The organism is Nocardia sp. Tas62D01 (assembly GCF_055232035.1).
This window is the reverse complement of record NZ_JBUYUZ010000001.1, coordinates 1,429,314-1,653,801: the sequence shown is the minus strand read 5'-3', so window position 1 is coordinate 1,653,801 and position 224,488 is coordinate 1,429,314. Positions and strand designations below refer to the sequence as shown.

Here is a 224,488-nt window from a genome sequence, read left to right as displayed (position 1 = left end):
CGTCGGCCCACGGGTAGCGCACCGGCAGGCCGTATTCGTCGGTCTCCCCAGTGGATTCGCCGTACATCGCGAAGGAACGCACCCGGCCGGAGGTGCGGCCGTGGAACTCCTCCTTCAGTCCGGCATGCGCGACGACCAGTCGACCGTCGTCCAATACGTAGTGGCTGATCAGGCCGCGGCAGAAGTCGTGGACCGCCTTGCGGAAGTCCTCGTCCTGCATATCCAGCTGGGCCAGCGACTCGGCCAACCCGTGGGCGACGCGCACATTCTTGCCGTCCAGCGCGCGCACCAGCTTGTTCTCGTGATTTCCGGTAACGCACAACGCCGTACCCGCGGCCACCATGCCCATCACCAGCCGCAGCACGCCAGGGGTGTCCGGGCCGCGGTCGACCATGTCGCCGACGAATACCGCGGTCCGCCCGTCCGGGTGGGCCGCGCCGATGGCACGGCCGGCCTCGTCGCGGTGCACCTCATAGCCGAGCTGTCCGAGCAGTGTTTCCAATTCGGCGCGGCAGCCGTGCACATCGCCGATCACATCGAACGGGCCGGTGAGCTCGCGCCGGTCGTTCCACGCCTTCTCATCGACGAGCGTCACGGCTTCGATCTCGTCGACCCCGCGCAGCACGTACACCTTGCGGAAGCCCTCGCGCTCCAGGCCGCGCAGACTGCGGCGCAGTTCGCGCTGCTGCCGGGTGACGACGTGCCGCCCCAGATGCGAACGGTCGGGGCGAACCGTATTGCGTTCGAAGCACACCGAATCCGGCACGTCGAGCACGATCGCCACCGGAAACACATCGTGTGCGCGAGCCACGGCGACCAGCTCCTGCCGCGCCTTGGGTTGCACATTGGTGGCGTCGACAACGGTGCGCAGGCCGCGCCGCAGCCGGATACCGGCGATGTGGTGCAGCAGCGCGAAGGCGTCCGAGGTCGCCGACTGGTCGTTCTCGTCGTCGCTGACGATGCCGCGGCAGGCATCCGAGGACACGATCGCCGTCGACCGGAAGTGCTCGTGCGCGAAGGTCGATTTTCCGGAGCCGGTGCTGCCGATGAGCACGACGAGCGAGAGCTCGGGGATGGCAAGCTCGGTCATCACGCGGCTCCTTTCGCTGCGTCGTCGGTGGATTCGGCGGACGTGGTCGTCGGTCCCGGCTGGGCGCTCTCGGTCGATTTGGTGAACACCGCCATCTGTGAGGAGGGCCCCACTTCGGGATGCTCGGGCCCGATCGGGACGAATTGCACGCGGTACCCGTACCGATCCGCGACACCTCGCGCCCAGACCGCGAATTCAGCACGGGTCCATTCGAATCGGTGATCGGAGTGCCGGAAGCTGCCCGCCGCCAGCCCTTCGTACAGCGCGTTATGCTCGGCATTGGGCGTCGTCACCAGCACCGAACCCGGTGCCGCAGCACCGAATACGGCCTGCTCCAGTGCGCCGAGTCGAGGCGGATCGACATGCTCGATGACCTCCATCAGCACCGCCGCGTCGTACCCGCGCAGCCGGGCATCGGTGTAGGTCAGCGCCCCCTGCCACAGTGAAAGCCGCCGAGCGAACCGCTCCGGCAGCCGATCCAGCCGCAGCCGCCGCTTCGCGATGTTCAATGCCCGCATCGAAACATCGACACCGACGATCTCGCTGAACGTCTTGTCCGCCAGCAGCTCCCGTAGCAGTGCGCCCTCACCGCAACCCAAATCGAGCACCCGCCGCGCACCGACCGCACGCAGCGCGGCTCGCACCGCCGATCGCCGCAGCACCGCTAGGGACGGCGTGCGCTCCCCGCCATCGGTCGTCGAGACGGTGGCGGCGTCCGCGAGCGAATCGCCATCCGCCGGTGCGGCGGAATCGGTGTGTTCGACGGCAATCGTGGGCGGAACAGTCGACTCACTGCCGCCCTCCGCTGTATTGGCGGCAGGTATCGCTTGCTCATCAGCCGACCCGGCCTGCGGCACAACGGATTCTGTTGCGGAGATCCGTGCTGCGACGGCGATTTCCGTTCCGGCGTCCGAGGTCGCTCCGTTGCCGACCGCGCCGGTGCAGCTTGCGACCGAGGACTCCGTGCTGCCGTCATCAGCTGCGTCGAATTCATCGCCGGTGTCCTCGACGGCGTCCAACTGCTCCGGATCGGTGTCGTCGACCTCGGCGAGCCGGGCCAGCGCGGTGCGCACCAGTGACTGCCGCCGCGCCAGATAGCGACGGGTGATCCAGCCGCGTTCCGGGTGGTCTGCGAGCCAGCCGGAGCCCGCGCGGATCAGCTTGTCGACCTCATCCGCCGCCAGCCAGTAGTGCTTGGCGCCGTCCAGGACCGGCAGCAGGACATACAGGTGGGAGAGGGCGTCGGCCAGGCGGACGGTGCCGGTGAGTTCGATGCGCACGTAATGGGAATCGCCCCATTCCGGGAACGCCGGGTCGAGCGGCAGGGGAGTGGCCACCACGGTCCAGCCCAGCGGCGCGAAGACGCGCTCGGCCGCCCCGGGGCCGCCCTTGCACGGCACGGCCGGCAGTTCGATGCACAGCGGCAGCGGCGTCCGCACCAGTTCGGGGCGCTGGTCGCAGCGGCCGTGCAGGGCGGTGCGGAATACCGCTCCGAGCGCGAGCGACAGCAGCGACGACGCCGCGTACGGCCGATCGTTGACGTACTGCCCGAGGCTGAAATCCGGAGTGCTGCGCGACCGTCCGCGCACCAACCGGATCGGGTCCACCTCCAACACCAGCGCCGCCGTGCAGCGCGCCGCGGTGGCCTCTGGATACACCACGTGCGCGGTGCCGTAGGACTGCTCGAACGCCTGCACTCGGCCGGGGTTTTTGTGCAGCAAGAACCCCAGGTCGGTCGCCGGCCAAGCGGCGCCCTCCGGCGGTGTGCAGGTGATCGTCAAGAGCATCCTGCGATCGTGGCCCAGGCAGGAGGAAGCCGCAAGGAGGTTTCGCGCCCATCGCCAGATGTCGGGGCGGTGTCATGTGAAAGCTATTGTCAGAGGCTGAGATTCGGCCAAGCCCAATTGGCAACAGCAGGAATATCCTCCCCATGCTCCCGAGTCCAAGCCCGGGCGTTCCACCGCGCGTCGACCATCTCCTGACGCAGCCCGGCCGCCTTCTCCCGCAGCGTCGCCACCCGGTCGATCACGTCCATCACCAGGTGGTAACGGTCAAGGTCGTTGAGCATGACCATGTCGAATGGTGTTGTCGTTGTGCCCTTTTCCTTGTACCCCCGCACATGGAGCTCGGCGTGGTTGGCGCGCCGGTAGGTCAGTCGGTGGATCAGCCAGGGGTAGCCGTGGAAGGCGAAGATCACCGGACGGTCGCGGGTGAACAGGGTGTCGAACTCGCTGTCGGACAGCCCATGTGGATGTTCGTCGGAGGGTTGCAGCCGCATCAGGTCGACCACGTTCACCACTCGAATACGCAACTCGGGTAGCCGCTCGCGCAGGATGGCCGCCGCCGCAAGCGTTTCCAGGGTAGGTACGTCGCCCGCGCAGGCGAGGATCACGTCGGGTGTCGTGCCGGGATCGTCGTTCTGTCCGGCCCAATCCCAGATCCCCGCGCCGCGGGCGCAGTGCACCGCCGCGTCGGTGACCGAAAGCCAGTCCGCCTGCGGCTGTTTGCCCGCGACCACCACATTGACGTAGTGCCGCGAGCGCAGGCAGTGGTCATAGGTCGACAGCAGCGTGTTCGCGTCCGGCGGCAGATACACGCGCACGATCGAGGCTTTTTTGTTCAGTACGACATCGAGGAACCCCGGGTCCTGGTGGGTGAACCCGTTGTGGTCCTGCCGCCAAACATGCGACGAGAGTAGGTAATTCAGGCTGGCGATGGGCCGCCGCCACGGCACCGCGGCACTGGCGTCCAACCATTTGGCGTGCTGGTTGAACATCGCGTCGATGATGTGGATGAACGCCTCGTAGCAGGTGAACACCCCGTGCCTGCCGGTAAGTAGATACCCCTCCAGCAGTCCCTGGCACATGTGCTCGGACAGCACCTCGATCACCCGGCCGGTGCGATCGAGGCCGACATCGAATTCGCCGATCTCGGCCTGCCAGTCGCGCCCGGTGACCTCCAGGATGTCCTGCAACCGATTGCTGGCCAGTTCGTCGGGGGCGAAGGTGAGGAAGTTGTCGGTATTGCGCGCGGTGACGTCGCGCAGGTAGCCGCCGAGCACCCGGGTGGCCTCGTGCTGGGTGGCCCCCGGCGTCTCGACCGTGACGCCGTAGTCCCGCCAGTCGGGCAGCCGCAGATCCCGAACGAGCATGCCGCCGTTGGCAACTGGGTTCGCGCTCATCCGTCGATCGCCGTCCGGCACGAACTCGTGCAGCCCGGCCACCGGCCTGCCCGCCTCGTCGAACAACTCGTCGGGGCGATAGGACAGCAGCCACTGTTCGAGCACCACCCGATGCTCATCGTCGGTGCGCGCACTGGGCAGCGGTACCTGATGTGCCCGGAAGGTGCCCTCGACCTGGTTGCCGTCGACCACCGGCGGGCAGGTCCAGCCCTTCGGAGTGCGCAGCACGATCATCGGCCAGACGGGGCGCGTGCCGTCGGTGCCCGCACGCGCGGCACGCTGGATCTCGGCGATCCGGTCCATGCAGTCGTCCACGGCCGTCGCCATGGCCTGGTGCACGGTCGCGGGGTCGCTGCCGGCGACGATGATCGGCTCGTAGCCGTACCCGCGCAGCAGCATCACCAGTTCGGCTTCGGGAATGCGCGCCAGGATCGTCGGATTGGCGATCTTGTACTGGTTCAGCGCGAGAATCGGCAGCACCGCGCCGTCGCGACCCGGATTCAGAAATTTGTTGGCATGCCAGCTGGTGGCCAGTGGCCCGGTCTCGGCCTCCCCGTCACCGATCACACAGAACACGGTGAGATCCGGCTTGTCGAGCGCCGCCCCGAACGCGTGCAGCAGCGAGTAACCGAGTTCACCGCCCTCGTGGAAGGAACCAGGCGTTTCCGGCGCACAGTGACTCGGCACCCCGCCAGGGAAGGAGAACTGGGCGAACAGCGCACCCATCCCGGCGCCGTCCTGGGGAACGTGGCTGTATAGCTCGGAATACGTGCCCTCCAGCCAAGCGCACGCGTTCGGTCCCGGCCCGCCGTGACCCGGCCCCGCGATGAACACCGCGTTCAGGTCGCGCTGCCGGATCGCCCGATTGGCATGCGCCCAGACCAGATTCAGCCCGGGCACGGTGCCGAAATGCCCGAGTAGGCGCGGCTTGATGTGTCCGGACTCGAGCCGTTCCCGCAGCAGCGGGTTGCTCATGAGATAGATCTGTCCGACCGCGAGATAGTTCGCGGCACGCCACCATGCGTCGATCGATTCCAGTTCGTCGCGCTGCAGCGGCCCGGATACCTCCGCGAGCCGATACGGCCGCGGGGCGATGGTGGCGCCGCCGCTGTTGTCGACATTGTCGGCCGAGGTATCGCCCCCGACACTGGTCGTTTGGGTCATGCGCCGACTCTCCTCACACTCGGGTCATCGGGAGCGGCACCTGGAGGGACCGCCGTCGCCGGGTCCTAGTGGGTAGCCGAGGTCAATCGACAACCCAGGATGGAGAATTCACCGTTAGCCTACCCACCGTCGGTGGGCTGAATCCGTTTCCCGGCCGACAGGGCCGGACGAAGGGTGGCGTCGCCGGTCGGCGCCGCGTGGATTATGGTCCGCCGCATGCAAACACTCGGCAGAATCATCGGGATCGGGACCATCGCCGCCGCCGCGTTCGGGCTCGTTGCCTGTGGCTCGGACAACGCCAGGGACTCGGCCGCGCCGTCGTCGTCGAAGACCACCGCCACCGCGCCGGCCAGCGGGTCGGCGGCCGCGCCGCAGAGCAAAGGCCGTGAATGCACCGCCGACGACGTGAAGGTGGACGGCGGGTTCGGCGTCGCACCGAAGATCAGCATTCCGGACGACTGCGACCCGCCCAAGCAGTTGATCGTCAAGGACCTGGTCGAGGGCAGCGGGCCGGGCGCGGCCGCCGGCCAGCAGCTCACCATGAACTATTCGCTGGTCACCTGGTCGGACAAGAAGAAGCTGGACAGCTCGTTCGATCGGGGCAAGCCCTTCCAGCTGACGCTGGGCGCCGGACAGGTCATTCCGGGCTGGGACCAGGGCTTGGTCGGTGTGCAGCAGGGCGCGCGGCGACTGTTGATCATCCCGCCGAACCTCGGTTACGGTGCGGGCGGCAACGGCATCAAGCCGAACGAGACCCTGGTCTTCGTCACCGACGCGGTCACCGTTCCGAAGAGCTGAAGGTGCTGCCTCCAGGCCGCCGCTACCGGTCGACTAACCTGGTCGGGATGCGTACGCGTGGGCGTGCGGCGATTTGGCTCGTGACTATCCAAAGCAAGTCGACCAGAACCAACGAACAAGGAGCATGTCCGTGAAGAGCACCGTCGAGCAGCTGAGCCCGACCCGGGTCCGGATCAACGTCGAGGTGCCCTTCGAGGAACTGAAGCCAGACTTCGATCGCGCGTACAAGGCACTGGCCAACCAGGTCCGTATCCCCGGCTTCCGCCCCGGCAAGGCCCCGGCCAAGCTGATCGAGGCCAGGCTCGGGCGCGGCGCGATCCTGGAGCAGGTCGTCAACGACGTGCTGCCCGCGCGCTACAGCGAGGCCGTCAGCAGCTCCGAAGTGAAGGTCATCGGCCAGCCCGAGATCGAGATCACCAAGATCGAGGACGGCCAGGAACTGGCGTTCACCGCCGAGGTCGACGTCCGTCCCGAGATCACCCTGCCCGCCTACGACGACATCGCGGTGTCCGTCGACGCGTTCAGCATCGGTGACGACGACATCGAGGAGCAGCTGCAGGCGCTGCGCCAGCGCTTCGGCACCCTGACCGGTGTCGAGCGTCCGGTCCAGAACGGCGATTTCGTCTCCATCGACCTGTCGGCCACCGTGGACGGCGAGGATGTGGCCGAGGCCGCTACCACCGGCCTTTCCCATGAGGTCGGCTCCGGCCAGCTGATCGAGGGCCTGGACGAGGCGCTGATCAGCCTGTCGGCCGGTGAGTCGAAGGACTTCACCTCGACCCTGGTCGCCGGTGAGCACGCGGGCAAGGAAGCGGTCATCACCGTCACCGTCGGTTCGGTCAAGGAGCGCGAGCTGCCCGAGGCCGACGACGACTTCGCCCTGCTGGCCAGCGAATTCGACACCCTCGACGAGCTGAAGGCCGACCTGCGCACCCGCGTCGAGCGGGTCAAGAAGGTCGAGCAGGCCGGCGAGATCCGCGACAAGGTGCTGGAGAGCCTGCTCGAGCAGGTCGAGGTGCCGCTGCCCGAGGCGGCCGTCCAGGCCGAGATCGACGCCGTGGTGCACGACGCCGTACACGGCTTCGACCACGACGAGGATGCCTTCGCCGCCGCACTCGAGGCGCAGGGCAGCACCCGCGAAGAGTTCGACAAGGACACCAAGGAGTCCGCCGAGAAGTCGGTGAAGACCCAGCTGCTGCTGGACGCCGTCGCCGAGGCGGAGAACACCCAGGTCGGCCAGGAAGAGCTGACCGAGCGGATCCTGTTCCAGTCGCAGCGCTACGGCCTGTCGCCGGAGCAGTTCATCCAGCAGGTGCAGCAGGCGGGCCAGCTCGGCGCGATCTTCGCCGATGTGCGCCGCGGCAAGGCGCTGGCCGGTGTGATCGGGAAGGTGAAGGTGACCGACTCCGAGGGCAACTCGGTGGACACCGCCGAAATGTTCGGCGCCCCTGAGGGTTTCGCGGACGAGGGCGGCTCCGACGAGACCGCCGCCGTGAGCGCCGAATAATTCCATGGAATGCCAGCGTGATCCCCGCCCGCGTGGTTGTGTGATTGCGCCCGTGAGCGAGCGAAGCGAGTGAACCGAAGACACAGCGCGCCCTCGCGTACAGCGCAGTCGAGCGCCAGCGAGATTGCGCTGTGAGCGAAGAAGGGCGGTACCGGGAGTTCGGTGCCGCCCTGCTTCGTTAATGTTTGTGACAGCGAACCAGAGATGGCTGTTCGGCAATCAGTGACAAGCCGGTGAGAGAAGGCAGGTATCCGTGACAATGAACAAGGCAGGGGTCGTCATGACATCCGCGACTGCTGGTCTCAACCTCAGTGATTCGGTGTACGAGCGCCTGCTGCGTGAGCGCATCATCTTCCTCGGCACCCAGGTCGACGACGACATCGCGAATAAGCTGTGCGCGCAGATCCTGCTGCTCTCGGCTGAGGATCCGACCAGGGACATTTCGATCTACATCAACTCGCCCGGTGGTTCGGTGACCGCCGGTATGGCCATCTACGACACGATGCAGTTCGCCGAGTGCGACATCGCCACCTTCGGCATGGGCCTGGCCGCGTCGATGGGTCAGTTCCTGCTCACCGCGGGCACCAAGGGCAAGCGCAGCGCGCTGCCTCACGCGCGGATCATGATGCACCAGCCGTCGGCGGGCATCGGCGGTTCGGCGGCCGATATCGCGATCATGGCCGAGCAGTTCGCGCACACCAAGAAAGAGTTGAACGAGCTGCAGGCGCTGCACACCGGCAAGTCCGTGGAGCAGGTCACCCTCGACGCCGACCGCGACCGCTGGTTCACCGCGAAGCAGGCCCTCGAGTACGGCTTCATCGACCGCGTGATCAGCCACGCGGATCAGGCCAACGGCTCGAAGAAGTAAGCGGACCCGTTCGAGCGACCTGCGAGCAGTCGCTAGCGACGGCGCAGAACCGCTCATCCACAGAGACTTTGGAGACGAAGATGGCCAACCTGATCGACCCACGCGCCGGCCTCGGCGGTATCGCGCCGCAGAGCCCGCAGGCGCGCTATATCCTGCCGTCGTTCATCGAGCACTCGAGCTTCGGCGTCAAGGAATCCAACCCGTACAACAAGCTGTTCGAGGAGCGCATCATCTTCCTCGGCGTGCAGGTGGACGACGCTTCAGCCAACGACGTGATGGCGCAGTTGCTGGTGCTGGAATCGCTCGATCCCGACCGCGACATCACCATGTACATCAACTCGCCGGGTGGCTCGTTCACCTCGCTGATGGCCATCTACGACACCATGCAGTACGTGCGTGCCGATGTCGCCACGGTCTGCCTCGGCCAGGCGGCTTCCGCCGCGGCCGTGCTGCTCGCCGCGGGCACCCCGGGCAAGCGAGCCTGCCTGCCCAACGCCCGCGTGCTGATCCACCAGCCGTCGCTGGAGGGTGGCATCCAGGGGCAGGTGTCGGACCTGGAGATCCAGGCGGCCGAGATCGAGCGCATGCGTCGCCTGATGGAGACCACGCTGGCCCACCACACCGGTAAGGACGCCGACACGATCCGCAAGGACACCGACCGCGACAAGATCCTGACCGCCGCGGAGGCGAAGGACTACGGGATCATCGACACGGTCTTCGACTACCGCAAGCTCAGCGCGCAGAAGTAAGACCGCGAGCGATCCCGTGTCATGGTGGATCTCGGGGTAAGCCTGGATCGGGGTGCGTCGATCGCTCGTAAGTTGCTGTAAGTCAAGAAAATCCGGCCGGGACGGGTGCTACTCGGCATGCGTCCCGGCCGGATTGCTTCCGACGAACCGACCACCGGATTGGCGTCCGGCTGAAGGGTTCATGGGGCAGGCGGCCGAGTGACATTCGGCCGCAGATCGGGGCGAACGTGTTCCAAAGTGGTGAGAACTCGCATAACCCCGGCGAGAAACATGCTCGAGTTGTCGACCTCCGTCGTGCACACCGGGTACGGTCAACCTAGGGGCCTTTGCTCCCGGTTGACGGCAGTGCTCGATCCGCCGGAAATGCTCGAGGTGTTGGTGATTACACCCGAGGGTGGCGGATTGCTGGCAACCTGGACAGACGGTTGCACGCGGACAAGGAAGTAGGGACCCACGAGATGGCGCGCATCGGAGACGGCGGCGATCTGCTGAAGTGCTCGTTCTGCGGAAAGAGCCAGAAGCAGGTCAAGAAGCTCATTGCGGGACCAGGGGTGTATATCTGCGACGAGTGCATCGATCTATGCAATGAGATCATCGAGGAAGAGCTGGCCGAGTCCAGCGAGGTCAAACTCGATGAGCTGCCCAAACCTGCCGAGATCCGGGACTTCCTGGAGAACTACGTGATCGGGCAGGACGTCGCCAAGCGCACGCTCGCCGTGGCCGTCTACAACCACTACAAGCGCATCCAGGCCGGCGACAAGGGCCGTGACAGCCGCGGCGAGACCGTCGAGCTGGCCAAGTCGAACATCCTGATGCTCGGCCCCACCGGCTGCGGCAAGACCTACCTGGCGCAGACCCTGGCCAAGATGCTCAATGTACCGTTCGCCATCGCCGATGCGACCGCGCTGACCGAAGCCGGCTACGTCGGTGAGGATGTCGAGAACATTCTGCTGAAGCTGATCCAGGCCGCCGACTACGACGTGAAGAGAGCCGAAACCGGCATCATCTACATCGACGAGGTGGACAAGATCGCTCGCAAGAGCGAGAACCCCTCGATCACCCGCGACGTCTCCGGTGAGGGCGTGCAGCAGGCGCTGCTGAAGATCCTGGAGGGCACCCAGGCCAGCGTGCCGCCGCAGGGCGGACGCAAGCATCCGCACCAGGAATTCATCCAGATCGACACCACCAACGTGCTGTTCATCGTGGCGGGCGCGTTCGCCGGGCTGGAGAAGATCGTCTCCGACCGCACCGGCCACCGCGGCATCGGCTTCGGCTCCGAGGTGCGTTCCAAGGCGGATGTCGACACCTCCGATCACTTCGCCGAGGTGATGCCCGAGGATCTGATCAAGTTCGGTCTGATCCCCGAGTTCATCGGCCGCCTGCCGGTCGTCGCCTCGGTGACGAACCTGGACAAGGAATCCCTGGTCAAGATCCTCTCCGAGCCGAAGAACGCGCTGGTCAAGCAGTACGTGCGGCTGTTCGAGATGGACGGCGTCGATCTTGAATTCACCCAGGATGCCCTCGAAGCGGTCGCCGACCAGGCCATCCTGCGCGGTACCGGCGCCCGTGGTCTGCGCGCCATCCTGGAGGAAGTCCTGCAGTCCGCGATGTTCGACATCCCGAGCCGCGACGACGTCGCCAAGGTGGTCGTCGACGCGGACACGGTCATCGACAACGTGCTGCCCACCATCGTGCCGCGCAAGGCGCAGCGCGCGGAGCGGCGCGAGAAGTCGGCGTAAAGTAAAGAAGCCCGTCGGGCCCCAGTGGATAACCGATCCATATTCGAGGTGTACAGACCTGTCTGTTGGGGTACACAACATTCAGGGTTGAGCAGCCAGCCTAGTCCTGGAGCCGAGGTGCTCGGGGCGAAAAGTCCACGCTGGCGATGGCTTCAGTGTGCCGCGCGCGACCGGACCGAGGTCCTCATGTCGACAATTGTTGCTTCCCCCAGTCACCCCACTGCTGAGGTGGCCCAAACCTGGCAGAAAGAGCGCGGACCGACCGCTCGGCTCCGCGTCACGGTCGCGACACCCACTGATTCGGTCATGCTGTGCACTGTCATCGGTGAGGTGGACTACTACAGCGCCGATGTATTCCGGAGCCCATTGATCGGGTCCTTACGCTCCGCAGCGCCGGTAGTGGTTGTCGATCTAGCCGGAGTGACGTTCTTCGGCGTCGCCGGGCTACACGTGCTGATCGAGGCGCGGGCGTGGGTGGGGCACTCCGGCCGTCGGCTCGCGCTGATCACCGGCCCCCGCTGCGTGGACCGGCTGCTCGAGGTCGCCGGTGACGTTGCGTCCTTTCCGACAGTGGGCGGCGTGGCCGAGGCCATCGCCGATGCAGCGTAGGGTTTGGTCAAAAGGTCTGAACCACAGACCCTTTCATAGACATATGGAGCTCGCGAACTAAGAGGCGGGCTGCGTAAGACCTCACATGATCAACCAATTCCATTCGTACTCAACATGATTCGCGCATGGCAGGCTCCCGATGTGGAGCCTGCCCTTAGTCCTATGCCCATGGCACCCGGCAGGATTCGGTGCTGAAACCCTGTGCAGTGATGCCGAGTGCCGAGTAGAAACGAGAGCGCGAGTTCTCCAGGCCGATCTGGTAGGTCAGCTCGACCACTCCGGCGCGGCCGAAGCGCCGTTCGAGGTCGGCGACCTGCTCGTCGGTGACCGTGGTCGGGGTCGAGGTGATGGCATCGGCGTAGGCGATGGCAGCGCGCTCATCGTCGCTGTAGAGCGGGGAGGTTTTGTATTCCGCGATGTGCTCGAGACGGTCGACGTCCAGGTCGCCGAGGCGCATGAGCATGGCGCCGAAGTCGACGCACCAGGAACAGCCGACTGTCCAGGCGGTGCGGTAGACGGCGATCTCCCTAATGTTGGCGGGCAACGTGGTGCACGCCTTTTCGGCCAAGGCTTCGTGTACGCCGCTGGCCACGAGCAATTTTCGGTGGTTGGCGATGACCGCGAACGGTTCGGGAACCGCACCGACCCGGCGCTTGGCGTACCAGTAGATCAACTTGGTCAGCAGGCCCGCCTGTTGCGGGGTGATGACGGGAATGCGGGTGGTGCCCATAGCGGTCTCCTTCGATCCGACGAGGTGGTTCTCATCCTTGGACGAGGAGCCGCTATGGAATGTGACGCGCCCGCCGGTGTCAGATTGTTTCGGTGCGCATATCGTCGGGGCTCCAGTAGGCGCACATGCTGATGATCTTGCCCTCGTCGTCGAATTCCATCACGTCGATGGGCGTCAGCGTGAACCGCTGGTCGCCGAACTTGGTGGCGAGGGTGAACATGAAGGCGGCGTGATTGCCCGCGATGCGAACAGTCTCCACCTTCAGTTTCGTCTCCCGGTCGAGGTTGCTGATCACCTCGTAGAACTCGCGGATCGCGTCGTGACCGCGCTTGACCGGAGTGCCGACGGGATCCTCGACGGTCGCGTCGGCGGCGTAGAGGTTGACGATCTCCTCGGTCGGACCGGAGCCGACAAGCTTGACGTATTGCTCGACCACATCGCGGACCTGTTGTGCCATGGAAACTCCTGCCGAATTGGAACGTGTTCTAATTCTGAGACTAGCAGCACCGCGAATGTGGTGGCCGTGGGTCGAGCGAATCATCCGTCGAAGACGACGAATCCGATGCCGGCGTCCAGTAGTGCGGTCGCGGTGAGTCCATACAACTCGCGGAAGGTGTCGCTGAAGTGAGAGGGGCTGGCAAACCCCCCGTTCATCGTCGCGGTGGTCAGGCGGCTGGCGCCTTTGGCCACGGCCCGGCCGACTCACAGCAGCCGCGCCCACAATCGATGCCGTCGTAACGACGTGCCGGTATGGGCGGTGAACTGGCGCAGGAACCGGGATTTCGAGAGATGCGCGGCATCGGCGAGCTCGTCGGCGGCGATGTCGCGACCCGGATGCGCGAGCAGGGTGTGGTCGCCTCGTCGATGCGCGGATCAATCGGTGCGCGGTGGGCGGATCCGCCGACCAGCTCGGCGATTTCGTGTGGGTCCGGGTGGTCGGCGCGCGCGCACTGGACGATCGCCGATTCATTGCGGTGGTTCAGTCCGAAGCCGTTGTCGGTGAGAGTCATTCGATCCGAACAGGTCAGCGCGCGCGGCGAACCAGGATCCAGGTAGCAGAACACGGGGCATCGAGGCCGACGACGAGGCAGTGCACCGCGGTCGAACCTCGCCATGCCGGCACGGCAGCCGCGTGGCGCGAGCAGGGTCAACCATCGCACCAAGCGGGTGGCCATGGTCGACATTCTGGCACTGTTGTTGCTGGTGCCAGCCATCTTTGTGCTGTTGTAGCGCCCGCCGGAACACGGTGGCGATCGGTTGGCTGTTGCCTGCCGGTCGAGCCCGGGTCGGGGATCGCCATTGATCTCCCTTGGTTCGCCGTTGAACCTTCGTCCCGTTCAGGTGCCTTCGTTAAGGCTGTCGGTGGCGAGGTTGTCGGTGTTACGTCGATTACTGTTCGTAGGTTCCGTATTCCGGTGTGCCGCTGTTGTGGTATCTGGCGATGACCACGCCGGAACCGGTGGTGCGTGAGCCGCTGAGCTGGAAACCGGTGGGTTGCACGTCCTCGGTGAACAGGCGTTTGCCGGATCCGAGCAGCACCGGGAAGGTGAGCAGATTCAGGGTGTCGACCAGGCCTGCGGCCAGCAGGCTGTGCGCGAGGTTGCCGCTGCCGTGCACCTGCAGTTCGCGGCCGGGGTTTTCCTTGAGCGCGGTGACCTCCTTGACCAGATCGCCGCGCAGTACCTCTGCGGGTGTCCAACGGGCGTCGTCGAGGTGGGTGCTGACGATGTATTTGGGCAGCGCGTTGAGTTTTGTGGCGATCACGTCCGCCGGATCGGTGACCGTCGGCCAGAACCCGGCGAAGATTTCGTAGGTGCGCCGACCGAGCAGGAAGGCGTCGGCTCGGTCGAACACCTCGGTCATAAAGGCGCCGAAATCTTCGTCGCCGAACGGCACCGACCATCCGCCATGGGTGAACCCGCCGCTGGGATCCTCCTGTGGTCCGCCGGGAGCCTGATAGATGCCGTCGAGTGTGATGAACTGCGTGAGCGACAGCTCCATGGCGGGGTTCCTTTCGTCCTTTTCGCCCGCTGTTCGCGGGCCTCTCACTCGTTTCGACGGCGCGTGACCAGAAAACTCATCGCTACTTCCGCAGGTCCGGCCCCGGTGTGTCGGGCTTGCGCGGTCGGCGACGTACTGTTGAATCGGTCCGGTCAACCAGATGTTCGAGTGACGAGTGAAAGCGGAGGAGACATGGCACTGCCTACCATGACCGCGGAGCAGCGCACTGAAGCGCTGGCCAAGGCGGCTGCGGTCCGCAAGGCGCGCTCCGAACTGATCGGCAAAGTGAAGGCGGGCAAGGTTTCGGTCGCCGATCTGCTGAAGAAGGCCGACAGCGACGAGCTGGTGAAGAAGACCAAGGTCGCGGCCGTTATCAAGGCTCTGCCCGGGGTCGGCCCGGTGAAGGCCGCCAAGTTGCTCGACCAGGCCGAAATCCCCGAGGACCGTCGCATCGGCGGACTCGGCGCCCGTCAGCGTGCAGCGTTGCTCGACGCGCTCAAAGACTGATCGCGTCGTAGCGTCCGCAGTTCATGATGGGGAACGAACGCTCACGTCGGTGGCGCGGCTCTGCGTCGAGAGCCCGAGCCGGGTGAAACGCTGGCGCGAGCGCTCGTTCGTGAAGTTCGAAGAAGTCGGGGTCGAGTTGTCGGCGCACCGGATCACGCCCGTGGTGACCATCACCGCTCCCGCCCACGGGCGTCCCGGCGGGACATGGCTGGGCGCCGTCTTCGGGAAGATGTTTCCCGAGCGATTGGACCGCAAAGTGTTCGATTCGTCGATGAACCCGCGGCTGACCTGGTGTGAGGGCGACGCCCACAACGTCGTCGTGGAGGTCTACTACCCGGATATGCGCGCGCGTGCGACGCGTTCCCCACGGCAATACCGTCGGACAGCTGGCGCCGAATCAGTGCGCGTTCGACACCGTGAAGGACGAGCCGCTGGTCGAGGTTGGTCACGCGCGCTATCCGCAAGGCCTCGTGCTCAATTCGGACGGCGACACCCAGACTTCCTATGTCGATGCGAAGGGGATGGCGGACACGCTGGGTAGCGCGCTCATCGTGGTGAAAAACGATGGCGGACAAGGCATGTACGCGGCGGACCCGGCCAATTCGTGCGTCGACGACAAGGTCAATGCCTACCTGATCGACGGGAAAGTGCCTGCGGCCGTGGTCGATTGCGATACGGCAGGGCCGCCGATGGCGGTTCCGGAACGACCGAATGCCAACGACCCCGACCCTGCCGCGGTCATCCCGCCGTTGGGCCGGACCGCGGATCGGGTCGAGGCCGAAGTCGAGAACGACGCCAAGGGGCGCTGATCGATCAGCGGGAGCCGCGGCGCGGGAGCCGGATGTGCATCGGTGCCGGGTCGGACATGGGGATATCGCCGCGCGGTGGGAGGAGCAGGCAGCAGAGGCCGAGGATGACCAGCGCCGCCGCGCAGACCAGGCTGACGACGAAGTTGGCCGCGCCCATCTCGGCCGGTTTATGGAAGGCGTGGTAGACGAAGTGCGGCAGCCCGAAGGTCAGCCAGCCCAGCCCCGCGACGCGGGCGACGGCGGTGCCGTTGATGACCAGCGCGGCGATGGTGACGGCGGTCAATGCCAGGAAGAAGGCGCCGACATCGCCCGCCAGGTGGTGGTTGTAGGGGCCGTCCATCGAGATCCAGCGCATCCCGAAACCTGGGAAGCTGGTGTACCACGAGTGCGGCGCGAAGACCGCCCACAGGCCGACGATGGCGCCCTGAACCGCCAAGACCACCAACATGATTCGGACGATCAGCAGCCGACGGCGAAATTGTTCGAATCGCATGCGCACACGCAGTCCGCCGGATTTTCCTTCCACCGAGATCGGCATCGGTCGCTCCGTTCATGCCGAACTACTCGATCGGGTGAAGCAAACCCTAATTCGGACATCTGGAACGGGCAATAGCCGCACCGTCAGGAGCGGGTTCCCGTGTTCGTGCCGGCGACTGAGGATTCGGTGCTCGACCTGCGGTTTAGGCGATGCGAGCCGGTGTAGATGTTCATGGTTTCGCCGCGCAGAAAGCCGATGAGGGTGAGGCCGGATTCGGCGGCCAGATCCACGGCAAGCGAGCTGGGGGCGGAGACGGCGCCGAGCATCGGGATGCCTGCCATCACCGCCTTCTGCACCAGTTCGAAGGAGGCGCGGCCGCTGACGATCAGGACCATCTCGTGAGCGGGGATGCGGTTTTCGCGCAGCGCCCAGCCGAGGACCTTGTCGACGGCATTGTGGCGGCCGACGTCCTCGCGGACGGCGAGCGCGGTGCCGTCCGCGGTGAACAGGCCCGCCGCGTGCAGACCGCCGGTGGCGTCGAAAACCATTTGGCGGGTGCGCAATTCGGCGGGCAGGGTGGCGAGGGTTTCGATGTCCACGGTCAGCCCCTGGACCGGGATGGGGAAGCGGGTGCGGACGTGGACATCCTCCAGCGCGGTCTTGCCGCAGAGTCCGCAGGCGCTGGTGGTGAGGACATTGCGGCCGCGCACCGGGACCGGCGTTCGCAATTGGATGTCGAGGACGTTGTAGGTGTTTTGCCCGTCCTCGTCGGTGCCCGCGCAATAGCGCGCGCTCACCACGTCCTCGGCGGCGCCGAGGATGCCCTCGCCCAACAGGAATCCGTGCACCAGGTCGATATCGCTGCCCGGGGTACGCATGGTGACGGTGAGTTGCTGTCCGTCGAGCCGGATTTCGAGGGGTTCCTCCACGGCAAGGGTATCGGGCCGGGTGATCTCGCCATTCGGGGTGATGCGGATGGTGCGGCGGCGCACGGTCACTCTACTCACGTCTGTACCTCACCTTTCTCGATTCGTACTCGTCACCGACGCCCAGCCGTTCATGATGGTTACCCGACGTGCGTGTGTCGCTCGAGCCGGATGGTCACCGCCTTGGACACCGGTGTATTCGACCGTGCCGCAACATGATCCAGCGGCACCAGTGGATTGGTTTCCGGATAGTAGGCGGCGGCGTTGCCGCGCGGTGTCGCGTATCCGATGATGCGGAAGCCGGTGACCTTGCGTTCGGTGCCGTCGGTCCACTCGGAGACCAGATCCACCAAATCGCCGTCCGCGAAACCCAATTCGGCGATGTCGTCGGCATTCACCAGGATCACCTTGCGGCCGCCGTGCACGCCGCGGTAGCGGTCGTCCAGGCCGTAGATGGTGGTGTTGTACTGGTCGTGGCTGCGCAGCGTCTGCAGGATCAGCCTGCCCTCCGGCACCGGCGTCCAGGTGAGGTCGTTCACCGCGAAGTTGGCTTTGCCTGTGGTGGTGTGGAATTCGCGGGAGTCGCGCGGCGGGTGCGGAAGCTGGAAGCCGTTGCGCTCGCGAACTCGCCTGTTGTAGTCCTCGCAGTCGGGCACCACGCGGGCGATCGCATCGCGGATCTTGTCGTAGTCGCGCTGATACTGCGCCCAGGGCACCGGGTGATCGGCGCCGAAGAGGGTCTGCGCGAGTTCGCAGACGATGGCGACCTCGCTGCGCAACTCATCGCTCACCGGCTTCAGCCGCCCGGTGGACAGATGCACCATGGACATCGAATCCTCCACCGACACCTGCTGTTTCACGCCGTCGCGCAGATCCTGGTCGGTACGGCCGAGGGTGGGCAGGATCAGCGCGGTCTGTCCGTGCACGACGTGGCTGCGGTTGAGTTTGGTGGAGACGTGCACGGTGAGCGCACAACCGCGCAGCCCGGCCTCGGTGACGTCGGTGTCCGGGGTGGCGGCGACGAAATTGCCGCCCATCCCGAAGAACACCTTCGCGGTGCCATCGCGCATGGCGCGGATGGCGTCGACGGTGTCGAGGCCGTGCTCGCGCGGGCTGGTGATGCCGAATTCGCGGTCGAGCGCGTCGAGGAAGGAGTCGGGCATCTTCTCCCAGATGCCCATGGTGCGGTCGCCCTGCACGTTCGAGTGGCCGCGCACCGGACAGACACCCGCGCCTGGCTTGCCGATCATGCCGCGCATCAACAGCAGGTTGGTCGCCTCTTCGATGGTGGCCACGCCGTGGGCCTGCTGGGTCAGGCCCATCGCCCAGCAGATGATGGTGTTCTTCGATTCGGCCAACAGCTTTGCGGTGCGCTGGAGTTCGTCGTCGGTCAGCCCGGTCGCCTCCCGCACAGTGGCGAAATCGACGTCGCGCACATTCTTTTCATATTCGGCGAAGTCCGCGCAATGCGTGTTGACGAAGTTGTGGTCCACCACTGTGCCCGGCGCGGCGTCCTCGGCCTCGAACAGCAGGCTGCCGAGCGCCTGGAACAGCGCCATGTCGCCGCCGAGGCGGATCTGCAGGAAGTCGTCGGCGATGGACACGCCGCTGGTGAAGCCCTTGACGGTCTGCGGATCGCGGAAGCCGAGCAGGCCGGTCTCCGGCAGCGGGTTGACCGCGATGATCTTGGTGCCCTTGGCCTTCGCGCGCGCCAGTGCGCTGAGCATGCGTGGATGGTTGGTGCCGGGATTCTGGCCCGCGACGATGATCAGGTCGGCGGCTTCGAAGTCGTCGATCGTCACCGAGCCCTTGCCGATGCCGATGGAATTGGTCAGCGCAGCGCCGGAGGACTCGTGGCACATGTTCGAGCAGTCCGGCAGATTGTTGGTGCCGAAACTGCGGACCAGCAACTGGTAGAGGAACGCGGTCTCGTTGGCGGTGCGTCCCGAGGTGTAGAAGAGGGCCTCGTCGGGAGAAGTCAACGCATGCAGGTGCTCCGCGATCAGCCGGTACGCGTCGGCCCATTCGATGGGGGAGTAGTGGGTGTCGCCGGGGCGCAGCACCATCGGATGGGTGAGCCTGCCCTGCTGGCCGAGCCAGTAGCCGGATTTCCCGGCCAGTTCCTCGATCGCATGCGCTGCGAAGAACTTGGGGTCGACGGTGCGCAGCGTCGCTTCCTCGGCGACCGCCTTGGCCCCGTTTTCACAGAACTCGGCCGGGCGGCGATGGCCGGAGGGCTCCGGCCAGGCGCAGCCGGGGCAGTCGAAGCCGTGTACCTGGTTGACCCGGGCGAGCGTGCGTGTGGTGCGAATCACGCCCATTTCCTCGACCGCACGTTTGAGCGCCACGGCCACGGCAGTTACCCCGGCCGCCTGCTCCTTCGGCTGAGTGACGTTCAGCGCGGACTCGTCGATGTCCTGTGTCGGCCCATTACGGTGCATGGTCGTTATTGTCCTCTCCGTATGAACACGGTGTCGGCGGGCCTCGGATCGGGCTGTCCGGATCGTAAGCGCTTGCGACGTGTCCGGCACGGCAACCTACACCGTCGGCGCGGATTCGGATACCGGCGGCGCGCGGCGACGTCAGGTCCAGATACGACAACGGCCTCGGTCCTACTACATCGGAACGAGGCCGTGGCCGTGCGTTTGCCTGCCCGCGCAGCTTCAGGGGCGGCGGCGTTCGCCGGAGATCTCGGTGGGGTCCTTGCGACGATCATCGGTGCGGTAGGTCAGGATTCGCTCGCCGATACGGACGCTCCAGCCGGGCGGTAGTTCGATCGGAGCGGTGCCGACGCGGGTCCACTGGTCGGCGCCGGGCGCCGCGATGAAAGTGCCTGCGGGAGTGGATGCGTCGCGGATGTAGACCTTGCCGCGGTCGAGCGAGACGTAGGCGTGCACGCGCGAGACATGCCGGTCGCGCGGGACGGAGATGGGCGAGGCCGCGGCAGTGCGCACCGAGTCGTCGGACATCGGGCTGCGGCCGATGACATAGGGACGATCCAAGGGGTACGCCGCGCCGTCCTCGAGGACCAGCGCGCCGGTGGTGGGGCCGAAGGTCGCGGCGTCCGGCGCGCCCGTGGGTCGCACCCGCCGGGGCCGCGCGCTCTCGCGGGACGAGATCTTGTTCAACGCGACGGGCTGGGATCGGGACGGCGTCGCGGGCCTGGTCGCGTCGGACACCTGGGACCAGGCCAGGTGCATCGCCGGGGTGCCGATCTCCTCCGGCGCGGCGGAAACCGATGTGGCTCGAGGGCTCGCCGAGGAGGTGGCGCTGGAACTCGCCGCGGCCGTCGAAGCTGGTTGGGCGTCCTCGGTGGGCTCGGCGAGTGCGGCCATACCGGCGGGCGCGGTGGGCGGGGGTTCGGGCACGGCGTCGGACCGCGGCGTCGACGGCGTGGTCGCCGACCCTGCCGTCGATTTGCCCGCGCGTCGGATGGCCACGCGGAACACGAAGCCGCCGCCGGGTACTACCCCGTCGCGCAGATCGGTGCGTGGATCCGCGGTCAGTGGGAGCGCGGCATCAGCGCCGACCGAAATCCGCCGCACCGGTTCGCGCACAATCTCGTCCACCCAGGTGAATGCCCGTGCTCCGGCCAGCCGCCTGGTGCCTTCCGCCCCCTCGATCTCGGCACTCACTGGTCCGCGCAGCAGAATCACTGTGCCATCGGCCGTCGGTGCGACGACGCCGAATGGCGGCGGCTCCGACCCAATCCCGAACACCACTGCGGCCAGCCGCTGCACTATCGCCGCCCCCGGATGCTCCGCACCGGCCACAGCCTCGATCGCACCGAGAATCCGGTCGGTAGAAGACGTTTCGTCGGCGAGGTATACGACAACCGCACCGAAGCGTGCGATCAAACCATCGCCCGGCGCGATACCGACGGTGGACGGGTCTCTTTGCACCCGCGCCCTCCTTCCTGGCGCACTACCGGCGTCCAGCATAGAGGGTCGCGACCACCAGAATCGGGCCCTCGGAGACTCTCGGGTACCGCGGACATAGCGGTGTCGCGCGTTTCCCGATGTCGCGCGGTGGCGACGATCGCTGTGACACACCACGATCCCGTGCGCCGGTGCAACGTGGACTTGCCAGGTGTCGGTGGCGGGGCGTGGGGTCAGCGAGGAACTGTGTGATGTGCGTCTCGCGTCCAGCACGGATGTGACGATCCCGCGCGAGTACTGAGCGGTCTATCCAGGACGCATGCAGCCGACAGGTCGGCCGCAGAACGGGTAGGAGGCGAATGGCGTTCGTGTGATGGCGGCCATGCTCGACCATCGCCGAGGGCGGCTTGGACGCACAGACCAATGCCTGGGCCGTCGACCTGATCTTCCTGCACATCACCGCGCAGGCCGCGGAACAGACTGCGTACAACACCAAGGGCGGCAGCGAACAGGACTATGTTGCCGAAGTCGCGCGGCAGTTCGCCGAACTGCCGCAGGACCGGTACCCCATGATTGTGGGCATGCGTGAACAGATGCTGGGTGGTGGCGGCGATGCCCGCCAAGTGTGGGCGCTGCGTGCGCTGATCAACGGGATCCTCGCCACCCCGGTCGAGTGAACCCGACCATGCGAGAAGCCATGCGGGTGATTCGACCGGCGACCGAGAACGACCTGCCGGTATTGCAGGATATCGAGCGCGCGGCGGGAAAACCGTTCGCCGACATCGGCATGACGGCCGTTGCCGACGACGATCCGCCGTCGCTGGAAACCCTGCGTGAGTTCCAGCACGCTGGCCGCGCCTGGGTCTACGTCGACGACACCGACCATCCGATCGGCTACCTGATCCTCGGAATCGTCGACGACGCCGCGCATATCGACCAGGTGTCTGTCGATCCGGCCCACGCGGGCAAGCGGATCGGCAAGCGCCTCATCGACCACGCGGCGCATTGGGCGAAAGGGCGGGGGCTGCAGGCGATGACTTTGACCACCTTCATCGATGTCGCCTGGAACGGCCCGTACTACGAGCGCCTCGGCTTCCGCTACATCCCGGTCGACGAGGAGACGCCCGGCCTGCGCGAGATCCGCGCCGCCGAGTCGACCCACGGGCTGGACACCTGGCCCCGTGCCGGCATGCGCGCGGAACTGGCGCACTGGTCGCTGGACTGATCACCGGCAGCGTGCGGGGGCACAGCCTCGGTCTGCCGAAACGCGGGGGCAGGGCGCGGAGTCGGACTCGCGGAGATCGCCGCTGGAGACAGGCGGGCAGGTGATCAACGCCCGAGGATGGCGACTAATGCTGTTGGGCGAAGGCGGCTTCGGCCGCGTTGAATGCCGCGGCGCGGTCCTCGGCGACAAGCCCGATGCGGGTGCGGCGGTCGAGGAGGTCGTCGGTGTGGAGGGCGCCCTCGTGGGTGATGGCGAACGCGAATTCGGCTGCAGTGACGTCGATTCCGGGCGCGACCTGTTCCAGCAGTGCCGAATTGTCCTGTGCTGCCGCGAGTACGAGCGGCGCCTCGCTGCCGTACCGCTCGATCAGGATCGGTGAGGCGGTGAGGCGGTCGCGGGCGGCTCCGGAGATGGTGCCCACCAATGGAAGTCGCTTGGTGCGGCAAGGACCTGCGGCGAGGTTGCCGTGGGTGATGGCAGCATCGACGGCGTCCTGGGCCATCTGGCGGTAGGTGGTGAGTTTGCCGCCGACGATGGTGATCACGCCGGTGGGCGAGCGCAGGACGGCGTGCTGGCGGGAGATGTCGGCGGTGCTGTTGTCGGCGGTCTTGCGCAGCGGGCGCAGTCCGGCATAGGTGCCACGAATGTCGGTGCGGGTCAACGGCTCTCGCAATGCGGTGTTGATAGTGCCGAGCAGAAAATCGATCTCGGCGTCGGTGGCCTGCGGTTCGTCGGGGACGGGGCCGGGGGCGTCCTCGTCGGTCAGGCCGAGATAGGCCCGGCCGTGCGCGGCAGGGAAGGCGAACACGAAACGGTTGGTAGTGCCGGGGATCGGCACCGTCAGCGACGCGGTGAGGCCGCCGAAGGATTCGGCATCGAAGACCAAGTGGGTGCCGCGGCTGGGGCGCAGTTCGATGCTCGGATCGACCTGGTCGGCCCACACGCCGGTGGCGTTGATGACGGTGCGAGGCCGGATGGTCAGCGTCTCGCCGGTGCGAGTGTCGCGCAGTGTCGCCGAATTACCCGCTACATCAAGGGCTTCCACGCGCGTGAGCACGGTCGCGCCGTGGGCCGCCGCAGTGCGTGCGAGCGCCACGACCAGGCGAGCGTCATCGACAAGCTGTCCGTCCCAGGCTTGCAGGCCGCCGCGCAGCCCGTCCCGTCGCACGGTCGGCGCCAGCCGCAGCGTCTCGGCGGTGGCGACGCGGCGCGAGCGAGGGAGTATCGCCGCCGGAGTGCCCGCACTACGCCGCAACACGTCACCGGCTACGAAACCCGCGCGAATCAAACTGCTTTGCGCCACACCGATTTCGGGCAACAACGGAACCAGCTGCGGCAGCGGCCGCACGAGATGCGGGGCGGTGGTGCCGATCAGGATGCCGCGCTCGACAGCGCTCTCGTGCGCGATTCCGATCTGCCCACTGGCCAGGTACCGAAGTCCGCCGTGCACCAGTTTCGAACTCCACCGCGAGGTCCCGAACGCCAGGTCGTGCCGCTCGACCAATACGGTGCGCAGACCACGTGCGGCGGCGTCCAGCGCCGCGCCCGCGCCGGTGACACCGCCGCCGATTACCAGCACGTCGATCCCGGCATCGTCGCCGAGCCGCCCCAACTCGCGGGCGCGCCGGTCGGCGTTCAGTGCGGAGTTCCCGGCGGTGGCCGAATTCGCGGTCATCACAGTCTCTTTCCGAGGTCTGACTCGCCGCCGATGCGGAGGTGACCGGTCGTTGTCGAGGTGGATCGGGTGTCGAGGGGGAGGCCGCCGTCGATTGCGGACTCGGTGCCGAGGGGCGGATGCGCGCAATTGTGGTGTGCGCGGGCTGCGGCGGACGAGGTCGAGTTCGCGCTCATGATGGCCGTCTCCCGTTGTTGTCCAACGGATCAGCGCTGCGGGCGTCGGCGACCGTTCGGGGAGCGGGTCCGTCCGATGGTGCGAGGTAGCCCTCAATGGCGCGGGCCAGTTCGCTGTCGAGGTCGGCGCCAACCAGGAACGGGGCGACGGTGCCTGCCGATTGGACGGCGGATTGCGCGATCAGCAGGAGCATGGTCGCCATCTGTTCGGGGTCGCCGTCGCGGATCGAGGAATCCTCTTGGCCCGCACGGATTGCGGCGGTGAACAGGGCGATCAGATGGCGTTGGTTGCGGCCGAGGCGGCCGAGGACATAGGTGAGCATCAGGTCGGTGTCGGTGCGGAAGATCTTGCCGAACACCGGGTTTTCCCGCATCGCGGCGGCCCCGGTGACGATGCCGCTGACCAGCCGGGTGCGTGCGGGACCCGCCGTCGGCATGGTCGCCGCGACGATCGCGCGCTGCTCGCGCACCAGCAGTTCGGCCACCAGGGACCCGGTGTCCGGCCAGCGGCGGTAGACGGTGGGTCTGCTCACCCGTGCCCGGCGTGCGACCTCGGTGAGGGTGGTGCGGCGCACGCCGAATTCTTCGACGCAATCGCGCGCCGCGTCGAGGATCGCGAGATCGGTCGCCGACAGTGCGGCGTCGGGCTCGTCTGGGGCAGGCATCCGGGTGTCACCACTGTCTGTCGGCGGCTCGACGTAGTGCCGTGCCGGGAACGTTACTGCTTGACAGTATATGTCAAACTGTAACGCATGGTCGAGACGCAACAGCATGCGAGTGAGGATTCGGATCCCGGGACGAAGCCGGGCGCACCGGCGCGGACGGCGAGCATGGTGTGGGACGCCTGGGGCATTCCGGTCGGACACAAGCCGCTGTCGGCGCAGATCCGGGGCCTGTTGACACAGGTGTTCGGAGTGTCGGGCGACCCGGTGGTGCGCCGCGACGAGGGCGACGTGCCGCTGCGTGAGCCGGCGCTGACGCCTGCCCAGCGAGATGGCTTGGTCGCGGTGGTCGGCGCTGACAACGTCTCGGTCGACCATGACGATCGGCTGCTGCACGCGGGCGGAAAGAGCACCCCCGATTTGCTACGCCGCCGCGCCGAGGGGCTGCAGGACGCCCCGGACGCGATCGTCCTGCCTGCCGACCACGAGCAGGTGCTCGAGGTGCTGGCCTACTGCGCCGAGCACACCATTGCGGTGGTCCCCTTCGGCGGTGGTACCAGCGTCGTCGGCGGCGTGAACCCGATCCGCGGCCGGTTCGAGGTCCTCATCGCACTGGACCTGCGGCGTCTCGACGCCGTGTCGGACGTCGACCCCGTCAGCGGTACGGCCACCCTCGGTGCGGGCCTCACCGGTCCTCAGGCCGAGGAACTCCTTGCCGCCCACGGCCTTTCGCTCGGCCACTTTCCGCAGAGCTTCGAATTCGCCAGTATCGGTGGCTTCGCCGCGACTCGGTCGTCCGGGCAGGCATCGGCGGGCTACGGCCGCTTCGACGACATGGTCCAGCGGCTGAAGATCGCTACGCCCGGTGGCACTGTGGACCTCGGCCGCGCCCCCGCCTCGGCCGCCGGTCCGGACCTGCGCGAACTGTTCGTCGGTTCGGAGGGCACGCTCGGTGTGATCACCGAAGTCACCTTGCGCGTGCATCCGGTGCCGGAAACCATTGCCTACCAGGCGTGGTCGTTCCCGAACTTCGAAACCGGCGCCGCAGCACTGCGTTCGGTGGTGCAGACGGGCGCGGCGCCGACCGTGCTGCGGCTGTCCGACGATGCCGAAACCGGCATCAACTTGGCCCGCTCCGGCGACGCCGGCGGCAACGCGGTGTCGGGATGCCTGGCCATCACCACCTTCGAAGGCACCGCAGCCCATGTGGCGGCGCGCAGTGCCGAGGCGAGCGCGCTGCTTGCGGCGGCGGGCGGTACCGCGCTGGGCGAGACTCCGGCTAAGGAATGGGAGCACGGCCGCTTCGCCGCGCCGTACATGCGCGATGCGCTGCTTGATGTCGGGGTGCTCTGCGAGACCCTGGAGACTGCGACCACCTGGTCGAACCTGGCCACTCTCAAGGCGAAGGTCACTGCGGCACTGACAGATTCGCTCGGTGGACAGGGCACCCCGCCGCTCGTGATGTGCCACATCTCACACACCTACCCGACCGGCGCCTCGCTGTATTTCACCATCGTCGCGAAACAACTGGACGATCCGATCGCGCAGTGGCATATCGCGAAACAGGCAGTCGGCGACGCGATCGTGGCCGCAGGCGGCACCATCACCCATCACCACGCGGTCGGCGCCGACCACCGCCCGTGGATGGCCGCCGAGGTCGGCGACCTCGGTATCCGGATATTGCGTGCGGTGAAACGGGAATTGGATCCCGCCGGGATCCTCAATCCTGGAAAGCTGGTCCCGTGACACAGGAATTGCCCGACCGCATCGTGCGTGCGGTCACGGTGGTCACCAACCCGCAGTCCGGGCTCGGTAAAGGCCACGATATCGCGGGTGCGGCCGTCGCACGGTTCGCCGAGCGCGGCGTCGAAGTGACCGAGGTGCGTGCGCCCTCGGCCGCCGAATCGGTTCGGCGGGTGCGTGATTCGATCGCGGGTGCCGGTCCGGGCCCCAAACCCGATGCGGTGGTCTGCATCGGCGGGGACGGGCTGATCAACGTGATCCTGGAAGCGCTGGCGCGGACCGGCGTTCCGCTGGGGCTGGTGCCTGCGGGCACCGGCAACGATCTCGCCAGGGAACTCGGCGTTCCCACCGATGATCCGGCGACTGCCGCGGATCTTGTGCTCGACGGCGACACCCGCATGATCGACCTCGGCCGGATCGAGTCGGGCGGTGCGGCGCCGATGTGGTTCGCCACCGTGGTGGGCACCGGATTCGACGCGCGAGTCACCTTGCGCGCCAACGATATGCGCTGGCCGAAGGGCCCGCTGCGGTACACCTTCGCGGCGCTCGCCGAGATCTCGGGCCGCTTCACGGTGCCCTACCGCATCGAGCTCACCGGTCTGGCGCCCGGCGCACTGGACAACCCGGCGGCCGAGACCGTCCTCGAGACCGCGGCGGTCATGGTCGCGGTCGGCAACACCCGCACCTACGGCGGCGGCATGCTGATCTGCCCGGACGCGGTGATGGACGATGGCCTGCTCGACCTGACGGTGGTCGGCGCAGTCTCGCGCCTCGACATGCTGCGCCTGCTGCCCGCCCTGTCGTCGGGCAGGCGGATCGACCACCCCGCCACCAAGCAGTACCGCGCCGCCCGGGTCACCCTTACCGCCCCCGGCGCCCCGGCTACCGCGGATGGCGAACCGGCGGGCACCCTGCCCGTGACCATCAGCGCCGTCCCCGGCGCGCTGACGGTGCTCGTGCCCCGCTAGACCGCGGGCGCACCCCATCCACGCGGCGAAGCTGATTCGGCCCAACCGGCCGACGACGGAGCGGCCGATGACTAGCTCTGTGCGCGACCGCGCGACCGCGCCCGCAGGTGCACGCGCTCGCCCTGGCTGCCGAACAGGCTCAGGATCTCCACCGGTCGGCGTCCGGCGCTGCCGAACCAGTGCGGCCCGTCTGGTATCGAATTCGGCGGCCTCGTCTGCGCCGAGGATGACATCGTGCTCGGCCGGCGCCAACCGCAGTGATCCTGTTCGCGCACACGCTGGCGCTCTCCAAATCCGACCGGGCCCGGCTCGCCAGACGCGGCGTCCGAGTAACGCGTAGACAAGCTGAGAATTACTTATGGATTCCGCGGTCGACCCCGTATCGGCGGTAGGATCTCACTCGTAGGCGGAGTCTTCGGTGTCCCTCATCCACCGAAGACTCCGCCTTATTTTTACGCCAGGTGGCCTGTGCGTGCTCATCAAGCCCGGCCACTAGAATCGTCGGGTGACCAGCGCAGCCTCTGACAACTCGCGTAATCGTGCCGATGCCCTCCCCAAGAGCTGGAACCCCAGCGAGGTGGAGGCCGAGCTGTACGAGCGCTGGGTAGCCGCCGGTTACTTCACCGCCGATGCCTCCAGCGACAAGCCCGGTTACTCGATCGTGCTGCCGCCGCCTAACGTCACCGGCAGCCTGCACATGGGCCACGCGCTCGACCACACCCTGATGGACACCCTGTCGCGCCGCAAGCGCATGCAGGGCTATGAGGTGCTATGGCTGCCCGGCATGGACCATGCGGGCATCGCCACCCAGACCATCGTGGAAAAGCAGCTCGCGGTGGACGGCAAGACCAAGGAAGACTTCGGCCGCGAACTGTTCATCGACAAGGTCTGGGACTGGAAGCGCGAATCCGGCGGCGCCATTCAATGGCAGATGCGCGCGCTCGGCGACGGCGTCGACTGGAGCCGCGACCGCTTCACCATGGACGAGGGCCTGTCCCGCGCAGTGCAGACCATCTTCAAGCGGCTCTACGACGCGGGCCTGATCTACCGGGCCGAGCGGTTGGTCAACTGGTCGCCGGAACTGCGCACCGCGATTTCCGATATCGAGGTCAAGCACGACGACATCGAGGGCGAGCTGATCTCGCTGCGCTACGGCTCGTTGAACGACGATGAGCCGCATCTGATCGTTGCCACCACCCGCGTGGAGACGATGCTCGGTGACACCGCCGTCGCGGTGCACCCGGACGACCCGCGCTACAAGTCGCTGATCGGCACCACGCTGTACCACCCGATCACCGAACGCCAGATTCCGATCATCGCCGACGATTACGTCGACCCCGAGTTCGGTTCCGGCGCGGTGAAGATCACCCCCGCGCACGACCCGAACGACTTCGAGATGGGCCTGCGCCACAACCTGCCGATGCCGACCATCATGGACGAGCGCGGCCGGATCACCGGTACCGGAACCGAATTCGACGGCATGGATCGGTTCGAGGCCAGGGTCAAGGTGCGCGAGCGGCTGTCCGCCGAGGGCCGCGTCGCCGCCGAGAAGCGGCCCTATCTGCACAGCGTCGGGCACTCCGAGCGCAGCGGCGAACCGATCGAGCCGCGGCTTTCGATGCAGTGGTGGGTCAAGGTGGAGTCGCTGGCCAAGGCCGCTGGTGACGCGGTTCGCAACGGCGACACCGTGATTCACCCGCCAAGCCAGGAGCCGCGCTGGTTCGATTGGGTCGACAACATGCACGACTGGACCATTTCGCGGCAGCTGTGGTGGGGCCACCGCATCCCGATCTGGTACGGCCCCGAGGGCGAAGTGGTATGCCTCGGCCCGGACGAGACCGCGCCCGAAGGCTGGGTGCAGGACCCCGACGTGCTCGACACCTGGTTCTCCTCGGGCCTGTGGCCGTTCTCCACCATGGGCTGGCCGGATTCCACCGAGGAACTCCAGAAGTTCTATCCGACAAGCGTGCTCGTCACCGGCTACGACATCCTCTTCTTCTGGGTGGCCCGGATGATGATGTTCGGCACGTTCGTCGCCGACGACCCGGCCCTCACCGCGGGCAAGGACGGCGCCAAGCAGGTTCCGTTCAAGGATGTGTTCCTGCACGGTCTGATTCGCGACCAGTTCGGCAAGAAGATGTCCAAGTCGCGCGGCAACGGCATCGACCCGCTGGACTGGATCAGGTCCTACGGCGCGGACGCACTGCGCTTCACCCTGGCCCGCGGCGCGCAGCCAGGCGGTGACCTGTCGGTCGGCGAACCGCACGCGCTCGCCTCGCGCAGCTTCGTGACAAAGCTGTTCAACGCCACCAAGTTCGCGCTGATGAACGGCGCGCACACCGGTGAGCTGCCGGACCGCGCCGAGCTGACCGACGCCGACCTCTGGATCCTCGACCGGCTCGAAGAGGTGCGCGCCGAAGTCGATTCGGCGTTCGACGCCTACGAGTTCGGCAAGGCGTGCGAGGCGCTCTACCACTTCGCGTGGGACGAATTGTGCGACTGGTACCTGGAATTGGCGAAGGTGCAGTTCGCCGCGGAGGGCGTGCGTTCTGAGTCGACCGCGGTCGTGCTCGGCACTGTCCTGGACGCGGTGCTGCGGCTGCTGCACCCGGTGATCCCGTTCGTCACCGAATCGCTGTGGCAGGCCCTGACCGGCGGCAAGTCGGTTGTCATCGCGGCGTGGCCGCAAGCCACCGGCGTGCCGACGGATAAGGCTGCGGCGCAACGTATTTCGGATACCCAGCGGCTGATCACCGAGATCCGCCGGTTCCGTAGTGACCAGGGCCTGGCCGACAAGCAGAAGGTCTCGGCCACGCTGATCGGCCTCGATGCCGCGGGCCTCGCCGCACAGCAGGCGTCGGTGGCCAACCTGGCCCGGCTCACCGAACCCGGCGACGATTTCGCGGCGACCGTGTCGCTGGAGATCCGGCTCAGCACCGCCACGGTGACCGTTGAACTGGACACCTCCGGCGCGGTCGACCTGGATGCCGAACGTCGCCGCCTGGAAAAGGACCTGGCCGCCGCGGAGAAGGAACTGGCGGCCACCACCGCCAAACTCGGAAATGAGGCATTCCTGGCCAAGGCGCCCGAACCGGTGGTCGACAAGATCAAGGGCCGACGCGATATCGCCGAGGCCGAAGTTTCGCGCATCAGCGCCCGGCTCACGGAATTGAGCGGCAAGTGAACGCCGAACCGGAACCGCAGTACGACGACGACGGGTCGCCGATTCCCGGCACCCGGCTCGGCGCCGGGCCGTCACCGGTCGATCTGGCCGAGATGGCCCTGGTAGAGGCGGAACTCGATCGGCGCTGGCCGGAAACCAAGATCGAGCCGTCGCTCACTCGCATCGCCGCCCTGATGGATCTGCTCGGTTCGCCGCAGCAGCACTATCCGGCGATCCACGTCGCGGGCACCAATGGCAAGACCTCGGTGACCAGGATGATCGATGCGCTGCTCACCGCGCTGCATCGGCGGACCGGCCGGATTACCAGCCCGCACCTGCAGCTGGCCACCGAACGGATCAGCATCGACAACGAGCCGATCACACCCGCGAAGTACGTGGAGACCTACCACGAACTGCTCCCCTATATCGAGATGATCGACAAGCAGTCTGCCGCCGCGGACGGCCCGGCCATGAGCAAGTTCGAGGTGCTCACCGGCATGGCCTTCGCCGCGTTCGCCGAGGCGCCGGTCGATGTCGCGATCGTCGAGACCGGCATGGGCGGTACCTGGGACGCGACCAATGTCATCGACGGGCAGGTCGCGGTGATCACCCCGATCGGCCTGGACCACACCGATTACCTCGGCCCCGATCTCGGCTCCATCGCGGGGGAGAAGGCAGGGATCATCAAACGCGCGCCGGAGACCCTGATTCCGCACGACACCGTCGCGGTCATCGCCGAGCAGGAACCCGAGGCATTGGAGGTGCTGCTGCGCCGCGCGGTGGAGGTCGACGCCGCGGTAGCCCGAGAAGGCTCGGAGTTCCGGGTGCTGGCCCGGCGGATCGCGGTCGGCGGCCAGCAGCTCGAATTGCAGGGCCTGGGCGGGGTTTACGACGAGATCTTCCTGCCGCTGCACGGCGAACATCAGGCGCGCAACGCGGCGCTCGCGCTCGCGGCGGTCGAGGCGTTCTTCGGTGCGGGGGCCCAGCGCCAGCTCGACATCGAGGCGATCCGTGCTGGTTTCGCGAGCGTCACCAGCCCAGGCAGGCTCGAACGCATGCGCAGCGCGCCGACCATCTTCATCGACGCCGCACACAACCCGGCCGGAGCCAAGGCTCTAGCGGCGACGCTCACCGCGGAATTCGATTTCCGCAAGCTGGTCGGTGTGGTCGGGGTCTTCGGCGACAAGGACGCCGCGGGCATTCTCGAGGCGCTGGAACCGGTCTTCGACGAAATCGTCGTCACCAGCAGCGGCTCGCCGCGCGCCCTGGACGTCGAGGCTCTCGGGAACCTGGCGGTGCAGCGCTTCGGCGACGAGCGGGTGGTCACGGCCGAAACCCTGCCCGACGCACTCGAGACCGCCATCGCGCTCGCCGAAGAGGCCGGCGACGCGGGTGAGATGGTGTCCGGGGCCGGTGTCGTGGTAACCGGTTCGGTGGTCACGGCGGGCGCGGCCCGCGCACTGTTCGGAAAGGACCCGGCATGAGTGAGCCGACCGACGGCGATCAGCCCGCCGCGCCGCCTGCCACCGATCCGTGGAAGGGGCTGCGCGGTGTGATGGCGGGCACGCTGATCCTCGAGGGCATCGTGGTGCTGCTCGCGCTGCCGGTTGTCGCCACCGTCGGCGGCGGGGTCGGCTGGTTCTCCGGCAGCTACCTCGTGATCCTCGCGCTGGTGATGTTTCTCGGCGCGGGCGTCCAGCGGCGGTCGTGGGCGGTGCCGTTCAACCTCGGGTTACAGGTGCTGGTGATCGCCGGGGTGTTCATCCACCTCTCCATCGGCATCATCGGCCTGCTGTTCGCACTGGTGTGGGCGTTCATCCTGATCCTGCGCTCGGACGTCAAGCGCCGGATGGACCAGGGACTGCTACCGAGTCAGCGCGCTCAGCGTTCCACCTGACCGACCGCCCAGAGCGCCGATTTCGTGCTGCTCGGTCGCCGATTTCGCCCGGCGCTACGGCTCCGTGCACTCGCCCGTTGAATACTTCGCCGGTATGCCCATTAGGCTGTGCGCCGTGACTGAGCAGACGTTGGTACTCATCAAGCCGGACGGCGTGGCCCGTGGCCTGGTCGGCGAGGTGCTGGCCCGGATCGAGCGCAAGGGGCTGAAGATCGTCGCCCTGGAGCTGAAGCAGGTATCCGAGGAGGTAGCCCGCGGCCACTATGCCGAGCACGCCGAGAAGCCGTTCTTCGGTTCCTTGATCGAGTTCATCACCTCCGGCCCGGTCGTCGCGGCCATCCTGGAGGGCCCGCGCGCCATTGCGGCATTTCGGCAGATCGCCGGCGGCACCGATCCGGTCGAGAAGGCCGTGCCCGGCAGCATTCGCGGTGATTTCGCGCTGGAGACCCAGGAGAACCTGGTGCACGGCTCCGATTCGCCGGAATCCGCCAAGCGGGAGATTGCCCTCTGGTTCCCCGAGTTCCCGGCCTGATCGACGACCCCGACAGCGTCGCGTCCATGAGCGAGTGAACCATGGGGCGCAGCGCCTGCGGCGTGCGGCGGAACCGAGCGTCAGCGAGGTGAAGTTGTGAGTGAGTGCAGCGAGTGAACCGTGGGGCGCAGCGCCTGCGGCGTACGGCGGAACCGAGCGTCAGCGAGGTGAAGTCGTGCGCCGATGGCGAACCGTTAGCGCGCGGTGTGGGATACTGGCACTGGTTGCAACTGATATCGACTGTTCGCGCTGGTACGCGAACGATTGGTGACGGAAGCAGCCGGATGACACCGCGGTTCGATGCCGATCATCGCTGCCACGGACAAACAGCCCGGTTGTTGGGGGTGATTGTTCGCGTCGGCACGCTGGATGAGCGCTCGTTCCGTGGAGTTCAGCCAACAGCCAGGCGCCGCGTGACCAGTTAGCCCGACGAACACCCATGGTGATAACCGGACATGCGGGGCAAGACCACTTGACCTTGCGTCAACCGCGTGAGGCGAATGATTAGTGCCCCCGCGTCGGCCGCGTCACTTCTGCCAGGAGGGACGCGCCCGGGGGTCCCGAGGAGACTTCGTGGCCGAACAAGAGCCGCTGGAAACAACATCACAGGATGCCGAACAATTGCCGGAGAGAATCCGAGTTCACGCACTTGCCAAGCTGCTGGGAGTGACGAGTAAGCGCATCCTGGCCAAGCTCACCGAGTTGGGTGCCGAGGCGCGCAGTGCGCAGTCGAACGTCGATAGGGCGGTGGCGGAGTCTGTCCGCGAGGCGCTGGTCGAGCCCGACACTCCCGTCGGGGCGTCCGAGGCGCCTGCCACGGCGTCCGAGCCTGCTGTCGCGGTGCCCGAGCCCGCCCCGGCCAGGGAGCCCGGCCTGCTCTTCTCCGCACCGGACCCGGTGATCGACCAGGGCAGGTCGGAGACCTCGAATAGCCCGGTCGAGGCGGCCCACCAGCCGTCGGTGCAGCTGTTCACGCATCTGGACCGGGAGGAACCGCAGGTCGCGGCGCCTGCCGTGTTCGAGGCCGCCGCGACGGTGCAGGCGCCGCTGTTCCTGCCGCCGGACGCGGCCGCCGCAGAGCAGGCGCGGCGCAAGCGTCGCGTCGAGCGGGATGCCCGTCGCACCGAGGAACCTCAGCCGCCGGTCGAAGTGACCGAGGACGAGGTCGATACCTCCGAAGACGATCAGGAGTCGCCCGACCAGCAGGGTGACGCCGACGGCCAGCCGCGTCGCAGGCGCCGTGGTCGCCGTGGTCGTGGTCGCGGCCGTGGTGAACAGCACGCCGACTCGGAATCCGACGACGACAACGAGACCACGGACTCCGAGGGTGACACCGAGGACGAGCGGCCCACCGAGTCGCGCGCCGCCGAGCCCACCGATGCCACCGACGACAACTCCGATTCCGATGACGACGAATCCGACGAACCGGAGGGCTCGACCCGCCGCCGCCGTCGCCGCCGTCGCCGCAAGGTGGCGGGCGATGGCGCCGAAAACGAAGCCGTCGCCGAGGACGACCCGCCGAACACCGTCGTGCACGAGCGCGAACCGAGGAACAAGAGCCGCAACCGGGCCGCCGCCCCGGACGAGGTGCAGGGCATCAGCGGTTCCACCCGGCTGGAGGCCAAGCGTCAGCGCAGGCGTGATGGCCGTGAGGCCGGTCGCCGCCGCCCGCCGATCCTGACCGAGTCGGAGTTCCTGGCCCGCCGCGAAGCGGTGGACCGGGTGATGGTGGTGCGCGAGAAGGCGTTCCCTGGGTTGAGCGGAGCGAAGGGGGATCCCACACAGCATCCGACCGCAACACAGGTCGCCGTGCTCGAGGACAGCATCCTCGTCGAGCACTTCGTCACCAGCACCGGTTCCGCGTCGATGGTCGGCAATGTCTACCTCGGCAGGGTGCAGAACGTGCTGCCGAGCATGGAGGCGGCGTTCGTCGATATCGGCCGCGGCCGCAACGGTGTGCTCTACGCCGGTGAAGTGAACTGGGAGGCCGCCGGGCTCGGCGGCAAGGAGCGCAAGATCGAGCAGGCGCTCAAGCCGGGCGATCAGGTGCTGGTGCAGGTGAGCAAGGATCCGGTCGGGCACAAGGGCGCACGACTGACCACGCAGATCAGCCTGGCGGGACGCTTCCTGGTGTACGTGCCGGATGGTTCGTCCACCGGCATCAGCCGCAAGCTGCCCGACACCGAGCGCAAGCGGCTCAAGGAGATCCTGCGAGACATCGTCCCCAACGACGCCGGAGTGATCATCCGAACCGCGTCGGAGGGTGTCGCCGAGGACGAGCTGGCTCGCGACGTCGAGCGGCTGCAGGCGACTTGGCGCACGATCGAGAAGGCCGCCGAGGGCAAGGACTCCGGCGCGCCGAAGACCCTGTACGAAGAGCCCGACCTGCTGGTGAAGGTCATCCGTGACCTGTTCAACGAGGACTTCTCCAAGTTGGTCATCGAGGGCGAACGGTCCTGGAGCACTGTCGAGAAGTACATCGGCACCGTTGCGCCGGACCTGCTCGCGCGGGTCTCCCGGCACGAGAGCAACGGTGTCGACGTGTTCGAGACCTACCGGATCGACGAGCAGCTCGCGAAGGCGCTCGATCGCAAGGTGTGGCTGCCCTCGGGCGGCACCCTGGTGATCGACCGCACCGAGGCCATGACGGTCGTCGACGTCAACACCGGCAAGTTCACCGGTGCGGGCGGCAGCAACCTGGAAGAGACGGTCACCCGCAACAACCTGGAGGCGGCCGAGGAGATCGTGCGCCAGATGCGGTTGCGCGATATCGGCGGCATGATCGTCGTCGACTTCATCGACATGGTGCTCGAGTCCAACCGGGATCTGGTGCTGCGTCGACTGACCGAGGCGCTGGGCCGCGACCGCACCCGCCATCAGGTCTCCGAGGTGACCTCGCTGGGTCTGGTGCAGATGACCCGCAAGAAGCTGGGTACCGGTCTGGTCGAGGCATTCTCGACGACCTGTGAGCATTGCTACGGCCGCGGCATTCTGGTGCACACCTACCCGGTGGAGGCCTCCTCCGGCACCGATGACAGCGCCGCCAGGAACCGGGGCGAGACCGGTTCGCGTCGCCGTCGCGGCCGGGACAAGGGCGCCGCTCCCGCGCCCGCGTCGGCCAACGGCACCGCACCGGTGACCGAGGCTGTCGAGGAGGACGCCGCCGTCAAGCGGGCGCATCCGGTGGCATTGGCGATGGCAGCGCACCACGGTGACACCGAGACCGATTCCGAATCGGTCGAGGTGGACGATGCGGTCGAGGCCGCCACTGTGATCAGCCAGCCCGAGGTCGGCGAGCCCGAGGCGATGGAAGCCCTGGCCGAATCCGTGGCAGCAGAGCCGACCGAAATCGCCGTTGCCGTGACGGAGCAGGCCGAGCCGGTCGAAGCACCGGCCGAGCCGGTCACAGCGGCCGAACCCGAGACCCCGGCAGCGGTGGTCGACGACACGCCCCCCGCTACCGCACCGGAGGCCGCCGCCGGAGCGGCAAGCAACGGGGTTTCCCAGCCTGCCGCGCCGCGTACGACCGGACGTAGGCGTCGGGTGGCCCGTTCGGTCGCCGCGCCCACCGCCGACAGCACCGGGGCAGTGTTCGTGCTGCCCACCACGGAGCAGGCAGCTGCGGCGCCGGTTGTGGACTACACCGCCGAGGTTCCGGCCGAGGTGCTGGTGCGCAAGCCGCGCCGCCGGGCCGCCGGACGGCCAGCGGGCCCGCCGGTGGACGAGGCGAACTGATCGGTTCGAGCTGATCGGACCGACCCGACAATGCGAGACCCCCGTCATCATCATGGTGACGGGGGTCTCGCATTTCGCGCTTGCCGGAACCGTTCGGGGGACACCGGTTTGGACCGGGTGGTAGGCGTCCTGTAATCTCGAACAGTCGCTGCCCGGCGACAGCGCTCTAGTGCGCTGTGTTTGCGACTCGGCCCCGAAGCCGAGGGCCATCAGGTTTTGCTGAGGCGGCGGTGACTACCAGAACAGACGTGCTGTGGTTTCCACGGAGTTATCCGGGTGGGAGCACGCAGCCGCGTGAGCAAGTAGCCGCGCGCATTACAGGAAGAAGGGCAGCCGACCGATGGCAACGTACGCGATCGTCAAGACCGGCGGAAAGCAGTACAAGGTCGCGGTCGGTGACCTGGTGAAGGTCGAGAAGATCGAGGGTGCGCCGGGTACTTCCGTCGCGCTGGCCCCGGTTCTCGTCGTCGACGGGGCCGAGCTGACCACCGATGCGGCCGAGCTGGCCAAGGTTTCCGTGGCTGCCGAGGTCGTCGAGCAGACCAAGGGCCCGAAGATCCGCATCCACAAGTTCAAGAACAAGACCGGCTACCACAAGCGGCAGGGCCACCGTCAGCCGCTGACGGTCATCAAGGTCACCGGCATCAAGTAAGCCTCCTCGATTTCGAGTTACTTCACAGGAGTTCAGAAATGGCACATAAGAAGGGTGCGTCCAGCTCCCGCAACGGTCGCGATTCGAACGCCCAGCGACTCGGCGTCAAGCGCTTCGGCGGCCAGGCCGTCAAGGCCGGCGAGATCCTGGTGCGCCAGCGTGGCACTCACTTCCACCCCGGCGTGAACGTCGGTCGTGGCGGTGACGACACCCTGTTCGCCCTCGCGGCGGGCGCGGTCGAGTTCGGCAACAAGCGTGGCCGCAAGACCATCAACATCGTCGTTCCGGAGCCGGTTCAGGCCTGACCGCCTAGCCAATCCAGCAACAGCCGAGCGGGTCAGGGTGACACACCCTGGCCCGTTTTCGCGTTTTCGAACGATCGCGTCGGCACCGACAACCAACCACCGAGGAGGATGATTCGGCGTATGTCCAAATTCATCGACCGTGTCGTATTGCACGTGCATGCGGGCAAGGGTGGTCACGGTTGTGCCTCCGTGCGCCGCGAGAAGTTCATGCCGCTCGGTGGACCCGACGGCGGCAATGGCGGCCGTGGCGGGGACGTGGTCCTCGAGGTCGACCCGAACGTGCACACGCTGCTGGACTTCCACTTCCACCCGCACGCCAAGGCAGGCAACGGCAAGCCGGGCGAGGGCAGCAACCGCGACGGTAAGCAGGGCGAGGACCTGCTGTTGAAGGTGCCCGACGGCACCGTGGTGCTCGACGGTGACGGCAAGGTGCTCATCGACCTGGTCGGTGCGGGCAACCGCTTCATCGTGGCCCGAGGCGGCCGTGGTGGCCTCGGCAATGCTCAACTCGCGTCCAAGGCGCGCAAGGCTCCCGGTTTCGCGCTGCTCGGCGAGGAGGGTGACGAAGGCGACCTGGTGCTGGAGCTCAAGTCGCTCGCCGATGTCGGGCTCGTCGGGTTCCCGTCGGCGGGCAAGTCCTCGCTGGTGTCGGTGCTGTCGGCGGCCAAGCCGAAGATCGCGGACTACCCGTTCACCACGCTGGTACCGAACCTCGGCGTGGTCGCCAGTGGCGACACCACGTTCGTGATCGCCGATGTGCCCGGGCTGATCCCAGGCGCCAGCGAGGGGCGGGGGCTCGGGCTGGAATTCTTGCGCCATCTGGAACGGTGCGCGGTGCTCGCGCATGTCGTCGACTGCGCCACGCTGGAGCCGGGTCGTGATCCGGTATCCGATGTCGATGCGCTGGAGGCGGAACTGGCGGCGTACAAGTCCATGCTCAACGCCGACACGGGGCTCGGCGACCTGGCCGACCGGCCGCGTGTGGTGATCCTGAACAAGACCGACGTGGCCGAGGCCGCCGAACTGGCGGAGATGGTGACCCCCGAGTTCACCGCGCGCGGCTGGCCGGTGTTCGAGATCTCGGCGGTGAGTCGAGCGGGCTTGCGGCCCTTAACTTTCGCGCTGGCAGATATGGTGTTGCAGTACCGTGAGGCGCATCCGAAGGCCGCGCCGGCGCGGCCGGTGATCCGGCCGATCGCGGTGGATCAGGCTGGTTTCACCGTGATCGCGGATTCCGAAGAGCCGGGTGGCTTCATCGTGCGCGGCACCCAGCCCGAGCGGTGGGTGCGCCAGACCCAGTTCGACAACGACGAAGCCGTGGGCTACCTGGCCGACCGGCTTGCTCGCCTCGGCGTCGAGGAGGAACTGGTGAAGCAGGGCGCCCAGCCGGGAGCTCCGGTGACCATCGGCGATGTGACCTTCGAGTGGGAGCCGCAGATCTCGGCGGGCGTCGACATGGTGCCCACCGGTCGTGGCACCGACATCCGGTTGGAGCAGTCCGACCGGATCAGCGCGGCCGAACGTAAGCATGCGTCGCGGGTGCGCCGTGGTCTGTTGAAAGAGGACGAGGACGAGGAATGACCGCGGCCGCGGTGCCGGTGGGTTCTGTTGCGGTACAGGGAGTTCGGTTGCGATGCAGGTGAGTTCTGGGATGGCCGAGGCGATGTCGGAGTCCGGTCTCAGTGACGCCAGGCAGGCCATTGCCGGGGCGCGCAGTGTGGTGGTGAAGATCGGTTCGTCCGCGTTGACGAGCCTGAGGGGCGGGCTGGATACCGCGCGCCTCGATCGGCTCGCCGACGCCGTTGAGGCGCGGATGCGCGCCGGATCCGACGTGGTGGTGGTGTCGTCCGGTGCGATCGGCGCGGGTATCGCGCCGCTCGGATTGACCACTCGCCCACGGGATCTGGCCACCAAGCAGGCTGCGGCGAGCGTCGGCCAGTTGGCACTGGCGCATGCCTGGGGTACGTCGTTCGCGCGATACAGGCGCACCGTTGGGCAGGTGCTGTTGAGCGCCGACGACTTCTCCCGCCGCGAGCATCACCGCAACGCGCAGCGCACCCTGGACCGGTTGCGTTCGCTGGGCGCGGTGGCGGTGGTGAATGAAAACGATACCGTCGCAACGGAGGAGATCCGTTTCGGCGACAACGATCGGCTCGCCGCGCTGGTCGCGCACCTGGTCGGCGCGGACGCGCTGATCCTGCTCTCCGATGTCGAGGGCCTCTACGACGGCGACCCGCGCAAGGGCGCCGCCACTTTCATCCCCGAGGTCGCCAGCAGCGCCGACCTCGATGGGGTCATCGCGGGCAGCGGTGGCGCACTCGGCACCGGCGGCATGGCCTCGAAGCTGTCCGCCGCCCGCCTTGCCGCAGACGCGGGCGTCCCCGTCCTGCTCGCCGCCGCCACCGAGGCCGCCAACGCATTGACCACCAGCACAGTAGGCACCGCCTTCGCCGCACGGCCGGTTCGCCTGTCGGCCCGCAAGTTCTGGGTCCGCCACGCCGCCGACAGCCGCGGCGCCCTCCTCATCGACGAAGGCGCCGCCCATGCCGTAGCCCACCGCCGCCGCTCCCTGCTCGCCGCAGGCATCACCGGCCTGCGCGGTACCTTCCACGGCGGCGACGTAGTCGACCTCGTAGCCCCGGACAACCACATCGTGGCCCGCGGTGTAGTCGAATACGACAGCACCGAACTCACCGGCATGCTCGGCTGCTCCACCGCCGAACTCCCTGACACCATGCAGCGCCCGGTGATTCACGCCGATGACCTCGTGAAGGTCTGACGCACACGCTCAACCGGGTCGACCACACCGCCGTCGAGGCTCTCGTAGGCAAGGGTCACTCGCCATGGCCGCCCACGTCTCGGCCGCGTGTCGCGACGCTATCTGGTCTGCGCTCACCGACCGTGGGACGCGCGGGCGGCGCGCAACTCATCAGGTACGTCCGGTGTCTCGGCCGAGTTTTCGGTCGTGGGCCGTGGCGCAACTGTCTCGGCACTCACCGATCGCGAGACCTCCAGGAGTGAGGCGGTCGCGCAACCTATCGCGTACGGTCGGACTCGTAGTCCGTCGCCAGTGCGTGACATAGGCGTCGTGGGTACGCAACTGTCGGGACGGTGAGCGTCGGGCGCGCTCATTGGTGGGGTGTGGGGATGACTCCCGGCTGGTTGGTGGTCGAAGGGGGTTGCTGGTTTTGGTCTTCCGGGATCGGGCCGGTGATGCCGGGCTGGCCGCCGGGGTCGGTGAGGGGCGGTGTGGGCTCGTTCGGTGCCGGTGCCGGTGCCGGTGCCGGTGCCGGGGGAGGTGGTGCAGGCTGTGGGGTTGGGGCGGGTGGTGGTTCGGGGATCGGGGGTGGGGCCTGCTGGGGTGCCGGTGTTGGGGTCGGTTGTGGTGTGGGGGTGGGTTGGGGGTCGGGGGTGGGCTGTGGCGTGGCTGGTGCTGGTGCGGATGGCGTCGGAACAGGTTGGGGGACTTGCGATTCCGGTGTGGAGGGGGCAGACGGTGTGGGGGTGGTCGGAGCCGGCGACGGGATGTCGGGCGTGGACGGGACCGGCGGTGGCGTGGGGATGCCGGGTGCGGTCGGCTGCTGATCCGGTTGCGGCTGTGGGGGATTGGTGTATTCCGGCTGTGACTGCTGGTCGGGGCGGGTGGGTGGCGCTGCCGGTTCGCCGGGGAGGGGTAGGGGTTCGGGCAAGGCGGGGACGCCGGTGCCTGCCATGCTGTAGGCCGGTTTGTACACCATGTTCATCGCGAGGACGGCTTCCTGGCGCAGTGCTTCCTCCGCCATCTGCGCGTCGATGACATTGGCCGCCTCCAGCAGTTTCGCGACAGCGCCGATCGGGCCGGAGCTGCCGGGCGGGACCACCGCGATCTTGACCACCTCGGCGGCCGCGGCGACTCCACCGAGCCGTGCGCCGACCTGGCCCATGATCGCGGCGAGCTCGTCGACGGACTCGGCATAGCTGCGGGCGCTGGCGTATGCCGCGTCGGCCGTGGCGCCCTCCCATTCCATGGAGTTCATCACCCGGTCCGAGCTCGCGCGGGTGAGCGGGAACGAAGTGGCAAGTGTCCCTGCCACTTCCAGCCAGGTGACCGAGGCACTGAGGACCTGCGCGGCGTCGATCTGCTGGGTCTTGACGTAGATCTCCTCGTGCCGCATCGACTCGAAGTGCTCCATCGAGCTGATGTAGTCCGGGTCGGCACCACTCATGGCTGCACCTTGCTGGCGCTCGGCTCCGCCATTCCTGAGGGACGCTGCGTCATGGTTCGTTCGCTGCGCTCGCTCACTGCTGCACCTCGCTGGCGCTCGGCTCCGCCATTCCTGAGGGACGCTGCGTCATGGTTCGTTCGCTGCGCTCGCTCACTGCTGCACCCTCGTTTCGATGGCGCGCAACGCCGCGGCGTTCGCGGCATCCGCCTCTTCGAGTAGCCCGCCGCTGATCAGGAATGCCTCCTTCATCCGGTACGCGGCCTCGATGTAGTGGTTGAGCAGCGCGGCGGCGTCGCGGGCTTTGTGGCCGAACCCGACCTGGAGCTGCTGGGCCGAGATGAACCCGCCGAAGCCGTCCGTTTCGGCGGCGGCTTCAAGGCGTTGCTGCAGGTAGATGAGTTGATCGGCCTGATGGTCGTACATCTCGGCGCAGCGCCGCGCCGCTGCCGGATCGAACTTGACGATGCCGGTCTGCGCCTGTTGTTTGAACCGGGCGATATCGGCTCGGCTGGTCTCGATCGTCATGAGCACCCCCTGAGATCGGTCGGTCCGCCCCAGACTAACCGGAACCCAAGCGTCCGGTCAGTAATAGTTACCGGTCGGCGAGAGTCATCGGCCCTGTGCCGGAATGCGTTTCTGCAACTGCGCGGCGAGCTGTTCGGCGGAGGCGGGCACGATGTGCACGGTGGTGCCCGCCTTGATCAGGTAGCGCCCGTCGCCCTTGACGTCGATCCAGGTGTAATGGATCGGCGGCGATGGCTCAGGCCGATCCAGCCGCGGCTCGATCCGGATGTGCCCCTCGGCGGTATGTGGCTTCAGCAGCAGCCTGCGGATCGGCGGCGCGGCGGGCTGGGGCGCGACCACCACCTCCTGGTCCTGGATCGCTTCCACCGGCGCGGAGCGGGCCGGTTCGCGCCCCGCAGGCGCCCTGGGCAGCAGCGCCGCGATGCGGCTGCCCAGCTTGCTGCTGTGCCCGATCGAAAGGCGCACATGGCCGCCGATGTCCGGGCTGGCGCCCGGCTCCTGCAGAGCCAGCACCGCATGGTCGAAGATCGCGCCCGCCAGCATACGGATCTCGGTGCCGGGCGCGTGCGCCCCGCCGATCGCGACGATCCGGGTCTGTGGTTTCGCGAGAATCCGCAGGCACGCCGACAGGTCCGGGTCGCGCCCAGGCGGCAGCCGCTCGTTCAGCGTGGCGCGCAGCGCATCGGCCTCGTCCTCGGTGCGTGGTGTCTCCAGGATCCGGAGGGGATACGGGTGCCGATCGACCTCGGTTTCCCGCCACACGTGCGCGAACTCGTCCGGGGTGAAGGTCCAACCCACGCCGAATCACATCCTCACCGAACCCACCGAGACTGCTCGAAGCTTAGCGGCGCGTTGTGGGCTTGGACCAATGCAAGCGGTACCGCAGTATTGCGGGCTAACGTCGAAGTGGAATCTCGGATATATCCAAACAGTCCCTTGGTTTTTCGGCATGCCCTACGCCTGAGTGCACTGCGCCGGCCCGGTGATCAAGGGGGCGATGGGAGAGATGCCTTGCAGGTACTTGGACCGTGGACCGATACAGCGACGATCGCCGCGTTGGCGGGCGGTAAGGCGCGTGGCTTGCACAGTTTGCAGACCGGTGGCTTCCGCGTCCCTGACTGGGCCGTACTCGGCACCGACGCCTTCGAGCAGGTGCTGTACGCGAGTGATCTCACCAGGGAGGTGACAGATTTCCTCGCGATCGACGATCTGGACCTGGCACTGGCGGCGGGTGCGGCGTTGCGAGCCGAGATCGGCGCCGCGGAGATGCCGCCGACGGTCGCGGCGCTGATCGCCGACGCCTACGACCGGCTCGGCGGCGGTTCGATCGCGGTCCGATCGTCGATGGTCGCCGAGGACGGTGCCGGCCACTCCTACGCGGGCCAGTTCGACTCGTATCTGAACGTCAACGGCATCGACGCGGTGGCGGTGCGGGTGCGCGAATGCTGGGCTTCGGCATTCTCGGAGCGCTCCATCCGTTACGCGTTCGCCCACGGCCTGGCCAGGGCCGGCGCCCCGGCCGTCGTCCTGCAGCGGTTGGTGGCGGCGCGGGCGAGCGGAGTGATGTTCACGGCGAACCCGATTACCGGCGCATTCGACGAGTTGGTGATCAGCGCGGTGTACGGGCTCGGTGAGGGACTGGTGTCGGGCGCGGTGGACGCCGACTCGGTGACCGTCGACAAATCCTCCGGTGCGGTACTGGAAATGGTTCTGGGAGACAAGGATCGGTCTTTTACGCCCGGCGGCGACCAGGGTTGTGTGGTCGCCGAGGTCGATCCGTCGCGCCGGGAACGCGCCGCGCTGTCGGACGCCGAATTGCTCGAGGCCGCCGAACTGGGTCGCAAGCTGGAGGCCAGTTTCGGTGCGCCGCAAGACATCGAGTGGGCGATCGATGACGACGGGATCTGGTTGCTGCAATCGCGACCGATCACCACCACGTTGCGGGACGGCTCCTCTGGTTCGGGCAGCGCGGTCGTTCGCGGCGCGGGCGAGGTGCTCGCCGACGACGAGACGCGAATCTGGGACAACTCCAACATCATCGAGAGCTTCAGCGGCGTCACCTCACCTCTGACCTTCACCACGGCGGCCGACATCTACGGCCGGGTCTACCACGGCTACGCGAAGTCGCTGCGGGTGCCCGCCGAGCAACTGCGGCAGGTGGATCGGTGGACTCCGGTGCTGCTCGGCTACTTTCACGGCCGGGTCTACTACAACCTGCTGCACTGGTATCGGATGGTAGGCGTCGCACCGGGCTACCCGTTGAACAGGAAGGTGCTGGAGGCCGCGCTCGGCGTCGATGAACCGCTGCCCGATGAGGTCGCGAAGACCCTGCGCCCGTATGTGTTCCGCACCCGGTTCGCCAGGCTGCGTTCACGCGCGGTGACGACGATGACCTATCTGCGGCGATTGTTCGGCATCGACCACATGGTCGAGGGGTTCATCACCGACTTCTACCGCGTCTACGACGAATACGACGCCATCGACTACACCACGCTGTCCGGCGAGCAGGCCTACGCGTCCTACCGCACGGTGGACCGGGATCTGGTCGAGCGCTGGGGACCGCTGATGGTGCTCGACGCGATCCTGCTGACCTGCACCGGCTTGATGTACGTGCTGACGAAGCTGTTGCTGCCGAAGGCGCCGGAATGGTTCCTGTACGCCGTCGTCGGCCCTGGCGCGGATGTCGAATCGGCCGAGCCCGCGCGCGCGATGACCGAGCTCGCCGAGTTAGTGCGCGCCGATCCGGAACTGGCATCGCTCATCAATTCGACTGCGCCGGAACAGATCTATCCAGAATTGCAGTCCTCCGGCAGGCGTGAATTCCTGGTCCACGTCGACTCCTACATCGATCGCTACGGCTACCGCAGCCTGGACGAGTTGAAACTGGAGACGCCGGATCTGCGCGAGGATCCGGCGAGCCTGTTCGTCATGCTGCGCAGCGCGATCGGACGGGTGGGGGATGCGACGCAACACAGTCGCAGCGCCGAGGCCGACGAATACCTCGACGCCCACCTGCACGGTTTCCGGCGGCGGATCTATGAACGGTTGCGCGGCAAGGTATCTCGGTGCGCCGCGCACCGGGAGCGGCTGCGCTTCTGCCGCACCCGCGCCTTCGGTATGGTCAAGCGGATGATCAGGGTGATGGGCCGTGACCTGGTCGCGCGCGGCGTCATCGACGAGTTCGGCGACGTGTTCTTCCTGACCGTGCAGGAACTGCGCGGCTGCTACGAGGGTGCCGAGACCGATGCGCTGCGCGATCTGGTTGCCGCGCGAAAAGCCCAGCGCGCCAGGGATAGCGAGCTCGTCGCGCCGACCCGCTTCGTCACGATGGGTTCGACCTTCGGGCGCGCCGAACAGGCGAATCAGGGGTGGGTACCGGTCACCGACACCCCGGCCGCGATCGTGGGCACGGTGCTCGCGGGGACACCGTCGGCGTCCGGCGTGGTCGAGGGCACGGCCGTCGTGGTGGACGAGCCACGCGACGTCGCAGGCGGCATCCTGGTGGCATATCGCACCGATCCCGGCTGGGTGGCCGCGCTACCCTCGGCGTCGGCGCTGGTGATCGAACGCGGCAGCCCGCTCACCCATGTCGCGATCGTGGCGCGGGAATTGGGTGTGCCGACAGTGGTCCAGGTCAAGGACCTCACGAAGAAGATACGGTCCGGTATGCGAATCCTGGTTGATGGAACCAATGGAACGGTTACTGTGCTGTCCGAAGGAGAACCCCGCAATGAAGCCTGACAAATACGTTGCGGCAGTTCGTAATTGGCTTTCCAGTCCTGCGGAGGATGCGGGTGTCCACCTTGCCGACGAGGCTGATGGCTGGGACTATCGCAGCTATCGTGAGCTCGCCGATACCACCTGGTCGATCGCCGCGTTGATGCGTGCCCACGGCATGGACAGTGGCGACGGCGCCTGCGTCATCATGCCGACCGGATTCCCGTGTGCCGCAGCGTTCTACGCCGTGTGGGCCTGCGGCGGGGTGTTCACACCGGTCGCGCCACCGATGTTCGGTGACCTCGATCAGATCGTCGCGCATATCGCGGCGATCCTGGCGCAGGCCCGGCCGCGGCTGGTGGTGACCTCGACGGAGTTCGAAGAGCTGGTTCGCCGGGCCGCGATCGAGGCGGGCCGCGCCGACGAGCCGCTGGTGATCGATGCGACGACGCTGGGTCCGGCGCCCGCGCCCCGCGAGTTCGGCGAGCCCGAAGACTGTGCGCTGCTGCAATTCACCTCCGGTTCCACCGGCACGCCGCGCGGAGTGCGCGTCAGCTGGCGCAATCTGGCCAACAACATCGCGATGATCTCCAACCTGGTCGACTGGCGACCCGGCGAGGCGATGGTCTCGTGGCTGCCGCTCTATCACGACATGGGCCTGGTCGGCGCATTCCTCACCACCGTGACCAACCAGGGCGACCTGTACCTGATGCGCCCGGACCAGTTCGTCCGCGACCCCGTGCGCTGGCTGCGCGCGATGACGCATGCGCAGCACTCGCCGTCGCCGTCGTTCGCGCTCGGCTATGTGGCGCACCGGGTGTCGCCGGAGGAGATCGCCGAACTCGACCTGTCCGGATGGCGCACGCTCGCCGTGGGTTCCGAGCCCGTCGAGGTGGCCGACCTGCAGTCGTTCGCGAGTCTGACCGGTGCGCGCGGATTCTCGACGAATGCGTACACGCTGGCCTACGGGCTGGCGGAGGCGACGCTGATGGTCACCTCGTCCGCGCGCAACCGCCCGATCACCGCCCTGCGCATCGACAATCCGAATCTGCGCTACGGCGAACGCATCACGATCCTGGACGAGCAATTGCTCGACGATACAAATCGGGTGGAGGGCGCGGGTTGGATTACCGGACTGGGATATTCGACGCCGGAGTCGACGGTCACGGTGGTCGACGAGGACGGCCGCGAACTGCCCGACGGCACACTCGGCGAGATGGTGGTGGTCGGTGATTCCGTGGCGCTGGGATATTCGGCGGCGTCGGAGGATCTCGCGGCGGCCCCGTCCACCCGGATCGCCGATGGCAGGCTGTACTCCGGTGATGCGGGGTTCCTGTACCGCGGTGAGGTTTTCGTGCTCGGCCGGATGGGTTCGAGCCTGAAGGTGCGCGGCCGCTCGGTATTCATGGAGGACATCGAATCCCGCGTCGCCCAGGAAACCGGCATTACCAAGGGCAAGCTCGCCGCCGTCGCGGTCACCGAGGCAGGTTCCCAGGGCGTCGCGCTGTTCGCCGAATCCGCGCCGGGCGATTGGATCCCGGAGGCCCGCAGCATCATTCGCGGCGAACTCGGCCCCGCACAGACCGTCGCCATCGTCACCGGACCACGCGGAACCATCCGGCGCACCTCCAGTGGCAAACCCCGTCGGCGGCACATGTGGCAGCTGTTTCGCGATGGCGTCCTCGATGGCGCCGTCGCCCACGAAGCCGACGATGTCGGCGGGGTGATCGCCGGTGCCGCAACCGAATCCGTCGCGCTCGAGGCCGCGGTGCCCGCCGACCGGGTGCGCCAGTTGCTTGAGCGTGCGCTGGAAATCGTTGCCGTGCCTACTGATTCGACAGTGCTGTTCGAAGGTTCGTTGGCGGAGGGCTTCGGCAACGAAGGGTCGGATGTGGACTTTCTCGTGCTTGCGGTCGGCGACGAGGAGATGCCGACGCTGCCGACGGTCTTGTTCATCGATGGTCGTCGGGTGGAGGTGCGCACCCGGTCGCAGGCGCAGCTGCGCCGACAGCTGGAACAGGTTGCGGGGGCAGCGAAACCGGCCGAACTCGAAGAAGACCTGCTCAACAGGTGTCAGCGATTCCTGCGGGCGACGGTGGTCCGGGCCGGTGCTGCCGATGTCGCCGAATTGCGCTCGCTGTTGCCGTATTCCGGCTTCACCACCACGCTGATGGCAGACTGGTGGGCCGGCCGTGCCACCCAGGCCCTGCGCTTCGCCGTCGCGCTGCGCGCACTCGGCGCGCGGGCCGAAGCGGGCGGTTGGGCGCGCGATGGTCTGCTGCAGGCGGTGAAGGCATGGGCGGCCCGCCGCGGCGAGAGCTACCTGGAGACCAAATGGCTGCCGCAGCAGCTGGACCGGATCGGTCCCGACGAACTCACCGATCGCTATCGCGATCTGAGCGATCCCGCGGCGTGGGACGAGGTGCCACAGAACGCGCAACCGCTCGCCGAACAGACGAGCTGGGAACAGGTGTGGGAGCTGGCGGCCGCGCTCGGCGTGCACGAGGTGGTCGATGACCCGCACCAGGTGCTGTTCGCCCGCCGTCCCGGCGTCACCACCTGGACGATAGGCGGGCGGGTGCACGTCATCCGTGACGATCGTGATGTCTTCGCGCTGTCGGATTCGGCCGCGCGTGCCTGGAAGTCGGTGGTATTCCGGCATTCGGTGCGCGATGTGCTCGCCCGCGCCGAGCACGATATCGCTACCGAGCTGGCCGAGTTCATTCGGCTCGGTTTCGTCGGATTGCAGTGGCGCGGAGGCGCACCCATTGTGCCCGCATTGGCGATGTGTAAGCCGGTCGAGCCGTTCACGCCGGTGCCGAGCGCCCAAGCGCCCGCGCTCGGCGTGCACGGTGCGGCCCGCGATGATCTGATTGCCACCTTCTCGCCGCTGCCCGCAGTCAGATTCACCGAGTGCGCGCTGAATGTGGTGTGGTCCAACATTGTTCTGGAGAACGCCAGGGAGGATCTGACGGGCGCCGTCAAGAACTCACAGGGCGCGGTGGCGGATATCGCCGCCCACCGAATGATCGCCATGGGTGTCCGGGTCCTGTTGTCCGCGTTCGGTATTCACCCGCTGCCTGCCGATGTCGCCGCCGCCGAAACGTTGCGGCGCGTGCTGCCGCCACACGCCCTGCGTCGGGAAGATCTGCTGGCACAGCTGGAATCGGCGCAGCGGGTGCGTTTCTCGGACATCATCAGCACCGGCGGCGATCCCGTCGCCGGTCTCGCTGTCCTCGATGATTTGGTCACCCAGGTGCGTGCGATCGCCGGTGGTTCCGAATCCGCCGCGGATTTCCCCGCCTCGTTCGCTTCACGCGAGCAATGGCGGCGCACCCTGGCCATCGGCTACGACTGGCTGCGTATCGCCGGTTACCTGAATACCGACCTGCCACTCGACGAGGCCCGTGACCTGCTCGCCTCCGGTGGCCACCAGCCCCACCTATCCGGAGGTGAGCCGAGATGACCGCAATAGCCGATACCGCGATCGCCGGAAAGGTGCGTGGCCTCATTTTCGCGATGGCGCCGAACCCCGCGGGCGCCGATGACGGTAAGCGCCTGGTGGAAGACCTTGGCTTCGACTCGCTGCGCCTGATGGAACTGACCGTCGTCCTGGAACGCGCCTTCGATCTGCCGCGCTACCGCCCGGAGCAATTGGTCGGCGTGCGGCGCGTCGGAGAAGTGATCGGCCTCGTCTCTGGGTCGCTAGCCGCGGGCGGTCGGTCATGATCGGCCGCGACACGGTGCTGGTGACCGGCGCGACCGGCCTGGTCGGCGCCGAGGTCGTCGCGCGGCTGGCCGCCGCGAGCCGACCGGTCGCCGCCGTGCTGCACAGCAATTCGAGCATCGTCCGCAATGACGGCACTTTGCTGGAGGCGGGAACCCCGGTGGCAGGGGATGTCCGGGCGCACGGATTCGGCATGTCCGAGCGCGACACCGCGGATCTGGCCGAGCGCGTCGGTGCGATCGTGCACTGCGCGGCGACCACCGCATTCGACGTGGCGGCGGCCGACTACGAAGAACTCAATGTGCGCGGCACCGCCAACGCGATCGCGCTGGCCAGGCAGTGGGATGTTCCCCTCGTACACGTCAGCACCGCGTACGTGTGCGGACAGCGCGGCGGGCGGATCACCGAGGATGAGCTGGAGGCCGGACAGTCGTTCGGAAATGGCTACGAGGACAGCAAGTTTCGTGCCGAGCAGCTGGTGCGGCTGACGGGGGAGCAGGGGCTGCGCTGGGCGATCGTGCGGCCCGGCATCGTGACCGGCGCCGGTGATACGGGCGCGATCCGCGAATACAAGAACCTGTACACCGTCGTGAAGCTCATGGTCGAAGGCAAACTGCGTTCCCTACCCGGCCGCTACGAAGCGACCCTGTCGCTGGCCCCGGTCGACCACGTCGCCGACGTAATCGTCGCGGCGGTACTGGATTTCGACTCCGCCCACCGCCGCACCCTGCACGCGGTCGGCCGGGACACGCTCTCGCTGCGTGAGGTGTCCGACGTACTGGCCGAGTATCCGTCCTTCGAGGTGGCGACCTTCGTGCCGAAGGCGACGTTCGCCGAGGACGACCTCGATCCGATCGAGCGGGAGTACTACCGGCGCATCGGTTCGCTCTACACCAGCTATTTCCAGCGCCGCTTGGTCTTCGACACCTCCAGCGCCGACGTGCTGCTCGGCAAGCCGTCGCCGCGCAGCGGCAAGGATTATCTGCGCCTACTGCTGGATTACTGCCTGGAATCCGGTTACCTGGGTGTCCCGCTATCGTCGATCGAAGAAGTGTTGGCGGCCAACGACTTCGGCGGGGTGGGCCAATGAGCGAGCGGGAGCTGGAGATGCAGCCATGACCGATCCTTTGCGGGAGCTGCTGACCGCCTCGACACCCTCGTCCGACAAGGTCGAGGCCTACGTCGGTGACACTTATGTGCAGGAGTCCGTCGATCAGCTCGACCGGCTCGGCATCGACGCCGCCGAGTTCGCCAGGCAGCATTCCCTGCTGCTGCTCAAGCCGGACGCCATCGTGGCGCGGGCCGTCGAGCGAACTATGGAATGGCTCGCGGACAACGGATTTCGCGTAGTCGGTGCCTACCGCATCCCCGTGGACCGGCACCTGGCCAGGGCGCTGTGGTACTTCGCCTGGAACATCGCCTCGCCCGAACGCAGGCGCCTGGCCGATCTGCTGGTCGGCATCTCGGATGTGCTCGTCCTCGTGGTACACGGTGCGGACAGCGATCTGCCCGTTTCGGTGCGGCTCACCGAGGCGAAGGGCGCGACCGATCCGCGCAAACGCCGTCCGGGCGAACTCCGGTATCTCCTCGGCCGCCACAATTACCTGTTGAATCTGGTGCATTCGCCCGACGATCCCGCCGATGTGCTGCGGGAGCTCGCCATCTATTTCGACGAGCGGCGCCGGGCGGCGGTGATCGCGCAAGCATGCACGGACGCCGACCGCTCGGCGGACGCCACCGCGATCGCGAACGACCTCTACTCCCACACTCCGGCCCGCAGTTTCGACCGCGCGGACGCGCTCGCACAGGTGTTGCGCGACCTCGAGCGGGCAACCGCCTGGGTCGCGCCCGAGCTCGACCTCGATTCGGACGCGGGGTGCGCGCAATTGCTGTACTCCGCGTGGGCCGGGGATGGCGAACTGGACCCATGGTCGGTGATCGTGCTCGGGTCCTACGTACTTCCCATGCGGACCGGTACCCAGCCGCAGGCGTTGCGGCCCGTGTCCGCGAGAGAGTGGTTGGAGGGTCGACTGTGACAACAGACGCAGCACCGGTGAGCACGGCTAGTCATGCTCGCACGATCGCACGTGAGCTGGCGCATCGCTACGCCGTCGCGGAGGTATTCGTGACCTCGCTGGATACCGTCGCGCAGGACGTGTTCGTCGCGGGCGCGCAGCTACCCCGCATGCACGCCTATTACGGCGACCACGCCGGATCCCTTGCCATGCGGCACGATCCGCTGTTGGTAATGGAAGCAGCCCGCCAAGCCGCGATCGCGCTGACCCACGAGTTCTACGGCGTGCCAACGGACATGGCTTTCGTCGTCAGAACGTTCAACGGTACCGCCTCGGACACCTCGGCCTGGGAGGTCGGCACCGCACCCTCGGATCTCGTGATGCGGGTGCGAGTTCCGCAGCGGCACACCCGCGGCGGCGTGCTGCACGGCCTCGATATGGTGCTGGACATCGAATGCGCGGACGTGCCGATGCTGACTGTCGACGGCTCCTTCTCCTGGGTGACCTCGCGGCAGTGGTCGGGCCTGCGCTCCGCGTTCCGCGACAGCCTGGGACTCGGCCCGTTCCGTGGCGCCTCGGCATTGACCGAACGCGCGACACCGGCCACGGTGGGCCGGGAGAACTGGCGCAACGTGGTCATCGGTCCGCCCGTGCTGGGCGGCGCCACCACACGTGCCAGGGTGGTCGCCGACCTCGGCCACCCGTTCCTGTTCGACCATCAGCTTGACCACGTCCCCGGCAGTCTGCTCATCGAGGCATGCCGTCAGACCGCGCTGTCCATGGTGGTCCGCGAACTTCCGCAACTAGAATGTGTAGCAAGCACTTTCGTTCGTTTTATCGAGCTCGATTTGCCCGCCGAATGTGTCGCGGAGATCGTCGAGCAGGGTGCGGGCAGCATGGTGATCCACTGCGAGATCCACCAGGCCGGTGCCGTCGCGGCCGAGATCGATCTCGAATTCGCCGAGGACACACTGGATCCCGAGTCCGACCCCGATCTCGGAGGAGTCTGATGGGTACCGACCTGCTGACCACGACCCGCGCATTCCGCCGCCGCCTCGACCTCACCAGGCCGGTGGCGCGACAGGAGCTACTCGACTGTCTCGACGTCGCGGTCCACGCCCCGAGCGGCACCAACCGCCAGCCGTGGCGTTTCCTCGTCGTCGAGGACCCCGACATCAAACAGCAGATCGCCGAGTACTACCGAAAGGGTTTCGCCGCTTACCTTTCCGCCCGTACCCCACGGCCCGACCAACTCGGCGATCTCGCCTCCGGTCAATACCTCGCCGCGCACTTGCCCGAGGTCCCCGCCCTCGTGGTCGTCTGCTCTCTCGGCCGCCCACCGGCAAACGCCTCCACTCTCCAGCTCGCCAGCTTCTACGGATCCGTCTATCCGGCCGTCTGGAACCTCATGCTCGCCCTGCACGACCGCGGCCTCGGGTCCACCATGACCACCGCGCATCTGGTCTACGAACACGACATCGCCGATCTCCTCGGTATCCCGTTCGACCAGGTGACCCAGGTCGCCATGCTCCCGGTCGCCCACCTACTCCCCGGGACAACGGGGCCCGGCCTGCGTCGCACGCCTGCGTCCGAGGTGACCATGTGGAACCGCTGGAGCGCAACATGATCGGGCCCGTCGACGGTCGGCAGCGTGAAACCGTGGGAGGGCGACGTGGGCGGTCTCGCACCTCGACGATACCGAATCTACCGGGGTCGGTTACGCGTATCGCCCGATTCACCGCGGTCATGTACAAGCCGCACTATCTGCTGTACGGCGTGCTCTGGGTACTCGCTCTCGAAGGCACTGCTGCCCTTGTCTCCCAACAGGATTCGTCGTGGCATCCGACCGGCGCCACGATAGTCCGCATCGTCGTGGTCGCGTTCGTCCTGCTGTATCTGCGAATGGTCGATGAACAAAAGGACCTCGACTACGATCGCGTCCACAATCCGGACCGTCCGCTGGTCACCGGTGCGGTCAGTGCCATCGAGTTGCGCGCTGCCATGGCGATCATCGCGGTCGGCGCCATTGCCGCCAGCCTGACGCTCTCGGTCGGCTCGGCGGTTCTGATCGCCGCCGTGCTCGCTTACGGACTCGCGCTCTGGGGGCTGGAGAGTCTTTCGGCGACCATGCGCACCAATATCCTGCTGAACCTGGTCGTCACCTACCCGGTGCAGCTATTCGTTACCGCGTACGTCGTCGTCTCCGCGATCGGCACCGGAGAGGTTCGATCCCGTTGGCAGGCAGCGGCCGTCGCTATCATCTTCGCCGGAGCTTTTCTGCAATTCGAATTCGCCCGCAAGACCTCCAAAATCATGCGCCCAGGCGAGATGTACTACTCGAATGCGTTGGGCGCCAACGGCGGCGCGATCGCCGTACTGGTATGCGCGGCCGTCACCGTGCTCAGCGACCTCGTCCTGGTGCATCCATGGAACCACTCGCTGCCGCAAGCGATCATCGCGTGGATTCCTTTGGCGCTGTTGCTGATTCCCGCTGTCGGCGGCTGGAACTTCCGCCGCGCAGCGACGCCGGATCACCCGGTGCTGCCCGCCGTCGTGTTCATCCTCGCCCTGTACATCGTGCTGATCATCCAATCGATCGCGCTGACCTGATCACCGATCAGTCGAATAGCACCGGCCGCAGCCGAGTCGTGAACTTCCCGGCCCTATCGAGCGCATCCGACGCCGCGTCCAACTCGATCTGCGCCTCCTCGAACACATCCAACGCACCGGCAATGCAGTACCCCGGAGTGGTCAACGCCCCGACCCCGTCGGTATCGACCAGCACCCCCGACCCTGGCAGCGCCCGATACGCCGCGGCCAACGCCTCGAGCTCACCACGCAGCGCACGAACCCGCTCGAGCAGCAGCGCCCGCCCTGCATCCAGCAGCAACGGATCATTCATCCCGTCGGACCCCGCACCTTCGTCCACCATCGGTCCCGCCCTTCGAAGATTCAACACCACGATCGACCGAGCCGCCGCCACCGCGCGCGGGGATCCTCGGCCCTACCCTGATAACGGTCCGTCGCCATGATCCAGCACTCCGACTACGCCGCCTCCCAGCGTACGTGCCGCGCCGCCCGCCTCGTCGACTCGGCGAGTGGCACCTGGTGGAGAGTGTCTCTCGACGTTTGCCGCAGCGATGTGCCGCTGGACTACTAGGTGGGGCGGGCTTCGAGGACGTTGACCAGGGCAAGGGTGGGGATTCGGCGTAGGAGGGTGAATCCGGCTCGGGCCAGGAATGCTCGGTACTCGGCTTCGGTGCGTTCGCGGCCGCCGAGGTTGACGAGCATCTCGAGATCGATGAGTTTACCGGCGTGTGGTCGATTGTTCTCGGGGAGAACGAGTTCGACGAGCAACAGTCGGGCGTCCGGCGACATCGCGGCGTGGACGGTGCGCAGGATCTGCTGGGCTTGCTCGTCGGGCCAGTCGTGAATGATGTGCTTGAGGATGTATGCGTCGCCGCCTGCGGGGACCTTCTCGAAGAACGACCCGGTTTCTACGGTGCAGCGGTCGGTGAGGCCGAGCTCGGCCAGGCGGGCGGGTGCGGCCGCGACCACTTCCGGCAGGTCGAACAGTATGCCGCGGGATTGTGTTGTGCGGCTGAGGATTTCGGTGAGCAGGGTGCCCTCGCCACCGCCGACATCGACGATCGTGCCGTAGCGATAGAAGTCGTAGGCGGCGAGCAGCGGTGCCATCGCGAGGGCGCTGATGCTGGTCATCGCGCGATCGAACAGTTCGCCCACCTCCCGATCGGTCTGCATGTATTCGAAGAACGGCATGCCGTCCAGCGCGGGGCCGACCGGCTCGCCGGTGCGGACCGCGTCGACGAGATGCGACCAATGATCCCGGTGCTTCGCCGAGCCGAAGTACAGCACGGCATCGCGCAATGACACCTTGGTGTCCCGGCGCAGCCCCTGCGCTATCGCGGTGAGCGCGTACCTGCCATCGGATCGCCGCGCGAAGATGCCGTGGCTGGTCAGCACCCGTAACAGCCGATGCAGCGAGCTCTCGTCCGCACCGGTGGCGCGCGCCAATTCCGCGCCGCTGCGCGGCCCGTTGGCGAGCGCATCCGCCACCCCCAGCACCGCGGCCGCGTGGATCGCGTCCGTCAACCACCCCGCCGCGCTGATCTCCATCAGCGCGGCGGGCCCGGGTACGAGTCGGCGATGCATGCTCGCCAGCGTGTTCCTGACGAACTCCACCGCTCGCAGCAGCGCGGGCGGCGGCAATATCGGTCGGCTGGACGACATGGGCGACTCCATCCTGTTGCTCAGTGCTCGGCTGCTCAGTGCTCGGCGGAGACAATTCTCTCGCACAGTATTACGCGGAACAGGCAGCCGAGTATCGGCAATGAGACGTTCGATCCGGGGATTCCCCGTTGCCCTTGGTTCAGTCGGTGATGCGCGCCCGCAGCGCGAGCGCGTCATGAGGGGCCATCACCTTCGCGTCGTTGTCGAAGTACACGAACACATCGCCGTGCTCGGCCCACGTGCGGACCTGCTGCGCCCACATGTCCAGACCTTCGTCGGTGTATCCACTGACATAGAGCTCGTCATGGCCGTGCAGGCGGACATAGACGAAGTTCGAGGTGACCTCCTCGATGAGCGGATATTTGCCTGCCGCGTCCGCTATAACCAGCGCGATGTCGTAGTCGCGCAGCAGCTCGGTGAACCGCGGTGTGACGAAGCTCGGGTGCCGGATCTCCAGTGCGTAGCGCATCGGACGTTCGGCGTCGGTCGTCGTGTACCCGGGGTCGACCCGGTGATCGTGCCGCTTCGCTATCTCGACGGCCTGCGTCGTCGTGCGGGGGAGGCGGGTGAAGAACGCGCTCAGCACCTCGGGTTCGAATGGAAAGTTGGGCGGCAGCTGCCAGAGGATCGGGCCAACCTTCGGGCCGAGCGCGAGCACACCCGACGCGAGGAAGTTCGCCAGCAGCTCGTCGCCGTCGCGCAGCCGTTTCATGTGCGTGATGAACCTGCTGCCCTTCACCGCGAACACGAAATCGTCGGGCGTCTCGCTTGCCCACCGTTGATAACTAGACGGTCGTTGCAGCGCATAGAACGAGCCGTTGATCTCGACGCTGTTGAGCTTGCTCGAGAGATAGGTGAGCTCCCGCTTATGCGTCACACCCTCGGGGTAGAACGTGCCGCGCCACGGCGGATATACCCACCCCGACGTTCCGATCCGAACCTCACCCATGCGGTCCATACTCGCAGGCAGGGCTACCTGTGGCCTGAGTGGCACATGGCTGCGGCGAATGTCGAGAAGGGCTCACGCTGATGTGCCACTCGGCGCAGGCCAGCCGGTGGTGGGGGCTGGGTTTTCGGCGTGGCGGTGGCGTTCGCGTTCGACGGCGGTGGCGAGGTAGTCGCCCAGTTCGTGGCGGGTGCGCGGCGAGGCCGCGCACCGTCTCAGTAGCCGCGCTCCGTATCGATCGGGGCGAGCAGGTCTCGTCCTGCGACGAAGCGCGCGACATTCTCCGCGACGTGATCGGCGAAGGCCGCGAGCCGCAACTGCGGTGGGTTCGAATCGTGCGGGGTGACAATGGCATTCGGCAGCACCCAGAGGGGGTGGCCGTCGGGGAGGGGTTCGGGGTCGGTGACGTCCAGGCCCGCGCCCGCGATCGCGCCGGAGGCGAGTGCTGCGACCAGGGCGTCGGTGTCGACGAGGCTGCCGCGGGCGACATTGATAACCCACGACGACGGCTTCAGCCTGGCCAGTTCCTCCGCACCGATCAGGTGCCGGGTGGCGGGGGTGGACGGGGCGGCGATTACGACGTGGTCGGTGCGCGACCAGATCTTGCCGAGTTGGTCGGCGGGGATCGTTTCGATGGTGTCGGGGATGCCGGGGCCGGTGACCGGGCGGCCGGACCGGTTGACCGCGATGATGTGCGCGCCGAGCGGGATGAGCATGGGGATCAGCGCCCGCCCGATGCCGCCCGCGCCGACGATGGTGACGGTCTTGCCGCGCAGGGTGCCGACGTGCGGGAAGAAATCTTGCTGCCGCCAGCTTGCGGCGCGCAGGTGCTCGGGGAGGTAGCGCACTCCAGCGAGCAGCAGCATCAGCGTGTGTTCGGCCACGCTGCCGGCGAAAGCGCCTGCGGCGGAGGTGAATCGAACGTTCGGGTGTCTGGCGAAGATGCCCGCGGTGAACCAGTCCTCGATACCCGCTGCTGGGAGCTGCACCCACTCGATGCCCTCGGGCAATTGGTCGGGGAATTGGCCGGGACCGCCGACCCAGATCAAACCGCGGGCCTGCTCCAAATCGGCAAGGGTTGCGCCGCCTTCGACGACGGCCTTCTGCAGCAGCGTGGGCGCGGGCACGGTCGGGCCGATCGCGAGCGGCACAGGGACCTCGGGTCGGCTCATCTAAGGACCTCCTTCAGGCAGGCACATCAGTGCGTTCGCGGTAAAGCCGGTGATGACGGGCCCGCGGCGCGGACAGATTACGTCGCGGGATGCTCCGAAAGGAAGGTAGCACCCGCAGGTCCGGCCTCTGCGGACAGCTTTCGCGGTCTAATCCCCATGCCGCGCCAACCATGACGGTACGAGCACTGCACCGGGTGGATTCGGCGGCGGGCTCGCCGCAGATGGCTCGCGGTCATGTTCACCTCGTACCGGTCGGTCAGCAGCCCACCCGACCTGTGCCGAGTGTCAGTGCTCACCGGCGCGCGCGTACTGCGTCTTCCCGCTACCGGTGCCGATCCGTCAGCAGGTGGTGGGCGCATGCTCGCCGCGCACCCGGCCCTCCATCCACATCAGTACCTCGGGTGCGCCCAGTATCGCCCCCGACACATGCTCGGGCGCGGGCACCTGCAGTGTCTGCACCGGCACCCCGGCCGCGCACCAGCGGCGGTCGGTGTTGTTGATCGCGTCGATCGGGATCAGCGGGTCGGTCGGCGAATGCCATTCGAATACTGGCGTTTTCGGCACCCCGTCGTAGAGTTCCAGGCTGTTTTCCTCCAACACCGACCGAGCCTCACGGATGTCGACGATCGAGGTGCCGTCCCGGTATGCGCCGGCACTGCCGTCGGTGCCGATGTTGATGATCTCGGCGGTGCAACTGTTGGCCATGGCGTCGCGGACTGCGAGACCGCGCTCGTTGAGGTACGAGCTGACCGGCAGCCGGTCCGGGTACTCCCGCTCCAGGCCGATCGCCGCTGCCATGGCTAGCCCGAAGGCGGGGTGCGGGTCGAAGCCCAGCGTCTCCGCCATTGTCACCAGGTTCATCGGGGCACCGCCGACGGCCGCGCCCGCAAGCTCCAGTTCCGGTGCGTATGACGGCTGCAGCGCAGCAGCCCATGCGGTGGCCAAACCGCCGCCGGAGTAGCCGGTCAGCACCACCGGGCTGTGCTGCGCGGCGAGTTCGGGCAGCCGTTTCATCGCCCGGACGCCGTCCAAGACGATCTGTCCACCCAAATGTGCGGCCCCCAGGGCAAAGTAGGGACCGAGATGGTCCGGCAGCGCCACAGTCCAGCCCCGCGCGAGTAGCACATTCAAAGCAGGTGCGGTCGACAGCAGGTTCATATCGCCGGAGTACAGCAGGTGCGATACCGCGCAGTCGGTGCCGAGCGCATTGATGAAGTGCTGGTACGACAGTAGCGGCGCGTCTGGTTGATGACCGGCGGGGGTGATGACCGTGGTGGTCGCCGCGATCGGCGCGCCGCGCGAGTTGGTGGATCGGAATTGCACCAGCGTGATGCTGGCACCGGGGAACATGGGCAGCGGCGGCAGGGCCCGCGCATTGAGCACATCACCGGGCTGGTGCACCGCCAGATCCGCCGGGGCGGCGTAGAAGGGGTCCGGATCGGGCCGCGGATAGATCGGTTCCGCGGTTGCCGGCGTCGCCGGCAGCAGCCCGAGTGTGACACAACCGAGCGCAGCGAGGACCCGGGCCGGACCACTGCGCCTGCTGCCCAGGAGAAGGAATTGACGAGTCACGACCTAGACCTCCGCGGATAGTTCGTAGTTCGCAGCATTCGTTGGACCAGCGAGCTCCATTCGAAGCGCGAGATCATGGGCAAACATTCAGCGAACTTCATGGGGAGAGCTGCACATGCCGCGGCCGTGGCACTGCCAACCCAATGTCGCCCGCAGGAACCCGTCACTTCCGGCGGGCTGAAGCCGCTTGAGAAGATCCCGAGTTCGCGCTCTGTAGCATCTTAAGCAGCGCAAACGCTGACATGACACACAACGGCTAGACGAGCCTCACTAGTATCCGACACGAAAAGAAGCGGCAGATATTCAGGCAGCTTCCGGTCGTAGACGATTACGGTACCAAGCCGGACACGACGCTATGGCAACTATTCAGCAATTCAAGGGTTGAGATTAGTGCTGAGCCAGCGGGCTTCGGCGCCGCCGACCGATCACAGGCCGGGGACGTCGCCGTTGTTTTCGATGTAGTAGCCGTCGGCTGTTCCACAGGAGCCGTTGAAGAACACCTGCCGCTCGCGGCGGCGGCGCGCTGATCGTCAACGCCGGGTTCACTGTTCCGGTGCTGACGGGCACAGACGCCCCGTCCATCACGTGCCGTCTCGATACTGGGGGGGTCCTCAGGTCGGCTACGACGGTAGCCGGACGTCGATGGCGTCGATCTCCACGCGGAGCCCGCGCCAGCTCGGGTGCCGCAGCGCGCCGACCTACTCCCGGCACTCGACTGTTCCCACCAGCCGCTTAGGCGCCCAGGATCAGCGTGCCCAGCGCACGTCGGCAACTCGACGTTGCGGAACGATTACCGCCACTGAGCTGCGCCGACCGGTAGCGTTTCAGCCCGCACACGCCGAATAGAATCCGCGACGATGGTTGGTGCGCGAGTCCGTTTGTGAAGTTCTGTTTCGACGACAGCTCGACTGGAGCGCGATGAACCACAAGCATTCGCATGCCTTGGCCGCGATCACCGTGGTGATGGTGGTCGCCACTGGTGCTGTTGCCGTTGTCGATACTGCGGCTGGCGCGGCGCCGGGGGAGGTCAGCTCCGGCGGGCTGCACCTGATCGCGTCGGTGGATTCCAACAATGTCCTACCCGCTGGCGGTGATGTCGCATCCGGAGCACCGTTCGCGCACGCGGTCAAGGTGTCCGGAGACTTTTCGGTCATCCTCGATAATGCTTCATTGCTGCGTAGCGGGCAGATCGTCGTCGGATATCTGATCGGCTGCGCCGTGAATACTTATGGCATCGAGGTAGGTATCTTCCCGGGTGTCAGCGCCCTCGTCCAGGTCCACGTCCACCCCGTCGGGCTCCGCCCACTCCAGTAGTGGGTTGATCGCGAACATGGCGTCGTCGATGCCCGCGTGGAGGTCGCCGAGTTCGGCGTAGCGGGCGGGCACGGTTTTCATGGTGAAGTCGCGCGGGTCGATATCGGAGATCTCGTCCCACCGGATCGGGGTGGAGACGGTGGCCTGCGGGACGCCGCGCACCGAATAGGCGGCGGCGATGGTGTGGTCGCGGGCGTTCTGGTTGTAGTCGACGAACAGCAGCTTCGGGTCGCGGTCACGCCGCCACCAGGTGGTGGTCACATCGTCGGGCGCGCGCCGCTCGACCTCCTTCGCGAAGGCCAAGGCGGCCCTGCGCACATCCTTGAAGCCGAATTCGGGTGCGATACGGACGTATACGTGCAGGCCCTTGCCGCCGGAGGTCTTCGGCCAGCCGACGGCCCCCAGTTCATCGAGCACCTCGTGCACGACCTCCGCCACCCGCTGTACCCGCGACCACGGGCAGTCCGGCATGGGATCGAGGTCGATGCGCCATTCGTCCGGGCTCTCGGTGTCGGCGCGGCGCGAATTCCACGGGTGGAACTCGACGGTCGACATCTGGACCGCCCAGATAACGTCCGCCAGTTCGCGCACACACAGCTCGTCGGCGTGCCTGCCGTAGCGCGGAAAGTAGACCCGGACCGTCGGAATCCAGTCCGGCGCACCCGCGGGCAGGCGCTTCTGATGCACCTTGTCGCCCGCCAGCCCCTTCGGGAACCGGTGCAGCATGCAGGGCCGGTCCCGCAGCGCGTTGACGATGCCGTCCCCGACGCTCAGGTAGTACTGCACCAGGTCGAGCTTGGTCGCGCCGGTCTCCGGGAAGTAGACCCGGTCCGGGTTGGAGATACGAATCGTGCGGTCGCCGACATCCAGCTCGATGGCAGGCGTCGCAGACTTGCTGGCCACGAGTCCGACGATAGTCGATCGGCACACCGTAATCGGGGTTCTGTCATCGATACGCCGCCCGCAGCCGGTAACCTCTTGCCTCGCTTCGACCCTTGCATGCCGCGTTCGGATCCGCGCGCAGCGTGCGATAGTCCGCGAGGTACCGGGTGCCAGGCAAGAAGTGGTCGCGAGCGGCATCGCCGGACTAGGTAGGCGTTGCCAGGGCGAAGGGCAGCACCGCCGGTGCACCCGCGGCACGGAGCGTGTGCGCGGCCAGAGTCATCGTCCAGCCCGTGTCGGTAATGGCGTCTACCAACAGGATCGGTCCGTCGACGGAATTCAGATCGGGTGTCAGCCAGGAGTTGTGCAGGCCCGCGACACGGTGTGCGGAGTTGGCCGCGGAGACCGGCGGGCTGTCGGGCCGGGTTTGCAAAGTGCCGAGGTCGCGGAGGCGGCCCACCTCGGCGAGGCGCGCCGCGAAGGTGGCCGTCAGGACCGGGTAGCGGGGCGATTCCAGGGCCATCACGGAGGTGGGGCGGGTCGTCCAGTTCCAGTCGCGCAGCACGGCTATGCAGGCGTCGAAGACCGCGTCGGGGATGGGGTCGTCGGGGGCGTCGAGGAGGGCGCGCAGGCGTTGGCCCCAGCCGAGATCGGTAAGCCTGCCGAGCACTCGACCGGTGTCCGCGCCGTTGGAGATCTTGCCGGACAATGGAATTCCGAGTTTCACCATACCGGTCGGCCACTGTTTGCGTGGGGCGAGATCGAGGCCGGGGCGGTCGAGGCGGGCGCGGGTCGCGGCGAGCACTTCCCCTTCGACCGCTGTGTCCGTGCGGTTGCCGGTGCAGTTGTCGCAGCGGCCGCAGCCGGGCGAATTCCCTTCCAGTACAGGCAGTCCGGGGTCGTCGAGCTGGCGGCGCAGGAATTGCATCCGGCAGCCGGTGGTGGACTGGTAATCGATCATCGCCTGCTGTTCGACCTCACGGGCCGCGGCAAGCCGGTCATAGCGTTCGGTGTCGTAGGTCCACTGCTGGCCGGTGGCGATCCAGCCGCCGCGGACCCGGCGCACCGCGCCGTCCACGTCGAGCACCTTGAGCACCATCTCCAGCCGGGAACGGTTCAGCTCGACCAGCGGCTCCAACGCAGCGGTCGACAGGGCCCGATCGAAATCGAGCTCGTCCAGCACGGCGCGCACGATGTGTTCGCGTGGAAAAGCAACGGAGGCAAAGTAACTCCAGATCCTGGCGTCCTCCGGGCCGGGCAGCAGCACCACCTCGGCGCGCTCGGTCCCACGACCCGCACGACCCACCTGCTGGTAGTAGGCGATGGGGGAGGAGGGCGCACCGACGTGCACCACGAAACCCAGATCGGGTTTGTCGAATCCCATGCCGAGCGCGGAGGTGGCGATCAGCGCCTTGACCTCGTTGTTCAACAGGGCCGTCTCGAGCGCCTCGCGTTCGGCGGTATCGGTCTGGCCGGTGTAGGCGGCGACATTGTGCCCGTGCGAATTCAATACATCCGCGAGGTCGTGCGCGGCGGCGACGGTGAGGGTGTAGACGATGCCGGAGCCGGGCAGCTTGCCGAGCTGCCCGCTCAACCAGGCCGTGCGCTCGACCGCGTCGTCGAATCGGACCACCGACAGGTGCAGCGATTCCCGATCCAGCGTGCCGCGCAGCACCAGGGTGTCGGTGCCGATCTGGGTGGCGACATCGGTGACTACCCGATCGTTGGCGGTCGCGGTGGTGGCGAGCACCGGCACATCGGAGCCGAGGTCGGCGATCAGCGTGCGGATGCGGCGGTAGTCCGGCCGGAAGTCGTGACCCCAGTCGGAGACGCAATGTGCCTCATCGATGACGACCAGTCCGGCGTCGGCGGCGAGTTTCGGCAGCACCTGGTCGCGGAAGTCCGGGTTGTTCAGTCGCTCCGGGCTGACCAGCAGCACGTCCACATCGCCCGCCGCGACCTGGGCGTGGATCTCGTCCCATTCGGTGACATTGCCCGAATTGATGGTCGCCGCAACAACTCCCGCGCGCTGCGCGGCCGCGACCTGGTTGCGCATCAGCGCGAGCAGCGGCGACACGATCACCGTCGGGCCGCGACCCGCCCGGCGCAAGAGCTTGGCCGCGATGAAGTACACCGCCGACTTACCCCAGCCGGTGCGCTGCACCACCAGCGCTCGCCGTCGCTGCACCACCAGCGCCTCGATCGCCGTCCACTGATCCTCGCGCAGCCGCGCCTGCGGCCCCGCGAGTTCACGCAGCAGTTCCTCGGCCCGCTCGCGCAGGTCGGGAGAGGTGAGGTCGATCGCTTCGCTGCCGGCCGCCGTGGTCATGGGTTCCATCGTGCCGGATGGCACCGACAACGATTCGGGCCGCCGTGGTCGGCGACCGTTCCTGGCGGACACGCACGGGCATCGAGCTGTCCTGGGCCGTCGCCGCCGAAAAGACGAAATCCCAGTGGACAACGGACAATAGGGTGAGAAGATTCTGTCGGCACCGCGGGACCTTGCAGGAGGCAAACCATGTCGAGCTATCAGCCACCGGCTGGTTGGTCGCCGCCGGGCGCCCAGTTCCGTACCAAGGGCAACGCATCGCGGACGATTGTGGGCACCCTGATCGGGTTGGTGGTGACCCCGATCGGGGTCGGGCTGGCCGCCAACGGCGCCCTGGACACCCGACAGTGGGTGGTCTTCGGTGACGCGGGCGCCCGATGGGGTTCGACCTTCCAGATGATCGGCGGTGCATTACTGCTGTTCCTGGTCGCGGCGCTGGCAGGTTACTCGCCATTCGGGACGGTCGTCGCGGGCCTGGTCTGGGGTCTCATTCCTGGCATCGCCCACTTTGCCTTCCCCGACGACACCTGGCGCTTCGTCGAAAACCTGCCCCAGCTGTCGAACGAGCTGCGCCAAGCACTGCACGCCTGGCTGATGAACGGCTTCGCCCTCGTCACCGGCATGCTCCTGATCGGGTCCGGCATCGCGGCCACCATGAGAAGCCGCTGAGCCGAGTGCCACGGCCGGTAGCGCGAACTACCGGCCATGACACCCGTTGGATCGCTCAGCCCTTGACGCAGAGCACCTGGCGGAGCGTGGCGACGATGTCGACCAGGTCCTGCTGGGCGGCGATGACCTCGTCGATGTTCTTGTAGGCGGCGGGAATCTCGTCGACCACGCCGGCGTCCTTGCGGGACTCGACGCCCTCGGTCTGGGCGACCAGGTCGGCGACGGTGAACTGCTTCTTGGCCGCGTTGCGGCTCATCCGCCGTCCCGCGCCGTGCGACGCGGACTGGAAGGACGCGGGATTTCCCTTGCCGCGCACCACATAGGAGCGGGTGCCCATCGAGCCAGGGATCAGCGCGAGGTCGCCCGCCCCGGCGCGAACCGCGCCCTTGCGGGTCACCAGCATCGGCACACCGTCGATCGTCTCCTCCGCCACATAGTTGTGGTGGCAGGAGATCGGCTCGTCGAAATGCACCTGGCGCCCGGCGAATTCGTCTCGAACCGCCCGGCAGACCAGCGACAGCATCACCGCACGGTTGCGCGCCGCGTACTCCTGCGCCCAGGTCAGATCGCGCCGATAGGCGTCCATCTCCGGTGTGCCGGAAAGGAATACGGCCAGATCGCGATCCGGCAGCTCCGTGTTGTGCGGCAGCACCCGCGCGACCGCCATATGCCGCTCGGCGAGTTCCTTGCCGATATTCCGGCTACCGGAGTGCAGCAGAATCCACACCGCATCGTGCTCGTCCAGGCACACCTCGATAAAGTGGTTGCCGCCGCCGAGCGAACCGATCTGCTTGTGTGCCTTGGACTCCAGCGCCTGCACGCCGGGGTTCAGCGCGCCGAACGACGACCAGAACCGATCCCAGCCGGTCTTGTACCGCGCGAGATCACCGTGCGACGCGGCGAACTCCGCGCCCAGCCGGGACACGTCGACCGCGTCCTTGTGCGCCTGGAATCCGACCGGCACCGCCGCCTCGATGCGTGAGCGCAGCGAATGCAGGTTGTCCGGCAGGTCGGCGGCGGTGAGATCGGTCTGCACGCTCTCCATCCCGCAGCCGATGTCCACGCCCACTGCGGCGGGCGCGACCGCGTCCTTCATCGCGATGACCGAGCCGACCGTCGCACCCTTGCCGAGGTGCACGTCCGGCATCACGCGGACGCCGTGCACCCAGGGCAGCTGCGCGATATTCCGCAGTTGCCGCAGTGCGGCCTGCTCGATCTCGTGCTCGTGGGCCCACATCAGCGTCTGCGCCCGGGTACCGCGCAGCTCGACGGGAAACATCGGGAACGTCCTTCTCTCGGGTTGGTCTGTCCCCACAACGCTAGAGGCCGTGCAACTGCCCCCGCACCCGATTATTCGACGCTACGTCATTCGGCGCTACGGCTCCACGAAGTCGGCAGCCAGGGTGCACAGCTTCCGTGCACCGCCCCGGCGCGCCATTGTCCCGGTGTAGGCGATGTCCTTGAAGTACTGCCGGTATTTGTCCGGCAGCAGATCGATCGGAACGGCGCGAGTTCGAGCGCCTCGGCGAGGACGGCCGAGGAGCGTTGTCCCACATAGGGAATCGTGAGTCCGACATCAATCCGCATGTGTCCGAAAGCATGCGACAGGTAGGCGGCGTTGCGATGGAACGGCCAGCAGTGCAACAGCACAACGGTGAGTCCGGTGTCGGCGGTCGACCGAAGGAAATCGGTGAGCAGGAGCGGGTCCGCACGGTGCAGTCGCAGTTCGTCACCCCGGCGACTTCTACAACGGTAAGCTCACTGGGCGTGACGATCTATGGCGATGACGCCACTATAAGGAACATCCTCACCAACACCGGAGACGTCTGGGCCGTGGTTGGTCTGTCCGATAACCCCGAGCGGGCCGCTTACCGGGTGGCCGAAAAGCTGCAGCGCCTGCTCGGCAAGAAGGTGGTGCCCGTGCACCCCAAGGCCGAGACGGTACACGGCGAGCAGGGCTACGCCTCGCTCGAGGAGATCCCCTTCCCGGTTGATGTGGTGGACGTGTTCGTCAACTCCGAGCTCGCCGGCGACATCGCCGACCAGGCTGTGGCGCTCGGCGCCAAGGCGGTCTGGTTCCAGGTGGGCGTCATAGACGAGGCCGCCTACGAAAGGACTCGCGCGGCCGGACTGCAGATGGTGATGGACCGCTCCCCGGGACGGGAAATCCCCCGGCTGGGGCTCGGCTGACGCTCCCCGCTAGACCAGTTTTGACCGAGTAACTCCCGAAAAACACTGCTCCGATCCCCTCTTCGCTCGTTGAACATGCCGTTGAGTGACCGCGCGACGGCGGACCGACGGGCGAAGAGGGCCTGGTGGAGCAGTCGATTTCCCAATTTGTCGGAGCGAACCTCGGCGGCCGCGTGTCGCCGACGCATCATGTCCGTACCTCAGTGGACTGGTGCCCTTGCGGCCGCTCCTCTCCGCGTCGGCCAATGGCGCCGGACTACAGACGCCTCAGCCCTCGCCCCGGGCCAGGTTGCGTGCATCCGTTGTGGCGGGCCGCGGTGTGCTGCGGCGCCAGCCGAGTTCGACACGGCGGGAAAGGGATTCGTCCGGCTCGGCGTGCGGCATCCGACGTCGAGTTGGACTCCCGCGACTACTCATTTCGATTCAGGGCTGCTTCGATGCGGTCGCGGGTGGGGATGGAGGTGCTCGCACCGAGCGTGGTGGTGGCGAGCGCTCCGGCGGTGACCGCCCAGGTCAGCGCGCGTTCGGGGCCGAAATGCCAGGCGGCGGCGAGTGCGCCGGTGAAGGTGTCGCCCGCGCCGGTGGTGTCGACGACCTCGACGCGCGCGCTCGGTCGTGACAGTTCCCGACCGCCGGGGCCGCGGTAGGTGGCACCCTCCGCGCCGTGGGTGATCACCAGGTGCGCGACAGGATCGAGATCCGAGCCGAGTTGTTCGGCCTCGCCCGAATTCACCACCGCGACATCGACATGCGCCCACAGGTCGGCCAGAAGATGCTGTGCCGGAGATGGATTGATCACGACGATGGTCCTGTTCGCGCTCGCGTGCCGGACCGCCGCCGCGACGGTTCCGACCGGAATCTCTAACTGGCACAGCAGAATATCGGCCGCGGCGATGACCTCCAGGTCCGTTTCGGTCAGCTCGGTCATCGTGGCATTGGCCCCGCCGACCACGATGATGCTGTTCTCGCCGCCGGCGTCGACCACGATCGAGGCGATTCCGCTGGCCCCGCCGACGGCCCGCAGCCGACCGACGCCGACGCCCGCTTCGGTCAGCGCCCGACGCAATTCGACGGCGAACAGATCGTCGCCGACCGCACCGATGAACTCGACGGCCCCGCCCGCACGCTGCGCGGCGATCGCCTGATTGGCGCCCTTCCCGCCGGGCACCATGGTGAACCCGCTGCCGAGCACAGTTTCCCCCGGCGCCGGTACCCGCCCGGTCGTCGTCACCAAGTCCATATTGATGCTGCCGAGCACGACGATCGAGGGCGCATCCGGGGTGGTGGTCATAGCGGCACGCTAGTCTCGGCAGCCGCATTCGCGCATGGGGACGGGCGCCATGTGTGTCGGTGCCCCAGTCATGTCGTGCGGGGCTCCGGGAGTTCTGGTACGGGTAGCGCGGCGCGAACCGGCGCCATGCCGGTCAGTAGGCTGGTACCCATGACGTCAGGTACGACGATCGAGCAGGATACCCGCGAAGTGGTGCACGAGGCCGCGCGCAAGGCTCGCGTCGCGTCTCGTGTACTGGCTCAACTCACCACCGCGCAGAAGGACGCCGCGCTGCATGCCGCGGCCGATGCGCTGCTCGCCGCCGACGACCAGGTACTCGACGCTAATATCGAGGACCTGCTCATGGCGAAGTCGGCGGGCATCGAGGAGTCGCTACTGGACCGGCTGCGGCTGAACAAGCACCGGATCGATGGCATCGCGTCCGGGTTGCGCCAGGTCGCCGGGCTGCCGGACCCGATCGGCACGGTGGTGCGCGGTTCGACGCTGCCCAACGGGCTGGAGATCCGCCAGGTGCGGGTGCCGCTCGGCGTGGTCGGCATGGTGTATGAGGCCAGGCCGAATGTCACCGTCGACGCGTTCGGGCTGGCGCTGAAGTCCGGCAATGCCGTGCTGCTGCGCGGGTCCTCCTCGGCCGCGCATTCGAATGTCGCGCTTGTCGCGGTGCTGCGGGAAGCGCTTGCCACGCAAGGATTTCCGGAAGATGCCGTGCAGCTGTTGCCGAGCGCCGACCGCTCCAGCGTGACCCACCTGATCCAGGCGCGCGGGCTGGTCGACGTGGTGATCCCGCGTGGCGGAGCCGGCCTGATCAACGTCGTCGTCCGCGACGCGACGGTGCCGACCATTGAGACCGGCACCGGCAATTGCCACGTCTACGTGCACTCCGCCGCCGACCTGGATATGGCCGAGAACATCCTGATCAACGGCAAGACCCGGCGACCGAGCGTGTGCAATGCGGTCGAGACGGTGCTCATCGACGACGCGATCGCCACCACCGCGGTGCCGCGTCTGATCGAGGCGCTGGAACGGCACGGCGTCACCGTCCACGGCGACCTGCCCGGTCTGGTGCCCGCCAACGATAAGGACTGGGGCGAGGAGTACCTCACCCTCGACATCGCGCTGAAGATCGTCGACGGTCTCGAAGCGGCCGTCGAGCACATCAACACCTGGGGGACCGGGCACACCGAGGCCATCGTCACCGGTGAGCTGGCCGCGGCGCGCGAGTTCACCAGTCGGGTCGACGCGGCCGCTGTAATGGTCAACGCCTCCACCGCGTTCACCGACGGCGAGCAGTTCGGCTTCGGCGCGGAGATCGGCATCTCCACCCAGAAGCTGCACGCCCGCGGCCCGATGGCGCTGCCGGAACTGACCTCCACCAAGTGGATCGTATGGGGCGACGGCCAAACCCGGCCGGTGTAGAGCTTGTAGTCAGTAAGGAGTGCGGCGGTCTGTGCTGCCCACCCGAGGAAGGACAACCAGTGGCCGATGCACCGCAAGAGCCGATTTTCAGTTCGGTCGACGATGTGATCGAACGGCTGGCCACGACCGGCTACCTGGCCGACAAGTCCACGGCCACTTCGGTATTCCTCGCCGACCGGCTCGGCAAGCCGCTGCTCATCGAGGGTCCGGCCGGTGTCGGCAAGACCGAACTGGCCAGGGCGGTCGCGCAGACCGCCGGTGCCGAACTGGTGCGCCTGCAGTGCTACGAGGGCGTCGACGAGGCCCGCGCGCTGTACGAATGGAATCACGCCAAGCAGATCCTGCGCATTCAGGCGTCCAGCGAAAACGACTGGGAAGAAACGAAAGCCGACGTCTTCACAGAGGAATTCCTGCTGTCGCGGCCGCTGCTGACCGCGATCCGGCGCACCGATCCAACGGTGCTGCTGATCGACGAGACCGACAAGGCCGACGTCGAGATCGAGGGCCTGCTGCTCGAGGTGCTCAGCGATTTCGCTGTCACCGTCCCGGAATTGGGCACCATCACCGCCGAACGCAAGCCGTTCGTGGTACTTACCTCCAACGCCACCCGCGAACTCTCCGAGGCGCTCAAGCGCCGCTGCCTCTACCTGCACCTGGACTTCCCGGACCAGGAACTGGAGCGCCGCATCCTGGCCAGCCGGGTGCCCGAGCTGTCCGCGGCGGTCGCCGCGCAGCTGGTGCGGATCGTGCATGTGCTGCGCGGCATGCAGCTCAAGAAGCTGCCGTCGGTTGCCGAATCGATCGACTGGGGTCGCACCCTGCTCGCGCTCGGGCTGACCGACCTGAACGACAAGACCGTGCGCGCCACGCTCGGCGTGGTGCTCAAACACCAGGCCGACCACCAGCGTGCGGTCGCCGAACTGAAGCTGGCCTGAGGCGATGGCGGCGGGACTGGTCCCGACGGACCCCGCGCCGCTGAGCGCGCCGCACGGGTTGCCAGGGCATCTCGTCGGATTCGTCGAGGCGTTGCGCACGCGCGGAATTCCGGTGGGTCCGTCGGAGACCGTGGACGCCGGCCGGGTGCTGACCGTGCTGGACCTGATGGACCGCGAGGTGCTGCGCGAGGGCCTGGCCTGCGCGCTGCTGCGCCGCACCACCCACCGCACGACCTTCGACGGACTGTTCGATCTATGGTTTCCGGTCGCGATCGGTGAGCGCAGCGAGGTTCTCGACGATCTGGAGATTCCGCGGAAACCCTCGGGCGAGGTGGATATTCAGGCGCTGCGGGAACTGCTCGCGGAGCTGTTGAGTCTGGAGGATGCCACCCAGCAGCTCGAGCAGCTGGCTGCGCAACTCGTCGAGCAGCTCGGCCAGTACCAGTCCGCGCGCGGGCCGTCCTTCTCCTCGTATCAGGCGCTCAAAGATGTGCAGCCACAGACATTGCTGGCCAAGATCCTGGCCGGGTTGGCGGCCGGACCGGACACCAGCGAGTTCGACACCGAGATCGCTCGGCGGGCCGCGCGCGGGCGCATCGACGGATTCCGGGCCACCGTGGAAGCGGAGACCCGGCGGCGGGTGGCCGAGCGGATCGGACGCGAACGGGTTGCCGGTTACGGCGTCGCCCGACAGGCCGAGGACGTGGACTTCCTGCGCGCCTCCGAATCCGAGCTCGCCGAGCTGCGCCGTAGCAGCCAGCGCCTGGCCCGGATCCTCGCGTCGCGACTTGCGGTGCGCCGCCGCCATGCTCGCCGCGGCGAGATCGATCTGCGCAAGACGCTGCGCAAGTCCATGTCCACCGGCGGTGTGCCCATCGACCTGGTGAACCGCAAGCCACGCCCGGGCCGTCCGGAGCTGGTGCTGCTGTGCGACGTCTCCGGTTCGGTGGCCGGGTTCAGCAACTTCACCCTGCTGTTGGTGAGTGCGCTGCGCGAACAGTTCTCGCGGGTGCGGATCTTCGCCTTCGTGGACCACACGGACGAAGTGACCCAATTCTTCGATCCGCGAACCCAATTGGACAAGGCCATGGCTCGGATCTTCACCGAATCCGACGTGATCGGGCTCGACGGTCACTCCGATTACGGCAGCGCGCTTGCCGGATTCGCCACCAACTTTTCCGACGCCGTCACCAGCCGCAGTTCGCTGCTGATTCTCGGTGATGCCCGCACCAATTACCGTGATCCGGAACTGGATACGCTGCGGTCGCTGGTCGGTGTCGCCAAGCACGCGCACTGGCTCAACCCGGAGCCGGAAACCAACTGGGGCTCAGGCGATTCCGCTGCCGACAAGTATCGGCAAGTGATCGAGATGCACGAATGCCGGTCGGCCAAACAGCTGACCGCCGTGGTGTCCCGGCTGCTGCCGGTGTGAGGCGCGAACATCGATGGCGGACATGCGGCACGCGGACGGCGGGCTACCCGCCGTGTCGGATTCCTGAACGCCGAAAACAAGACATTCCCCCAGTGATCGCTGGTGGTCCGAGTCGGACGGCATGCTGAAGCTGAAGCCCGACATGCGGGCGGCCGTCCGTGAGCGATCGGTTCGCCGAATCACTAGGCTGTACCGACATCGTCCGGGGAGGCACCGGGGTGAGTTCGATGCGTCGTCGATTCGGGAGTTCGGGAATGAAGAAGACTGCCGCTGCGGCCGTTGCCGCGGCCCTGATCGTCGTGCTCACGGCGTGCGGGTCCGGAGACCACGCGGCCACCGCCGGGGTGACCTCGTCCACGACCGTGGCCATGTCCTCGACCACGGCTGCGCCGCCTCCTCCTGACACGACTTGGGGCTTCACCGCGACCTCGGTGCGGCTCGAAGGCGACGGATACAGCGTCGACCTACCGCAGGTGGCGGGCGGAAAGGACGACGCGCGCACCGAGTTCGACGACGGGATGCGCGCCGAGGCGGATCGCTTCATCCAGCAGGTGGGTCCGAACTACAAGGTCAAAGGTTTCCACAGCGAGGTCGCCCGCATCGGTCGCCACGTGCTCAGCGGGGTGCTGGGGATCGAGGTCGACACCGGCTGGTTGCATCCGACCACCTACAAGGCCACCCACGTCACGAACATCGAAACCGGTCAGCAGCTGACACTGCCCGATCTGTTCACCGATCTGCAGCAGGGACTGGATGTGCTCTCGTCGCAGGCCGCGGTACTGGTGCCGAAGACGCGGGTCGGCACGAACTCCTACGCGAAGGAGCAGATCGACCCGAAGGTGGAGAACTTCGAGCGCTGGGTGGCCACGCCCGATGGCATGCGGGTCTATCTCGGGGAGATCGCGTCGCACGCGATGGGCTATATCGACATCACCGTGCCGTGGTCCGCACTCGACGGCGTGCTGAAGCCGGGTCTGCGGGCGGTCGTCAGCAGTTGACGCCCCGGGCGGTTGCCGACCTGCCCGGACCGGAACCGACCCGTTAAGCTCGGCAGTCATGCACGAGATAGGTCGGCGCCGACGCAAGCTGGGGGTGATGGGTGGGACGTTCGACCCCATCCATCACGGTCACCTGGTCGCCGCCAGCGAGGTCGCCAATCGGTTCGACCTGGATGAAGTGATCTTCGTCCCGACCGGACAGCCCTGGCAGAAAGCGGACAAACAGGTCAGTGCCGCCGAAGACCGCTACCTGATGACCGTGATCGCGACCGCCTCCAACCCCCGATTCTCGGTCAGTCGGGCGGACATCGACCGGGGCAAGGTCACCTACACCGTCGAGACCCTGCGCGAGATGCGCAGCAAGCATCCGGACGCCGAGCTGTACTTCATCACCGGAGCGGATGCTCTGTCCAACATCCTGACATGGCAGGATTGGGCTGAACTGTTCGAACTGGCGAAGTTCGTCGGGGTGAGCCGACCGGGGTACGAGCTGAATGCCGACCATCTCGAAGAGCATCTGCGCGACCTTCCGGTCGATGCGGTGACCATGATCGAGATCCCGGCCTTGGCCATCTCGTCGAGCGAATGCCGTCGCCGCGCGGCGGAGAACCGGCCGGTGTGGTACCTCGTCCCCGACGGGGTAGTGCAGTACATATCGAAGCGGCACCTTTACGTGCCCGTAGGAGCGGAAGGTACCGAAGCGTGAGCGAGCGCAGCGAGCAAACCGAAAGCGCAGCCGCTATTGCGGTCATGCCGGAGCCGAGCGTCAGCGAGGTGCAGGCGTGAGCGAGCGCAGCGAGCAAACCGAAAGCGCAGCCGCTATTGCGGTCATGCCGGAGCCGAGCGTCAGCGAGGTGCAGGCGTGAGCGAGCGCAGCGAGCAAACCGAAAGCGCAGCCGCTATTGCGGTCATGCCGGAGCCGAGCGTCAGCGAGGTGCAGGCGTGACCGCATCTGTCGAATCGGTGGAGATGGCGCAGGTCGCCGCGCGCGCGGCGGACGAGAAGCTGGCTTCCGACGTCGTGGTGCTCGACGTCTCCGAGCAGCTGGTGATCACCGACTGCTTCGTGATCGCGTCCGCGCCGAACGAGCGGCAGGTGAACGCCATCGTCGACAACATCGAGGAGAAACTGCGCGAGGCCGGGCACAAGCCGGTCCGGCGCGAGGGCACCCGCGAGGGACGCTGGGCGCTGCTCGACTACGTCGACGTGGTAGTGCACGTCCAGCACAACGACGAGCGCAACTTCTATGCGCTGGAACGGCTCTGGAAGGACTGCCCGGTGGTTCCGGTGGATGGTCTCGGCGCGTCGGCCGCGGCGGTGAACGGCGAAGCGGGGACGAGCTCGAGTGAGTAGATATGTCGGCGTCCGCACACTGATCCTGTTGCGGCACGGGCAGACCGAATGGAACGCCTCCGACCGGATGCAGGGCCAGATCGACACCGACCTCACCGAACTCGGCCGCCGACAGGCGAAAGAAGCTGCGCGCGAGCTGGTCTCGCGTAACGCGATCGCCATCGTCTCCTCCGACCTGCGGCGCGCCTACGACACCGCCTCGGCGTTGGCGGACCACATCGCGCTGCCGGTCGTCAAGGACGCGCGGCTGCGGGAAACCAACCTCGGCGCCTGGGAGGGCCTGAACCACCTGGACGTCGACGCCGACTATCCCGGAGCGCGCGTGGCCTGGCGATTGGACGCGAGCTATACCCCGCCCGGCGGCGAGAGCAAGCTCGAGGTGGGTGCGCGATCTCTTCCGGTGGTACAGGAATTGTTCGCCGACCGGCAGGATTGGCCGGGCCGGACTATCATCCTGGTGGCGCACGGCGGGCTGATCGCCGCCCTCACGGCTGCGCTGCTCGACCTGCCGCCGCGGAACTGGCCTGCCCTTGGGGGATTGGCCAACACCAGTTGGGTGCAGCTGAGCAGCCACGGCCCGAGCATCGATCAGCCCGGTTGGCGCCTCGATGTGTGGAACGCAGCGGCGAAGGTGGCCCCCGATGTCCTCTGAAGAACCGATTCGACAGGTTCCGGACGAACTGTTCCGGCGCGTATCGGCCAAGCCCGAACGGGCAGCTCCCGACGCGTTGTTCGGACCTCCTCCGGCGAAGAAGCCTACCGAGCCGGTCGAACCAGCCGCGGATGCTGCCGAGGAATCGGTCGCAGCCGAGTCCGCGGTCGACGGTGGTGTCGAGTTCGTGTCCCCGACGGGGCAATCTGCGCTTGCCGGTGCCGGGTCGGTAACTCCGGCGGCTGAGTCCGATTCTCCCGCAGCGGGATCTACGTCCGGCGTCGCCGACGCGTCCGAGTCCGCGGGTGATGCCCCGGCGACGCCCGGTCGTGCCGGAGAGCCTCCAGGAGGCGCTGAGTCGGTAGCCGCGGCTGCCGAGTCCGAGTCCGCCACAGCGGGATCTACGTCCGCCGTTGCCGAATCAGTAGCTGATTCCGCCACGTCTGCGGCTGAGGCGGCGGAATCCGCTCCCCAGGCCGAGTCGGCCAAGTCGAGTGGCGCGCGTGCTGAGCCGGTGGCTCCAGCGGCGGAGCCGGGTAACGGTGCCGAGTCGGTAGCCGCCGCAGCCGAATCCGCGGTGAGCGGTATCGAGTCGGTTGCTCCGCCGGTCGAATCCGATTCCGGCGCAGCGGAACCCATGCCTGCAGTTGCCGAGGCTGTGGATAGTGCTGCTGCGCTTTCCGGTGATGTCGAGAAGACTTCGGGCGGTCCCCAATCCGTTGCACCGGAGGTTGACGCCGAGTCTGTGGCTGTCGCAGCCGCCGAGTCGAACTCCGCTGGGGAGCTGAATGCCTCGGGGCGGCAGGTGCTGCTGGTGATCGCGGACTCTCTGTCCTACTTCGGGCCGAAGGGTGGGCTGCCTGCCGATCATCCGCAGATCTGGCCGAACCTGGTTGGGGCCGAACTCGATTGGGATGTCGAGTTGGTCGGGCGGATCGGCTGGACCTGCCGCGACGCGTACTGGGCGCTGATCGGTGATCCTCGGGTGTGGGCCGCGGTGCCGCGCGCGGGTGCGGTGGTGTTCGCGGTCGGCGGGATGGACACGCTGCCCTCGCCGCTGCCGACCGCGCTGCGCGAGCTGATCCGTTACGTGCGGCCGCCCACCATCCGCAGGGGGGTGCGCGCCACCTACAACTGGCTGCAACCCAAGCTGTCGAAGCTCGGACGCCCAGTGGCGCTGCCGCCGAAGGTGAGCGTGGACTACCTGGAACAGTCGCGGGAAGCGTTGGCGCAGCTGCGTCCCGATCTGCCGGTCGTCGCCGTACTGCCGTCTGTGCACAACTGCGACGCCTACGGCCGCGTGCATTCCGGCCGCGAGCGCGCGGTCAAGGCGCTGCGCAAGTGGTCTGACCAGACCTCGGTGCCGCTGGTCGATCTCGGCGATGCCGTGCGCGAGAACATCTTCTCCGGCGAGGCCAACCCCGATGGCATCCACTGGGGCTGGGACGGGCACACCGCGGTGGCCAACGCGATGGTGAAGACCTTGCAGGAGGTTCGGTAGTTGGCCGTTGTGGTCGTCACCGATTCCTCCGCCAGCCTCCCTACCGAGCTCGTCGCCCAGCTGGAGATCGCCGTCGTGCCCCTGCACGTCCTGGTCGGGGATCGCACGATCCGCGAAGGCGTCGACCCTATCGATTTCGACTATGCCTCGGACATGGTGACCACCTCGGCAGCCTCGCCCGGCGAGCTGCGCGCGGTGTACGAGCAGGCCCTCGAACACAGTGGCGGCGACGGTGTTGTCGCCGTGCACATTTCGCGTCAACTGTCCGGTACCTGGGAGGCGGGCAGGCAGGCGGTCCGCGATATGGACGCCGCCGACCGGGTCCGCCTGGTCGACTCCCTCGGCGCGGGTCTGGCCACCGGGCTGCCCGTGCTGGCGGCCGCGCGCCGGGCGCGCGATGCTGCCGCGCTGGGGGTTGTCTATGACACCGCCGTTGCGGCATCGAGCCGCTCCCGCTCGTTCATCCTGGTGAATCGCACCGAGCAACTGCGTCGCGGCGGGCGATTGTCCAGTGCCGCGGCATTCTTCGGTACCGAGCTGGTCACCAAACCCCTGTTGCAGATCGTCGAGGGCCGCCTCGAACTCCGCGAAAAAGTCCGCACTCGCTCCAAGGCGTACACCAAACTCGTCGCGGCAGCGGTCGATGCGGCAGGCGAAGACGGCGCCGCGGTAGCCGTCCAACACCTGGGCGCCGAGGAGGCTGCCAACACCCTCGCCACCCAACTCCGCGACCGTATCCCTCGCATCCGCGAACTAATCATCGCCGAATTCGGCCCAGCCCTGGGCGTCCACCTCGGCCACGGCGCGGTAGGCGTCCTCGTCGTCCCCGGCGGCTGCGCCTGAGCTTCGCCGAGTGGCACATGCACTCCGTCATATCCCGCTCGGCGGCGCGTTCAGCTGGGCCAGAGGGTTGGGGTGTGCGCATCGACGAGGGTGGTGAGCTGGGTGAGGAAGTCGGCGATGGGTTGCGGGTCGAGGCGGCGGCCGTCACGGAGGCGGACCGCCACCTGGTCGTTGACGGCTTCCTTGGGACCGATGACGGCCTGGTAGGGGGCCAAGCGGGCGCGGCGGATGCGGGCGCCGAGGCTGCCGAGGTCGGGGTCCGCGATGTCGACGCGGAAGCCGAGGTCGAGGCAGCGCTCGGAAAGGGCTGCGGCGTACGGCATTTCGGCTGCGGAGACCGGGAGGATGGCGACCTGGGTGGGGGCAAGCCAGGCGGGGAAGGCGCCGCCGTGTTCTTCGATGAGGTGGGCGACAGCGCGTTCGACGCTGCCGATAATGCTGCGGTGCACCATGACCGGGCGATGTTTCGCGCCGTCGGCGCCGATGTAGTGCAGACCGAACTGCTCGGGCTGGTGGAAGTCGACCTGGACGGTGGACAGGGTGAACTCACGGCCCGCACTGTCGGTGAACTGGATATCGATCTTGGGTCCGTAGAACGCTGCCTCACCCTCCACCGCCGCATAGGGCAGGCCGGAACGGTCGAGGGCGGCGGTCAGCTCGGCGATGGATCGCCACCATTTCTCCGGCGCGGCAACGTCTTTCCCGCCGGGGCCGGGTAGCGAGAGTCGGTAGCGGGTCGGTTCGATACCGAGCGCCGCGTGTGCGCGGCGGATCATCGCCAGTGCGGCGCCGACCTCGTCGGCGACCTGGTCCTCGGTGCAGAAGATGTGCGCGTCGTTGAGCTGGATGGCCCGCACGCGGGTGAGCCCGCCGAGCACACCGGACAGTTCGGATCGATACATGCCGCCTAATTCGGCTATCCGTAACGGCAATTCCCGGTAGCTGTGCGAGCGGGAACGGTAGATCAGCGCGTGATGGGGACACAGACTCGGCCGCAGCACCACCTGCTCGCCGCCCAGCTCCATCGGCGGGAACATGTCGTCGCTGTAGTGCGACCAGTGCCCGGAGATCTCATACAACTCCCGCTTGCCCAGCACCGGCGAATACACATGCCGGTACCCGGCCCGCCGCTCGGCGGTGCGGATGTACTCCTCCAGGGTGTGCCGCACGGTGGCGCCATCCGGCAGCCAATACGGCAATCCCGCGCCCATCAACGGGTCGGTATCGAACAACTCCAGCTCACGGCCGAGTTTGCGATGGTCGTGCACAACGGTCTCCTCGCGGATAGCGGGCGAGTGACCACAAGACGAAGCCCCGGGGCACTCGCCCCGGGGCTTCGGATCAAGACATCAATCAGCGCGCCGGGACATTCTCCGGCGTCGTCGTCACAGCAGCGCGCTTCATGATTGCCACGGTAGCAGGGCAGTCACGCCACGTGCACGTCCATTTCGGGAGGAGGATCCACACCTCGAGACGGCACCAACGGCGTCGCTCAGACACCCGGCACACGATTATGCGGAAGCAACTCCGAAACCCGCAGGTGTGAACCAGTCGGCTGCGACCTTTACCATTCCCCGGTGACCGCCTACGACCATCTGGATGCGTTCGAGCACCTCGACACCTCGACGCTGCCGCAGCGCCAGCAGCAGATCCTCGCCGTGATCCGGGACTGCGTGGTCAGGCACGGGTATCCGCCGAACACTCGGGAGATCGGTGACGCCGTCGGCCTGCGCTCTTCGTCGTCGGTGTCCAAGCATCTGAAGAGTCTGGAGGACAAGGGTTTCCTGCGTCGTAGCGAGACTATGTCGCGTCCGATCGATGTGCGCATGTTCCTGGCGGCGGCCGCGCCGCGGGAATCGGTCGACGACTCCGTGGCGGTACCGGTGGTCGGCGATATCGCGGCGGGCAGCCCGATCCTCGCCGAGGAGCACACCGACGACATGCTGACACTCTCACGCCAGCTCGTCGGGCGCGGAACGGTCTTCGGGCTGCGGGTGCGCGGCGACTCGATGATCGACGCCGCGATCTGCGACGGTGACATTGTGGTGATCCGCCAACAGCACGAGGCACATTCGGGCGAGATCGTTGCCGCGATGATCGACGGCGAGGCCACCGTCAAGGTGTACCGCCGCCGCAACGGGCACGTCTACCTTGAACCGCGCAACCCCGCCTACGACGTCATCGATGGTGACGAGGCAGTCGTGCTCGGCAAGGTCGTCTCGGTGATACGCACGGTCTGACTTCGGGGTCGCTACAGCGGATATCGCGGCTCTTCGTGGGCGCCACATCAACGACGGCGTTAAGCGGCCACCGTCCGTCCGACACGGCCCGGTGTTCGTGTCAGCGGTGGTGGGCATCGTTGTGTCCATGCCAGCCTCGCATGGTGATCGCCACACTTCGACATGGCGGCTCTGAAATTCCGTTGTTCAACTTCAGCACCGGCGGTAACGTCACTTCGGTTTGTCAACCAATCAACCGAAGGAGTCGATGCCATCATGAAAGTCGTCACCGAACGCGACATCAGGTCGTCGTTCATCAACTGTTCCAAGACCACCGCCAAGAAGCTGCCCGTGCCTCGCGATCTGGACGAGCGGCCGTGGGACGATCTGGACTTCCTCGGCTGGGGCGACGCGTCGTTGCCCGGACGCGGCTATCTGGTTGTTGCGCGGGACGATCGTCTCATCGGTGTCGCGCTGCGCTACGAAACCGGCGGACCCGGCCGGGCGCAGATGTGCGCGATCTGCATGACCACGCACACCGGCAGCGGTGTCTCCCTGATGACCGCACACAAGGCAGGCGAATCCGGACGCCGAGGCAACTCGATCGGTACCTACATGTGCACCGATCTTGCCTGCTCGCTCTACGCGCGCGGCAAGCGAACGCCGGCACTGGGCAACAGGTACCGCGAAGACCTCATTACCGTCGAAACGAAGGTCGAGCGGGTCCGGGACAATATGAACGCCTTCATCGCAAGGCTTTACACCTGACCGTCACGCAACAGTGACCCACTGGGCAGCTAACCCGCTGCTCGACCAGAACGGAGGTAGATGCCATGTGCCGATACTCGAGGACCCACCACCGACGCACCCCGAGTTCAGCGACACCGCAACAGAACTCGGGGTGCACGGGATCCCTCTCCGGTTGAGACGGCCCGGACACCGGCCGGACCATCCCATCCGGAGAGGAACTCCCACCGATTTTGCGCACCTCCGGTCGCGTAGCTCTGGGTGCCAGGCCGCGACCTGGCGGAGTCGACCTTCGGTGACCTCGCGGAACTCGATATCGGCCGCTTCCCGGGCGAGGTCAGCGCCGAGCCCAGCGCGATCCGGTCGGGGACTCGACCGTCCTGGTCCTGGCCGAACGCGACCCGGCCGACCTGCCGTGGGGCGATCTGGGTGTCGATGTGGTCATAGAATCCACCGGCATTTTCACCGACGCCGCCACACCCGCGCGAACTGCTCGGGCCCAGGTCGGCGACAGCGTTTTCCACAAGGCCACAGTTATCAACAGGCCGACTGAATCGCCTGCTCGGACTCGGTTTCGCCGCCTCGAACGGCACTACCGTCGGCGCCATGTCACGACACGACGAGCGCGAGCGGATCCGGCAGCGACTCAGCGCGCTGACGGCCAGAGTCGGCGCGAGCAGAACGGCGGGCGCCGGCGTTCTGGATGCGGGTGGCCCGGGAGGTGGGGATGCGGCGGGCCGACGGGGTGCTCCGCGATCGTTCGGCGCTGGGCACCTGCCGAGTGTGGGGCGACCGGGGCGGGCCCCACACCCCGGCAATCTCGGGTTGTCTTGGCGCGCAGGGACATCGGGAAGCCCTCACGGGACGCGCAGCACCGGGCGGTCCGGCAGCGGTGAGTTCTCGGCGAACTCCGAACGGTCGGGGGATGTCGGGTTGTCGGGCGGTGGGCGATCGGAGGAGAGCGACCGTTCGGGGGAGCGTGCGCGTCCGGGGAAAGACGGTTCGTCGGGGAGCGACCAGCGAACGGACAATGTCCGGTTGGCCGGGAGTGTAGGGGTATCGGAGAGTTCTGGCGGGTCGCGGAGTGCCGGATGGTCTGGAGCCGTCGGGTTTTCGGGGAGAGTTGAGCGTTCGGGAAACGTCGGGGTGGCGGGTGGTGGGCGATGGGATGACGAGCAGTTGCCGCCGGAGGGGGTGGAATCGGACGGCGCGGATGGGGCGTCCGACGGTGCGGGTGAGTGGGAGGACGGGGTTGGTGAGGTGCGCTCGCCGGGGTGGTTGGATGCGCCGGGGCGGGGATCGGCCTGGCGCGATCGGCTTGTGCCGGAACGGTTTCGGGGCACGCGATTCGATCCGGGGTGGCGGGGCGTGGTGACGCTGACGTTGGTGGGGTTGGTGGCGGTGGTCGTGGCGACGGTGGTGGTGTTGCGGGAACGGCCGGTCACCCAGGTGGTTCCGCCATTGCCGGTGGTGCGAACGACCACGGTTGCGTCGACAGCGGTCCGCCCATCGAACGACCGAATGTCCAGTGCGGCAGCATCACCCGGTGCCACACCGGTACCCGCAGCCGGTGCGGAAGGTGCCGCTGTCAACGAATTGGTCGTCAGCGTCGTCGGTTTGGTGCCGCACGGCGGACTGTTGCGGCTACCCACCGGATCTCGTGTCGCCGACGCCATCACGGCCGCGGGCGGCCCGAAGGAGGGCTCCGACCTGACCGGGCTCAACCTGGCTCAGCGCCTCCAGGACGGCGACCAGGTGGTGGTCGGCGCCACCGGACCGAACGCCGGCCCGCCACAACTCGGCAGCACCACGATCAGCACGGCCGGTCGCACCTCCAGCGCTTCGACGCCCCGTTCGGGTTCCGCCCCGACCCCCTCCACCCGTATCGATCTCAACACCGCCACCGAGTCCGACCTCGACGCACTCCCCAGCGTCGGCCCCGTCACCGCCCGCGCAATCATCACCTGGCGCACCATAAACGGCCGCTTCACCGACATCGAACAACTCGGCGAAATCGACGGCATCGGCCCCGCCCGCCTCGCCCGCCTGCGCGATCTGGTGAAGGTATGAGGTCATGCGGTGGGGGAGAAGCGGTTGGGGCGAGCCCGATCGGGGATTCGCGGCCACGTACAGGTGGTGAGTCCGGGGTGCGCAGCAAGCTGGGGGTTGATGGCCGGCGAGGGGTCGGCGGCGAGCGGCGGTCGGGCGGCGTCGATGACATTGGCGGTTCTCGCCTCGGGCGCCTGTGTGACCGGATGACGGTATGAGCGGATCCGACGGGGTATCGGATGGGTGGGGTGATGTCGATCGGCGGTCTGCCGACGAGGATTCGGCATCGGGCCGGGAGCCGCAGGTGCTTGACGCGCGGCTGTTGCCTGCGGCGTTGTGTTGCTGGGGCGCAACGATTATGGCGCTGACCGCGGGGTGGGTGGCCGGGTTGGTGTTGGCGGTGGCGCTGGTGGTGTTGGCGATCGGGTTGTGGGTGTTGTTATTGCGGGAGCTGGCGCATCGCAGCGAACGGTGGCGGGTCGTGGCAGTGGTCGCGCTCGCCGCGATGCTGCTCGGTGCGGGGTTCGCGGTGGCGGGGGCTTGGCGGGAGCATCGAGCGGCGACGCATCCGTTGCGGAACACCGCTGGAGTGTCGGTGTGGGTGGTGGTCACGCCGACCGATGATCCGAAACCGATGCGAGCCGATGCGTTCGGCGGCGAGCCGCGGTGGACGGTGCGGGCGAACCTGCGTGAGTACCGGCAAGGCGAGCTGACCGTGCGAACCAATGGCGCGGTGGTGATCATGGCGTCGGGCGAGGGTTGGGCGGACCTGCTGCCCGGACAGCCGGTGCGGTTCCGAGCCCGGTCGGAACAGCCGTGGCACCGCGATCTCACGATCGCGACGCTGCGGGCGCTGGGGCCTCCGGTCGTTGTCGGCACGCCGCCATGGTGGCAGCGGGCGGCGGGGGCGGTGCGTGCCGACCTAGCCGCGGCGGTGTCTCGCGCGCTATCCGAGGATCCGGCCGGGCTGTTGCCCGCGCTGGTAGTCGGCGACACCTCCGCGCTGCCCGATGACGTGCGCGAAGAGTTCGAAATCGCTGGGCTGGAACACCTTTGCGTGGTCAGCGGTGCCAATTTCACGATCTTGCTGGCCGTGGTGCTCTTCGCGGTGCGGATGCTCACGCTCGGCACGCGTACCGGAGCCGCCGTCGCGGCGGCCGCGCTACTCATGTTCATTGTCATCGCGCGACCGGACCCGAGCGTGCTCCGGGCCGGCGCGATGGGCGCGATCACGTTACTGGCCTTGATAACCGGCCGTCGGAAGCAAGCCTTGCCCGCGCTGTGTGCGGCAATCATCGGATTGCTTGCGGTCTGCCCCGAATTGGCGGTGCGCGCCGGCTTCGGACTGTCGGTACTGGCGACAGCCGGGCTGATTCTGCTGGCACCGAGCTGGGCGGACTGGCTGCGGGCGCGGGGCTGGTGGCGAATCGCGGCCGAGATCGTCGCGGTGTCGGCCGCCGCATTCGTGGTGACGACTCCACTCATGGTCGCGCTGACCGGTCGGCTCAGCCTGGTCGCGATTATCGCGAATGTCCTTGTCGAACCGGTCATTGCACCGGTCACGGTGATCGGCGCGATCGGCACGGCGCTGTCCGGTATCTGCCCGCCGCTGGCCGAATTGGTGCTGCGCTGCGCCGCACCGCCGCTGTGGTGGTTGCTGTTCGTCGCCGAACACGCGGCGGCCGTGCCTGGCGCGGAAGTCGAGGTCCCGGGCGGCACCACCGGTGGAGCAATCGCCTGCGTGATCGTCGCCGCGGGCATATGGGCGCTGCGCTCCGCCGTGGTGCGCCGCCTTGCCGCCGCGGTCGCGCTCGGTATCGCTATGGTGCTGGTTCCGGTCCGGATCTGGCATCCGGGCTGGCCACCGGCCGGATGGGTGCTTGCAGTCTGCGATGTCGGTCAGGGCGACGGCCTCGCCCTCTCGATCGGTGACGGCGCGGCGGTCGTCATCGACGTCGGCCCCGATCGACGCCCGATCCGCGCCTGCCTGGATCGGTTGCGTATCAAGCGAATTGCGCTACTGGTCCTCACCCACCCCCACGCCGACCACATCGGCGGCCTCACCGGCGCCCTCCAAGGACGCTCGGTCGCGGCACTGGCTGTCGGCCCCGACGAACTTCCCGCCGCACCAGGCCTGCGCCGCGTCGACATCAATGCCCTCGACGACCGCACCACCAATTCGGGATCTACGGCAAATTCGTGCATCCCGGCGGCCGATAGCCGCGGGCCGACTGCCACTACGTGTGACCAGGCGACGAATTTCCCTGGGCCGGTATTGATCACGCACCCAACCACATCGGACGTAACCGGTCCGACCGGGACCGTATACGGACCTCCCCCGGATGGGTCCGCGCCGTCGGGCAACGCGCACGCACTGGAGGCTGACCCGCACGGCAAAAGGGGAGACCAGGCCGCACCGGCCAGCGGTCCGGCGCAAGTAGCCGCTGTCGCCGCACGAGCTGAAATTCCTGTCCTCGAGCTATCGGCCGGATATGTAATGCGTTTCGGCACTCTCGAATTGGAGGTCCTCGCACCCGCCACAGGCGGGCGACGCCCCGCAGGCAGCGCGTTCGCCGACGAGGCCAACGACCGGTCGATCGTCCTCGCCGCCACCACTCCCGCGGGCCGAATCCTGCTGACCGGCGACATCGAGGCCCCAGCCCAACATCGCCTCATGACCTCCGGCGCCCCGATCCAAGCGGACATCATGAAGGTCCCACACCACGGATCACGCACCACCACATCGGAATTCATCGCCGCCGTCCACCCCAGACTCGCGCTGGTGAGCGTCGGCGCGCACAACACCTTCGGACACCCGAACCCAGGTCTGCTTTCGGAGTTTGCAGCCCTCAGCGTCAGCGCGGTCCGCACCGACCAACGCGGCGACGTACTCGTCGTCGGCGAGGCCGAGCAGCTGCGAGTCATGACATTACGAACGGCCAAATCCAGACAGTAGGAATCTGGAACCAGCTATCCGCGGAAGCTCTGCGTAGCGGGATGAAACGTACGTAGGATGCCAGGCGTGAGCGAGCGGATTGCGTCTGTGCACCTGGTGCTCGGGGAAGAAGAGCTGCTGATCGAGCGTGCGGTGGCGGGGATCGCCGCGCAGGTTCGGGCTGCGGCGCCGGATGGGGATTCGGTGCCGGTCGATCGGTTGCGGGCGGGGGATGCCAGTACGGCCGAACTGGCCGAGTTGTTGAGTCCGTCGCTGTTCGCCGAGGAGCGATTGATCGTGCTGGAGTCGGCGGCCGAGGCAGGGAAGGACGCGGTCGCGGTGATCACCGAGGCTGCCGTTGATCCGCCAGAAGGCGCGGTGCTGGTGGTACTGCATTCCGGGGGCGGCCGGGCCAAGGCGTTGGCGCCCGCGCTGCAGAAGGCCGGGGCCGAGGTGCACAACTGCGCCAAGTTGACCAAGGTCGCCGAGCGGGTCGAGTTCGTGCGCGGCGAATTCCGGGCCGCGGGCGTACGGGTGTCGAGCGAAGTCGTGCAGGTGATGCTGGAGGCGGTCGGCTCGGAGCTGCGTGAGCTCGCCGCGGCATGTTCGCAGCTGGCGGCCGACACCGGCGGCAAGATCGATGTCGCGGCCGTGCGCCGCTATTACTCCGGCAAGGCGGAGGTCTCCGGCTTCGATGTCGCCGAGCTGGCGGTGGCGGGCGACCGTCCCGGCGCGATGGAGGCGCTGCGCTGGGCCAACGACCGCGGCGTCCCACACGTCCTGCTCGCCGACGCGCTAGCCGATTCCGTACACACCATCGCCCGAGTCGGCTCCGCGGGCCGCGGCGACCCGTTCAAACTGGCCCAACAACTCGGCATGCCGCCATGGAAGGTGAAGAAGGCCCAAGCCCAAGCCCGCGGCTGGAGCTCAGCCACCATCGGCACCGCCCTCCAGGTCGTCGCAACCCTGAACGCCGACGTCAAAGGCGGCGCGGCCGATGCCACCTACGCCCTGGAACACGCCCTCACCCAAATCCTCGATCTATACGCGGCCGGATAGTGGCCGCGACGGAAACCCAGTCCAGCAACCCGGTCATCCGTCGTGCATGGAGCGAGTGCGTGAACCCAGTGATGTTGGCTGAGGCCACGACTGGGCGTCTGTCCCGCCATTTGGGCTCCGCTGCGCGCTGATCTGGTGCGTGAACGCGCATGCAGGCTGACTGAATCCCGACCGGGCGGCCAGCGAGTAACTGGTGCCCGGCCGTCGTCGAGCGCCGCCATCCCTCTCTGCCAGACTCGTGTAGGCCGGGTGACCGGTCGGTTTTGTAGAGTTGTGTAGGGCGAGATCAGGGACATCGAGTAAGTGACGTTGAGTGCGGCTGATCTGCCCATCGAGGATGGTGTGCTGGCAGCAGTGGAGAAGGGCCGGGGCCGATCGGCCGAAGCGGCGGCGGTTCACCCCGGAGTACAAGCTGGCGATCGTGGCCGAGTACGACCGGTTGACCGAGCCTGGTGCCCGCGGTGCGCTGTTGCGGGTCCTGTCACGGGATGGCGCCCTCGGCGCGCCGCGGTTTGCTCGCCGGGTGGAGCAGGCCGACGGCCAGGACGCCGAGTTGGGTGGTGAGGGCGTCCTCGAACGCGAGGGTTCCGTCGGTGGTTCCGATGGCGGCGTGGGTGAGCTCGTGCAACAGCGTTCCGCAGTAGTCGACAGGATCGCTCAGACGGTCGCGGCGGATCACGATGCGCTTTTCGGCCGGTTCGTAGATTTCGACGATCTCGTATCCGGATGCGTTGAGCCGCATCGTTTCCGAGACGAGGATGTCCCGCACCACGGTGCGGGCAAGGTTGACACCGGCAGCTCTGATGAGTGGTTCCGTGAGGGCGAAGACTCGCGCTTCGGCCGCGGTCAAGCGTGCCGGGTCGACGAAGGTAAACGAGAAGCTGTCGTTCCAGGCGTCGCGGTAGCCGTCGAGGTCGACCAGGGGCCGGCTGGTCTACGGCGGGCATACGATCGGGCTCGCACTGTCGCAGGCATCGCGCGCGTTTCCGGCCCTGGCCACCGTGCTCGGCTGGCAGGGGTGTGACCATCTCGGCCCCGTACACGAGGGGGACACACTGCGCAGCCTGGTCACGGTCGGCGAGGTGACACCGCATCGCCACGGCACCCACCTGGTGCGCCTGCGGTCGGAGGTTTTCGCCGGTGGTCCGGCGCTGGACCGGGAACGTCCGGTGCTGGACTGGCGATACGTCGCGCTCTTCGCCTGACCGCGGCGTCGATTCGTCCGCCCTTCCGGCAGGTACTGTCACTGGTATGTCAGAGGCCACCGTCGGAAGCCCCCGGGGCCGTGGGCGCCCCGCTGGAGCGGACGGCTCGGACACCCGCCGCCGCATTCTGCACGCGGCCCGCGAGGTGTTCACGGAGGTCGGCTATCAGAGCGCGACGTTCCAGGAGATCGCCGTGCGCGCCGACGTCACCCGCCCGGCGGTGAACCACTACTTCCGCGACAAGGCCACGCTGTATGCGGCGCTGTTCGATTCGACGCAGGAAGATGTGGTGGCCGCCGGTCTGGAGCGGGCGAATCAGCAGTCGACCGTGGCCGGCCGCCTTTCCACCTTCCTCGCGGAGGCGGTGCAGGCCGATTCCGAGGACCGGTCCTACGCCAGGTTCATCTCCTCGTCGTTGCTCGACTCGTTCCGGCATCCGGAGTTCCGGGATCGGGCGCAGGGGCAACTCGACGAGGTACGCCGGTTCGTCGCCGACACGCTGCAGGCAGCTGTCGACGACGGTGAACTGGCCAAGGACACCGACATCACCGCGATGACCGAGATGCTCGTCGCGGTGATGTGGGGGATGGGGCTCTATGCGGGTTTCGTCGGCACCCACGAGGATCTGGAATCGGTTGTCGCGCAGTTCACTCGACTGCTACAGGGTGACGGCTGGTGACCTCGCCGTACTGCCGGTCGGTGGTTGTGAACAACAGATAGGCGAGTACGAGGAACCAGGCGCCGAACACCACAGCGGCCATCCAGTAGGCGAGCAGTCCGTTCCAGGCGAGCAGTCCGTGCTTGAAGAAGACCGCGAAACCGCCTGCGACGAACAGGATCGCAGTCCACAGGTTGTAGTAGCCCGCCCACCGCGGCCACAGCGGGGTAGCGCCGCGGTCGGCGAATACCGCGAATCCGATCGCCAGGGCCATGAAACTCGCTCCGGGCCAATTCATTACGAAGGGCAACCAGCCCAGGTCGTTGAGCGCCTGGGTGAGTTCCGGTGAGCGCTCGGGACGGTACGACGCAGCGGTGAACATGAAGACCGGCAACAGAATGGCCACCACCGACAGCGCCGTGGCCATCAGCATGACGTAGGCGAGCAGGGGAGCGGACCGCCCCTCGATCTGCTTGATACGCACCGCGAGCAACGCACCGAACGGTAGCTGCAGCGCCGCCCCGCTGAGCATCAGCACCAGACCTGCCCGTTTCAGCACGGTGTGCGTGCTCCAGAAGTCCGTCACCTGTTGCGCGGACCAGCTCGGTGAAGTCGGGGGGATCAGCCCGGTCATGATCATGCCGCCCAACAGTGCGAGCACGAACAAGGGGCCGCAGGCGGCACAGCATCTCTGCAGGGCGGGAGTCATCGTCAACCTCGCGAATCAGGTGGTGGCTTTGAATTCAGATTAGAAGATCAAGTTATTGACGTCAACGTCAATTAGTGCCTAGCATCACCAATGAGCGGGTACGTGACCCGAGTCACCCACGCCAGCTCATGCAGATCGCTTCCTGTTTGCTCGGCGACTTCTGCGCCGACGGAAGATTGAGAGGTCTACCCATGCCCCCGATGATTTTGCCCAGTCCGCCGGACTTCGGCGCCGGCGCGTTCGCCGGCTGGTTTTTCACGCTCTACGCAGGTCTCGCCGTGGTGGTCATTGCCTCGGCCTGGGCGCTGTGGGTGGGCTTCAAGCGGCGCAACTGGCTGCCGGCGATGCTCGTCTTCAGTGGTTTCCTGTGCTCGCTGCTCGAGCCGCTGCTCGATTTGCTGGGCCACCTGCGGTGGGCAAATGACCTGCCCTACTACGTCTTCAAGAACTTCGGGATCGACGTTCCGCTGCTGATTCCGTTCTGCTATGCCGCGTTCCTCGGGCTGGAGCCGTACTTCATCTACCTCATCCTGAAGAAGGGTGTGACGGTCAAGCAGCTGTTCATGGTCTACCTGGTGGCGGGCCTGACCGATGCGATCATGGAGACGCCCGGACTGCTGATGCACGTCTACGAGTACTACGGCGTGCAGCCCTACACCTTCCTGAAGTTCCCCTACTGGTGGGCCTTCATCAACGGCGCTTCGTTCATGACCATCGGCTTCTTCATCTGGTTCCTCGAGCCGCACCTGAAGGGCATCAACCGGGCGTGGTTCCTGCTCGTCGCGCCGGTGGGCATGATGGTGGCCTACTTCAGCGTCGGCTGGGTCCACATCCTGGCCCTCAATTCGACTCTTCCCACCGCCCTCAAATGGGGTGCGACGACGCTGATGATGGCCGGTTACCTCTTCTACATCCGCGGTATGGGCTACTTCGTCGCCGTGCGGGAACAGCAGGTGGACTGGACATTCCGCCGACTGTTGTTCTTCCGGTTCATGCTGCCCAACCAGCGGGAGCGACTGCTTGCGAATGTGCCTGCAACGCAGACAGTTTCCGATGCCGATACCCGATCTCCGCAGCGTGCGGTCTGATTCGGCGAGTGGGAGGATTGCCGTGAACAATTCCATCATCACCCCCGATACCGCCGATGTGGTCGTGGTCGGCTCCGGGCACAACGGTCTGGTCGCGGCGGCCTATCTGGCACAGGCCGGGCTGGACGTGCTGATCGTCGAGGCACATGCGACACCGGGCGGTATGACCTCGACCAATCCGATGGCCCCGGAGGCGCCGGACTACTTGATCAACGAGGCGTCGATCCAGGCATCGCTGTTCCGCACCACGACCATCGATGCCGATCTCGGACTGTCGAGCCGATTCGGATTGCGGCAGACCGTCATCGACCCGGCGCATTATCAATTGGCGGCCGACGGCTCATCGCTGGCGCTGTGGCGTGACCCGCGGCGCACCGCCGACGAACTGGCCCGGTTCTCCCGTAAGGACGCGGAGGCGCTCATCGATCTGTACCGGGTGATCGATGCCGCCGTCGAGATCGGACTGCCGCTCATGCAGACCAGTCCGACCCGCCCGGAGATTCGCAAGGTCTTGCAGGCGGCCAAGGCGGTGGCGAAGAACCGCCGCGAACTGACCGCGATCGGCCGCTGGATGGCGTCCTCACAGGTGGAGGCGATCGAGGAAAGCTTTGAACACGATATGATCCGGGCGCCGCTGCTGATCGCCTTGCCGTTCATGCCATTCGACGCCGACCTGAGCGGCTGGTCACTGATCTACCTGGGCGTGCTGAGCCGCTACGGGGTGTCGATGTTCCACGGCGGGACCGGCGCCCTGCCGAAGGCGTTGCTGCAGAGCATCGAATCCAACGGCGGCCGCCTGCGGACGAATGCTCCGGTCGACCAGCTGATCGTCCGCCGCGGCCGGGTGGCCGGTGTGCACCTGGCCAGCGGTGAGGAGATCTACGCTCGCCGAGGCGTTCTCACCGCCTGCAGTCCGAAAACGACACTCACCCGGTTGCTGCCTTCGGGGGTGCTCCCGCAGAAACTGCAAGTGGCGGCGGACAACATCCCCGCCAAGAAGCGGGGTATTACCGACTACAAGCTGAATGTCGCGCTGAGCGGTCGCATCCGGATGCCACGGCACGAGAAGTGGCGCGGCGACGGCCTGGACCTGCGGGTGGCGTGCAACTCCTACCACACCTACGAGCAGACCCTGGCCGCCGCCAAAGCTTGTGTGCGTGGTGACGTGCCCGAACATGTGCCTGGATTGGCCCAGATCACCACGGCTTTCGACCCGTCGATGGCACCACCCGGCTGCGATACGTTCTGGTTCTGGAGCGGGCTGACGCCGGGCATTCCGCGAACCTCGTGGGACGAGGCGAAAAAGGAGATCACCGAGAGTGTGATCCGCGATGCCCACCTCTACTACGAGGGTGTCGAGAGCCTGGAGATCGCCAGACGCGATCTGGCACAACCGGATATCGAGGACCGGTTCTGGGCGATCGACGGCAGCGTCTACCACGTCGACCCGGTGATCACGCGCTTCGGTCCCCGTAAACCCGCCCCGGGCTTCGCCGGCTACCGCACGCCGGTGCCCGGCCTGTTCCTCACTGGGTCCGGCACTCATCCGGTCGCGGGGATCAGCGGGATGCCCGGCCAGAACGCGGCCAAGGCGATGCTCGCGTACTTCCGTGCGGAGGACAACGGCAAGCGGTTGCATGCGTTGCGGGCCGGCCGGGACCGCGACGACGCCATCGCGGCCCGGCTGGAGGCGGTCGAGGCATCGGCCACAGCACAGCAATCAAAGGCGTTGTGAAACAGGAAGTTCCGACAGCACCACCGCGGCCCCGCCGAATTATCGGCGGGGCCGCGGTCCTGTCTGTTATGTCCAGATAGATTTTCGATGATAAGCATACATTTAAATCAGACGTCATGTCCGCACAAGATATGTTTACAAACCTCTTGTGCGTAAGCCGACTTATGCTATGCTGAATCGCAGTGATCCCCGCCACATCTACCGGGATCTATGGGCGCAGGACGCATGCCAACCCTAGTCGACTCGGGTGGACTGCCCATCGCGCACTAATAGTATGAACAGCAAGGAGTTTCGTTAGGTTCTCTAAATTTAATACATAATAAAAAAGTTCGACGCGGACCGGTTGACTATGCAATTCGTCGCCGCCGACGGCGGTACCGGCATTTCTTGCTCTGGTTCCGCCCATTCGAAATCAGAATCCCACTCGGGGCAGCCGAAAGGCCATTGCCTAGGTCGCCGACTGCTGTCCGTAATCGCCTGTCGCGACCGAACTCTAATACCTGTGCGGAGCAGGAGTAATCATGGAAAACGATATCGCTGAATCCAAGTCGTCGCTGTTACCCGCCGACCAGTGGAGCTTTGTTCATAAGGGCAGGGGCGAGTTGCGATGACTACCACGATCGAACCCGCGGTCACGCGGCCCCAGGTCCGTCCCGACGAGATGCCGGGCCACGCACCGGAGACCAAGGGCCCCAGCCTGGCGACGCGTGTCGTGAACTATCTGAAGGCCACCCCGATCCGTTCCCTGGCCACGTTGGGCCGCTCGGTACACCTGACTGCCGCCGTGGTGCGCTACTCTCTCGTCGATATCGTGAAGCTGCGGCTGCCGGTCGAGGAAGTCGCGCATCAGATGTGGTTGCTGCTCAAGGTGACTGCGCTGCCGGCGCTACTGATGGCGGTGCCGATCGGGGCTGAGGTTTCGGTTCAGGTCGGCGGCATCATGAACCAGGTCGGTGCCAACTCGCTCGCGGGTGCGGCCAGCGGGCTCGGTGTGGTGGGCCAGGGTGCGCCGATGGCTGCCGGGCTGTTGATGAGTGGGGCTGCCGCCTCGTCGATCGCGTCGGATCTCGGCGCCCGGTCCATCCGCGAAGAGATCGACGCCATGCGTGTCATGGGTGTGGATCCGGTGGAGCGGCTGGTGATGCCGCGGTTCATCGCGATGATCGCCATCGCTCCCGTGCTGTGCATCGTCATCGTCGCGGCCGGTGTGTTCGCCGGCCTGGCGATCTCGGCCAATGTCAATCATGTTGTGCCGGGTAGCTTCTGGCAGTCGTTCGGGGCGTTCGCGACGCCGACCGATCTGGCGTTCTCGGTGTTGAAAGCGCTGGTGTTCGCCGCGATCGTGGTGCTGATCGCGAGCCTGCGCGGGCTGGAGGCCAAGGGCGGCCCCAAGGGCGTCGCCGACGCCGTCAACGCCTCGGTGGTCCTCAGCGTCTTCTGCATCTTCATGACGAACCTGCTGATCAGCCAGCTGCAAATGATGTTCTTCCCGGCGAGATTGGCATGAGCATGACTACTCCATCAATTATGTTGCAGCCCATACGTGCTGCTGGTCGCGGGCTGTCCGGCGTCGCCGGTGAGCTCGGGCAGGTGGCGGTGTTTACCGCCAAGACGATCTACCTGTTGCCCAAGACGGTCCGGCACTATCGCAGGCAGACCGTGAAGACTATGAACGAAATGGCCTGGGGGAGTGGATCACTCATCGTCGACGGCGGTGTGGTGAGCCTGATGTTCTTCCTCGGCGTCGCCGTCGGCGCGGTGGTCGCCATCGAGGCGTTCATGGCACTGAATCTCCTCGGCTTCGGCCCACTGACCGGAATCATCGGATCGTTCGGCAATATTCGCGTGATCGCGCCGATTATCACCGGTATCGGCTTCGCCGCGCAGGCGGGCTGCCGGATGACCGCCGAGATCGGCGCGATGCGGATCTCCGAGGAGATCGATGCCACCGAGTCTATGGGGCTGCAGGCGATTCCGTTCGTCGTCGGCACCCGGCTGGTAGGCGGAATGCTGGTGGTGCTGCCCGGATTCCTGATGGCTTTGGTGGTCAGCTTCTTCACCGGCGGCATCATCGTGAAGGTGTTCCATCGGCAGCCCTCGGGGACCTACGATCACTATTTCAGCCAGTTTCTGACGCTGCCGGATCTCGGGGCCTCGATACTCAAGGCGCTGATCTTCTGCGCCGTCGTCACCGTGATCCATTGTTACTACGGCTATTTCGCCAGCGGCGGCCCGGCCGGGGTCGGCGCCGCGTCCGGACGGGCGATCCGCGCCAGCCTGGTGGCGATCGTCGTCCTCAATTTCGCTATGACAGTGGCCATCTGGGGCTTGAGCCCGCTGCTGGTCTTCAAGGGGTAGGCGATGAGCAAGACACGAAATCAGGACTTCCTGCGGGGTACGGACAGTCGGCAGACGCTGGTCGTGAACGGTGCGGCCGTCGTGGTGATCGCATTGGTCGCCGTGGTGGTGGTCGCGGTGGTGTGGGTCTATCCCCGCGTCCATCCCACCCGCGACATCAATCTGAGCGTCGATGTGCCCTACGTGGCTCCCGGCGTCGCCTCGGGCACGAAGCTGATCCTGCGCGGCGCCGAGGTCGGCGAGGTTTCGGGACTGGCGAAGACCAGCGGCGGCGCCGTGCGGATGAGTCTGTCACTGAAGCCGGATAAGGCACACGGTCTCACCGACGCCTTCGACGTCGACTTCCGCCCGCAGAACTACTTCGGCGTCACCGCAATCAATCTCGTCGGGCGGCCCGGCGGCGGGCAGTTGAGCTCCGGTGAGGTGCTCGAGCGCATGCCGACCGGCGACTACACGATGTCGACAATGTTGGAGAAGGGCTCGCTTGCCGTCGACGGCACCCTGACCGATTCGATGATCGCCACCCTGGACAAGATCATCCGCTACGTCGACGGCCTGACCCCGATGATCCAGACCGGTGTGGTGTTCGCCGACCAGGCGGCACGGACCCAGCAGGCCGTCCCGAGCGAGCTGCTCGCCTATATGAACAACATCCTCGCGGTGATGCCGGCCTTCAGCGGCCAGGCCATCGACACGGTCTACAACCTGTTCGACACCAAGTTCAATCACCACGGCCCGAACGGTTCGTTCGGTATAAGCGACCCCCAGTTCGACGAGACCGACGAGGGCCTGTTCATGACAGCCAACAACCTTTTCGGGGCAGCGGGGCGGCTGCTGGCCTCTCACGGCACCGAGCTGACACCTGTGACCGGAATCGTGCAGGCGGTGTCCGACGGCCTGCCGGGCCTGCTGGGCGGCGGTGCGGCGCCAGCAAAGCTGCGGGACCTGATCGCGCGCTACGACAAGGCATTCAGCGGTTCCGGTGACAACAAGACCCTCAACATGCGGATCGTCCTGGACGACCTGCCGGGCCTGGCCGCACCGCTGGCGGCCGGGATGCTTCCGCCGTCGGCATCCGGGGAGGCTCCGCGATGAAACGCCGTATCGAATTCGTTTCCACACTGGTCAAATTGGGCGTTGCCGCGGTGGTCGCGGTGCTGCTGTACGTGATCGTGGTGAACGCGATCACCAACCCGATCCAGGGCCACAAGGCAGCCTACACAGCGGATTTCACCGATGTGTCGGGTCTGCATGTGGACGGTGATGTGCGCACTCGCGGGGTGCAGATCGGCAAGGTGACATCGATCGATCTCGTCCGCCGCGGCGGGCAGACCATTGCCGAGGTCGGCTTCACCCTCACCGACCCGTACAAGCTGACCGAAAGCACCGTGCTCGCAGTCAAATACCAGAACCTGACCGGTATCCGGTACGTCGATCTCACGGCGCCGGACCCGCCCGGTAAACCGGCCACGCACCTGACGACGCAGATGACGCGGCCGTCGTTCGATATCACCCAGTTGTTCAACGGACTGCAACCGGTACTGACCACCATGAGCACCGACGAGATCAACGCGTTCACCAACAATGCCATCGCGCTGCTACAGGGCGACGGCAGCGGACTGGCGCCGATGCTCGACAGCGTCCAGAAACTAGGGGATCTGGCGCGCGACCGCCAGCAGGTGATCGGCACGCTGGTGACCAACCTGTCGCGGATCGCGGACACCATGGGCGGCAAGTCCCCGGCGGTCATGGACTTCCTGCAGTCGGCGAATATCCCGGTCGGCAAGGCGATGACGGTGCTCGACCAGTTCCCGAAGACCGCATTCTATGGCCCGCAGTTCACCCAGCCCCTGAACCGGCTGATCGAGCGGATGGGGCTGAGCAGGGATCTCGACATCGATCAGCTACTGGCCCAGGCATTTTCGTCACTGCCGGCCGCAGCGGACGCGGTGCGGATGCTGCCGGTCACTTTCGCCGGACTACAGGTGCCGCAGCTGTCGGCCCAGCAGTCCGGTGCTCTGGCGTGCAGCAACGGTGTGGCCCAGTTGCCCACCGACGTCAAAGTTCTCCTGAACGGCAGCGAGGTCGTGATTTGCAACGCGAAATGAGAAATCGAAAAGCCGAGTCGCTGCTGCGCCGGATCGGGCACAGCGACGTGATGCTCGGCGTGGTCGTCGTGGTCGTCGCGGTGGCCGTGCTGGCCGCGGCCGGGTTGCTCTACCTGCATCCCATGGGGCGCACGACGATTGCGTTCGAAACGACCGATGCGGCCTCGCTCAACATCGGGCAGGACGTCCGGGTGGCCGGGATCAGCCTCGGCAAGGTCACTAAGATCTCCATCCGGCAGGCGACCGTGCGGGCCGAGGCGGAGATCGCCGACAACACTTTCGTCGGCGCCGACTCCCGGATCGACGTGCGGATGCTGACCCCGGTCGGCGGCTACGCGGTCACCCTGATCCCGCTCGGGGACAAACCGCTCGGTACCGCGGTGATCCCGGCCGACCACGTCACCGTGCCGTACTCCATCTCGGATGTGCTGCAGGCGGCTCCGCATATGACCGACAAGGTCAACGGCGGCGTGATCAACGCCAACATCGATCAGGTTGCCGCCGCACTGCAGCACAATGCGCCGTCGGTGGGCTCGCTGATCTCCGGGATGAACAGCATCGCAACGGTTTTGGACCAGCAGCGCGATCAGGTCCGGCATGTCATGGATCTGGCCTCGGAGTATCTGCAGACCTTCAACGGCAGCCGGGATTTCGTATTCGAACTGATCCGCCAGCTCGACATCGTGATATCCACCTACGACGACGTGCATGTCGGATTCAACGACGCCTACCAGCGTCTCGGCGATGTGCTGGCCCGTTTGGTACCAGAGGAACGGTTCTACCTCAACCACAAGGACCAGGTGAAGGCCGCGGTCGATCAACTGCGCACCACGATGAGCAGTTTCCAGACCACCGTCGGACCGGCGATCGACAAGCTGCAGGCATTGCGCGGGCAGCTGGCGGGCTGGCTGACTCCGCAGGGGCTGGCGACCATTTCGGGCGGAACAATATCGGCCACGGGGATCTGCGTCCCCCTGCAAGGGCGGACCTGCTGAGATGAAGATCAATCGCAAGCGTGGAATCGCAGTCGCGGTAACCGTGGGTGTCGCCATGAGCTGCGCGGTCGGTTACGCGGCCGCCGGCGATGTCGCACCGGAAGCGAGTTCGGGGTACTGCGCGGCCATGCCAGACGCGGTGGGCCTGTATGCCGGTAATCCGGTCACCCAAATGGGTTTTCAAGTAGGTAAGGTCGACCACATTCGCCCGGTGGGCGACCATGTCGAGGTCGACTTCAGCCTCGATGCCGGACGCCGGTATCCGGCGGATGTGCGTGCGGTGACGCGCTCGAAATCCCTGCTGGCCGACCGCAGCCTGGAACTGGTCGGCAACTACGGGGGCGGAGGACCGCAACTGACCGCGGGGCGCTGTATTGCGCTGGAGCGCAGCTACACTCCCAAGAGCATCTCCGAGATCGCCGGGTCGGCAGCGGATTTCATCGACGCGATGGCACCCGCCGACGGCAAGAAGAGCTTGGCGACGGCGATCGCCGGCTTCGACGCTGCGCTCCGCGGCAACGGCGAGAATTCCCACGCGATGCTGCAGCACGCGGCTGCGGCGTTATCGGGGCCCGACCAGCTGGTCGCCGACTTCGGCTCGGCGATTCAGAATATGGCGCCACTCACCGAGGAAGCGCTGCAGCGCTGGTCGACGATCCACTCGATCCTCGACCAGCTGCCCGAGGCCGCCTCCGTCAGCCTCGGCCTGTGGCCGGGCGTCACCGACGTCACCATCGGGGTCGGCTGGCTGGTGCGGGCGCTGCTCGACGTCAACACCAACTACGGGGATCTGATCTGGCCGCTGCTGAATGGCGGCGTCGCCGACGTCATCCACCTGGCGGCAACCAGATCCAAGGATCTGGCGAGCCTGCTCGACAGCGTGCCCTCGATCGCGGCCGTGCTGCGGCAGCAGGCGGCCGGCAGTGGCGGATTCACGATGAGCTACCGGCCGCCGACGGTCGAGGTGAGCGCTGCGACGAACCCGCAGCTGTGCGATCTGATCAATCACGTCCGCCCCGGTAGTTGCGCGCCGGACGCGGCGAACGTCCAGGTACCCGTGGGCGGGCTGCTGGACCTGGTGCTCGCAAAGGGGAACAAATGAGGCTCTCGAGAAGACTCAAAACCGCGGTCGGCGCAATCACCTTGAGCTGCACCGTGATCGGCAGCACCGCGGCGTGCTCGCTGGGGCCGAACGATCTGCCGTTCTTCCGCAGTGGTGGCGGCAGCGGCTACGACGTGACGCTGGAGTTCGCCAGCGTGCTGAACCTGCCCGCAGGCGCGTACGTGATGATGGACGGTCTGCGGGTCGGCGAGGTGCGTGCGGTGGACGCCTCGGGCAAAGACGTGCGGGTGACGATCCAGTTGACCGACACCTCACGCGTGCCCACCGACATCCGGGCGGTGATCCGGCAGAACACGGTGCTCGGCGACACCTACATCGCGCTCGACCACGACCCGAATGTCGCTGTCACCGGATATCTATCGCCTGGCGCGACCATACCGCCGGACCGCACGATCTCGCCGCCGCAGCTGGAGGACACCATTGCGGTGCTCGCCAACTTCGTCAACGGCGGCAGCATCCAGAAGGTCGAGGAGGCGATGGGCCGCATCAACACGGTCATGCCCGCGATGGGTGATCTACGCAACCTCGCCTCCACCGTATCCGTCGACATGCAGAACCTGTCACAGCACACCGAAGAGATCGACCGGCTGCTGAACGGTCTCGACTCGACGGCGGTCGCCGTCAACGAGAAGTCAGCGATCATGACGACGGTGCTGACCGATTCGGCGTTGCACTTCTGGCGGCGGTGGGCGACCAACCTCGTCTCCTATGTCGGCCTGATCCTGCCCTCGATCGGCAGCATCTTCGAGGGCGGTATGTGGTTGGTGCCGCTGTTCACCTCGCTCGCCGATTCGGCGGGCGTGATCCGGGCCGGTGTGGATGAAGGGCCGGCGACCGCCCAGCAGCTCTCGGACTTCCTGCGCAACACGGTCCTGCCGTTCACCCAGCATCCTTCGGTGAACATCCGCTCGGTCGAAGCGGCCAACGGTGATCAAGTCATCGGTGATGTCGAGAATGTGCTTCGCATGTTGGGAGCGGTGAAATGATCGGCCGGACAGCCATTTCCGTCGTCGGGATGGTCGCCATTGCGGCTGCCTCTTTTGTTTATATGGATCGGCTCGGCCTGCGGGTCGGCGCTTTGGAGAACGTGCGGTCCGCGAGCATGGTGGTGCCCGATACCAACGGCCTGGAAATCGGCTCGCGGGTGCTGCTGCGCGGCGTGCAGGTCGGCCACATCACCAGTATCGATGCCTCGGCCGATCGGATCCGGATCGGCTGGAACTACGACAGCAGCTACCGGATTCCGGTCGAGAGCCGCTTCCGGGTGGACAATCTCTCGGCGCTGGGGGAGACCTACCTCGCGGTGCTGCCGACCACCGCCGCCGGTCCCTATCTGGGTGAGAACGCGATGGTCGACAGCACGCACGTGACGGTGCCCACCACATTCAAGGAGCTGTCGGAACGGCTCACCCGGATGCTGGAACAGATAGACCCGCAACAGATTCAGAGCATCTTCAAAACGGTCGACATCGCGCTGCCCAACGACTCCCAGGTCCTCGGTGATCTCAATCGCGCCGGTCAGCTGCTCGCCGCCAGCATCACCCAGCAGCAGGACAATTTGGCGAAAGTGATGAACGCGTTCCAGCCGTTGCTGCTACAAAGTGGTTCGGTCCCAGGCGATCTCGCCGGATCGACACCGTATCTGAACCCGACCAGCCGCGGCTTTACCGGCATGGTCGACGGCTTGTATTTCGCGGTCACCTTCGGTCCGCTGCGCGACGGCATCAAATTCGGTGCGGGCCCGGTAATCGACAACGTGCAGGCCTTCCTCGACAAGACCGCTACCGATCTGAACACGCTCGGCGTCGACCTGCTGCCCGGCGTCCAGGCCGGCATGTCGAGTATGCGGACCGTCGATATGGGGGCCTTCCTGGACAACGCGTTGCAGGCCGTCGCCTCCGGCGACGGGGTCACCGTCCACGTCCGAACCCCGGGTAGGTGACCGTTCCCCCTTCACCCGACCCGAGTTCTGCTCTACCCGTTCGAGGAAAGACCACGAAAATGACATCGAATTCCGCTGTAGTCGAAGACGTCTCCACGGAGGACACCGTCACCGGTGATGCCGCCGAATCCACTGCCGACAACAAGCCGACCGGCGCGCGCCGACCGGCGCAGATCGCAAGTGCGCTCGGAAAGGCGCGCAGCGCGGCGGATTCCGCGATCAAACTCAAGACCCTCGTCGTGTCGGCGCTGGCGATCGCCCTGGTCTGCGCAGTGGGCGTGCTGGGCTGGCAGGTGCACGCGAAATCCGCAGACCTCGACCGTCTGCACAATGTGGCGACCGCCCAGGCGCATGCCGAGCGGTCGGCTCTCGACTATGCCACCGGCGCCGCGAATATGGACTTTCGTGACCTGGGGGCCTGGCGTGGCCGCCTGACCAAGGGCACCAGCCCGGAGCTGTCCAACCGGCTGACCCAGGCCGCATCGTCGATGGAACAGATCATCACTCCGCTGCAGTGGGTGGCGACTTCGAAACCGGTTGCTGCCAAGGTGCTTTCGGAAAACAACGGGATCTACACCGTTGACTGCTTCGTGAGCGTGCTGACCAAGAACAACCAGGCGCCCGACGGCATCCAGTCGACTGCTACCTATCAGCTCAGCATCGACAGCCACAACAACTGGACCATCACCGATATCGGCGGCATCGACTCGGCGATCGCGCCGAAGCCGGTACCGCCGCGGTAAGCCGAGGCGGCTAATGAACACTCGTGGGGGCGGACGGATCGGGCGCGCGTTCGATCACCAGCTGCAGCAGGCGGCGCAGGTTCCACTCCAGTGGACCGGTGTCGCCGTCGGCGTCGAGCTGCTGGTACCCCACGAGGACATACATGCCCCACTGGGCGTGCCGGCGCGCCTGGTCGTCGTCGAACACGATGCGCATGGCCTCGAAGACGACGTCGGTGCGCTGCTGGTCGACGGCCTCCTGGACGACCCGGACCTCGGCGTCGATATTCCCCCACACCCGGATGGCCGCCTCGGCTCGGTGCGGGAGGTCGAGGGCGAACTGCAGCAGCGCCTCGAGCTGGTCGACCGGACCGCCGCGCGACTGCGCCGCGGCTACCAGCTGAGTTGTGCTCTCGGTGAGCCAGTGCGCGAGCAGCTGGGTGGTGAAGTCGTGCCAGTTGTCGAAGTAGTGATAGAACGAGCCCGTGGTCACGCCGACGCGTTTGCACAGCGGGGCCAGCTTCAGCCCGCCGTAACCCTGCGCCGACAGCAGGTCGAACGCGGCGTCGAAATAGTTCTGTTTGGTGGCCATCGGTCTCTCCCTCGGCGGCGCTGGAGTCTCGCCCGTGCCTTGTGCGTAAGTCGACTTATGCTTACGATACTCGCATCACGATGTGAGGCGCGCCACGTGCGTATCCGGGTAGGTAGGCGGGGCCTCGATCTACATCGTCCGGCCGGTGGATTCCGGCTCGATAATTTAATCGAACATATATTCCGTAAGCGCCGGGTGTGCCCGGTAGGAGAGGAGCCATCATGGCCTTCGAGGATGCGAGCGAGGTTCGCAAATACATCGGCGGGATCTTCGAGTCGGCGTTCGCCGACGCCGAGATCGGGCCGAAGCTGGAAGCGACCGGGATCGTGCTCGGCTTCGAATTCTCCGATCCGGAGGCGTATCTCGTCGTCGACACCGCATCGCGTGAGGTGCTGCTCGGCCAGGAACACTGGTCCCGATCGACGGCGACCATGCGGATGAGTGCCGATACGGGCAACGCCTACTGGCAGGGCAAGGTGAATCTGCCGCTGGCCATGGCCAAGGGCAAGATCAAGGTCGGGGGCAATATCGCGAGCATGCTCAAACTCGCCCCGCTGGGCAGCAAGCTCTACCCGGCCTATGTCGACAGCCTGAAGCGTGACGGGCGCGCGGACCTGCTGGTCTGATCCCGCTGGCGCACAACGATTTTCGATCGAAGAGGTACCTACGATGTATCCAGGTGCATATGCAGTGTCGACGCCGGACAAGCCCGCGGTAGTACTGGCTGGTTCGGGTCGCACGATCACCTATCGCGAGCTGGACGACAACTCGGCGCGGCTGGCCCGCGCGCTGCACGACCTCGGGCTGCGTCCGGGTGATGTGGTCGCCATGCTGTCCGGCAACTCGCCGGAGTGTTTCGAAATCTATTGGGCCGCTCTGCGATCCGGGCTCTACATTACCGCGGTAAACCGCCATCTCACGGCGGCGGAGGTTGCCTACATCGTCGACGACAGCGACGCCAAGGTGGTCATCGCGTCCGCCGGCATCGCCGAACTCGCGCAGCAGGTTCCGGAATTGGCACCGAGAGTGGAGCATTGGCTGGCTTTCGGCGGCGTTGTCGAGGGCTACGGCTCCTATGCAGACGCGCTGGCCGGTGCGGGTGAGCGGCTGGCCGAACAGCCCCGGGGCGTGGACATGCTGTATTCCTCGGGAACCACCGGGCGGCCCAAGGGTGTCAAACCGCCGCTGCCGCAACTGACCGTCGATCAGCCGGGCGACCCGTTGACGATGGTGTGCAGAAAGTTGTTCGGTATCAACGAATCCGACGTCTATCTTTCGCCGGCGCCGGTGTACCACGCGGCCCCGCTGCGGTGGTGCGGTGCGGTGCACGCCTGGGGCGGGACCGTGGTGATGATGGAGAAGTTCGACCCGGAGCAAGCCTTGGCCGTCATCCAGCAGTACCGGGTGACAGTCACGCAGATGGTCCCGACGATGTTCGTTCGGATGCTGCAGCTGCCTTCGGATGTTGCTGGGCGATACGATCTTTCGAGCTTGCGACTGGCCGTGCATGCGGCGGCGCCGTGCCCGCCGGAGGTCAAGCGGGCGATGATCGAGTGGTGGGGGCCGATCATCGCCGAGTACTACGGCTCCACCGAGGGCAACGGTTTGACCGTGATCACCACACCGGAATGGGAGAGCAAACCCGGATCGGTGGGGCGCAGCATCCTCGGGCCGGTGCACATCTGCGACGACGAGGGCAAGGTGCTGCCGGTCGGTGAGGTGGGCGCGGTCTACTTCGAGCGTGAGGAGCTACCGTTCCGGTACCACAAGGATCCCGAGAAGACCGCTGCCGCACAGCATCCCGAACACCCCACCTGGACCGCGGTGGGCGACCTCGGGTACGTCGACGATGACGGGTACCTGTACCTGACCGACCGCAGGTCGTTCGTGATCATCTCCGGCGGGGTCAACATCTACCCGCAGGAGGTCGAGAACGTGCTGACCCTGCATCCGGCGATTTTCGATGTCGCGGTCATCGGTGTGCCCGACGTCGAAATGGGTCAACAGGTCAAGGCCGTCGTGCAGCTACAGCCCGGCGTCACGGGGTCGTCCGAATTGTCCCGCGACCTCATCGATTACGTCCGCGACCGGCTCGCCCACTACAAGGCCCCCAAGACGGTGGACTTCGCCGACCGGCTGCCACGCACCGCGACCGGCAAACTCGTCAAACGCGAGCTGGAACGGCTCTACACCTCGCCCGCGGCCCAGAGCCGCTGACGGCCAACAGAATTCGAGGAAGTGTCGACTATGACGACAACAATGGAATCCGGGACCCGGACCTACGATCCGCTCAGCATCTCGCCGCTGGCGTTCTGGTCCAAGACTGCCGAGGAGCGCGACGAGACGTTCCGGGTGCTGCGGGCCGAGCGGCCGGTGAGCTGGCATCCGCCGATCGAGGGCGCGCTGATGCCGCCGGAGAACGACGGGGTCTGGGCGGTCACCAGCCACCGCCTCATCACCGAGGTCAGCAAGCAGCCCGAAATCTTCAGCTCCGGCCTCGGCATTCAGCTCGAGGAGGTGCCCGCCGACATCCTCGAGGCCGCCTCGTCCTTCCTGGCGATGGATGCACCGCGGCATCCCGCGCTGCGTCGGCTGATCAGTTCGGCGTTCACGCCGAGGCAGCTGGCCAAGATTCACGATCAGATCCGCAACCAGGCCAAGGTCGTCGTCGATGAGCTGATCGATGCCGGCGATTGTGATTTCGTGCAGCAGGTCTCCAAACGCCTGCCTATGTGGACCATCTACGAAATGATCGGTCTGCCAACGTCGTTGCGCGAGGAGGCCGCGCATATGGCCGACGCGATGGTGGCGTGGGCCGACGAGGATGTGGCGGCGGGGCGGGCGCCGGTCGAACTACTCAACGACGCGCTGGTCGGGTTGCTGATGATGGGTATGGAACTCGCACAGGAGCGTCGCCGTAACCCCGGGTCGGATCTGATGACCAACCTGGTGCAGGCCGAGGTCGACGGCGTCCGGCTGACCGACGACGAGATCGCCTCGTTCTTCGTACTGCTCTCGGTCGCCGGAAACGACACCACCCGCAACACGATTTCCCTTGCGGCCAAGGCATTATGCGACTTCCCGGACCAGAAGGCACTGCTGCTGGAGGATTTCGACGGCCATATCGGCACCGCGGTCGAGGAGTTCGTGCGCTGGGTGACACCGGTCATGACCTTCCGCCGCACCGCGACCCGGGACACCGTGCTGGGTGGCCAGCAGATCCGGGCGGGGGAATGGGTCGCGACCATCTTCTCCTCCGGTAACCGCGACGAGACCGTCTTCGAGGACGCGCACCGTTTCGACGTCACCCGCTCCCCGAACCCGCACGTCGGTTTCGGCGCCGGCGGGCCGCATTACTGCATGGGCAATTTCGTCGCCAAGATCCAGCTGCGCGAGACCTTCGACCAGCTGCTGCATCGGGTACCGAATTTCCAGCTCGGCGAGCCGTCGTACATGGTCGGCAACTTCGTGCGGTCCGTCAAGCGCATGCCGGTGACGCTCCGATGAGCGGCGTGGATGTCGCTCCCGTGCTGACGCGGGCGCGGCGTGGGTTTGCCTCCGGTCGCACGCGCAGCCGGGAATGGCGTCTTCAGCAGTTGCGCAACGTGATCCGGCTGCTCGACGAGCGGGAAGGCGAGATCGCGGCCACCCTGAACGCCGATCTCGGCCGCAACGCCGCCGAAAGCTGGTTCGGCGATATCGCTTCCACCCGTGGGGAAGCGGTGTATGCGGTGAAGAACCTGAACAAATGGATGCGCCGTCGCCGGCAGCCGCTGTCGGCGATCCAATGGCCGGGCAGCGCATGGATCCAATTCGAGCCGCTGGGTGTCGTGCTGATCATCGGGCCGTGGAACTACCCGGTCTATCTGACCCTGGGCCCGCTGATCGGCGCGCTGGCCGCGGGCAACTGTGCGGTGATCAAACCCTCGGAGCTGGCGCCGGAGACGTCGGCGCTGCTGGCCCGCCTCGTGCCGCAATACCTCGACCCCGAGGCGGTGTTCGTGGTGGAGGGCGACGGCGCGGTCACTCAGGAGCTGCTGGCACAGGGATTCGACCACGCCCTGTTCACCGGCGGCACCGAGATCGGCAAGAAGATCATGGCCGGCGCCGCACCGACGCTCACGCCGGTCACACTGGAATTGGGTGGTAAGAGCCCGGTCATCGTCGCCGACGACGCCGACCTGGACGTGGTGGCACGGCGGATCGCCTGGGTGAAGCTGATGAACTCCGGGCAGACCTGTATCGCACCGGATTACGTCCTGGCCGACAGCCGGATCAAGGATGCGCTGGTCGACAAGATCGTCGCGACCGTCCGGGAATTCTCACGAGAGGACGATCCGGACGGGCGGCGGATCGTCAATCAGCGCCAATTCGACCGGCTGGCAAGCTATCTCGACACCACCCACGGTAAGGCGGTACTGGGCGGCGAGGTCAGCCGGTCGGCGCTGGCGATCGAGCCGACGGTGCTGGTCGACCCGGACCCCGAGGATGCGGTGATGCGGGAGGAGATCTTCGGCCCGATCCTGCCGGTGCTGTCCTACGACACGGTCGAGCAGGCCATCACCTTCGTGAACTCGCGACCGAAACCGCTCGCGGCATACCTGTTCACCAAGTCGGCGAGCCTGCAACGACGGTTGGTGGACGAGATTCCGTGCGGCGGTGCGGTGATCAACCACGTCGCCATGCACTGCCTGGTGCCGCAGCTGCCGTTCGGCGGCGTCGGCCCCAGCGGCATAGGCACCTACCATGGCCGCTGGGGGTTCGAGGCGCTCAGTCATCGAAAATCGGTGCTGAAGAAGACCTTCCGGCCGGACCTGAAAGTCGTCTACCCGCCCTATACGCCGCGCGCACTTGCGTTGCTGCGCAAGATCTTCTGATCGGGCGGTCGGCAGACTCCTTTCTGCGGGTGCCCCAAGACCCGCCCGTGACAAGGCCGCGCACCCTGCGGTCCCGGCAATCCCAATCGCTCAGCCGGGGCCCAGGGTGCGTTTTCCACCAGACGCAGCACGTTCGAGGACAGGATCATGGCTACGACAACCAATGCACAGCCGGTCGCTGCGGGCCGGATATCGCACGTCCCTGGTGAAGTGGGCGTCTGGGTGTTCATCTTCGGCGACATGATGATCTTCGCGGTCCTGTTCGCCACCTTCATGTACTACCGCGCCGGCAAGCCGGAGGTGTTCGCACAGTCGCACGCGGCGATGAACGGGAACTACGGCGCGGCCAATACTGTTGTGCTGTTGGTCAGTTCGCTGCTGGTGGTGCTGGCGGTACGAGCGGTCCGGGCGCGCAATTCGGCGGCGCGATGGTTTGTCGCCGGGGCCATTGCCTGCGGGATCATGTTCTCCGCGTTGAAGATCGCGGAATACTCGCAGAAGGTCGCGCACGGCATCACGCCGTCGACGAACGACTTCTTCATGTTCTATTTCGTGCTGACCGGGCTGCACTGGTTTCATCTGATCGTCGGGCTGGTTGTGCTCTCGGCACTGTTCGTGCTGGCAGGCAAGCCAGCTCCGACCGGTCCGCGGTTCGCATTCTTCGAGGGCGGCGCATGTTTCTGGCACATGGTCGATCTGCTGTGGATCGTGCTGTTCCCGCTGCTGTATCTGGTGAGGTGACCATGACAACGCTGGCGCTGCTGCGCACCCGGGTGACCGCGGTGTGGTTCGTTCTGGTCTGTGCCACCGTCGTGTCGTGGTGGCTCGGACACGGCGGGACACACCGGCTCGTGGGGGTGGTGATCCTGCTCGTCGCTTTCGTGAAGGTGCGTCTGATCGGCTTGTACTTCATGGAATTGCGCGATGCGCCGCTGCCGCTGCGGGCAGTGTTCGAGGGGTACTGCCTGGTGGTCTGCGCGGTGGTGATCGGCATGTTCGCGTGGGCGTGATCCAGGGGCGGGGGAGCGAGTTTTGATAACACTCCGAGATGAAGGATTCACCGATGAATCAAATGACCTTCCAACGGTTTTGCGCGTGGAGCGGAATCGTGTGCGTGCTGGTATTTTTCGGCGGCATGCTGATAGCTGGGTTATTCCCGCCGATGCTGCCGTCGCTGTCCACGGCCCAGGTCGTCGCGCATTATCAGGACCATAAGATCGGGGTCCGCGCCGGCGCCGGAGCGATCATGCTGAGTTCGATGTTCTATGCGTCGTTCTCCGCGGTCATATCCGCGCAGATCCGGCGCATTCCGGGAGTGCACCCCTCGGTGGTCTACACCCAGCTCGCGGGCGGTGCGTTCGCGTGTGTGACCTTCCTGATGCCCGGGCTGCTGTTCGCCGTGACCGCATTCCGTCCGGACCGCTCGCCCGAGCTGACGGTCATGCTGAACGATCTGAGCTGGATCTTCCTGGTGATGCCGTTCCCGCCGGTGATGATCCAGAATTTCGCGTTCTCGTTCGCGATCTTCTCCGATGCGCGTCCAGCGCCCCTGTTTCCCCGGTGGGTCGGCTACCTGAATATCTGGGCGCCGCTGATGTTCCTGCCCGCACTGCTGATTCCGTTCTTCAAGTCGGGTCCGTTCACCTGGGGTGGGATCTTCGGATTCTGGGTCCCCGCAGTCGTTTTCGGATTGCAGTTCCTGGTGAACACCACGATGCTGCTGAAGGCGATCGCTCGTCCGGAATCCGAGGACAAGCCCCGGGTGGTGCCGTCGGCGCCCGCTGTCCCGGCCTGATCTCCCGGCGGCCGACGTCCGCGCAGGGAGGTCATCAGCCGGGCTCCGGTGCAGCCGATCGGATGCCCGAGCGCGATTGCGCCACCGTTCGGATTGACCGTCGCCGGATTGGCTTTGATCTCGGCCAGCCAGGCGAGGACGACCGGTGCGAACGCCTCGTTGATCTCCACGGCGTCGATATCTGTCGATCGACAGACCGGCACGCTCGAGCGCGTGCTGGGTGGCCGGAATCGGAGCGGTCAGCATCATCACCGGATCCGCGCCGCGCACCGACATGTGATGGATACGGGCCCGCGGCGTGAAGCCGTAGCGCTGCACCGCCTCCTCCGACGCGATCAGTAGTGCCGCAGCGCCGTCGGAGATCTGGCTGGCGACGGCTGCGGTGAGCCGGCCGCCCTCGCGCAGCGGCTTCAGTTTCGCCATCTTCTCCAGCGAGGTATCCGGCCGCGGTCCCTCGTCGACGCAGACGCCGGCGAATTCGGTGATTTCACGGGTGAACCGGCCGTCCTCGACGGCATGCAGTGCGCGGCGGTGACTTTCGTAGGCGAACGCCTTGTTGTCGCGGCGGCTCAGATTCCACCGCTCGGCGATCATCTCCGCGCCACGAAACTGCGAAATCTCTTGGGTACCATAGCGGGCCGCCCAGCCCGTGCAGCCGGTCCACGGATCGGTCGAGTCGAACGGCGCACCGGCCTGGAAAGCGGACAGGATCGGGAACTGACTCATCTTTTGCACACCGCTGGCGATGATGAGGTCGCTGGTCCTGCTCATCACCGCCTGCGCCGCGAAATGCACTGCCTGCTGGGCGGATCCGCACTGCCGGTCGATGGTGACACCGGGAACCGACTCGGGCAGACCGGCCCCCAGGGCGGCGGTGCGGGCGATATCTCCCGCCTGCGCCCCGATGTTGTCGAGGCAGCCGAGGATGACGTCCTCGATGTCGGCCGGATCGAAGTCGTGCCGCTCGACCACGGTTTTGATGACATGGGCTGCCATATCCGCCGGATGCGAGCAGGCGAAGCCGCCGCCTCGCCTGCCTATACCGATGCAGGACCCCGACCAGCGGATCATTATCTACCGCGCGGCAGACGCCACCTCCCAAACGGCACTGGATCAGCTGGCCGCGGAGTCGTGACGCTGCACCGGAGTGTTATTCGACGGAGGTGAGGATCGCTTCCTCTTCCTCGTCGGACTCCTCGTAGCGGCCGTCCCACTCCTCGTAGAACGGCACGTCGTCGTCGCGGGTGACGATCCACTCCAACGAGTACGCACCGTCACCGGCGGGAACCATGAGGTTCTCGATCTTCAGACCGATCTGGAGCACATCGGCCGCCCGGATGACATCGGGCAGGTCCTCGGACCGAACCACAGTCTGGTTGGCATACAACGTGATGATGTTGCGGTCGCCGTCCAACACCTAACTCCAATCATTGGTGAAAACATTGCTGACGAGTGACCTCGCCCAGCAGACACTACCGCCGAGACCGAGGACGCCGGGCGTTTGCCCGAAACCGTTCACACACCATTCGCCTCCCCCTACCATCACCGCAGATCACACCCACCCCGAACCTCCACGTGCGGTGCACCTGGATGCCGTCCAGCGCCGCACGAGCGCGTCCAAGGGACGACAAAAGCCGCCGTGGTCGTCGAGGCCACGGCGGCTGCGTCAAAGAATGCGATATCGGGCGATACCGGGGGTGTTAGATCTTGTTGAGGGCCAGCGCGAGGGCGGACTTCTTGTTGGCGGCCTGGTTGGCGTGGATGACGCCCTTCGAGGCGGCCTTGTCCAGCTTCCGGCTGGCGAACTGCAACTGCTCGGCGGCCTTGTCCTTGTCGCCGGCTGCCGCGGCCTCGCGGAAGCTGCGGATCGCGGTGCGCAGCGCGGACTTGACCGACTGGTTGCGCTTGCGCGCCGCCTCGTTGGTACGGATCCGCTTAATCTGGGACTTGATATTGGCCACGCCTGTTTCCTCGTGTTCCTGTCGCTGAGTGGACTGTGCTGAAAAGTTCGCGAGCGTGCGACACACCCGGAGAATCCGGTAACGCAACGCCGAAGATCGAGGGTACCAGCCGTTGCGTGGCACACGAAATCCGTGGTACGCGGCCGCCGCCACGATCGAGCCGAGACGCGCCAGTTCGGCGAACGAGGTTTTTCAAGTGCAACGCAGGAAGCCGCGCCGCCGCGCCCGGCCCAATCTACTGCGCCGCCATCGGTCCGGTCGAACAGACGCGTGGGTGGCAATGGCAGAGTTACGGCATCATCATCGGTCCAGACGCCACGCTGCGGGAGTTGGAGGCCGCCCGCCGCTGCCGCGTCACGTCGACCTGCGGTCATTCGCGGTACCTGCCATCCCAATCCGGACGCCGAGATCAACACCACGGTGGCTGGGCGGTCGCACGCCTGGATCGAGGCGTGGTCCGGCCAGGGGTGGGGCTACGACCAACAACATCGCCATCAACGAACAGCACGTATCGGTCGGTGTCGGCCGCGACTACGCGGACGTGCCGCCGCTGAAGGGAATCTTCTCCGGCTGTGGCTCGACGGACCTCGAGGTCGTTGTAGAGATCACCCGCCTCGCGTAACGTCCTTTGACATCAGTCGTACCGAATATTTTTCGACGCGGGAACCAAGCAGAACCAGTGTGCTCCCCGTGCACGCGGGAATGACCCCTCGGAAGGTGACGCGTATGCCTACTGCTCAGGAAGTTGTCGAGGAAGCGACCGAGCTGGCACCCACCCCGGAGGCAAAGAAATGGGCCGCCGAGGCGCTGGGCACCTTCATTCTGGTGATCTGCGGTGTCGGCACCGCGGTGCTGGCCGGTGAGCGGGTGGGCGCGCTCGGCATCGCGCTGGCCTTCGGTCTCACCCTGATGTTCCTGGTCTATTCCATCGGACCGATCTCCGGCTGTCACGTCAACCCGGCGGTGACCTTGGGCCAGCTGCTGCTCGGGCGCCTGTCGGCGATCAGCGCGGTCGGCTACGTGATCGCCCAGTTGATCGGTGCGTTCCTGGCCGGTCTGGTGCTGTTCGCCCTCGCGAAGAACCTGCCGTCCTACGACCGCGCGGTCAACGGTCTCGGCGCGAACGGCTGGGGTAAGCACAGCCCCTCGGCGAAGACCGGCCCGCTCGGCCAGGTCGTCGTCGAGAACGGCTACGGGCTGGCCGCGGTGATCATCATCGAGGTGATGCTGACCGCCCTGCTGGTGTTCGTGGTGCTGGCCTCCACTGACCAGCTCTCCGACGTCCCGCTGGCCGGACTCTCGATCGGTGTCACGCTTGCCGTCATCAACTTGGTCGCGATTCCGGTGGACGGAGCCTCGGTCAACCCGGCCCGCAGTCTGGCCGTGGCGCCCTATCCGGACGGGGCGATGGGCCAGGTCTGGGCCTTCATCGTGTTCCCGCTGATCGGCGGCGCCCTCGGCGCCCTGGTCTACGGCCTGCTCTTCGGCCGCTCCCGGGAAATGATCAGCTGAGATCAGACCGCCGTCCCCGATTCGGCCGCGGTGCCGGATCGGGGCGCGGCCGCGTAGGTCAGCGTGACCAGCGCGGGGAGCGGGAACAGCAGCAGGAGCAGACTCGGGATCCACCAGGCGAGACTGAAATCGCCACGCAACGACCAGAATGCGATCGCCTGCAGCCCTGCCGTGCTGGTGAGCGTGAGCGATACCGTCATCAGTGTGCGCGAGCCCGTACCTCGGCAGAGAGTGGCCAGGCCGGTGGCGCTGGCCGCCAGATCGAGCACGACGAACGAGAAGTTCCAGTCGCTCAGGATCGGGTTCGGGTAATCCTTGTAGGCGAATTCCGGCGGGATCAGGTGGGCGAAGGCGATCGCCCGCTAGATCAGGAAGCCGATGTCGGTGACCAGCATGGCGACCTTGGTCGGCCCAGGCACGCGGTTCATTACTCGATCATCCTCAGCTCCACTGGTATTCGATGACCAGCCGATGTGCGACCAGGTCGAAGGTCTTGCGCGCCACGATCGCGCCCTCGCGGCGGATCCCGTCCTCGGGCACATCGAGCACCCTATCGAGGCGGACCCAGCTCGGCCTGCCCTCGTGATCCCAACTGCCGCTGCCGATTCCGATCCAGTTGCGGTCGTGCGCGCGTTCCGGATTGGACGACAGCATCAGGCCGAGCAGGGTTTTGCGGTCGCGCCCGACTACGAGGACCGGGCGGTCCTTGCCGTTGTTCGGGTCTTCCTCGTAGGGCACCCAGGTCCACACGATCTCGCCGGGGTCCGCGCGCCCGTCCAGGTGCGGGGCATAGACGATCTGCCTGGCTCGTTCACCCGTCGGCACCGGGGTCGAGGCGGTGGGGCGGACCGCGACGGTACGCGTCTTGCGCGGTCCGATCGAGCCGACCGCACGTTCCAGCAGCGACGACCGTTGCAGCTTGTCCACCAGCTTCGGTCCCTGCTGCTTGACGATCTTGGGACCCTGCTCCTTCGCGATGAGGCCTAGCTGCTTGCCGAGAGAGTTCCAACTTCGGGCCATCTTTGGAGAATAACGGCGCGCTGCCGTTCATCCGCGTGGGAATCCGATGGTACGGCGATGAATTTGCGATCGGCCCTCACCACGGGTCGACCGATGCGAGCGTGCCATCGGTCGATCTGCTCGATCACCGCGTCGGTTCGCCACCGGCCACTGCTGTTTTCGACTGCGAAGACATGGCGCCTGGACACCAGCATGCAACGCTTGGGCGAACCGCCGACGGTTGCGGTGCACCGCTCATGGGACGATAGACGGCAGTTTGCCGATACCCAATGAGGAGTGGAGTGCCCGCCAGCTTCGCCGACACAAAGGTGCTGATGAGACACACCTAGATTGGTGATGTACGTCAACCTACGCTGACAAGATTCGGTAAGCCGTGGCCCGCGAGATGTTGAAGGCTCCGGTGCGTTCCCCTCGACGCGCGTATCGCTGGGGGCTCGGTAATGTCGGCCGGTTCGGTCCGTCGCCAGAGAGCCTTCGGATCGGCGAGCGTGTCGAGCATGAACTGACACCACAGCCGCGCCCCGTTCACGGCCAGGCGCGCGTGACGGGGACCCAAACCCGACGAAGCTGTATCGCGCCCATGGCCGGTGCCGTAGTCGTTTTCGGAGCTCGGCGATTCCGCTTGTGATGGTGAGCGCCGCGCCGAGCACCTTACGGATCGTCGAGGATCCGTCTGGTCCTGGCTTTGCCTGGGTGGGGTGGATCATCAGCGGCTCTTCCGCCGCGCGGGCGAGCTTCGGAAGGTCGTCACCGTTGTCGAAAGGCACGCCTCGCTCCCGGAGCACGAGTTTGGCGGTGCTCTCCACGAGCTCTTTCGCGGAACCGATCGCCAGCGCAGGGTCGTCTCGGGCAACAGCGTGATCAATGCGGTCCAGATGCTCGAAGATCACCGTCGCGTCGCGGAGGTCGCCCAGGTCCTCACGCTTCAGCACGATCGACGGCCCGCCGGAGATCCGGCCTTCGTGGTCGAAGGTGTAGCCGTCGCGCGCAAAGAGTCTGCGTAATCGCTCGATGCTCTCGGATGGGTCCCAGTCAGGCGCCCAGGGGTGGTGGAAGAGATGTCGTAGCGCGACTTCGAAAACGCGGAGCGCGCGGGTGACGTGTCGTGGATCGGTCCAGTCCACCAGCTCCAGGTACCCCTGGAAGCGTGTCACCCGCTCGCCGCCGACCGGCTCTGGATCCGCCTCCGGAGGAGCGAAGAGTTCGTCTTGCCACATCTCGTCGATTTCGCGGAGCACGGTGCCGCTCATCTGGTCGCGCACGGCCTCCCGGGTGCGCTTATTTACCAGCTCTGCGCGATCCCGGCCTCGGGGCGGCGTTCGGACAGTTTGCGTAGGTAGGCGCGTTGGTCGGCCAGGGTGTCCAGCATCCGCTCGGCATAGTCACCGTCGGCCGCGCCGACCCATGCTCCGGAGCCGACGCCGGTGTGGGCGAGTTCGCACGAAACGCCGGTGTGCGCGCTGAGCCACGCGCAAGTGCTCTCGATCGCCTGGTTGTAGACGGCGTCGACGCGGGCGAACTGCTCGGGTGCCAGGGCCTGCGCAGCGTCGACGCGGAACGTGCGCACGTCCGTGTCGGGCACCTGCGGCAGATCCTGCCCGCCAGATGCGGGTGCGCGAGTGGTTGTGGGAGTACTGATCTCGTCCAGGACCACACCGGGGTCCTCGGTCACGTGGTGAGCCAGCCCCGCGAGCGCGAACCTGGAGTGCCCGAAGGGATCCGGGTGGTGCCACACCAGGACCAGATGCACGCCGCCGACGCGGCGTTGCCGCAGCAGCCAAGCGAGCTGGTCGGGAGCGAGGGTGTGGGCGCGCAGCACCACCAGGTGCTGGATCCGCAGAGCATGGAACCAGGCCAGCACCGCCCGCGACAGCGGCTCGATCGCGGCCACCTTCTCCGGCACGATCCGGGCTATCGAGCACCCCGCCGCGGCCAGGACGTCGGTAGCCAGCGCGAGCGCGGACTTCGTCGACGGCGTCGGATGCACCGTGACGGTCCCCTGCTCGGGGTTGTGCGCGGCGAGTAGGGCGTGGGTAGCCGCCGCGGTGTCGGCGGGGTCACGAAGCACGGTGACCGGCCGGTGCGTGGGAGCCTCGATGTTCAACTCCTCGGCCAGGTCGTCGTGCCATTGGTAGGTGTTCACCCCGCTTGTCCCGACAGTTTGGAGAACACCCAGCCCATCACTTCTTCGTCGACTTGGGAACGGTCGAGCCGAGTGAGCGCGCGCACGGTGTGGGAGGTGATCTTGGCCCAGGCACGGAAATTGCCGTGCCCGGCGTGGGAGTCGGCGAAGCCTATGGTCTGCGGGTCGGTGTTCTCCCACACTGGGTGGAAGGCCGGGATCACCCGCAGCACCTGCTTGGGTGTCATACGCCGGAATTCTTGCCACACATAGACGCGGGAGGACAGCATCGGCTCGCGGCGCAGCACCTGATAGCAGTCCCCGCCGCCGACGAACACAATTGCGAGTCGGTGCGCCGGTTGTCCCACAGGTGCGCCCAGTACTCGAAGCACTCCCGCGACAACCATTGCGCCTCATCGCACACGAGCACCCGGAAACGTTCGGAGAGAACGTCTTTGAGTACCTTGTCGAACTCGATTGGCTTGCGTGGCGGCGCCCCGCCGATCGCGAGCGCGTCGAACAGCGTGTGCCGGATATCGCGCGGTGTAGGGCGGGCCCGGAACTGCACCCGGCACACCGTGTCCGGGGACAGCTCGCGCAGCGTGGCGTTGACCGACAGTGTCTTTCCGACACCGGCGTCGCCGTGCACACACATCATCGCCTTGGCGTCGATCACGTCGGCCAGGTTGTCCTTCATCAGCAGCAGCGCGTCGGTGGCCACGATGTGCGCGTCCGCCAGGCCGAGGAAGTGATCGGCCGCAGCGTCGAGGTCGGCACCCGGATGCGGTGGTCGAGTCACGGCTGCTTCTTCCTTCTCCCGCTGCGGTGGTGCACCTCATCCAGATCGATCGGCATGACCCAGCCCGGCGCTGGCGGCGGCAGCGGAATCAAGTCCGGCCGCGCCCACCGCGCCAGGTCCGCGTCCTGCTCGTCGCCGCGTTCCCGGTCGGCCTCGGTGACGGTCATGGCGTCGAGCCGCTTCGCCGGGACCGGTGTCGTCGTGGCGGCATACCGGGTGCGCCGGGCACGTTCGGCCGCCGACAACTCCGCTCGCAACCTGGCCGCCTTGCGGTCGCGGGCACGACGTACGGCTGCCTTGGTCGCCTCCGATGCCCGGTCGGCCAGCTCGGCGCGGCCCAGATGCGCGCCGGTGCGGGCGTCGAAGACGTCCACCTCGTGATCGTGGTGCGGCATGTACCGCAGCCGGACCGTGGCCCCGACGCGGCCCACCATCCAGTCCGCGATGTAGAAGCGGCCCCGTCCGAATCCGACGCCCTTGGAGGTGATCTTGCGGTGGCGGCGGTCGTCCTCGATGGTGAACATCCACAGCTTCGCCTCATCGGCATCGTGGATCGGTGTCGGATCGGCCAGCCACGACGCCAACGGCGTCCGGCCACCGAGCTCGTCGATGACGTGGTCGCGGTTCCACCAGCCCACCCACGCCAGTAACTCGGCGACGAACGCCTCGAACGTCAGCGCGGGCTGGTCCGGATCGACCAGCGCACCGCTCGCCTGGGTCTGCCGGTGGGTGTAGCGCGGCAGGCCTGCGAACAACATCCGATCGACCGCGCCGTTCACGGTCTCGACGGTGCCCTTCAAATGCGTTGTGTATCCAGGCAAGTCGACAACCCTGACCGCGAACGCGCCCATCGCTTCGCCAACCGTGCGCGACAGGAAATCCTTGCCCTGATCGGCACGCACCACCGCGGGCAGACCACCCGCGGGCCCATACGGCTCGCTGCGGGCGATCGCCGCGCGCAGCGCCGCCAGGATGCTCTCGCGGCTCGGCGCCTGCGGCGTCACCGCAACACCGAGAATCACATCGTGCGCGGCATCGACGAACCACGTCACCCACGGCTTCACCAGCTGTCCATCGACGTCAACCTGTACCGCGGCCTCGACGTGGTCTGTTTCCCACGCTGCATTCCGGTGCGAAACCGGCCGCTTCAGGAACACGTCGAACTTGCGGCGTTCCCGCTCCCCACGGCAGGCCCGCACGCTCCCCAAGTGTCAGGTCCCGCAGAATCGCCCGCTGCACCGTCGACACGCTCGGCGCTGGAGGGCCCCAGCACGGTGCTGCTCGGCCACCTCGCGTTGAAGGGCCGCCGCGTTGCCTCGCCAGTACGCCAGCCGGACCCGCAACCGGTCGTCGACTCGGAACCGCTCCCGTTGCGCCGCTGGCGTTTCCAGCCTCCGCGCCGACAACCACCGCCACACCGTGCGCTCGGCGACACCCAGCGTCTCAGCCGTCAGCCGGACATGATCACTGGATGGACAGCCCTGCTCCGACAGCTGCGCCAACCGATCGACAGCAACCTGTCGCAGCGCGCGTCCGCTCGCGTCGACCACCGGCACGGCCTTCCAGATCTCTTGGCCCGCAACTTAACACCCCGCTGACACGCCGACAGGCACTGCGCTAATTCGATCACAGATCGATCGGCAGAGAGACCGGATCCGCTGACATTTCATCCCGCCCCGGGACAGGCGGTCCCTGGCGAGGTGCTCTATCGCGTTGACGGAGGCCGTTGGCAGCGGGCGGCGGATATCGTCACCGTCGATCGCGCCGACCTGAAAGCCCTTCTCGCGGCGTTCAAAGCCTTCCAGGACGATGTTCACGATCTTGATCCGATCATGCGCGAGGCATACCGGGGAATCATCGCCCGTATCGAACGCGGCATCGGCGATAGCTGATCGTGTAGTTGGAGCGCGGGGTCGGAAGGCCCATTACTGCTGACAGTTTCGTGCGGCTTCATTGCTGACAGTTTCGTGCGGCGGCGGCCTCTCACTTGGACGAGAGGCGATACGATTTGTCAGCGCTCCCACCTGCGGTTACGACAGTGGCGAGTTCGAGGACGTATTCGTCGTGACGTGCGCCTCGTGGGCCGGGGTTCCAGATGCGCATCGCCACCTTGCTGGTCGCCGAGCGCGCCGAACTCATGGCCACCGCCACCGCGCGCGGCAAACGAGTCACCGTAACCGTCAACGCCGACAACACCATCATCGAAACCAAATTCGGCCCAGGCGCCGAAGATCTCCCCCTCCCCGAACTCGCCGCCGCCGTCACCGAAGCAGCCCAACAAGCCTCCGCCGACCTAGCCCGCAAAACCCAGGAACTACTCGCCCCCTTACAACTTCGAAGCGCCCGACTGCCAACCCTGACCGACCTCGCCGAAGAAATCCCCGACCTCCCCATCCCCAAACCCATCCCAGCCTCCACCGCACCCCCGCATTCCCCTGAGCGCCGCAAAGTTTCGCCCACCGACCCCGACCCCCACTTCACCGACACCTACAATCCCGACCCACGCTACTCAGTAACCGATTCCGCCTGGTAGCCGGGTCGGGTCGAACCCGGTTCCCTGATCGAATGGCCCGCTATGGCACCGACTCCAAGTCCGAGTCGGTCAGCGTCAACAATCCCAGGGTCATGCCGTCCTCGGCGACGAACTCGACCTCATACGCCTCGCCATCGCCGAGGACCATGACGACGGTACCCACCGAACCGGCAACGAGGGCCGTGGACGGGATGCCCGGCCAGCGCGTCGAGCTGTCCGTGGCCACCCCGCGAACCAACCTGACGACGTCGTTTTCCTGAAACATGTGGTCCTTACTTCTTGGTCGGGATCGCCGTGACCAACCTGACGATTCCGTCGTTGTTCCGTATCCACGCGAACGAAACGTCGATGGTCTTTCCATTGGCACCCACGATACTGATGACCTGGTTGTACTTCGTACCGTACTGCGTCACACCGGTTTCTACGGCAGTCGCCGGATTGAAGACGATCTGAGATCCGAGCTCGCTCGCATTTCCACGGTTGAACCCGAGGGCCTGTTCGAACCACTTCGCTTTCGGACCGCCGACCGCATGGTCCGGATTGAGGAGGTAATCGTTCAGCTTCTTCTCGACGCTCTCCGCCGTCTTCGCAGCCTCTGGGCTGAGCTCCTTCTTCGGCCAGTTCTCTGGTTCTTTGCCGCCCGGTTCCTTCGTTTTCGACAGTTTAGACTTGGCTGCCTCTACCCACTGACGCACCTTTTCGAACAGCGGCCTCAGCTTTTCGATCAACGGCCTGACGGCGCGGCCGATCAGTGCGCCCACCTTGGTGGCGAGTTCACCGATGATGGTGGCGACGCGGCGCGCCTTCATGGCGACGCGGGCGGCGACCGCGGAATTGCCTACCGCTTCGGAGATGCCTGCGGTGAAAGGGGCGAGGACCGCGAAGATGACCTCGCCGACGGCAGCTTCGACGGCGAATTCCTCGAGTTCTTCGATGATTTTCTTGTGGGCTTCGTCGAGGTGGTTGGCGTATTCGTTGCAGGCGTCGCCGAGGGACTGGCAGGCGTCGCCGAGATCGTTGAGATCGGTTTGCCGGTCCTTGCTGGTCTGCACCGCCGTCTCGATTTCGACGGACTTCTGCTTGGTGAGCAGGTTGATGCCCTGCCACGCCTCGCCCGCGATGGTGTGGAAGTCTCCGGCGGCGATATGCCACGCGGTTCCCGCGGTCCTGAGCTTGTCCTGGTCCCCGTTGGGCCAGAGGGCACCGACGATGTCCTTGATGATCGACCAGCCGAACGGTTCCGGAATACCGTGGCCCTGGGCCGACGGGACCTCCTGCGAGAGGTTCGCCGGTGGCGTCGGCGCTGGCTTGGGCGGCAGCGGCACTTCCTTGTGGTTCGCCTTGGCCTCGGCGACCTCGTGGTTGTAGGCGCCGTTGACCACCAATTCCCGAATCTGGCCGAAGGCGGTCACCAGTTGCGACGAGGTCGAGACCGCGAGTTTCGCGGCCTCGTCGTACGGTCTCGCCCAGTCCTCGCCGGTGCTGTCGCTGCCGGCCATGCCCACGTTGGCGGTGAGTACCTGCACCAGTCCGGAGTGCACGCTGCCCGATTCGGTCGCGCAGTCCCCGAAAGCCTCACCGGCGGAATGGTATTCCTGCGCCTTGCACAGAATGATCGGGACGCTCACGGCCACATCCCGTGATTGGCGGGCCCGACCCACCCGTAGGCCTCGTGCGCGGTGCGCAGCTTGTCCCGCAGGCTCCGCAGCGCCTCGCGCATCTCGGCGACCGCCGCCACTCGCTCGTCGTGGGCTCGTTTGTGACCGGCCGCTCCGGCACCGCTCCAGTCGACATGCAGCTGGTCGATGCGTTTCTCGATGGCCGTGACGCGGTCCTCGATCTTCTTCTCCAGGTCGGCGGACTCATCGATCAGCCGTCCCAGCTCGGGTACGTTGACGCGATAGTCGGTCATGACCGATCCACTCCACCGCGGCGCCCGGCCTGCTCGATCGAATGCGCCGATGTCCCATCGGTTTTCACGTAGGTAGTGGCCGCGTCGCGCAGCAAGCCCGCGTCGGTGACGAACGAACCGATCACCCGGCGCGCCCCCTCTTCCCAATCGTCCCAAGGACTCTGGTGGGATTTCGCCGCGTCGCCTCGCCAATCACCCCCGACGAACTCGTGCACCTTGCGCATATGACTGTTCACGTCGTCGGCGAATTCGTGTGCCGATTGTTCCAGCCATGTCGCGGTGGCGCGCAGCTTGTCTTGATGCACCTCTAGCGGATCCCCCATCCATCCATGCTAGACCCGGCTCGAATTCGATGACAATCCATCTATATTCGGGGATTGCGATCTTGGAGGCGAGTAGGAGCGTCAGCGGGTCGAACGGACCTCGGGGTGCGCAACGCCGGACACACTGCTTACCCCTGGTTAGGTGGCGGCCCTGTTTCACGTCGACCCGAAGACCGTAACTCGATGGGCGCACGCGGGTCGGCTCGGATCATTGCGGACTCCGGGTGGCCACCGTCGCTTCCGTGAATCCGAGGTTATGCAGCTGCTCAAGGCTCTCAACGCCGAGAGTGGGTGTCATCGCGTACCGATGCTGCTCGGCCGTGAGACAGCATCTGCGTGCGGCATGGCGAGACGGGTAGTCGTGGGACCTAGTCTTGTTCAGGCGAATCGGGTGCCCTACGGGTCCTGGACCGGCGATGTCGGTAATACCCACTCGACCGCGCTGCCGATCCCGCCCAACCATCCGACACACCAAGCGATAGCTCGCTGACATACGAATGCGGTTTCGCCGCTGACATTTTGCTGCGGCCTCGCAAAATGAGACGGGCTCAGAGTGCCTGAATGCGGTGCTCGATGGGCGCCGCAACGGTAGGTGCGGCGGGTGCGGCACCGGGTGCGGCGGGTGCGGCGCTGGTGGTGCGGCTGCGCTGCGGCGGCCGCCACGCGGCGTCGGCTACCTCTTCTCTGCGGCAGGAGCTGCCGGTGCGGGACAGGGTGCGGCGTCACGGTCCGACCGCGTCGCGCGGCCGGGAGTGCGGGACACGCACGCTCACGGCATGGGCTACCGATGCCGGTTCCTCGTCCACTGCGAGTGCGATAGCCCGCCCGCCAGCCGCCGGGCACCCCGCCCGGCGGCCCCGGCCCCGACCGATGCTCCGATCATGTGCGCGCCGACCGCTGAACGCGAGCAAGCCGCCCACGGGTAGTCCGGGGCCAGCGCCAGCCGATCACCACGGCAGCCCTTACGGGCGCTCACGCGGGAGGCTGGCGAATTAGTGCGACAACGCTCAACCCGACCCTGTTTGTGTTGGCTCGGTGTGTTCGGGGGCTTGTCGCAGTCTTTGACGCCTGTTACCAGGCGGTTTGCGGAGGAATGAGGTGCCGACCCCCAAAGCCTTTCGGCTTCTGTCCGTTTTCGAAACGGCACCGGCAGCCGTGCCGGATATTCCTCCCAAAGTCCCCCTGGCGGGATTTGAACCCGCGACTTCCGCCCTGACAAGGCGTTGCGCTCCCAGGCTGCGCTACAGAGGGATGTGAGGGTTTTGATGACGGAGATCCCGCCAAACTCCGGGCCGCAAAGCCAGGTCAGTCACTCCGCGAACGAGGCGAGCCGATCGGCTATCCACGCAACGGTCAACTCGCCTTGCTTCGCAACAGAGTTCACGAACTCCTCAGCGGCATCCACATCGAACCCGTCAGCGAGTTCGACACCGTTGACCCACAGGAACGTCCACGCCGAAGCCCACGCGGTCCGCTTGTTTCCGTCGATCAACGCATGGTTTCGGGCCAACGACTGAAACATGGCAGCCGCCTTCTCGAACAACCCGGCGTAGGCATCCTGACCGAACACAGTGGCGCGTGGCCGCGCTACCGCAGCATCCAGTAGCCCCCAGTCGCCGACCTCCAGCGGATGCCCAACCGCGACAGAGCCCGCTATGAGGACGTCGTCACGTTCTAGGTATTCGGTCACGCCAGCCGACGATTCAGTTCAGACGACCGCTCAGCGACTGCATGTGCAGCGTCAATGACACGGCGGCGGTGTTCGCTCGCCATGTTGAGGGCGGCGTCGTGGACGAGCGTCTTGAGGCTGACCTGGTGCACGGCTGCCGCAGCGCGGAGGGTGTCCATCTCGTCTTCGGTGAATGTCAGGTTCAATGCAGGCATACGCCAATGGTACCAACATCGGTACCGGATTAGGTACCTCCGGTGTGCCTCCGGATGGATTCGAACCATCGACCCGGCAGGTAAAAGCTGCCTGCTCTAACACGCTGAGCTACGAAGGCGGGTGTGGAGCCACCGGCCGGAATCGAACCGGCGACCTACGCTTTACGAGAGCGACGCTCTGGCCAACTGAGCTACGTGGGCGAAACGAACAAAGGTCGGGTCTTCCTCGTAGGGCACCCAGGTCCACACGATCTCGCCGGGGTCCGCGCGCCCGTCCAGGTGCGGGGCATAGACGATCTGCCTGGCTCGTTCACCCGTCGGCACCGGGGTCGAGGCGGTGGGGCGGACCGCGACGGTACGCGTCTTGCGCGGTCCGATCGAGCCGACCGCACGTTCCAGCAGCGACGACCGTTGCAGCTTGTCCACCAGCTTCGGTCCCTGCTGCTTGACGATCTTGGGACCCTGCTCCTTCGCGATGAGGCCTAGCTGCTTGCCGAGAGAGTTCCAACTTCGGGCCATCTTTGGAGAATAACGGCGCGCTGCCGTTCATCCGCGTGGGAATCCGATGGTACGGCGATGAATTTGCGATCGGCCCTCACCACGGGTCGACCGATGCGAGCGTGCCATCGGTCGATCTGCTCGATCACCGCGTCGGTTCGCCACCGGCCACTGCTGTTTCCGACTGCGAAGACATGGCGCCTGGACACCAGCATGCAACGCTTCGGCGAACCGCCGACGGTTGCGGTGCACCGCTCATGGGACGATAGACGGCAGTTTGCCGATACCCAATGAGGAGTGGAGTGCCCGCCAGCTTCGCCGACACGACGTTCACCGATCCCGCGCGGATCCGGAACTTCTGCATCATCGCGCACATCGACCACGGAAAGTCGACGCTGGCCGATCGCATGCTGCAGTTGACCGGTGTGGTCGAAGAGCGGCAGATGCGCGCCCAGTACCTGGACCGGATGGATATAGAGCGGGAACGCGGTATCACCATCAAGGCCCAGAATGTCCGGCTGCCCTGGCAGGTCGACGGCACCGATTACGTGCTGCACCTGATCGATACGCCCGGCCACGTCGACTTCACCTACGAGGTGTCCCGTGCGCTGGAGGCATGTGAGGGCGCGGTGCTGCTGGTGGATGCGGCCCAGGGCATCGAGGCGCAGACGCTGGCGAATCTGTATCTCGCCCTGGACAAGGATCTGACGGTCATCCCGGTGCTGAACAAGATCGACCTCCCGGCGGCCGACCCCGACCGCTACGCGGGCGAGATCGCGCACATCATCGGCTGCGAACCCGATGACGTGTTGCGGGTGTCCGGCAAGACCGGCGTCGGCGTGGCCGAACTGCTCAACGAGGTGATCAAGACGGTCCCGGCGCCCGTCGGCGATCCCGACGGGCCCGCCCGCGCCATGATCTTCGACTCGGTTTACGACACCTACCGCGGCGTGGTCACCTACGTCCGCGTGGTGGACGGCAGGATCATTCCGCGCGAGAAGATCAAGATGATGTCCACCGGCGCGACCCACGAACTGCTCGAGGTCGGCATCGTCTCGCCGGAACCCAAGCCAACCCAGGGCCTCGGCGTCGGCGAGGTCGGCTACCTGATCACCGGCGTGAAGGACGTGCGCCAGTCGAAGGTCGGTGACACGGTGACCGCGGCCCGCAACGGCGCCACCGAACCGCTGACCGGTTACCGCGAGCCCCGCCCGATGGTCTACTCCGGCCTCTACCCGGTGGACGGCTCCGATTACCCCGACCTGCGCGACGCACTGGACAAGCTGCAGCTCAACGATGCCGCGCTGACCTATGAGCCGGAAACCTCGGTCGCGCTCGGCTTCGGCTTCCGCTGCGGCTTCCTCGGCCTGCTGCACATGGAGATCACCCGCGAGCGGTTGCAGCGCGAGTTCGATCTCGACCTGATCTCCACCGCGCCGAACGTGGTGTACCGGGTGGAGATGGAGGACGGCACCGAGCACGTCGTCACCAACCCCTCGTACTGGCCGGAAGGCAAGGTGCGCAACGTCTTCGAGCCGGTGGTGAAGTGCACCGTCATCTCGCCGAGCGAGTTCATCGGCTCGATCATGGAGCTGTGTCAGCAGCGGCGTGGCGAACTGGGCGGCATGGACTACCTGTCGGAGACCCGCGTCGAGCTGCGCTACACCATGCCGATGGCGGAGATCATCTTCGACTTCTTCGACTCGTTGAAGTCGCGCACCCGCGGCTACGCCAGCCTCGATTACGAAGAGTCCGGTGAGCAGATCTCGCAGCTGGTCAAGGTGGACATCCTCCTGCAGGGCGAGGCGGTGGACGCGTTCTCCGCGATCGTGCACAGGGACGCCGCCCAAGCCTACGGCCACAAGATGACCAGCAAGCTGCGTGAGCTGATCCCGCGCCAGCAGTTCGAGGTGCCCATCCAGGCCGCAATCGGCTCGAAAATCATTGCCCGCGAGAACATCCGCGCCATCCGCAAGGACGTGCTCGCCAAGTGCTACGGCGGCGACATCAGCCGTAAGCGCAAGCTGCTGGAGAAGCAGAAGGAAGGCAAGAAGCGGATGAAGACCATCGGCCGCGTCGAGGTCCCGCAGGAAGCCTTTGTCGCCGCCCTTTCCTCGGACGCCGCCTCCGACAAGCCGAAGGGTCAGAAGTAGGGGTTCGCGCTCAGCGCTGACACTATGGCCTCAGTTGGGCCGGTGCGGCTTCTCCCCTGGAGGGTCTCGGCACGTGATCGACAAGCGTCGCCTGCAGGCATTCAGTCAGACTGCCCGGACACTGTCGGGCCGAGAGCGCTGATCCGCACCCGCAACCGGACGCCGCCCAGTGGGCTGTGGCCGAGTTCGGCTGTGCCGGAATGCAGTTCGGCCTGCTGGCGGACCAGGGCCAGGCCGAGTCCGGAGCCGGGGGAGCCGGGACTCTTGACGAAGCGGTCGAAGGCGGTGGCGGTGAGGTCGTCGGGGATGCCGTGGCCGTCGTCGTCGATGACGATCTCGACGCCGGGCGGTTCTCGATCGGTGGCGGGGCGGGCGGCGACCGCGACGATGTGGGCGTTGCCGTGCTGGACCGCGTTGGCAACCGCGTTGGTGATGATCAGCATGATGCCGCCGGGCAGACCGGTCAGCGTGGTCGGGGCGCATTCAGTGAGGTCTATCTGGACCTCGGGATGCCTGCGTCGCGCGTCCTGCACTGCGCGGTCCAGGGTTTCGCACAGCTCGAACGGTTCGAAGGCGTCGGATTCGGTGAGTTCACCGACGGCAAGCCGCTCCAGATCCGCGAGGGTGTGCTCGATCTGCCGTTCGGCGAGCAGCACGTCCGACAGCACCGCACGTTGCTGGTCGGCTGGTAAGTCCTTGGTGGACAAGACTTCCAGGTCGGTGCGCATGGCGGTGAGCGGGGTGCGCAACTCATGTGCGCAGACAGCGGCGAAGTCGCGTGCACTCGCCAGCGCACGGTTGGTCACGCCGTGGGCAGCTTCCAAACGTGTCAGCATCCGGGTGATCGCGTCGGACAGTTCCTCCGCCTCACGCGCGCCGCGACCGGACAGTGGCGGCAGTTGTTCCAGCGTGTCGATGCTGTGCGTGGCAGTGGCGAGTCGGCGCAGCGGCCGTGCGGCATAGCCGGCCAGGAACCAGCCGAGCACTGCGGCAAGCGCCACCCCGGCCACCCCGATCCACAGGCCGATCAGCTGACTGCGTCGGATGGCCGAGTCCACCAGCGCGCGATCCGGCTCCAGTCGCACGATCAGCCCGGGCGCACCCTGGACGGTGGTGCGAACGTCGTCCCGGGTCAGGAACACCGTGCGGGCCAGTTCCCCTGGCGCGGGCAGATTCGGCGGTGGCGGCAGGGCCGGAAGCGCCACGTGCGGTGGGCCTTGCAGCGGTGGGCCTTGCAGCGGTGGCGCGATGGCAACACCCATGGTCGACACGGTCTTGTCGAACTGCTGGGAACCGGTGGCCCCGATCAGCGTGACATACGCGATACCGAGCGCGACGGCCAGCAGCGCGGCGACGACACCCGACACCAGCGCTACCCGCGCGCGCAGCGACAACGACGCCCTCATGGCTGTTCTCTCAGGACGAAGCCGACACCGCGCACAGTGTGGATCACCCGTGGCGCACCCGGCGCCTCCAACTTGCGGCGCAGGTAGGAGACGAACACATCGACCACATTGGTGTCGGTGACGAAGTCGTAACCCCATACCGCGGAAAGGATTTGCTCGCGTCCGAGCACGATGTCGATGTTCTTGGCCAGCACTGCGAGCACCTCGAATTCGCGCTTGGTCAGTTCCACCGGCCGGCCGTTCGCCCGCACCCGGTGTCCGGCTCGGTCGATCGTCACCTGGCCCACTCGGCACAGATCCCCTGGCCGCTCGGTGACCGGTGGTCGCCGTCGCAGCAATGCACGGAGCCGGGCGACGAGCTCGCCGAGATCGAAGGGTTTGGTGAGGTAGTCGTCGGCGCCGCGTTCCAGACAGGCGATCCGGTCGGTGACGGCGCTGCGGGCGCTGAGCACGCAGATCGGAATGTCGTTGCCCATCGCGCGCAACGCCGTAACCACGCCCGCCCCATCGAGATTGGGCATGTTGACGTCGAGCACCATGGCGTCCGGGGCCGCGGTGCGGACCATCGCCAGCGCTTCGGCGCCGTCCCCCGCGGTCACCACATCGAAGTCCGAGAGTTCGAGTCCGCGTCGCAAGGACGCGAGAACTCGAACCTCGTCGTCCACGACCAAGATGCGTTGTCCGGTCATGGAGCCACCCTATGAGCCGGTGCTCGGTCAGCTGCCGCTGCTGCCGGTCGGGGCGATATTCGCGGGTTCGGACCGGATGACGCCGCGTGGTCCGCCCGGTCCGCGGCGTTCGATGATCACGTGCGGCCCGCCGGGCTGTCCGGGCGCGATGATGACCGGTCCGCCCTGCTCGATGTCTGGGCAGACGGTCGGGTCGACCCCGGGCGGCAGTGGCTGCGCGGGCCCGGCGATATGCGGCCCCGGGCCCGGATTGATCAGTACGGGGGGTCCCGCGTGCGGCCCCGGACCCGGATTGATCAGTACCGGGGGCCCCGCGGGTTGGCCCTGGGTGCACACAAGGAGTTGGCCGTCGGGCCCGCCCGGTGTCACCACCGTGGGCTGGGCGGATGCGGCGCCCGCCGCGACCACGGCGAGGGCGGTTCCGGCGAACACTGCCGCGACGCGGGCTCTGCGGCGTCCGATGGGTGCCGTCATGGTGATGTCTCCTTCGGGTCGAAGCTGCCGACCGGGCTGGTGCGGCGAGATCGACCGTAAGAAGCGGATCTTCAGCTCCTCTTGAGCAATCATTAGAGATTTCTTAATTTTCGTCGGCGCGGTTTCGGTCCGCGGTCGCGGCGGGAGTCGGACGTGCGGATCGGGGCCGGTGACGACACTTAATTGAGGCTGTGTCCAGTTTGGAATGCCCAGAAAAAGGGGGCTTCCGTTCTGGAATCCCCCGTGGCAGGGTTGTGTTGCTCGTCACGGTCGGGTTCTCTCCGGTCCTGGAGAATGTGACAGTTGGGTTTTCCGGAAATATCGTTAGGTGATCTTCACTCGGTCTGCCCGGCGTGGTGAGGATGCTGGAAACCTGAGAGTGGAGCTTGCATGACGAGTGACCTGCCCTTCGACAGCGGTGACACCGACGCTGACGACCGAGCGGGCGATACGGCGTATCGCGTTGCGACGGGTGTCGCGCGGGTAGCGAGGGCCGGCGCGTACGTCACCGGTGGCGCGCTGGTGGCCGCCAATGGCGGCGGAGTACCCGCGCCGCCCGGTTCGCAGCGGCTGGACAGCTGGCATACCGGCTGGGCCCGCAACAGCGATCCGGAACCGGACGCGCCGAGTCCCGTGGTCACCTTCCCGGAGCCGGATTCGAGTTCGGCGCCCCAGCCGCCGGTCCGCGATGTCAGCGGTCACGGCTTCCATCCGCCTGCCGCGAACCCGCCCGCTCCCACCTGGAACAAGGCGCCGATGATCCCGAACGGGCACGACGGTGCGCCGGGCCCGTACTCGTCGAACTTCCCGAACTTCCGGGACGAGCACCGCAGTGGCGTGCCGGATTGGCGTGCGCCGCACAGCGATTCGTCCGAAGGTCACACCCCGTCGTATCCGGGTCCGAACACGTACAGCCCGCAGATTCCCGACTGGCGCGACTTCATCGACCAGCCCGGTAACCACGGATTGGGTCTGCCCGGGCACGGATTGGGCACTGCCGGACACGGTTTCGGCATGCCGGACGGAACCGGTTTCGTCGCACCGGGATCCAACATCTTCGGTCTGCCGAGGGTCCCTGCCGCGGCAAACGCGAGCGACACCGCGCAGTCGGCGAACACGAACGACACCGCGCAGTCGGATGACGCCGACGGCTCGGTGTCGAACCATCCTCTCGACGGCATTGGCAGCCATGCCTTCGACGGTCATGTCTTCGGCAACCACGCTGTCGACGCCACCTCGTTCGCGGGCCTCGCGTTCGACGGCAATGCGTTCGGCGATCATGCGTACGACGGCCACGGTTTCAACGGTGCGGTCAGTAATCCGTTCGACGGTGTCGGCCATGGTGACTTCGGCGTATTCCTCGGCGCACAGGCCTACGCGGATATCCACACCGACTTCCGGGTGGATGTCGGCCTCGGCCCGAACGGCGCTTACATAGACACCGACCTGCGGGTGGAGGCGTCCGCCGGGGCGAAAGTAGTGACCGCCGCGGGCACCAATGTCGGCGATCAGGTCGATCGCTTCAGCCACTGGCTCGACAGCTCGTCGCCCGGCGCGCACACCCCGTCCGCGCGTTCGACGATGGATCACCAGGGGACTCCGGCTAATTCCGGTCTCGGGGCCACCCCGCAGACCATCGGCGTCACCCAGCCCACAATGCCGACCGCCGTGGCGCTGCCGATCGCACCCGCCGCACCGATCGCACCGATCGCGCCGGTCGCCCCGCCGCCTGCCTCCGCGATGACCGTGGCGCAGCCGGTGGCGGCGACCCCGTTGCAGACCATCATCCAGCCGGATGCCGCGACCACGCCGATCGCCAATGTCCTTGTGGCATCGGGTCCGTCGCCGCTGACCGCGCCCGCCGCGGCGGTGCCCGCACTGTTCGACCATCCGAATCCGCTGCAGCCGGTGGTCGACACCGTGACGACCACTACGCCCGTGTATACGGGAACCCCGTCGACGGCGAACATCCCCACGACGATCACCAAGACCGTGCCGACACCGGGCACCGTCGTCACCCCGGATCCGACCATCCCGAAGACACCCGACTCCGGCATCGCCAAGACGCCGGGCGCCGGTATCACCCCGACACCAGGGTCGGGCACCGGATCCGAGCCGACCGCCACCAAGCTGCCCACCGCGACGGACACGCATACGCCCGGGACGACCGCCGTACCGACGCACTCGGGATCGACTCCGACGCCGGACGACGACGTGACCACCCCGAATACCGGCGGCGCGGGGGGAACCACCCCGAGCACCGGCGGCCCCGGGAGCACCCCGAGCACCGGTGCGGGTGCTGGCACCACCGGGCACACCGCTCCCAGCACCCAACCCCAGCCAAGCGCCGATATCCCGACGGTGGATGTGCCGACCCAGCAGCCCACCCAGCCCACTGTCTCGCACAACGAGCCCGCGCCGACCCTGGCGCCGATCACGCCGACGATGGACGTCGAGGTGCCGTCGGCGCAGGTGCCGGTCCCGACCGCGCAGCCGCCGGTCATGCCGATGAAGCCGCCGACCGGCCCCGATCCCAGGCCGCATGCGATCGCCGGCGATCTCGGGTCGCCGAGCGGGTTCTTCGATCATCACGACCCGTCCATGTTCGTGCCCGTCGACGACCATTCGGCGCTGACGATCATGGTGGCGGGCGGGCTGGCCACGCCGTTGCTGCCCGACACGACCATGGCCGAGACTCACCACCTGATGCCCGGCGGACTGGACATCGTGCTGATGTAGCCGTGGAGCACCGCTGTTGTCGGATGCGCGGGGTACTTGCAAGGGCCCGCGCACCGTCATGTCATCGTTGATCGAAGTGAACGAGGAGTTGAGGAGGAGCGTTGTCTGCCGCAGCCGGGCTGGAGGCCGTGACGGTTAAACACCCGGACGCGATGGCGCCACTGATCCGGATTCTCGACGAACTGCGGGAGATGACCCGGTCCGCGGGCCGCGATGACCTCGGTGGCCGACTGAACATGGTCCGGGCCAAGGTTAGTGACCCCCGGGTTCGGCTCGTGGTTGTCGGTGACGCGAAGAACGGCATGAGCACCCTGGTCAACGGCCTGGTCGGGGCGGAGGTCAGTGCTACCAACAGTGCGCTGAGCGTTCCGGTGATCGTGGAGTACGGGCCCGAGTCGACCGCGACCCTGGTGAAGTCGGTCGGCAACGGTCGCACCGAACGCCAGCCGGTGGATCCGCTCGATCCGGCCCCGGCACTGCATGCCGACGGTGTGATCCGCGCGGAGTTCACCGAGCCCACCGCATTGCTCGCCGACGGCGTCGTGGTGATGGACGCCCCCGGCGCTAACGGGGACGACCACACCGCCTGGTCGATGATCGCCGCAGCCGACGCCGTGCTCTACGTCGGCGAGGCGGGCTCCGAATTCACCCCGGAACAGATCGCCCAATTGCAGCGCATCCAGCAGGTGTGCCCGACGGTGATCTGCGTGATCAACAAGATCGATCTGTACCCGCAGTGGCAGCACGTCCAGCAGCGCAACCGGGAACTGCTCGATGCGGCCGGGCTCGGCTTCGCGGTAGCGCCGGTTTCCGCGCAACTGCACCGGCAGGCGGGCAACTACCAGCGCGACATCGAATCCGGTGTGCCGCAGCTCATCGATCACCTGCGCGATTACGTGGTGGCCCGGGCCGACACCGTCGCGATCGACGCCGCGGTGCAGGACATCCGGCTGGTCACCGACCACCTGGCCATGACCATGCGGACCGAGGCGGAAACGCTGCGCGATCCGCGCAAGCGCGCCGAGATAACCGCGCAATTGCTGGCCGCCCGCGATCAGGCCGACCAATTGCGGCAGCGTTCGGCCAACTGGCAGATCGCCCTCGTCGACGGCAGCACCGAGCTGATGGCCGACATCGAACACGATCTGCGCCACCGGCTGCGCAGCCTGGTCCGCGACGCCGAGGCCGAGATCACCGAGACCGATCCCGCGCGCCGCTGGAAAGAATTCGGGACCGATCTGGACGCGCGCATCTGCGAGGCCGTCGAAGAGAACTTCGTGATGGCGCACTACCGGTCGGTGGAGTTGTGTGAGCAGGTGGCCGCGCGGTTCCCGGCCGACAACCGCACCCCGTCGCTACCGGATCTGCGGTTGGACAATCCCGGCGAGGTACTGGAGCCGGTCGCGTCGCTGGAACCGCTGGTGAGCTCGAAATCCGGCGTGTTCACCCAACTGCTGACCGCCATGCGTGGTTCCTACGGTGGCCTGCTCATGGTCGGCCTGCTCACCAGCCTGCTGAAAATGCCGCTGGTGAACTGGTATTCGGCCGCCGCCGCGGTGCTGCTCGGTGTCAACGCACTGTGGGACGACCGCAAGGCCCGCAAACAGCGCCGTCAGGCCGAGGCCAAGGTCGCGGTCGCCAGGCTGATGGACGATGTCGTCTTCCAGGTCGGCAAGGAGTCACGAAACCGGTTGCGCGCCATGCAGCGCACGCTGCGCGACCACTTCACCGATATCGCCACCGACGTGCTGCGTGCGGCCGATGAGGCGCTGCGGTCCGCGGAGGAGGCGTCCGGGAAGTACGGCGACCGCCGTGAACAGCGGATCGCCGAACTCGACCTCCAATTGGGCAAGTTGCGCGGATTGCGTTCCAGCGCAGACAGTCTCGTCCCGGTTTAGTGCGGTAGTCAGCAGGGGTGACTGGCCGGTGTGTGCGCCGGTTGGAATCCGCCGGTGTTGCGCGATTCCTCGGCCCTGATTACATGCGTCACCGCGTTGATCAGCGCCAGATGGGTGAACGCCTGCGGGAAGTTGCCCAGGTGACGGCCACTGCGCGAATCGATCTCCTCGGCATACAGCCGCAGCGGGCTGGCGAAGCCGAGCAGGCGTTCGCACAGGTGCCTGGCCCGCTGCAGCTCACCGATCTCCACCAGCGCCGACACCAGCCAGAACGAGCAGATGGTGAATGTGCCCTCCTCACCGGTCAATCCGTCGTCGGTGGTCTCGGTCCGGTACCGCATCACCAGACCGTTCTCGGTGAGCCGGTCGGCGATCGCGAGCACCGTCGCGCGCACCCGATGGTCGGTGGGCGGCAGGAACCGGGTCAGCACCACCAGCAGCAGTGAGGCATCCAGGGTGTCGCCGCCGTAGGTCTGGGTGAACACCCCGTTGGCGTTCACGCCGTGCGCGAGGATGTCGGACTTGATCTCTTCGGCGATGGTGTACCACTCGGTGGCGTGCTCGAACTGGTTGTGCAGTTCGGCCAGCTTCGCGCCACGGTCCAGCGCCACCCAGCACATCACCTTCGAGGAGGTGAAATGCTGTGGCTCGCCGCGTACTTCCCAGATGCCGCGGTCGGGCTCCTGCCAGTGCGCGATGGCCGCGTTAACCTGGCGTTCCAGCAGCGGCCACAGCGTCTCCGGAACCTGCTGGCGCGACTTCACATGCAGGTACACCGCATCGAGCATGGTGCCCCAGATGTCGTGCTGGTCTTGGTTGTACGCATTGTTGCCGATGCGGACCGGCCGGGCGCCGTCGTAGCCGGACAGATTGTCGAGCGTGATCTCGGTGATCTCGCGTTCGCCGCCGATGCCGTAAAGCACTTGCAGCGGAACGGGTTCGCCGTTGTCGCCGGTGGTGGCGTCGTTGAGGAACGCGAAGAAGTCGTCGGCCTCACGGTCCAGTCCGAGCGTGTACAGACCCCACAGCGCGAAGCTGGAATCGCGCACCCAGGTGTAGCGGTAGTCCCAATTACGTTGGCCGCCAGGTGTTTCCGGCAGCGAGGTGGTGGCGGAGGCCATCAGCGCACCGGTCGGCGCGTACGTGAGTCCCTTCAGAGTGAGCGCGCTGCGCTGCAAGTAGTTGCGCCACGGATGATCTGGGAAGTTGCCGAGCGTGATCCATTGTCGCCAGCATTCGGTGGTGGCCCACATCTTCTGCGCCGCGTCCTCGAACGTGCGCGGCGCGGGCAGCTCCGACCAGGTCAACGCGACGAATATCTCGTCGCCCTCCTGCATCCTGGTCCTGGCGCGGGCCTCCCGCCCCTCCAGCCCGAGTCGCATATCGGTGGTCAGCACCAGGGTCGGGCCCGCACTCGGGTCTTCCGAACGCACGGCGGTCGCTTCCTCGTAGACCTTGCCGGTGTACTCCCAGCTCACGGTGGCGCGGTGATAGTCGAAGGCCGGCTCGCAGCTCATCTGGAGCTCCACCGTGCCGTTCACGCACTTCACCGTGCGCAACAGGATGTGCTCGGCGTCCCAGTCCATCGGCGTGCGGCGATGGGTCTTGCTGCGCTGATCATTGTTGTGCCAGGGGCCGAGCACCAGGGCGTCGCGCACGATGATCCAGCCGGTCTCGGTCTGCCAGGTGGTTTCCAGGATCATCCCGCCTGGCAGATACCTGCGCGCGGCGGGCACATTCACGCCGTACGGGCCGAGCCGGAAGTGACCCGCGCTGCGATCGAGGATCGCGCCGAAAATGCTCGGCGAATCGGGCCGCGGCACACACATCCACTCGACCGCGCCATTGCTGGCGATCAAGCAGGTGGTCTCGCAGTCCGACAGGAACGCGTAATCATCGATCGGCGGAAAGGTGGCGTGGCTCTGTGACACCGTCATCGCACCGGGCAACGGCAGGTCGTCGGGTTCGTCGACGGTCAAGTCATCGTAAGACGCCATACCTCATCTTCGTTCCACCCCAGCGCTGTGTCGAATTTGCGAGCCTGCGGGCGCTCGCAGGCTCGCACGGTGGTCGCTTATGCGGCGTGAGTAGGCTGTGGTTCGTGCATCAAGTTGCTGGATGGTGGGACGGGTTCGAGCTATGGGTGGCGGGGTTGCCGTTCATCCCGCAGTTCCTCGTTGTTCTCGTCGGCATGGTGCCGGTCAGCTTCGCTATCGCCTCTGTGCTCGACCGGGTATTGCGGGCCGGGCTGCAGCTTCTCGGCCGTAATGACGATCCGGCGCCGGTCGCGGCCGTGCTGCCGGAACTGGTCGCGCCCGCCATCGAGGTGCGCGAGACCGTGCAGAGCGGGGCGCGTTGATGCCTCGCTCCCGCGTTCAGTTCGCCCTCGTCGCTCTGCTGGTCCTCGTCGTCGTTGCCTGGCTGTTCACCCGCTGAGAGCTGCGTCCGGTCGCGGCCGTGCGCGCTGTCGCCTCAGTCCTCACGCTCGCCCGTGCGCCAATCGTTGAAGCGCTTGCCGATCTTGGAGACGGTCTCGCCGACCTCGTGACCGACCGTGCTCACCGCGGAACCGACATCGCGGCCCAGGTTGCGGACGGTGCGGATCAGCGGATCCTCCGACTGGTCGAAGTTCTGCCGGTAGGTGCGGGCGGCTTCCTTGATCTCCTCGCTGATGCTGGTGTTCTTATCGTGCGCGCGCTGCGGGTAGTCGCCGCCGAGGATGCGGTTGTAGTCACCGGACTGGATCCAGCGGCGCAGTTCCGCGGCCCGTAGCACCGAGAACGGGTGGCTCTGCAGCTCCAGGTTGAGTAGTTTCAGTACGCCGTCACGCAGGTCGCCGGAGCGTTCGTAGTCGTCGGCCTGGGCCAGGAACGCGCCGTGGTTCATTTCCGTGATCCAGGTCCCGCCCGCCGTCTTCATGTGCACCCGCACCGACGCCTCGACGTCCTGGCCGCACAGCAGCCCGGCCCGGTCGCCGGACAACTCGGACTTGCGACTCCACTCCATCAGCGCGGCCACGATGGCGCGTAATGCCCAGCCGCCCACCGGCATCCAGCCCACGCTGGCCGACAGCCGCAACAGGTGCATGAGCATCGTCCGGTACACCGCGTGACCCGACAGCGCGTGCCCGAGCTCGTGGCCGACGATGAAGCGCAGCTCCTCGGTGTCCATCAGATCGATCAGTCCGGTCGTCAGCACGATGAACGGCTGATCCATGCCGATGGTGAGGGCATTTGCGTGCGGGCTCTGCAGCACGAACATCTCCGGCGTGGTCGGCGCGTCGAGCACCTCGACGCAGTCCTGGCGCAGCTGATGCAGCGAACGGAACTGCCGCTCGTCGACCCGGACCGCCGTGGCCAGGTACAGCAGCCGGTGCTGACGTTCCTGCAACAGCCCCGACATCGTGCGCAGCACCGTGTCGAAACCGCTCAGCGACCGCATCGTCACCAGCGCCGTGCGATCGGCGGGGTGCTCCCACGCGCGGGTGCTGATGCCGGGAAACCGGGTGCGTATGCGATCCGGGCTAGTTGTCATGGATAGAACCCCCATTAGTCTGAAATGTGCGGATTCGATGGTGTCACGTGCTTCTGCTACAGTCTGCCCGTGTCTTCGAGTGCCGTCCCGCAGGTCCGCCATGAATTGGCGTTGATCGCTGTCGGCAACCTCGCGGTCGCGGATATTCTCTGTCGCTGATCGGCGCCGGGCCCTGCTGCGTATTTCTCCCTTAGACTGGCGCGCACCTTTCGCAGTCGTGTCCGTAATCCTGGTGACCCCAGGTCCGTAGCCGCGCCGTCTCAGCTGCCGCCGCTACCCATCGTCCCCGTCGCGGCGTTGCAATATCAGGAAGGTTCCACCCCGATGTCATGCAGATCCTTGCTCACCGGATCGTCTCGATCACACCGTCGCCCGGTCATGGCCGCAGCGCTCACCACGCTCGCCGCGGTGGTGCTCACCGCGTGCGGTGGTGGAGCCAGCGACACCGCGGGCGGGGGCACAGCCGACGGCAGCGGCGGCACCCTCAACCTCTACGGCTACTCTGCGCCGAAGCCCGGCTTCGACAAGGTGATCCCCGAATTCAACAAGACCGACAAGGGCAAGGGCATTCAGGTCAACGGCTCTTACGGCGCCTCGGGCGACCAGTCCCGCAAGGTCAAGGACGGTGCCGAGGCCGACATCGTGAACTTCTCGGTCGAGCCCGACATCACTCGCCTGGTCGACGCCGGTCTGGTCGACGCGAGCTGGAATGCCGACGCCACCAAGGGAATTCCGTACGGCTCGGTCGTCGCGATCGTGGTCCGCAAGGGCAACCCGAAGGGCATCAAGGACTGGGACGACCTGATCAAGCCCGGCATCGAGGTGGTCACGCCGAACCCGTTCAGCTCCGGCTCGGCCAAGTGGAACCTGCTCGCCCCGTACGCGGCCAAGAGCGACGGCGGCAAGAACCCGCAGGCGGGCCTGGACTACCTGGGCCAGCTCATCTCCAAAGACCACGTGAAGGTGCAGCCGAAGTCGGCCCGCGAAGCTACCGAAGCCTTCCTGCAGGGCACCGGTGATGTGCTGCTGAGCTACGAGAACGAGGCTATCTTCTCCGAGCGCAACGGCGATCCGATCGAGCACATCATCCCGCCGACCACCTTCAAGATCGAGAACCCGGTCGCGGTGCTGAAGAACAGCAAGAACCTGGACAAGGCCACCGCCTTCCGCGACTTCCTGTTCACCCCCGCCGGCCAGAAGGCCTGGGCCTCGGCCGGTTTCCGCCCGGTCGACCCGCAGGTGGCCGCCGACTACGCCAAGGACTTCCCGACCCCGCAGAAGCTGTGGACGATCGCCGACCTCGGTGGCTGGAAGGCGGTGGACAAGGACCTGTTCACCCCGGATACCGGCTCCGTCGCGGTCATCTACGACAAGGCGACCAAGTAGCTCGGTGACCTGAGCCACACGGGATACGACTGTGACAATCAGCAGCAACACCGGAACCGAGCCCGCGCCCGGTTCCGGTGTTTCCGAACAGGCGCGCACACCCGTGCCTGCCGCCGCGCCTCGGCGCTTCGACTGGTCGTGGCTGCGGGTCACCGGTTCGGTGGGCCCGCTCGGCATCGCCACCGCGGTGCTGTGGCTCAGCATCATCGTGCTGCTGCCGCTGGCCGCGCTCACCGTCACGTCCTTCGACAACGGCTGGTCCGGGTTCTGGGACGCGATCGCCGCACCCGCGGCGGTGGACTCGTTGCGCATCACCGTCCTGGTGTCGGTGGTTGTCGCGGTGATCAACGTCGTGATGGGCACGCTCATCGCCTGGGTGCTGGTGCGCGACGACTTTCCCGGCAAGGGCATCGTCAACGCGCTGATCGACTTGCCGTTCGCGCTGCCGACCATCGTGGCCAGCATCGTGCTGCTGGCGCTGTACGGGCCGCAGAGTCCGATCGATATCCATCTCAACGCCACTCAGCCCGGCCTGATTGTGGCACTGGCGTTCGTCACGCTCCCGTTCGTGGTGCGCTCGGTGCAGCCGGTGCTTATCGAGGCCGACCGCGAGGTCGAACAGGCCGCGCTCTCGCTCGGCGCGGACAACCCGACCACCTTCCGCCGGATCGTGTTGCCCATCCTCGCGCCCTCGATCATCAGCGGCGGCGGCCTCGCCTTCGCCCGCGCCATCGGCGAATACGGTTCGGTGGTACTGATCGGCGGCGCCATTCCGCGCAAGACCGAGATGGCCTCGCAGTACATCCAGCAGCAGATCGAGATCGACCGGCCGGTGAACGCGGCGGCGGTTTCGGTTGCGCTGCTGGTCATCTCGTTCGCGACGCTGCTGCTGCTGCGGCTGTGGGCCGAGCGCAGTGTGCGCAAAGAACAGGCGGCTCGATGAGACACAATCGCGAAGCGCTCATCGTGCCGCCGGGGTGCGGGAACTCCCGCAAGACAGGGCCTGCCCGATGAAACTCTCTCCGCTGACCCGCATCTCGCTGCGGACCATCGCGCTGGGCTATCTGTTCATTCTGCTGATGCTGCCGCTGATCATCATCCTGTGGCGCACCTTCGAAAAGGGCATCGGCGCGTTCATCGACTCGATCACCACGCCCGCGGCGATCTCGGCGTTCCAGTTGTCGATGATCATCGTGGCGATCGTGGTCCCGGTGAACGTCATCTTCGGCATCGTCACCGCGATCGCGCTGGTACGCGGCAAGTTCCCCGGCCGCACCCTCGTGCAGGGCATCGTGGATCTGCCGTTCGCTGTCTCTCCGGTCGTGGTCGGCGTCGCGCTGATCCTGCTGTGGGGCGCCGGCGGCTGGTTCGGCGGACTGGAAGATCTGGGCTTCAAGGTGATCTTCAACCTGCCCGGCATGGTGATCGCCACCATCTTTGTCACGTTGCCGTTCGTGGTGCGCGAGGTCGAGCCGGTGCTGCACGAGATCGGCGACGATCAGGAGCAGGCCGCGGCCACTCTCGGCGCGTCCCGGTGGCAGACGTTCTGGCGCATCACACTGCCGGCGATCCGCTGGGGCCTCACCTACGGCGTGGTGCTCACCGTGGCGCGTGCGCTCGGCGAGTTCGGCGCGGTGATCATGGTGTCCTCCGCGCTGCCCGGCAAATCGCAGACGCTGACACTGCTGGTGCAGGGCCGATACATCAACGACCACAACACCTTCGGCGCCTACGCCGCCGCCACCCTGCTGATGGGCATCGCCCTCGTAGTCCTGCTGTTGATGACCCTCCTCGAACGTAAGCGGGCCGCCAAGTGATTACCGTGACCAATGCGAAGAAGAACTACGGTTCGTTCGCCGCCCTCGACGATGTCACCATCGACATCCCCTCCGGAGAGCTGACCGCGCTGCTCGGGCCGTCGGGCTCGGGCAAGTCGACGCTGTTGCGCTCGATCGCGGGCCTGGAATCGCTCGACTCCGGCATCGTCGTCATCGCCGGACGCGATGTCACCCGGGTGGCGCCGCAGAAGCGCGACATCGGTTTCGTGTTCCAGCATTACGCCGCGTTCAAGCACATGACGGTGCGCGACAACGTCGCGTTCGGGTTGAAGATCCGCAAGCGGCCCAAGGGCGAGATCGCCAAGCGGGTCGACGAACTACTCGGAATCGTCGGCCTCGTCGGCTTCCAGCATCGGTACCCGGCGCAGCTGTCGGGCGGTCAGCGTCAGCGCATGGCGTTGGCCCGCGCGCTGGCTGTCGACCCGCAGGTGCTGCTGCTCGACGAACCGTTCGGCGCCCTCGACGCTAAGGTCCGCGCGGATCTGCGCACCTGGCTGCGTCGCCTGCACGAGGAGGTCCACGTGACCACCGTGCTGGTGACCCACGACCAGGAGGAGGCATTGGACGTCGCCGATCGGATCGCGGTGATGAACAAGGGCCGCATCGAGCAGATCGGCACGCCCGAGGACGTGTACGACCGTCCCGCCAATGAATTCGTGATGTCCTTCCTCGGCGCGGTGGCCCGGCTCAACGGACATCTGGTGCGCCCGCACGACATTCGCGTCGGTCGCGACGCGAGCATGGCGTTGGCCGCGCACGAGGGCACCGCGCAATCGGCCGGCGTCACCCGCGCCACCGTGGAACGCGTTGTGCACCTGGGCTTCGAGGTGCGTGTCGAGTTGCGCAACGCCGCCACCGGTGACCTGTTCGCGGCCCAGGTGACCCGCGGCGATGCGGCGGCGCTGCACCTGAACGAGGGCGAAACCGTCTTTGCCCGCGCCACGCGCATTCCAGAGTTGCCCGCCGGATAAGTGGTATTTCACGGACTTTCGACCGTTGAATTATCGGGTATCCGCGGCCATGTCGACCTGTGTCGCGCCGGCGACGGCGCAGGTGAAACCTTTGATACGAAGTTTTGGGTGCGCCGTGCAATTCGGTCATTGTGTGCCGGGTAGGAATTATCGATGCGATTTCGGCGTGTCGTAACCAAAGTATTGTTTCAATCCTTCTATTGTCCTGAATGCGAAACATGCGCTAGTGGGTTCCGGGGTTTATCGGAACGTGATCAGATGTGAGCATTCGCAATGGTCGTCGAACGCGGTTCGGGGCATCGTTGTCCGGCCGCCCGGCCGCCACCGCTCGACCTGCTCTATCTGGGCCTGAGGCCCTGCGGAGTAGGTCGTCTGTCGGTAGCGGGGAGTTGATCGATCGCCATGTCAATTCGAATACAGCTATTTGTCGCGCTGGCAGCCGCTGGTACGGCCCTGTTTTTCCCGGCCGGTTCGGCCGCCGCACTTCCACCTTCCGGTGTGCAGCCCTCGCTGCAAGCGCCGGATGGGCCGGTGGTCACCGAGATCCCATTGCCGTCACCCGAGGTGGTGACCCGGCGCGTCCAATCCGCGGTGCCGCCGAAGGCGCCGAACCCCTATGGGGGCACCACGATGGCCAGTCTGCTTCCGCGCGGCGTCGATGGAAAACAGCAGCATTTCAACCCGAGCCCGGAACAATGGTCCAACGCGCGAATGATCGTCGAGGTGGTCCACCAGCGTGGCCTGCCCGCATATGCCGCGGTGATATCCCTGGCCACCGCCCTGCAGGAATCGACGCTTCGAAACCTGACGGAGGCGGTCGACTACGACTCGCTCGGCATGTTCCAGCAGCGCCCGTCCGAAGGCTGGGGCACCCCGGAGCAGTTGACTGATCTGCGCTACGCCATCGGTGCGTTCCTTGATGCACTCCAGCTGTACGCGCCGGACTATATGAATGTGCCGCTCTGGCAGTCCGCCCAGGCGGCCCAGCGTTCGGTCTTCCCGACCCTGTACGCCCAATGGCAGGAACAGGCGGCGGGGATGGTGCTGGATATCCTCACCCACTAGGCCGCAGAGACCCAGCCGGACTCGAATCGGGTGAGACCGCCTCTGGAGCACAGGGATTCATGCCCAGGGGTAGCTGACTCCGTGCTGCACCGTTGCCGACGCGGCTGCGAGTTGCCACGCGGCTTTCGATTTCCCGCACCCGGAATCGTTAGTGCAGGCGGCATGCGGACAACCGTCTGTCCGGTGGTTGGCACACGGGTCGCCGAGTGGTTGCCTTGTCGAGGTTCGAAGCAACTCGGCTCGGCGATGAGGTGGATTGCGATGGCGGTTGGTCTCGGTTTGAGCATCGGTACGGTAAACACCGTCTCCGCGCTGGCGGCGGGGGGTTCGGCCAAGGCTCCGCCGGGGCGTCGCTCCGCCGCCGAGTGCTCGCCCGCCATCATCCGCCGCACCACCCTCACCTTCGACAGCACCGGCATGGCACGGGTCGGCATGATTCCGCGGCACGGTCGCGTGATCACTGAATTCGCCGATCTGGCCCAGCGCGCCTCCATGCGGGCCAGGGTCGGGCATCGCGCCCTGACCTCCGCCGACCTGGTCGCGGTGGTCGCCGAGTGCCTGATCACCGAGGCGCGGCGCGATCGTCGGGCGGTTGGTGCGGGGGTCGCCCTGACGCATCCGGCGGGCTACGCCGACGAACTGGTCGCCGAGCTGCGCGCGTCGCTGGACGCCGTCGGACTCGGGCATGTCGCGCTTGTCGCGGAACCGGTAGCCGCAGCCACGTGGCTGGAAGCCGCGCGCGGACCGCTGATGCCCGGGTTGGCGCTGGTCTACGACCTAGGTGGCTGCAGCCTCGATGTCACGCTGGTCCGAGTCGGTGCGGGCCGTCCGCTCAACCCGATCGTCGGTGTTCCGCTGCGCTCGCGGAAATTCGGCGGCCGTGCCTTCGGCGCGCTGGTCGCTTCGCGGACCGCGCGCGGTGTCCTCCAGACCTCCATATCGGGGGTGGTGACCGGCACGACCGCCGACCAATCGCGCGCCGACCACGTGCGCGACTCGCTCGAGCTGGTGTATCGCTGCCTGCGCGTGGCCGACGTGACCATGGCCGATGTGGATTGCGTCCTGGTGGTCGGCGGTGCCGCGCGACCGGTCGAGGTCTCGCAGGTACTGGCCGGGGAGTTGGCCCGCCCGGTGATCACCGCCCCGGACCCGGAGCGCACGATCGCCGACGGCGCGGCGATCATGGCGCTCCGGGCGGCCGTCGCTGACGAGGAAGCGGCGGCCGGTCAGCACGGGCGTAAGCATCGGGGAGCGCACCGCCGCGCGACCACCAGAGCCTTGTTGTTGTCGCGGCGGACCCGGCGCAGGTTGACGAGGGTCGCCATCGCGGCGGGCATGTCCGTGGGCGGAGTCGCGCTCGTGCTTGCGCTGCCCGCAGATTCGGTGGTCGCGGGATTGTCGCAGCTCGGGGTGCGATAGCGGGCGTTTGGGCGGCAGTCGTGCTGTTCTGGCCGATCGCCGCTCGGTAACGCGGACCGGGGCGTGTTGACTAGGCCCGCCATAGGTGTAACTATGGAAAACAGTAAATAGAGGGCTCGGTGAACAAGCACTTCGACCCCTTCACCGACATCGACTGGGACAACCCCCGTGATCGTCGGCAACGGCAATGTCGCGCTGGATGTGGCGCGCATTCTCACCGGCGATCCGGAGTCGTTGGCCGACACCGATATCGCCCCTGCGGCGCTACGGGTGTTGCGGGACAGCAAGATCGAGGAGGTCGTGATCCTCGGCCGTCGCGGTCCCGCCGAATCCGCTTTCACCGTCCCGGAATTCGTCGGCCTGCTCGGCGCCGACGTGGACATCGCCGTCGACGGCGATCTGCCCGAACTCACCGAGGGGCCTGCCATATTAGGTGGAGCAGAAGCTGCGCCTGCTGCACAGCGTCCGCACCAGGCCCTTCGGTAACCGCAAGCGGATCGTCTTCCGCTACCTGTCCGCGCCCACCGAGATTCTCGGCACCGACGAGGCAACCGGTATCGCGTTAGGCCGTAACGACCTCGTCACCGATGCGGATGGTCGCACCCGCGCCGTGCCGACGGGGGAGAACGACCGCCTCGACACCGGACTGGTCCTCACCTCGGTGGGCTACCGCGGCGTCCCGGTACCCGGCCTGCCCTTCGACGACAACGTCGCGGTCATCCCGAATCGAGCCGGCCGTGTCCTCGACCGGCCGGGCGGGTCGGTGCTGCCCGGCGGCTATGTCGCCGGCTGGATCAAACGCGGCCCCACCGGCTTCATCGGCACCAACAAGTCCTGCGCCCAGCAGACGGTCCAGCAGTTGGCCGACGATTTCAATGCCGGTCGACTGCGTGAACCTCGCGGCAGTGCAAAGGAATTCGATCGTTTGGTGCGCAGTCGTCAACCGTCGGTCCAGGCGGGCGGCGCGGCACTGCGCCCCAAATCGGTCCGCCGCCTGCCGGCTCGCACTTGATCGCAACCGGACTATCGGGCGGTATCTTCCCAGCCGGGACCCAGTTGGTACGAACGTGTCTCAGATCACCAATACATTCCGGCGAGCACCGGAATGCCGGATAAGCGGTATGGTCCGAGAACGGCGGTCGGAACCTCGGCCTTCGGTCACGCGATGAGGGCGTGAACCGGGCCGAGGTGCGCCGCGCTTATCCGTTGGCGCGCTTACTCATCTCGCGGTGAATCCGCCGTCGATGGCGAGCGCCGCACCCGTGACGAAGCTGGCCTCGTCACTGAGCAGGTACGCGCAGAACGAGGCGATCTCCTCGGGCTTGCTGATCCGCCCCATGGGATGCAGTGCGGCAATGGCCGCTTCGCCCTCGGGTGTCGCGCCCATCGAGTTGCGGAAGGCGGGCGTGTCGACCGCGCCGGAGACGATGGCATTTATCCGCACCCCCTGCTCGGCGGCCTCCAGTGCCACCGCGCGTGTCAGCCCGACGACGCCGTGCTTGGCCGCGACATACGGCGCAACCTGACCCATGCCCACAACCCCCAGGTTCGACGCGTTGTTCAGGATCGCGCCGCCGCCGGAGGTGATCAGCGCCGGAACCTGGTGGCGCAGACCGTAGAACACGCTGGTGAGGTTGAGCTCGATGTCCGCGCGCCAGCCCGTCTCATCGATCTCCGAGACCGGGCCGAAGGCATTGACCGCGCCCGCGTTGTTGAAGGCTCCGTCCAGCCGTCCGTATTCGGTCAGCGCGGCCTCCGTCAGCCGCGCCACCTCCTCTTCGACGCAGACATCGGTCGGCACGAATAGTGCTCGCCCGCCCGCCGCGCGGATATCGGCGGCGACCTGTTCGCCCGCGTCCTTGCCACGTGCGCCGAGCACCACCGCGCCGCCCTCGGCGGCCACCCGCAGGGCCACGGCCTTGCCTACTCCCGAGCTGGCGCCAGTGATCAGCACGACCTTGTCCGCGAACCGTGTAGACATCGTCTTCAATTTCCTTCCAGTTCTTGTTATTTCGTCTAGGACGGGGGCAGCGACCGGATCTTCGTCCCGCCTGGCGCCTCATCGCTGACTCGAGTCAAGCCGGTGCGGGGGAGCGGTGCTGGCGGGAAATGGTCGTTGCGTTTGATGTGTCATCTTTGTTTGGATGGGACGCTCGTGCAATGAAATGTGCAGCGCTGGCAACGGTTCGGTTACCGACCGGTCGGTGTGTGATGCCGGGTTCGTTGCGATGGTGCCGATGGTCGGTGTTCGGGAGTGATTAGGGGGCATATCCGGATCGCTGCAGAGTTGCGGAATTTCGCTTGTCGCAGTCCGTTTCCGTCGTTCAGGGGTCTGAATTGTTCGACCGCAGCCCATCTACCTGGGCATACTGTGGATTGTCAACGGCAACGAAACTTTCCGTATCAATTCGGCATCCGTACTCACCGGTAAGCAGTTAACCTGTGGGAGCTGTTTGGAAGACGACCGCGGCCACATGGATCTCCTGTGTGATGGACGTGGTCACGGTGCGTTGACGGGATGGCGAATGACTACAGGCGTGGGCTTCAGCATCGGTTCGGTGAACTCCGTATCGGCTTCGGTGAGCGAGGAACGACCGCGGCCATCGGTGCGAACTCGGCGTACGGCGGTGACGTTCGACAGCGCCGGCGGCGTCCGAATCGGTGGGCTCCCCCAATTCAGCATGGCGGTCAGCGATTTCGCTGATCTGGCGCGTGATCCGGAACCGGTGATCGTCGGCGGCCAGTTCTGGTCACCGGCGAATCTGGTGGCCGCGGTGGTGAACGGACTGCTCGACCTGGTCGAACCCGACGTCGGTGCCGTATCCACTTATCCCGCGATCTATTCCGGCAAGCAGGTCGCCCTGCTGCGGCAGGCGCTCGACCTGTCCGGGGCCAGGGACGTGCTGCTGGTGCCCGAGCCGGTCGCGGCCGCGGAGTGGCTCGAGCAGGAACACGGTCCGTTGAAGCCCGGTTTCGTGCTGGTGTACGACCTCGGCGGCACCTGTCTCGACGTCGCCGTCGTCCGGGTCGGCCCCGACTGGGACGACCACCCCGTGGTGGGAAAGCCCATGCGCTCCTACGACTTCGGCGGTCGCCCACTGGGTTCGATGATCGCGCGATACGCCGGTAGCGCCGCTCCCGGCCGATCCACCCCGCTGTCGATGATGTCGATCGTCGACATCGACGGCCTGCGCACCGAGCACATCCGGGACTCCTTCGACGTGGTGCGTGCGTGTATCGGCTCGTCCGGCCTCACCCTCTCCGACATCGGACGCATCCTGCTGGTCGGCGGCGCCTCCCGGCCCACGGAGGTCGCGCGGACCCTCGCCGAACTCGGTCGCCCCGTGGTGATGTCGGCCGATCCCGGCCAGTCCGTCGCCACCGGCGCCGCCAGCTATGCCGCACGCACCTTCGCTCCCGCCGGCTCCGGCGGCAAGCATCTCCTGCACCCGACCGTATTCTCCGGCGCCGCAGTCGCTTCCGCGATCGCCATGTCCGCGGCGACGGTGCTCGGCGGACCGGTCGATCCCGGGCTGACGCCCGCACTCGAGCGAGCCCCCGGCGTAGACATCCCCGCCGACGCACTGCTCTACGAGCCCGGTGGCGATGTGCTCATCGACCCCGACTCCGCAGTCTGGAGACAGGGCGGCTGGACAACCAAGTCGGCGTCCTTCACCCCCTCCGGTCGCCCGGTCTCCGGCCTGCAGATCGCACCGGCAGCCCAGACCACCACCTTCGGCCCGACCATGGCCGAATCCCGCCGCGGCAGCCACCAGGACCTGCGATCCTGTTGCAATACCGGACAATCCGGTACCTACGCCAACCCGGCCCACTTCATCAATCCGCTGCCCTTCGCTCCCTCGCGGCTCAGCTTCGCGCCCGCACCGAACCTGCCGTTCCAGCTACCCGCCGTGCCGAACCAGCCGGTCGGCACACCCACCATCCCGAGCATCAGCTTCCCGGCCAACTTCCCCGGCGCGACTCCGGCGCCAGCCCAAGCCGATCCGAACCCCGCCGCCCCCGCGGCGCCCGGCACCGCCACAACCCCGGCCGCTGGAACGGAAACCTCGACGACCTCCGGCTCTACCACCTCTGCCACCGGCGGCTCCACCACGAGCGGTGCCACCGACACCCCGGCATCCGGCGGAGCCTCGGGCTCTACTTCTGGCGAAACATCCTCCGGCGGAACAACTTCCGGTGGCAGCTCGCCTGATGCATCCGCCGGCGGTGGCGCAACATCGGGTGGTGCCTCTTCCAGCGGAGCTTCCTCCGGCGGTTCCACCTCGGGTGGATCAGGCGGCGCCTCCACTGGCGGGACCACCTCCGGTGGTGCTTCCTCCGATGGAGCTTCTTCTGGCGGCGATTCTTCCGGTGCGTCGTCGGGCGGTGCGTCTGCTGGTGGAGCTTCGTCAGGCGCGTCGTCGGGTGGAACCTCCTCGGGTGGTGTTTCGTCCGGTGGTGCTTCTTCTGGCGGTGTGTCCTCGGGTGGTGTTTCGTCCGGTGGTGCTTCTTCTGGCGGTGTGTCCTCGGGTGGTGTTTCGTCCGGTGGTGCTTCTTCTGGCGGTGTGTCCTCGGGTGGTGTTTCGTCCGGTGGTGCTTCTTCTGGCGGAGCGTCGTCCTCAGGCGGCGCGTCCTCCGGTGGTGCGTCGTCGGGAGGTGCCTCGTCAGGCCACTCGGGCGGTGGCTCTGGAGGTGGCTTCGGCGGCTCACGCGGCCACTGAGCCAGCGACTGCCGTGCCCCGTGGCGATGCAGGGACGGGACAGGGCGTCAGGTCGAACCACCGATTGAATCGCGGGACTTGTTCCACCGCACCGGCATTGCCGATCTGCCCTTCAACACCGTGCTGGAACGCTGGTTCCGCGCCTGAAAAGCCCCTACTACGCAGCCACTTTCGCGGCACTGCTGCTGCAGTCCGGTGATCGGCGCAGGCCGGGCACTCCCGCTAGGTGCGGCCGTCGGGTGGTGCTCGACCCCGTACGGCGTGTTGCGTAGGTCCGGCCTGCGCGGACACTTTCGCCACCGTTACGCGGGAACCCGCATTCCTGGCCGAAAAAGTGCCCGCGCAAAACACATCCCGCTACGCCCCGGCCTTCTCCAGAATCTCCGTGTAATGCGGGTTCCGCATCACACCGAGCACATTGCCGAACGGATCGACCACGGAACGGACCGCCTGCGCACCCTCATGGACCGCTGGTTCGACCACATCACCGAGCCGACCTTCCCCGGCGGCTGCTTCCGCGTCGCCACCATCGCCGAATTCGACAGCAAGCCCGGTCCCGTCCGCGACGCCATCGCCGAATACCACCGCGACTGGCTTGCCTTCCTGGCCAAGGAAATTCGCCGCGCCCAAGAACAAGGCCACCTAGGCGAACGCAACGCCGACTCCATCGCCTTCGAACTCGACGCCGTCATCGCCGCCGCTAACACCGCCCAACAAATGGACGACAGCGGGGGCGTAGCCACCGCCCGCACCATCGTCGACAACCTCCCCGGCGAGCCCGCCTGATTGGCGTACGTCTACGACTGGCACGGTCTGTGTGGACACTTTTCGCTCGTCGGTGCGGGAACATGCGCCTTGGGGCGGAAGTGTCGGGCTGGACCGACTGTGAGGCGCAGCTTGTGCGCAGTCATCAGACGCTCGTCGCAGGCTGTCGACGAGACATCCTCGCCGAAGCGGGTGAGCGGATGCCCGGGTACGGAGGTCCGAGCCGACATGGCGAGATGTAGGCGCGGATAGGGCGGCGAATTGTGCGCCGGCGGCACTTTGTGGTGGGAGTGCCGGGCGGGATACGAGGGATTCCGGTGTGTGGTGGCAGATCCGGTGAGGTGCAGGCGAGGGCAACGGCCGCGGTGGGGCGGGTCAGGCTGACAGGTCGAGGGCGCAGAGGTGGGCTGTGGCGTAGCGGTCCAGGATCACGTCGGTGAGGAGGGGGTGGGCGCCGATTGTGTCGGCGTGCACCAGGTTTGGTTCGGTGGTGGAGAGGCGGTCGGTGAGTAGACCGGGGGCGAGGAACCAGGGGGCGACGAGGATTCGGGTTGCGCCGTGGGCGCGGAGCCGTGAGACCGCTTGGGGTAGTGAGGGTTCGGCGGTGGCGAAGCAGGTGGTGGTGTGCCAGGCAGTGCCGGTTGTCAGAAGGCGGGCCACGGTGGTGGTGCGGGCGTTCGCTTCTCGCGACGAGGAGCCTACGGCGGCGACCGCGACGCCGAGGCGGTTGTCGGTCAGGTCGGCGCCTGCGGCCAGCGTTCTGGTGCGGACCGCGGTGATCAGACGCGCGTCGGTGCCGAGCACGTCGGCCTGGGTCAGCCGCAACTGCGGATGCCGTGCCCGCGCTGTGGCGAGCAGGCCCGGCAGGTCGACCCTGGCGTGGAAGGCGCTGCCCAGCAACAGCGGTACTACGACCGCATGCGTGTGTCCGTGTGCCGCAACGGCATCCACGACATATTCAACAGGGGGAGTGCTCAGGTCGAGGAACGCCAGCCGCACATCGAGGTCCGGACGGTCGGCGGCAATCCGCTCCACAACCGCGGACATCGTTGCGGCCGAACGTGGATCGCGACTTCCGTGTGCAACAGCGATCAGCGCGGGCGGCGTCGATGCGCTGCCCGCCAGTGCCGAGAAGCCCACGGTTGGGAAAGCCGCGGGTGTGTCACTCGCCCGGGTTGGGGCGCGAAGGCCGGTTGTGGCGATTGGGCGAGCCGGAGCGGAGCGCGTCGGAGTGACGCCGACGGACGGTACACGCGCAGGTGTGTCACTCTGCCGCGCCGGGCTATCGGGGTCGGACCTGGCGGCTGGGCGAGCCGGAGTCATCCGCGTTGGGGTGGTGTCACCCGAAGGCTCGGATGTGGGCAGGGGTGTGGTCCGCGCTGGCGTGATGAAATGTGCTGGCGCGGACCACATGTCAGACTCCGACCTCGACCATTGACAGCACGTCGCCGACCAGGCCTGCCGCGAGGGTATTGCCGCCTGCGGGGTCGATGAGTAGGAAGCTGCCGGTGTGGCGGTTGACGCGGTAATCGTCGGCCGCGATGGGCTCGGCGACGCGCAGCGAGATGCGGCCGATGTCGTTGAGTTCCAACGACTCCGGGTTCGGCTGCGCAGTCAGCCGCTGCTCGTCGAAGCGTTCGACCAGGGCGCCGGCGATGGCCTGCGTGGTGCGGGTGCCGTGCTTGAGCAGCAGCCGGGCGCCGGGGCGCAGCGGCTTATCGCCCAACCAGCAGACTGTCGCGTCGAAGGTATCGATCGGCTCGGGGGCGTCGGCTACCGAAGCGATGGTGTCGCCGCGCGAGATGTCGACGTCGTCGGCGAGGATCAGCGTGACGCTGCGCCCGGTCTGCGCGACCGCGAGCTCACCATCGGGGGTGTCGATCCGCTCGACCGTGGAGCGGATACCCGAAGGCAGCACCACGATTTCGTCGCCGGGCGCCACCGAGCCCGCTGCGATCTGTCCGGCGTAACCACGGTAATCCGGGTACTCGGCGGTGCGCGGCCGGATCACGTACTGCACCGGGAACCGCAGCCCGAGCGAGTGCGCCCCCGAGCTATCGGCGTCCACCGGAACGGATTCCAGGTGCTCGATCAGCGAAGGCCCGTCGTAGTAGGGGGTATGCGCCGACCGCGAAGCGACATTGTCACCGTTCAACGCGGAGACGGGAATCTCCTGCACGTCCTCGCTCGTCCATCCCAACGTGCTGGTGAGCTTGTTGAATTCGGCAGAGATATCGGCGAATACGGTTGCGGCATCCTCTACCAGGTCGATCTTGTTCACAGCGAGCACCAGCTTCGGCACCCCGAGCAGGGCGAGCACCGCGGCGTGCCGACGGGTCTGCTCGATGACACCCTTGCGGGCATCCACGAGCAGGATCACCAGCTGCGCGGTGGACGCGCCGGACACCGTATTGCGGGTGTACTGCACATGTCCGGGAGTATCCGCGAGCACGAAAGACCGCTGGGGTGTAGCGAAATAGCGGTAGGCGACATCGATGGTGATGCCCTGCTCCCGCTCCGCGCGCAGCCCATCCACCAGCAGCGAAAGATCCGGCGTGGCGAGACCTTTGTCCACCGACGCGCGGGTGACGGCGTCGATCTGGTCGGCCAGTACGGATTTCGTGTCGTAGAGCAGGCGTCCGACCAGAGTGGACTTGCCGTCGTCGACAGAACCGGCGGTGGCCAGCCTCAATAGGTCGGACATATCAGAAGTAACCCTCTCGCTTGCGGTCTTCCATGGCGGCTTCCGAAACTCGGTCGTCGCCGCGGGTCGCACCGCGTTCGGTCAGTCGGGAGGCGGCCACCTCGGCGAGGATCGTCTCGTTGTCGGCCGCGTCGGAGAGAATTGCGCCGGTGCTGGATCCGTCGCCGACGGTGCGGTAGCGCACCGAACGGGTCTCCAGCACTTCACCTTCGTGGGGGCCGCCCCACACGCCGGGCGTCATCCACATGCCGTCGCGCTGGAACACCGGGCGCTCGTGGGTGTAGTAGATGCTCGCCAGGTCGACGTTTTCGCGCGCGATGTAGCGCCAGATGTCGAGCTCGGTCCAGTTGCTCAGCGGGAACACTCGCACGTGCTCGCCCGGTGCGTGCTTGCCGTTGTACAGGTTCCACAGCTCCGGCCGCTGCCGCTTGGGATCCCACTGCCCGAAGGCGTTGCGCAGCGAGAAGATTCGCTCCTTGGCGCGGGAGCGCTCCTCGTCGCGACGGCCGCCGCCGAACACCGCGTCGAAGCGGTGCTCGCTGATGGCGTCCAGCAGCGGGACGGTCTGCAGCGGGTTACGGATACCGTCGGGCCGCTCGGTGAGCCGACCGTCGGCGAGGTAGTCCTCGACCTTGGCCACATACAGACGCAGCCCGTACCGGTCGACGATCTTGTCGCGGAACTCCAGCACCTCCGGCAGGTTGTGCCCGGTGTCGACGTGCAGCAGCGCGAACGGCAGCCGCGCGGGCCAGAATGCCTTGAGCGCCAGGTGCAGCAGCACCGTCGAGTCCTTGCCGCCGGAGAACAGGATCACCGGCCGCTCGAATTCGCCTGCCACCTCACGGAAGATGTGGATCGACTCCGATTCCAGCGCTGCAAGGGTGTCGAAATCGGTGATACCGAGGGAACGTCCGGCGGTGTTGGATGATTCGTTCACAAGCTCACTCACGGTGGTCTCGGTCATGACTGATGCAACCCGCATTCGGTCTTGGCGAGGCCGGCCCAGCGGCCGCTTCGCGGATCGGAACCCGGCTCCGGCTTTCGTGTGCACGGAGCGCAGCCGATGGACGGATATCCCTCTTCCACCAGGGGATTGACGAGGATGCCGTGCTGTTCGATGTAGGCCTGCATCTCGTCGTCGGACCAGGCGGCGATCGGGTTGATCTTCACCAGGCCGAACGCCTCGTCGAACGAGATGAGCGGCGCGTTGGCCCGGGTCGGCGCTTCCACCCGGCGGATGCCGGTGACCCAGGCGTTGTATCCGCTGAGTGACTTCTGCAGCGGCACAACCTTGCGCAAGCGGCAGCATTCATTCGGCTCGCGCGCGAACAGATCCTTGCCGAGCAGTTGATCCTGTTCGGCCGCCGTGTGTTCGGGCCGCACATTGACAACGTTCACGCCGTACACGGCCTCGACCGCGTCACGGGTGCCGATGGTTTCGGCGAAGTGGTAGCCGGTGTCGAGGAACAGCACGTCCACGCCCGAACGGACCTGCGCGGCAAGGTGAACCAGCACGCCGTCCTGCATGTTCGAGGCGACGATGTACCCGGCGCGATCGCCGCGCGCTCCGGTCGCGCCGGCGCCGAAGTTGTCCTCGGTCCACTGCAGCAGCTCGGCCGCCGACGCGCCATCGAGTTCCGCGGCGGCGCGTTCGGCGATCGCCCGTAGCTCGTCCTCGGAGCGCTTGCCCACCAATTGCGTTGTCATGTCAGATCTCCCGCCGCGCTCATTTCAGGTCGGCTTCGTCGGCGCGAACCGCCCACTGGGCGAATCGTTCGCCGTCCTCGCGGTGCTTGATGAAATTGCGCACCACCCGCTCGATGTAGTCACCGAGTTCGTTGCTGGTCACCTTGTGCTGGCGCAACTTACGACCGAACGCGCTGTCGAATCCGAGGCTGCCACCGAGGTGAACCTGGAATCCCTCGACATGATTCCCGGTGCCGTCATCGACCAGCTGACCCTTGAACCCGATGTCCGCGATCTGCGAGCGCGCGCACGAGTTCGGGCAGCCGTTGATGTTGATGGTCACCGGAACATCCAGCTGCGCATTGAGATCCGCGAGCCGCTCCTCGAGTTCCGGCACCAGCGCCTGGGATCGCTTGCGGGTCTCGGCGAAGGACAGCTTGCAGAACTCGATCCCACTGCACGCCATCAGGTTGCGCCGCCACAGCGACGGACGTGCCTGCAGGCCAAGCGGTTCCAGCTCGTCGATCAGCGCATCGACCTTGTCGTCGGCGACGTCGAGCACGATCAGCTTCTGGTACGGGGTGAACCGGATGCGATCGGAGCCGATCTCGGCCGCCGCGTCCGCGACCTTGGACAGGACGGTGCCCGACACCCGGCCCGCGATGGGGGAGAAGCCGACCGCGTTGAGCCCGTTGCGCAGCTTCTGCACGCCGACGTGGTCGATCGGCTTGGTCGGCTGCACTGGCGCGGGACCGTCGATCAGCTTGCGCTTCAGGAACTCCTCCTCGAGCACCTGGCGGAACTTCTCGATGCCCCAGTCCTTGACCAGGAACTTCAGACGGGCCTTTGTCCGCAGCCGCCGGTAGCCGTAGTCACGGAACAGGCAGACAACGGCCTCCCACACGTCGGGCACCTCCTCGAGCGGCACCCACACGCCGACCCGTTGCGCCAGCATCGGATTGGTCGAAAGCCCGCCGCCGACCCACAGATCCAGGCCGGGTCCGTGCTCGGGATGGTTCACCCCGACGAACGCGATGTCGTTGATCTCGTGCACCACGTCCTGCTGGCCCGAGATCGCGGTCTTGAACTTGCGCGGCAGGTTGGAGTACTCCTTCTTGCCGATGTAGCGGCGCACGATCTCCTCGATCGCGGGTGTCGGGTCGATGATCTCGCTGCGCGACTCACCGGCCAGCGGCGAGCCGAGCACCACCCGCGGGCAGTCGCCGCACGCCTCGGTGGTCTTCAGTCCGACCGCCTCGATCCGCTTCCAGATCTCGGGGACGTTCTCCACCTCGATCCAGTGGAACTGGACGTTCTCGCGGTCGGACAGGTCGGCGGTGTCGCGGCCGAACTCGGTCGAGATCTGGCCGAGGGTCCGCAACTGTTCGACATTCAATGCGCCCGCGTCGCAGCGGATGCGCATCATGAAGTACTCGGCCTCGAGAATGTCGATGTTCTCGTCGCCGGTCCAGCTGCCGTCGTAGCCCTGTTCGCGCTGGGTGTAGAGACCCCACCAGCGGAACCGGCCGCGCAGATCGCCCTTGTCGATGCTGTCGAAGCCCTGCTTGGAGTAGATGTTCTCGATCCGCGCGCGGACGTTGAGGGGGTTGTCGTCCTTCTTGGACTGTTCGTTCGGGTTCAGCGGCTCGCGGTAGCCCAGCGCCCACTGGCCCTCCGCCTTACGACGTACAGGCTTGCCGGTGCGGGCGCGCGGCGCGGTGGTTGCTTCGGTGCGTGGGCGGTCCGGTCGAACGCGCCCTTCGGAAGCCGGTCGGTCCAGGCGCGCGGGACGCTCGGGCCGGGACTGCGGCGAAGGCTGATCGGTCGGACCGGCGTCAGTGCTCGACGTCATAGGGTCGCTCCTGCGGGGTGGGTGAACATCCATGCTGTGGGCGCGAGGGGCTGACTCGCGCCTGCGGTGTCAGCGGGCCGATTCCTCGAAATCGGGAGATCGCCCGGGGAGACCCGGGAGTGCGCCGCTGAGCTACTGGTGGGAACCGGGCAGACAGCAGGCGCTGCAGACGCGCTGGTAGTCGACGTGGCGACGTGCCACAAGTCGTACTCCAGATCCGCGCATGTGCCCATTGTGCCACGTCAGGATGGCCATTCCGGCCGCGCGGCCATATTTCCCGCAGAATCGAGGGAAATTCCCTGGATCAACGGTGGCAACTGTGATTGCTGTCATAGTCCGGGCGATGAAATGTGGGTACTGAAGCGTGCGGCGCCGCAAGTCGTCGCGACGCGGGTCGGGATCCGGTGTGCGTGGCTGCCCGGGGGTGGATCGTAACTGGACAGCGTTCACACTGGTGGGGTGAGTTCTGCTGCTGCGGCGACCGAAGCCGAGACCGCTGACCTCGTGCTGCGTGATTTCGCGGGCGGCCCGTTCGGGATCTATGTGCACGTACCGTTCTGTGCGACTCGGTGCGGATACTGCGACTTCAACACCTATACGGTGGGTGAGCTCGGGACCTCGGCGTCGCCGGAGTCCTGGCTCGTGGCGCTGCGTGGTGAACTGGCGACGGCGGCCGAGCAGTTCGCGGCCTTGCCGACGGCGACGCCAGACGTGGCGACGATCTTCGTCGGCGGCGGGACGCCCTCGCTGCTCGGCGGAGACGGGCTCGCCGCGGTCCTCGCCGCAGTCCGGGCGAACTTCACCCTCGCGGCCGACGCCGAGGTAACCACCGAGTCGAATCCGGAGTCGACCTCGCCCGAGTTCTTCGAGCGGATTCGCGCGGCCGGATTCACCCGGGTGTCGCTTGGCATGCAGTCGGCGGCACAGCACGTGCTGAAAGTGTTGGACCGCACGCACACTCCGGGTCGGGCGGTCGCCGCGGCCAAGGAGGCGCGCGCGGCCGGGTTCGAGCACGTGAATCTGGATCTGATCTACGGCACCCCTGGCGAGCGCGACGGCGATCTCGACGCCAGCCTGGACGCAGTGCTGAGCGCGGGAGTCGATCACGTCTCCGCCTATTCGCTGATCGTCGAGGACGGCACCGCGCTCGCGCGCCGGGTCCGCCGCGGCGAACTACCCGCCCCCGACGACGATGTGCTCGCCGCCCGCTACGAACGTATCGACGCCCGACTGAGCGCGGCCGGACTCACCTGGTACGAGGTATCCAATTGGGCAGCAGGCGATTCCGCGCGTTGCCGCCACAACCTCGGCTACTGGGATGGCGGCGACTGGCTCGGCGCGGGCCCCGGCGCGCACAGTCACGTCGGCGGCATCCGGTGGTGGAACGTGAAGCATCCGGCGCGTTACGCCGACCAGGTCGGGCTGGGCGGGCTGCCCGCCGCGGGCTGGGAGGCGCTGACCGACGACGAGCGCCACACCGAACGCGTCATGCTGGCCGTGCGGCTGCGCAGCGGACTGCCGCTTTCCGAACTGAACGCGGCGGAAACCGCGGCGGCCGATCGCGTCGTCGCCGATCGCCTCGCCATCCGGTCCGGCGACCGCCTGGTGCTGACCGACCGCGGCCGTCTGCTTGCCGACGGCGTGGTGCGCACGCTGCTGGACTGACCCACCCACCCTGAATCCAGCTGTCTCCCTGCGCATTGGACAACGATCGCCGTGCGCCCCTAGCTAGGGTGTCCTCAGTTGAGGGAGGGGCAATCCGATGACGAATCCAACAGCCATATCCATCGATCCGGACGAAGTGCGTCGCCACGCGGAGCGGATCAAGTCGCTCGTGGACAGCATGACTTCGGCGGTCGAAGCCGTGGGCTATCTCGGTGACGCCGACGACGGTTTCGGGCGATACCTGCTTCGCAGCATTACGTGGTTCCACCGCCGAATACGGTTGGGCCGCAAGATTTCCTGCTGAAGTACGGCACCGCACTCGACCCGGTGACCGCCTACCGCCCGGCGCCTGGTTCGACGGGCATCACGGTGCATACCTCGTACTACCGCCGCTGGATCGGCGCGCCGGGGTACGCGGCGCCGGGCCCGCGAATTCTCGTCAACGGCCACGAAGTACCCGACACCGCTTGGGGAAGCACACACATTCCACTCCGCCCCGGCCTGTACCACCTGGAAACGTGCACGCGCAAAACCCCATGGTGGTTCGAGTGGTTGAAGCGGGGCTGGAACGCCGACATGGGTTTCGCCGACACCGTCGTTCCGGTGACGGCGGACCAAAGCGCGCCGGTGTATTACGGCAGTCCGGCGCTGTATGCGATGCGCGGGACGATCGGCGCGGAGCTGCGGCTAACCCCGGGAATAGGCTGGATCCTGTTCAGCTGGGTGATATCCGGAGCGTTCGGAACGTCCCGCTGACATCATGACCTTGTCGGTCGCCCGAATTGCCCTAGTGCTCGAGTCGGCAGCTCAGATAGCCACAGCCTGCCAGTTGCCCTATCACGGCTCGAGCAAGACGCGTAGGCTCCGGAATAACCCAAGGAGTCATATGCCCCCGGCACGACACATCACGCTTATCCACGAACAAAGCGATTTCGCTGAGGCGCGGGCCGCTGAAAAAGCCGAAACCGCACGACAAAGCGCAATCGCGGCCAGGACGGTCGCGAGCCACTCCGAGAACGCCGAGGACTGCGTATCCCTGCTGGCGATGCTCGGACTGGACGCTCTCGCAGGCAAGCTCGCCAGGGTCAGCACCAGCCCCGAGCTCTAGTCATACAAGCGGCCGCCGCTGAGCGGGACCTGGCCGAGACCTCTTCTCGACCGATGCCCAGCCATGTCCCGCTCGACGGCGGAGTACGTCATGTCGCGGCGTCTTCCAATGCTGATCGGCGCCACTCGCGAGGTGACATGCCGTAGGCGGCGCGGAATCGGCGGGCGAAATGCGGGGGGATCGCGGAAGCCCCACTGCCGCGCGACCATCGCGAGCGATCGATCGGTGCCTGCTGTCCGGTCGTGCGAGTTCGGCGCGCACCCGATCCAGCCGCTGACTGATGATTCACTGCCCGAGGCTGTACTCGGCGTTCGCGCAGACTTTGTAGAGCTGTCGCACCGGCACGCTGTGCGCGGGCGTAATCGGTGAAGCTGCTGCCCAACGGTAGGCTGCGGATCTACCCGGGTGCGCCGCACGGATTGTGCGGAGAGATACGAGAAGACCTTCAACGCCGACCTGTTCGACTTCGTCAAGAACGGATAGGCAGATCCAATGAAAATTATTCGTAGCCTGCGTGCCTCTCTGGTCGCGCTGACCCTCGCGCTCACTCCTGTCCTGGCCGCCGCGCCCGCGACGGCCGCACCACTGCCAACAATCGTGCTGGTGCACGGCGCGTTCGCCGATGCGACGAGCTGGGACGGTGTCGCGGCTTTGTTGCGCGATCAAGGCTATCGGGTGGTGACACCGGACAACCCGCTGCGCAGCCCCGCCAATGATGCGGCGGCCGTGCAGCGGACCCTGGATACCATCTCGGGACCTGTTGTGCTCGTTGGTCATTCGTATGGCGGCTTCGTCATCACCAACGTGCACGACCCGAAAGTCGAATCGCTGGTCTACATCGCGGCCTTCGCACCGGTCCAATCGGAGTTCGCCCAACTCGCACTGGACCCGATTCGCTTCCCCGGCAGTCGACTGTTGCCGCCGGTCCTCCAGGTCAAGGTCGTCGATGACCCCAAGGGCATCGCAGGCAAGAACATCGACGCCTACATCGCCGCCGACAGCTTCCACGACGCCTTCGCCCAGGACGTCAACGACGCCACCGCCGCCGATATGCTCCGCCACCAGCATTCGATCGCCGTAGGCGCGAACTTCGAGCCCTCCGGGCCGCCGTCGTGGGCGTCGATCCCCAGCTGGTACCTGGTCTCCGGCGCCGACCGCATCATTCCACCTGCGACCCAACGCTTCATGGCGAACCGCATGGGCGCCCACACCACCGAAATCGATGCGTCGCACGCGTCATTGGTGTCCCGCCCCGCCGATGTCGCCGCAGTAGTGGAGACCGCCGCCGGGCGCTGATCCAGTTCGGCCTGCTAGGGCAGCGGCCTGCTCGTTGCGTGGATTTGAACCGCCAGCCGCGGGTCGCTGATCTCCCAGAAGTCCGCAGCGAGCCGGTAATCCAGAGTCGGGTCGATCAGTTCCAGTCCCGCGCGCCTGCGCAAGGAGAGCGCTCCGCCAACGCGATCCGCGGGCGCAGCCTGCTGACACCGCCATAGCGGGCCGAAACAGGCTACAGCCCTACGGCGCTCCACCGGCCAGCAGCGAGCCCATGAACGACATCGCCGAACCACACAGCAGCAATCCGGCGCGCGACCGGAGTCGTCCGGCCCGTCGTGGCGCCAGCGCCGACTGGATGATTGACGGCAGCGAAGGACTGGCGGTGGCCAGGTATGGGAACTCATCGGTGACGGCCGGCACCTCCCGATCGGCGGTCTCCGCGAGCAGCGTGTCGATGGCCTGGCGCCAGTCGTCGAACCTGATCGGCAACGGTGAGCCGGTGAAGGCGGCCACCGCCACAGCGAGATACCGCAGCGACTCCGTCTCGGTGGCTTGGTCGGCTGCGTAGTAGAAACCTCCAATTTCCTCAAGTGTCGGGAGTTCGGGCTCCGTTGGCCTCGCTGCGGTTTGCCGCACACATCTGCCGCTCGTGCGTCGACCGGTCGGCCGCCTGGGTGCGTGGCCGGGCGATTGGCGGGTGGGCAACTAGACTTGGGTAGTTAGCGAACCGGGAATCCGCATCGACTTTGTGCGATCTGTACTCCGGCTTTGCGATCAGTGCGGGGCGTACCCGTGGACGGAGCGAGGAGGTGGGGCCGATGTCGAGCACCGAGGATCGGCGCTTCGAGGTCCTACGCGCCATCGTCGCGGACTATGTTGCGACCAAGGAGCCGATCGGGTCGAAGAGCCTGGTGGAACGGCACAACCTGGGTGTGTCCAGCGCGACGGTCCGCAACGATATGGCGGTGTTGGAGGCCGAGGGCTACATCACTCAGCCGCACACCAGTTCGGGCCGTATTCCGACCGACAAGGGCTACCGGCAGTTCGTCGACCGGATTGCCGAGGTGAAGCCGCTGTCGGGGGCCGAGCGCCGGGCGATTATACAGTTCCTGGAGTCGGGCGTCGATCTCGACGACGTGTTGCGCCGCGGCGTGCGGCTGCTGGCCCAGCTGACCAGGCAGGTCGCGGTGGTGCAGTACCCGACGGTGTCGGCGTCCACCGTGCGGCACATCGAGGTTGTCGCGCTCAATCCGGCCCGACTGCTACTCGTGGTGATCACCGACACCGGCCGCGTCGATCAACGCCTGGTGGAACTGGGCGCGCTCATCGGCGACGACGATCTGGCCGCATTGCGCGGCATGCTCGGCGGCGCGATGGACGGCAAGCGGCTGGCAGTGGCCTCTGCGGCCGTCGCCGAACTGCCTGAGCGGGCCCCGCAGCGACTGCGCGACGTGCTGGTGCGCGTATCGACCGTGCTCGTCGAAACCCTGGTCGAGCACCCCGAGGAACGCCTCGTCCTCGGCGGCACCGCCAACCTGACCCGCAACGCCGCCGACTTCGGTTTCCCCGGCTCGCTGCGCGCGGTGCTGGAGGCCCTCGAAGAGCAGGTGATCGTGCTCAAGCTGCTGGCCGCCGCGCAGCACCCCGGCACGGTGACCGTCCGCATCGGGGAGGAGACCCAGGTCGAGCAGATGCGCGGGACCTCGGTAGTGTCGACCGGCTATGGTGCCGCTGGTGCGGTGCTCGGTGGCATGGGTGTGCTCGGCCCGACACGCATGGATTACCCGGGAACGATCGCCTCGGTCGCGGCCGTTGCTCGGTATATCGGTGAGGTTCTCGCCGAGCGCTGACGGTGACGGCGTCCATCGACGTCACTGCTACCCTCGATCTTTCGGCCGGATAAAGTTGAGTGCATCCGACTAATGCTGTTGCGACCAAGGACTAGAGAATTCAAGTGGCACGGGACTACTACGGACTGCTCGGAGTCGCGAAGAACGCGACCGACCAGGAGATCAAACGCGCCTACCGCAAGTTGGCGCGCGAACTGCATCCCGACGTCAACCCCGACGAGGTAGCGCAGGCCAAGTTCAAGGACGTGTCGGCGGCCTACGAGGTGCTGTCGGACCCCGAGAAGCGGCGCATCGTCGATATGGGCGGTGACCCGCTCGAGTCCGGCGGTGGCGGCGGCAGTTACGGGGGCGCAGGTTTCGGCGGACTCGGTGACGTGTTCGAGGCGTTCTTCGGCGGGATGAGCGGATCCGGCGCCGCGCGCAAGCCGCGCGGCCGGATGCAGCCCGGCGCCGATTCGCTACTGCGGACCCGGCTGAGCCTCGCCGAATGCGCCGTCGGGGTGACCAAGCACCTGACCGTGGATACCGCGATCCTCTGCGACGTGTGCGCCGGTGCGGGCACCAACGGCAAGTCCAAGCCGGTGCGCTGCGAAACCTGTGGCGGTGCGGGCGAAGTCCAGTCGGTGCAGCGCTCGTTCCTCGGCCAGGTGTTGACCTCGCGTCCGTGCCCGACCTGTCGCGGCGCAGGCGAGACCATTCCCGATCCGTGCCACAAGTGTGGCGGCGACGGGCGCGTGCGATCCCGCCGCGAGATCGCCGCGCCGATCCCGGCCGGTGTGGCCAACGGCATGCGGGTGCGGCTGGCAGCGCAGGGCGAGGTCGGCCCGGGCGGCGGGCATGCGGGCGATCTATATGTGGAGATCGTCGAGCAGCCGCACGATGTGTTCGTCCGTGACGGCGACGACCTGCACTGCACCGTCCGGCTGCCGATGGTCGACGCCGCGCTGGGCACCACCGTGGTCATCGACACCATCCTCGACGGCCCGACCGAGCTCACCATCCCCGCGGGCACCCAGCCCGGCGAGGTGTCGGTGCTGCGCGGCCACGGCATGCCGCGATTGCGCACCGGCGCACGCGGCGACCTGCTTGCGCACCTGGACATCGTGGTGCCGACCAAGCTCGACGCCAAGCAGACAGATCTGCTGCGCAAGTACAAGGGCACTCGCGAGCGCGAACGCGCCGAGGTGATGTCGGCCCAGTCCGAGCACAACAGCGGCCTGTTCGCCCGGTTGCGGGCGTCCTTCAGCGGGCGATAGTCGTTGGCCGCGACGGTCTTCTACCTCGACGATATCCCGGAGCCGGGTTCTATCGCGGTGCTCGACGGCCAGGAAGGACGGCACGCCGCGACGGTGCGCCGCATCCGGGTCGGCGAGCCGATCACCCTGTCGGACGGGCACGGTTTGCTCGTCGAATCGGAAGTCATTGGCGCACAACGTGATCGACTCGAACTGAAGGTGCACACCCGCACCGTGGCCGCCCCGGCATCGCCGCGTGTCACAGTCGTGCAGGCGCTGCCCAAGTCCGATCGCTCGGAACTGGCCGTTGAATTGATGACCGAAGCGGGTGCCGACGCCATCGTCCCGTGGCAAGCCGCCCGCTGCATCGCCAACTGGGAAGGCAAGGCCGCCAAGGCCGTCGACAAATGGCGCACTGCGGCCCGCACCGCCGCTCGCCAATCCCGCCGCGCCTACATTCCGGACGTGGCCGACCTGTACGGCACCCGAGACCTGCTCGAATTGGTCTGCCGCGCAAAGGAATCCGGTGCCGTCATCGCGGCACTCCACGAGTCCGGCACCAGCCGCTTCACCGAGCTGCCTTTTGCGGACGTACCCGCAATTGTGCTGATCGTCGGCCCCGAAGGCGGCCTCGATGACGCGGAACTGTCCGCCCTCTCAGATGCGGGCGCCGACGTCGTTCTACTCGGCCCCACGGTCCTGCGCACCTCCACCGCGGCCGCGGTCGCTTTGGGTGCACTTGGCGCACTGACCCCCCGCTGGTAGTCGGGATACCTGCTCCAGATGTGGTGCACCACAGAGGTTTCCACGCCCCATGGCGCTTGGTGTACCTGCGTGGCGTGTGCAATCCCGGTAGCGCGGCACTCCTGACGAATCCTGAGATGCTCAGGTCGGGAGGGGCCTTCGCGACCCCCTGAACCTCAACCGCGGGCGATGATGGCGCGGACTCGGGCCGAGTCGGCGAGTATGTCGATTTCGGCGCTGCTCGGCGCCTGGAAGATCCTGGGCGCGATCGCCCTGCTCGTCCCCGGCCGTGCGCTTCTCGAGGAATGGGCCTACGCGGGCGCGGTTTTCGTCTACACCGGAGCGATCGTGTCGCACCTGGCCACAGGCTATGCCCGAGGCGAAGTAGGAGTTCTCGCCGTGATGACCGGCTGGAGGTCGTGTCGTGGGCGTTACGACCGCCCAGCCGACGGACTCGCCAATAGCCGACCCGGCGGCGGTCGAGTTCGGCCGGTGGTTCAGCGCTGATTGGGCCAGGGTGCGTTCGGTACTTGGGGAGCGGGCTGCTGCACTTGCCCCGTTGCCATGCTCTCTGCGTGGGCGCGACCGAGGAGGTCGTTGACGTGCTGAGCGGGGACGTTCGAGGAGACGCCGCACCAGGTGCACTCCAAGTAGTGCTTGGTGCTCAGCGGGAAGAGCGGGATGAAGAAGAGCGTGAACTTGGTGACGAGTTTGCGCAGTGCATGCGCGGCAGGATTGCCGCAGTTTACGCAGACCAACGTGATCATGGCGAGCGTGTGGACGCGCCGCTGCCAACCCCAGATAAGCACAGGAAAACCCCCGATATGGAAACTCTGACGACGACGACCCTACTGGTTCAGGCCCGAAGCGGCAGCGCCTTCCGTGGCGAGCCGGCCGGCGATAGCGCCGCCGAGGCCGCCTCCGGCCCCAGCACCAGCGCGGTACGACCGGCGATGGACAGATCCATGTGAGCTCCTTCGGGCAGAGTCGGCCGCTGAAGGGCCGTGAAGACGGGGACAGGTCGCGCCCGCCGAAACTCTGTGTACGGTATATAAGATCTTGGGTCAATTCCACCGATTCCACCACCACTCGAGCCGTATGCTGCATATCGGACGGTGTATTCACCGCTGAGACAGGGGCAGGGCTTTGGTCAATCAACCGCAAACCGTTGACGGCCCGGCCATCCACTTCGGGGTAGAGCGGCCGCGTCTGATCGGCGAGATCGTGCTGGACGAGATCCGCAACGCCATCATCGAGAAGCGGCTCGCATCCGGTTCGCGACTGAGCGAGGTTGGCCTGGCCGACATGCTCAACGTGAGCAAGACGCCGGTGCGCGAGGCGCTCCTGCAGCTCCGAGTGATCGGCTTGGTCACGGCGGAGGGTGGCAACCTGCGTGTCGTTCTCCCGTCGCTGGCCCTGGTCAAAGAGGCATACGAAGTTCGTGCTGGACTCGAGGCGCTCACCGCCCGACTTGCGGCGGAGCGAGTCGAAGGAAACGAGCTGCGTTCGGTGCTGAACGCCGCGACCGAGTCCAACGATCGGGCCGAGAGCGAAGACATGGACGGATTTCGGCAGTTCGATCGCCAATTCCATGAGCAGGTCGCCCGGGCGTCGCAGAACAAGATGGCCGCCCACCAGGTCATGAATTCGCGCGACCTCTGCCAGGCGCTGCGTCAGCGTGACGTGATCACCGACCAGGTCTCCAAGGTGTGTGGCCAGGCCCACCTCGAGATCGCCGCATCAATCGCGTCGCGCAACGGGGACCGCGCCGGGCGCCTGATGAGCGAGCACATCGATTACGTCAGGGACCGCGTCCTGGCTTCCATGGTCGTCGCCTCGACGGACGGTGCACCGAGCCGCTGATCGGCTTCGATGCACGGCTGTACCGTCTCACCCGCACTGCCCACTGGGGTGCTCCGCGGGGCACCTCTGGCGCACCCGGTGGCGGCGAAAGGGAATGCCATTGCCGAGGCGGTAGTCGGGTGTCCAGCGGTAGCGGCTTATTCACTGTGTGTTGTCAGTGGGGCGCGTTAAACTTTCATCAACAAAGCAGTCGAGACCGGAAAGCAGGCTATAGCCACTTTTGAGAACACAAGGCGAGATCGGCGACCCATCCACACCCACGGCAGGCATCGGTGCCGGTGACAACGGTACGGGTCCCGCAGCACGCACCGTGCGTTCCAGCATCGAACTCGCTCCGGAATCCGTGTTCCCGTTCCTCGGTTCGGCTGACCAGAATCTGCGTGAACTCGAGAAACTGCTGGATGCGGACATTCATGTGCGCGGCAATTCCGTGACTCTCACCGGCAAGGCGGCCGACGTCGCCCTCGCCGAGCGGGTCATCGAACAGCTCGTAGCACTGACCGGACGCAATCGGGTGGTGACACCGGAGGCCGTGCGGCACACCTTCTCGATGCTCACCGAGGGTTCCTCGGAGTCTCCGGCGGAGGTGCTGAGCCTGGACATCCTGTCCCGGCGCGGCAAGACCATCCGGCCCAAGACGCTCAACCAGAAGCGTTACGTCGACGCGATCGACGCCAACACCATCGTGTTCGGCATCGGTCCGGCCGGTACCGGCAAGACGTATCTGGCGATGGCGAAGGCCGTGCAGGCGCTGCAGACCAAGCAGGTCAACCGGATCATCCTCACTCGCCCCGCGGTGGAAGCGGGGGAGCGGCTCGGCTTCCTGCCCGGCACGCTCAACGAGAAGATCGACCCGTACCTGCGCCCGCTGTATGACGCGCTGCACGACATGATGGATCCGGAAGCCATTCCGAAGCTGATGGCGGCCGGTGTTATCGAGGTCGCGCCCCTGGCGTACATGCGCGGCCGGACCCTCAACGACGCGTTCATCATTCTCGACGAGGCGCAGAACACCACGGCCGAGCAGATGAAGATGTTCCTCACCCGCCTCGGCTTCGGCTCGAAGATCGTGGTGACCGGTGATGTCACCCAGGTCGACTTGCCGGGCGGCGCGCGGTCCGGGCTGCGAATGGCTAGCGAGATCCTCACCGATATCGATGACATCCATTTCGCCACGCTCACCAGCAGCGACGTGGTGCGCCACCGGCTGGTCGCGGACATCGTGGATGCCTACGGTCGGTTCGAGGAAGAGTCCCGGCCGCAGGTTCCCCCGCACTATGCGGGCAACCGGGCACAGCGCCGCGCCGCGGGCCGCGGCGACCGTCGATAGTCCGAAGCAGCACGGCCGACTCGACCGCATAGCGGTGCGCGTCGGCCGTTTTGCTGCGCAGGCCAGGGCCGATCGACGGTGATTTCGAACCGGCGCGCAGGCTCAGGTCCGGCTATCCGACTGCCGGGTCGTAGTCTTATCGGGTGAGTATCGAGATCGCCAACGAATCGGGTGTGGACGTACCCGAAGAAGACCTCGTCAGTGTCGCGCGGTTCGCTATCACCCAAATGGACGTGCACCCGGCGGCTGAGCTGTCGATGGTGCTCGTCGATCTCGACACGATGGCGGACCTGCACATGCGCTGGATGGACCTACCCGGTCCGACCGATGTGATGTCGTTCCCGATGGATGAACTCGAGCCGGGCGGCCGCCCCGACAGCCCCGAACCAGGACCCTCCATGCTCGGCGACATCGTGCTGTGTCCCGAGTTCGCCGCGGGCCAGGCTCGCAAGGCGGGTCATTCGCTCGACCACGAGCTCGCGCTGCTCACCGTGCACGGCGTGCTCCACCTGCTCGGCTACGACCATGCCGAGCCGGAGGAGGAGAAGGAGATGTTCGCGCTGCAGGCCCGGCTGCTCGAGGAGTGGTACGAGAGCCTGCGCGAGGAGCAGCGCCGCGCCGAGCTCGCCGCACGGGACGCCAGGCTGCTCGGGAAGGCGGGTTTCACCACACCGGGTGACGCGCTGGGCCCCGCGTGAATTCGCTGACCTTCATACTGCTGGCAGTCCTGCTGGTTCCGGTGGGTGGCGTGTTCGCCGCCGTGGATTCGGCATTGAACACCATTTCGCCCGCCCGCCTCGAGGATATGGTGCGGGCCGACCGGTCCGGCGCGGTACGGCTGAGCCGGATTGTGGCCGATCGGCCACGCTATGTGAATCTTCTTGTACTGCTTCGTATTCTGTGCGAAATCTGCGCGACAGTCCTGCTGGCGGCGGCGTTGATCCCGCTGTGGGAAGACGATTGGGCGTTGCTGTTCACCGCCGTGGTGATGGTGCTGGTGGACTATGTGGTGATCGGGGTCGGGCCGCGCACGCTCGGCCGCCAGCACGCGTACTCCATCGCGCTGGCCGCGGCCGTGCCGTTGCAGTTCATCGGCGCGCTGCTCGGGCCGGTGAGTCGGTTGCTGATCCTCATCGGTAATGCGATCACTCCCGGTAAGGGATTTCGCAACGGCCCCTTCGCTTCCGAGATCGAGCTGCGTGAAGTGGTCGAGATGGCCAGCGAGCGTGGCGTGGTGGCCGACGACGAACGCCGGATGATCCAGTCGGTGTTCGAACTCGGCGACACCCCCGCCCGCGCGGTGATGGTACCGCGCACCGAGATGGTCTGGATCGAGGCGGATAAGACCGCGGCGCAGGCGATGTCACTCGCGGTGCGCAGTGGGCACTCCCGTATTCCGGTGGTCGGCGAGAACGTCGACGACATTCTCGGCGTGGTCTACCTGAAAGACCTTGTGCCGTATGCGGATCGGGCCAAAACGGTGCAGGTGCGCGAGGTGATGCGTCCCGCCATGTTCATGCCCGACTCCAAGCCGCTCGACAGCCTGCTCGACGAGATGCAGCGCAGGCGCAACCACATGGCGCTGCTGGTCGACGAATACGGCGGTATCGCCGGACTGGTGACGATCGAGGACGTGCTCGAGGAGATCGTCGGTGAGATCGCCGACGAGTACGACACCGACGAGACCCCGCCGATCGAGGAACTGGGGGACGGGCACTATCGCGTGTCGGCCCGGCTGTCGGTGGACGACCTCGCGGAGTTGTACGGAATGGAGTTCGAGGAGGAGGACGTCGACACCGTCGGCGGACTGCTCGCGCACGCGCTGGGCCGAGTCCCGCTGCCCGGTTCCAAGGCCGCCGTGCACGGCCTGTTACTGCGCGGTGAGGGTGGGGCGGACGCGCGAGGGCGGATGCGAGTGCACACCGTTGTGGTGCGCCGGGCGCCGCAGAAGTCGTACGACGAGAAATCCTCGGAGAAATCGAACGGTAAGCGTAAAGGAAACGGATCGGATCGGGATGCCCCGGCCGAACGGGACCAGGATGGAGACAGCGATGACTGAATTGGACGCCGAGGACAACAAACTGCTGGTGCTGGCCCGAGGTGCGTTGGGCCGCACCGGCGGTGCCAGTGGCGCCGCCATCCGCGACACCGACGGCCGGACCTACGCGGCCGGCGAAGTGCCGTTGCAGGCCCTGCGGCTGACCGCATTGCAGGCCGCCGTCGCCGCCGCGATTTCCAGTGGCGCAGAGGGATTCGAGGCTGCCGTGGTGGTCGGTGGGCGGTTCTCCGACGCCGGGGTCATGGCGGTGCGCGAAGTGTCCGCCGACGCGCGGATCGTGTTCACCGACCGCGCGGGTGCGGTATTCGATATTGCCGAAGGTTTCGATACCGACACGAGTGTGGAGGTTCAGGGTGGCTGAATTCCGTTCCGGCTTCGTCTGTTTCGTCGGCCGACCCAATACCGGCAAATCGACGCTGACCAATGCGCTGGTCGGCTCGAAGATCGCGATCACCTCCTCGCGCCCGCAAACCACCAGGCATACCATCCGCGGCATCGTGCACCGCGAGCACACCCAGCTGATCCTGGTCGACACCCCCGGCCTGCACCGCCCGCGCACGCTGCTCGGCCAGCGCCTCAATGACCTTGTGCGCGATACCTATTCCGAGGTCGACGTCATCGCGCTGTGCATCCCCGCCGACGAGAAGATCGGTCCCGGCGACAAGTGGATCGTGGCGCAGATCAAGCAGATGGCGCCGAAGACCACCGTGCTCGGTGTCGTCACCAAGATCGACAAGGTGAGCCGCGACCAGGTCGCCGAACAGTTGATGGCGCTGTCCAAACTGCTCGGGCCCGACGCCGACGTGGTGCCGGTGTCCGCGATCAAGGGCGAACAGGTAGAAGTCCTTGTGGACGTCATCGCCTCGAAAATGCCCGAGGGCCCGGCCTTCTACCCCGACGGCGAACTCACCGACGAGCCCGAGGAAACCCTCATGGCCGAGCTCATCCGTGAGGCCGCGCTGGAGGGTGTGCGCGATGAACTTCCGCACTCGCTCGCGGTGGTCATCGAGGAAGTGCTGCCGCGCGAAGAGAATGAGGACCTGCTCGACGTGCACGCCCTGTTGTACGTCGAACGCCCGTCGCAGAAGGCCATCATCATCGGCAAGGGCGGTGCGCGTCTCAAGGAGGTCGGCACCAACGGCCGCAAGCAGATCGAACACATCCTCGGCGTCCGCATCTACCTGCACCTGCACGTCAAGGTCGCCAAGGATTGGCAGCGCGACCCGAAACAGCTTGGTAAGCTTGGGTTCTGATGGTGGAAATCATGGGATGTGATATCCCGATCCCGCTGCTATAGTCGGCCCGTTGGCGGCGGTCCGTGATACTCCGGGCGGCCGCATGTGCGTTGGAAGAGTCCCGACGCATACGGAGGGCTGAGCTGTGAACGTGGTCGAGGGTGCGGAATTCGCTGGGTACCAGATCGAACGCCGTCTCGGTGCGGGCGGCATGGGCACCGTCTTTCTTGTCCAGCATCCACGGCTGCCGCGTAAGGACGCGCTGAAGGTCCTGGCCGATATACACGCGGAGGATCCGGAATTCCGGGCCAGATTCCTGCGCGAGGCCGAAATCGCTGCGCGGCTGCAGCATCCGAACCTCGTCGCCGTGCGGGATCGCGGTGAGCAGGACGGTCGACTGTGGATCGCGATGCAATATGTGGACGGTGTCGATGCCGCCCAGCTGATCAAGACGAACGTGCTTGCCATCGAGCGCGCCGTCCGGATTTTCGTGGAGGCGGCGCGCGGTCTGGATGAGATCCACGCGGTGGGTCTGCTGCATCGCGATGTGAAACCGGCCAACATCCTGGTCGCCGCACAGCCGGACGGATCCGATCGGGTGCTCGTCACCGACTTCGGAATCGCCCGTGCCGCAGACGATTCGACCACTCTCGCCTCCGGTGGGACCACCGCCACCCTCGCCTATGCGCCCCCTGAGCAGATCAGCGGTGATCCGATGGACCATCGGGGCGACGTCTACGCACTGGGCTGCACGCTGTACCACATGCTCACCGGCTCGGTCCCGTTCCCACGCGACAGTCCGGGGGCGGTGATGTACGCGCATCTGAGCGAGCCGCCGCCCCGGCCATCACTCGGAAACACCAGCGTGCCAACGGCGTTCGACGCGGTGATCGCCAAGGCCATGGCGAAGCAGCCGGACGAGCGGTTCACCAGTTGCGGGGCGTTCGCGGCGGCGGCGTCGGCGGCGCTGGCGGGGGACCAGCTCACCGGGGTCGCGCCGGCCTCGATATCCAATCGGCGAGATCTGTTGCTCGCGGCCGTGCTGTTGGTCGTCGTTGTTGCGGCAGGCGCGATTTCGACGTTGCTCTGGTCCGGCGGCGACCCACCGGCCGCCGCGCCGCCCCCGGCAACCGTGGGCCCGCCGAAAGTGAATACCGCCGAGTGGGGTGCCTACGCCTATATGGCGCAGGCGTTTCCCGAACTGCTGCCGCCCTCGCCCATGGCGACCGGGTACAAGGACGTCGCGGGCTGTATTCCGCTCGACGAGCACGGCGACACCATGTCCTTCGACGTACCTGCCGCGGTCGGCGAGCTGTTCTGCATCGGTGATAACGACCCGGCGCGCACCATGGCCGTCAAATGCAATGCCGACCGGTCGCCGATCTTCCCCGACCGCTTCTTCGCCCGGGTAGAGGGCGATGAACGCTGGGTCCGGTCGTCCGGCACCGGGCATGTGAACTGGGGTTCCGATATCGAAATCGATGGCAAGATCCGCGGCCAGTTGGAGGTGTACTTCGACGATTCGAGCCGGAACTTCTGCAGCGTCCGGGTACACGGTGCCGCGTCCGGCACCGAACTGCACGATAAATGGTGGCCCGATGCGCCGCTGTGATCAGGTGAGCAAAATCCTTGCCGCCCTGGCGATCACGGCGGTGATGCTGACGCTCGCCACCGGCTGCACTGTGCAAGGGCAGCCGATTCCGCAACGACCTGACCTCGGCTCGCTCGATATCGGCGGATATAGCCTCGAACCGCTCCGCGAACCGGCCGTCGACAATGAGCAATACGGCCGGGTCATGGAATCGATGCGACTGGGCGAGGTCATGGCCGATCCGGTAGAGGCGGATTCGACCTTGACCCTTCCACTGAGCGGGTACAGCGCCGTGCCGCTGCCCACGCCCGCCAAGGCGGGTGCGTATCTCGCGGCTCCGGTCCGCTCGGTCCTCGAAAAGCGGGGAATGCTGGCCGGTTTCGCCGTCGGCCGCACCGACAAGGAGATCGAGCGTACGCCGGTGGTCGGTACCGCCCGGCTGTTGACCGTACTGGTGCTGCGATTCCCCGACCCCACCGCGGCGCAGCGGGCCGCCGAGGAGATCGACGCGGTCGACGCGTCGGTCAGTCCCGAGAATGTGGCCGTCGCTATACCGGAGTATCCGGCCGCACATGGCCATTGGCGTCCGAATGTGCCGACGATAGCGGTCTCGCTCGCGCAGGAGTCCTTCGTCGTCACGCTGCTCGGCGGGCATACCGTTGCCGACCTCGTTACCCTCACCACGTTGGCGCGCAAGGCATTCGATGCCCAGCTTCCCAGGCTGCGCGAATTCGTTGTCACACCGCGCGAACAGCTCGCGGCCCTGCCGCTGGACCGCGACGGCATGATCGCTCGCATGGTGCCGAAAGCGCCGGGACGCTGGCCGTTTCCCGCCGTGGCCTACGGCACCGAACAGGAGAACGCGGGTTGGGATAGCGGCCCCCAGGCAAGTGGCGTCGTGTACGGCACACGCGCCACCGCATTGCTCCGGGATGCCACGAAGCCGAATCCGCCGGAGCTCATGGCCTTCAACGGTTTAGAGGGTCTGATGCGATTCCCTGACGTGGCCGCCGCGCGCAAGTCCTTCGCGAAGGCGCAGGACGGGGTCGACGAGAATGGGCGACGATCGATACCCGGCCCGACCCGGGTGCCGGATGTCACCTGTGCCCAGGAGCCGGGCGACAGAGCCGGGTTCCCGTTCAAGTACAGCTGCACTGTGTTGTACGGGCGTTATGTCGCAACACTTTTCGGCCGGGATCCGCGCGACTTCCAACAGCGGGTCGCGGCTCAGTACGGGCTGCTGGTGAACAGTGAGCGGGGTACATGACCGAGACCCTTGCCCCGGGCACGGTATTCGCCGGGTATCTGATAGAGCGGGTGCTCGGCACCGGCGGGATGGGGACGGTCTACCTGGCGCGGCATCCGCGACTCCCGCGCCATGATGCGCTGAAGGTGCTCTCGCAGATCCACAGCGGCGATGACGAGTTCCGTGCTCGATTCATTCGGGAGGCCGAACTCGCCGCCCGGCTCGAACATCCCAATATCGTCGCGGTACATGACCGAGGAGTGCAGGACGGTCGACTGTGGATCGCGATGCAGTTCGTCGACGGCATCGATGCGGCCGAACTCATCCGCCACGATGCCGCCGAACTGCCACCGGAGCGGGCCTTGCACATTGTCGTGTCGGCGGCGCGCGGTCTGGATACCGCGCATCGCGCCGGACTCCTGCACCGTGACGTCAAACCGGCCAATATTCTGCTCGAGTCGCGACCCGGGGAGACCGATCGAGTTTTCGTTTCCGACTTCGGAATCGCCAGGGCTGCAGGACAATCGACCGCGCTGACCTCGGTGGGATCGGTGCTGGCGACCTTGGCCTACGCCGCACCCGAACAGCTCATGGGTGGCGTGGTCGATCAGCGGGCCGATGTGTATGCGCTGGGCTGCACGCTCTATGAATTGCTCACCAGCACGAAGCCGTTCCCACGCAATACGGCCGTCGCGGTGATGCAGGCGCACATCCAGGACCCGCCGCCGCGTGCCACCGCGGTGAATCCACGGCTGCCGCAGGCCATCGATCGGGTGATCGCGCGGGCGTTGGCGAAGAACCCGGATGATCGTTATCCGTCGTGTGGCGCGCTGGCCGATGCGGCGGCGGCCGCGCTCGACGGCCGCGCGGACGCGGTCACGGTCGATCTGCGGAATACCGAGCCGCGGCGTCCCATGCGTCGGCGGCGCGTCGGGCTCGCCATCGGTACCGCCGCAGTGGTCCTCGTCCTCGGTATCGCGAGTGTGTTTGTGGTGACCAGGAATTCGACTGAACCCACCGCGACGCCCGGGACGATCGGGTCGGCGACGAGCACAGCCGCCGCAGCGACCAGCACGCCCGCCGTTACCGGGACGACCACCAACGGTCGACTGTCGTGGGGCAGTCACACCTTCATGGTGCAAGCCCTTCCCGAACTGCTTCCGGCCACCCCGGTCGAGAGCGGCTATCAGGGCATCAGGTGCATCGCGCGGGACCTGGACGATCGTCCCGTCGACGTGAACCAAACCGCCCCCGTGGTCGGTAATCTGGATTGCCACGGAAACCGGGATCCGGTCCAGACGATACTCGTGGGCTGTAATTCGAATCGCACTCCTACCAACTACTACGCGCTCCCCGATGTCGTCCCACTCGGTGATGAGCGATGGGAGCGCCGATCCGGGCACGGCCGGATTGTCTGGTTCGACCAGATCACTCCGGACAATGACCCCCTGGGGCCCAATCGGACTCAGGGCCTGCTCCAAATTCTGTTCGACGATCCCCAGCGGAACTTCTGTTGGCTGCTCGTATACGGCCGGACCTCCGGACAAGACCTGTACGACCGCTGGTGGCGTAGCGCGCCGTTCTGAACCGAGTAAGTGAGGAAAGACGTCGTGGATGTTGCCGAGGGCACCACATTCGCCGGGTACCGCATCGAGCGCCGCCTCGGTGCCGACGACATGGGCGCCATATATCTGGCGCGGCATCCGCGGCTGCCACGCCAGGACGCGCTGAAGATCCTGTCCGATAACTATGCGGATAAGCGCGACTTCCGCGCGCGCTTCTTGCGCGAGGCCGAAATCGCCGCAGGGCTGCAGCATCCCAATGTGGTCGCGGTCCGCGATTGCGGTGAACAGGACGGCCGACTGTGGATCGCGATGCAGCATGTGGGCGGCATCGATGTAGGGGAGCTGATCCGGCGCGGCCGGACCGAGCTGAATGTGGCGCGTGCGGTCCACATCGTCGTCGAGGCCGCGCGCGGACTGGACGAGATCCATCGCGCGGGCCTGCTGCATCGGGATGTACAGCCGGGCAGCATCCTGGTGGCCGGACAGGCGGATGGGCCGGATCGGGTGCTGATCGCCGATTTCGGCGTCGCTCGCGCCATCGGCGATGTGACGACGGTGGCCGGTGGTGGCGGTATGCCCGGGACCGTGGCCTATGCCGCGCCGGAGCAGATCAGCGGTGCCGCCGTTGACGATCGCGCCGATGTGTATTCGCTCGGCTGCACGCTGTACCACATGCTCACCGGCTCGGTCCCGTTCCCGCGGGACAGTGCGGGGGCGGTGCTGCACGCGCATCTGAATGCGCCGCCGCCCCGGCCCTCGCGCGGAAATCCCAGCGTGCCACCGGCCTTTGACGCGCTGATCGCCAAGGCCATGGCAAAGCAGCCGGAGGATCGGTACCCGAGCTGCGGAGCGCTCGCGACCGCGGCGACGGCGGCGCTGCTGCCCGTATCGGATCCGGCCGTCGTCGCACCGGCACCCGTGTCGCGCGGGCCGGATCGGCGGCGGCTGCTGCTCGGTGCGGCGGTGGTCGTCATTGCAGTTGTCGCGGTGGTGGTTTCGTCCGTGCACCGGATCGGCCGAGATGGGCCGGCCACGGCCGCCGCGTCCGGGCCGACCACCGGTGTCGACCGCGCGTCGGCCGCGTCGGCCGCGGCATGGAGTCCGCATGCCACTGTCTTCGAGGCATTTCCCGATCTGCTACCGGCCACACCACTTGGCATCGGCTATCGAGAACTGCACGATTGCCAGTTCGTCGATCAGAAGGGAGACCCCATGTCGTTCGATGCGAGGGTGCCGATCGACCGGCTGAACTGCACCGGCGACCAGGATCCGATGGAGCAGATCGACCTCACCTGCAATACCGATCGTTCAGTCATGAAGCCCGCTGCCGCGCAAGAGCGGTCCGAGGGAGCGGAGCGCTGGACTCGGCCGTCCGGCGCGGGCGAACTGCATTGGGGCAATTACACGAATCAATTGGGAGGCGTCTTGGGCGAGTTGGAGGTGTCGTTCGAGAGTCCGAATCGGAACTTCTGTCGGCTACGGGTGATCGGCGCTCAGTCCGGCGCGGATCTGCGTGCGCGGTGGTGGCTCGATGCGCCCCTCTGAGATGTATATCCGCGCCAGGCCGATTCGTGCGGTGGCCGCCGCAGCGGCCACGGCCATGGTGCTGGTCCTGACGGCGGGCTGTGCGCTGCAAGGGCATCCGGTACCGGCGAACCCGGCGTCCGACTCGCTCGACGTCGGCCTGAACAGCATCGAACCGCTCACCGTGCCGCGCAACGACAATGAAAGCTACGGGCGGACACTGGAATCGGTCCGGATGGGGGAGGCGATCATCGATCCCGTCGAGGCCGACGCTTCCATGAAGTTCGCACTCTCCAGTGGCGGCGCGGTGCCACTGCCGACACCGGCCAAGGCGACCCGGGTGTTGGCGAAATCGGTACGTCCGGTGCTCGAACGGTACGGGATGCTGGCCGGTTTCACGGTCGGCGGCGCGGACAAGGAACAGATCGGCGCCCCCGTGATCGGCCGGTCCCGGTTGCTGACCATTGTGCTGCTGCGATTTCCGGATGCCGCCGCGGCAACGCAGGCGGCTCGGGAGATGGACGCTGCCGACGCCGCGGTGAGTTCCGAGAATGTATCCGTCACCATCCCGAACCTGCCGTCCGCGTCCGCGCATTGGCGCCCGACGGTGCCGACGCTGGCCGCGACGATCGCGCAGGAATCCTTCGTGATCAGCGTGCTCGCCGGGCATACGACGCCGGACCTCGCCGCGCTCACCGGACTCGCGCGCCAGGTCTTCGAAGCACAATCGAACCGCTTGCGTGACTTTCCGGCTACACCACGGGACAAACTTGCCACGCTGCCCCTCGACAACGACGGCATGCTCGCCAGGTTGCTCGCGGAGGTGCCCGGGCGGTGGCCGTATCCGACAGTGACCACGACCAGCTATGACCAGAATGCGGGCTGGAACGCCAATCTCAACGTGACCGGGATCGTGTTCGGCCCGCGCGCCGCGTACCTGCACGGCCCGCGCGAACAGCGGACTTCGGTCGAGCGCTACGCCGTCAACGGCTGGAATGAGCTCGGGCGATATCCGGATGCGACCGCCGCCCGCCGGAGATTCACCGATACCCAGTGGGAGCAGGACCCCGAACTCCGTTCCGCGCCCGCGCCGGACGGAGTGCCGGATGTTCGCTGTATCGAGCAACTCGATGTGCCCCCGCAGCTCCCGCTGCGATTCACCTGCCAGCTCATGTCCGGCCGCTACGTCGCACTGATTCGCGGTCGCGATCTGAAGAGCACCCATCAGCAGGTCGCGGCGCAGCTCGGTCTGCTGCTGAACAGCGAGTAGGGATATGGCTGGAAAGTTCGTTCCGGGAACGGTTTTTGCCGGGTACGTGATCGAGCGAGTGCTCGGCAGCGGTGGGATGGGCGCGGTGTATGTGGCCAGACATCCGCGGCTGCCGCGCCACGACGCGCTGAAAGTGCTGTCGGATGAGCACAGTGCGGACACGGAGTTTCGCGCTCGGTTCATTCGCGAAGCCGAACTCGCTGCCCGGCTGGACCATCCGAATATCGTCGCCGTGCACGACCGAGGGGTCGAGGACGGCCGTCTCTGGATCGCGATGCAGTTCGTCGACGGCATCGACGCCGCGCAGCTGATCCGCCGTGGGCCCGCGGAGCTGACACCCGAACGGGCACTGCACATTATCGATGCCGCCGCCCGTGGTCTGGACGAGGCGCATCGGGTCGGGATGCTGCACCGCGACGTCAAACCGGCGAATATCTTGTTGCAGCCCCGGCCGGGGCAGCCGGATCGCGTCTATGTCACGGATTTCGGAATAGCAAGGGCCGCAATCGAAACGACGGCGCTCACCGAGGTGGGGTCGGTGCTGGCTACGCTCGCCTATGCCGCACCGGAGCAGCTGATGGCGGGCCAGGTCGATCACCGGGCCGATGTCTACGCGCTGGGCTGCACTCTGTACGAATTGCTGACCGGGCAGAAGCCTTTTCCCCGGACCACCGCCGTCGCGGTGATGCAGGCGCACATCCAGGATCCGCCCCCGCGTGCTAACGCCGCGAATCCGATACTGCCGCAGGCCATCGATACCGTGATCGCACAGGCGATGGCGAAGAACCCGGAACATCGCTATCCGTCCTGTGGTGCGCTCGCGCATGCCGCGGCGGCCGCCTTCGATCGTCGGGCGGATGTGGCCACGCTCGATCTGCGGCCGCCCACGAAGCAACGGTCTCGTCGACGCATTGCGCTGGCCGTCGGTATCGCGGCAGCGGTCGTCGTGCTCGGTGTAGCGAGTGCACTTGCGCTGAGCGGGAATTCGAGTGATGTGTCCTCGACCGGTGCCTCGGCAGGCTCGAGTACGGCGGTCGCGCCGAGCACCACCACGACTACGGTTGCCGCTGGCGCCGCATCGTGGGGCGGTCATAACTACATGGTTCGGGTGCTGCCCGAGCTGCTCCCCAAGACCCCGGCGGATAGCGGCTATCAGGGGATGCGATGTGTCGCGGTCGACGCGGACAAACGGCCGATCGATGTGAACCAGGCGGTGGGTGCGACGACCTACCTGTCATGCAACGGTGATCGCAATCCGCTGGAACTGCTTGTCGTGGAGTGCAATTCCAATCGAATGGCGCGCACGATAGAGCCCTTTACCAATGCCGCCGTCGCCGGGGATGAACAGTGGGAACGCCCATCTGGTCGGGGGCGGGTGATCTGGCAGGACATCACCGGTCCGACCGGTCGACCGGAGGGGGCGGTACAAGTGGAATTCGCCGACGGCGGCCGCAGCTTCTGTCAGCTGCGACTATTCGGTGGCGACTCCGGCCGGGATCTCCTCGACCGCTGGTGGCGAAACGCGCCGATCTAGCACCGAAAGGTCTTGTACCGTCTTACTACTGAACCATGGGGGAGGACGCCACGATGCCGGGTTCGAACGATATCGGCAAACTCCTGGAGTTGTTGCGGACGCTGTATGTGCCGCACGAGCGTCCCCGGGTGCTGCGAACTCTGGTGCGTAGGCGACGCAAGCTGCCGCGTCCGGTTGATATGCCTGGTCGGACCCGAGGCCAACGGCGACCTACTGATGGAGATCTACCGCTGGCTCGGTGAGTCCGGCGGCCGTCGCGCGGTGCCGCGCGCCCGGGTCGAATTGCACAGTCTGGCACCGGATGCCATCCGGCCCGACCCGAACGCGACCGGTCAGCAGGTGAACGCGCACTGCCTGCCGACTCTGCAGCGGTTGGTCGCGGGGTTCTGCACCGATGACACCGCGATGGGGCCGATCTCGTTCCCGCGCTATCGAACCGCGGACTGGCTGACCAGACAGCGCGTCACCAGTGACGAGACGGAGGCGGCGGTGGAACTGCGGGCGCGGCTGCCCAAGCTGCTGCGCCTGGGTTCGCGCGACTCCGATTCGATGAGTGGTGAGGTCGGGGACTGGATCACCCGGGTGGTCTTCGCCGTGCTCGCGCTGTGGCCGGTGCTGCGGCTGTGGATGTGGATCAGCGGACGGGTACCCGGCCTGTCGAAGGAGACCCGCTGGTTCATGCATCAGCGGTACATGGCACCCGAATTATCGGACAGTTTCCTGGGTTTCGCGACGCGGTTGACCGCCGCGCTGCGCAATGACGAGAACGAGGATCAGGTCGCCAAGCTGCTGGTGCACGCCTTCCTCGAGGATCTGCGCGACGCGTATCGGCAACGGATCTGGCGGCCGTCGAGCTGGCGGCGCACGGCCTATCCGGTGGCGCTGCTCGACACCATTGCGGTAGGTAGCCCCGGCGCCGAGCTGCTGCGCCGGATGAACGATATCCGCAATGAGACCGGGATTTTCGATCCGCTGGTGGTGGTCGCCGCACTCGACTACGACCCGCGCGATCTGGAACCCGCGCAGCCGGTGCACGAACTCGCCGACATCGGCGATCTGCACAGCCTCGACAACCTCGAAAGCCTCGGAATCTCCACCCGAGGTAGGAGCTGAATCTGTAGACATACATACCGTATGTATGTAACAGTGGACTGACACTGCGAGCACCTGGAGGAACCATGGGAATCAGTACTTCACTCGGCCGCACCCACGAGGTAGATCTGGCCGGCGGCCGCATTCGGTATCACGACACCGGGGAGGGCGCGCCGGTCGTATTCGTGCACGGTCTGCTCGTCAACGCCGACCTCTGGCGCGATGTCGTCCCCGCCGTCGCCGCGGCGGGTCACCGCTGCATCACACCGGACTGGCCGCTCGGATCGCACGAAATCCCGGTCCCCGCAGCGGATCTCACGCCGACCGGGGTTGCCGATCTGATCGCCGAGTTTCTGGAGCGACTGGAGCTCACCGACGTCACCATCGTCGCCAATGACACCGGCGGCGCGATCACCCAGGTGTTGCTGACCCGGCGACCGGAGCGAATCGGCCGCGTCGTGCTGACCTCGTGCGACGCTTACGAGGGGTTTTTCCCGCCGGCCTTCGCGGCGCTACCCGTGCTGGCGCGGGTTCCGTGCTCGATGCGGCCGCTGACCGAGTTGATGCGCATCCGTGCGCTGCATCGCCTGCCGATCGCCTTCGGCTGGGTGACCAAACGCCCGGTCCCGCCGGAGATCGCCGATTCCTATCTGCTGCCGAGCCGGAATTCGGCGGCGATCCGAAAGGATCTGCGACGCTTCCTGAAGAGCGTGCACCGTCGCTACACGCTCGATGCCGCCACCCGATTCCCGTCGGTGCGGGTTCCGGTGCTGATCGCCTGGGCCCGTGAGGACAAGCTATTCCCGGTGAAGTTCGCCGAACGCCTGGCCGCCGAGCTGCCGAACGCCACCCTGAAGTTCATCGACGACTCCTACACGTTCCTGCCCGAGGACCAGCCCGAGTTGCTCTCCCAAACGATTCTGGAGTTCACTCGGCTGCATGCCACGCCGTAGTCAGGAGGATCGCTCCCGCGCCACCCGCGCCGCGCTCGAACAAGCCGGTCGCCGGTTGTTCGCCGAGCGCGGTTTCGCGGCGACCTCGGCCGAGGAACTGGTCACCGAGGCCGGGGTCACCCGCGGCGCGCTGCACCACCACTACGGCGACAAGCGCGGTCTGTTCCTCGCTGTACTCGAACAACTGGAAGTCGAGGGCACCACGGAAATCGAAAACGCCATCGGCGCAGTGAATCCCGATGACATCCTCACCTCGATGGCCATCGGCCTCAATACCTTCCTGGAGATCTGTCAGCGCCCGGAGATGATCCGCATCACCCTCTACGACGGGCCCGCCGTACTCGGGTGGCAGGCCTTTCGCGAGTTCGAGGCGCGCCATGGGTTGGGGTTGATCACCGCCGAGCTCGAACGCGCCCGGGACGAGGGTCTGATCGCCGACGCGCCGATACCGGTGCTGGCCCAGCTGATTCTCAGCGCGGTGACCGAGGCGGGTCTGATCGTCGCGCACGCCACCGATCGGGAGACCGCGCAGGTGCAGGCGCAGCAGTCCCTGATGCTGCTCATCGCTGGTATTCTCCGCACCTGACGTCAGGGTGTCGCATAACCAGTGGTCTCCACGCATATGTTGCACCTTGTGTGAGGAGGTCACTGGCGATGCGAGGTTGGCATGGTCGACGTGTCGAGCCGGGCATGTCATTGGATGGGGAAGTCGAAGTATGCGACCAACTCGCAAATGAAACAGGGCCCCGACCGCACTCGCTGTTGATACCCCGCCACATCGAACGGCTCCCGATCTCCGAGCACATTGCCTCCCCAGGTAGATCCATCACGATAGCCGCGAGCCAGCGCTGCTCGGCCGTGCCTGGAGGTGGGTGTCGCCTATTCGTGAAAGGATGGCGGGGTGCGTTTGTATCGGGATGAGGCGGTGGTGGTTCGCCAGCACAAGCTGGGCGAGGCAGATCGCATTGTCACGTTGCTGACGCGGCAGCATGGATTGGTCCGGGCAGTGGCCAAGGGCGTGCGGCGGACCAAGTCGCGGTTCGGGGCGCGGTTGGAGCCGTTTGCTTACGTGGACGTGCAGTTGTATCCCGGACGCAATCTCGACACCGTCACCCAGGTGCACACGATGGAGGCATTCGCCTCCGACATCGTCGACGACTACGGGCGCTACACCACGGCATGCGCCGTGCTGGAGACCGCCAAGCGACTGGCCGGCGAGGAGCGCGCCCCCGCGCCCCGGCTGCACGCACTGACGGCCGCGGCGCTGCGCGCGATCGCCGCGAAACAACGCCCACACGAACTGATCCTGGACGCATTCCTGTTGCGCGCCATGGGTTTCGCGGGCTGGGCCCCCGCACTGGACGAATGCGCCCGCTGCGCAACCCCGGGCCCGCACCGCGCGTTCCACGTCGCCGCAGGCGGAGCGGTATGCGTGCACTGCCGCCCACCAGGCGCCGCCACACCCGCCCCAGGAGTACTCGACCTACTGATCGCCCTATACCGCGGCGAATGGAACTACATCGAAACAACCCCCGAAAACGTGCGCAAACAAGCCAGCGGCCTAATCGCCGCCCACCTTCAATGGCACCTGGAACGCCAACTACGCACCCTCCCCCTCATCGAGCGCTCAACCGCAACACCACTCCCCATGGCCTCCGCCCACCCGAGCTAACCCCGCCCAGCCCCCAATCCAGGGCCTGAGTGGCACACCATGGTGAGCGCTACTCGATGTTTGCCGCAGCCACGTGCCACTCGACGACTCGCAGATGGATGACTAGCGGATGGTGGAGGGGTTTTCTGGGGGGTGGTTGGTATCAGGCAGGATGGTGTGCGTGATCCTCCGCCGAGACTCTTCCGCTACCAAGTCGAGCAGCACGCGGTCGGATGCCGAGCGCACCGTCCGTCCGCCGTCGCCGCATCCTTCGGGGGCGCGGCCGCCGGGGTTGCCGCCGGAGCTGGTACCGAATCATGTCGCGCTGGTGATGGACGGCAACGGGCGGTGGGCGCAGGAGCGTGGGCTGCCGCGTACCGCGGGGCACGAGCGTGGCGAGGCGGTGCTGATGGACACCGTCGAGGGCTGTATCGAGATCGGCGTGAAGTGGCTGTCCGCCTATGCCTTTTCCACCGAGAACTGGCGGCGCAGCCCGGAGGAGGTGCGCTTCCTCATGGGATTCAACCGCGACGTGATCCGGCGCAGACGCGACGAGATGCACGAAATGGGTGTGCGGGTGCGCTGGGCGGGACGGCGACCGCGGTTGTGGCGCAGCGTGATCAACGAGCTGGAGACCGCGCAGGAACTGACCAAGGACAACACGGTGATGACCCTCACCATGTGCGTCAACTACGGCGGTCGTGCCGAAATCGCCGATGCGGCAAGGGAAATCGCGCGGCGGGTGGCGGCGGGAGAGATCGACCCGGAGCGGGTCACCGAGGCGACGATCGCGAAATACCTCGATGAGCCGGATATGCCGGATGTCGATCTGTTCCTGCGGCCCTCGGGTGAGTTCCGCAGCTCGAACTTTCTCATCTGGCAGTCTGCCTACGCCGAATTCGTATACCAGGACACCCTGTTTCCTGATTTCGACCGGCGGAACCTGTGGGAGGCGTGCCTCCAGTACGCTTCGCGTGACCGCCGCTTCGGAGGGGCCAAGTGAACGGCGGCACCCAAGTGAACGGCGGCACGGATATGGACGCAGCGGTCACCCCGGAACAGGAGCTACAGGCGCGGGCCGGCGCCTGCATGTCGCTCTACGACATCGACGTGCGGGTCGACCCGGAAGGGTCGCTCGGTTTCGAATACGAAGGCGCGCTGTGCTCACTGCGCGCGGTCAGTCTGGCGCCCGGTCTGGACGTGCTGACGCTGACCTGCGTGCTGGCCTGGGATCGTCCGCTGAAACCGCAACTGCACAAGCGAGTTGCCGAACGCAATGCCGCGCTGCAGTTCGGTTCGATCACGGTGATCGCACACGGTCAGCTCGCCGATGTGATTCTGCGCTACACCTTCCCGGCCGCAGGCTTGGACGATCAGGCGCTGGCGACCATGCTGCTGCTGGTGTTGTCCGGCGCGGGCCGGGCCAGGCAGGGTCTGCTGCCCTGATCCATACACCGGACCATGACATCTGTCATGCCAGGGTAGTGACAGCCGTGCGGGGTATCAAGGCGCCGATTCCGCGACTGTTGAGTCATGACTTCAGCAATGACAACCGGAGCGGCAGTCGCCGCGGCCGAGGGATCGGCACACCGGGCGGCCCCCGCGTTCGAACTGCGCGAGCTGCATAAGAGCTTCCGCCTGCCGGGCGGTGGCACGGTGCATGCCGTCGACGGACTCGACCTGGTGGTGCAGCCAGGCGAGATCATCGCCTTCCTCGGCCCCAATGGCGCGGGCAAGACCACCACCATCGACATGCTGCTCGGCCTGGCCGCACCGGACTCCGGCAGTGTCCGCGTCTTCGGCGGCACACCCCACGAAGCCCTTGCGACAGGACGTATTTCGGCGGTGCTGCAATCCGGCGGACTGCTGCCCGATCTCACCGTCTCCGAAACAGTGCAGCTGATCGCCACCCTGCACACCGACCCGCGCCCGGTCGAGGAGGTCCTTGCCCGGGCGGGCATCGCCGAGATCGGCGGCCGCATGGTCGGCAAGTGCTCCGGCGGACAGAAGCAGCGGTTGCGGTTCGCGCTCGCACTGCTGCCCAACCCCGACCTCATCGTCCTCGACGAACCGACTACAGGCATGGATGTCGAAGGGCGCCGGGACTTCTGGAACGCGATGCGGCAGGATTCCGATCGCGGCCGCACCGTGCTGTTCGCCACCCACTACCTCGACGAGGCCGACGCCTACGCCGATCGGATCGTGCTGGTGCGCGAGGGCCGGGTGGTCGCCGACGGCAGCGCCGCCGAAATCAAGAACCTCGCCGCGGGCCGCACCGTCACCGCGACGCTGCCCGGCGCCGACCTGCCCCGGCTGCTCGCCATCGAGGGCGTCGACAAGGTGGAGGTGCGCGGTGAGCGAGTCATCGTGCACGCCAAGGACTCCGACGCCGTCGCGCGGTTTCTGCTGAACGATACCCGCGCTGTCGACCTCGAAATCACCACGCACAACCTCGAATCCGCATTCCTGGCCTTGACCACGAGCGCCGCCACGGCTGGAGACAACTGACATGACCACCCTGGCACCACGTCTCGATGCGTCGCGGCACGCGCAGCCCTCACTCGGCGGCTTCAGCCTCGGGTTCCTCCGGCTGGAACTGCGCCGAATGCTGCGCAACCGCCGCACCCTGATCTTCACCCTGATCATGCCGCCGGTGCTCTTCGCCATCTTCGGCCTGCAATCCGACAACAGGACAACGGCTTTCGGCTCGGGCAACGTGACCGCCTACATCATGGTGTCGATGGCGGTGTACGGCGCGGTGCTGGCCACCACCAGCGGCGGCGCCATGGTGGCGGTCGAACGCGCGCAAGGCTGGAGCCGTCAACTGCGGCTCACACCGTTGCGCCCGGTCGCCTACATCGCCACCAAGATCGCGGTCGCGATGGTGCTCGGATTGTTTTCGGTGGCCGTGGTGTTCGTGCTCGGCGGCGTGGTCGGCGCACACCTGTCCGCAACGGCCTGGATCAGCTGCTTCCTGCTGGCCTGGCTCGGCTCGCTGGTATTCGCCGCATTCGGCCTGTTCATGGGCTACCTATTGCCTTCGGAGAACGTGATGCAGTTGCTCAGCCCGGTGCTTGCCGTGCTCGCCATCGCGGGCGGCCTGTTCATGCCGCTGCACGGCTGGTTCGAGAACGTGGCGAAGATATTTCCCACCAACGGAATCGCCACCCTGGCCCGGCTCCCGTTCGCTGATGCCGGCGCCGGAACGATCGCCCTGGCCGTGGTGAATGTCATCGCCTGGGCGGGGATCTTCACGGCAGGCTCCGCGATGCTCTTCCGTCGTGACACTGCCCGCTGATCCGCTCGGCGTCGGGTTGCGCGGTCGTTTATCCAATGGGATGGTCGGCCGCGCTTCACGGCGTTTCGGGCTAGTGCCGGTGGTGCGGCCGCCCGGGCGCGGTGCTGTCGTGACAGCGTGCACCGAGCTGCTCGGCGGCGGGTTGCGCGGTCGTCCATCCAATCGGGTAGGCCGCCGTGCCGGTTCCGGGCCGATGTCGGCGGTGCCGCGCTGCTGTTCGGCGGTGGCCCGGCCCGCGGGCCTGCCTGGTGCAGGCGTACCGGACCGCCCATCGAACAAGATGGACCGCCGTGCTCTATTCGGTCCGGTGTCGGCGGCGCAGGCCGGACATGGTTCGGTAGCGTCGGTCCTCGTGACCGACCACTGCGAGCGCGACCGGCAGCGGGGCGGGCTGTGCACCTCGCGGCCGATGCGGTGGGACACCACATGAGCGTGCAGTCCCGGCTGACGTCACTGCGTCGCGGAACCATCGGAGTCCTCGGCCGCGCCGTCGGCGAACAGACGCTGGTCGCGAACGGGACCCGCCGCAGCTGGTTCGGCGGGATCATGGCGGTCGCCTGGCTGGCGTATCTGCGCGGGCCGGTGTACGACGTCTGGACGCGCGGGGAGCAGGCACGCGCAAGCCTCGCTGCCGTGTGCGTGCTGGCCTTCGGGGCACTGATCGCCGGGTCTTTCGTCGGATTCCGCAAGCCCGACTGGGACAACTTGTTGAATCCGCAGCCGCCCGATCGCCGGGTGTGGCTACTGTTCGCGGCGCTGACCGGGCTGACCGTTGCGATGGTGTGGCTGTTGGGGCCCAGCGCCATGCCCACTGCGCTGTACATCGCGGCCGTCGCCGTGTTCATCCTGCCGGTGCGCGAGTCGGGTTTCGTCGCACTGACGGTCGCGGCCGCAATGGTGCTGCTGCCGTTCACTGTGCCGAGCTTGCGACTGGGCGGCGCAACGTTCTACCTGTCCGTGATTCCGGTGGTGATCTGGGTCGGCCGCCAACTCGGATTGCAAGCCCGCAGGTTGGAGGAAGTGGGCAGGCGGCAGCGCGCCGAACTCGCGATCGTCGAAGAACGCAACCGCGTCGCCCGCGACGTGCACGATATCCTCGGCCACTCGCTGACCGTGATCACGGTCAAAACCGAACTGGCGCAACGGCTCATCGATGTGGACCTGGAGCGCGCGCGGGCGGAGATGGCCGATATCGAACGGCTGGCACGCGAGGCGCTGGCCGGGGTCCGCGACACCGTCGGCGGACTGCGGGAGGTGTCGCTGCTGGGGGAACTCGCAAACGCGCGGACCGCACTGGCCGCGGCCGACGTCGACGCGAACCTGCCAGACGGATCGACACTGCCCGACACCCCGCACGCCGAGTTGTTCGGTTGGGTGCTGCGCGAGGCGGTCACGAATGTGGTGCGGCACAGCGCCGCTCGGCATTGCGCGGTGACCGTCACCGACACCACCGTCGAGGTCGTCGACGACGGTCGCGGCCTCCCGGCGGACGCCGCATCTGGTTCGGGATTGTCGGGCCTGCGCGAACGGGTCCGAGCCGCTGGAGGAACAATGACGCTGTCTTCGCCGGAGGGAGGTGGACTTCGTGTATTCGCAACGATGCCATTTGCTGCCCGAACTGCCTGAGCTACAGCAGGTTTCGTGGTCAGTGCTGATCAGCTGGCGAACTGATGGTGGGTATGCCTCGCTTCGTCGGGCGGGCTCGGTGGTGCCGGGATGATCCGTCTCCTGCTGGCCGACGATCAGGCTCTCGTGCGCGGGGCGCTCGCGGCATTGCTCGGTTTGGAAACCGATCTCGAAGTGGTCGGTGAGGTGGGTCGTGGTGACGAGGTGCTTGCCGCGGTCGCGGGCTCGAAACCCGATGTGGTGCTGCTGGATGTCGAAATGCCTGGTCTCGACGGCATCGTTGTGGCGGCTCAACTGCACGCCGCCCATCCCGAGGTGCGGATCTTGATGGTGACCACCTTCGGCAGGCCCGGCTACCTCCGACGCGCAATCGATGCCGGGGCAAGCGGATTCGTGGTCAAGGACACCCCGGCACGGGAACTGGCCGACGCGGTTCGCCGGGTGCACATGGGTTTACGCGTCGTCGATCCCGCATTGGCGACCGAAACCCTGACCACAGGTACCTCGCCACTGACCGCCAGGGAGCGCGAGGTGCTGTCCGCCGCCGCCGCCGGCGCCACCGCAGGCGCGATCGCCGAGCGACTGCACCTCTCCGAAGGCACTGTCCGCAACCATCTTTCGTCCGCCATCGGCAAGACGGGCACCAGCACCCGCGCCGAAGCGGTCCGCGCCGCCGAGCGCCTCGGCTGGCTCTGAACCTACCCGTCATCGCAGTCATCAGCCGGGCAGTCGTTCCAGCGAATGCCCTTCCCGCCAGTGACAGCTGGACCGAGCTCACCACTGGAACCGGCCTTCGCCGGTGCGGCTGGCGCGGGTGTTGGCTGGTATGGCGGTGGCCCGGGTGTTCGCCGGGATAGTCGAGTCGCAGGTGTTCACCAGCGATCAGTTTGCTGATCTCGGCGGCCGGTGGCCGTTTGGTCGGACTGGCGACCTTCGGTATCGCAGGCGGACTGCTGAGCATGGCGATCATCCAGGGCTGGATGTCCGTGGTGCCCGGCCCCTACCTCGAACTCGCGGCCGTCGCGGCCTGGTGGCCTTCTCGGTATCCGGCGTGGTCGTCGGCCTGGCCAGCATGGTCGGCCAAGCAGGCATCGGCATCGCCGCGCTGACGATGCTGCTGACCGGTAACCCCTTCTCGGCAGCCACCTCGGCGCCGGAAATGCTGCCGCAGCCGTGGGGCGCCGTCGGCCAATTGCTGCCGCCGGGCGCCGCCGCCTCGTTGCTGCGCTCGGTCGCCTTCTTCGTCGGCGCTGGCGCGACGAAACCACTTGTTGTCCTGCTTGCCTGGGCCGCCATTGTGCTCGCCTTGCTCGGTGTCGGCGCGCGGCGCGGCCATCACACGGACACCGCGGCTGCACCGGACCGCAGTGCGGAGCCGGTCGCGGCCGCCTGACACACCATTCCCGAAAACCCTGAAGGCCACCATCATTCCGGCAAACCTCTATGTGCCGAGAAAACGGATGAATGCATGGTCGATCGCACGCTGCCTCCTAGAAGATTTGCGATCCCAGCGGTCGTGGATTCGCATTGAGATCTTCACTGGGAGCAGCACCGTTAACAGGGATGCCACCAGATGGAAGCGACTGGCCCTCAGACGGCGGTGCGCCCTGCTTTCATGCAGGTCCGGCAGGTGCCGAAGACCTCCATCGTATGGCTCACCTCGGTGAAGCCGTGCTCGCCCGCGATGGACTCGGCCCATGCCTCCACGGTCGGTCCCTCCACCTCGACGGTGCGTCCGCAGTGGCGGCAGACCAGGTGGTGATGGTGCCCGGTGGAGCACTGCCGGTAGACGGACTCCCCGGTGCCGGTGCGCAGCACATCGACGAGGCCCGCGTCGGCCAGCGACTGCAGGGTGCGGTAGACCGTGGTCAGCCCGATGCCCTCGCCGCGGCGACGTAACTCGTCGTGCAGTTCCTGCGCGGAACGGAACTCCTCGATCTCACTGAGCAGCGCCGCGATCGCACTGCGCTGGCGGGTACTGCGGATACCGACCGGCTTCTGCGGAAAGACCGTCTTATCTTGCACGAATCACCCTTCCTCGACGTGCGCGACGGCGTCGACCACGATGTGTGCCAAGTGGTCGTCGACGAGTTCGTACAACACCTCGCGACCCGATCGTTCCCCGTGCACAACGCCCGCGGACTTGAGGATGCGCAGATGCTGGCTGACCAGCGGTTGGGTGACCCCAAGCACGTCGACCAACTCGTGCACGCAGCGCGGCGACTCGCGTAGCTGCAGCACAATCGCGATGCGGACCGGGGCCGCAAGGGCGCGTAGCAGCTCACCCGCGTCTTCCAGGACGGTCCGTGCGGGCACCGGCGCGGGCGCGGGCGCCCGATACGGGTTGTGTGGATGCGCGGTCGCGGTCTTGGCGGTCATCGAACCAACTCCTTAATGGAAAGCAATCCCATTTTTATATGCATAGTTGCGCATGTCAAACAGGCTCGCCCTGGAGTGGCGTGTGCGGTGGAAATCCGGTTGGCCGATGCCGATAGTCTGGAGAGACTTGCAGTGTAGTGGCTACGCAATTGCGTAGCCACTACGCAATCCGATTCGCAGTGGATGGAGAATTCTCGCGTGGCACCCAAGTCGAAGGTGGACACCGTTGCCAACCTCGCCAAGCGCCGGGGTCTGGTGTACCCGTGCGGTGAGATCTACGGAGGCACCAAATCGGCGTGGGATTACGGTCCACTCGGCGTCGAGCTCAAGGAGAACATCAAGAAGCAGTGGTGGCGCTCGATGGTCACCAGCCGCGACGATGTCGTCGGCCTCGACTCCTCGGTGATCCTGCCGCGTCAGGTGTGGGAGGCGTCGGGCCACGTCAAGACGTTCACCGACCCACTGGTCGAGTCGCTGCACACGCACAAGCGCTACCGTGCCGACCACCTGCTCGAGGCGTACGAGGAGAAGCACGGCCACCCGCCGGTGAACGGCCTGGCCGACATCCGCGACCCCGAGACCGGCGAGCCGGGCAACTGGACCGAGCCGAAGAATTTCTCCGGCCTGCTCAAGACCTTCCTCGGCCCGGTCGACGACGAAGAGGGCCTGCACTACCTGCGCCCGGAGACCGCGCAGGGCATCTTCGTGAACTTCGCCAACGTGATGACCACCGCGCGCAAAAAGCCGCCATTCGGCATCGCGCAGATCGGCAAGAGTTTCCGCAACGAGATCACGCCGGGCAATTTCATCTTCCGCACCCGCGAGTTCGAGCAGATGGAGATGGAGTTTTTCGTCAAGCCGGGCGAGGACGCGCAGTGGCACAAGTATTGGATCGAGACCCGGTTCTCCTGGTACACCGACCTCGGCATCGACCCGGATAACCTGCGGCTGTTCGAGCACCCGAAGGAAAAGCTGTCGCACTACTCGGCGGGCACCACCGACGTCGAGTACCGCTTCCGTTTCCAGGGCGGCGAGTGGGGTGAGCTGGAAGGCATCGCCAACCGCACCGATTACGACCTGAAGACGCATTCGGAGCACTCCGGCACCGAGCTGAGCTTCTTCGACCAGACCACCAACGAGCGGTACATTCCGTATGTCATCGAGCCGGCGGCCGGTCTGACCCGTTCACTGATGGCATTCCTGGTGGACGCTTACGCCGAGGACGAGGCGCCCAATGCCAAGGGCGGCGTGGACACTCGCACCGTGCTGCGTCTCGACCGCAGGCTCTCGCCGGTGAAGGCCGCCGTACTTCCGTTGTCGCGCAACGTGGATCTGACGCCGAAGGCGAAAGACCTTGCCGCACAGCTGCGTCGGAACTGGAACGTCGAATTCGACGACGCCGGTGCGATCGGCCGCCGCTACCGTCGTCAGGACGAGATCGGCACCCCGTTCTGTATCACGGTCGACTTCGACACCCTCGACGACCAGGCGGTCACCATTCGCGAGCGCGACTCCATGTCGCAGGAGCGGATCGCACTGGACAAGGTCGAGGGCTACCTGGCCCAGCACCTGATCGGCGCCTGACACCGCAATGCTGCGACCTGGCCTTCCTATATCGGCGGCATAATCCACGACCACCCTGTCGATTTCGGATACAACAAGCTCACGACGCCGGAGGCGCTCGCGGTGGTCGGCCCAGTGGTCGCCGAATATCTGAGCTGTACGGGTGCATGAGTTCGCACGCCCGACGATGTGCGATAGCGGCGGCTGAGCACCCGGCCCCAAGCCGTGCGCGCGGCCGCGGCCGTGCCCATAGGTAGATTGACCCCGGACACCGGTGCGGATATATGTACACGGGCCGGGCTCGACGGGAGTACTACGTGACCACGACCGAAGATCGGCCGCGTTCGGGCTTCGTTTCCTGGTTGCTGGAGGACGCGGGCGAAGAGCATGCACAGCATCCGGGACCGATGGCCAAACCCGGGGCAGTCGAGCATCAGCGCTCGTGGTGGCAGGTGATGTGCCTGACCGGTGTCGACTATTTCTCGACGCTGGGCTATCAGCCGGGCATCGCGGCGCTCGCCGCGGGCGTGCTCTCGCCGTTGGCGACGCTGGTACTGGTAGGGCTGACCTTGCTCGGTGCGCTGCCGGTGTATCGGCGAGTGGCGGGGGAGAGCCCGCACGGCGGCGGTTCGATCGCGATGCTCGCGAACCATCTGCCGCGCTGGACGGGGAAGATCTTCATCCTGGTGCTGCTCGGCTTCGCGGCGACCGACTTCACCATCACCATGACACTATCGGCGGCCGACGGCGCCGCCCACATCATCGAGAATCCCTACACCCCCTCTGGTATGCACGGCCACGGGCTGATCATCACGCTGGTATTGCTGGCACTGCTGGCGGCGGTGTTCCTGAAGGGCTTCAAAGAGGCGATCGGGATCGCGGTGGCGCTGGTCGGCGTGTATCTGGCGCTGAACGTGGTCGTCGCTGTCGACGGGCTCATCGAGGTGGCCAAGGCGCGGCATCTGGTGACCGATTGGACGCACCTGATGACCGTCAAGCACGGCAGCATCTTCGCGATGGTCGGAGTGGCGCTGCTGGTGTTCCCGAAACTGGCGCTCGGCCTGTCCGGATTCGAGACGGGCGTCGCGGTCATGCCGCAGATCAAGGGTGCGCCGGGCGAACCCGAGGACCATCCGCGCACCCGGATCGCGGGCGCGCGCAAGCTGCTGACGACGGCGGCGCTGATCATGAGCGTCTTCCTGGTCGTCACCAGTTTCATCACTACGGTGCTGATCCCCGAGGAGGCATTCCAGCCGGGGCAGCCCGCGAACGGCCGGGCGCTTGCCTATCTGGCGCACACCTACCTCGGCAACGTGTTCGGCACTGTCTACGACATCAGCACCATCGCGATCCTCTGGTTCGCGGGTGCGTCCGCGATGGCGGGCTTGCTGAACCTGGTGCCGCGTTATCTGCCTCGGTTCGGTATGGCGCCGGAGTGGGCCAGGCGGGTGCGCCCGCTTGTGCTGGTGTTCGCCGTCGTCGCGTTCGGAATCACCTGGTATTTCGACGCCGATGTCGATGCCCAGGGCGCGGCGTACGCGACCGGTGTACTGGTGCTGATCACCTCGGCCGCGGTGGCGGTGACACTGTCGGCGGCGCGTAAGGGGCAGCGCAGCCGGGTGCTCGGATTCGGGCTGGTGTCAGCGGTTTTCGTGTACACGACGATCGACAACATCTTCGCGCGGCCGGAGGGCGCGCAGTTGGCGGCGCTATTCATCATCGCGATCATCGTGGTGTCGTTCGTGTCCCGGTTCCGCCGCGCCTTCGAACTGCGCGCCATCGAGGTGACCTTCGACGAGGCGGCGGCCGGGCTGATCGATGCGGCCGCCGCGCACGGGGAGATCCGGATCGTCACCCACGACATCGACCAGCGCAAGCCGGAAGAGTATCGGGAGAAGGAGGCCGAGCAGCGGCACGAGAGCCACATCCCCGCCGCAGACCCGATCCTGTTCCTGGAGGTAATCGTTCGGGACGCGTCGGAGTTCAGCACCGATCTGCGGGTCACCGCCGTCGAGGTGGACTGCTACCACATTCTCAGCGTCGAGGCCGCGGCGATCCCCAATTCGATCGCCGCGATCCTGCTGGCGATCCGGGATCGCACCGGCAAGGTCCCGCACGTGTATTTCGAATGGACCGAAGGCAATCCGCTGGTGAACCTGCTGAAGTTCCTATTCGTCGGTGAAGGCGAGGTAGCCCCGGTGACCAGGGAAATCCTTCGTCGCGTCGTACCCGACCGCGCCGAACGCCCGCACGTACACGTCGACAGCTGACGGGGCTGCGATCACCGTCGACGTCAACCGGCGCAGACGGTGATCGACTGCGGCGGTACGTCAGTGGCAGTGCGGGGCGCTGCTTTCGTACCGGTCGTGGTGCGGGAATTCCGAGACGTGCTTCTGTCTGCCGAGTGGGGTCAGGTCGAGGTAGTTGTGGGTGCCGATGAGGATGTCGCCACCGCGCGAGTAGGACGAATACGTGTGGAATACCGTGTCGTCGTCATCGCGCCAGAAGACGCTGGTGCCGGGCTGTTCTCCCTCGGCGTGCCAGGACAGGCCCGCGGCCTCCAGTTCCGCCTTGTCGCGGTAGTTGTATTCGACGGGTGCGACCGATTCGTCTTGTGTCGCATGGAAGTCGTAGTTGAAATCGCTGCCGAACGACGAATACATCGGGAACCGCCACTGCATGCGTTCCTGGTATCGGCTCAGCGTGTCCCACGGTCCGCGCGATACGGCCGCGAACCGGGTGTCGGCGTGTTCGAGATGCGCGGTGTGACCGACATTGTCGAGCAGCACTGCACAACTCGGGCAACCCGCGTCCAGATCCCAGCGCCACATCATGTGATACACGATCAGCTGTCGTCGTCCGTCGAACAGCTCGGCCAAGCCGACCTTGCCCTTCGGTCCCTCGAACACGTACTCCTTATCGATTTCCACCATCGGCAACTCCCGGCGCTGCGCAGCAAGCGCGTCCTGCCGATGGGTCAGTTCCTTCTCCTCGGCCAACAGCAGCTTGCGCGCCGTCAGCCACTCGTCCCGGGACACCACGGTCGGGCGACTCATCACGATTCTCCTCAGGCTCCGATGACATATGTCTGCGTAATGTAGACCGGTCAGCCGGGCAGAAGTCATCGCTGTAGCGCTTGCCGCGCGGGAAGTTCTCGAACTCGAACCCCAGGTCTGCGCCGCCCGCGGCATCGGCGCCCGCCCCTCGATCGCCATAGGTCCCTGACCGAAGGTCAGTCAAGGGCTAGAATTTCGCGATGACCGATGACACCCGTGCCCGGATCCTGCGCGCCGCGCTCGACCTGTTCGCCGCACGCGGCTATCACGCTGTGACGGTGCGCGAGATCGCGGAGAATCTGGGGCTCACCAAAACCGCTGTGCTATATCACTTTCCGAGCAAGAGCGATATTGTCGCCGCGCTGGCGAAACCGTTGCTCACGGAGATGGACGCGGCGATCGCGACGGCGCGTGGCCACTCTGATCCGGAGCGGATGCGGTGGGCGGTGGTGGTCGGACTGCTGGATGTGGGGCTGTCACACGCGCAGCTGCTGCAGATGCAGATGCGAGACCAGGCGTTGTCGGCGCACGTCGCGACCTTCGGGCGGCTTCGGGATGTGGCCTTGCAGGCGCAAGAGCTGATCGCGGGCGCCGATGCCGACCTGACCGCGCGGGTGCGGGCCGCGCAGGTGTACGCGGCACTCAGCGATCCGGTGGTCATTTTCGCCGATGCGCCCGCGGCCGAATTGCGGTCCGCGATCCTGGCCGGGGTGCAACGGCTGCTCGGTTCGGCTCCGCCGCAGGACATTTCGACAAGTCGGTTGGTGTCCATGTCCGTGTCGAAGTCGAGTTCGGCCCGGTCGACCGGGCGGGGTAGACCGGGCGCGATGAGCCGGGAAATGGTGGAGTCCGCGCGCCAGATGCGTGCCTCCGGTGCGTACACCGTGGATGGCATCGCCGCCGAGCTGGGCGTATCCCGAGCGACCCTCTATCGGCACCTCACGGCCCGCGACAAGGCCCACGCGACGGGCGAGTAATTATGAGACAGTTTGTGAGACGCGAAATTCGCGGCGCTGAGCGAGGCGGAACGCACCCGTATGCACGAGGAACGTCGCCGGATGGTCCCGCAGGGGTGACGCCGCCTGCGCGCGTGAGGTTCTGTTGAACGCGGGTACCTGAACTATTGGGGGGCCGGTCGGAAATATCCGGCCGGATCCGTCCGTTGTGGGTCGAAGCGTCACTCATCACCGAACAGGCAGGAGCCGGACATGGCAAAAGCAGTGAAGTTCGATCGTTACGGTGGAATCGAGGAACTGACGGTCGTCGAGGTGCCGACGCCGAAGGCCGGGCCGGGACAGGTGGTCGTTGCCGTGGTAGCGGCCGGTATCAATCCCGGTGAGGCGATGGTTCGTCGCGGGGCGCTGCACGACCGATGGCCCGCGACCTTCCCGTCGGGGCAGGGCAGTGACTTTGCCGGGCGGGTCGAGGAGGTCGGATCCGGTGACGTTGGCATCCAGGTCGGCGACGAGGTACTCGGCTTCACCGATGACCGGGCAAGTCACGCAACACATCTCGTGGTACCCGCCGTGCAGGTGACGCCCAAGCCGGCCGGACTGGATTGGGACGTAGCGGGATCGCTGTACGTCGCGGGCACCACCGCCTTCGCTGCTCTGCGCGCGGTGGGCGCCGAACCGGGCGACACCGTCGCGGTATCCGGTGCGGCCGGCGGCGTGGGTTCGATTGTGGTGCAGTTGCTTCGGGCGCGCGGCGCGTCGGTGATCGGCATCGCGAGCGAGGCCAACCACGACTGGCTGCGGTCGGTCGGGGTGATTCCGGTGGCATACGGCGACGGGCTGGCGGATCGAATCCGCGCCGCGGCACCCGACGGCCTGAACGCCTTCATCGACACCTACGGCGCCGACTACGTCGACCTCGCCGTCGAGTTCGGCGTCCCGGTCGACCGCATCGACACCATCATCAACTGGGCCGCCGTCGACAAATACGGTGTGAAGGCCGAGGGGAATGCCGCCGCGGGCACCATCGATGTGCTCGCCGGACTGGCCGAGCAGGCGGCCGCGGGCACGTTCGAGGTGCCGATCGCCGGTGCGTATCCGCTCGACGAGGTCCAACAGGCGTTTCGCGAACTCGAGCAGCGGCACACCCGCGGCAAGATCGTACTGCACCCCTAAAGGAATTGGGTGACCTGCGGAGCGGCCTCGACCGGGTGGCTCGCCTGAATGGGTGCACCGATGGCCCGCAGCTTCCACAGCGCGCCCTCGCGGTACACCTTGGCGACCACCATGCCGGTGTGGGCGCCGCCCGACCGCAGGTTGCCGCGGACGAGTTCGGCCTTGCTGGTGCCGTCGACCAGACGCCAGAAAGAGTTTCGGACCCGTTGGAAGGTATGTCCGGCATAGGAGGTGACGACGAACACGACCGCGGTTACCCGCTGTGGCAGGTCGGTGAGGTGCACGACGATGACCTCGTTGTCGCCCTTTCCCTCGCCGGTGAGGTGGTCGCCCTGGTGGCGCACCGACCCGTCCTGCGACAGCAGTTGAGCGTGGAACGCGGCGTCGACCAGATCATGGCCCGAGAACAGAAGCGCGGAAGCGTCGAGGTCGATATCGGCGTCCCGGGAACCGAGCGGGCCGCGAATCTTGATCGGGTCCCAGCCGAGCGCCATGTTCACCAGCGTCAGTTCGGCGCCGCCCCGCTTGCGCAATGCGACGTCCTGTCCGGCAACGAGTTCGGGGGTGTAGGCGCCGCCGAGGGCGACTTCGGAAAGGGTCGAGGCCGACGGGTGCGTGAATCCGTTGGGCGGGGTCGCGGGTGCGGTGACGGGCGGGTTGTCGATGGCGACGCCGTGGCCGGTGGCCAACGCCGCGAAGCCGCTGCGGTAGCCCTGGCCGAGGGCGCGGATCTGCCAGTCCTCGCCGGCCCGATCCAGATCGAGCACCACCACCGTCGGTTCCGCGCCCAACTCCTCGATCACATACTCGTACAAGGGGTTTCCGGTGGCGTCGGCGATCCGGACCTCGGGCGCGGGGTAGTCGGCGAGACGGGCCAGCTGGTCGTCGAGCGAGACGACGAGCCGGACATGATCGATCTCGGACGGCATCTCGCGCAGCACGATGGACACCGAGTTCGGCCGGTCCGGCAGCAGCCGGACGCCTTGGCCGCTGGGTTGGTTGTAGAAGATCAGGTCGTCGGCGCCGCGGACCCTGCCCTCCGCGGTGAGCAGGAAGGCGGACAGATCGATCGCCTCCTGATGGCGAACCGACACGATGATGTCATTGACGCCGAGCACTTCTGTCTGTCCCTGGGTCAGTTGTGCGGCCATCAGTCCGACTCTACGGTGATGCCGACGCGCCCAATGGCAAACCGACCGGTTTGGTGTTATCGGCGATTCGGCCTGGACCAGGTCCCGCGCCGATTTTCCGGAATCAGCGCGGTACGTCCCAGAAGGCGTGTTCGTGGCGCATGCCTGCTAGGAAGTGCTCTTCGGCGCTGGCCGGTTCGGGATCGGCCTCATCGAGCATCTGGGCACAGCGGCGGGTGAGGGCAGCGAAGCCAGGGTCGGCGTAGGTGTCGACCCAGCGGCGATAGCGGGGGTCGGTCGGCGGGTTTTCGACCAGCAGGCTGCCGAGGGTCGTATAGCCCCACATGCACGGGTACAGGGCGGCCAAGCCCTCGCCGTAGGACGCTGCCGATTCGAGCAGGAACGTCGTATATGCCTCGCACGCCGGGCCTTTCGTCGCGCCGTCGAGGTCGGCGCCGAATTCGGCGGCCAGCGAACGGTGCAGCGACAGCTCCTCGTGGTAGGTGGCGTGGGCCAGATCCACCAGGTCGCCGAGGTGCGCCGCGGGGGCTTGCCAGGCGAGCCGGGAGAACACCCGGACATAGTCGAGCAGGAACAGATAATCCTGTTCGAGCCAGGACCGAAATATCGACTCGGCCAAGTCGCCGTTGGCGATACCGGCCACCGTGGGGTGGGCCAGCTGTTGCTCGACCAGCGGACGGCCGAGTTCCTCCAAGCGTGCCGCGAGACTCATGTGTGCAGTCTCTCGCAGTGGGCCCGGGTTCTGGTTTGCACCCCGTTCGTCGTTGCCGCACGCTTGCGATGTGGTGCGGGATGAGGACGATGTGGTGCGGGTGTTGGCACCGTCGGAGGAACGGTTCGTGCGGCACGGTACCTACACCGGTCGGTCCGTGTCGGTTGTCGGCGACCTCGACATGACCGCACTCAGGACTGCTTTCGCCGCATTGCAGTGCGCCTATCCGGTGGTGACCGGTCGCATCGTCGAGGAGTCCGGGCGCGGCTATCTGCTGCGACCAGGCAACAGGCATGCGGTGGGGATGTGGGCGAGCAACGGCGATCCCGATGTCGTGCGGCTTCCAGCCGAGCCGATCGATCCGGCTCGCCAACTCGCCTACCTGGACGTGGTGCTGTCGGACGCGGGACGTGCGCGAATCACCTTCTTCGCTCACCACAGCATCGCGGATGCGGGGCACTGCGTCGAGCTGTTGTCACGACTGTGGGGCTATTACACCGATTACGTCGAATCCGGAACGACAACCGTTGTGCCGCACGACTATCCGCAGTCATTGGAATGGTACGCGGCGGCGCGCGGAATCACCCGAAAGGCGGTGTCCGGCTTCGAGGATGTCGCACGGCCACCGTCCACGGCGGAGCGGTCCGTACCCGCCGACCCCGCTATTCCCGCGCCCAGCGCGCTCGTCCGACCCCGCCGAACGGTGTTGGACCGGGAGACGACGGCACGGATCGTCGGCCTGGGCCGCCACCAGGGTGTCACCGTCAACGGATTGGTCACCGCAGCGCTACTACGCGCCTACGCCTCCGAAAATGCCTCGGCCACAACCGATCCACTACTGGTCGGCTGCCTGTACCCGGTGGACATGCGTTCCCGCCTGACCCCACCGGTGCCCGCCGCCGCGGGCACCAACATGGCCGGTCTCGCCTCGTTCGCCGCCGACATCGATGTCCGCGCCGGAATCATCGAACTGGCCCAACGAATTTCGTCCCGCCTCCACTACGACCTGGCCAAGGGTATCGCCCAACAGTCGGTACTGCATTTCCCAGACTTCTTCGGCCCCAACAGAATCCACTCGCTGGCCGGTCACGTAGCAATAACCAACACCGGCGTGGTCCCCACCTTCCGAGTCCCCGCCGACCTCGAACTATCCGACTACGAAATCGTCTACCTCTCCGCCCATCCGAGACCTTCGGCAGGCGCCTCCGCTGCCCTCACCTTCCTCGTCTACACCTTCACCGGCCGCCTGAGCGTCGGCCTGCTCGGCGGCGCCCCCACCGCCGACTGCCTCCTGACCGCCGTCCGCAAAGAGTTGACCGCCCTCTCCGAGGAATCGCCTGACGCCTGAGCTCCGCGGGAAGTGGCTATACCTTGACGATCCTGATTCCCTTGCCGCACAACAGAGTCAAGTCGCCGGTGTCGGAAGTCAGCAGGGTGACCGGCGGTCTGGATGCGCGGGCGATTGCCGCCAGCGCGGCATCGATGGCGTATTTGTGACCATCCAAATCGTGAGCTCGCAGCAGATCGGCTGCGGCATCGCTGACGGCACGAGTGATCTCGTGCACGTCGATGCGCGACAGTGTCCAGGCAATTCGGGACCGGTGGACGGGCCCGAGTTCCGCTTCCAATCGTGTCATGGCAGTGGTGCCGACCCGGGCTCCTTCCGATTGGGCGGCCGCCACGAAAGTAAGAACCAATCGATCCTGTAGATAGAGCTTCGATAACCCTTCGCAGTCCAGCAGGAGCGTCCCGGACATCAGGCCGCGCTTCCGGCGGAGTTGCCGTCTTCATGTGGCCGAACCTGCTCCCGCGACTGGCCGCCCTCATGCTGCAAAAGGGCTCGGGCTGCCTCGACTTCCGCGCGCGAGAGCGGATCGTGGTCTTTGGCGTAGTCCTTGACGATCTCGCCGAGCTTGTCCATGGCGACTCGCTGTTCCAAGGCTTCCGCGATGTACGCCGAGAACCCTCCGGGTCCGACGTGCGCGCGAACCGTCTCAGCCAGTTCTTCCGGAAGGCTGACCGAGTACTTCTTGCTACCAGTCATGCCTCCAATGCTACCGCCGGTAGCAAACCGGGCCATTGGATCCGACTGCGGGAGGTGGATCTGACCGTCCTGCGAGACTGATGTCGACTATTGGAAGGTCGTGTGCGTGGGGCGCATGACGAGGATGACGCGGCGGGGGTGGTCGGCGACGGGGGGTTCGTAGGCGAGGTCGTAGCGGCGGGCCAGGATGTCGAAGAAGTCGCCGTTGGGATCAGGGTCGATGGCGTCGATGACACCGCGGACCTCGAGGTAGCGGTAGGGCTGGTCCGGGTCGTTGATGCTGACCGAAACGTTCGGGTTCTGTTTGGTGTTGATGGCCTTGCGGCGGTCGGTGGTGGTCGTGAAGCGCAGGTGCTCGCCGTCCCAGATCTGCCAGACCGGTGTCACCTGGATGGTGCCGTTGGCGTTGTGGGTGGCGAGGTGGGCGAACAAGGGGCGGGTGAGCAGGTCGGCGTGGCTCTCGGGGATGGCAGCATTATTCATGTATTGAACGGTATCAAAGCATTGATGGTTGAGCTAACCTTGATTCATGGAAATGCCAGCGCACGAGCGGCTCGGCCTGGACGTCAAACGGGCCGAGCAGGAGCTGATGGCCGTCAAACACGGGGCGGTCAAGCCGCTCACGGTGCCGCAGTACGCGGCGCTCTACGCACTGTCGGACAACCCGGGCATCTCGGCGGCCGCGCTGGCCAGGGCCTGCCTGGTGACCCCGCAGGCGATGACTGTGGTGCTGAAAAACCTGCAGGAGCGCGGACTGATCGACCGTACCCCGCATCCCTGGCATCGTGGGGTACTGGAGACCCGGCTGACCGCCGCGGGCCGCAAGGCATTCGCGGCGGCGGACAAGAACGCGGCAGCCATCGAACGGCGCGTCGCTGCGGCGTTCAGCGCCGAGGAACGGGCCCAGCTGCGCGATCTACTGGCTCGATTCACGCAGGCGCTGCACGAGTGAAACCGGCTGCCGGGTCGGCAGGTTCGTGGAGAATGCTGAGAGTACGGCACGGATAGTGATCGACCGAATTGGCGCGGTCCAGGTCGCCGTCAGTATGGCGCCGTGGAAGGCTTCGAGGCGGCCGCTAGTTCGGCCTTGTTCCGGTCGCCGCGGCGCTTACGCGAGAACAGCACCAGCCCACCGACGGCGAGCACGATCACGACGGCGACGATGAGCAGCGTCCGGACGCTGACCCCGCCGCCGCGCATCGCCGAATTCAGGCCGTCGGCGGTCGTCACCCCGGCCTCGGCCCACTTGCCCGCGCGCAGTGCGGGTTCGACCTGCGTGGTCAGCAGTGAGCTGAGCTCGGAATCGGTGACGCCGCCGGGCAACTGGCCTAGAACCAGAAGTCGCGGGTTTCGGTGGCGACGGCCAACAACAGGTCGCGGTCGCCGAAACCGGACTGTGTCGCGGTGCGCCGAGCCCACTCCTCGGGGCCGAGGCCGCCGAGGCTACCATCGAATGGTGACTACCATCGATCTCCCGTACACCGGCCACGTGTCCCCGGGATCGAATCCCCAGCAACGTGATGTTCCCGGCGCCCGAATCCTCAAGATGTCCGTCGGCAGCACGGACAACAACTGTTATCTGGTGCAGTGCACGGCCACCGGCGCCGCGCTGCTCATCGATGCCGCCAACGAACCCGAGCGCATCGAGGAGCTGATCAACCAGGAAACCCCCGGCCAAATCCAGCTGATCGTCACCACCCACCTGCACCGGGATCACTGGTTGGCGCTGAAAGACATCGCTGCCGCCACCGGCGCCCCTACCGCCGCGCACAGACTCGACGCCGACGGGCTCCCGGTCCGCCCCGACCGACTGCTCGACGACGGCGACATCATCGACATCGGCGACCTCGCCTTCGAAGCGATCCACCTGCGCGGACACACCCCGGGCTCGGTCGCGCTCGCCCTCATCGATGGCCGCGGCGGTCCACACCTGTTCACCGGCGATTCCCTCTTCCCCGGCGGTGTCGGCCGCACGACCAGCCCGCCGGACTTCGCATCCCTCTACGCCGACGTCACCGCGAAGATCTTCGACCGCTACCCGGACGACGGGTTCGTCTATCCGGGTCACGGCGACGACACCACCCTCGGCACCGAACGCCCGCACCTGGTCGAGTGGCGCGAACGGGGTTGGTAGCCGGTCTGTTTACGCGCGTGGCGGTGGGTTGAGGCTCTCGAACATCCGCTCCGTGCTTTCGGCGCCGTGGCCGTCGGCGATCTGTCGATCGACGAGGTTCTCGAGCGGGCGGACGATGTCCAGGTCGACGCCCGCGTCGCGGCTGGCCGAGACGATCGCGTCCAGCGCGGCCTTGGTGAAGTGCAGTGTCTGGAACACCGTGGGATAACCGGCGTCGATCTGTGCGCCCGCGACCGGCAGCGACGATGTCATCGCCGCGAACCATCCGGCCGCCCGCTTCCCGAAATCCCCGGCGGAGATGCCGACGGTACGCACCATGGCCGCACCGTGATAGAAGCCGCCGAACATGGCGTACATCCCGGCCAGCAGCGCGAAGTCGACCACCGACGCACTGCCCGCATCGGTGCCGAAGTATTCGGCGGAGCCGAGCAGCTCCCACAGCTCGCGGTGTTCGTCGAATACCCGCTGTGAGCCGCTGTAGAGGATCGAGGCCCCGGGCCGTCCGATCATCGGGGGAGTGGCCATGATGCCGCCGTCCAGATACTCGACGCCGTGCCGCGCAGCCCACTCGGCGAGTTCGCGGGCGCCGCGCGGCTCGGTGCTGGTCAGGTTCAGCAGGGCGCGACCGGTCAGCTGGTCGGCCACCGGGTCCAGCACCTTGTGCACGGACTGATGGTCGAACAGGCATGCCATGACGAGGTCGCCGGCGATCGCCTCGGCGACCGTCGTCGCGCTTTTCGCCCCTGCCGCAACGAGTTCGGTGTCCTTGCCCGAGGTGCGATTCCATACCGTGGTCGGGTGCCCGCCGTGAAGGAAGGCCGCGGCCAGTGCCTGGCCCATCGCGCCGAGCCCGAGCACGGTCACCGATGTGCGCGGAGATTCCGCCATACTGTCCACTCCTCAACAATTTTCGAGTCTTGTGGCCGTCCGGGTCACCGGCTCGGCCAAGCGAAAGAACGTTCGGTGTGGCGCGCCGAAAGCAATTGTTGCTTCGTGCAGCGGCAGCGGCAAGTACCTACTATTTTGTTGGGTACTCACCAAAAGGTAAGTATTAAACCGGCGTCGCCTGCCGACACGAGATCCAGCGGTTACCAGAGTGGCGTCGACGCCATCCATGACCTGGCAAACTGGGTGAGTGAATTCGGCTCCCCAGCGCACCGCGACGGAACCCGGCCTGCCGCGTGGCTTCGGCAGCGCGCGCTGGGCGCGAAGGCTGATTATCGGTGCATTGCTGATGGGGCTGGTGGTGGTCGGTGGCACCGCGTTCCGGGTGTGGAAGGTGGCGCGCATCGATGACTACACGAAGGCCGATGCGATCGTGGTGCTCGGCGCCGCGCAGTACTCCGGAACGCCGTCTTCGGTGTTCGAGGCGCGATTGGACCAGGCGTACAAGCTGTTCAAAGCCGGTGTGGCGCCGCGTGTGATCACCGTGGGCGGCAAGCAGGACGGCGATCTGTACACCGAGGCTGCCTCGGGCAAGAACTACCTGCAGGACAGGGGAGTACCGAGCGACAAGATCCTCGCGGTGGAGACCGGCTCGGATACCTTGCGCAGCATCGAAGCCGTCGCGACCGCGATGGGCGAGCGCGGCATGTCCTCCGCGGTGCTGGTCAGCGACCCGTGGCATTCACTGCGCACCCGCACGATGGCGCGCGGCGCCGGACTGAAGGCGTGGACCGCACCCACCCGCACTGGACCGGCGGTGTACACCAGGGAGTCACAGGCCCATGGCATCCTGCGGGAGACGGGTGCGTTGCTCTGGTATCAGCTCACTCATTTCTCGTCGGACTTCAAGTACTCAGCAAGGCAGTGAAATTCAATGCAGCGCAGTGAGATTCGATGAACGACAGCTACACCGAGCACGACCGGGAACGACTGGTCGCGGAGGGAGCCAAGACCGCAGGACTCGGGCCGCCGCGTAGCGAATTCGAGACCGGGCACCGTACCGAGTTCGCCCGCGACCGTGCCCGTGTGCTGCACTCGGCGGCGCTGCGAAGGCTCGCCGACAAAACCCAGGTGATGGGTCCGCGCGACGGCGACACCCCGCGCACCCGGCTCACCCATTCGATCGAGGTCGCGCAGATCGGCCGCAGCATCGCCGACGGCCTCGGCTGTGACCCCGACCTGGTCGATCTGGCCGGTCTGGCGCACGATATCGGCCATCCGCCCTACGGACACAACGGCGAGAAGGCCCTCGACACCTTCGCCGACGCCTATGGCGGATTCGAGGGCAACGCACAGAACCTGCGCATCCTCACCCGCCTCGAACCCAAGGTGCTCGACGCCGATGGTGCCAGTGCGGGCCTCAACCTGACCCGCGCCGCCCTGGACGCCGCCATCAAATACCCATGGGGGCGACCGGGTCCCGGCACCAAGTTCGGCGCCTACGACATCGACGTCGACCGCCTCGACTGGGTCCGCAAAGGCGCACCGGACCGCACGAAGAGTCTCGAATGCCAGATCATGGACTGGTCCGACGACGTCGCCTACTCGGTGCATGACGTCGAAGACGGCGTGATCGCGGGCCGCATCGAACTGCAAGCCCTTGCCGACCCGACCGCACAAAAGGCACTCGCCGAACTCGGCCACGGCCGACACCGTTCGCTGTCGGTGGACGAACTCGTCGCTGCCGCCCAACGCCTTTCGGAGTTGCCGGTGGTCGCCGCGGTCACCGGCTACGACGGCACCCTCGCCAGCTCGGTCGCACTGAAACGCCTGACCAGTGAACTGGTCGGCCGTTTCGCCACCGCCGCGATCATCGCAACCCGCGAGGTCGCGGGTCGAAACCCGTTGTCCCGCTACGGCGCCGACCTCGAAGTCCCCCGCATCGTCGCCGCGGAAGTAGCGATGCTCAAAACCGTCGCCCTGCGCTACGTCATGTCGGATCCCGACCACAAACAACGCCAAGCCGACCAACGCGACCGCATCAACGAGGTCGCCACCCGCCTCTTGGCCGCCGCCCCCCACCACCTGGACCCCTTACTCCTCCCATGGTGGAAAGCCGCCGCCGACGACACCGCCCGAGTCCGCGTCATCGTCGACCAAATCGCCTCCTACACCGAAAGCCGCCTCGAGCGTGTCGCGGTGCTGCTGGGCGAGTAGCCGAATTGACGTAATCATTACGTCATATTATGATCACGTCGTGTTATTCCCTATGCCTGCTCTGACGCCGAGTGACGAAAGCGTTCTGGCCGAAGTCGACCGGATGCGCAGCGACCTCCGACATCAGCTGCTGGCCACCCCGGCGAAATGGACCGGTGGTTTGCGTAAGTTCCTGCAGGCCGACGCGGTGGCTGCCTCCAACTCGATCGAGGGTTTCAAGGTCTCCACGGTCGACGTGGAGGATCTGATGGCGGGCGAGCGTGACGTCGATGTGTCCGATGAGAACCGCGAGGAGACCCTCGCTTACCAGCGGATGATGGCCTACATCCAGACCCTGCACGACGTCGACGACTTCGGATACAGCAAAGGCCAGTTGAACGCACTGCACTGGATGCTGCAGGGACATCGCAACAGTCCGGGTAAACCCGCAGGCCAGTGGCGCCACGGACCCGTCTACGTGACTGATGCTCGAGACCCGAGCATCGCTGCATATAGCGCACCGGATGCCGGTATCGTGGCCGAACTCATGGGGGAATTGGTCGACTGGCTCAATGCCGACGACCATTCGCATTCGCTGATTCGGGCGGCAATGGCGCACCTGCACCTGGTGTCCATCCACCCCTGGGCGGACGGCAACGGCCGTATGTCCCGATCCCTGCAAACGCTGATCATCGCCCGCGAGGGCGTGCTCGCGCCGGAGTTTTCGTCGATCGAAGCTTGGCTCGGGCGTCCTGGCAACACCTGGGAGTACTACCGCGAACTCGCCCTGCGGGGCAATGAGTACCGGCCGGACCAGGATGTCGCCAGTTGGATCCGGTTCAATCTGACCGCTTATCACCAGCAGGCACAATCCGTGCACGCTCGCCTCGATCGGTCCGGCCGTGTCTGGGAGGTGCTGGCCGAATTCGCGCGGCAGCACAAACTGGATGACCGCATGGTGACCGCGCTGCACGACGTTGCCATGGCCGGACGTGTTCGCCGCACCCGATATGAACAGTCCGAGGGCCTCAGCATGCAACAGGCGCAACGGGACCTGCGCGACCTGGCCACCGCCGGTGTCCTCGAATCGGTCGGGCGAACTCGTGCCCGGTATTACGTTGCTGGATCACGGTTTCCCGAATCGGCCCTGGAGATCGCCCGCACCCCGATGGCGCTGACCGAGCCATACGCCGACGGTGCGTAGCCGGAACGAAAGTGGCATGACCAGCCACTGGGCGAGTCGGGGGCGGACTAGCCTAGACTCGCTGCGTGGCCGGACGACTTCCTGATCGCGATATCGCGGCGATACGTGAACGCGTCCGGATCGAGGATGTCGTGGGGGAGTACGTCGCGCTGAAACGGGCGGGAGCGGACTCGGCCAAGGGGTTGTGCCCGTTCCACGACGAGAAGTCGCCGTCGTTCCATGTGCGCCCCAATCACGGGCTTTTCCACTGCTTCGGGTGCGGTGAGGGTGGGGACGTGTTCGCGTTCCTGCAGAAGATCGAGCACATCGGGTTCGTCGAAGCGGTCGAGCAGATGGCCGACCGGATCGGTTACCAGATCAACTACGAGGGCGGCGGCACCTCAGTCCAGCGCGACCGCGGGACCCGGTCCCGGTTGGTCGCCGCCAACGCGGCTGCGTACGAATTCTACATGGCCAAGCTGCGCGAACCAGAGGCCGAGACGGCGCGCAAGTACCTCACCGACCGCAACTTCGACGGCAATGCCGCTCAGCAGTTCGGCTGCGGCTATGCCCCCGCGGGCTGGGACGTCCTCACCAAGCATCTGCTGCGCAAAGGCTTCGACTTCAAGGAGTTGGAGGCGGCGGGCCTGTCGCGGCAGGGCCAGCGCGGCCCGATCGACCGCTTCCATCGGCGGCTGCTGTGGCCGATCCGCAATCTCGGCGGCGACGTCATTGGCTTCGGCGCGCGCAAACTCTTCGACGACGACACCATGCCAGGCAAGTACGTCAATACGCCGGAAACGTTGCTGTACAAGAAGTCTCAGGTGCTCTTCGGCCTGGACCTCGCCAAGCGCGATATCGCCAAGGGCCACCAGGCCGTGGTGGTCGAGGGCTACACCGACGTGATGGCCATGCACCTCGCGGGCGTGAAGACCGCCGTAGCCTCCTGTGGCACCGCGTTCGGCGACGAGCACCTCGCGCTGCTGCGCCGGCTGCTGATGGACGACAACTTCTGGCGCGGTGAGATCATCTACACCTTCGACGGCGATGCGGCAGGCCAGGCGGCCGCGGTGAAAGCCTTTGCGGGCGACCAGAAACTGGCCGGACAGACCTACATCGCCATCGCCCCCGACGGTCAGGATCCGTGCGAGCTACGCCAGCACTCCGGTGACGGCGCGGTGCGCGATCTGGTGGCCCGGCGAACCCCGCTGTACGAGTTCGTGATCCGCGGTCTGCTCGCCGAGCACAACCTGGACACGGCCGAGGGGCAGGTCGAGGCGTTGCGTCGCGCGGTGCCGGTGGTCGCTCAGATCAAGGACAACGCGCTGCGCAAGGCGTACTCGACGAAACTGGCCGGATGGGTCGGCTGGGATGACATCCAGACCGTGGTCCGGCGAGTGGGCGAGGAAGCCAAGCGGAGCCGAAATGGTGGGCGCGGCAACACAACCGGCGGGCACGGTGCTTCCGGTGCCGCGCAGCCGAGCGCTGTCGTTGCCGAGCATCCCGCGGCGCGCCCCAACCCCAACGACCCCACGCTTCTGCCGCAGCGCCAGACGCTCGGTGCGGCCCTGCAATATCCGGCGATGGCCGGTGCCGTGTTCGACTCGCTCGAACCCGAGGCATTCACCCACCCCGCCTACGCGGCGGTTCGCGCGCTGATCGTCAAGGCGGGCGGCACGGCGGCCGGTCTCGGGGGTGCGGAATGGGTGAACGCGGTCTGCGACGGCACCGACGACCTCACCATGCGCGCGCTGGTGTCCGAGCTGTCGGGCGAACCGCTGCCCGTGAAGTCCGCCAACGACATACCCCGATTCATCGCAGGCGTGCTGGCCCGCACCCAGGAGGCGTGGGTCGGCCGCCAGACCGCCGAGCTGAAGTCGAAACTGCAGCGGGTGTCCTCGACCGAGGAGCCGGATGCGTACATGGCGCTGTTCGGCGACCTGGTCGCGCTCGAGCAGTACCGCAAGAGCCTGCTGGAGCAGGCCATGGGCAACCACGACGACTTCGCCCCGCACTGAGCGACTTACTCGCGCCCGACTTACTCAGCGGCGCAACTGATCCTGCGGCACCAGAATGGTGGTCCGCTCATCGAGCGGCTCCATCGGCTCCAACTGCGGCCGGGTGCTCAACTTGTCCGACAGCTTCTGCCTGCCGACGAGCACGAGCTTGCGAGTCACCGGGCTTTCGGTCACAGCGCGGGTCGCCGCACTGATCTGCTCGTAGCGAGCCCGCCCGGCCTTCGTGCCGAGCACGTAGCCGGCCGCGACGCCGATGATCAACCGCAGCATCTCGTAGAGCTCCTCCCAATAGCCTGTCCGCGCCCACCATCCTGCCCGACGCCCCGTACGCCTGTCGATCCGGATAGCCGTTGCCGACGCGTCGCCCGACAGACACGCCAACCCACAGATGTCCCTGGTAGTGACACGATTTGGGAAGCCGCGCGGCAATACGCTAAAGTTTCTCCTCGGCGCGCCCAATAGGACGAGCCAAGGATAGTCCCCTATAGCTCAATTGGCAGAGCAGCCGACTGTTAATCGGCAGGTTTCTGGTTCGAGTCCAGATGGGGGAGCTGTGACCAGGGCAAACGCTACAGTTTGACCCTGGTTTTTCCTGTTGGTGCCCGTGAGCGTCACGGAAACGTCACGCTTTCAGCTCACGAGCTTGCCCAGCGTGGTCGTGAAATCGGGGGCCTCGGTCGGCTGGTCGATGTAGTGCCGCTTGGTGGTGGCAGTGTTCGCATGACCCAGTTGCTGAGCCGCGGCACGAGGGCCGTGCTCCTGCGCGAGCATCGATGCGACCGTCTTGCGGAACGTCTTCGGGGTCACCCACGCGAACTTCTCGCCGCGTGCCTGACGCCAGAGTCGGTTGAAGTTGTGGGGATCCCAAATCCCGCCGTCGCGGTTTGGGAACACCAGATCCAACTTGTTGTCCACCGCTTCGGCTTTGACACGCCGGAGCGTGTCGACGACGAACTGCGGCAGGATCACCGTCCGGTATCCGGAATCGGTCTTCGTCCACTCCTGACGGATCAGCCCCTTACCTTCGCCCTGACCTTTGATACGAACAATGGTGCCGGAGAACGTAAGTCGTGGTGGAGTCGACTCCAGCTCCACATCGGACCAGCGCAAGGCCAATGCCTCCCCGGGACGCGGTCCGGTGCCCAGCTCGACATCGGCGACGTCCAAGACTCGAGGGTTGCGCTTGGGACCGCTCTTGTATTCAGGGGTGCCGTCGATCTTCTCGCCCGCCAGCCACAAGGTGAACTGCTCTCGGAGCTCGGTCAGCGTCTCGAGATCGGCCGCCCGCGGCTTCTGGCGTTTGCGGGGCAGGTCGGCCACCTCGCGGACCGGGTTCTGGTTGATGGCGTCGTGACGGACGGCCATGCTCATCATTTCCGAGAGGATGACCCGCTGCCGCCGAGCCTTCTCCCGGTGACCGTTCAGCATGATCCGCTTCAAGTGGGCATCAATGCGTGAGGTGGTTGCCTCCCACACTCGGAGCCCACCCAGGGCGGAGTTGATCTTGATGGTATCTTTTACTGGCTCGAATATCGGTGGAGACCTCGATTTCCGATCGGTACAGATCCAGCGACTGCTCGGTCACGCCTTCCTGTAGCGACTTCTCGGCCAGCCAGAGATCGGCCAGTTCGGACAGCTTCGTATCCCGGGTGATCAGCTCGCCGCGGCCGCCGTCACGGTTCGTCAGGGCTTCACGGAGGTTGTCCTCGGCCTTGCCCTTGGTGGATCCGTAGTTGTTCACCATTCGGGTGATTCCGTCATGGTCGCGAAAGCGTGTGACGGCGCGCCAGCTGCCGTTCGTCTGTTTCTTGGTGGTGATCCGGCCGTAGGTACCGATCGGAAGCGGTTGTCTGGACAACGTTTGTCCTTCCTGCGGGTGAGTGGTCATTGGGCGTGCGCTGACTCAATCGGAGCGAAAGGCCCTCGGTGCATACGCGAGGAGTTTGCGAAGCATGCTGGGGCGTCGAGTGCGAGATCGAGCCTGCCCCAGGTTTGGTGGTTGAGCCACCGCACAAACTGCTAGATCTCAGCAGTGTGGGCAAGAGTCATCGCGATTGCTACAAGTTAGCTGAACGAGCTGCTGTCTGTACTCAGTGGTCCCGGCTGCGGCTGCGGTCTTCCTTCGTTGGTGGTCGACGTCGAGAGTCTTGTGCCCGATCGGTCGGTCCATCGGGCTCGGGCCGTCCGCTCTTGTCGAGTTGGTCCTGCTCCCACGCGAGTAGATCGCTCAACCGATACCGTCGGTATCGGCCTATGCGCGCATATCTGGGACCCCGCCCGGCAGAGGCCCAGACTGCGAGCGTCTTCGCGGGAATCTTGAGGCGTGCGGCCAATTCTTCTGTGCTGAGCCACACGTCATCGGAGTTCAACTGAGCCCCTGGAGGACATCGATTCTGTCGCGCAGTCCTGTATCTGGCCTGATCGGATGAGTCTGCTGCAGAAAGGAATTCGACAGCGCAGAGGTGGCGGTGCGCAAGCGTCGCGAGTGAGCGTGTCTCGGATGGGTGATGGCAGCCGACGGGGTGAGGGAGTGGGGCATGCGCCCGACGCTGCGGTGTTGATGATAATGGGAGTCCTCCTCAACGGAGTTCCCTCCTTCTCAGGTGTCTGCGGCGCATATGTATGCGGCAGTGTGTGTTGAAAGATGCCCTGAGAGCTCCTTTTTCTTGAGCATGGCGTAGAGCACGTCGCAGCGGCGGCGGGCGAGGCAGATGAGGGCTGCGTTGTGCTTCTTCCCTTCGGCGCGTTTTCGGTCGTAGTAGGTCCTTGCTTGCGGGGTCGTGCAGAGCGGCGAAAGCGGACAGGAAGAAGGCGCGTTTGAGTTTGCGGTTGCCGAACCGTGCCGGGTGCTCGCCGTTGATGGAGGTTCCCGATCGGGTGGTGACCGGGGCGATGCCGGCGTAGGCGGCCAGGTGGGCGGAGCTTTTGAAGGCCGATCCGTCGCCGATCTCGAGCAGGATGCGGGCGGCGGTCCTGACTCCGACGCCGGGCATCGAGGTCAGGACCCGGGAAAGAGGGTGTGCATCGAGCATCCTCTCGACCTCTTCGGCGAGGTCATTACGTTGCTGCACAATGCTTTTCAGCGAGTCAGCCAGTCTGGGAAGGACGGTTTCAGCGGCAGTCGAGCCAGGCACGACGACAGATTGTTCGTCGAGCGCAACCAAGATGTCGTCGACCAGGCGGGCACCCATGCGCGGTGCGTGTTTGACGGCGATTGCGGCCAGTTTGCGGCGCCCGGCCTTGCCAATACCGGCGGGGCCGCCGCAGCGGGACAGGATCTCCAGGACTGCCGGATGAGCGATGCGGGGACCCAGTACCCGTTCCAGGGCCGGATGGATGGACGTGAGCAGCCCGCGGATGCGGTTGCCGGTGCGGGTGGCCCCACCGGCCAAGTCGTCGTCGAAACCGACGAGCACGCCCAGCTCGGTCAACGTGTCGTCGCCGGTGTCGACTCGCCGCAGCGTGTGCGGCAGGGTCCGCGCGGCGTCGGCGATGATGTACGCGTCACGGGCGTCGGTCTGGCCTGGCCGGGATACAGATCGGCGATGCGGCGCATCGACAGACCCGGCAGGTAGGCGATGTCGTGTCCACAGGCACGGGCCGCTGCGACCGGCAAAGCTCCGATCGTGTTCGGCTGATCGACCACGATCAGCAGCCGGCCGTGTGCCGCGAGCCGATCGAACACCGCCCGCAGCTGGGCTTCGTCGTTGGGCAATGGCCGGTCCACTCACCTTCGCTGCCGGGGTCGCCCGGCGGGTTCAGCGGCGGTGATCCGCCGACCTCGCGGATAGGGGGCTGAGGGCCACTCGTGCGCGGCCGAAGCCGACCGTGACCGGGTGGACAACGAGGCCGAAGCCGTGCTCACCGAGAGCCGCATCTACGTCGACGCCGCGCGGGCGGGGCAGGCCCGTGCGGAGGGTCAACGGGCCGCCGCGCGGACGGCGGCTGAGGAAAACGTTCGGTTACGCCGAACGCTCGATGAACAGATCGCGGGGCACCGGCGCCAGATCGAAGCGCGTGACCTCGAATACGCACGTGCCATCACCGCCGCCCACGCGATAGCCGACCGCGCCGCTCGCGAACACCGTGCTCAGCTCAGCGAGCTCCTGTATCAGCACGCCCGCGCAACCGGCGTCACAGCCCGGCGTGGCAGACGAGGTTGACCAGCGCGGCTGACAGCGGCGGCGACACTTCGGCGGACCGGGATGCTACCTGGGCCGCCGCCGTCGCCTGATCGAGGCCGCATACACCTCCGCCTGATCCGCTGTCGCTACGGCGGCACCGATGACCGATCCCCGACTACTTTGGCTCTGCCGCACAACGATCCGGCGCGGGTTGGTCTTCGCGCCTACTCTGGTCGCTCATGGGGCCCGCCACAATCACTGTCGCCGAGATCGTCGCTGAAATCTCACCTTCGGATGCGCTCGAACAGGACCACATCGATCAGACCCTGGCGTGGCTCGACTCGACCGATGACATCTTCCGGCGCATCAAACCGGCAACCCCGTCACCGCACCTGGTCAGCTACGTCGTCCTGGTCGATCCCGACGGACGAGCGGTGTACCTGGGCCGCCATCGCAACGCCGGCCTGTGGCTCCCGACTGGCGGCCATGTCGAACCCGGGGAACATCCTTTGGCGACCGCGCGGCGCGAAGCCTTGGAAGAACTACGGATCGACGCGGAATTCAGCGTGGCCGGACCGCGCCCGCTGTTCCTCACTGTGACCACCACGGTCGGCCGTGACGACGGACATGTGGATATCTCGCTCTGGTACGTGATCAGGGGAGACCGGTCGCGCGAATATGCGCTCGATCCAACCGAATTCGATGGCGGTCGCTGGTGGGACATCGACCCGTACGGGCTGCCTGAGTCCGACCCGCACTTCGGCCGGTTCACTGTGCAAGCTCGACGCCGCCCTGCGGCCGGCCAAGGTTCGTCGACTCGATGGTTGAGCGGATGCGGCCGGTGATACGGTCCTGACACATCGTCGCCCGATCAGCAGCACCCATCCGCCACAGCGCTGTTGCTTCGGAATAATGCGAGCGCGAATCGGATTCGGGAGTCCGGAGCGGGAGATAGCTGGTGCAGTGTCTCAACGTATCTCGATCGGGGTGGCGCCGTCGTTCAAATCAGGGGTAGTTCGTAGACGGCCCGGCTGCGGCCCGGTCCTTTGAAGTCGGTGATGATCGAGATGCCATTGATCTCGTGGTCGCCGGGCACGTTGACGAAGCCGAGAGCGGTCCAACTGGCGTGCGCTGCCTGGTTGTCGGGCTCGGAGGTCAGATAGAGGCGCTCGCAGTCCCACTTCTCGGCCTGTGATCGCACGCTGTGCAGAAGCGCTCGTGCGACGCCGCGTCGCCGGTGCTGCGGATGGATCATGACTTCCTGGACATACACGTCTCCGGGGTCGTCTTGGCTTCGGAACGCGATCACGGCTCCGGTGATGGTGTTGTCCTCGCCGATCGTGATGGGGCAGGTCGAGGAGAACAGTTTGGCGTAGAGCCAGTAGTCGGACAGGGTTCGTGCACGGATGTAGGGCTCGCCGAGTTCCATGAGCTGGTGAACTTCGCTGATGTGCTCGGGCTGAAGGGGCGTGACGCTCATAGGCGCTCCTCGGTGTGGATCTTTCGGACGATGCTGGTCAACTGGTACGCCATGTCGGCAGGGGCGACGGCGTCGGCGACGCTCCGGCCGACGATAGCGATGTCCCAATCATCGCTGTTGGTGAGCGCATCGTCGGCCGTGCTGAAGCCACCCGAGACCGCGACCGGCAACTGGCTGCACGTGCGGATCGTTCTGGCGGTCACGAGTGGGTGGTTGCCACCGACGCCGAGGTCGATGTTGATGGTGACGACGAAGCCATCAATATCGGTGCGTTCCATATCGCGGGGCCAGGCAGGGTTGACGTGCTCCGGTGGCGCGTCGAGGGTGAGCGCGACGCCGAGGCGGCGTGCTGCCGCGACCGCGGCGGACACGCTGGCGATGGATGCCGGAGTGGCCCGGCTATGCGGCGCGCCGCAGTTGGTCTACGGACGGGCCCGCGGGTCGACGTCGAATTTCGTTGCCGAGCCGCAATCTCACGAGGCCTCGGCTGCTTGGCGGTCGGCCGATGTCCAGCGGTCGACGTCGAGGAAGGCACCAACGCGTGAGCCAGGGGCAGCAGGATGCATCCGAGCTGGCCCCAAGTTATACCCGGGGACTGTTTTGCGGGGGGATGGGGCGACGGCGGCGCTTCAGCTTTCGTTTCGGTCGAATGGGTGGAGTCTCCGGTGCGGTCACGGACCGCGAGGCTGGACGGGCTGTGGACGGGCGGCGTGTGCTGTCGAGGGCCGTGGCGATGTCGCTGGCGGTGAGGAACCAGGTACGGCCCGCCTTGTGTCCCGGTAACCGCCCCTTCTTGAGCTGTTCGATGTACCAGCGCGTCGACTTCTGCAAGAGGCGAGCGCCAACCGAAACCGGATAGGTGGGTTCATGCGCCAGTCCGTCCGCGTCGCTTCCGGGCAGCCCCAGCGGACGGCCGCGCGGTCGATCGGTCACAGCGCACCGCCCCAACGGGTGCGGGTTCGGATGTCGCAGCCCGTTACGCGGAATCGGCGCAATGCGGTGGCTGACGTGCGGGGGTGTGACGGTTCGTCGAATGCGAAGTTCATTGAGCTCCAACTCGATTCAATTGCGTGCCCACTGGTTGCCCTCCTTCCATACAAGCAAATAATTCTAGCTTTCTCCGGGCAAATGATTACGGTGACGAAAGTGAAAGCATGAGCAACGCAAAGCGATGCGTTGGCACAGGCGTAGCGGTGCCAGCTGCGGGCTCGTAGCCCGTTGAGCGCCTCCGGAGGACTGTGGAGGTGCCCATCCCCTCCTTGCAGGAGGGAGGTACAGACGCACCTGCTCAAGGCTTCTCGGCGTGCCGCAGGCGCGTGGCGCAACGAATTTCGATGTGACTAGTACTCCAGCCGTAGATCGTGACATTCCGCTAGGTTTGCTCTGATCTGCGCTTGTAGTGGCTGATCTTGGCGCGGTATTGGTGTCGTCGTCGCCAGATGGATCGGCGTATCGAGTACCAGATGTCGCGGATGGGTTCGACAACCAGGGCGGTGAAGAGGTGCCTGATCTCGTTGCGGGTCAGCGGGACCAAGCCCGGTGCGTCTGTTTGGGTGCCGTGTTCGTTGATGGCCAGGACGGTGAGGAATGCGAGGGCGAGCATGCACAGCACCGTCCAGCGGTGCCAGGAGTTCCAGCGCCGCACCTGGTGTTCGTCGAGCCCGGCGAGGCCTTTGCCTGATTGGAAGTCTTCCTCGACACCCCAGCGTCGCCCGGCGACGGAGACCAAGACGGTCAGGGGGACCGGGTGGGTGCGGTAGCAGCGGTAGAAGGCCAGTTCGCCGCTGTCGCTGTTGCGGCGGATGAGCAGCCATCGGTGACCGGGGATGTCGTTGCCGGCGTTGATATCGATCTAGGACCAGTCGTAGAGGCGAGGGCCTTTGGCTCCGTCGCCGGCGGACAGTTGCTGCCACGCGTGCTCGGGTAGGTCGGCGGCGACGTCGTCGGCGCGGGCCGGGCCGGTGTCGAGGTCGAGGACCCGATTACAGCCGATGGCCAGGACGTATCCGATCCCGCGGGCCTCGAGCATCGCTCGCAGGGTTGGGTCGGCTCCGTAAACTTCGTCGCCGGTGACCCAGTTCGCGGGACACCCGCGTCGAGAGCCTCGGTGATCATCTTCGTAGCTTGGGCTGGTTTGGTCGTGAATTTCACGGTGTCGGGTATCCCGACCCCGGCGCACCGCTCGGGGTCGGTGGTCCAGGATTTCGGGAGGTACAGGGTCCGGTCGATGAGGGTGTGTCCCCGGCTGGTCGAGTACGTCAAATACACGGCGACCTGCGAGTTTTCGATCCTGCCGGCGGTGCCGGTGTATTGGCGTTGTGTGCCGACGGTGTGGGTGCCCTTCTTGACGTCGCCGGTCTCGTCGACCTATGCCGAGGTCGGCATAGGGTGACCTATGCCGAGGCGGAGACTATGCCGAGGTGCTGCCGATCGGGTGGTGAATGCGGTTGGTGGGGTGTGGGTTTCGCTGGTTGTTGGGGTGTGCTGGTCGGCATGATTACAGGGTTTCGAGGAAGGCGAAGAGGGTGTCGTCGGGGTGGTATCGGCCCGGCGGTGCTGTGGCCGGGGTGGTGAGGTCGAGCGCGTGTTGCTTGATGGCCATGTCGGCGTGGAGGTAGATGTTGGTGGAGCGGATGTCGGCGTGGCCGAGCCAGAGTGCGATGACGGCGGTATCGACGCCAGCGTGCAGCAGTGACATGGCGCAGCTGTGGCGTAATACGTGGGGGTGGAGTTGGTCGGCGTGGATCGATGGGCAGTGTTCGGCTGCGGTGGTCGCGTGTTCGCGGACGAGCCTTTGCACGGCGTCGTTGCTGAGGCGTCGGCCGGTGCGGGTCGGGAATAGTGGCTGGTCAGGGTGTCCGGCGCGTTCGGCGATCCAGACGCGGAGCACGGCTCGGGTGGTCGAGGTCAACGGGACGGCCCGGTGTTTGCGGCCTTTGCCGAGGCACTGGACGTTCGCTCCGGCGCCGAGGGTGACGTCGCCGCAGTTCAGGCTGGTCAGCTCGGACAAGCGTAGCCCGGTCTGAACGGCGAGGAGCAGCAGTGCCCGGTCGCGCCGGCCTTCCCAGTGGTCGCGGTCGGGCGCGGCGAGTAGTGCGTCGATCTCGGTTGTGGTGAGGAAGGAGACGAGGCGTTTGTCGAATCGTTTGGCGGGACAGCGGGTGCGAGCCCGATGAAGGGTAAGGCTCGAACCCGCCGCCACGCTGCTGCTACCGACTGGCGCCCGCGTGCCGCGATGGTCTCGCCGCAAGTCCTCTTTGCGTACGTAGATAGGACGTATTCGGTCAGTAATTGGCGGAATATGTCACAGGTCGGGCGCGCCTGCCGCCACCGGCAGAGGACAGGCGCGCTCCGCACCGAGCCGCCGCCACAACGCCCATCCCAGCAGCACCACCGAGGCGGCGGCGAGGATCGGCTGTAGTGGGGCCCAAACGGTCAGAGCGCCGCTGACACCGATCAGAGCAACAACCAGTTTGTTGCACACCGGACATCCCACCGCGAACGCCGAACCCCGGTTGGCCCACAGCCCCGCAGACCTGGCCGTCGACTGCGCCTGACTCTGCACGTAGGTGGCCATGATCAGCCCGCTGAGCACCGCTGTAACCAGCCACACCGGATAGTTCCACCACAAAACAGGGGTCATCCGCGTGTAGAACGGCGTCGACACCACACCGGTCGGCACCCCCACCACCGCGGCGGCTACCGCCGCCGCTGTCATGGCGACAAGCCACCGCTGCGCCGGCCATTGAGCGATCGTCTACGCCACACCTGCTTCCTCACAAGACCCGAGGTCAACTACTAGGAACCATAGTAGAAGGCTCGCCCGCTCGCGCCGCATACCGCGGACCGATTCGTGCCCGGCCGGAATCGGCCCACCGCTACATCTGGGCCGTCGCAGCGCCCGAGGCTCGTGCGGATGCCCCTCGAAGAGGCTGGCCGCAATCCGCACGACCGTCAGGCAGAGGCGTTGCCGGGTTGCCATGTGGGCCAGGGGACTTCCCAGTCGCCATAGGTGTCCCACACCGGAAGTGCCGGGCCGCCGGAATTGGTGATCTCCACGACGTCACCGATGCCGAAGTGATCGAAGAACCACTGCGCATTGTCCGGGGCGAGGTTGACGCAGCCGTGGGAGACGTTGCTGTTGCCCTGCTGACCCACCGACCACGGCGCGGAGTGGACGAATTCGCCGTCGTTGGAGATGCGTTCGTCGAGATCCACCTTCTCCCGGTAGTAGCCCGGCTGGCCCTGACAGGTGCCATAGGTGCACGAGTCCATGATGATCGAGGGCTGCTTGTCGGAGATGACATGCGGACCCTCGTGCGAGGGGAATCCCGGAGCACCCAGGCTCATCGGCATCTGCTTGACCTGCCGGCCGTTATCGAAGATCGTCAACTGTTCGGTGTTGCCGTCGGCCTTGGCGACCCACGCATCGTGCACGGCGTAATCGGCGCTGTTGTTCTCCGCGCCATACACGCCATTGCCCAGGTCGACGCCGAGCACATCGGCCTCGATATGGATCTTGGTGCCCGGCAGCCAGTAGTTGGGGCCACGGTAGTCCACGTTCTTGTCGTCGACCCAATACCATGCGCCGGGCTGTGAGGGTGTGACCGTCACTTTCAGGTGTTTCTGCACCTCGGCCTTGTTGGTGACCGGCGCGGTGAACTGGAACACCATCGGCTGCCCGACACCAATTCCGGTGGCAGCGACCAGATCCGGGGCGGGCACCACATTCGCGTAGGCCGTCTTGGCGGGATCGATGGTGGTGACGGTCGCCGTCCGATCGGTCGGCATCTCCACGAGGTTGATGGCCTGCGCCGTCACGCGATACTTCGCGCCATATCCGAGCGGATCCGTCGACGTCCAACTCCGCCGGTCCGGTGCGAAATTACCAGCGACGGACTTGCCGCCGGCCACGTCGGTCACGGCCACGCTCACCAGTAGGCCATCCGCGGTATTCACCACGATCGGCGCGGACGGATTGACCGGCCCGTGGTCCGCGGCGGACACGTCAATCCTCGCCGGGGTCGTAATGCCCGGCGCCGTTGGCGCGGGCTTGTCCGGGCTTCCGCCGGTAGCGCTGCATGCGCCGGCAACCACGGCGGCCACCGTCAACAAGGTGGCAACATTCAACGATCTTCGCCAGTTCACGTCTTCAACGCCTCCGCCTCATGTCCTCCCCTTGGTGGGATTGATGCTCCCGACCGGGTAAACACCGACGGTAACTACGATAGGGCATAGTATTTCGGGCTACCACCGAGAAGGATCGGCTACTGCAGTGAGCCCGCACACAACCACCTAGGTGGCTGGTGTTTTTCGTCTGGCGTTGACCGGCTGGGTGGGGCTCGAGTTGAATGACTGGGTGACGTTGGGACGGACGCCGGGGCAGGCTGATCTTTTTCGGTCGACTGTGCATTTCTGCGAGGGTCGGGTGGCGGCGGGCTCGATTTATGGTGTGTTGCATCGGGAGTGTGTCCGGTTGTTCCCGGATGAGATGTTCGCTGATCTGTTCACCGTGGTGGGGCGTCGGTCGGTGCCGCCGATGATCGTGGCGGTGGTGATGGTGTTGCAGCGGTTGGAGGGTTTGTCGGATCGGGAGGCGGCCGACCGGTTTGCGTTCGACGCGCGGTGGAAGTACGCGGCGGGGGGTTTGGATTTCGATTATCCGGGGTTCGTGCACACGGTGTTGGTGGATATGCGGGCCAGGTTGGCGTCCTCGGATCGGCCGAACCGGATCTTCGAAGCCGTGTTGGAGGTGGCGAAGGCGGCGGGGTTGGTGGGCCGCAAGCGGGTGTTGGACTCGACGCCGTTGTATGACGCGGTGGCCACGATGGACACGGTCACGTTGATTCGTTCGGCGATCCGGTCGTTGTTGCGGGTCGCGGACCTGGCGTTGGAGGCGGAGCTTCGGTCGGTGTTGCGTCGCGACGACGACTATGTGGCGGCGGGCAAACCGGTCTGTGATTACGACGACCCCGAGGCGCGGGAAGCGCTGGTCGACGCGTTGGCCACCGACGCGCGGGCGTTGTTGGCGGTGGTGGACGGGCGTGAGTTGTCGGCGGGGATCGACCAGGCCGCGAAGTTGTTGGCGACGGTGATCGGTCAGGATCTCGACGAGGACGTCGATGGGGTGTTCGGTATCGCGCGTCGGGTGGCGAAGGATCGGGTGATCTCGATCGTGGATCCGCAGGCACGGCATGGACACAAGACCGCCGCGCGGGGTTTCGACGGCTACAAGGGGCACGTCGCGGTCGATCCGGATTCGGAGATCGTCACCGCCACCACGCCTCACTCCGGGCAACACCGGTGATGTCGACGCGGCCACCGACCTGCTCGCCGAGGACCTGCCCCACCGCGCCGACACAGAGGTCGACGACGCCGACGAGATCGACGAGATCGACGAGATCGACGAGATCGACGAGATGTGCGGTGACAGCGACGGTGGGGCACCCCGCGCCGACGGCGACGAGTGTCATACGGATGGCGTTGCCGTGCAACGGTTGTCGGTGTATGGCGACGCTGCTTATGGAGCGGGGAAGCTGCTCGAGGAGTTGGAGGACGCTGACGCGGAGATCATGACGAAGGTTCAGCCCCCCGCGTCGAGGGACGGTCGGTTCGCCAAGGATCGTTTCGTCGTCGACCTGGAACATGACACGGTCACCTGCCCCAACGGGATCACCGCGGCGATCCGCCCAGCCACCGCGGATTCCGGGAACAGGGTTGCCTCGTTCGGAAAGGCATGCGCCGGTTGCCCTTTGGCGACCCAGTGCACCAGCTCCAGCAAGGGGCGCAATGTGACCATCACCCCGTATGAGGCGCAACTCGTCCGTGCCCGCACCGCCCAGGCCGATCCCGCGTGGCGTGCCGAGTACCGGGCGACCCGCCCGAAAGTCGAACGCAAGATCGGGCATCTGATGCGACGCAAGCACGGTGGTCGCCGCGCCCGTGTCCTCGGCCGCGACAAAGTCGCAGCCGATTTCTCCCTGCTCGCCGCCGCGATCAACCTCGCCAGGCTCACGGTCCTCGGCATCGCCGGCGGCCCCGACCGAACCTGGACAACCGCGACCGCCTGACAGGCCCCGCCAAGAGCTATATCCGCAGCTGTCAAGGCCCATCAGCCGCCCGCCCCCATGAAACCACCAATCCGCCGAGCGACCAGATGATCCCGACACCGTCCCCACACATCCAGGGACCATTCCATGGCATCGCCCACGCCACGGATTTACCGGCTCTGATTCACAAGGCCTCGTTTAACACCAACCACCTAGTAGTACTTTGTTGCGCGACCAGGGAACGGAGGTGACCTTGTGTAGGTGACCTGTGTTCGTAAGCTCGTCGTCGCTTGCCGGTGTGAGTCCGGTCCGGGTAGCTGTCAGGAGGCCCGGTAGCAGACTGGCGGCTTCGTGGGGAAACCTGCGGGGTCGAAGCCCAGTGTCGAAAGCCCTATTGGGGGAGCAACCGAGCGGTCCGTAGCATTAAGCGAAGCCTGCGGCGTCGTTAACTACCCGTCTTCGGGTGGGCAAAGGGAGTGCCGAGCCGCCAGCATCACGGTGAAGGCCATGGAAGACGCTGAAGACCTGAATGTGCAGGCGTCGAAGAACTCCCCGGCGTATGGGGTGCGGAACGTTCGGATAGTGACGGCGGGAACTGGTGAGGCCCTCCCCGGCCCGGCGACCTGCGGAAATATGTCGCTGGAGGGTGGTGCCCTATAACCGATGACCTCGGGAAATGGGTGGCCTGTCGGGAGGGAGTCGGAGGCGGTCGTAGTACCGATCGAGCCGAACGGACAACAGAACCGTCGGTGAGGGAAGGGCCGCTGCTTCGTCGATGTGTCGTGTTCGTTGAGAGGGGCCTGGTGAGTGCCGGTCATGGCTAGTTCCGCCACGGTGGGGTCCGGGTTGGACCCGGTTCGAGATCTTCAGCATGCGCTGTACCGGGCGGCCAAGGCCGATCCCGGGCGACGGTTTCATTCGTTGCGGGACAAGGTCTTTCGCAGAGACATCCTGTGGCGGGCGTGGGTCGCGGTGCGCGCCAACAATGGTGCACCGGGTGTCGACAAAACCACTCTGGCCGAGGTCGAGCAGTACGGGATCGAGCGACTGCTCGATGAGTTGGCTGCGCAATTGCGGGATGGAACGTATCGGCCGTTGCCGACGCGTCGGGTGTGGATTCCCAAGCCTGGCTCGAAGGAACAGCGGCCGTTGTCGATTCCCGCTGTGCGGGACCGGATCGTGCAGGCGGCGTGCAAGATCGTGCTCGAGCCGATCTTCGAAGCCGATTTCCTACCGTGTTCGTTCGGGTTCCGTCCGAAACGCGGTCAGCACGACGCGCTGCAAGTCCTCGTCGATGAGGCGTGGCGCGGTCGCAGGTGGGTGGTCGAAACGGATATCGCCAACTGCTTTTCGGCGATTCCGCACGAGAAGTTGATACAAGCGGTCGAGGAACGCGTCAGTGACCATGCTGTGCTCAAGCTGCTGCGTGCGATGCTGCGTGCGGGGGTGATGAGTGGGGGTGTGGTGCGGCGTGAGGTGACCGGAACCCCACAGGGTGGTGTGATTTCACCGCTGATGTGCAACGTGTTCCTGCACCGGGTCGATCGGGTGTGGGATGTGCGCGAGCATGGGGTGCTGGTCCGTTTCGCCGACGACGCTGTTGTGATGTGTCGGACTCGTCAGCAGGCCGAAGCCGCCCTGGAGCGGCTGCGGGAGCTGTTGGCTGAACTCGGGCTGGAACCGAAGGAAGCCAAGACGAGGATCGTGCGCCTCGAGGTGGGTGGTGACGGCTTCGATTTTCTCGGGTTTCATCACCGATGGGTGCGCGCGAAAGGACGCACCGGCGGCAAGGGTGTGGAATTCCTCGCTCGTTGGCCCTCGGACAAGGCGATGCAGCACGCACGGGACCGTATCCGTGGTCTCACGGGAAGCAACCGGACGTTGCTGTCGGTGGACGTGATCGTGGGGGAGCTCAACAGCTTCCTGCGCGGGTGGGCTGGGTATTTCCGATACGGGAACTCCTCGGCCCGGTTCACCAAGATCCGGCACTACGCGCTGGAGCGGGTGGCGGGCCTGCTCGCCAAGAAGCACAGGCGTAGCCGGAGGTTCGGGATGTGGGTGGTTTCCCAGTCCTCGGACAACCAGCTCGGATTGATCAGCCTTGATGGGATCGTGGTCGCGCCCAGGCCCTTTCGGGCTTGGCGGGTGACGCCGAATGCCGGCGGTGAACGGCGTCGGTAAGCCGTGTGCGGGAGAACCGCATGCACGGATTGACGGGCGGGAGCTGGAAACGGAACCAGAACGGCCACGGCCAAGGAGAAGAACGACCCACGGGAAACCGCATCGGTCACCAGCGGCTCCGCGACCTACCGCCGATCACGGCACCGCGCCAGCTCTCGACCCTCCAGGTTGGAAAGGTGTGGTGGCATAGTGGGCAGGTGCCGATCCAAAAGGCAAGTGCGCGTTGGATTTCGCGCAGGATGCCGTAGAGGGTCAGTCCCGCCCATTCGCTTTTGGGTCGGTGATCGGCAGCGTGGTGATGAACAGGTGGGCGGCGGTGACCAGGGTGGCGTGGTGGTGCCAGCCGAGCCAGGAGCGGCCTTCGAAGTGGTCGAGGCCGAGGCCGGTTTTGAGTTCGCGGTAGTCGTGTTCGATGCGCCACCGGATTTTGGCGAGTCGAACGAGCTCTTCGAGTTTGGTGTCGGCGGGCAGGGTGGAGATCCAGTAGTCGGTGGGTTCTTTGGTGTCTGTGGGCCATTCGGACAGCAGCCAGACTTCGGGCAGGGTGCCGTCGGCGGCGCGTGCGATGCCGCGGTTGGCGGGTCGGATGCGCAGGGTGACGAATCGTGACGACATCGCGGCGGTCGGGTTGTCCGCGTCGGCTTTCGTGCCCTCACGCCAGGTCACTCCACGTGCTTCGGCGCGACCGGCAGCCAGGACGAGATCTTTGAGGCTGGAAGCCTTTTGGCGATAGCGCGGCGTTGGCGGTCGTCCGCGCCCCTGGTAGGACAGTGCTTCGGGGACGGCGGCGGCGGGGTGGGCGCTGGTGGCGGCCTTCACGGCGACGACATAGTCGATGCCTCGTTCGGTCAGGCCGTCACGAAACGCGGTGGTGTCGCCATAGCCGGCGTCGGCCACCACCGGTGGTGGTGTGCGTCCCCACTCGATGAGTTCGTCGATCATCTCGTGCGCCATCTGCCATTTCGGGCGGTGATGTTCATCGGCGGGCACGCCCGCTCTCTTGCGGCGCTCAGTGATCACCGCGAAGTCCTCCGGGGCTTCGGCGAGGTCGTCGTCCCAGCATTCGGGCAGGAACAGCCGCCAATCCAACGGAGCGGACGCTTCGTCGGACGCGGCATGGACACTGACCGCGATCTGGCAATTGTCGACCTTGCCCAAAGTGCCCGAATATTGGCGTGTCACGCAGGGAGAGCGGTCGCCCTCCTTGGCGAAACCGGTGTCGTCGATGACCCAAGCGTCCGGTCCGATCACAGCACATGCCTTGCGGGACAACATTTTCCGCACAGGAACCACATCCCACGGAGAGGACGTCACGAACTGCTGCAAACGTTGGTGATCAACCTCGAGCCGCTCGGCCATCGGCTGCATCGACTTACGGCGACCCTCGAGCATCAACCCCCGCACATAGGTCCCCGCAGTCGCCACCCGGTCCTTCCGGTACAACGACGAGAACACCTCACCCACATACGAGTCGAGCTGTTCACCCAAGCGAGCAAGATCGGCGGCATCCACCTACACAGACTCTCGAGACCGCCGAGAAAACTCGAGGCTATGTGTCATACCTGGAGGGTCGAGAGCTGGCGCGGTGCCGTGATCGGCGGTAGGTCGCGGAGCCGCTGGTGACCGATGCGGTTTCCCGTGGGTCGTTCTTCTCCTTGGCCGTGGCCGTTCTGGTTCCGTTTCCAGCTCCCGCCCGTCAATCCGTGCATGCGGTTCTCCCGCACACGGCTTACCGACGCCGTTCACCGCCGGCATTCGGCGTCACCCGCCAAGCCCGAAAGGGCCTGGGCGCGACCACGATCCCATCAAGGCTGATCAATCCGAGCTGGTTGTCCGAGGACTGGGAAACCACCCACATCCCGAACCTCCGGCTACGCCTGTGCTTCTTGGCGAGCAGGCCCGCCACCCGCTCCAGCGCGTAGTGCCGGATCTTGGTGAACCGGGCCGAGGAGTTCCCGTATCGGAAATACCCAGCCCACCCGCGCAGGAAGCTGTTGAGCTCCCCCAC

215 protein-coding genes, 4 tRNA genes and 11 pseudogenes (2 of these 230 only partly in view) are annotated in these 224,488 nt (G+C 66.5%); 141 read left to right on the top strand and 89 right to left on the bottom strand.

The annotated features are described in order from the left end of the window. The 3 genes from ACV7NQ_RS08015 to ACV7NQ_RS08005 form a co-directional block, all read right to left on the bottom strand. Positions 1-1,090, bottom strand: the 5' end (the start) of a protein-coding gene (locus ACV7NQ_RS08015; protein ID WP_463359037.1) for a polynucleotide kinase-phosphatase. Its footprint begins 1,538 nt before the window's first position; 1,090 of the gene's 2,628 nt are visible here — the first part of the coding sequence; its start codon is at positions 1,088-1,090; its stop codon lies off the left edge, out of view. Next, on the bottom strand, positions 1,090-2,877 hold the full coding sequence (locus ACV7NQ_RS08010; RefSeq protein ID WP_463359036.1) for a 3' terminal RNA ribose 2'-O-methyltransferase Hen1: 1,788 nt from the start codon (positions 2,875-2,877) through the stop codon (positions 1,090-1,092). The genes ACV7NQ_RS08015 and ACV7NQ_RS08010 overlap by 1 nt, the downstream gene beginning before the upstream one ends. An 89-nt stretch (positions 2,878-2,966) precedes the next feature. Next, entirely contained in the window at positions 2,967-5,435 is a 2,469-nt protein-coding gene (locus tag ACV7NQ_RS08005) for a phosphoketolase family protein (protein ID WP_463359035.1), read from the bottom strand. Positions 5,436-5,651: 216 nt separating this feature from the next. Between ACV7NQ_RS08005 and ACV7NQ_RS08000 the strand changes: the two genes are divergently transcribed. The 6 genes from ACV7NQ_RS08000 to ACV7NQ_RS07975 all read left to right on the top strand — a co-directional run bounded on the left by ACV7NQ_RS08000 (position 5,652) and on the right by ACV7NQ_RS07975 (position 11,705). Then, a complete protein-coding gene (locus tag ACV7NQ_RS08000; RefSeq protein ID WP_463359034.1) occupies positions 5,652-6,233 on the top strand; it encodes an FKBP-type peptidyl-prolyl cis-trans isomerase in 582 nt (193 codons plus the stop codon). 130 nt (positions 6,234-6,363) lie between these two features. Further along, positions 6,364-7,740 carry a trigger factor gene (gene tig, locus ACV7NQ_RS07995; protein WP_463359033.1) on the top strand — a complete coding sequence of 459 codons (1,377 nt, stop codon included), beginning with the start codon at positions 6,364-6,366 and terminating at the stop codon, positions 7,738-7,740. A 259-nt stretch (positions 7,741-7,999) separates the two neighbouring features. Then, on the top strand, positions 8,000-8,608 hold the full coding sequence (locus ACV7NQ_RS07990) for an ATP-dependent Clp protease proteolytic subunit (protein WP_463365584.1): 609 nt from the start codon (positions 8,000-8,002) through the stop codon (positions 8,606-8,608). An 80-nt stretch (positions 8,609-8,688) separates the two neighbouring features. Then, positions 8,689-9,357 (top strand): ATP-dependent Clp protease proteolytic subunit, encoded by a 669-nt coding sequence (locus ACV7NQ_RS07985; protein WP_463359032.1) that lies wholly within the window; start codon positions 8,689-8,691, stop codon positions 9,355-9,357. Between the two features lie 458 nt (positions 9,358-9,815). After that, complete coding sequence (gene clpX, locus ACV7NQ_RS07980; RefSeq protein ID WP_463359031.1) at positions 9,816-11,096, top strand: ATP-dependent Clp protease ATP-binding subunit ClpX; 1,281 nt, start codon at positions 9,816-9,818, stop codon at positions 11,094-11,096. A 186-nt stretch (positions 11,097-11,282) separates the two neighbouring features. Next, on the top strand, positions 11,283-11,705 hold the full coding sequence (locus tag ACV7NQ_RS07975; protein ID WP_463359030.1) for an STAS domain-containing protein: 423 nt from the start codon (positions 11,283-11,285) through the stop codon (positions 11,703-11,705). Positions 11,706-11,865: 160 nt separating this feature from the next. Here the strand turns inward: ACV7NQ_RS07975 and ACV7NQ_RS07970 are convergent, their stop codons facing one another. From ACV7NQ_RS07970 to ACV7NQ_RS07960, 3 genes are all read right to left on the bottom strand, one after another. Continuing rightward, positions 11,866-12,435 carry a carboxymuconolactone decarboxylase family protein gene (locus ACV7NQ_RS07970; protein WP_463359029.1) on the bottom strand — a complete coding sequence of 190 codons (570 nt, stop codon included), beginning with the start codon at positions 12,433-12,435 and terminating at the stop codon, positions 11,866-11,868. A 79-nt stretch (positions 12,436-12,514) separates the two neighbouring features. Then, positions 12,515-12,892 (bottom strand): nuclear transport factor 2 family protein, encoded by a 378-nt coding sequence (locus ACV7NQ_RS07965; RefSeq protein ID WP_463359028.1) that lies wholly within the window; start codon positions 12,890-12,892, stop codon positions 12,515-12,517. Positions 12,893-12,972: 80 nt separating this feature from the next. Beyond that, positions 12,973-13,125: a hypothetical protein gene (locus ACV7NQ_RS07960; RefSeq protein WP_463359027.1), complete on the bottom strand. Its 153-nt coding sequence runs from the start codon at positions 13,123-13,125 to the stop codon at positions 12,973-12,975. Positions 13,126-13,185: 60 nt separating this feature from the next. Here ACV7NQ_RS07960 and ACV7NQ_RS07955 point away from each other — a divergent pair, with 60 nt between their 5' ends. Next, positions 13,186-13,491, top strand: coding sequence for a hypothetical protein (locus tag ACV7NQ_RS07955; protein ID WP_463359026.1), 306 nt, complete (start codon positions 13,186-13,188; stop codon positions 13,489-13,491). A 333-nt stretch (positions 13,492-13,824) separates the two neighbouring features. Here the strand turns inward: ACV7NQ_RS07955 and ACV7NQ_RS07950 are convergent, their stop codons facing one another. Beyond that, positions 13,825-14,436 carry a dihydrofolate reductase family protein gene (locus ACV7NQ_RS07950; RefSeq protein WP_463359025.1) on the bottom strand — a complete coding sequence of 204 codons (612 nt, stop codon included), beginning with the start codon at positions 14,434-14,436 and terminating at the stop codon, positions 13,825-13,827. Positions 14,437-14,628: 192 nt separating this feature from the next. Here ACV7NQ_RS07950 and mihF point away from each other — a divergent pair, with 192 nt between their 5' ends. Next, positions 14,629-14,943, top strand: coding sequence for an integration host factor, actinobacterial type (gene mihF, locus ACV7NQ_RS07945; RefSeq protein ID WP_463359024.1), 315 nt, complete (start codon positions 14,629-14,631; stop codon positions 14,941-14,943). Between the two features lie 293 nt (positions 14,944-15,236). Continuing rightward, entirely contained in the window at positions 15,237-15,752 is a 516-nt protein-coding gene (locus ACV7NQ_RS07940) for an alpha/beta hydrolase (protein ID WP_463359023.1), read from the top strand. Positions 15,753-15,756: 4 nt separating this feature from the next. On the opposite strand, the gene ACV7NQ_RS07935 is transcribed toward ACV7NQ_RS07940, so the two are convergent. The 4 genes from ACV7NQ_RS07935 to ACV7NQ_RS07920 form a co-directional block, all read right to left on the bottom strand. Then, positions 15,757-16,290, bottom strand: coding sequence for a hypothetical protein (locus ACV7NQ_RS07935; RefSeq protein ID WP_463359022.1), 534 nt, complete (start codon positions 16,288-16,290; stop codon positions 15,757-15,759). An 83-nt stretch (positions 16,291-16,373) separates the two neighbouring features. Next, entirely contained in the window at positions 16,374-17,237 is an 864-nt protein-coding gene (fdhD, locus tag ACV7NQ_RS07930) for a formate dehydrogenase accessory sulfurtransferase FdhD (RefSeq protein ID WP_463359021.1), read from the bottom strand. A 59-nt stretch (positions 17,238-17,296) separates the two neighbouring features. Then, positions 17,297-19,597 carry an FdhF/YdeP family oxidoreductase gene (locus tag ACV7NQ_RS07925; RefSeq protein WP_463359020.1) on the bottom strand — a complete coding sequence of 767 codons (2,301 nt, stop codon included), beginning with the start codon at positions 19,595-19,597 and terminating at the stop codon, positions 17,297-17,299. 222 nt (positions 19,598-19,819) lie between these two features. After that, positions 19,820-21,058: an FHA domain-containing protein gene (locus tag ACV7NQ_RS07920; RefSeq protein WP_463359019.1), complete on the bottom strand. Its 1,239-nt coding sequence runs from the start codon at positions 21,056-21,058 to the stop codon at positions 19,820-19,822. A gap of 383 nt (positions 21,059-21,441) precedes the next feature. Between ACV7NQ_RS07920 and ACV7NQ_RS07915 the strand changes: the two genes are divergently transcribed. Both ACV7NQ_RS07915 and ACV7NQ_RS07910 read left to right on the top strand, forming a co-directional pair. Then, positions 21,442-21,711, top strand: coding sequence for a hypothetical protein (locus tag ACV7NQ_RS07915; protein WP_463359018.1), 270 nt, complete (start codon positions 21,442-21,444; stop codon positions 21,709-21,711). Between the two features lie 8 nt (positions 21,712-21,719). After that, positions 21,720-22,259, top strand: coding sequence for a GNAT family N-acetyltransferase (locus ACV7NQ_RS07910; protein WP_463359017.1), 540 nt, complete (start codon positions 21,720-21,722; stop codon positions 22,257-22,259). A 124-nt stretch (positions 22,260-22,383) separates the two neighbouring features. On the opposite strand, the gene ACV7NQ_RS07905 is transcribed toward ACV7NQ_RS07910, so the two are convergent. Together ACV7NQ_RS07905 and ACV7NQ_RS07900 are read right to left on the bottom strand one after the other, a co-directional pair. Further along, the gene (locus tag ACV7NQ_RS07905) at positions 22,384-23,934 is read right to left on the bottom strand and encodes a glycerol-3-phosphate dehydrogenase/oxidase (RefSeq protein WP_463359016.1); all 1,551 of its coding nucleotides are present in this window, start codon (positions 23,932-23,934) and stop codon (positions 22,384-22,386) included. A 172-nt stretch (positions 23,935-24,106) separates the two neighbouring features. Further along, positions 24,107-24,775, bottom strand: a complete 669-nt coding sequence (locus ACV7NQ_RS07900) for a TetR/AcrR family transcriptional regulator (protein WP_463359015.1) — start codon at positions 24,773-24,775, stop codon at positions 24,107-24,109. A gap of 165 nt (positions 24,776-24,940) precedes the next feature. Here ACV7NQ_RS07900 and ACV7NQ_RS07895 point away from each other — a divergent pair, with 165 nt between their 5' ends. Both ACV7NQ_RS07895 and ACV7NQ_RS07890 read left to right on the top strand, forming a co-directional pair. Continuing rightward, positions 24,941-26,518, top strand: coding sequence for an FAD-binding oxidoreductase (locus ACV7NQ_RS07895; RefSeq protein WP_463365583.1), 1,578 nt, complete (start codon positions 24,941-24,943; stop codon positions 26,516-26,518). Beyond that, positions 26,515-27,483: a diacylglycerol kinase gene (locus ACV7NQ_RS07890; protein ID WP_463359014.1), complete on the top strand. Its 969-nt coding sequence runs from the start codon at positions 26,515-26,517 to the stop codon at positions 27,481-27,483. Before ACV7NQ_RS07895 ends, ACV7NQ_RS07890 begins: the two co-directional genes overlap by 4 nt. A 71-nt stretch (positions 27,484-27,554) precedes the next feature. On the opposite strand, the pseudogene ACV7NQ_RS07885 reads toward ACV7NQ_RS07890, so the two are convergent. Then, a pseudogene (locus ACV7NQ_RS07885) lies at positions 27,555-27,747 on the bottom strand (cupin domain-containing protein); the annotation flags it as partial. Between the two features lie 241 nt (positions 27,748-27,988). On the opposite strand from ACV7NQ_RS07885, the gene ACV7NQ_RS07880 reads away from it, so the two are divergent. The 9 genes from ACV7NQ_RS07880 (at position 27,989) to proB (ending at position 40,546) form a co-directional block, all read left to right on the top strand. Beyond that, positions 27,989-30,667: a valine--tRNA ligase gene (locus ACV7NQ_RS07880; protein WP_463359013.1), complete on the top strand. Its 2,679-nt coding sequence runs from the start codon at positions 27,989-27,991 to the stop codon at positions 30,665-30,667. Positions 30,668-30,759: 92 nt separating this feature from the next. Next, the gene (gene folC / locus ACV7NQ_RS07875; RefSeq protein ID WP_463365582.1) at positions 30,760-32,130 is read left to right on the top strand and encodes a bifunctional tetrahydrofolate synthase/dihydrofolate synthase; all 1,371 of its coding nucleotides are present in this window, start codon (positions 30,760-30,762) and stop codon (positions 32,128-32,130) included. Further along, entirely contained in the window at positions 32,127-32,543 is a 417-nt protein-coding gene (locus ACV7NQ_RS07870) for a DUF4233 domain-containing protein (RefSeq protein WP_463359012.1), read from the top strand. Before folC ends, ACV7NQ_RS07870 begins: the two co-directional genes overlap by 4 nt. Before the next feature lie 115 nt (positions 32,544-32,658). Beyond that, positions 32,659-33,075: a nucleoside-diphosphate kinase gene (gene ndk, locus ACV7NQ_RS07865; RefSeq protein ID WP_463359011.1), complete on the top strand. Its 417-nt coding sequence runs from the start codon at positions 32,659-32,661 to the stop codon at positions 33,073-33,075. Between the two features lie 573 nt (positions 33,076-33,648). Then, complete coding sequence (locus tag ACV7NQ_RS07860) at positions 33,649-36,810, top strand: translation initiation factor IF-2 N-terminal domain-containing protein (RefSeq protein WP_463359010.1); 3,162 nt, start codon at positions 33,649-33,651, stop codon at positions 36,808-36,810. 340 nt (positions 36,811-37,150) lie between these two features. Next, positions 37,151-37,462, top strand: a complete 312-nt coding sequence (gene rplU, locus ACV7NQ_RS07855; RefSeq protein ID WP_463359009.1) for a 50S ribosomal protein L21 — start codon at positions 37,151-37,153, stop codon at positions 37,460-37,462. 38 nt (positions 37,463-37,500) lie between these two features. After that, positions 37,501-37,767, top strand: a complete 267-nt coding sequence (gene rpmA / locus ACV7NQ_RS07850) for a 50S ribosomal protein L27 (protein ID WP_463359008.1) — start codon at positions 37,501-37,503, stop codon at positions 37,765-37,767. A gap of 120 nt (positions 37,768-37,887) precedes the next feature. Beyond that, positions 37,888-39,348, top strand: coding sequence for a GTPase ObgE (obgE, locus tag ACV7NQ_RS07845; protein ID WP_463359007.1), 1,461 nt, complete (start codon positions 37,888-37,890; stop codon positions 39,346-39,348). 82 nt (positions 39,349-39,430) lie between these two features. Further along, positions 39,431-40,546, top strand: coding sequence for a glutamate 5-kinase (gene proB / locus ACV7NQ_RS07840; protein WP_463365581.1), 1,116 nt, complete (start codon positions 39,431-39,433; stop codon positions 40,544-40,546). A 349-nt stretch (positions 40,547-40,895) separates the two neighbouring features. Here proB and ACV7NQ_RS07835 read toward each other — a convergent pair whose 3' ends face one another. From ACV7NQ_RS07835 to ACV7NQ_RS07825, 3 genes are all read right to left on the bottom strand, one after another. After that, positions 40,896-41,972: a hypothetical protein gene (locus tag ACV7NQ_RS07835; RefSeq protein WP_463359006.1), complete on the bottom strand. Its 1,077-nt coding sequence runs from the start codon at positions 41,970-41,972 to the stop codon at positions 40,896-40,898. A 150-nt stretch (positions 41,973-42,122) separates the two neighbouring features. Then, positions 42,123-42,497, bottom strand: coding sequence for a hypothetical protein (locus tag ACV7NQ_RS07830; RefSeq protein ID WP_463359005.1), 375 nt, complete (start codon positions 42,495-42,497; stop codon positions 42,123-42,125). An 84-nt stretch (positions 42,498-42,581) separates the two neighbouring features. Beyond that, complete coding sequence (locus ACV7NQ_RS07825) at positions 42,582-43,295, bottom strand: ESX secretion-associated protein EspG (protein ID WP_463359004.1); 714 nt, start codon at positions 43,293-43,295, stop codon at positions 42,582-42,584. Between the two features lie 213 nt (positions 43,296-43,508). On the opposite strand from ACV7NQ_RS07825, the gene ACV7NQ_RS07820 reads away from it, so the two are divergent. Genes ACV7NQ_RS07820 through ACV7NQ_RS07785 form a run of 8 tightly spaced genes read left to right on the top strand, consistent with a single transcriptional unit; the run spans position 43,509 to position 54,566 of the window. Then, positions 43,509-46,238 (top strand): phosphoenolpyruvate synthase, encoded by a 2,730-nt coding sequence (locus tag ACV7NQ_RS07820; RefSeq protein ID WP_463359003.1) that lies wholly within the window; start codon positions 43,509-43,511, stop codon positions 46,236-46,238. Further along, positions 46,228-49,680: an AMP-binding protein gene (locus ACV7NQ_RS07815; RefSeq protein ID WP_463359002.1), complete on the top strand. Its 3,453-nt coding sequence runs from the start codon at positions 46,228-46,230 to the stop codon at positions 49,678-49,680. The genes ACV7NQ_RS07820 and ACV7NQ_RS07815 overlap by 11 nt, the downstream gene beginning before the upstream one ends. Then, positions 49,677-49,943 (top strand): acyl carrier protein, encoded by a 267-nt coding sequence (locus ACV7NQ_RS07810; protein WP_463359001.1) that lies wholly within the window; start codon positions 49,677-49,679, stop codon positions 49,941-49,943. The genes ACV7NQ_RS07815 and ACV7NQ_RS07810 overlap by 4 nt, the downstream gene beginning before the upstream one ends. After that, entirely contained in the window at positions 49,940-51,031 is a 1,092-nt protein-coding gene (locus tag ACV7NQ_RS07805; protein WP_463359000.1) for an SDR family oxidoreductase, read from the top strand. The genes ACV7NQ_RS07810 and ACV7NQ_RS07805 overlap by 4 nt, the downstream gene beginning before the upstream one ends. A gap of 25 nt (positions 51,032-51,056) precedes the next feature. Continuing rightward, a complete protein-coding gene (locus tag ACV7NQ_RS07800) occupies positions 51,057-51,977 on the top strand; it encodes a nucleoside-diphosphate kinase (protein ID WP_463358999.1) in 921 nt (306 codons plus the stop codon). A 17-nt stretch (positions 51,978-51,994) separates the two neighbouring features. Then, positions 51,995-52,966 (top strand): ScbA/BarX family gamma-butyrolactone biosynthesis protein, encoded by a 972-nt coding sequence (locus ACV7NQ_RS07795; protein ID WP_463358998.1) that lies wholly within the window; start codon positions 51,995-51,997, stop codon positions 52,964-52,966. Continuing rightward, positions 52,966-53,583 (top strand): nitroreductase family protein, encoded by a 618-nt coding sequence (locus ACV7NQ_RS07790; protein WP_463358997.1) that lies wholly within the window; start codon positions 52,966-52,968, stop codon positions 53,581-53,583. Before ACV7NQ_RS07795 ends, ACV7NQ_RS07790 begins: the two co-directional genes overlap by 1 nt. Further along, positions 53,559-54,566 (top strand): hypothetical protein, encoded by a 1,008-nt coding sequence (locus tag ACV7NQ_RS07785; RefSeq protein WP_463358996.1) that lies wholly within the window; start codon positions 53,559-53,561, stop codon positions 54,564-54,566. Before ACV7NQ_RS07790 ends, ACV7NQ_RS07785 begins: the two co-directional genes overlap by 25 nt. Positions 54,567-54,573: 7 nt before the next feature. Here the strand turns inward: ACV7NQ_RS07785 and ACV7NQ_RS07780 are convergent, their stop codons facing one another. The 5 genes from ACV7NQ_RS07780 to ACV7NQ_RS07760 form a co-directional block, all read right to left on the bottom strand. After that, on the bottom strand, positions 54,574-54,858 hold the full coding sequence (locus ACV7NQ_RS07780; RefSeq protein ID WP_463358995.1) for a hypothetical protein: 285 nt from the start codon (positions 54,856-54,858) through the stop codon (positions 54,574-54,576). Between the two features lie 254 nt (positions 54,859-55,112). Then, positions 55,113-56,207 (bottom strand): methyltransferase, encoded by a 1,095-nt coding sequence (locus ACV7NQ_RS07775; RefSeq protein ID WP_463358993.1) that lies wholly within the window; start codon positions 56,205-56,207, stop codon positions 55,113-55,115. 139 nt (positions 56,208-56,346) lie between these two features. Continuing rightward, positions 56,347-57,156 (bottom strand): DUF72 domain-containing protein, encoded by an 810-nt coding sequence (locus ACV7NQ_RS07770; RefSeq protein WP_463358992.1) that lies wholly within the window; start codon positions 57,154-57,156, stop codon positions 56,347-56,349. Positions 57,157-57,368: 212 nt separating this feature from the next. Continuing rightward, positions 57,369-58,325 (bottom strand): D-isomer specific 2-hydroxyacid dehydrogenase family protein, encoded by a 957-nt coding sequence (locus ACV7NQ_RS07765; RefSeq protein WP_463358991.1) that lies wholly within the window; start codon positions 58,323-58,325, stop codon positions 57,369-57,371. Positions 58,326-58,664: 339 nt separating this feature from the next. Next, positions 58,665-59,813, bottom strand: a complete 1,149-nt coding sequence (locus ACV7NQ_RS07760; RefSeq protein ID WP_463365580.1) for a lipase family protein — start codon at positions 59,811-59,813, stop codon at positions 58,665-58,667. Positions 59,814-60,815: 1,002 nt separating this feature from the next. Here ACV7NQ_RS07760 and ACV7NQ_RS07755 point away from each other — a divergent pair. After that, a pseudogene (locus ACV7NQ_RS07755) lies at positions 60,816-61,121 on the top strand (MspA family porin); the annotation flags it as partial. Here the strand turns inward: ACV7NQ_RS07755 and ligD are convergent. Both ligD and ACV7NQ_RS07745 read right to left on the bottom strand, forming a co-directional pair. Next, the gene (ligD, locus tag ACV7NQ_RS07750; protein ID WP_463358990.1) at positions 61,065-62,114 is read right to left on the bottom strand and encodes a non-homologous end-joining DNA ligase; all 1,050 of its coding nucleotides are present in this window, start codon (positions 62,112-62,114) and stop codon (positions 61,065-61,067) included. The pseudogene ACV7NQ_RS07755 and the gene ligD sit on opposite strands and share 57 nt — an antisense overlap. Positions 62,115-62,298: 184 nt before the next feature. After that, positions 62,299-64,422, bottom strand: a complete 2,124-nt coding sequence (locus tag ACV7NQ_RS07745) for a RecQ family ATP-dependent DNA helicase (RefSeq protein ID WP_463358989.1) — start codon at positions 64,420-64,422, stop codon at positions 62,299-62,301. A 189-nt stretch (positions 64,423-64,611) separates the two neighbouring features. Here ACV7NQ_RS07745 and ACV7NQ_RS07740 point away from each other — a divergent pair, with 189 nt between their 5' ends. Then, the gene (locus tag ACV7NQ_RS07740) at positions 64,612-65,091 is read left to right on the top strand and encodes a hypothetical protein (RefSeq protein ID WP_463358988.1); all 480 of its coding nucleotides are present in this window, start codon (positions 64,612-64,614) and stop codon (positions 65,089-65,091) included. Between the two features lie 55 nt (positions 65,092-65,146). Here ACV7NQ_RS07740 and ACV7NQ_RS07735 read toward each other — a convergent pair whose 3' ends face one another. Continuing rightward, positions 65,147-66,370: an RtcB family protein gene (locus ACV7NQ_RS07735; protein ID WP_463358987.1), complete on the bottom strand. Its 1,224-nt coding sequence runs from the start codon at positions 66,368-66,370 to the stop codon at positions 65,147-65,149. A gap of 488 nt (positions 66,371-66,858) precedes the next feature. Between ACV7NQ_RS07735 and ACV7NQ_RS07730 the strand changes: the two genes are divergently transcribed. Continuing rightward, positions 66,859-67,281 carry a CoA-binding protein gene (locus tag ACV7NQ_RS07730; protein WP_463365579.1) on the top strand — a complete coding sequence of 141 codons (423 nt, stop codon included), beginning with the start codon at positions 66,859-66,861 and terminating at the stop codon, positions 67,279-67,281. Between the two features lie 409 nt (positions 67,282-67,690). Here ACV7NQ_RS07730 and ACV7NQ_RS07725 read toward each other — a convergent pair whose 3' ends face one another. Further along, positions 67,691-68,572, bottom strand: a complete 882-nt coding sequence (locus ACV7NQ_RS07725; protein ID WP_463358986.1) for a ribokinase — start codon at positions 68,570-68,572, stop codon at positions 67,691-67,693. 150 nt (positions 68,573-68,722) lie between these two features. Here ACV7NQ_RS07725 and ACV7NQ_RS07720 point away from each other — a divergent pair, with 150 nt between their 5' ends. From ACV7NQ_RS07720 to ACV7NQ_RS07680, 9 genes are all read left to right on the top strand, one after another. Beyond that, on the top strand, positions 68,723-69,988 hold the full coding sequence (locus ACV7NQ_RS07720; RefSeq protein WP_463358985.1) for a glutamate-5-semialdehyde dehydrogenase: 1,266 nt from the start codon (positions 68,723-68,725) through the stop codon (positions 69,986-69,988). Between the two features lie 59 nt (positions 69,989-70,047). Continuing rightward, positions 70,048-70,923 carry an AAA family ATPase gene (locus tag ACV7NQ_RS07715; RefSeq protein WP_463358984.1) on the top strand — a complete coding sequence of 292 codons (876 nt, stop codon included), beginning with the start codon at positions 70,048-70,050 and terminating at the stop codon, positions 70,921-70,923. A 4-nt stretch (positions 70,924-70,927) separates the two neighbouring features. After that, the gene (locus ACV7NQ_RS07710) at positions 70,928-72,355 is read left to right on the top strand and encodes a vWA domain-containing protein (RefSeq protein WP_463358983.1); all 1,428 of its coding nucleotides are present in this window, start codon (positions 70,928-70,930) and stop codon (positions 72,353-72,355) included. A gap of 254 nt (positions 72,356-72,609) precedes the next feature. Next, complete coding sequence (locus tag ACV7NQ_RS07705) at positions 72,610-73,353, top strand: RsiV family protein (protein ID WP_463358982.1); 744 nt, start codon at positions 72,610-72,612, stop codon at positions 73,351-73,353. A gap of 58 nt (positions 73,354-73,411) precedes the next feature. Beyond that, the gene (gene nadD, locus ACV7NQ_RS07700; protein WP_463358981.1) at positions 73,412-74,059 is read left to right on the top strand and encodes a nicotinate-nucleotide adenylyltransferase; all 648 of its coding nucleotides are present in this window, start codon (positions 73,412-73,414) and stop codon (positions 74,057-74,059) included. A 263-nt stretch (positions 74,060-74,322) separates the two neighbouring features. Continuing rightward, entirely contained in the window at positions 74,323-74,706 is a 384-nt protein-coding gene (gene rsfS / locus ACV7NQ_RS07695) for a ribosome silencing factor (protein WP_463365578.1), read from the top strand. Continuing rightward, the gene (locus ACV7NQ_RS07690; RefSeq protein ID WP_463358980.1) at positions 74,699-75,358 is read left to right on the top strand and encodes a histidine phosphatase family protein; all 660 of its coding nucleotides are present in this window, start codon (positions 74,699-74,701) and stop codon (positions 75,356-75,358) included. The genes rsfS and ACV7NQ_RS07690 overlap by 8 nt, the downstream gene beginning before the upstream one ends. Positions 75,359-76,142: 784 nt before the next feature. After that, the gene (octT, locus tag ACV7NQ_RS07685; protein ID WP_463365577.1) at positions 76,143-76,859 is read left to right on the top strand and encodes a diglucosylglycerate octanoyltransferase; all 717 of its coding nucleotides are present in this window, start codon (positions 76,143-76,145) and stop codon (positions 76,857-76,859) included. Next, entirely contained in the window at positions 76,860-77,702 is an 843-nt protein-coding gene (locus ACV7NQ_RS07680; RefSeq protein WP_463358979.1) for a DegV family protein, read from the top strand. It begins immediately after the preceding gene. Positions 77,703-77,752: 50 nt separating this feature from the next. Here ACV7NQ_RS07680 and thrS read toward each other — a convergent pair whose 3' ends face one another. Then, positions 77,753-78,988, bottom strand: a complete 1,236-nt coding sequence (thrS, locus tag ACV7NQ_RS07675) for a threonine--tRNA ligase (protein ID WP_463365576.1) — start codon at positions 78,986-78,988, stop codon at positions 77,753-77,755. Positions 78,989-79,279: 291 nt separating this feature from the next. Between thrS and lexA the strand changes: the two genes are divergently transcribed. From lexA to holA, 6 genes and pseudogenes are all read left to right on the top strand, one after another. Then, positions 79,280-79,942 (top strand): transcriptional repressor LexA, encoded by a 663-nt coding sequence (lexA, locus tag ACV7NQ_RS07670; RefSeq protein ID WP_463358978.1) that lies wholly within the window; start codon positions 79,280-79,282, stop codon positions 79,940-79,942. Positions 79,943-80,197: 255 nt separating this feature from the next. Further along, the gene (locus tag ACV7NQ_RS07665) at positions 80,198-80,689 is read left to right on the top strand and encodes an FBP domain-containing protein (RefSeq protein ID WP_463358977.1); all 492 of its coding nucleotides are present in this window, start codon (positions 80,198-80,200) and stop codon (positions 80,687-80,689) included. Between the two features lie 341 nt (positions 80,690-81,030). Next, positions 81,031-81,141, top strand: a pseudogene (locus ACV7NQ_RS07660) (glyceraldehyde 3-phosphate dehydrogenase NAD-binding domain-containing protein); the annotation flags it as partial. 673 nt (positions 81,142-81,814) lie between these two features. Next, positions 81,815-82,738: a helix-hairpin-helix domain-containing protein gene (locus tag ACV7NQ_RS07655; RefSeq protein WP_463358976.1), complete on the top strand. Its 924-nt coding sequence runs from the start codon at positions 81,815-81,817 to the stop codon at positions 82,736-82,738. A gap of 193 nt (positions 82,739-82,931) precedes the next feature. Continuing rightward, complete coding sequence (locus ACV7NQ_RS07650) at positions 82,932-85,673, top strand: ComEC/Rec2 family competence protein (RefSeq protein WP_463358975.1); 2,742 nt, start codon at positions 82,932-82,934, stop codon at positions 85,671-85,673. 66 nt (positions 85,674-85,739) lie between these two features. Next, the gene (gene holA / locus ACV7NQ_RS07645) at positions 85,740-86,711 is read left to right on the top strand and encodes a DNA polymerase III subunit delta (RefSeq protein WP_463358974.1); all 972 of its coding nucleotides are present in this window, start codon (positions 85,740-85,742) and stop codon (positions 86,709-86,711) included. A gap of 481 nt (positions 86,712-87,192) precedes the next feature. Here the strand turns inward: holA and ACV7NQ_RS07640 are convergent, their stop codons facing one another. Next, positions 87,193-87,561 carry a hypothetical protein gene (locus ACV7NQ_RS07640; RefSeq protein ID WP_463358973.1) on the bottom strand — a complete coding sequence of 123 codons (369 nt, stop codon included), beginning with the start codon at positions 87,559-87,561 and terminating at the stop codon, positions 87,193-87,195. Between the two features lie 76 nt (positions 87,562-87,637). On the opposite strand from ACV7NQ_RS07640, the pseudogene ACV7NQ_RS07635 reads away from it, so the two are divergent. Together ACV7NQ_RS07635 and ACV7NQ_RS07630 are read left to right on the top strand one after the other, a co-directional pair. Further along, positions 87,638-87,916: pseudogene (locus ACV7NQ_RS07635) on the top strand (hotdog family protein); the annotation flags it as partial. A gap of 46 nt (positions 87,917-87,962) precedes the next feature. Beyond that, on the top strand, positions 87,963-88,595 hold the full coding sequence (locus ACV7NQ_RS07630) for a TetR/AcrR family transcriptional regulator (RefSeq protein ID WP_463358972.1): 633 nt from the start codon (positions 87,963-87,965) through the stop codon (positions 88,593-88,595). On the opposite strand, the gene ACV7NQ_RS07625 is transcribed toward ACV7NQ_RS07630, so the two are convergent. Continuing rightward, positions 88,564-89,283: a hypothetical protein gene (locus ACV7NQ_RS07625; RefSeq protein ID WP_463358971.1), complete on the bottom strand. Its 720-nt coding sequence runs from the start codon at positions 89,281-89,283 to the stop codon at positions 88,564-88,566. The two genes, ACV7NQ_RS07630 and ACV7NQ_RS07625, sit on opposite strands and share 32 nt — an antisense overlap. 191 nt (positions 89,284-89,474) lie before the next feature. On the opposite strand from ACV7NQ_RS07625, the gene ACV7NQ_RS07620 reads away from it, so the two are divergent. The 11 genes from ACV7NQ_RS07620 to ACV7NQ_RS07570 all read left to right on the top strand — a co-directional run bounded on the left by ACV7NQ_RS07620 (position 89,475) and on the right by ACV7NQ_RS07570 (position 101,375). Further along, on the top strand, positions 89,475-90,371 hold the full coding sequence (locus tag ACV7NQ_RS07620) for a hypothetical protein (RefSeq protein ID WP_463358970.1): 897 nt from the start codon (positions 89,475-89,477) through the stop codon (positions 90,369-90,371). Positions 90,372-90,393: 22 nt separating this feature from the next. Then, positions 90,394-92,106 (top strand): phytoene desaturase family protein, encoded by a 1,713-nt coding sequence (locus ACV7NQ_RS07615; protein ID WP_463358969.1) that lies wholly within the window; start codon positions 90,394-90,396, stop codon positions 92,104-92,106. A 607-nt stretch (positions 92,107-92,713) separates the two neighbouring features. Next, on the top strand, positions 92,714-93,613 hold the full coding sequence (locus tag ACV7NQ_RS07610) for an MlaE family ABC transporter permease (RefSeq protein WP_463358968.1): 900 nt from the start codon (positions 92,714-92,716) through the stop codon (positions 93,611-93,613). A gap of 20 nt (positions 93,614-93,633) precedes the next feature. Continuing rightward, positions 93,634-94,464, top strand: a complete 831-nt coding sequence (locus ACV7NQ_RS07605) for an MlaE family ABC transporter permease (RefSeq protein WP_463365575.1) — start codon at positions 93,634-93,636, stop codon at positions 94,462-94,464. A 3-nt stretch (positions 94,465-94,467) separates the two neighbouring features. Then, positions 94,468-95,559 (top strand): MlaD family protein, encoded by a 1,092-nt coding sequence (locus ACV7NQ_RS07600; protein WP_463358967.1) that lies wholly within the window; start codon positions 94,468-94,470, stop codon positions 95,557-95,559. Next, positions 95,556-96,572, top strand: coding sequence for an MlaD family protein (locus tag ACV7NQ_RS07595; RefSeq protein ID WP_463358966.1), 1,017 nt, complete (start codon positions 95,556-95,558; stop codon positions 96,570-96,572). The genes ACV7NQ_RS07600 and ACV7NQ_RS07595 overlap by 4 nt, the downstream gene beginning before the upstream one ends. Then, on the top strand, positions 96,569-97,567 hold the full coding sequence (locus tag ACV7NQ_RS07590; protein ID WP_463358965.1) for an MlaD family protein: 999 nt from the start codon (positions 96,569-96,571) through the stop codon (positions 97,565-97,567). Before ACV7NQ_RS07595 ends, ACV7NQ_RS07590 begins: the two co-directional genes overlap by 4 nt. Position 97,568: 1 nt before the next feature. Then, positions 97,569-98,669: an MlaD family protein gene (locus tag ACV7NQ_RS07585; RefSeq protein ID WP_463358964.1), complete on the top strand. Its 1,101-nt coding sequence runs from the start codon at positions 97,569-97,571 to the stop codon at positions 98,667-98,669. Next, positions 98,666-99,676, top strand: a complete 1,011-nt coding sequence (locus ACV7NQ_RS07580; protein WP_463358963.1) for an MlaD family protein — start codon at positions 98,666-98,668, stop codon at positions 99,674-99,676. The genes ACV7NQ_RS07585 and ACV7NQ_RS07580 overlap by 4 nt, the downstream gene beginning before the upstream one ends. Beyond that, positions 99,673-100,632, top strand: a complete 960-nt coding sequence (locus tag ACV7NQ_RS07575; protein ID WP_463358962.1) for an MlaD family protein — start codon at positions 99,673-99,675, stop codon at positions 100,630-100,632. Before ACV7NQ_RS07580 ends, ACV7NQ_RS07575 begins: the two co-directional genes overlap by 4 nt. Before the next feature lie 59 nt (positions 100,633-100,691). Continuing rightward, positions 100,692-101,375, top strand: coding sequence for a hypothetical protein (locus ACV7NQ_RS07570; RefSeq protein ID WP_463358961.1), 684 nt, complete (start codon positions 100,692-100,694; stop codon positions 101,373-101,375). Positions 101,376-101,385: 10 nt separating this feature from the next. Here ACV7NQ_RS07570 and ACV7NQ_RS07565 read toward each other — a convergent pair whose 3' ends face one another. Next, positions 101,386-101,946, bottom strand: a complete 561-nt coding sequence (locus ACV7NQ_RS07565) for a TetR/AcrR family transcriptional regulator (RefSeq protein WP_463358960.1) — start codon at positions 101,944-101,946, stop codon at positions 101,386-101,388. A gap of 221 nt (positions 101,947-102,167) precedes the next feature. On the opposite strand from ACV7NQ_RS07565, the gene ACV7NQ_RS07560 reads away from it, so the two are divergent. From ACV7NQ_RS07560 to ACV7NQ_RS07530, 7 genes are all read left to right on the top strand, one after another. After that, positions 102,168-102,572 (top strand): SCP2 sterol-binding domain-containing protein, encoded by a 405-nt coding sequence (locus ACV7NQ_RS07560; protein WP_463358959.1) that lies wholly within the window; start codon positions 102,168-102,170, stop codon positions 102,570-102,572. Between the two features lie 43 nt (positions 102,573-102,615). Next, positions 102,616-104,163 (top strand): acyl-CoA synthetase, encoded by a 1,548-nt coding sequence (locus ACV7NQ_RS07555; protein ID WP_463358958.1) that lies wholly within the window; start codon positions 102,616-102,618, stop codon positions 104,161-104,163. Positions 104,164-104,193: 30 nt separating this feature from the next. Next, positions 104,194-105,453 carry a cytochrome P450 gene (locus tag ACV7NQ_RS07550; protein ID WP_463358957.1) on the top strand — a complete coding sequence of 420 codons (1,260 nt, stop codon included), beginning with the start codon at positions 104,194-104,196 and terminating at the stop codon, positions 105,451-105,453. Next, positions 105,450-106,823, top strand: coding sequence for an aldehyde dehydrogenase family protein (locus ACV7NQ_RS07545; protein WP_463358956.1), 1,374 nt, complete (start codon positions 105,450-105,452; stop codon positions 106,821-106,823). Before ACV7NQ_RS07550 ends, ACV7NQ_RS07545 begins: the two co-directional genes overlap by 4 nt. Positions 106,824-106,970: 147 nt before the next feature. Next, positions 106,971-107,564 carry a cytochrome c oxidase subunit 3 gene (locus ACV7NQ_RS07540; protein ID WP_463358955.1) on the top strand — a complete coding sequence of 198 codons (594 nt, stop codon included), beginning with the start codon at positions 106,971-106,973 and terminating at the stop codon, positions 107,562-107,564. 2 nt (positions 107,565-107,566) lie between these two features. After that, complete coding sequence (locus ACV7NQ_RS07535) at positions 107,567-107,833, top strand: cytochrome C oxidase subunit IV family protein (RefSeq protein ID WP_463358954.1); 267 nt, start codon at positions 107,567-107,569, stop codon at positions 107,831-107,833. Between the two features lie 53 nt (positions 107,834-107,886). Next, entirely contained in the window at positions 107,887-108,618 is a 732-nt protein-coding gene (locus ACV7NQ_RS07530; protein WP_463358953.1) for a hypothetical protein, read from the top strand. Positions 108,619-108,641: 23 nt separating this feature from the next. Here ACV7NQ_RS07530 and ACV7NQ_RS07525 read toward each other — a convergent pair. The 3 genes and pseudogenes from ACV7NQ_RS07525 to rpsT all read right to left on the bottom strand — a co-directional run. Continuing rightward, positions 108,642-109,689, bottom strand: a pseudogene (locus tag ACV7NQ_RS07525) (acetyl-CoA C-acyltransferase); the annotation flags it as partial. 79 nt (positions 109,690-109,768) lie between these two features. Continuing rightward, the gene (locus ACV7NQ_RS07520; protein WP_463358952.1) at positions 109,769-110,035 is read right to left on the bottom strand and encodes a hypothetical protein; all 267 of its coding nucleotides are present in this window, start codon (positions 110,033-110,035) and stop codon (positions 109,769-109,771) included. A 283-nt stretch (positions 110,036-110,318) separates the two neighbouring features. Next, positions 110,319-110,579 (bottom strand): 30S ribosomal protein S20, encoded by a 261-nt coding sequence (rpsT, locus tag ACV7NQ_RS07515; RefSeq protein ID WP_463358951.1) that lies wholly within the window; start codon positions 110,577-110,579, stop codon positions 110,319-110,321. A 372-nt stretch (positions 110,580-110,951) separates the two neighbouring features. On the opposite strand from rpsT, the pseudogene ACV7NQ_RS07510 reads away from it, so the two are divergent. Both ACV7NQ_RS07510 and ACV7NQ_RS07505 read left to right on the top strand, forming a co-directional pair. Beyond that, a pseudogene (locus ACV7NQ_RS07510) lies at positions 110,952-111,201 on the top strand (transglutaminase family protein); the annotation flags it as partial. Positions 111,202-111,305: 104 nt separating this feature from the next. Beyond that, a complete protein-coding gene (locus ACV7NQ_RS07505; RefSeq protein ID WP_463358950.1) occupies positions 111,306-112,091 on the top strand; it encodes an aquaporin in 786 nt (261 codons plus the stop codon). Positions 112,092-112,093: 2 nt separating this feature from the next. Here ACV7NQ_RS07505 and ACV7NQ_RS07500 read toward each other — a convergent pair whose 3' ends face one another. The 3 genes and pseudogenes from ACV7NQ_RS07500 to ACV7NQ_RS07490 form a co-directional block, all read right to left on the bottom strand. Next, positions 112,094-112,447: a DUF5360 family protein gene (locus ACV7NQ_RS07500; RefSeq protein ID WP_463365574.1), complete on the bottom strand. Its 354-nt coding sequence runs from the start codon at positions 112,445-112,447 to the stop codon at positions 112,094-112,096. Positions 112,448-112,532: 85 nt separating this feature from the next. After that, positions 112,533-113,111: a type II toxin-antitoxin system PemK/MazF family toxin gene (locus ACV7NQ_RS07495; RefSeq protein WP_463358948.1), complete on the bottom strand. Its 579-nt coding sequence runs from the start codon at positions 113,109-113,111 to the stop codon at positions 112,533-112,535. 343 nt (positions 113,112-113,454) lie between these two features. After that, positions 113,455-113,700: pseudogene (locus tag ACV7NQ_RS07490) on the bottom strand (abortive infection family protein); the annotation flags it as partial. Between the two features lie 109 nt (positions 113,701-113,809). On the opposite strand from ACV7NQ_RS07490, the gene ACV7NQ_RS07485 reads away from it, so the two are divergent. Beyond that, complete coding sequence (locus ACV7NQ_RS07485) at positions 113,810-114,115, top strand: hypothetical protein (RefSeq protein ID WP_463358947.1); 306 nt, start codon at positions 113,810-113,812, stop codon at positions 114,113-114,115. A 278-nt stretch (positions 114,116-114,393) separates the two neighbouring features. Here the strand turns inward: ACV7NQ_RS07485 and ACV7NQ_RS07480 are convergent, their stop codons facing one another. The 4 genes and pseudogenes from ACV7NQ_RS07480 to ACV7NQ_RS07465 form a co-directional block, all read right to left on the bottom strand. After that, positions 114,394-115,254: a hypothetical protein gene (locus ACV7NQ_RS07480; RefSeq protein WP_463358946.1), complete on the bottom strand. Its 861-nt coding sequence runs from the start codon at positions 115,252-115,254 to the stop codon at positions 114,394-114,396. After that, entirely contained in the window at positions 115,251-115,481 is a 231-nt protein-coding gene (locus ACV7NQ_RS07475) for a hypothetical protein (protein WP_463358945.1), read from the bottom strand. The genes ACV7NQ_RS07480 and ACV7NQ_RS07475 overlap by 4 nt, the downstream gene beginning before the upstream one ends. Then, the gene (locus tag ACV7NQ_RS07470; RefSeq protein WP_463358944.1) at positions 115,478-116,032 is read right to left on the bottom strand and encodes an AAA family ATPase; all 555 of its coding nucleotides are present in this window, start codon (positions 116,030-116,032) and stop codon (positions 115,478-115,480) included. The genes ACV7NQ_RS07475 and ACV7NQ_RS07470 overlap by 4 nt, the downstream gene beginning before the upstream one ends. Beyond that, positions 116,029-117,534: pseudogene (locus ACV7NQ_RS07465) on the bottom strand (Mu transposase C-terminal domain-containing protein). The gene ACV7NQ_RS07470 and the pseudogene ACV7NQ_RS07465 overlap by 4 nt, the downstream one beginning before the upstream one ends. Positions 117,535-117,732: 198 nt before the next feature. Here ACV7NQ_RS07465 and ACV7NQ_RS07460 point away from each other — a divergent pair. Together ACV7NQ_RS07460 and ACV7NQ_RS07455 are read left to right on the top strand one after the other, a co-directional pair. Next, entirely contained in the window at positions 117,733-117,924 is a 192-nt protein-coding gene (locus ACV7NQ_RS07460) for a hypothetical protein (protein WP_463358943.1), read from the top strand. Between the two features lie 203 nt (positions 117,925-118,127). Continuing rightward, a complete protein-coding gene (locus ACV7NQ_RS07455; RefSeq protein WP_463358942.1) occupies positions 118,128-118,565 on the top strand; it encodes a YbaB/EbfC family nucleoid-associated protein in 438 nt (145 codons plus the stop codon). 40 nt (positions 118,566-118,605) lie between these two features. On the opposite strand, the gene ACV7NQ_RS07450 is transcribed toward ACV7NQ_RS07455, so the two are convergent. The 4 genes from ACV7NQ_RS07450 to ACV7NQ_RS07435 are packed head-to-tail and all read right to left on the bottom strand — an operon-like array spanning position 118,606 to position 120,800. Further along, positions 118,606-118,830: a DUF4926 domain-containing protein gene (locus ACV7NQ_RS07450; RefSeq protein ID WP_463358941.1), complete on the bottom strand. Its 225-nt coding sequence runs from the start codon at positions 118,828-118,830 to the stop codon at positions 118,606-118,608. A gap of 7 nt (positions 118,831-118,837) precedes the next feature. After that, positions 118,838-120,193, bottom strand: a complete 1,356-nt coding sequence (locus ACV7NQ_RS07445; protein ID WP_463358940.1) for a DUF6883 domain-containing protein — start codon at positions 120,191-120,193, stop codon at positions 118,838-118,840. After that, on the bottom strand, positions 120,190-120,477 hold the full coding sequence (locus ACV7NQ_RS07440; RefSeq protein WP_463358939.1) for a WXG100 family type VII secretion target: 288 nt from the start codon (positions 120,475-120,477) through the stop codon (positions 120,190-120,192). Before ACV7NQ_RS07440 ends, ACV7NQ_RS07445 begins: the two co-directional genes overlap by 4 nt. After that, positions 120,474-120,800, bottom strand: coding sequence for a WXG100 family type VII secretion target (locus ACV7NQ_RS07435; protein WP_463358938.1), 327 nt, complete (start codon positions 120,798-120,800; stop codon positions 120,474-120,476). Before ACV7NQ_RS07435 ends, ACV7NQ_RS07440 begins: the two co-directional genes overlap by 4 nt. Positions 120,801-120,942: 142 nt before the next feature. Here ACV7NQ_RS07435 and ACV7NQ_RS07430 point away from each other — a divergent pair. Continuing rightward, positions 120,943-121,092 (top strand): annotated as a pseudogene (locus ACV7NQ_RS07430) (BldC family transcriptional regulator); the annotation flags it as partial. Between the two features lie 885 nt (positions 121,093-121,977). Here ACV7NQ_RS07430 and ACV7NQ_RS07425 read toward each other — a convergent pair. The 5 genes from ACV7NQ_RS07425 to ACV7NQ_RS07405 all read right to left on the bottom strand — a co-directional run bounded on the left by ACV7NQ_RS07425 (position 121,978) and on the right by ACV7NQ_RS07405 (position 122,885). Beyond that, positions 121,978-122,051 (bottom strand) — tRNA-Asp (locus ACV7NQ_RS07425). 58 nt (positions 122,052-122,109) lie between these two features. Next, complete coding sequence (locus ACV7NQ_RS07420) at positions 122,110-122,490, bottom strand: type II toxin-antitoxin system death-on-curing family toxin (RefSeq protein WP_463358937.1); 381 nt, start codon at positions 122,488-122,490, stop codon at positions 122,110-122,112. After that, entirely contained in the window at positions 122,487-122,684 is a 198-nt protein-coding gene (locus ACV7NQ_RS07415) for an antitoxin Phd (protein WP_463358936.1), read from the bottom strand. Before ACV7NQ_RS07415 ends, ACV7NQ_RS07420 begins: the two co-directional genes overlap by 4 nt. A 45-nt stretch (positions 122,685-122,729) precedes the next feature. Further along, positions 122,730-122,803 (bottom strand) — tRNA-Lys (locus tag ACV7NQ_RS07410). A 5-nt stretch (positions 122,804-122,808) separates the two neighbouring features. Next, a tRNA-Thr gene (locus ACV7NQ_RS07405) sits at positions 122,809-122,885 on the bottom strand. 587 nt (positions 122,886-123,472) lie between these two features. On the opposite strand from ACV7NQ_RS07405, the gene lepA reads away from it, so the two are divergent. Continuing rightward, positions 123,473-125,335: a translation elongation factor 4 gene (gene lepA / locus ACV7NQ_RS07400; RefSeq protein ID WP_463358935.1), complete on the top strand. Its 1,863-nt coding sequence runs from the start codon at positions 123,473-123,475 to the stop codon at positions 125,333-125,335. Between the two features lie 101 nt (positions 125,336-125,436). Here lepA and ACV7NQ_RS07395 read toward each other — a convergent pair whose 3' ends face one another. From ACV7NQ_RS07395 to ACV7NQ_RS07385, 3 genes are read right to left on the bottom strand one after another with little or no spacing between them, the layout of a single operon-like run. After that, positions 125,437-126,741, bottom strand: a complete 1,305-nt coding sequence (locus ACV7NQ_RS07395; RefSeq protein WP_463358934.1) for a sensor histidine kinase — start codon at positions 126,739-126,741, stop codon at positions 125,437-125,439. Next, a complete protein-coding gene (locus ACV7NQ_RS07390) occupies positions 126,738-127,430 on the bottom strand; it encodes a response regulator transcription factor (protein ID WP_463358933.1) in 693 nt (230 codons plus the stop codon). Before ACV7NQ_RS07390 ends, ACV7NQ_RS07395 begins: the two co-directional genes overlap by 4 nt. A gap of 27 nt (positions 127,431-127,457) precedes the next feature. Continuing rightward, positions 127,458-127,904 (bottom strand): hypothetical protein, encoded by a 447-nt coding sequence (locus ACV7NQ_RS07385; protein WP_463358932.1) that lies wholly within the window; start codon positions 127,902-127,904, stop codon positions 127,458-127,460. Between the two features lie 390 nt (positions 127,905-128,294). Between ACV7NQ_RS07385 and ACV7NQ_RS07380 the strand changes: the two genes are divergently transcribed. Together ACV7NQ_RS07380 and ACV7NQ_RS07375 are read left to right on the top strand one after the other, a co-directional pair. Continuing rightward, positions 128,295-130,643 carry a hypothetical protein gene (locus ACV7NQ_RS07380; RefSeq protein WP_463358931.1) on the top strand — a complete coding sequence of 783 codons (2,349 nt, stop codon included), beginning with the start codon at positions 128,295-128,297 and terminating at the stop codon, positions 130,641-130,643. Positions 130,644-130,744: 101 nt separating this feature from the next. Then, positions 130,745-132,541, top strand: a complete 1,797-nt coding sequence (locus ACV7NQ_RS07375; RefSeq protein WP_463358930.1) for a dynamin family protein — start codon at positions 130,745-130,747, stop codon at positions 132,539-132,541. Positions 132,542-132,549: 8 nt separating this feature from the next. Here the strand turns inward: ACV7NQ_RS07375 and ACV7NQ_RS07370 are convergent, their stop codons facing one another. Then, a complete protein-coding gene (locus tag ACV7NQ_RS07370) occupies positions 132,550-134,538 on the bottom strand; it encodes a glycoside hydrolase family 15 protein (protein ID WP_463358929.1) in 1,989 nt (662 codons plus the stop codon). Between the two features lie 104 nt (positions 134,539-134,642). On the opposite strand from ACV7NQ_RS07370, the gene ACV7NQ_RS07365 reads away from it, so the two are divergent. Continuing rightward, a complete protein-coding gene (locus ACV7NQ_RS07365; protein ID WP_463358928.1) occupies positions 134,643-134,900 on the top strand; it encodes a hypothetical protein in 258 nt (85 codons plus the stop codon). Between the two features lie 113 nt (positions 134,901-135,013). Here the strand turns inward: ACV7NQ_RS07365 and ACV7NQ_RS07360 are convergent, their stop codons facing one another. Beyond that, positions 135,014-136,075 (bottom strand): M48 family metallopeptidase, encoded by a 1,062-nt coding sequence (locus tag ACV7NQ_RS07360; protein ID WP_463358927.1) that lies wholly within the window; start codon positions 136,073-136,075, stop codon positions 135,014-135,016. A gap of 69 nt (positions 136,076-136,144) precedes the next feature. Here ACV7NQ_RS07360 and ACV7NQ_RS07355 point away from each other — a divergent pair, with 69 nt between their 5' ends. From ACV7NQ_RS07355 to ACV7NQ_RS07315, 9 genes are all read left to right on the top strand, one after another. After that, positions 136,145-136,234 carry an Ms4533A family Cys-rich leader peptide gene (locus ACV7NQ_RS07355; RefSeq protein ID WP_309546086.1) on the top strand — a complete coding sequence of 30 codons (90 nt, stop codon included), beginning with the start codon at positions 136,145-136,147 and terminating at the stop codon, positions 136,232-136,234. Positions 136,235-136,453: 219 nt separating this feature from the next. Continuing rightward, positions 136,454-137,461: a sulfate ABC transporter substrate-binding protein gene (locus ACV7NQ_RS07350; protein WP_463365573.1), complete on the top strand. Its 1,008-nt coding sequence runs from the start codon at positions 136,454-136,456 to the stop codon at positions 137,459-137,461. A gap of 103 nt (positions 137,462-137,564) precedes the next feature. Next, positions 137,565-138,404, top strand: a complete 840-nt coding sequence (cysT, locus tag ACV7NQ_RS07345) for a sulfate ABC transporter permease subunit CysT (protein ID WP_463365572.1) — start codon at positions 137,565-137,567, stop codon at positions 138,402-138,404. Positions 138,405-138,471: 67 nt separating this feature from the next. Continuing rightward, entirely contained in the window at positions 138,472-139,278 is an 807-nt protein-coding gene (cysW, locus tag ACV7NQ_RS07340; RefSeq protein WP_463358926.1) for a sulfate ABC transporter permease subunit CysW, read from the top strand. Further along, on the top strand, positions 139,275-140,270 hold the full coding sequence (locus ACV7NQ_RS07335; protein WP_463358925.1) for a sulfate/molybdate ABC transporter ATP-binding protein: 996 nt from the start codon (positions 139,275-139,277) through the stop codon (positions 140,268-140,270). Before cysW ends, ACV7NQ_RS07335 begins: the two co-directional genes overlap by 4 nt. 402 nt (positions 140,271-140,672) lie before the next feature. After that, positions 140,673-141,335 carry a hypothetical protein gene (locus ACV7NQ_RS07330; RefSeq protein ID WP_463358924.1) on the top strand — a complete coding sequence of 221 codons (663 nt, stop codon included), beginning with the start codon at positions 140,673-140,675 and terminating at the stop codon, positions 141,333-141,335. Positions 141,336-141,596: 261 nt separating this feature from the next. Next, complete coding sequence (locus ACV7NQ_RS07325) at positions 141,597-142,754, top strand: Hsp70 family protein (RefSeq protein ID WP_463358923.1); 1,158 nt, start codon at positions 141,597-141,599, stop codon at positions 142,752-142,754. 168 nt (positions 142,755-142,922) lie between these two features. Next, complete coding sequence (locus tag ACV7NQ_RS07320) at positions 142,923-143,240, top strand: hypothetical protein (protein ID WP_463358922.1); 318 nt, start codon at positions 142,923-142,925, stop codon at positions 143,238-143,240. Next, entirely contained in the window at positions 143,188-143,766 is a 579-nt protein-coding gene (locus tag ACV7NQ_RS07315; protein WP_463358921.1) for a hypothetical protein, read from the top strand. Before ACV7NQ_RS07320 ends, ACV7NQ_RS07315 begins: the two co-directional genes overlap by 53 nt. A gap of 207 nt (positions 143,767-143,973) precedes the next feature. Here ACV7NQ_RS07315 and ACV7NQ_RS07310 read toward each other — a convergent pair whose 3' ends face one another. Next, a complete protein-coding gene (locus tag ACV7NQ_RS07310) occupies positions 143,974-144,735 on the bottom strand; it encodes an SDR family NAD(P)-dependent oxidoreductase (RefSeq protein WP_463358920.1) in 762 nt (253 codons plus the stop codon). Positions 144,736-145,279: 544 nt separating this feature from the next. Between ACV7NQ_RS07310 and ACV7NQ_RS07305 the strand changes: the two genes are divergently transcribed. After that, positions 145,280-147,475, top strand: coding sequence for an Hsp70 family protein (locus ACV7NQ_RS07305; RefSeq protein WP_463358919.1), 2,196 nt, complete (start codon positions 145,280-145,282; stop codon positions 147,473-147,475). Positions 147,476-147,865: 390 nt separating this feature from the next. Beyond that, a complete protein-coding gene (locus ACV7NQ_RS07300) occupies positions 147,866-148,261 on the top strand; it encodes a TetR family transcriptional regulator C-terminal domain-containing protein (protein WP_463358918.1) in 396 nt (131 codons plus the stop codon). A 354-nt stretch (positions 148,262-148,615) separates the two neighbouring features. Here the strand turns inward: ACV7NQ_RS07300 and ACV7NQ_RS07295 are convergent, their stop codons facing one another. From ACV7NQ_RS07295 to ACV7NQ_RS07275, 5 genes are all read right to left on the bottom strand, one after another. Then, positions 148,616-149,365: a sirohydrochlorin chelatase gene (locus ACV7NQ_RS07295; RefSeq protein WP_463365571.1), complete on the bottom strand. Its 750-nt coding sequence runs from the start codon at positions 149,363-149,365 to the stop codon at positions 148,616-148,618. A gap of 289 nt (positions 149,366-149,654) precedes the next feature. Beyond that, positions 149,655-150,944, bottom strand: coding sequence for a sulfate adenylyltransferase subunit 1 (locus ACV7NQ_RS07290; protein ID WP_463358917.1), 1,290 nt, complete (start codon positions 150,942-150,944; stop codon positions 149,655-149,657). A gap of 1 nt (position 150,945) precedes the next feature. Beyond that, positions 150,946-151,926: a sulfate adenylyltransferase subunit CysD gene (cysD, locus tag ACV7NQ_RS07285; RefSeq protein ID WP_463358916.1), complete on the bottom strand. Its 981-nt coding sequence runs from the start codon at positions 151,924-151,926 to the stop codon at positions 150,946-150,948. Beyond that, positions 151,905-152,651 (bottom strand): phosphoadenylyl-sulfate reductase, encoded by a 747-nt coding sequence (locus tag ACV7NQ_RS07280; protein WP_463358915.1) that lies wholly within the window; start codon positions 152,649-152,651, stop codon positions 151,905-151,907. The genes cysD and ACV7NQ_RS07280 overlap by 22 nt, the downstream gene beginning before the upstream one ends. Positions 152,652-152,670: 19 nt before the next feature. After that, the gene (locus tag ACV7NQ_RS07275) at positions 152,671-154,482 is read right to left on the bottom strand and encodes a nitrite/sulfite reductase (RefSeq protein ID WP_463358914.1); all 1,812 of its coding nucleotides are present in this window, start codon (positions 154,480-154,482) and stop codon (positions 152,671-152,673) included. 459 nt (positions 154,483-154,941) lie between these two features. Between ACV7NQ_RS07275 and hemW the strand changes: the two genes are divergently transcribed. The 5 genes from hemW to ACV7NQ_RS07250 all read left to right on the top strand — a co-directional run bounded on the left by hemW (position 154,942) and on the right by ACV7NQ_RS07250 (position 158,551). Then, positions 154,942-156,147, top strand: coding sequence for a radical SAM family heme chaperone HemW (hemW, locus tag ACV7NQ_RS07270; protein WP_463358913.1), 1,206 nt, complete (start codon positions 154,942-154,944; stop codon positions 156,145-156,147). A 97-nt stretch (positions 156,148-156,244) separates the two neighbouring features. Further along, a complete protein-coding gene (locus tag ACV7NQ_RS07265) occupies positions 156,245-156,451 on the top strand; it encodes a hypothetical protein (protein WP_463358912.1) in 207 nt (68 codons plus the stop codon). Next, positions 156,406-156,903, top strand: a complete 498-nt coding sequence (locus ACV7NQ_RS07260) for a hypothetical protein (protein WP_463358911.1) — start codon at positions 156,406-156,408, stop codon at positions 156,901-156,903. Before ACV7NQ_RS07265 ends, ACV7NQ_RS07260 begins: the two co-directional genes overlap by 46 nt. A 130-nt stretch (positions 156,904-157,033) precedes the next feature. Next, complete coding sequence (locus ACV7NQ_RS07255) at positions 157,034-157,255, top strand: hypothetical protein (protein ID WP_463358910.1); 222 nt, start codon at positions 157,034-157,036, stop codon at positions 157,253-157,255. A gap of 492 nt (positions 157,256-157,747) precedes the next feature. Continuing rightward, positions 157,748-158,551 (top strand): alpha/beta fold hydrolase, encoded by an 804-nt coding sequence (locus ACV7NQ_RS07250; RefSeq protein WP_463358909.1) that lies wholly within the window; start codon positions 157,748-157,750, stop codon positions 158,549-158,551. A gap of 219 nt (positions 158,552-158,770) precedes the next feature. Here ACV7NQ_RS07250 and ACV7NQ_RS07245 read toward each other — a convergent pair whose 3' ends face one another. After that, positions 158,771-159,166 carry a hypothetical protein gene (locus ACV7NQ_RS07245; protein WP_463358908.1) on the bottom strand — a complete coding sequence of 132 codons (396 nt, stop codon included), beginning with the start codon at positions 159,164-159,166 and terminating at the stop codon, positions 158,771-158,773. Between the two features lie 182 nt (positions 159,167-159,348). Between ACV7NQ_RS07245 and hrcA the strand changes: the two genes are divergently transcribed. From hrcA to ACV7NQ_RS07225, 4 genes are all read left to right on the top strand, one after another. Then, a complete protein-coding gene (gene hrcA / locus ACV7NQ_RS07240) occupies positions 159,349-160,380 on the top strand; it encodes a heat-inducible transcriptional repressor HrcA (RefSeq protein ID WP_463358907.1) in 1,032 nt (343 codons plus the stop codon). Between the two features lie 104 nt (positions 160,381-160,484). Continuing rightward, positions 160,485-161,636, top strand: coding sequence for a molecular chaperone DnaJ (gene dnaJ / locus ACV7NQ_RS07235; RefSeq protein WP_463358906.1), 1,152 nt, complete (start codon positions 160,485-160,487; stop codon positions 161,634-161,636). A gap of 3 nt (positions 161,637-161,639) precedes the next feature. After that, on the top strand, positions 161,640-162,380 hold the full coding sequence (locus tag ACV7NQ_RS07230) for a 16S rRNA (uracil(1498)-N(3))-methyltransferase (protein ID WP_463358905.1): 741 nt from the start codon (positions 161,640-161,642) through the stop codon (positions 162,378-162,380). 201 nt (positions 162,381-162,581) lie between these two features. Further along, positions 162,582-162,866 (top strand): DoxX family protein, encoded by a 285-nt coding sequence (locus tag ACV7NQ_RS07225; protein ID WP_463358904.1) that lies wholly within the window; start codon positions 162,582-162,584, stop codon positions 162,864-162,866. On the opposite strand, the gene ACV7NQ_RS07220 is transcribed toward ACV7NQ_RS07225, so the two are convergent. Beyond that, positions 162,857-163,168 carry a zinc-ribbon domain-containing protein gene (locus ACV7NQ_RS07220; protein WP_463358903.1) on the bottom strand — a complete coding sequence of 104 codons (312 nt, stop codon included), beginning with the start codon at positions 163,166-163,168 and terminating at the stop codon, positions 162,857-162,859. The two genes, ACV7NQ_RS07225 and ACV7NQ_RS07220, sit on opposite strands and share 10 nt — an antisense overlap. 337 nt (positions 163,169-163,505) lie before the next feature. On the opposite strand from ACV7NQ_RS07220, the gene ACV7NQ_RS07215 reads away from it, so the two are divergent. The 25 genes from ACV7NQ_RS07215 to ACV7NQ_RS07095 all read left to right on the top strand — a co-directional run bounded on the left by ACV7NQ_RS07215 (position 163,506) and on the right by ACV7NQ_RS07095 (position 187,589). Beyond that, entirely contained in the window at positions 163,506-164,222 is a 717-nt protein-coding gene (locus ACV7NQ_RS07215; RefSeq protein WP_463358902.1) for a GntR family transcriptional regulator, read from the top strand. Between the two features lie 268 nt (positions 164,223-164,490). After that, complete coding sequence (locus tag ACV7NQ_RS07210) at positions 164,491-165,552, top strand: PhoH family protein (RefSeq protein ID WP_463365570.1); 1,062 nt, start codon at positions 164,491-164,493, stop codon at positions 165,550-165,552. 143 nt (positions 165,553-165,695) lie between these two features. Beyond that, positions 165,696-166,250: an rRNA maturation RNase YbeY gene (gene ybeY, locus ACV7NQ_RS07205; protein ID WP_463358901.1), complete on the top strand. Its 555-nt coding sequence runs from the start codon at positions 165,696-165,698 to the stop codon at positions 166,248-166,250. Then, positions 166,247-167,611, top strand: a complete 1,365-nt coding sequence (locus tag ACV7NQ_RS07200) for a hemolysin family protein (protein ID WP_463358900.1) — start codon at positions 166,247-166,249, stop codon at positions 167,609-167,611. The genes ybeY and ACV7NQ_RS07200 overlap by 4 nt, the downstream gene beginning before the upstream one ends. Continuing rightward, on the top strand, positions 167,604-167,972 hold the full coding sequence (locus ACV7NQ_RS07195; RefSeq protein WP_463358899.1) for a cytidine deaminase: 369 nt from the start codon (positions 167,604-167,606) through the stop codon (positions 167,970-167,972). The genes ACV7NQ_RS07200 and ACV7NQ_RS07195 overlap by 8 nt, the downstream gene beginning before the upstream one ends. After that, positions 167,965-168,864 carry a GTPase Era gene (gene era / locus ACV7NQ_RS07190; RefSeq protein ID WP_463358898.1) on the top strand — a complete coding sequence of 300 codons (900 nt, stop codon included), beginning with the start codon at positions 167,965-167,967 and terminating at the stop codon, positions 168,862-168,864. Before ACV7NQ_RS07195 ends, era begins: the two co-directional genes overlap by 8 nt. A 127-nt stretch (positions 168,865-168,991) precedes the next feature. Beyond that, complete coding sequence (locus ACV7NQ_RS07185; RefSeq protein WP_463358897.1) at positions 168,992-170,458, top strand: serine/threonine-protein kinase; 1,467 nt, start codon at positions 168,992-168,994, stop codon at positions 170,456-170,458. Further along, a complete protein-coding gene (locus ACV7NQ_RS07180; protein ID WP_463358896.1) occupies positions 170,445-171,704 on the top strand; it encodes a DUF7373 family lipoprotein in 1,260 nt (419 codons plus the stop codon). Before ACV7NQ_RS07185 ends, ACV7NQ_RS07180 begins: the two co-directional genes overlap by 14 nt. Then, positions 171,701-173,269 carry a serine/threonine-protein kinase gene (locus tag ACV7NQ_RS07175; protein WP_463358895.1) on the top strand — a complete coding sequence of 523 codons (1,569 nt, stop codon included), beginning with the start codon at positions 171,701-171,703 and terminating at the stop codon, positions 173,267-173,269. The genes ACV7NQ_RS07180 and ACV7NQ_RS07175 overlap by 4 nt, the downstream gene beginning before the upstream one ends. A gap of 24 nt (positions 173,270-173,293) precedes the next feature. Next, a complete protein-coding gene (locus ACV7NQ_RS07170) occupies positions 173,294-174,793 on the top strand; it encodes a serine/threonine-protein kinase (protein WP_463358894.1) in 1,500 nt (499 codons plus the stop codon). Next, positions 174,780-176,042: a DUF7373 family lipoprotein gene (locus ACV7NQ_RS07165; protein ID WP_463358893.1), complete on the top strand. Its 1,263-nt coding sequence runs from the start codon at positions 174,780-174,782 to the stop codon at positions 176,040-176,042. Before ACV7NQ_RS07170 ends, ACV7NQ_RS07165 begins: the two co-directional genes overlap by 14 nt. Positions 176,043-176,046: 4 nt before the next feature. Further along, the gene (locus tag ACV7NQ_RS07160; protein ID WP_463358892.1) at positions 176,047-177,576 is read left to right on the top strand and encodes a serine/threonine-protein kinase; all 1,530 of its coding nucleotides are present in this window, start codon (positions 176,047-176,049) and stop codon (positions 177,574-177,576) included. Positions 177,577-177,750: 174 nt separating this feature from the next. After that, entirely contained in the window at positions 177,751-178,689 is a 939-nt protein-coding gene (locus tag ACV7NQ_RS07155) for a hypothetical protein (RefSeq protein ID WP_463358891.1), read from the top strand. Between the two features lie 65 nt (positions 178,690-178,754). Next, positions 178,755-179,621, top strand: coding sequence for an alpha/beta fold hydrolase (locus ACV7NQ_RS07150; protein ID WP_463358890.1), 867 nt, complete (start codon positions 178,755-178,757; stop codon positions 179,619-179,621). Beyond that, positions 179,608-180,207, top strand: coding sequence for a TetR/AcrR family transcriptional regulator (locus ACV7NQ_RS07145; RefSeq protein ID WP_463358889.1), 600 nt, complete (start codon positions 179,608-179,610; stop codon positions 180,205-180,207). The genes ACV7NQ_RS07150 and ACV7NQ_RS07145 overlap by 14 nt, the downstream gene beginning before the upstream one ends. A 315-nt stretch (positions 180,208-180,522) precedes the next feature. Continuing rightward, positions 180,523-181,293: a DNA repair protein RecO gene (gene recO, locus ACV7NQ_RS07140; protein ID WP_463358888.1), complete on the top strand. Its 771-nt coding sequence runs from the start codon at positions 180,523-180,525 to the stop codon at positions 181,291-181,293. 160 nt (positions 181,294-181,453) lie between these two features. After that, complete coding sequence (locus ACV7NQ_RS07135; protein WP_463358887.1) at positions 181,454-182,275, top strand: isoprenyl transferase; 822 nt, start codon at positions 181,454-181,456, stop codon at positions 182,273-182,275. A gap of 86 nt (positions 182,276-182,361) precedes the next feature. Continuing rightward, entirely contained in the window at positions 182,362-182,718 is a 357-nt protein-coding gene (locus tag ACV7NQ_RS07130) for a YbjN domain-containing protein (RefSeq protein ID WP_463365569.1), read from the top strand. Positions 182,719-182,817: 99 nt separating this feature from the next. After that, positions 182,818-183,780: an ABC transporter ATP-binding protein gene (locus ACV7NQ_RS07125; protein WP_463365568.1), complete on the top strand. Its 963-nt coding sequence runs from the start codon at positions 182,818-182,820 to the stop codon at positions 183,778-183,780. A gap of 1 nt (position 183,781) precedes the next feature. Beyond that, positions 183,782-184,570 carry an ABC transporter permease gene (locus ACV7NQ_RS07120; protein WP_463358886.1) on the top strand — a complete coding sequence of 263 codons (789 nt, stop codon included), beginning with the start codon at positions 183,782-183,784 and terminating at the stop codon, positions 184,568-184,570. Positions 184,571-184,679: 109 nt separating this feature from the next. After that, positions 184,680-185,000 (top strand): hypothetical protein, encoded by a 321-nt coding sequence (locus tag ACV7NQ_RS07115; RefSeq protein WP_463358885.1) that lies wholly within the window; start codon positions 184,680-184,682, stop codon positions 184,998-185,000. After that, positions 184,997-186,196 (top strand): sensor histidine kinase, encoded by a 1,200-nt coding sequence (locus tag ACV7NQ_RS07110; RefSeq protein ID WP_463358884.1) that lies wholly within the window; start codon positions 184,997-184,999, stop codon positions 186,194-186,196. Before ACV7NQ_RS07115 ends, ACV7NQ_RS07110 begins: the two co-directional genes overlap by 4 nt. A gap of 90 nt (positions 186,197-186,286) precedes the next feature. Beyond that, a complete protein-coding gene (locus ACV7NQ_RS07105; RefSeq protein WP_463358883.1) occupies positions 186,287-186,892 on the top strand; it encodes a response regulator in 606 nt (201 codons plus the stop codon). Between the two features lie 218 nt (positions 186,893-187,110). After that, positions 187,111-187,305: a hypothetical protein gene (locus tag ACV7NQ_RS07100; protein ID WP_463358882.1), complete on the top strand. Its 195-nt coding sequence runs from the start codon at positions 187,111-187,113 to the stop codon at positions 187,303-187,305. Further along, complete coding sequence (locus tag ACV7NQ_RS07095; RefSeq protein WP_463358881.1) at positions 187,269-187,589, top strand: hypothetical protein; 321 nt, start codon at positions 187,269-187,271, stop codon at positions 187,587-187,589. Before ACV7NQ_RS07100 ends, ACV7NQ_RS07095 begins: the two co-directional genes overlap by 37 nt. A 197-nt stretch (positions 187,590-187,786) precedes the next feature. On the opposite strand, the gene ACV7NQ_RS07090 is transcribed toward ACV7NQ_RS07095, so the two are convergent. Next, positions 187,787-188,221: a Fur family transcriptional regulator gene (locus ACV7NQ_RS07090; RefSeq protein WP_463358880.1), complete on the bottom strand. Its 435-nt coding sequence runs from the start codon at positions 188,219-188,221 to the stop codon at positions 187,787-187,789. Positions 188,222-188,224: 3 nt separating this feature from the next. After that, the gene (locus ACV7NQ_RS07085) at positions 188,225-188,575 is read right to left on the bottom strand and encodes an ArsR/SmtB family transcription factor (RefSeq protein WP_463358879.1); all 351 of its coding nucleotides are present in this window, start codon (positions 188,573-188,575) and stop codon (positions 188,225-188,227) included. Positions 188,576-188,758: 183 nt separating this feature from the next. Between ACV7NQ_RS07085 and ACV7NQ_RS07080 the strand changes: the two genes are divergently transcribed. Both ACV7NQ_RS07080 and ACV7NQ_RS07075 read left to right on the top strand, forming a co-directional pair. Next, positions 188,759-190,159: a glycine--tRNA ligase gene (locus ACV7NQ_RS07080; RefSeq protein WP_463358878.1), complete on the top strand. Its 1,401-nt coding sequence runs from the start codon at positions 188,759-188,761 to the stop codon at positions 190,157-190,159. A gap of 386 nt (positions 190,160-190,545) precedes the next feature. After that, complete coding sequence (locus ACV7NQ_RS07075; RefSeq protein WP_463365567.1) at positions 190,546-192,408, top strand: APC family permease; 1,863 nt, start codon at positions 190,546-190,548, stop codon at positions 192,406-192,408. 60 nt (positions 192,409-192,468) lie between these two features. Here ACV7NQ_RS07075 and ACV7NQ_RS07070 read toward each other — a convergent pair whose 3' ends face one another. Then, a complete protein-coding gene (locus tag ACV7NQ_RS07070; RefSeq protein WP_463358877.1) occupies positions 192,469-193,194 on the bottom strand; it encodes a DUF899 domain-containing protein in 726 nt (241 codons plus the stop codon). 200 nt (positions 193,195-193,394) lie between these two features. Between ACV7NQ_RS07070 and ACV7NQ_RS07065 the strand changes: the two genes are divergently transcribed. Together ACV7NQ_RS07065 and ACV7NQ_RS07060 are read left to right on the top strand one after the other, a co-directional pair. Further along, positions 193,395-194,171 carry a TetR family transcriptional regulator gene (locus ACV7NQ_RS07065; protein WP_463358876.1) on the top strand — a complete coding sequence of 259 codons (777 nt, stop codon included), beginning with the start codon at positions 193,395-193,397 and terminating at the stop codon, positions 194,169-194,171. Positions 194,172-194,402: 231 nt separating this feature from the next. Further along, positions 194,403-195,323: an NADP-dependent oxidoreductase gene (locus tag ACV7NQ_RS07060; RefSeq protein ID WP_463358875.1), complete on the top strand. Its 921-nt coding sequence runs from the start codon at positions 194,403-194,405 to the stop codon at positions 195,321-195,323. On the opposite strand, the gene ACV7NQ_RS07055 is transcribed toward ACV7NQ_RS07060, so the two are convergent. Continuing rightward, entirely contained in the window at positions 195,320-196,474 is a 1,155-nt protein-coding gene (locus tag ACV7NQ_RS07055) for a TerD family protein (RefSeq protein WP_463358874.1), read from the bottom strand. The genes ACV7NQ_RS07060 and ACV7NQ_RS07055 overlap by 4 nt on opposite strands. Positions 196,475-196,577: 103 nt before the next feature. Beyond that, a complete protein-coding gene (locus tag ACV7NQ_RS07050) occupies positions 196,578-197,186 on the bottom strand; it encodes a TenA family protein (RefSeq protein ID WP_463358873.1) in 609 nt (202 codons plus the stop codon). A gap of 70 nt (positions 197,187-197,256) precedes the next feature. Here ACV7NQ_RS07050 and ACV7NQ_RS07045 point away from each other — a divergent pair, with 70 nt between their 5' ends. Further along, positions 197,257-198,534, top strand: a complete 1,278-nt coding sequence (locus tag ACV7NQ_RS07045) for a phthiocerol/phthiodiolone dimycocerosyl transferase family protein (RefSeq protein WP_463358872.1) — start codon at positions 197,257-197,259, stop codon at positions 198,532-198,534. 16 nt (positions 198,535-198,550) lie between these two features. Here the strand turns inward: ACV7NQ_RS07045 and ACV7NQ_RS07040 are convergent, their stop codons facing one another. The 3 genes from ACV7NQ_RS07040 to ACV7NQ_RS07030 all read right to left on the bottom strand — a co-directional run bounded on the left by ACV7NQ_RS07040 (position 198,551) and on the right by ACV7NQ_RS07030 (position 199,713). Then, on the bottom strand, positions 198,551-198,943 hold the full coding sequence (locus ACV7NQ_RS07040) for a DNA-binding protein (RefSeq protein ID WP_463358871.1): 393 nt from the start codon (positions 198,941-198,943) through the stop codon (positions 198,551-198,553). After that, on the bottom strand, positions 198,943-199,230 hold the full coding sequence (locus tag ACV7NQ_RS07035; RefSeq protein WP_463358870.1) for a hypothetical protein: 288 nt from the start codon (positions 199,228-199,230) through the stop codon (positions 198,943-198,945). Before ACV7NQ_RS07035 ends, ACV7NQ_RS07040 begins: the two co-directional genes overlap by 1 nt. 87 nt (positions 199,231-199,317) lie before the next feature. Continuing rightward, on the bottom strand, positions 199,318-199,713 hold the full coding sequence (locus tag ACV7NQ_RS07030) for a PPOX class F420-dependent oxidoreductase (RefSeq protein WP_463358869.1): 396 nt from the start codon (positions 199,711-199,713) through the stop codon (positions 199,318-199,320). 46 nt (positions 199,714-199,759) lie between these two features. On the opposite strand from ACV7NQ_RS07030, the gene ACV7NQ_RS07025 reads away from it, so the two are divergent. Next, positions 199,760-200,182: a MarR family winged helix-turn-helix transcriptional regulator gene (locus ACV7NQ_RS07025; protein WP_463358868.1), complete on the top strand. Its 423-nt coding sequence runs from the start codon at positions 199,760-199,762 to the stop codon at positions 200,180-200,182. Between the two features lie 89 nt (positions 200,183-200,271). Here ACV7NQ_RS07025 and ACV7NQ_RS07020 read toward each other — a convergent pair whose 3' ends face one another. Continuing rightward, positions 200,272-200,553: a hypothetical protein gene (locus ACV7NQ_RS07020; protein ID WP_463358867.1), complete on the bottom strand. Its 282-nt coding sequence runs from the start codon at positions 200,551-200,553 to the stop codon at positions 200,272-200,274. A gap of 130 nt (positions 200,554-200,683) precedes the next feature. Between ACV7NQ_RS07020 and ACV7NQ_RS07015 the strand changes: the two genes are divergently transcribed. Further along, positions 200,684-201,364: an MBL fold metallo-hydrolase gene (locus tag ACV7NQ_RS07015; RefSeq protein ID WP_463358866.1), complete on the top strand. Its 681-nt coding sequence runs from the start codon at positions 200,684-200,686 to the stop codon at positions 201,362-201,364. A 9-nt stretch (positions 201,365-201,373) separates the two neighbouring features. Here ACV7NQ_RS07015 and ACV7NQ_RS07010 read toward each other — a convergent pair whose 3' ends face one another. Beyond that, a complete protein-coding gene (locus ACV7NQ_RS07010; protein ID WP_463358865.1) occupies positions 201,374-202,252 on the bottom strand; it encodes an NAD(P)-dependent oxidoreductase in 879 nt (292 codons plus the stop codon). A 247-nt stretch (positions 202,253-202,499) separates the two neighbouring features. Here ACV7NQ_RS07010 and ACV7NQ_RS07005 point away from each other — a divergent pair, with 247 nt between their 5' ends. From ACV7NQ_RS07005 to dnaG, 4 genes are all read left to right on the top strand, one after another. Further along, the gene (locus ACV7NQ_RS07005; protein ID WP_463358864.1) at positions 202,500-203,177 is read left to right on the top strand and encodes a YdcF family protein; all 678 of its coding nucleotides are present in this window, start codon (positions 202,500-202,502) and stop codon (positions 203,175-203,177) included. 26 nt (positions 203,178-203,203) lie between these two features. Next, positions 203,204-204,466: a deoxyguanosinetriphosphate triphosphohydrolase gene (locus tag ACV7NQ_RS07000; RefSeq protein WP_463358863.1), complete on the top strand. Its 1,263-nt coding sequence runs from the start codon at positions 203,204-203,206 to the stop codon at positions 204,464-204,466. 103 nt (positions 204,467-204,569) lie between these two features. Further along, positions 204,570-205,649 (top strand): Fic family protein, encoded by a 1,080-nt coding sequence (locus ACV7NQ_RS06995; protein ID WP_463358862.1) that lies wholly within the window; start codon positions 204,570-204,572, stop codon positions 205,647-205,649. A gap of 65 nt (positions 205,650-205,714) precedes the next feature. After that, the gene (gene dnaG / locus ACV7NQ_RS06990) at positions 205,715-207,646 is read left to right on the top strand and encodes a DNA primase (RefSeq protein WP_463358861.1); all 1,932 of its coding nucleotides are present in this window, start codon (positions 205,715-205,717) and stop codon (positions 207,644-207,646) included. Positions 207,647-207,670: 24 nt separating this feature from the next. Here the strand turns inward: dnaG and ACV7NQ_RS06985 are convergent, their stop codons facing one another. After that, the gene (locus tag ACV7NQ_RS06985) at positions 207,671-207,916 is read right to left on the bottom strand and encodes a hypothetical protein (RefSeq protein ID WP_463358860.1); all 246 of its coding nucleotides are present in this window, start codon (positions 207,914-207,916) and stop codon (positions 207,671-207,673) included. Between the two features lie 208 nt (positions 207,917-208,124). On the opposite strand from ACV7NQ_RS06985, the gene ACV7NQ_RS06980 reads away from it, so the two are divergent. Beyond that, a tRNA-Asn gene (locus ACV7NQ_RS06980) sits at positions 208,125-208,197 on the top strand. 79 nt (positions 208,198-208,276) lie between these two features. Here the strand turns inward: ACV7NQ_RS06980 and ACV7NQ_RS06975 are convergent. The 5 genes and pseudogenes from ACV7NQ_RS06975 to ACV7NQ_RS06955 form a co-directional block, all read right to left on the bottom strand. Next, a complete protein-coding gene (locus tag ACV7NQ_RS06975; RefSeq protein WP_463358859.1) occupies positions 208,277-209,074 on the bottom strand; it encodes a tyrosine-type recombinase/integrase in 798 nt (265 codons plus the stop codon). 19 nt (positions 209,075-209,093) lie between these two features. Continuing rightward, on the bottom strand, positions 209,094-209,504 hold the full coding sequence (locus tag ACV7NQ_RS06970) for a hypothetical protein (RefSeq protein ID WP_463358858.1): 411 nt from the start codon (positions 209,502-209,504) through the stop codon (positions 209,094-209,096). A 232-nt stretch (positions 209,505-209,736) separates the two neighbouring features. After that, on the bottom strand, positions 209,737-210,000 hold the full coding sequence (locus ACV7NQ_RS06965) for a helix-turn-helix domain-containing protein (RefSeq protein ID WP_463365566.1): 264 nt from the start codon (positions 209,998-210,000) through the stop codon (positions 209,737-209,739). A 225-nt stretch (positions 210,001-210,225) separates the two neighbouring features. Continuing rightward, positions 210,226-210,639 carry an IS110 family transposase gene (locus ACV7NQ_RS06960; RefSeq protein WP_463365565.1) on the bottom strand — a complete coding sequence of 138 codons (414 nt, stop codon included), beginning with the start codon at positions 210,637-210,639 and terminating at the stop codon, positions 210,226-210,228. Positions 210,640-211,035: 396 nt separating this feature from the next. Further along, positions 211,036-211,331: pseudogene (locus ACV7NQ_RS06955) on the bottom strand (IS110 family transposase); the annotation flags it as partial. A 151-nt stretch (positions 211,332-211,482) separates the two neighbouring features. Here ACV7NQ_RS06955 and ACV7NQ_RS06950 point away from each other — a divergent pair. Both ACV7NQ_RS06950 and ACV7NQ_RS06945 read left to right on the top strand, forming a co-directional pair. Next, on the top strand, positions 211,483-211,809 hold the full coding sequence (locus ACV7NQ_RS06950) for a hypothetical protein (RefSeq protein ID WP_463358857.1): 327 nt from the start codon (positions 211,483-211,485) through the stop codon (positions 211,807-211,809). A 200-nt stretch (positions 211,810-212,009) separates the two neighbouring features. Continuing rightward, on the top strand, positions 212,010-212,615 hold the full coding sequence (locus tag ACV7NQ_RS06945) for an NUDIX hydrolase (RefSeq protein ID WP_463358856.1): 606 nt from the start codon (positions 212,010-212,012) through the stop codon (positions 212,613-212,615). A 155-nt stretch (positions 212,616-212,770) separates the two neighbouring features. Here ACV7NQ_RS06945 and ACV7NQ_RS06940 read toward each other — a convergent pair whose 3' ends face one another. The 5 genes and pseudogenes from ACV7NQ_RS06940 to ACV7NQ_RS06920 all read right to left on the bottom strand — a co-directional run. Continuing rightward, the gene (locus ACV7NQ_RS06940; RefSeq protein WP_463358855.1) at positions 212,771-213,250 is read right to left on the bottom strand and encodes a GNAT family N-acetyltransferase; all 480 of its coding nucleotides are present in this window, start codon (positions 213,248-213,250) and stop codon (positions 212,771-212,773) included. Further along, entirely contained in the window at positions 213,247-213,621 is a 375-nt protein-coding gene (locus tag ACV7NQ_RS06935; RefSeq protein ID WP_463358854.1) for a hypothetical protein, read from the bottom strand. The genes ACV7NQ_RS06940 and ACV7NQ_RS06935 overlap by 4 nt, the downstream gene beginning before the upstream one ends. Positions 213,622-214,622: 1,001 nt before the next feature. After that, positions 214,623-214,979, bottom strand: coding sequence for a hypothetical protein (locus ACV7NQ_RS06930; RefSeq protein ID WP_463358853.1), 357 nt, complete (start codon positions 214,977-214,979; stop codon positions 214,623-214,625). A 123-nt stretch (positions 214,980-215,102) separates the two neighbouring features. Beyond that, on the bottom strand, positions 215,103-215,279 hold the full coding sequence (locus ACV7NQ_RS06925) for a hypothetical protein (protein WP_463358852.1): 177 nt from the start codon (positions 215,277-215,279) through the stop codon (positions 215,103-215,105). 110 nt (positions 215,280-215,389) lie between these two features. Then, positions 215,390-215,557 (bottom strand): annotated as a pseudogene (locus tag ACV7NQ_RS06920) (transposase); the annotation flags it as partial. Here ACV7NQ_RS06920 and ACV7NQ_RS06915 point away from each other — a divergent pair. Next, on the top strand, positions 215,478-215,642 hold the full coding sequence (locus tag ACV7NQ_RS06915) for a hypothetical protein (protein WP_463358851.1): 165 nt from the start codon (positions 215,478-215,480) through the stop codon (positions 215,640-215,642). The pseudogene ACV7NQ_RS06920 and the gene ACV7NQ_RS06915 overlap by 80 nt on opposite strands. Positions 215,643-215,747: 105 nt before the next feature. Here the strand turns inward: ACV7NQ_RS06915 and ACV7NQ_RS06910 are convergent, their stop codons facing one another. From ACV7NQ_RS06910 to ACV7NQ_RS06900, 3 genes are all read right to left on the bottom strand, one after another. Continuing rightward, on the bottom strand, positions 215,748-216,452 hold the full coding sequence (locus tag ACV7NQ_RS06910; protein WP_463358850.1) for a tyrosine-type recombinase/integrase: 705 nt from the start codon (positions 216,450-216,452) through the stop codon (positions 215,748-215,750). Positions 216,453-216,554: 102 nt separating this feature from the next. Continuing rightward, positions 216,555-216,968, bottom strand: coding sequence for a hypothetical protein (locus tag ACV7NQ_RS06905; RefSeq protein ID WP_463358849.1), 414 nt, complete (start codon positions 216,966-216,968; stop codon positions 216,555-216,557). Positions 216,969-217,204: 236 nt separating this feature from the next. After that, positions 217,205-218,281: a L,D-transpeptidase gene (locus ACV7NQ_RS06900; RefSeq protein WP_463365564.1), complete on the bottom strand. Its 1,077-nt coding sequence runs from the start codon at positions 218,279-218,281 to the stop codon at positions 217,205-217,207. Between the two features lie 445 nt (positions 218,282-218,726). Here ACV7NQ_RS06900 and ACV7NQ_RS06895 point away from each other — a divergent pair, with 445 nt between their 5' ends. Beyond that, complete coding sequence (locus ACV7NQ_RS06895; RefSeq protein WP_463357814.1) at positions 218,727-219,557, top strand: transposase; 831 nt, start codon at positions 218,727-218,729, stop codon at positions 219,555-219,557. Here ACV7NQ_RS06895 and ACV7NQ_RS06890 read toward each other — a convergent pair. Beyond that, entirely contained in the window at positions 219,520-219,723 is a 204-nt protein-coding gene (locus ACV7NQ_RS06890) for a hypothetical protein (protein WP_463358848.1), read from the bottom strand. The genes ACV7NQ_RS06895 and ACV7NQ_RS06890 overlap by 38 nt on opposite strands. Before the next feature lie 15 nt (positions 219,724-219,738). Here ACV7NQ_RS06890 and ACV7NQ_RS06885 point away from each other — a divergent pair, with 15 nt between their 5' ends. Next, positions 219,739-220,320, top strand: a complete 582-nt coding sequence (locus tag ACV7NQ_RS06885; protein ID WP_463357812.1) for a transposase — start codon at positions 219,739-219,741, stop codon at positions 220,318-220,320. 795 nt (positions 220,321-221,115) lie between these two features. After that, complete coding sequence (ltrA, locus tag ACV7NQ_RS06880; protein ID WP_463358846.1) at positions 221,116-222,480, top strand: group II intron reverse transcriptase/maturase; 1,365 nt, start codon at positions 221,116-221,118, stop codon at positions 222,478-222,480. Positions 222,481-222,732: 252 nt separating this feature from the next. Here the strand turns inward: ltrA (ACV7NQ_RS06880) and ACV7NQ_RS06875 are convergent, their stop codons facing one another. Then, the gene (locus ACV7NQ_RS06875; RefSeq protein ID WP_463358847.1) at positions 222,733-223,992 is read right to left on the bottom strand and encodes an IS701 family transposase; all 1,260 of its coding nucleotides are present in this window, start codon (positions 223,990-223,992) and stop codon (positions 222,733-222,735) included. Between the two features lie 217 nt (positions 223,993-224,209). Then, a protein-coding gene (gene ltrA / locus ACV7NQ_RS06870; RefSeq protein ID WP_463358846.1) for a group II intron reverse transcriptase/maturase crosses the window boundary here: on the bottom strand, positions 224,210-224,488 show its final stretch. The gene runs 1,086 nt beyond the window's last position; the window shows 279 of its 1,365 coding nt (coding positions 1,087-1,365); its start codon lies off the right edge, out of view — the gene reads right to left on this strand; its stop codon occupies positions 224,210-224,212.

What these genes read in the sequence shown, in the direction of transcription:
- ACV7NQ_RS07180 (WP_463358896.1), top strand. Translation starts at nt 170,445, where the DNA reads ATGCGCCGCTGTGATCAGGTGAGCAAAATCCTTGCCGCCCTGGCGATC.
- ACV7NQ_RS07040 (WP_463358871.1), bottom strand. Translation starts at nt 198,943, where the DNA reads ATGTCCGGGACGCTCCTGCTGGACTGCGAAGGGTTATCGAAGCTCTAT.
- ACV7NQ_RS07900 (WP_463359015.1), bottom strand. Translation starts at nt 24,775, where the DNA reads ATGCCTGCCCCAGACGAGCCCGACGCCGCACTGTCGGCGACCGATCTC.
- ACV7NQ_RS07905 (WP_463359016.1), bottom strand. Translation starts at nt 23,934, where the DNA reads ATGACCGCGAATTCGGCCACCGCCGGGAACTCCGCACTGAACGCCGAC.
- ACV7NQ_RS07505 (WP_463358950.1), top strand. Translation starts at nt 111,306, where the DNA reads ATGCCTACTGCTCAGGAAGTTGTCGAGGAAGCGACCGAGCTGGCACCC.
- ACV7NQ_RS07710 (WP_463358983.1), top strand. Translation starts at nt 70,928, where the DNA reads ATGGCGGCGGGACTGGTCCCGACGGACCCCGCGCCGCTGAGCGCGCCG.
- proB (WP_463365581.1), top strand. Translation starts at nt 39,431, where the DNA reads ATGTCGGAGTCCGGTCTCAGTGACGCCAGGCAGGCCATTGCCGGGGCG.
- ACV7NQ_RS07010 (WP_463358865.1), bottom strand. Translation starts at nt 202,252, where the DNA reads ATGGCGGAATCTCCGCGCACATCGGTGACCGTGCTCGGGCTCGGCGCG.
- ACV7NQ_RS06925 (WP_463358852.1), bottom strand. Translation starts at nt 215,279, where the DNA reads ATGCTCGAGGCCCGCGGGATCGGATACGTCCTGGCCATCGGCTGTAAT.
- ACV7NQ_RS07950 (WP_463359025.1), bottom strand. Translation starts at nt 14,436, where the DNA reads ATGGAGCTGTCGCTCACGCAGTTCATCACACTCGACGGCATCTATCAG.
- nadD (WP_463358981.1), top strand. Translation starts at nt 73,412, where the DNA reads ATGCACGAGATAGGTCGGCGCCGACGCAAGCTGGGGGTGATGGGTGGG.
- ACV7NQ_RS07435 (WP_463358938.1), bottom strand. Translation starts at nt 120,800, where the DNA reads ATGGGGGATCCGCTAGAGGTGCATCAAGACAAGCTGCGCGCCACCGCG.
- ACV7NQ_RS07595 (WP_463358966.1), top strand. Translation starts at nt 95,556, where the DNA reads ATGAAACGCCGTATCGAATTCGTTTCCACACTGGTCAAATTGGGCGTT.
- ACV7NQ_RS07725 (WP_463358986.1), bottom strand. Translation starts at nt 68,572, where the DNA reads ATGACCACCACCCCGGATGCGCCCTCGATCGTCGTGCTCGGCAGCATC.
- ACV7NQ_RS07985 (WP_463359032.1), top strand. Translation starts at nt 8,689, where the DNA reads ATGGCCAACCTGATCGACCCACGCGCCGGCCTCGGCGGTATCGCGCCG.
- ACV7NQ_RS06905 (WP_463358849.1), bottom strand. Translation starts at nt 216,968, where the DNA reads ATGACAGCGGCGGCGGTAGCCGCCGCGGTGGTGGGGGTGCCGACCGGT.
- ACV7NQ_RS07560 (WP_463358959.1), top strand. Translation starts at nt 102,168, where the DNA reads ATGGCCTTCGAGGATGCGAGCGAGGTTCGCAAATACATCGGCGGGATC.
- ACV7NQ_RS07055 (WP_463358874.1), bottom strand. Translation starts at nt 196,474, where the DNA reads ATGGCCGCACAACTGACCCAGGGACAGACAGAAGTGCTCGGCGTCAAT.
- clpX (WP_463359031.1), top strand. Translation starts at nt 9,816, where the DNA reads ATGGCGCGCATCGGAGACGGCGGCGATCTGCTGAAGTGCTCGTTCTGC.
- ACV7NQ_RS07740 (WP_463358988.1), top strand. Translation starts at nt 64,612, where the DNA reads ATGTCGAGCTATCAGCCACCGGCTGGTTGGTCGCCGCCGGGCGCCCAG.
- cysD (WP_463358916.1), bottom strand. Translation starts at nt 151,926, where the DNA reads ATGCGGGTTGCATCAGTCATGACCGAGACCACCGTGAGTGAGCTTGTG.
- ACV7NQ_RS07835 (WP_463359006.1), bottom strand. Translation starts at nt 41,972, where the DNA reads ATGAGTGGTGCCGACCCGGACTACATCAGCTCGATGGAGCACTTCGAG.
- ACV7NQ_RS07650 (WP_463358975.1), top strand. Translation starts at nt 82,932, where the DNA reads ATGAGCGGATCCGACGGGGTATCGGATGGGTGGGGTGATGTCGATCGG.
- lepA (WP_463358935.1), top strand. Translation starts at nt 123,473, where the DNA reads ATGAGGAGTGGAGTGCCCGCCAGCTTCGCCGACACGACGTTCACCGAT.
- ACV7NQ_RS07530 (WP_463358953.1), top strand. Translation starts at nt 107,887, where the DNA reads ATGAATCAAATGACCTTCCAACGGTTTTGCGCGTGGAGCGGAATCGTG.
- ACV7NQ_RS07060 (WP_463358875.1), top strand. Translation starts at nt 194,403, where the DNA reads ATGGCAAAAGCAGTGAAGTTCGATCGTTACGGTGGAATCGAGGAACTG.
- ACV7NQ_RS08000 (WP_463359034.1), top strand. Translation starts at nt 5,652, where the DNA reads ATGCAAACACTCGGCAGAATCATCGGGATCGGGACCATCGCCGCCGCC.
- hrcA (WP_463358907.1), top strand. Translation starts at nt 159,349, where the DNA reads ATGTCGAGCACCGAGGATCGGCGCTTCGAGGTCCTACGCGCCATCGTC.
- ACV7NQ_RS07150 (WP_463358890.1), top strand. Translation starts at nt 178,755, where the DNA reads ATGGGAATCAGTACTTCACTCGGCCGCACCCACGAGGTAGATCTGGCC.
- folC (WP_463365582.1), top strand. Translation starts at nt 30,760, where the DNA reads ATGGCCCTGGTAGAGGCGGAACTCGATCGGCGCTGGCCGGAAACCAAG.
- ACV7NQ_RS07360 (WP_463358927.1), bottom strand. Translation starts at nt 136,075, where the DNA reads ATGACAACTAGCCCGGATCGCATACGCACCCGGTTTCCCGGCATCAGC.
- ACV7NQ_RS07810 (WP_463359001.1), top strand. Translation starts at nt 49,677, where the DNA reads ATGACCGCAATAGCCGATACCGCGATCGCCGGAAAGGTGCGTGGCCTC.
- ACV7NQ_RS07350 (WP_463365573.1), top strand. Translation starts at nt 136,454, where the DNA reads ATGGCCGCAGCGCTCACCACGCTCGCCGCGGTGGTGCTCACCGCGTGC.
- ACV7NQ_RS07310 (WP_463358920.1), bottom strand. Translation starts at nt 144,735, where the DNA reads ATGTCTACACGGTTCGCGGACAAGGTCGTGCTGATCACTGGCGCCAGC.
- ACV7NQ_RS07780 (WP_463358995.1), bottom strand. Translation starts at nt 54,858, where the DNA reads ATGAATGATCCGTTGCTGCTGGATGCAGGGCGGGCGCTGCTGCTCGAG.
- ACV7NQ_RS07035 (WP_463358870.1), bottom strand. Translation starts at nt 199,230, where the DNA reads ATGACTGGTAGCAAGAAGTACTCGGTCAGCCTTCCGGAAGAACTGGCT.
- ACV7NQ_RS07440 (WP_463358939.1), bottom strand. Translation starts at nt 120,477, where the DNA reads ATGACCGACTATCGCGTCAACGTACCCGAGCTGGGACGGCTGATCGAT.
- ACV7NQ_RS07575 (WP_463358962.1), top strand. Translation starts at nt 99,673, where the DNA reads ATGATCGGCCGGACAGCCATTTCCGTCGTCGGGATGGTCGCCATTGCG.
- ACV7NQ_RS07815 (WP_463359002.1), top strand. Translation starts at nt 46,228, where the DNA reads ATGAAGCCTGACAAATACGTTGCGGCAGTTCGTAATTGGCTTTCCAGT.
- ACV7NQ_RS07990 (WP_463365584.1), top strand. Translation starts at nt 8,000, where the DNA reads ATGAACAAGGCAGGGGTCGTCATGACATCCGCGACTGCTGGTCTCAAC.
- ACV7NQ_RS07415 (WP_463358936.1), bottom strand. Translation starts at nt 122,684, where the DNA reads ATGCCTGCATTGAACCTGACATTCACCGAAGACGAGATGGACACCCTC.
- ACV7NQ_RS07975 (WP_463359030.1), top strand. Translation starts at nt 11,283, where the DNA reads ATGTCGACAATTGTTGCTTCCCCCAGTCACCCCACTGCTGAGGTGGCC.
- ACV7NQ_RS07495 (WP_463358948.1), bottom strand. Translation starts at nt 113,111, where the DNA reads ATGGCCCGAAGTTGGAACTCTCTCGGCAAGCAGCTAGGCCTCATCGCG.
- ACV7NQ_RS07705 (WP_463358982.1), top strand. Translation starts at nt 72,610, where the DNA reads ATGAAGAAGACTGCCGCTGCGGCCGTTGCCGCGGCCCTGATCGTCGTG.
- ACV7NQ_RS07540 (WP_463358955.1), top strand. Translation starts at nt 106,971, where the DNA reads ATGGCTACGACAACCAATGCACAGCCGGTCGCTGCGGGCCGGATATCG.
- ACV7NQ_RS07805 (WP_463359000.1), top strand. Translation starts at nt 49,940, where the DNA reads ATGATCGGCCGCGACACGGTGCTGGTGACCGGCGCGACCGGCCTGGTC.
- ACV7NQ_RS07745 (WP_463358989.1), bottom strand. Translation starts at nt 64,422, where the DNA reads ATGACCACGGCGGCCGGCAGCGAAGCGATCGACCTCACCTCTCCCGAC.
- ACV7NQ_RS07585 (WP_463358964.1), top strand. Translation starts at nt 97,569, where the DNA reads ATGAAGATCAATCGCAAGCGTGGAATCGCAGTCGCGGTAACCGTGGGT.
- ACV7NQ_RS07030 (WP_463358869.1), bottom strand. Translation starts at nt 199,713, where the DNA reads ATGAATAATGCTGCCATCCCCGAGAGCCACGCCGACCTGCTCACCCGC.
- ACV7NQ_RS07125 (WP_463365568.1), top strand. Translation starts at nt 182,818, where the DNA reads ATGACAACCGGAGCGGCAGTCGCCGCGGCCGAGGGATCGGCACACCGG.
- ACV7NQ_RS07130 (WP_463365569.1), top strand. Translation starts at nt 182,362, where the DNA reads ATGTCGCTCTACGACATCGACGTGCGGGTCGACCCGGAAGGGTCGCTC.
- ACV7NQ_RS07565 (WP_463358960.1), bottom strand. Translation starts at nt 101,946, where the DNA reads ATGGCCACCAAACAGAACTATTTCGACGCCGCGTTCGACCTGCTGTCG.
- ACV7NQ_RS07720 (WP_463358985.1), top strand. Translation starts at nt 68,723, where the DNA reads ATGACGTCAGGTACGACGATCGAGCAGGATACCCGCGAAGTGGTGCAC.
- ACV7NQ_RS07050 (WP_463358873.1), bottom strand. Translation starts at nt 197,186, where the DNA reads ATGAGTCTCGCGGCACGCTTGGAGGAACTCGGCCGTCCGCTGGTCGAG.
- ACV7NQ_RS07390 (WP_463358933.1), bottom strand. Translation starts at nt 127,430, where the DNA reads ATGACCGGACAACGCATCTTGGTCGTGGACGACGAGGTTCGAGTTCTC.
- ACV7NQ_RS07255 (WP_463358910.1), top strand. Translation starts at nt 157,034, where the DNA reads ATGCCCCCGGCACGACACATCACGCTTATCCACGAACAAAGCGATTTC.
- ACV7NQ_RS07165 (WP_463358893.1), top strand. Translation starts at nt 174,780, where the DNA reads ATGCGCCCCTCTGAGATGTATATCCGCGCCAGGCCGATTCGTGCGGTG.
- ACV7NQ_RS06985 (WP_463358860.1), bottom strand. Translation starts at nt 207,916, where the DNA reads ATGCTGCGGTTGATCATCGGCGTCGCGGCCGGCTACGTGCTCGGCACG.
- ACV7NQ_RS06945 (WP_463358856.1), top strand. Translation starts at nt 212,010, where the DNA reads ATGGGGCCCGCCACAATCACTGTCGCCGAGATCGTCGCTGAAATCTCA.
- rpmA (WP_463359008.1), top strand. Translation starts at nt 37,501, where the DNA reads ATGGCACATAAGAAGGGTGCGTCCAGCTCCCGCAACGGTCGCGATTCG.
- ACV7NQ_RS07110 (WP_463358884.1), top strand. Translation starts at nt 184,997, where the DNA reads ATGAGCGTGCAGTCCCGGCTGACGTCACTGCGTCGCGGAACCATCGGA.
- ACV7NQ_RS07085 (WP_463358879.1), bottom strand. Translation starts at nt 188,575, where the DNA reads ATGACCGCCAAGACCGCGACCGCGCATCCACACAACCCGTATCGGGCG.
- ACV7NQ_RS07385 (WP_463358932.1), bottom strand. Translation starts at nt 127,904, where the DNA reads ATGACGGCACCCATCGGACGCCGCAGAGCCCGCGTCGCGGCAGTGTTC.
- obgE (WP_463359007.1), top strand. Translation starts at nt 37,888, where the DNA reads ATGTCCAAATTCATCGACCGTGTCGTATTGCACGTGCATGCGGGCAAG.
- ACV7NQ_RS07895 (WP_463365583.1), top strand. Translation starts at nt 24,941, where the DNA reads ATGGTGTGGGACGCCTGGGGCATTCCGGTCGGACACAAGCCGCTGTCG.
- ACV7NQ_RS08010 (WP_463359036.1), bottom strand. Translation starts at nt 2,877, where the DNA reads ATGCTCTTGACGATCACCTGCACACCGCCGGAGGGCGCCGCTTGGCCG.
- ACV7NQ_RS07830 (WP_463359005.1), bottom strand. Translation starts at nt 42,497, where the DNA reads ATGACGATCGAGACCAGCCGAGCCGATATCGCCCGGTTCAAACAACAG.
- ACV7NQ_RS07265 (WP_463358912.1), top strand. Translation starts at nt 156,245, where the DNA reads ATGACGAATCCAACAGCCATATCCATCGATCCGGACGAAGTGCGTCGC.
- ACV7NQ_RS06995 (WP_463358862.1), top strand. Translation starts at nt 204,570, where the DNA reads ATGCGCAGCGACCTCCGACATCAGCTGCTGGCCACCCCGGCGAAATGG.
- ACV7NQ_RS07000 (WP_463358863.1), top strand. Translation starts at nt 203,204, where the DNA reads ATGAACGACAGCTACACCGAGCACGACCGGGAACGACTGGTCGCGGAG.
- ACV7NQ_RS07145 (WP_463358889.1), top strand. Translation starts at nt 179,608, where the DNA reads ATGCCACGCCGTAGTCAGGAGGATCGCTCCCGCGCCACCCGCGCCGCG.
- ACV7NQ_RS07070 (WP_463358877.1), bottom strand. Translation starts at nt 193,194, where the DNA reads ATGAGTCGCCCGACCGTGGTGTCCCGGGACGAGTGGCTGACGGCGCGC.
- ACV7NQ_RS07195 (WP_463358899.1), top strand. Translation starts at nt 167,604, where the DNA reads ATGACTGAATTGGACGCCGAGGACAACAAACTGCTGGTGCTGGCCCGA.
- ACV7NQ_RS07545 (WP_463358956.1), top strand. Translation starts at nt 105,450, where the DNA reads ATGAGCGGCGTGGATGTCGCTCCCGTGCTGACGCGGGCGCGGCGTGGG.
- ACV7NQ_RS07910 (WP_463359017.1), top strand. Translation starts at nt 21,720, where the DNA reads ATGCGAGAAGCCATGCGGGTGATTCGACCGGCGACCGAGAACGACCTG.
- ACV7NQ_RS07925 (WP_463359020.1), bottom strand. Translation starts at nt 19,597, where the DNA reads ATGCACCGTAATGGGCCGACACAGGACATCGACGAGTCCGCGCTGAAC.
- ACV7NQ_RS07665 (WP_463358977.1), top strand. Translation starts at nt 80,198, where the DNA reads ATGAAAGTCGTCACCGAACGCGACATCAGGTCGTCGTTCATCAACTGT.
- ACV7NQ_RS07105 (WP_463358883.1), top strand. Translation starts at nt 186,287, where the DNA reads ATGATCCGTCTCCTGCTGGCCGACGATCAGGCTCTCGTGCGCGGGGCG.
- ACV7NQ_RS07305 (WP_463358919.1), top strand. Translation starts at nt 145,280, where the DNA reads ATGACTACAGGCGTGGGCTTCAGCATCGGTTCGGTGAACTCCGTATCG.
- ACV7NQ_RS07620 (WP_463358970.1), top strand. Translation starts at nt 89,475, where the DNA reads ATGCCCCCGATGATTTTGCCCAGTCCGCCGGACTTCGGCGCCGGCGCG.
- mihF (WP_463359024.1), top strand. Translation starts at nt 14,629, where the DNA reads ATGGCACTGCCTACCATGACCGCGGAGCAGCGCACTGAAGCGCTGGCC.
- ACV7NQ_RS07580 (WP_463358963.1), top strand. Translation starts at nt 98,666, where the DNA reads ATGAGGCTCTCGAGAAGACTCAAAACCGCGGTCGGCGCAATCACCTTG.
- ACV7NQ_RS06975 (WP_463358859.1), bottom strand. Translation starts at nt 209,074, where the DNA reads ATGCTGAACGGTCACCGGGAGAAGGCTCGGCGGCAGCGGGTCATCCTC.
- ACV7NQ_RS07290 (WP_463358917.1), bottom strand. Translation starts at nt 150,944, where the DNA reads ATGTCCGACCTATTGAGGCTGGCCACCGCCGGTTCTGTCGACGACGGC.
- ACV7NQ_RS07630 (WP_463358972.1), top strand. Translation starts at nt 87,963, where the DNA reads ATGTCAGAGGCCACCGTCGGAAGCCCCCGGGGCCGTGGGCGCCCCGCT.
- ACV7NQ_RS07970 (WP_463359029.1), bottom strand. Translation starts at nt 12,435, where the DNA reads ATGGGCACCACCCGCATTCCCGTCATCACCCCGCAACAGGCGGGCCTG.
- rplU (WP_463359009.1), top strand. Translation starts at nt 37,151, where the DNA reads ATGGCAACGTACGCGATCGTCAAGACCGGCGGAAAGCAGTACAAGGTC.
- ACV7NQ_RS07600 (WP_463358967.1), top strand. Translation starts at nt 94,468, where the DNA reads ATGAGCAAGACACGAAATCAGGACTTCCTGCGGGGTACGGACAGTCGG.
- ACV7NQ_RS07550 (WP_463358957.1), top strand. Translation starts at nt 104,194, where the DNA reads ATGACGACAACAATGGAATCCGGGACCCGGACCTACGATCCGCTCAGC.
- ACV7NQ_RS07120 (WP_463358886.1), top strand. Translation starts at nt 183,782, where the DNA reads ATGACCACCCTGGCACCACGTCTCGATGCGTCGCGGCACGCGCAGCCC.
- ACV7NQ_RS06940 (WP_463358855.1), bottom strand. Translation starts at nt 213,250, where the DNA reads ATGAGCGTCACGCCCCTTCAGCCCGAGCACATCAGCGAAGTTCACCAG.
- ACV7NQ_RS07160 (WP_463358892.1), top strand. Translation starts at nt 176,047, where the DNA reads ATGGCTGGAAAGTTCGTTCCGGGAACGGTTTTTGCCGGGTACGTGATC.
- ACV7NQ_RS07775 (WP_463358993.1), bottom strand. Translation starts at nt 56,207, where the DNA reads ATGTCGTCCAGCCGACCGATATTGCCGCCGCCCGCGCTGCTGCGAGCG.
- ACV7NQ_RS06915 (WP_463358851.1), top strand. Translation starts at nt 215,478, where the DNA reads ATGAGGGTGTGTCCCCGGCTGGTCGAGTACGTCAAATACACGGCGACC.
- ACV7NQ_RS07955 (WP_463359026.1), top strand. Translation starts at nt 13,186, where the DNA reads ATGGGCGGTGAACTGGCGCAGGAACCGGGATTTCGAGAGATGCGCGGC.
- ACV7NQ_RS06890 (WP_463358848.1), bottom strand. Translation starts at nt 219,723, where the DNA reads ATGACACTCGTCGCCGTCGGCGCGGGGTGCCCCACCGTCGCTGTCACC.
- ACV7NQ_RS07325 (WP_463358923.1), top strand. Translation starts at nt 141,597, where the DNA reads ATGGCGGTTGGTCTCGGTTTGAGCATCGGTACGGTAAACACCGTCTCC.
- rsfS (WP_463365578.1), top strand. Translation starts at nt 74,323, where the DNA reads ATGGCGCAGGTCGCCGCGCGCGCGGCGGACGAGAAGCTGGCTTCCGAC.
- ACV7NQ_RS07770 (WP_463358992.1), bottom strand. Translation starts at nt 57,156, where the DNA reads ATGGGTGAGGTTCGGATCGGAACGTCGGGGTGGGTATATCCGCCGTGG.
- ACV7NQ_RS07605 (WP_463365575.1), top strand. Translation starts at nt 93,634, where the DNA reads ATGTTGCAGCCCATACGTGCTGCTGGTCGCGGGCTGTCCGGCGTCGCC.
- ACV7NQ_RS07015 (WP_463358866.1), top strand. Translation starts at nt 200,684, where the DNA reads ATGGTGACTACCATCGATCTCCCGTACACCGGCCACGTGTCCCCGGGA.
- ACV7NQ_RS07395 (WP_463358934.1), bottom strand. Translation starts at nt 126,741, where the DNA reads ATGAGGGCGTCGTTGTCGCTGCGCGCGCGGGTAGCGCTGGTGTCGGGT.
- ACV7NQ_RS07455 (WP_463358942.1), top strand. Translation starts at nt 118,128, where the DNA reads ATGCGCATCGCCACCTTGCTGGTCGCCGAGCGCGCCGAACTCATGGCC.
- cysW (WP_463358926.1), top strand. Translation starts at nt 138,472, where the DNA reads ATGAAACTCTCTCCGCTGACCCGCATCTCGCTGCGGACCATCGCGCTG.
- ACV7NQ_RS07610 (WP_463358968.1), top strand. Translation starts at nt 92,714, where the DNA reads ATGACTACCACGATCGAACCCGCGGTCACGCGGCCCCAGGTCCGTCCC.
- ACV7NQ_RS07250 (WP_463358909.1), top strand. Translation starts at nt 157,748, where the DNA reads ATGAAAATTATTCGTAGCCTGCGTGCCTCTCTGGTCGCGCTGACCCTC.
- ACV7NQ_RS07300 (WP_463358918.1), top strand. Translation starts at nt 147,866, where the DNA reads ATGCGGGTTCCGCATCACACCGAGCACATTGCCGAACGGATCGACCAC.
- ACV7NQ_RS07450 (WP_463358941.1), bottom strand. Translation starts at nt 118,830, where the DNA reads ATGTTTCAGGAAAACGACGTCGTCAGGTTGGTTCGCGGGGTGGCCACG.
- ACV7NQ_RS07080 (WP_463358878.1), top strand. Translation starts at nt 188,759, where the DNA reads ATGGAGAATTCTCGCGTGGCACCCAAGTCGAAGGTGGACACCGTTGCC.
- ACV7NQ_RS07175 (WP_463358895.1), top strand. Translation starts at nt 171,701, where the DNA reads ATGACCGAGACCCTTGCCCCGGGCACGGTATTCGCCGGGTATCTGATA.
- ACV7NQ_RS07790 (WP_463358997.1), top strand. Translation starts at nt 52,966, where the DNA reads ATGGGTACCGACCTGCTGACCACGACCCGCGCATTCCGCCGCCGCCTC.
- ACV7NQ_RS07935 (WP_463359022.1), bottom strand. Translation starts at nt 16,290, where the DNA reads ATGCCGATCTCGGTGGAAGGAAAATCCGGCGGACTGCGTGTGCGCATG.
- ACV7NQ_RS07275 (WP_463358914.1), bottom strand. Translation starts at nt 154,482, where the DNA reads ATGACGTCGAGCACTGACGCCGGTCCGACCGATCAGCCTTCGCCGCAG.
- ACV7NQ_RS07475 (WP_463358945.1), bottom strand. Translation starts at nt 115,481, where the DNA reads ATGACACCCAAGCAGGTGCTGCGGGTGATCCCGGCCTTCCACCCAGTG.
- ACV7NQ_RS07535 (WP_463358954.1), top strand. Translation starts at nt 107,567, where the DNA reads ATGACAACGCTGGCGCTGCTGCGCACCCGGGTGACCGCGGTGTGGTTC.
- ACV7NQ_RS07870 (WP_463359012.1), top strand. Translation starts at nt 32,127, where the DNA reads ATGAGTGAGCCGACCGACGGCGATCAGCCCGCCGCGCCGCCTGCCACC.
- ACV7NQ_RS07095 (WP_463358881.1), top strand. Translation starts at nt 187,269, where the DNA reads ATGGTCGGCCAAGCAGGCATCGGCATCGCCGCGCTGACGATGCTGCTG.
- ACV7NQ_RS07075 (WP_463365567.1), top strand. Translation starts at nt 190,546, where the DNA reads ATGGCCAAACCCGGGGCAGTCGAGCATCAGCGCTCGTGGTGGCAGGTG.
- ACV7NQ_RS07380 (WP_463358931.1), top strand. Translation starts at nt 128,295, where the DNA reads ATGACGAGTGACCTGCCCTTCGACAGCGGTGACACCGACGCTGACGAC.
- ACV7NQ_RS07590 (WP_463358965.1), top strand. Translation starts at nt 96,569, where the DNA reads ATGAGAAATCGAAAAGCCGAGTCGCTGCTGCGCCGGATCGGGCACAGC.
- ACV7NQ_RS07965 (WP_463359028.1), bottom strand. Translation starts at nt 12,892, where the DNA reads ATGGCACAACAGGTCCGCGATGTGGTCGAGCAATACGTCAAGCTTGTC.
- ltrA (WP_463358846.1), top strand. Translation starts at nt 221,116, where the DNA reads ATGGCTAGTTCCGCCACGGTGGGGTCCGGGTTGGACCCGGTTCGAGAT.
- ACV7NQ_RS07370 (WP_463358929.1), bottom strand. Translation starts at nt 134,538, where the DNA reads ATGGCGTCTTACGATGACTTGACCGTCGACGAACCCGACGACCTGCCG.
- ACV7NQ_RS08005 (WP_463359035.1), bottom strand. Translation starts at nt 5,435, where the DNA reads ATGACCCAAACGACCAGTGTCGGGGGCGATACCTCGGCCGACAATGTC.
- ACV7NQ_RS07570 (WP_463358961.1), top strand. Translation starts at nt 100,692, where the DNA reads ATGACATCGAATTCCGCTGTAGTCGAAGACGTCTCCACGGAGGACACC.
- ACV7NQ_RS07735 (WP_463358987.1), bottom strand. Translation starts at nt 66,370, where the DNA reads ATGTTTCCCGTCGAGCTGCGCGGTACCCGGGCGCAGACGCTGATGTGG.
- ACV7NQ_RS07765 (WP_463358991.1), bottom strand. Translation starts at nt 58,325, where the DNA reads ATGAGCCGACCCGAGGTCCCTGTGCCGCTCGCGATCGGCCCGACCGTG.
- ACV7NQ_RS07330 (WP_463358924.1), top strand. Translation starts at nt 140,673, where the DNA reads ATGTCAATTCGAATACAGCTATTTGTCGCGCTGGCAGCCGCTGGTACG.
- ACV7NQ_RS07065 (WP_463358876.1), top strand. Translation starts at nt 193,395, where the DNA reads ATGACCGATGACACCCGTGCCCGGATCCTGCGCGCCGCGCTCGACCTG.
- ACV7NQ_RS07625 (WP_463358971.1), bottom strand. Translation starts at nt 89,283, where the DNA reads ATGACTCCCGCCCTGCAGAGATGCTGTGCCGCCTGCGGCCCCTTGTTC.
- ACV7NQ_RS06960 (WP_463365565.1), bottom strand. Translation starts at nt 210,639, where the DNA reads ATGCCCGGCGTCGGAGTCAGGACCGCCGCCCGCATCCTGCTCGAGATC.
- ACV7NQ_RS07280 (WP_463358915.1), bottom strand. Translation starts at nt 152,651, where the DNA reads ATGACAACGCAATTGGTGGGCAAGCGCTCCGAGGACGAGCTACGGGCG.
- ACV7NQ_RS07800 (WP_463358999.1), top strand. Translation starts at nt 51,057, where the DNA reads ATGACCGATCCTTTGCGGGAGCTGCTGACCGCCTCGACACCCTCGTCC.
- ACV7NQ_RS07225 (WP_463358904.1), top strand. Translation starts at nt 162,582, where the DNA reads ATGTCGATTTCGGCGCTGCTCGGCGCCTGGAAGATCCTGGGCGCGATC.
- ACV7NQ_RS07025 (WP_463358868.1), top strand. Translation starts at nt 199,760, where the DNA reads ATGGAAATGCCAGCGCACGAGCGGCTCGGCCTGGACGTCAAACGGGCC.
- ACV7NQ_RS07555 (WP_463358958.1), top strand. Translation starts at nt 102,616, where the DNA reads ATGTATCCAGGTGCATATGCAGTGTCGACGCCGGACAAGCCCGCGGTA.